Annotated in this window: 202 protein-coding genes, 5 tRNA genes, 6 pseudogenes and 1 riboswitch (2 of these 214 cut by a window edge); of the genes and pseudogenes, 108 read left to right on the plus strand and 105 right to left on the minus strand. The window is 72.6% G+C overall.

The genetic code is table 11. The features are described 5' to 3' along the window. From ACWH4W_RS01270 to ACWH4W_RS01300, 7 genes are all read left to right on the plus strand, one after another. On the plus strand, window positions 1-291 hold the 3' end of the coding sequence (locus ACWH4W_RS01270) for a glycosyltransferase (protein WP_473074010.1). Its footprint begins 960 nt before the window's first position; 291 of the gene's 1,251 nt are visible here — the last part of the coding sequence; its start codon lies off the left edge, out of view; the stop codon is at window positions 289-291. Further along, complete coding sequence (locus ACWH4W_RS01275) at window positions 288-1,712, plus strand: exopolysaccharide biosynthesis polyprenyl glycosylphosphotransferase (protein WP_473074011.1); 1,425 nt, start codon at window positions 288-290, stop codon at window positions 1,710-1,712. The genes ACWH4W_RS01270 and ACWH4W_RS01275 overlap by 4 nt, the downstream gene beginning before the upstream one ends. 6 nt (window positions 1,713-1,718) lie before the next feature. Continuing rightward, window positions 1,719-3,065 (plus strand): O-antigen ligase family protein, encoded by a 1,347-nt coding sequence (locus ACWH4W_RS01280; RefSeq protein WP_473074012.1) that lies wholly within the window; start codon window positions 1,719-1,721, stop codon window positions 3,063-3,065. A gap of 872 nt (window positions 3,066-3,937) precedes the next feature. Then, window positions 3,938-5,482 carry a lipid II flippase MurJ gene (locus ACWH4W_RS01285; protein ID WP_473077383.1) on the plus strand — a complete coding sequence of 515 codons (1,545 nt, stop codon included), beginning with the start codon at window positions 3,938-3,940 and terminating at the stop codon, window positions 5,480-5,482. After that, entirely contained in the window at window positions 5,466-6,233 is a 768-nt protein-coding gene (locus ACWH4W_RS01290; protein WP_473074013.1) for a polysaccharide deacetylase family protein, read from the plus strand. The genes ACWH4W_RS01285 and ACWH4W_RS01290 overlap by 17 nt, the downstream gene beginning before the upstream one ends. 1 nt (window position 6,234) lies before the next feature. Continuing rightward, entirely contained in the window at window positions 6,235-7,389 is a 1,155-nt protein-coding gene (locus tag ACWH4W_RS01295) for a glycosyltransferase (protein ID WP_473074014.1), read from the plus strand. Then, window positions 7,386-8,033: a YveK family protein gene (locus tag ACWH4W_RS01300; RefSeq protein ID WP_473074015.1), complete on the plus strand. Its 648-nt coding sequence runs from the start codon at window positions 7,386-7,388 to the stop codon at window positions 8,031-8,033. Before ACWH4W_RS01295 ends, ACWH4W_RS01300 begins: the two co-directional genes overlap by 4 nt. 32 nt (window positions 8,034-8,065) lie before the next feature. Here the strand turns inward: ACWH4W_RS01300 and ACWH4W_RS01305 are convergent, their stop codons facing one another. Further along, window positions 8,066-9,409 carry a glycoside hydrolase family 26 protein gene (locus tag ACWH4W_RS01305; RefSeq protein ID WP_473074016.1) on the minus strand — a complete coding sequence of 448 codons (1,344 nt, stop codon included), beginning with the start codon at window positions 9,407-9,409 and terminating at the stop codon, window positions 8,066-8,068. Between the two features lie 169 nt (window positions 9,410-9,578). On the opposite strand from ACWH4W_RS01305, the gene ACWH4W_RS01310 reads away from it, so the two are divergent. Further along, window positions 9,579-10,835 carry a carboxylate--amine ligase gene (locus tag ACWH4W_RS01310; RefSeq protein WP_473074017.1) on the plus strand — a complete coding sequence of 419 codons (1,257 nt, stop codon included), beginning with the start codon at window positions 9,579-9,581 and terminating at the stop codon, window positions 10,833-10,835. 2 nt (window positions 10,836-10,837) lie between these two features. Continuing rightward, window positions 10,838-12,103 (plus strand): NAD(P)-binding domain-containing protein, encoded by a 1,266-nt coding sequence (locus ACWH4W_RS01315; protein WP_473077384.1) that lies wholly within the window; start codon window positions 10,838-10,840, stop codon window positions 12,101-12,103. 102 nt (window positions 12,104-12,205) lie between these two features. Here ACWH4W_RS01315 and ACWH4W_RS01320 read toward each other — a convergent pair whose 3' ends face one another. From ACWH4W_RS01320 to ACWH4W_RS01330, 3 genes are all read right to left on the minus strand, one after another. Then, window positions 12,206-13,126 carry a chaplin family protein gene (locus ACWH4W_RS01320; RefSeq protein WP_473074018.1) on the minus strand — a complete coding sequence of 307 codons (921 nt, stop codon included), beginning with the start codon at window positions 13,124-13,126 and terminating at the stop codon, window positions 12,206-12,208. 177 nt (window positions 13,127-13,303) lie between these two features. Beyond that, window positions 13,304-14,203, minus strand: coding sequence for an ABC transporter permease (locus ACWH4W_RS01325; protein ID WP_473074019.1), 900 nt, complete (start codon window positions 14,201-14,203; stop codon window positions 13,304-13,306). After that, the gene (locus ACWH4W_RS01330; RefSeq protein WP_473074020.1) at window positions 14,200-16,860 is read right to left on the minus strand and encodes an alpha/beta fold hydrolase; all 2,661 of its coding nucleotides are present in this window, start codon (window positions 16,858-16,860) and stop codon (window positions 14,200-14,202) included. Before ACWH4W_RS01330 ends, ACWH4W_RS01325 begins: the two co-directional genes overlap by 4 nt. Window positions 16,861-17,092: 232 nt before the next feature. Between ACWH4W_RS01330 and ACWH4W_RS01335 the strand changes: the two genes are divergently transcribed. After that, window positions 17,093-17,608, plus strand: a complete 516-nt coding sequence (locus tag ACWH4W_RS01335; protein ID WP_473074021.1) for a helix-turn-helix domain-containing protein — start codon at window positions 17,093-17,095, stop codon at window positions 17,606-17,608. 137 nt (window positions 17,609-17,745) lie between these two features. Here the strand turns inward: ACWH4W_RS01335 and mmsA are convergent, their stop codons facing one another. Together mmsA and ACWH4W_RS01345 are read right to left on the minus strand one after the other, a co-directional pair. Beyond that, window positions 17,746-19,248: a CoA-acylating methylmalonate-semialdehyde dehydrogenase gene (gene mmsA, locus ACWH4W_RS01340; RefSeq protein WP_473074022.1), complete on the minus strand. Its 1,503-nt coding sequence runs from the start codon at window positions 19,246-19,248 to the stop codon at window positions 17,746-17,748. Between the two features lie 203 nt (window positions 19,249-19,451). Further along, a pseudogene (locus ACWH4W_RS01345) lies at window positions 19,452-19,613 on the minus strand (5-deoxy-glucuronate isomerase); the annotation flags it as partial. 403 nt (window positions 19,614-20,016) lie between these two features. Here ACWH4W_RS01345 and ACWH4W_RS01350 point away from each other — a divergent pair. Further along, window positions 20,017-20,208 carry a helix-turn-helix transcriptional regulator gene (locus tag ACWH4W_RS01350; protein WP_473074023.1) on the plus strand — a complete coding sequence of 64 codons (192 nt, stop codon included), beginning with the start codon at window positions 20,017-20,019 and terminating at the stop codon, window positions 20,206-20,208. 69 nt (window positions 20,209-20,277) lie between these two features. Here ACWH4W_RS01350 and ACWH4W_RS01355 read toward each other — a convergent pair whose 3' ends face one another. Next, the gene (locus tag ACWH4W_RS01355) at window positions 20,278-21,321 is read right to left on the minus strand and encodes a zinc-dependent alcohol dehydrogenase family protein (RefSeq protein WP_473074024.1); all 1,044 of its coding nucleotides are present in this window, start codon (window positions 21,319-21,321) and stop codon (window positions 20,278-20,280) included. Between the two features lie 200 nt (window positions 21,322-21,521). On the opposite strand from ACWH4W_RS01355, the gene ACWH4W_RS01360 reads away from it, so the two are divergent. Continuing rightward, a complete protein-coding gene (locus tag ACWH4W_RS01360) occupies window positions 21,522-21,761 on the plus strand; it encodes a heavy-metal-associated domain-containing protein (RefSeq protein WP_093767266.1) in 240 nt (79 codons plus the stop codon). A gap of 126 nt (window positions 21,762-21,887) precedes the next feature. Continuing rightward, a complete protein-coding gene (locus tag ACWH4W_RS01365) occupies window positions 21,888-24,152 on the plus strand; it encodes a heavy metal translocating P-type ATPase (RefSeq protein ID WP_473074025.1) in 2,265 nt (754 codons plus the stop codon). A gap of 667 nt (window positions 24,153-24,819) precedes the next feature. Here ACWH4W_RS01365 and ACWH4W_RS01370 read toward each other — a convergent pair. The 6 genes from ACWH4W_RS01370 to ACWH4W_RS01395 form a co-directional block, all read right to left on the minus strand. Then, window positions 24,820-26,109, minus strand: a complete 1,290-nt coding sequence (locus ACWH4W_RS01370) for a citrate synthase (protein ID WP_473074026.1) — start codon at window positions 26,107-26,109, stop codon at window positions 24,820-24,822. Window positions 26,110-26,512: 403 nt separating this feature from the next. After that, the gene (recD2, locus tag ACWH4W_RS01375; protein WP_473074027.1) at window positions 26,513-28,822 is read right to left on the minus strand and encodes an SF1B family DNA helicase RecD2; all 2,310 of its coding nucleotides are present in this window, start codon (window positions 28,820-28,822) and stop codon (window positions 26,513-26,515) included. A 300-nt stretch (window positions 28,823-29,122) separates the two neighbouring features. Then, window positions 29,123-30,373, minus strand: a complete 1,251-nt coding sequence (locus ACWH4W_RS01380) for an NAD(P)/FAD-dependent oxidoreductase (RefSeq protein WP_473074028.1) — start codon at window positions 30,371-30,373, stop codon at window positions 29,123-29,125. Continuing rightward, entirely contained in the window at window positions 30,370-30,576 is a 207-nt protein-coding gene (locus ACWH4W_RS01385; protein WP_473074029.1) for a ferredoxin, read from the minus strand. The genes ACWH4W_RS01380 and ACWH4W_RS01385 overlap by 4 nt, the downstream gene beginning before the upstream one ends. 121 nt (window positions 30,577-30,697) lie before the next feature. After that, window positions 30,698-31,612, minus strand: coding sequence for a pyridoxamine 5'-phosphate oxidase family protein (locus ACWH4W_RS01390; RefSeq protein ID WP_473074030.1), 915 nt, complete (start codon window positions 31,610-31,612; stop codon window positions 30,698-30,700). 98 nt (window positions 31,613-31,710) lie between these two features. Then, window positions 31,711-32,166: a VOC family protein gene (locus ACWH4W_RS01395; RefSeq protein ID WP_473074031.1), complete on the minus strand. Its 456-nt coding sequence runs from the start codon at window positions 32,164-32,166 to the stop codon at window positions 31,711-31,713. Between the two features lie 158 nt (window positions 32,167-32,324). Here ACWH4W_RS01395 and ACWH4W_RS01400 point away from each other — a divergent pair, with 158 nt between their 5' ends. Further along, a complete protein-coding gene (locus ACWH4W_RS01400; protein ID WP_473077385.1) occupies window positions 32,325-32,897 on the plus strand; it encodes a CGNR zinc finger domain-containing protein in 573 nt (190 codons plus the stop codon). 425 nt (window positions 32,898-33,322) lie between these two features. Here the strand turns inward: ACWH4W_RS01400 and ACWH4W_RS01405 are convergent, their stop codons facing one another. Continuing rightward, window positions 33,323-33,808 carry a MarR family winged helix-turn-helix transcriptional regulator gene (locus ACWH4W_RS01405; protein WP_473074032.1) on the minus strand — a complete coding sequence of 162 codons (486 nt, stop codon included), beginning with the start codon at window positions 33,806-33,808 and terminating at the stop codon, window positions 33,323-33,325. Between the two features lie 91 nt (window positions 33,809-33,899). Here ACWH4W_RS01405 and ACWH4W_RS01410 point away from each other — a divergent pair, with 91 nt between their 5' ends. Next, window positions 33,900-35,027, plus strand: coding sequence for an epoxide hydrolase family protein (locus ACWH4W_RS01410; RefSeq protein WP_473074033.1), 1,128 nt, complete (start codon window positions 33,900-33,902; stop codon window positions 35,025-35,027). Here the strand turns inward: ACWH4W_RS01410 and ACWH4W_RS01415 are convergent. Together ACWH4W_RS01415 and ACWH4W_RS01420 are read right to left on the minus strand one after the other, a co-directional pair. Next, window positions 34,996-35,994 carry a DUF1648 domain-containing protein gene (locus ACWH4W_RS01415; RefSeq protein ID WP_473074034.1) on the minus strand — a complete coding sequence of 333 codons (999 nt, stop codon included), beginning with the start codon at window positions 35,992-35,994 and terminating at the stop codon, window positions 34,996-34,998. The two genes, ACWH4W_RS01410 and ACWH4W_RS01415, sit on opposite strands and share 32 nt — an antisense overlap. Beyond that, window positions 35,991-36,338, minus strand: coding sequence for a GntR family transcriptional regulator (locus ACWH4W_RS01420; RefSeq protein WP_473074035.1), 348 nt, complete (start codon window positions 36,336-36,338; stop codon window positions 35,991-35,993). The genes ACWH4W_RS01415 and ACWH4W_RS01420 overlap by 4 nt, the downstream gene beginning before the upstream one ends. 62 nt (window positions 36,339-36,400) lie before the next feature. Here ACWH4W_RS01420 and ACWH4W_RS01425 point away from each other — a divergent pair, with 62 nt between their 5' ends. Then, complete coding sequence (locus ACWH4W_RS01425; RefSeq protein WP_473074036.1) at window positions 36,401-36,718, plus strand: hypothetical protein; 318 nt, start codon at window positions 36,401-36,403, stop codon at window positions 36,716-36,718. A 675-nt stretch (window positions 36,719-37,393) separates the two neighbouring features. Here the strand turns inward: ACWH4W_RS01425 and ACWH4W_RS01430 are convergent. From ACWH4W_RS01430 to ACWH4W_RS01440, 3 genes and pseudogenes are all read right to left on the minus strand, one after another. Then, the gene (locus ACWH4W_RS01430; RefSeq protein ID WP_473074037.1) at window positions 37,394-37,597 is read right to left on the minus strand and encodes a DUF397 domain-containing protein; all 204 of its coding nucleotides are present in this window, start codon (window positions 37,595-37,597) and stop codon (window positions 37,394-37,396) included. Beyond that, on the minus strand, window positions 37,594-37,782 hold the full coding sequence (locus ACWH4W_RS01435; protein ID WP_473074038.1) for a DUF397 domain-containing protein: 189 nt from the start codon (window positions 37,780-37,782) through the stop codon (window positions 37,594-37,596). Before ACWH4W_RS01435 ends, ACWH4W_RS01430 begins: the two co-directional genes overlap by 4 nt. A gap of 5 nt (window positions 37,783-37,787) precedes the next feature. After that, window positions 37,788-38,207: pseudogene (locus ACWH4W_RS01440) on the minus strand (Scr1 family TA system antitoxin-like transcriptional regulator); the annotation flags it as partial. Here ACWH4W_RS01440 and ACWH4W_RS01445 point away from each other — a divergent pair. Next, window positions 38,205-38,480, plus strand: a pseudogene (locus ACWH4W_RS01445) (ATP-binding protein); the annotation flags it as partial. The pseudogenes ACWH4W_RS01440 and ACWH4W_RS01445 sit on opposite strands and share 3 nt — an antisense overlap. Window positions 38,481-38,553: 73 nt before the next feature. On the opposite strand, the gene ACWH4W_RS01450 reads toward ACWH4W_RS01445, so the two are convergent. Next, window positions 38,554-39,645: a hypothetical protein gene (locus ACWH4W_RS01450; protein ID WP_473074039.1), complete on the minus strand. Its 1,092-nt coding sequence runs from the start codon at window positions 39,643-39,645 to the stop codon at window positions 38,554-38,556. A gap of 165 nt (window positions 39,646-39,810) precedes the next feature. On the opposite strand from ACWH4W_RS01450, the gene ACWH4W_RS01455 reads away from it, so the two are divergent. From ACWH4W_RS01455 to rbsD, 5 genes are all read left to right on the plus strand, one after another. After that, window positions 39,811-40,851 (plus strand): LacI family DNA-binding transcriptional regulator, encoded by a 1,041-nt coding sequence (locus tag ACWH4W_RS01455; RefSeq protein WP_473074040.1) that lies wholly within the window; start codon window positions 39,811-39,813, stop codon window positions 40,849-40,851. Beyond that, window positions 40,848-42,380: a sugar ABC transporter ATP-binding protein gene (locus ACWH4W_RS01460; protein ID WP_473074041.1), complete on the plus strand. Its 1,533-nt coding sequence runs from the start codon at window positions 40,848-40,850 to the stop codon at window positions 42,378-42,380. Before ACWH4W_RS01455 ends, ACWH4W_RS01460 begins: the two co-directional genes overlap by 4 nt. Continuing rightward, entirely contained in the window at window positions 42,370-44,328 is a 1,959-nt protein-coding gene (locus ACWH4W_RS01465; RefSeq protein ID WP_473074042.1) for an ABC transporter permease/substrate-binding protein, read from the plus strand. The genes ACWH4W_RS01460 and ACWH4W_RS01465 overlap by 11 nt, the downstream gene beginning before the upstream one ends. A 187-nt stretch (window positions 44,329-44,515) precedes the next feature. Then, window positions 44,516-45,421, plus strand: a complete 906-nt coding sequence (locus ACWH4W_RS01470; protein WP_473074043.1) for a ribokinase — start codon at window positions 44,516-44,518, stop codon at window positions 45,419-45,421. After that, on the plus strand, window positions 45,418-45,807 hold the full coding sequence (gene rbsD / locus ACWH4W_RS01475; protein WP_473074044.1) for a D-ribose pyranase: 390 nt from the start codon (window positions 45,418-45,420) through the stop codon (window positions 45,805-45,807). The genes ACWH4W_RS01470 and rbsD overlap by 4 nt, the downstream gene beginning before the upstream one ends. 215 nt (window positions 45,808-46,022) lie before the next feature. Here rbsD and ACWH4W_RS01480 read toward each other — a convergent pair whose 3' ends face one another. The 3 genes from ACWH4W_RS01480 to ACWH4W_RS01490 are packed head-to-tail and all read right to left on the minus strand — an operon-like array spanning window position 46,023 to window position 49,155. Continuing rightward, complete coding sequence (locus ACWH4W_RS01480; protein ID WP_473074045.1) at window positions 46,023-46,856, minus strand: sugar phosphate isomerase/epimerase family protein; 834 nt, start codon at window positions 46,854-46,856, stop codon at window positions 46,023-46,025. Next, window positions 46,853-48,007 (minus strand): dihydrodipicolinate synthase family protein, encoded by a 1,155-nt coding sequence (locus ACWH4W_RS01485; protein ID WP_473074046.1) that lies wholly within the window; start codon window positions 48,005-48,007, stop codon window positions 46,853-46,855. Before ACWH4W_RS01485 ends, ACWH4W_RS01480 begins: the two co-directional genes overlap by 4 nt. Beyond that, entirely contained in the window at window positions 48,004-49,155 is a 1,152-nt protein-coding gene (locus ACWH4W_RS01490; RefSeq protein ID WP_473074047.1) for a Gfo/Idh/MocA family protein, read from the minus strand. Before ACWH4W_RS01490 ends, ACWH4W_RS01485 begins: the two co-directional genes overlap by 4 nt. Window positions 49,156-49,461: 306 nt before the next feature. On the opposite strand from ACWH4W_RS01490, the gene ACWH4W_RS01495 reads away from it, so the two are divergent. After that, the gene (locus ACWH4W_RS01495) at window positions 49,462-50,523 is read left to right on the plus strand and encodes a LacI family DNA-binding transcriptional regulator (RefSeq protein WP_473074048.1); all 1,062 of its coding nucleotides are present in this window, start codon (window positions 49,462-49,464) and stop codon (window positions 50,521-50,523) included. Window positions 50,524-50,592: 69 nt separating this feature from the next. Here ACWH4W_RS01495 and ACWH4W_RS01500 read toward each other — a convergent pair whose 3' ends face one another. Further along, the gene (locus tag ACWH4W_RS01500; RefSeq protein WP_473074049.1) at window positions 50,593-51,138 is read right to left on the minus strand and encodes a hypothetical protein; all 546 of its coding nucleotides are present in this window, start codon (window positions 51,136-51,138) and stop codon (window positions 50,593-50,595) included. Window positions 51,139-51,251: 113 nt separating this feature from the next. Between ACWH4W_RS01500 and ACWH4W_RS01505 the strand changes: the two genes are divergently transcribed. Together ACWH4W_RS01505 and ACWH4W_RS01510 are read left to right on the plus strand one after the other, a co-directional pair. Further along, complete coding sequence (locus ACWH4W_RS01505) at window positions 51,252-52,052, plus strand: sugar phosphate isomerase/epimerase family protein (RefSeq protein WP_473074050.1); 801 nt, start codon at window positions 51,252-51,254, stop codon at window positions 52,050-52,052. A gap of 194 nt (window positions 52,053-52,246) precedes the next feature. Next, on the plus strand, window positions 52,247-53,176 hold the full coding sequence (locus tag ACWH4W_RS01510) for a LysR family transcriptional regulator (RefSeq protein ID WP_473074051.1): 930 nt from the start codon (window positions 52,247-52,249) through the stop codon (window positions 53,174-53,176). Window positions 53,177-53,185: 9 nt separating this feature from the next. Here ACWH4W_RS01510 and abc-f read toward each other — a convergent pair whose 3' ends face one another. Beyond that, complete coding sequence (abc-f, locus tag ACWH4W_RS01515) at window positions 53,186-54,805, minus strand: ribosomal protection-like ABC-F family protein (RefSeq protein ID WP_473074052.1); 1,620 nt, start codon at window positions 54,803-54,805, stop codon at window positions 53,186-53,188. Window positions 54,806-55,171: 366 nt separating this feature from the next. Here abc-f and ACWH4W_RS01520 point away from each other — a divergent pair, with 366 nt between their 5' ends. Both ACWH4W_RS01520 and ACWH4W_RS01525 read left to right on the plus strand, forming a co-directional pair. Continuing rightward, on the plus strand, window positions 55,172-57,016 hold the full coding sequence (locus ACWH4W_RS01520) for a glycoside hydrolase family 3 protein (RefSeq protein WP_473074053.1): 1,845 nt from the start codon (window positions 55,172-55,174) through the stop codon (window positions 57,014-57,016). Window positions 57,017-57,243: 227 nt separating this feature from the next. Then, on the plus strand, window positions 57,244-57,864 hold the full coding sequence (locus ACWH4W_RS01525) for a hypothetical protein (protein ID WP_473074054.1): 621 nt from the start codon (window positions 57,244-57,246) through the stop codon (window positions 57,862-57,864). Window positions 57,865-57,877: 13 nt separating this feature from the next. Here the strand turns inward: ACWH4W_RS01525 and ACWH4W_RS01530 are convergent, their stop codons facing one another. The 3 genes from ACWH4W_RS01530 to ACWH4W_RS01540 form a co-directional block, all read right to left on the minus strand. Then, window positions 57,878-59,311: a S28 family serine protease gene (locus ACWH4W_RS01530; protein ID WP_473074055.1), complete on the minus strand. Its 1,434-nt coding sequence runs from the start codon at window positions 59,309-59,311 to the stop codon at window positions 57,878-57,880. A 106-nt stretch (window positions 59,312-59,417) separates the two neighbouring features. Next, window positions 59,418-59,807, minus strand: a complete 390-nt coding sequence (locus tag ACWH4W_RS01535; RefSeq protein WP_473074056.1) for a hypothetical protein — start codon at window positions 59,805-59,807, stop codon at window positions 59,418-59,420. 112 nt (window positions 59,808-59,919) lie between these two features. Next, window positions 59,920-63,729, minus strand: coding sequence for an ABC transporter ATP-binding protein (locus ACWH4W_RS01540; RefSeq protein WP_473074057.1), 3,810 nt, complete (start codon window positions 63,727-63,729; stop codon window positions 59,920-59,922). Window positions 63,730-63,902: 173 nt separating this feature from the next. On the opposite strand from ACWH4W_RS01540, the gene ACWH4W_RS01545 reads away from it, so the two are divergent. The 3 genes from ACWH4W_RS01545 (at window position 63,903) to ACWH4W_RS01555 (ending at window position 68,444) form a co-directional block, all read left to right on the plus strand. Further along, window positions 63,903-64,322, plus strand: a complete 420-nt coding sequence (locus ACWH4W_RS01545; RefSeq protein ID WP_473074058.1) for a hypothetical protein — start codon at window positions 63,903-63,905, stop codon at window positions 64,320-64,322. A gap of 20 nt (window positions 64,323-64,342) precedes the next feature. Next, window positions 64,343-67,081 (plus strand): KGGVGR-motif variant AAA ATPase, encoded by a 2,739-nt coding sequence (locus tag ACWH4W_RS01550; protein WP_473074059.1) that lies wholly within the window; start codon window positions 64,343-64,345, stop codon window positions 67,079-67,081. A 559-nt stretch (window positions 67,082-67,640) separates the two neighbouring features. Continuing rightward, window positions 67,641-68,444 (plus strand): endonuclease I family protein, encoded by an 804-nt coding sequence (locus tag ACWH4W_RS01555; RefSeq protein WP_473074060.1) that lies wholly within the window; start codon window positions 67,641-67,643, stop codon window positions 68,442-68,444. Window positions 68,445-68,447: 3 nt separating this feature from the next. On the opposite strand, the gene ACWH4W_RS01560 is transcribed toward ACWH4W_RS01555, so the two are convergent. Then, entirely contained in the window at window positions 68,448-68,819 is a 372-nt protein-coding gene (locus ACWH4W_RS01560) for a hypothetical protein (RefSeq protein ID WP_473074061.1), read from the minus strand. Window positions 68,820-68,869: 50 nt separating this feature from the next. Here ACWH4W_RS01560 and ACWH4W_RS01565 point away from each other — a divergent pair. After that, window positions 68,870-68,980, plus strand: a pseudogene (locus ACWH4W_RS01565) (transcriptional regulator); the annotation flags it as partial. Then, complete coding sequence (locus ACWH4W_RS01570; protein WP_093767233.1) at window positions 68,973-69,194, plus strand: DUF397 domain-containing protein; 222 nt, start codon at window positions 68,973-68,975, stop codon at window positions 69,192-69,194. The pseudogene ACWH4W_RS01565 and the gene ACWH4W_RS01570, both read left to right, overlap by 8 nt. Window positions 69,195-69,255: 61 nt before the next feature. Here the strand turns inward: ACWH4W_RS01570 and ACWH4W_RS01575 are convergent, their stop codons facing one another. After that, on the minus strand, window positions 69,256-69,852 hold the full coding sequence (locus ACWH4W_RS01575; RefSeq protein WP_473074062.1) for an NADPH-dependent FMN reductase: 597 nt from the start codon (window positions 69,850-69,852) through the stop codon (window positions 69,256-69,258). Window positions 69,853-69,966: 114 nt separating this feature from the next. Between ACWH4W_RS01575 and ACWH4W_RS01580 the strand changes: the two genes are divergently transcribed. Beyond that, window positions 69,967-70,806, plus strand: a complete 840-nt coding sequence (locus ACWH4W_RS01580; protein ID WP_473074063.1) for a helix-turn-helix domain-containing protein — start codon at window positions 69,967-69,969, stop codon at window positions 70,804-70,806. Window positions 70,807-70,830: 24 nt separating this feature from the next. On the opposite strand, the gene ACWH4W_RS01585 is transcribed toward ACWH4W_RS01580, so the two are convergent. Then, window positions 70,831-72,516, minus strand: a complete 1,686-nt coding sequence (locus ACWH4W_RS01585; RefSeq protein ID WP_473074064.1) for a thiamine pyrophosphate-binding protein — start codon at window positions 72,514-72,516, stop codon at window positions 70,831-70,833. Next, complete coding sequence (speB, locus tag ACWH4W_RS01590; RefSeq protein ID WP_473074065.1) at window positions 72,513-73,481, minus strand: agmatinase; 969 nt, start codon at window positions 73,479-73,481, stop codon at window positions 72,513-72,515. Before speB ends, ACWH4W_RS01585 begins: the two co-directional genes overlap by 4 nt. Before the next feature lie 301 nt (window positions 73,482-73,782). On the opposite strand from speB, the gene ACWH4W_RS01595 reads away from it, so the two are divergent. After that, window positions 73,783-75,273 carry a helix-turn-helix domain-containing protein gene (locus ACWH4W_RS01595; RefSeq protein ID WP_473074066.1) on the plus strand — a complete coding sequence of 497 codons (1,491 nt, stop codon included), beginning with the start codon at window positions 73,783-73,785 and terminating at the stop codon, window positions 75,271-75,273. Between the two features lie 124 nt (window positions 75,274-75,397). Beyond that, entirely contained in the window at window positions 75,398-76,189 is a 792-nt protein-coding gene (locus ACWH4W_RS01600) for a phosphatase (RefSeq protein ID WP_473074067.1), read from the plus strand. A gap of 66 nt (window positions 76,190-76,255) precedes the next feature. Here ACWH4W_RS01600 and ACWH4W_RS01605 read toward each other — a convergent pair whose 3' ends face one another. The 4 genes from ACWH4W_RS01605 to ACWH4W_RS01620 form a co-directional block, all read right to left on the minus strand. Then, on the minus strand, window positions 76,256-76,774 hold the full coding sequence (locus ACWH4W_RS01605) for a DUF4232 domain-containing protein (protein WP_473074068.1): 519 nt from the start codon (window positions 76,772-76,774) through the stop codon (window positions 76,256-76,258). 250 nt (window positions 76,775-77,024) lie between these two features. Next, the gene (tesB, locus tag ACWH4W_RS01610; protein ID WP_473074069.1) at window positions 77,025-77,900 is read right to left on the minus strand and encodes an acyl-CoA thioesterase II; all 876 of its coding nucleotides are present in this window, start codon (window positions 77,898-77,900) and stop codon (window positions 77,025-77,027) included. Between the two features lie 35 nt (window positions 77,901-77,935). After that, a complete protein-coding gene (locus ACWH4W_RS01615) occupies window positions 77,936-79,093 on the minus strand; it encodes an acyl-CoA dehydrogenase family protein (RefSeq protein WP_473074070.1) in 1,158 nt (385 codons plus the stop codon). 135 nt (window positions 79,094-79,228) lie between these two features. Further along, entirely contained in the window at window positions 79,229-79,834 is a 606-nt protein-coding gene (locus tag ACWH4W_RS01620; RefSeq protein WP_473074071.1) for an SACE_7040 family transcriptional regulator, read from the minus strand. Window positions 79,835-79,920: 86 nt separating this feature from the next. On the opposite strand from ACWH4W_RS01620, the gene ACWH4W_RS01625 reads away from it, so the two are divergent. The 13 genes from ACWH4W_RS01625 (at window position 79,921) to glmS (ending at window position 95,894) form a co-directional block, all read left to right on the plus strand. Then, window positions 79,921-81,537, plus strand: coding sequence for a carboxyl transferase domain-containing protein (locus tag ACWH4W_RS01625; RefSeq protein WP_473074072.1), 1,617 nt, complete (start codon window positions 79,921-79,923; stop codon window positions 81,535-81,537). A gap of 26 nt (window positions 81,538-81,563) precedes the next feature. Next, on the plus strand, window positions 81,564-83,579 hold the full coding sequence (locus tag ACWH4W_RS01630) for an acetyl/propionyl/methylcrotonyl-CoA carboxylase subunit alpha (RefSeq protein WP_473077386.1): 2,016 nt from the start codon (window positions 81,564-81,566) through the stop codon (window positions 83,577-83,579). Next, a complete protein-coding gene (locus ACWH4W_RS01635; RefSeq protein WP_473074073.1) occupies window positions 83,576-84,523 on the plus strand; it encodes a hydroxymethylglutaryl-CoA lyase in 948 nt (315 codons plus the stop codon). Before ACWH4W_RS01630 ends, ACWH4W_RS01635 begins: the two co-directional genes overlap by 4 nt. Window positions 84,524-84,527: 4 nt before the next feature. After that, entirely contained in the window at window positions 84,528-85,688 is a 1,161-nt protein-coding gene (locus ACWH4W_RS01640; protein WP_473074074.1) for an acyl-CoA dehydrogenase family protein, read from the plus strand. 195 nt (window positions 85,689-85,883) lie between these two features. Continuing rightward, a complete protein-coding gene (locus ACWH4W_RS01645; RefSeq protein ID WP_473074075.1) occupies window positions 85,884-86,927 on the plus strand; it encodes an ABC transporter substrate-binding protein in 1,044 nt (347 codons plus the stop codon). Between the two features lie 47 nt (window positions 86,928-86,974). Further along, entirely contained in the window at window positions 86,975-87,484 is a 510-nt protein-coding gene (locus ACWH4W_RS01650) for an SIP domain-containing protein (RefSeq protein WP_473074076.1), read from the plus strand. Window positions 87,485-87,639: 155 nt separating this feature from the next. Next, a complete protein-coding gene (desA, locus tag ACWH4W_RS01655; RefSeq protein ID WP_473074077.1) occupies window positions 87,640-89,082 on the plus strand; it encodes a lysine decarboxylase DesA in 1,443 nt (480 codons plus the stop codon). Continuing rightward, window positions 89,066-90,358, plus strand: a complete 1,293-nt coding sequence (locus ACWH4W_RS01660) for a lysine N(6)-hydroxylase/L-ornithine N(5)-oxygenase family protein (protein ID WP_473074078.1) — start codon at window positions 89,066-89,068, stop codon at window positions 90,356-90,358. Before desA ends, ACWH4W_RS01660 begins: the two co-directional genes overlap by 17 nt. Further along, window positions 90,355-90,897 (plus strand): GNAT family N-acetyltransferase, encoded by a 543-nt coding sequence (locus ACWH4W_RS01665; protein ID WP_473074079.1) that lies wholly within the window; start codon window positions 90,355-90,357, stop codon window positions 90,895-90,897. The genes ACWH4W_RS01660 and ACWH4W_RS01665 overlap by 4 nt, the downstream gene beginning before the upstream one ends. Further along, window positions 90,894-92,666: an IucA/IucC family protein gene (locus ACWH4W_RS01670; RefSeq protein WP_473074080.1), complete on the plus strand. Its 1,773-nt coding sequence runs from the start codon at window positions 90,894-90,896 to the stop codon at window positions 92,664-92,666. The genes ACWH4W_RS01665 and ACWH4W_RS01670 overlap by 4 nt, the downstream gene beginning before the upstream one ends. A 174-nt stretch (window positions 92,667-92,840) precedes the next feature. After that, the gene (locus ACWH4W_RS01675; RefSeq protein ID WP_473074081.1) at window positions 92,841-93,731 is read left to right on the plus strand and encodes a DUF4429 domain-containing protein; all 891 of its coding nucleotides are present in this window, start codon (window positions 92,841-92,843) and stop codon (window positions 93,729-93,731) included. A 75-nt stretch (window positions 93,732-93,806) separates the two neighbouring features. Continuing rightward, complete coding sequence (locus ACWH4W_RS01680; RefSeq protein ID WP_006131553.1) at window positions 93,807-94,064, plus strand: hypothetical protein; 258 nt, start codon at window positions 93,807-93,809, stop codon at window positions 94,062-94,064. A 12-nt stretch (window positions 94,065-94,076) separates the two neighbouring features. Further along, complete coding sequence (gene glmS / locus ACWH4W_RS01685; protein WP_473074082.1) at window positions 94,077-95,894, plus strand: glutamine--fructose-6-phosphate transaminase (isomerizing); 1,818 nt, start codon at window positions 94,077-94,079, stop codon at window positions 95,892-95,894. A gap of 150 nt (window positions 95,895-96,044) precedes the next feature. Here glmS and ACWH4W_RS01690 read toward each other — a convergent pair whose 3' ends face one another. Then, window positions 96,045-96,572, minus strand: coding sequence for a universal stress protein (locus ACWH4W_RS01690; RefSeq protein ID WP_473074083.1), 528 nt, complete (start codon window positions 96,570-96,572; stop codon window positions 96,045-96,047). A gap of 352 nt (window positions 96,573-96,924) precedes the next feature. Between ACWH4W_RS01690 and ACWH4W_RS01695 the strand changes: the two genes are divergently transcribed. The 4 genes from ACWH4W_RS01695 to ACWH4W_RS01710 all read left to right on the plus strand — a co-directional run bounded on the left by ACWH4W_RS01695 (window position 96,925) and on the right by ACWH4W_RS01710 (window position 99,727). Further along, window positions 96,925-97,098 (plus strand): hypothetical protein, encoded by a 174-nt coding sequence (locus ACWH4W_RS01695; protein WP_473074084.1) that lies wholly within the window; start codon window positions 96,925-96,927, stop codon window positions 97,096-97,098. 476 nt (window positions 97,099-97,574) lie between these two features. Next, entirely contained in the window at window positions 97,575-98,810 is a 1,236-nt protein-coding gene (locus tag ACWH4W_RS01700; protein ID WP_473074085.1) for a GlxA family transcriptional regulator, read from the plus strand. A 123-nt stretch (window positions 98,811-98,933) separates the two neighbouring features. Beyond that, window positions 98,934-99,536 (plus strand): oligoribonuclease, encoded by a 603-nt coding sequence (gene orn / locus ACWH4W_RS01705; RefSeq protein WP_473074086.1) that lies wholly within the window; start codon window positions 98,934-98,936, stop codon window positions 99,534-99,536. Window positions 99,537-99,654: 118 nt separating this feature from the next. Further along, a tRNA-His gene (locus ACWH4W_RS01710) sits at window positions 99,655-99,727 on the plus strand. Between the two features lie 106 nt (window positions 99,728-99,833). Here the strand turns inward: ACWH4W_RS01710 and ACWH4W_RS01715 are convergent. Next, complete coding sequence (locus tag ACWH4W_RS01715) at window positions 99,834-100,889, minus strand: LacI family DNA-binding transcriptional regulator (RefSeq protein WP_473074087.1); 1,056 nt, start codon at window positions 100,887-100,889, stop codon at window positions 99,834-99,836. Between the two features lie 342 nt (window positions 100,890-101,231). On the opposite strand from ACWH4W_RS01715, the gene ACWH4W_RS01720 reads away from it, so the two are divergent. The 4 genes from ACWH4W_RS01720 (at window position 101,232) to ACWH4W_RS01735 (ending at window position 106,077) form a co-directional block, all read left to right on the plus strand. Further along, entirely contained in the window at window positions 101,232-102,590 is a 1,359-nt protein-coding gene (locus ACWH4W_RS01720) for an ABC transporter substrate-binding protein (RefSeq protein WP_473074088.1), read from the plus strand. A 5-nt stretch (window positions 102,591-102,595) separates the two neighbouring features. Beyond that, window positions 102,596-103,606, plus strand: a complete 1,011-nt coding sequence (locus ACWH4W_RS01725; protein WP_473074089.1) for a carbohydrate ABC transporter permease — start codon at window positions 102,596-102,598, stop codon at window positions 103,604-103,606. Window positions 103,607-103,617: 11 nt separating this feature from the next. After that, window positions 103,618-104,523: a carbohydrate ABC transporter permease gene (locus ACWH4W_RS01730; RefSeq protein WP_473074090.1), complete on the plus strand. Its 906-nt coding sequence runs from the start codon at window positions 103,618-103,620 to the stop codon at window positions 104,521-104,523. A 114-nt stretch (window positions 104,524-104,637) separates the two neighbouring features. Then, entirely contained in the window at window positions 104,638-106,077 is a 1,440-nt protein-coding gene (locus tag ACWH4W_RS01735; protein ID WP_473074091.1) for a GH1 family beta-glucosidase, read from the plus strand. Window positions 106,078-106,539: 462 nt separating this feature from the next. Here the strand turns inward: ACWH4W_RS01735 and ACWH4W_RS01740 are convergent, their stop codons facing one another. Both ACWH4W_RS01740 and ACWH4W_RS01745 read right to left on the minus strand, forming a co-directional pair. Then, window positions 106,540-107,949 carry a sensor histidine kinase gene (locus ACWH4W_RS01740; RefSeq protein ID WP_473074092.1) on the minus strand — a complete coding sequence of 470 codons (1,410 nt, stop codon included), beginning with the start codon at window positions 107,947-107,949 and terminating at the stop codon, window positions 106,540-106,542. Continuing rightward, complete coding sequence (locus tag ACWH4W_RS01745; protein WP_473074093.1) at window positions 107,946-108,680, minus strand: response regulator transcription factor; 735 nt, start codon at window positions 108,678-108,680, stop codon at window positions 107,946-107,948. Before ACWH4W_RS01745 ends, ACWH4W_RS01740 begins: the two co-directional genes overlap by 4 nt. Before the next feature lie 145 nt (window positions 108,681-108,825). On the opposite strand from ACWH4W_RS01745, the gene ACWH4W_RS01750 reads away from it, so the two are divergent. Then, window positions 108,826-109,422, plus strand: a complete 597-nt coding sequence (locus ACWH4W_RS01750) for a hypothetical protein (protein ID WP_473074094.1) — start codon at window positions 108,826-108,828, stop codon at window positions 109,420-109,422. 17 nt (window positions 109,423-109,439) lie between these two features. On the opposite strand, the gene ACWH4W_RS01755 is transcribed toward ACWH4W_RS01750, so the two are convergent. Together ACWH4W_RS01755 and ACWH4W_RS01760 are read right to left on the minus strand one after the other, a co-directional pair. Then, entirely contained in the window at window positions 109,440-110,309 is an 870-nt protein-coding gene (locus ACWH4W_RS01755; protein WP_473074095.1) for a spermidine synthase, read from the minus strand. Window positions 110,310-110,384: 75 nt separating this feature from the next. Continuing rightward, on the minus strand, window positions 110,385-110,774 hold the full coding sequence (locus ACWH4W_RS01760; RefSeq protein ID WP_473074096.1) for a hypothetical protein: 390 nt from the start codon (window positions 110,772-110,774) through the stop codon (window positions 110,385-110,387). Between the two features lie 284 nt (window positions 110,775-111,058). On the opposite strand from ACWH4W_RS01760, the gene ACWH4W_RS01765 reads away from it, so the two are divergent. Together ACWH4W_RS01765 and ACWH4W_RS01770 are read left to right on the plus strand one after the other, a co-directional pair. Then, window positions 111,059-112,501 (plus strand): NsdA family TPR-like regulatory protein, encoded by a 1,443-nt coding sequence (locus ACWH4W_RS01765; protein ID WP_473074097.1) that lies wholly within the window; start codon window positions 111,059-111,061, stop codon window positions 112,499-112,501. Between the two features lie 115 nt (window positions 112,502-112,616). Continuing rightward, window positions 112,617-112,841 (plus strand): hypothetical protein, encoded by a 225-nt coding sequence (locus ACWH4W_RS01770; protein WP_473074098.1) that lies wholly within the window; start codon window positions 112,617-112,619, stop codon window positions 112,839-112,841. Between the two features lie 18 nt (window positions 112,842-112,859). Here the strand turns inward: ACWH4W_RS01770 and ACWH4W_RS01775 are convergent, their stop codons facing one another. Next, window positions 112,860-113,456 (minus strand): histidine phosphatase family protein, encoded by a 597-nt coding sequence (locus ACWH4W_RS01775; RefSeq protein ID WP_473074099.1) that lies wholly within the window; start codon window positions 113,454-113,456, stop codon window positions 112,860-112,862. 185 nt (window positions 113,457-113,641) lie between these two features. Here ACWH4W_RS01775 and ACWH4W_RS01780 point away from each other — a divergent pair, with 185 nt between their 5' ends. The 4 genes from ACWH4W_RS01780 to ACWH4W_RS01795 are packed head-to-tail and all read left to right on the plus strand — an operon-like array spanning window position 113,642 to window position 118,626. Next, window positions 113,642-114,601, plus strand: a complete 960-nt coding sequence (locus tag ACWH4W_RS01780; RefSeq protein ID WP_473074100.1) for a phosphatase PAP2 family protein — start codon at window positions 113,642-113,644, stop codon at window positions 114,599-114,601. Next, window positions 114,552-115,688: a hypothetical protein gene (locus ACWH4W_RS01785; protein ID WP_473074101.1), complete on the plus strand. Its 1,137-nt coding sequence runs from the start codon at window positions 114,552-114,554 to the stop codon at window positions 115,686-115,688. Before ACWH4W_RS01780 ends, ACWH4W_RS01785 begins: the two co-directional genes overlap by 50 nt. Then, window positions 115,679-117,280, plus strand: coding sequence for a hypothetical protein (locus ACWH4W_RS01790; RefSeq protein ID WP_473074102.1), 1,602 nt, complete (start codon window positions 115,679-115,681; stop codon window positions 117,278-117,280). Before ACWH4W_RS01785 ends, ACWH4W_RS01790 begins: the two co-directional genes overlap by 10 nt. Then, the gene (locus tag ACWH4W_RS01795; protein WP_473074103.1) at window positions 117,277-118,626 is read left to right on the plus strand and encodes an AAA domain-containing protein; all 1,350 of its coding nucleotides are present in this window, start codon (window positions 117,277-117,279) and stop codon (window positions 118,624-118,626) included. The genes ACWH4W_RS01790 and ACWH4W_RS01795 overlap by 4 nt, the downstream gene beginning before the upstream one ends. Before the next feature lie 172 nt (window positions 118,627-118,798). Here ACWH4W_RS01795 and ACWH4W_RS01800 read toward each other — a convergent pair whose 3' ends face one another. Further along, window positions 118,799-119,257 carry a transposase gene (locus ACWH4W_RS01800; protein ID WP_473074104.1) on the minus strand — a complete coding sequence of 153 codons (459 nt, stop codon included), beginning with the start codon at window positions 119,255-119,257 and terminating at the stop codon, window positions 118,799-118,801. Between the two features lie 75 nt (window positions 119,258-119,332). After that, on the minus strand, window positions 119,333-119,578 hold the full coding sequence (locus ACWH4W_RS01805) for a hypothetical protein (protein WP_473074105.1): 246 nt from the start codon (window positions 119,576-119,578) through the stop codon (window positions 119,333-119,335). 635 nt (window positions 119,579-120,213) lie between these two features. On the opposite strand from ACWH4W_RS01805, the gene ACWH4W_RS01810 reads away from it, so the two are divergent. Further along, a complete protein-coding gene (locus ACWH4W_RS01810) occupies window positions 120,214-121,347 on the plus strand; it encodes an LLM class flavin-dependent oxidoreductase (protein ID WP_473074106.1) in 1,134 nt (377 codons plus the stop codon). On the opposite strand, the gene ACWH4W_RS01815 is transcribed toward ACWH4W_RS01810, so the two are convergent. Next, window positions 121,323-123,170 carry a putative bifunctional diguanylate cyclase/phosphodiesterase gene (locus tag ACWH4W_RS01815; RefSeq protein WP_473077387.1) on the minus strand — a complete coding sequence of 616 codons (1,848 nt, stop codon included), beginning with the start codon at window positions 123,168-123,170 and terminating at the stop codon, window positions 121,323-121,325. The genes ACWH4W_RS01810 and ACWH4W_RS01815 overlap by 25 nt on opposite strands. Before the next feature lie 863 nt (window positions 123,171-124,033). On the opposite strand from ACWH4W_RS01815, the gene ACWH4W_RS01820 reads away from it, so the two are divergent. Beyond that, complete coding sequence (locus ACWH4W_RS01820; protein WP_473077388.1) at window positions 124,034-125,272, plus strand: M6 family metalloprotease domain-containing protein; 1,239 nt, start codon at window positions 124,034-124,036, stop codon at window positions 125,270-125,272. A gap of 61 nt (window positions 125,273-125,333) precedes the next feature. Here ACWH4W_RS01820 and ACWH4W_RS01825 read toward each other — a convergent pair. From ACWH4W_RS01825 to ACWH4W_RS01845, 5 genes are all read right to left on the minus strand, one after another. Then, window positions 125,334-125,407, minus strand: a tRNA-Lys gene (locus tag ACWH4W_RS01825). Then, entirely contained in the window at window positions 125,398-125,979 is a 582-nt protein-coding gene (locus ACWH4W_RS01830) for a hypothetical protein (RefSeq protein ID WP_473074107.1), read from the minus strand. Before ACWH4W_RS01830 ends, ACWH4W_RS01825 begins: the two co-directional genes overlap by 10 nt. 160 nt (window positions 125,980-126,139) lie before the next feature. Then, window positions 126,140-126,505 (minus strand): hypothetical protein, encoded by a 366-nt coding sequence (locus ACWH4W_RS01835; protein WP_473074108.1) that lies wholly within the window; start codon window positions 126,503-126,505, stop codon window positions 126,140-126,142. Window positions 126,506-126,744: 239 nt separating this feature from the next. Beyond that, a complete protein-coding gene (locus ACWH4W_RS01840; protein WP_473074109.1) occupies window positions 126,745-127,482 on the minus strand; it encodes a maleate cis-trans isomerase family protein in 738 nt (245 codons plus the stop codon). Then, a complete protein-coding gene (locus tag ACWH4W_RS01845) occupies window positions 127,479-128,099 on the minus strand; it encodes a hypothetical protein (RefSeq protein WP_473074110.1) in 621 nt (206 codons plus the stop codon). Before ACWH4W_RS01845 ends, ACWH4W_RS01840 begins: the two co-directional genes overlap by 4 nt. A gap of 88 nt (window positions 128,100-128,187) precedes the next feature. On the opposite strand from ACWH4W_RS01845, the gene ehuB reads away from it, so the two are divergent. The 6 genes from ehuB (at window position 128,188) to ACWH4W_RS01875 (ending at window position 132,429) form a co-directional block, all read left to right on the plus strand. Next, window positions 128,188-129,102, plus strand: a complete 915-nt coding sequence (gene ehuB / locus ACWH4W_RS01850) for an ectoine/hydroxyectoine ABC transporter substrate-binding protein EhuB (protein ID WP_473074111.1) — start codon at window positions 128,188-128,190, stop codon at window positions 129,100-129,102. Then, window positions 129,099-129,800 carry an ectoine/hydroxyectoine ABC transporter permease subunit EhuC gene (gene ehuC, locus ACWH4W_RS01855; protein WP_473074112.1) on the plus strand — a complete coding sequence of 234 codons (702 nt, stop codon included), beginning with the start codon at window positions 129,099-129,101 and terminating at the stop codon, window positions 129,798-129,800. Before ehuB ends, ehuC begins: the two co-directional genes overlap by 4 nt. Beyond that, window positions 129,797-130,447: an ectoine/hydroxyectoine ABC transporter permease subunit EhuD gene (ehuD, locus tag ACWH4W_RS01860; protein ID WP_473074113.1), complete on the plus strand. Its 651-nt coding sequence runs from the start codon at window positions 129,797-129,799 to the stop codon at window positions 130,445-130,447. The genes ehuC and ehuD overlap by 4 nt, the downstream gene beginning before the upstream one ends. Beyond that, window positions 130,437-131,228, plus strand: coding sequence for an ectoine/hydroxyectoine ABC transporter ATP-binding protein EhuA (gene ehuA / locus ACWH4W_RS01865; protein ID WP_473074114.1), 792 nt, complete (start codon window positions 130,437-130,439; stop codon window positions 131,226-131,228). The genes ehuD and ehuA overlap by 11 nt, the downstream gene beginning before the upstream one ends. Window positions 131,229-131,480: 252 nt before the next feature. Beyond that, on the plus strand, window positions 131,481-132,239 hold the full coding sequence (locus ACWH4W_RS01870; protein ID WP_473074115.1) for an IclR family transcriptional regulator: 759 nt from the start codon (window positions 131,481-131,483) through the stop codon (window positions 132,237-132,239). Window positions 132,240-132,355: 116 nt separating this feature from the next. Continuing rightward, window positions 132,356-132,429: transfer RNA gene (locus ACWH4W_RS01875), tRNA-Lys, on the plus strand. A gap of 85 nt (window positions 132,430-132,514) precedes the next feature. Here ACWH4W_RS01875 and ACWH4W_RS01880 read toward each other — a convergent pair. The 3 genes from ACWH4W_RS01880 to ACWH4W_RS01890 form a co-directional block, all read right to left on the minus strand. Then, a complete protein-coding gene (locus ACWH4W_RS01880; protein WP_473074116.1) occupies window positions 132,515-133,120 on the minus strand; it encodes a lytic polysaccharide monooxygenase auxiliary activity family 9 protein in 606 nt (201 codons plus the stop codon). Between the two features lie 176 nt (window positions 133,121-133,296). After that, window positions 133,297-134,481 carry an SPFH domain-containing protein gene (locus ACWH4W_RS01885; RefSeq protein ID WP_473074117.1) on the minus strand — a complete coding sequence of 395 codons (1,185 nt, stop codon included), beginning with the start codon at window positions 134,479-134,481 and terminating at the stop codon, window positions 133,297-133,299. Window positions 134,482-134,558: 77 nt separating this feature from the next. Continuing rightward, on the minus strand, window positions 134,559-135,875 hold the full coding sequence (locus ACWH4W_RS01890) for a peptidoglycan-binding protein (protein ID WP_473074118.1): 1,317 nt from the start codon (window positions 135,873-135,875) through the stop codon (window positions 134,559-134,561). A 195-nt stretch (window positions 135,876-136,070) separates the two neighbouring features. On the opposite strand from ACWH4W_RS01890, the gene ACWH4W_RS01895 reads away from it, so the two are divergent. From ACWH4W_RS01895 to glxA, 3 genes are all read left to right on the plus strand, one after another. Continuing rightward, window positions 136,071-136,144: transfer RNA gene (locus ACWH4W_RS01895), tRNA-Lys, on the plus strand. Between the two features lie 467 nt (window positions 136,145-136,611). Then, window positions 136,612-138,663, plus strand: a complete 2,052-nt coding sequence (locus ACWH4W_RS01900) for a glycosyltransferase family 2 protein (RefSeq protein ID WP_473074119.1) — start codon at window positions 136,612-136,614, stop codon at window positions 138,661-138,663. Beyond that, on the plus strand, window positions 138,660-140,600 hold the full coding sequence (gene glxA, locus ACWH4W_RS01905) for a radical copper oxidase GlxA (RefSeq protein ID WP_473074120.1): 1,941 nt from the start codon (window positions 138,660-138,662) through the stop codon (window positions 140,598-140,600). The genes ACWH4W_RS01900 and glxA overlap by 4 nt, the downstream gene beginning before the upstream one ends. A 122-nt stretch (window positions 140,601-140,722) precedes the next feature. On the opposite strand, the gene ACWH4W_RS01910 is transcribed toward glxA, so the two are convergent. The 5 genes from ACWH4W_RS01910 to ACWH4W_RS01930 all read right to left on the minus strand — a co-directional run bounded on the left by ACWH4W_RS01910 (window position 140,723) and on the right by ACWH4W_RS01930 (window position 145,632). Continuing rightward, window positions 140,723-141,769, minus strand: coding sequence for a glycoside hydrolase family 6 protein (locus ACWH4W_RS01910; protein WP_473074121.1), 1,047 nt, complete (start codon window positions 141,767-141,769; stop codon window positions 140,723-140,725). A 423-nt stretch (window positions 141,770-142,192) separates the two neighbouring features. After that, complete coding sequence (locus ACWH4W_RS01915) at window positions 142,193-142,837, minus strand: class F sortase (protein ID WP_473074122.1); 645 nt, start codon at window positions 142,835-142,837, stop codon at window positions 142,193-142,195. An 8-nt stretch (window positions 142,838-142,845) separates the two neighbouring features. Then, window positions 142,846-143,406: a hypothetical protein gene (locus ACWH4W_RS01920; protein ID WP_473074123.1), complete on the minus strand. Its 561-nt coding sequence runs from the start codon at window positions 143,404-143,406 to the stop codon at window positions 142,846-142,848. A gap of 113 nt (window positions 143,407-143,519) precedes the next feature. Then, window positions 143,520-144,299, minus strand: a complete 780-nt coding sequence (locus tag ACWH4W_RS01925; RefSeq protein WP_473074124.1) for an HAD-IIA family hydrolase — start codon at window positions 144,297-144,299, stop codon at window positions 143,520-143,522. A gap of 244 nt (window positions 144,300-144,543) precedes the next feature. Further along, the gene (locus ACWH4W_RS01930; RefSeq protein WP_473077389.1) at window positions 144,544-145,632 is read right to left on the minus strand and encodes an ROK family transcriptional regulator; all 1,089 of its coding nucleotides are present in this window, start codon (window positions 145,630-145,632) and stop codon (window positions 144,544-144,546) included. Window positions 145,633-145,711: 79 nt separating this feature from the next. Between ACWH4W_RS01930 and ACWH4W_RS01935 the strand changes: the two genes are divergently transcribed. Both ACWH4W_RS01935 and ACWH4W_RS01940 read left to right on the plus strand, forming a co-directional pair. Then, window positions 145,712-146,788: a Gfo/Idh/MocA family oxidoreductase gene (locus ACWH4W_RS01935; RefSeq protein ID WP_473074125.1), complete on the plus strand. Its 1,077-nt coding sequence runs from the start codon at window positions 145,712-145,714 to the stop codon at window positions 146,786-146,788. After that, on the plus strand, window positions 146,785-147,264 hold the full coding sequence (locus ACWH4W_RS01940) for a heme-degrading domain-containing protein (RefSeq protein WP_473074126.1): 480 nt from the start codon (window positions 146,785-146,787) through the stop codon (window positions 147,262-147,264). Before ACWH4W_RS01935 ends, ACWH4W_RS01940 begins: the two co-directional genes overlap by 4 nt. 295 nt (window positions 147,265-147,559) lie before the next feature. On the opposite strand, the gene ACWH4W_RS01945 is transcribed toward ACWH4W_RS01940, so the two are convergent. From ACWH4W_RS01945 to ACWH4W_RS01955, 3 genes are all read right to left on the minus strand, one after another. Then, window positions 147,560-148,285, minus strand: coding sequence for a S1 family peptidase (locus tag ACWH4W_RS01945; protein ID WP_473074127.1), 726 nt, complete (start codon window positions 148,283-148,285; stop codon window positions 147,560-147,562). Window positions 148,286-148,733: 448 nt separating this feature from the next. After that, a complete protein-coding gene (locus ACWH4W_RS01950) occupies window positions 148,734-149,456 on the minus strand; it encodes a YidC/Oxa1 family membrane protein insertase (protein WP_473074128.1) in 723 nt (240 codons plus the stop codon). A 159-nt stretch (window positions 149,457-149,615) separates the two neighbouring features. Continuing rightward, window positions 149,616-149,963: a DUF6412 domain-containing protein gene (locus ACWH4W_RS01955; protein WP_473074129.1), complete on the minus strand. Its 348-nt coding sequence runs from the start codon at window positions 149,961-149,963 to the stop codon at window positions 149,616-149,618. A gap of 331 nt (window positions 149,964-150,294) precedes the next feature. Between ACWH4W_RS01955 and ACWH4W_RS01960 the strand changes: the two genes are divergently transcribed. Further along, entirely contained in the window at window positions 150,295-151,305 is a 1,011-nt protein-coding gene (locus ACWH4W_RS01960) for an SEC-C metal-binding domain-containing protein (RefSeq protein WP_473074130.1), read from the plus strand. Between the two features lie 95 nt (window positions 151,306-151,400). Here ACWH4W_RS01960 and ACWH4W_RS01965 read toward each other — a convergent pair whose 3' ends face one another. Next, a complete protein-coding gene (locus tag ACWH4W_RS01965; RefSeq protein ID WP_473074131.1) occupies window positions 151,401-151,808 on the minus strand; it encodes a type II toxin-antitoxin system PemK/MazF family toxin in 408 nt (135 codons plus the stop codon). A 276-nt stretch (window positions 151,809-152,084) separates the two neighbouring features. Beyond that, entirely contained in the window at window positions 152,085-152,654 is a 570-nt protein-coding gene (locus ACWH4W_RS01970) for a DUF6434 domain-containing protein (protein WP_473074132.1), read from the minus strand. Window positions 152,655-152,986: 332 nt separating this feature from the next. Between ACWH4W_RS01970 and ACWH4W_RS01975 the strand changes: the two genes are divergently transcribed. The 3 genes from ACWH4W_RS01975 to ACWH4W_RS01985 are packed head-to-tail and all read left to right on the plus strand — an operon-like array spanning window position 152,987 to window position 155,702. Then, complete coding sequence (locus tag ACWH4W_RS01975) at window positions 152,987-153,397, plus strand: very short patch repair endonuclease (protein WP_473074133.1); 411 nt, start codon at window positions 152,987-152,989, stop codon at window positions 153,395-153,397. Further along, window positions 153,385-154,380, plus strand: a complete 996-nt coding sequence (locus ACWH4W_RS01980) for a DNA cytosine methyltransferase (RefSeq protein ID WP_473074134.1) — start codon at window positions 153,385-153,387, stop codon at window positions 154,378-154,380. The genes ACWH4W_RS01975 and ACWH4W_RS01980 overlap by 13 nt, the downstream gene beginning before the upstream one ends. A gap of 11 nt (window positions 154,381-154,391) precedes the next feature. Next, on the plus strand, window positions 154,392-155,702 hold the full coding sequence (locus ACWH4W_RS01985) for a DNA cytosine methyltransferase (protein WP_473074135.1): 1,311 nt from the start codon (window positions 154,392-154,394) through the stop codon (window positions 155,700-155,702). Window positions 155,703-155,717: 15 nt separating this feature from the next. On the opposite strand, the gene ACWH4W_RS01990 is transcribed toward ACWH4W_RS01985, so the two are convergent. The 3 genes from ACWH4W_RS01990 to ACWH4W_RS02000 are packed head-to-tail and all read right to left on the minus strand — an operon-like array spanning window position 155,718 to window position 159,721. Then, window positions 155,718-156,581, minus strand: a complete 864-nt coding sequence (locus ACWH4W_RS01990; RefSeq protein ID WP_366253104.1) for a DUF6339 family protein — start codon at window positions 156,579-156,581, stop codon at window positions 155,718-155,720. Continuing rightward, the gene (locus ACWH4W_RS01995; RefSeq protein WP_366253105.1) at window positions 156,578-157,573 is read right to left on the minus strand and encodes a hypothetical protein; all 996 of its coding nucleotides are present in this window, start codon (window positions 157,571-157,573) and stop codon (window positions 156,578-156,580) included. The genes ACWH4W_RS01990 and ACWH4W_RS01995 overlap by 4 nt, the downstream gene beginning before the upstream one ends. 3 nt (window positions 157,574-157,576) lie before the next feature. Continuing rightward, window positions 157,577-159,721, minus strand: coding sequence for a helix-turn-helix transcriptional regulator (locus ACWH4W_RS02000; RefSeq protein ID WP_366253106.1), 2,145 nt, complete (start codon window positions 159,719-159,721; stop codon window positions 157,577-157,579). A gap of 492 nt (window positions 159,722-160,213) precedes the next feature. Between ACWH4W_RS02000 and ACWH4W_RS02005 the strand changes: the two genes are divergently transcribed. The 5 genes from ACWH4W_RS02005 (at window position 160,214) to drmB (ending at window position 172,348) form a co-directional block, all read left to right on the plus strand. Then, window positions 160,214-160,423 (plus strand): hypothetical protein, encoded by a 210-nt coding sequence (locus ACWH4W_RS02005; RefSeq protein ID WP_473074136.1) that lies wholly within the window; start codon window positions 160,214-160,216, stop codon window positions 160,421-160,423. Window positions 160,424-160,579: 156 nt separating this feature from the next. Continuing rightward, a complete protein-coding gene (locus tag ACWH4W_RS02010) occupies window positions 160,580-165,346 on the plus strand; it encodes a DEAD/DEAH box helicase (protein WP_473074137.1) in 4,767 nt (1,588 codons plus the stop codon). Next, window positions 165,343-167,247 carry a UvrD-helicase domain-containing protein gene (locus ACWH4W_RS02015; protein ID WP_473074138.1) on the plus strand — a complete coding sequence of 635 codons (1,905 nt, stop codon included), beginning with the start codon at window positions 165,343-165,345 and terminating at the stop codon, window positions 167,245-167,247. The genes ACWH4W_RS02010 and ACWH4W_RS02015 overlap by 4 nt, the downstream gene beginning before the upstream one ends. After that, window positions 167,244-170,483, plus strand: coding sequence for a helicase-related protein (locus ACWH4W_RS02020; protein ID WP_473074139.1), 3,240 nt, complete (start codon window positions 167,244-167,246; stop codon window positions 170,481-170,483). The genes ACWH4W_RS02015 and ACWH4W_RS02020 overlap by 4 nt, the downstream gene beginning before the upstream one ends. Then, a complete protein-coding gene (gene drmB, locus ACWH4W_RS02025) occupies window positions 170,480-172,348 on the plus strand; it encodes a DrmB family protein (RefSeq protein ID WP_473074140.1) in 1,869 nt (622 codons plus the stop codon). The genes ACWH4W_RS02020 and drmB overlap by 4 nt, the downstream gene beginning before the upstream one ends. Window positions 172,349-172,356: 8 nt before the next feature. Here the strand turns inward: drmB and ACWH4W_RS02030 are convergent, their stop codons facing one another. Further along, complete coding sequence (locus ACWH4W_RS02030) at window positions 172,357-172,983, minus strand: ATP-binding protein (RefSeq protein ID WP_473074141.1); 627 nt, start codon at window positions 172,981-172,983, stop codon at window positions 172,357-172,359. A gap of 247 nt (window positions 172,984-173,230) precedes the next feature. Between ACWH4W_RS02030 and ACWH4W_RS02035 the strand changes: the two genes are divergently transcribed. Both ACWH4W_RS02035 and ACWH4W_RS02040 read left to right on the plus strand, forming a co-directional pair. Further along, a complete protein-coding gene (locus ACWH4W_RS02035) occupies window positions 173,231-174,079 on the plus strand; it encodes a helix-turn-helix domain-containing protein (protein ID WP_366253114.1) in 849 nt (282 codons plus the stop codon). Then, window positions 174,076-174,276 carry a DUF397 domain-containing protein gene (locus tag ACWH4W_RS02040; RefSeq protein ID WP_366253115.1) on the plus strand — a complete coding sequence of 67 codons (201 nt, stop codon included), beginning with the start codon at window positions 174,076-174,078 and terminating at the stop codon, window positions 174,274-174,276. The genes ACWH4W_RS02035 and ACWH4W_RS02040 overlap by 4 nt, the downstream gene beginning before the upstream one ends. A 101-nt stretch (window positions 174,277-174,377) precedes the next feature. Here the strand turns inward: ACWH4W_RS02040 and ACWH4W_RS02045 are convergent, their stop codons facing one another. Next, window positions 174,378-174,767 (minus strand): hypothetical protein, encoded by a 390-nt coding sequence (locus ACWH4W_RS02045; RefSeq protein WP_473074142.1) that lies wholly within the window; start codon window positions 174,765-174,767, stop codon window positions 174,378-174,380. A 164-nt stretch (window positions 174,768-174,931) separates the two neighbouring features. Here ACWH4W_RS02045 and ACWH4W_RS02050 point away from each other — a divergent pair, with 164 nt between their 5' ends. Beyond that, window positions 174,932-175,090 (plus strand): DUF397 domain-containing protein, encoded by a 159-nt coding sequence (locus ACWH4W_RS02050; protein ID WP_473077390.1) that lies wholly within the window; start codon window positions 174,932-174,934, stop codon window positions 175,088-175,090. 48 nt (window positions 175,091-175,138) lie between these two features. Here ACWH4W_RS02050 and ACWH4W_RS02055 read toward each other — a convergent pair whose 3' ends face one another. Together ACWH4W_RS02055 and ACWH4W_RS02060 are read right to left on the minus strand one after the other, a co-directional pair. Further along, window positions 175,139-175,675 carry a GNAT family N-acetyltransferase gene (locus tag ACWH4W_RS02055; protein WP_473074143.1) on the minus strand — a complete coding sequence of 179 codons (537 nt, stop codon included), beginning with the start codon at window positions 175,673-175,675 and terminating at the stop codon, window positions 175,139-175,141. 387 nt (window positions 175,676-176,062) lie between these two features. Then, window positions 176,063-176,491: a recombinase family protein gene (locus ACWH4W_RS02060; protein ID WP_473074144.1), complete on the minus strand. Its 429-nt coding sequence runs from the start codon at window positions 176,489-176,491 to the stop codon at window positions 176,063-176,065. Window positions 176,492-176,786: 295 nt separating this feature from the next. Here ACWH4W_RS02060 and ACWH4W_RS02065 point away from each other — a divergent pair, with 295 nt between their 5' ends. The 3 genes from ACWH4W_RS02065 (at window position 176,787) to ACWH4W_RS02075 (ending at window position 179,741) form a co-directional block, all read left to right on the plus strand. After that, window positions 176,787-178,289, plus strand: a complete 1,503-nt coding sequence (locus tag ACWH4W_RS02065; RefSeq protein ID WP_473074145.1) for a carboxylesterase/lipase family protein — start codon at window positions 176,787-176,789, stop codon at window positions 178,287-178,289. A 397-nt stretch (window positions 178,290-178,686) separates the two neighbouring features. Next, on the plus strand, window positions 178,687-179,169 hold the full coding sequence (locus ACWH4W_RS02070) for a GNAT family N-acetyltransferase (protein WP_473074146.1): 483 nt from the start codon (window positions 178,687-178,689) through the stop codon (window positions 179,167-179,169). A 152-nt stretch (window positions 179,170-179,321) separates the two neighbouring features. Next, window positions 179,322-179,741 (plus strand): hypothetical protein, encoded by a 420-nt coding sequence (locus ACWH4W_RS02075; protein WP_473074147.1) that lies wholly within the window; start codon window positions 179,322-179,324, stop codon window positions 179,739-179,741. A gap of 18 nt (window positions 179,742-179,759) precedes the next feature. Here ACWH4W_RS02075 and ACWH4W_RS02080 read toward each other — a convergent pair whose 3' ends face one another. The 4 genes from ACWH4W_RS02080 to ACWH4W_RS02095 all read right to left on the minus strand — a co-directional run bounded on the left by ACWH4W_RS02080 (window position 179,760) and on the right by ACWH4W_RS02095 (window position 182,133). Continuing rightward, window positions 179,760-180,305, minus strand: a complete 546-nt coding sequence (locus ACWH4W_RS02080; RefSeq protein WP_473074148.1) for a TetR/AcrR family transcriptional regulator — start codon at window positions 180,303-180,305, stop codon at window positions 179,760-179,762. Between the two features lie 22 nt (window positions 180,306-180,327). Then, complete coding sequence (locus tag ACWH4W_RS02085) at window positions 180,328-180,909, minus strand: sugar O-acetyltransferase (RefSeq protein WP_473074149.1); 582 nt, start codon at window positions 180,907-180,909, stop codon at window positions 180,328-180,330. A 138-nt stretch (window positions 180,910-181,047) separates the two neighbouring features. Continuing rightward, window positions 181,048-181,530 carry a DUF2267 domain-containing protein gene (locus tag ACWH4W_RS02090; protein WP_473074150.1) on the minus strand — a complete coding sequence of 161 codons (483 nt, stop codon included), beginning with the start codon at window positions 181,528-181,530 and terminating at the stop codon, window positions 181,048-181,050. A gap of 180 nt (window positions 181,531-181,710) precedes the next feature. Then, a complete protein-coding gene (locus tag ACWH4W_RS02095) occupies window positions 181,711-182,133 on the minus strand; it encodes an Hsp20/alpha crystallin family protein (RefSeq protein ID WP_473074151.1) in 423 nt (140 codons plus the stop codon). Window positions 182,134-182,345: 212 nt separating this feature from the next. Here ACWH4W_RS02095 and ACWH4W_RS02100 point away from each other — a divergent pair, with 212 nt between their 5' ends. After that, window positions 182,346-182,648, plus strand: a complete 303-nt coding sequence (locus ACWH4W_RS02100) for a hypothetical protein (RefSeq protein WP_106414033.1) — start codon at window positions 182,346-182,348, stop codon at window positions 182,646-182,648. 159 nt (window positions 182,649-182,807) lie between these two features. Here the strand turns inward: ACWH4W_RS02100 and ACWH4W_RS02105 are convergent, their stop codons facing one another. Then, entirely contained in the window at window positions 182,808-184,286 is a 1,479-nt protein-coding gene (locus ACWH4W_RS02105; RefSeq protein ID WP_473074152.1) for an MFS transporter, read from the minus strand. Window positions 184,287-184,402: 116 nt separating this feature from the next. Continuing rightward, window positions 184,403-185,749, minus strand: a complete 1,347-nt coding sequence (locus ACWH4W_RS02110; RefSeq protein WP_473074153.1) for a DUF445 domain-containing protein — start codon at window positions 185,747-185,749, stop codon at window positions 184,403-184,405. A 308-nt stretch (window positions 185,750-186,057) separates the two neighbouring features. Here ACWH4W_RS02110 and ACWH4W_RS02115 point away from each other — a divergent pair, with 308 nt between their 5' ends. After that, a complete protein-coding gene (locus ACWH4W_RS02115; protein WP_473074154.1) occupies window positions 186,058-187,458 on the plus strand; it encodes a GDSL-type esterase/lipase family protein in 1,401 nt (466 codons plus the stop codon). A 25-nt stretch (window positions 187,459-187,483) separates the two neighbouring features. Here ACWH4W_RS02115 and ACWH4W_RS02120 read toward each other — a convergent pair whose 3' ends face one another. The 4 genes from ACWH4W_RS02120 to ACWH4W_RS02135 are packed head-to-tail and all read right to left on the minus strand — an operon-like array spanning window position 187,484 to window position 190,994. Next, window positions 187,484-188,332 carry a DUF1707 SHOCT-like domain-containing protein gene (locus tag ACWH4W_RS02120; protein ID WP_473074155.1) on the minus strand — a complete coding sequence of 283 codons (849 nt, stop codon included), beginning with the start codon at window positions 188,330-188,332 and terminating at the stop codon, window positions 187,484-187,486. A gap of 34 nt (window positions 188,333-188,366) precedes the next feature. After that, a complete protein-coding gene (locus tag ACWH4W_RS02125) occupies window positions 188,367-189,386 on the minus strand; it encodes an ABC transporter ATP-binding protein (RefSeq protein WP_473074156.1) in 1,020 nt (339 codons plus the stop codon). Between the two features lie 8 nt (window positions 189,387-189,394). Beyond that, complete coding sequence (locus ACWH4W_RS02130) at window positions 189,395-190,216, minus strand: ABC transporter permease (protein ID WP_473074157.1); 822 nt, start codon at window positions 190,214-190,216, stop codon at window positions 189,395-189,397. Next, window positions 190,209-190,994, minus strand: a complete 786-nt coding sequence (locus ACWH4W_RS02135) for an ABC transporter permease (RefSeq protein ID WP_473077391.1) — start codon at window positions 190,992-190,994, stop codon at window positions 190,209-190,211. The genes ACWH4W_RS02130 and ACWH4W_RS02135 overlap by 8 nt, the downstream gene beginning before the upstream one ends. Window positions 190,995-191,281: 287 nt before the next feature. Between ACWH4W_RS02135 and ACWH4W_RS02140 the strand changes: the two genes are divergently transcribed. Continuing rightward, window positions 191,282-193,867, plus strand: coding sequence for a transglycosylase domain-containing protein (locus ACWH4W_RS02140; protein WP_473074158.1), 2,586 nt, complete (start codon window positions 191,282-191,284; stop codon window positions 193,865-193,867). A 30-nt stretch (window positions 193,868-193,897) separates the two neighbouring features. Here ACWH4W_RS02140 and ACWH4W_RS02145 read toward each other — a convergent pair whose 3' ends face one another. The 3 genes from ACWH4W_RS02145 to ACWH4W_RS02155 all read right to left on the minus strand — a co-directional run bounded on the left by ACWH4W_RS02145 (window position 193,898) and on the right by ACWH4W_RS02155 (window position 195,138). Further along, window positions 193,898-194,218, minus strand: coding sequence for a DMT family transporter (locus tag ACWH4W_RS02145; protein ID WP_471588566.1), 321 nt, complete (start codon window positions 194,216-194,218; stop codon window positions 193,898-193,900). Window positions 194,219-194,252: 34 nt separating this feature from the next. Next, window positions 194,253-194,319: riboswitch (guanidine-III (ykkC-III) riboswitch) on the minus strand. Between the two features lie 72 nt (window positions 194,320-194,391). Then, complete coding sequence (locus ACWH4W_RS02150; RefSeq protein ID WP_156698885.1) at window positions 194,392-194,694, minus strand: GroES family chaperonin; 303 nt, start codon at window positions 194,692-194,694, stop codon at window positions 194,392-194,394. A gap of 114 nt (window positions 194,695-194,808) precedes the next feature. Further along, window positions 194,809-195,138: a DUF3618 domain-containing protein gene (locus tag ACWH4W_RS02155; RefSeq protein WP_473074159.1), complete on the minus strand. Its 330-nt coding sequence runs from the start codon at window positions 195,136-195,138 to the stop codon at window positions 194,809-194,811. A gap of 142 nt (window positions 195,139-195,280) precedes the next feature. On the opposite strand from ACWH4W_RS02155, the gene bcp reads away from it, so the two are divergent. From bcp to ACWH4W_RS02170, 3 genes and pseudogenes are all read left to right on the plus strand, one after another. After that, window positions 195,281-195,748, plus strand: coding sequence for a thioredoxin-dependent thiol peroxidase (gene bcp, locus ACWH4W_RS02160; protein WP_473074160.1), 468 nt, complete (start codon window positions 195,281-195,283; stop codon window positions 195,746-195,748). 136 nt (window positions 195,749-195,884) lie between these two features. Continuing rightward, window positions 195,885-196,620 (plus strand): annotated as a pseudogene (locus ACWH4W_RS02165) (HNH endonuclease signature motif containing protein). A gap of 15 nt (window positions 196,621-196,635) precedes the next feature. Then, window positions 196,636-196,707, plus strand: a tRNA-Leu gene (locus tag ACWH4W_RS02170). Between the two features lie 47 nt (window positions 196,708-196,754). Here the strand turns inward: ACWH4W_RS02170 and rdgB are convergent. The 4 genes from rdgB to ACWH4W_RS02190 form a co-directional block, all read right to left on the minus strand. After that, complete coding sequence (rdgB, locus tag ACWH4W_RS02175) at window positions 196,755-197,357, minus strand: RdgB/HAM1 family non-canonical purine NTP pyrophosphatase (protein WP_473074161.1); 603 nt, start codon at window positions 197,355-197,357, stop codon at window positions 196,755-196,757. Window positions 197,358-197,394: 37 nt separating this feature from the next. Beyond that, complete coding sequence (locus ACWH4W_RS02180; RefSeq protein WP_473074162.1) at window positions 197,395-197,793, minus strand: hypothetical protein; 399 nt, start codon at window positions 197,791-197,793, stop codon at window positions 197,395-197,397. Window positions 197,794-197,934: 141 nt separating this feature from the next. Beyond that, entirely contained in the window at window positions 197,935-198,672 is a 738-nt protein-coding gene (gene rph / locus ACWH4W_RS02185; protein WP_473074163.1) for a ribonuclease PH, read from the minus strand. A 111-nt stretch (window positions 198,673-198,783) separates the two neighbouring features. Then, window positions 198,784-199,017 carry a PTS sugar transporter subunit IIB gene (locus ACWH4W_RS02190; protein WP_006131663.1) on the minus strand — a complete coding sequence of 78 codons (234 nt, stop codon included), beginning with the start codon at window positions 199,015-199,017 and terminating at the stop codon, window positions 198,784-198,786. Window positions 199,018-199,200: 183 nt separating this feature from the next. On the opposite strand from ACWH4W_RS02190, the gene ACWH4W_RS02195 reads away from it, so the two are divergent. Both ACWH4W_RS02195 and ACWH4W_RS02200 read left to right on the plus strand, forming a co-directional pair. Continuing rightward, window positions 199,201-200,508 carry a PTS transporter subunit EIIC gene (locus tag ACWH4W_RS02195; RefSeq protein ID WP_473074164.1) on the plus strand — a complete coding sequence of 436 codons (1,308 nt, stop codon included), beginning with the start codon at window positions 199,201-199,203 and terminating at the stop codon, window positions 200,506-200,508. A gap of 250 nt (window positions 200,509-200,758) precedes the next feature. Next, the gene (locus ACWH4W_RS02200; RefSeq protein WP_473074165.1) at window positions 200,759-202,024 is read left to right on the plus strand and encodes a PTS transporter subunit EIIC; all 1,266 of its coding nucleotides are present in this window, start codon (window positions 200,759-200,761) and stop codon (window positions 202,022-202,024) included. Between the two features lie 78 nt (window positions 202,025-202,102). Here ACWH4W_RS02200 and ACWH4W_RS02205 read toward each other — a convergent pair whose 3' ends face one another. Next, on the minus strand, window positions 202,103-202,855 hold the full coding sequence (locus ACWH4W_RS02205; RefSeq protein ID WP_473074166.1) for an MBL fold metallo-hydrolase: 753 nt from the start codon (window positions 202,853-202,855) through the stop codon (window positions 202,103-202,105). Between the two features lie 202 nt (window positions 202,856-203,057). On the opposite strand from ACWH4W_RS02205, the pseudogene ACWH4W_RS02210 reads away from it, so the two are divergent. Continuing rightward, window positions 203,058-203,198, plus strand: a pseudogene (locus tag ACWH4W_RS02210) (type II toxin-antitoxin system PemK/MazF family toxin); the annotation flags it as partial. An 88-nt stretch (window positions 203,199-203,286) separates the two neighbouring features. On the opposite strand, the gene ACWH4W_RS02215 reads toward ACWH4W_RS02210, so the two are convergent. From ACWH4W_RS02215 to clpS, 7 genes are all read right to left on the minus strand, one after another. Beyond that, window positions 203,287-204,237: a PLP-dependent cysteine synthase family protein gene (locus ACWH4W_RS02215; RefSeq protein ID WP_473074167.1), complete on the minus strand. Its 951-nt coding sequence runs from the start codon at window positions 204,235-204,237 to the stop codon at window positions 203,287-203,289. Between the two features lie 5 nt (window positions 204,238-204,242). Next, window positions 204,243-204,521, minus strand: coding sequence for a MoaD/ThiS family protein (locus ACWH4W_RS02220; protein ID WP_473074168.1), 279 nt, complete (start codon window positions 204,519-204,521; stop codon window positions 204,243-204,245). 89 nt (window positions 204,522-204,610) lie between these two features. Beyond that, complete coding sequence (locus tag ACWH4W_RS02225; RefSeq protein WP_006131669.1) at window positions 204,611-204,706, minus strand: putative leader peptide; 96 nt, start codon at window positions 204,704-204,706, stop codon at window positions 204,611-204,613. Between the two features lie 79 nt (window positions 204,707-204,785). Then, window positions 204,786-205,208, minus strand: a complete 423-nt coding sequence (locus ACWH4W_RS02230) for a M67 family metallopeptidase (protein ID WP_473074169.1) — start codon at window positions 205,206-205,208, stop codon at window positions 204,786-204,788. Window positions 205,209-205,535: 327 nt separating this feature from the next. Then, a complete protein-coding gene (locus ACWH4W_RS02235) occupies window positions 205,536-207,074 on the minus strand; it encodes an alanine/glycine:cation symporter family protein (protein WP_473074170.1) in 1,539 nt (512 codons plus the stop codon). A 355-nt stretch (window positions 207,075-207,429) separates the two neighbouring features. Continuing rightward, entirely contained in the window at window positions 207,430-208,026 is a 597-nt protein-coding gene (locus ACWH4W_RS02240) for a DUF2017 domain-containing protein (protein WP_473074171.1), read from the minus strand. Window positions 208,027-208,094: 68 nt separating this feature from the next. Next, on the minus strand, window positions 208,095-208,412 hold the full coding sequence (gene clpS / locus ACWH4W_RS02245; RefSeq protein ID WP_006131673.1) for an ATP-dependent Clp protease adapter ClpS: 318 nt from the start codon (window positions 208,410-208,412) through the stop codon (window positions 208,095-208,097). A 133-nt stretch (window positions 208,413-208,545) separates the two neighbouring features. Here clpS and ACWH4W_RS02250 point away from each other — a divergent pair, with 133 nt between their 5' ends. Together ACWH4W_RS02250 and ACWH4W_RS02255 are read left to right on the plus strand one after the other, a co-directional pair. Next, complete coding sequence (locus ACWH4W_RS02250; RefSeq protein WP_473074172.1) at window positions 208,546-209,892, plus strand: nicotinate phosphoribosyltransferase; 1,347 nt, start codon at window positions 208,546-208,548, stop codon at window positions 209,890-209,892. Between the two features lie 118 nt (window positions 209,893-210,010). Then, the gene (locus ACWH4W_RS02255; protein WP_473074173.1) at window positions 210,011-210,601 is read left to right on the plus strand and encodes an isochorismatase family protein; all 591 of its coding nucleotides are present in this window, start codon (window positions 210,011-210,013) and stop codon (window positions 210,599-210,601) included. Between the two features lie 53 nt (window positions 210,602-210,654). On the opposite strand, the gene ACWH4W_RS02260 is transcribed toward ACWH4W_RS02255, so the two are convergent. Then, window positions 210,655-210,984, minus strand: coding sequence for a hypothetical protein (locus ACWH4W_RS02260; RefSeq protein ID WP_473074174.1), 330 nt, complete (start codon window positions 210,982-210,984; stop codon window positions 210,655-210,657). Between the two features lie 121 nt (window positions 210,985-211,105). Further along, window positions 211,106-213,463: an immune inhibitor A domain-containing protein gene (locus ACWH4W_RS02265; protein ID WP_473074175.1), complete on the minus strand. Its 2,358-nt coding sequence runs from the start codon at window positions 213,461-213,463 to the stop codon at window positions 211,106-211,108. Between the two features lie 388 nt (window positions 213,464-213,851). On the opposite strand from ACWH4W_RS02265, the gene ACWH4W_RS02270 reads away from it, so the two are divergent. Beyond that, a complete protein-coding gene (locus ACWH4W_RS02270) occupies window positions 213,852-214,142 on the plus strand; it encodes a hypothetical protein (protein WP_473074176.1) in 291 nt (96 codons plus the stop codon). A gap of 51 nt (window positions 214,143-214,193) precedes the next feature. Here the strand turns inward: ACWH4W_RS02270 and ACWH4W_RS02275 are convergent, their stop codons facing one another. From ACWH4W_RS02275 to hppD, 4 genes are all read right to left on the minus strand, one after another. Continuing rightward, window positions 214,194-214,946, minus strand: coding sequence for an RDD family protein (locus ACWH4W_RS02275; RefSeq protein WP_473074177.1), 753 nt, complete (start codon window positions 214,944-214,946; stop codon window positions 214,194-214,196). Between the two features lie 89 nt (window positions 214,947-215,035). After that, window positions 215,036-216,607, minus strand: coding sequence for an RDD family protein (locus ACWH4W_RS02280; RefSeq protein WP_473074178.1), 1,572 nt, complete (start codon window positions 216,605-216,607; stop codon window positions 215,036-215,038). 115 nt (window positions 216,608-216,722) lie between these two features. After that, a complete protein-coding gene (locus ACWH4W_RS02285; RefSeq protein WP_473074179.1) occupies window positions 216,723-218,138 on the minus strand; it encodes an FAD-binding oxidoreductase in 1,416 nt (471 codons plus the stop codon). Window positions 218,139-218,287: 149 nt separating this feature from the next. Next, a complete protein-coding gene (gene hppD / locus ACWH4W_RS02290; RefSeq protein ID WP_473074180.1) occupies window positions 218,288-219,433 on the minus strand; it encodes a 4-hydroxyphenylpyruvate dioxygenase in 1,146 nt (381 codons plus the stop codon). Between the two features lie 122 nt (window positions 219,434-219,555). Here hppD and ACWH4W_RS02295 point away from each other — a divergent pair, with 122 nt between their 5' ends. Genes ACWH4W_RS02295 through ACWH4W_RS02315 form a run of 5 tightly spaced genes read left to right on the plus strand, consistent with a single transcriptional unit; the run spans window position 219,556 to window position 223,739 of the window. Next, window positions 219,556-220,026 carry an Lrp/AsnC family transcriptional regulator gene (locus ACWH4W_RS02295; RefSeq protein WP_290006973.1) on the plus strand — a complete coding sequence of 157 codons (471 nt, stop codon included), beginning with the start codon at window positions 219,556-219,558 and terminating at the stop codon, window positions 220,024-220,026. 30 nt (window positions 220,027-220,056) lie between these two features. After that, window positions 220,057-220,710, plus strand: coding sequence for an ABC transporter permease (locus tag ACWH4W_RS02300; protein WP_473074181.1), 654 nt, complete (start codon window positions 220,057-220,059; stop codon window positions 220,708-220,710). Continuing rightward, entirely contained in the window at window positions 220,697-221,935 is a 1,239-nt protein-coding gene (locus tag ACWH4W_RS02305) for an ABC transporter ATP-binding protein (RefSeq protein ID WP_473074182.1), read from the plus strand. Before ACWH4W_RS02300 ends, ACWH4W_RS02305 begins: the two co-directional genes overlap by 14 nt. Then, entirely contained in the window at window positions 221,932-222,777 is an 846-nt protein-coding gene (locus ACWH4W_RS02310) for an ABC transporter permease (protein ID WP_473074183.1), read from the plus strand. The genes ACWH4W_RS02305 and ACWH4W_RS02310 overlap by 4 nt, the downstream gene beginning before the upstream one ends. Next, window positions 222,774-223,739 (plus strand): glycine betaine ABC transporter substrate-binding protein, encoded by a 966-nt coding sequence (locus tag ACWH4W_RS02315; RefSeq protein WP_473074184.1) that lies wholly within the window; start codon window positions 222,774-222,776, stop codon window positions 223,737-223,739. Before ACWH4W_RS02310 ends, ACWH4W_RS02315 begins: the two co-directional genes overlap by 4 nt. Before the next feature lie 12 nt (window positions 223,740-223,751). Here the strand turns inward: ACWH4W_RS02315 and ACWH4W_RS02320 are convergent, their stop codons facing one another. The 3 genes from ACWH4W_RS02320 to ACWH4W_RS02330 form a co-directional block, all read right to left on the minus strand. Continuing rightward, a complete protein-coding gene (locus ACWH4W_RS02320) occupies window positions 223,752-224,543 on the minus strand; it encodes a S16 family serine protease (RefSeq protein WP_473074185.1) in 792 nt (263 codons plus the stop codon). A gap of 79 nt (window positions 224,544-224,622) precedes the next feature. Continuing rightward, window positions 224,623-225,264, minus strand: coding sequence for an IclR family transcriptional regulator (locus ACWH4W_RS02325; RefSeq protein WP_473074186.1), 642 nt, complete (start codon window positions 225,262-225,264; stop codon window positions 224,623-224,625). 323 nt (window positions 225,265-225,587) lie between these two features. Further along, on the minus strand, window positions 225,588-226,849 hold the 3' portion of the coding sequence (locus ACWH4W_RS02330) for a DEAD/DEAH box helicase (RefSeq protein ID WP_473074187.1). It continues 532 nt past the right edge of the window; the window shows 1,262 of its 1,794 coding nt (coding positions 533-1,794); its start codon lies off the right edge, out of view — the gene reads right to left on this strand; its stop codon occupies window positions 225,588-225,590.

The raw sequence follows: 226,849 nt of genomic DNA on the forward strand, positions 1-226,849 counted from the left end.
TGCCTGGTGCCGCCGGAGGACCCGCGGGCGCTCGCCCAGACCGTGGCCGCGCTACTGCTCGACCCGCCGCTGCGCGCCTGCCTCGGCGACCGTGCCCGCCGCCATGTGCTGTCCCTCCACGACGTGCGGCACACCGCGAGGGCGGTCGCCGGCGTCTACCGCGATCTGCTCGGCGCCCGGCAGACCGGCCCCGGGGCGCACGCGCCCCGGCCGGCCGTCGACGACGCCGAGGCCGACCGGACGACACAGCGCGTCGAGCACTCAGAGCACAGGGAGTCCATCCACTCGTGACCGCCGAACGTACCGTGACCTCCCCCGGTGTCGCACCGCGGGAGCACGGATCCTCCCCCGTGTCCGTCATGCCCCCGCGCGGCTCCGGCACCGCTTCCCGGCTGCCCGCCGCCCGGCCACCCGACCGTCCCGCCTCCCCCATCCCCCTGCTCCTCGCCGACGGCGCGGCGGTCCTGCTCGCCTGGTGGGCGGCCGCCGGGCACTCCTCTCTGCTCCTCGCCCTGCTGGCCGGGGCGTCGCTGCTGCTGCGTCCGCGCGGCGGGCGGACGCCGGTGCCGGCGCTGCTGGAGGAACTGCCCGCCGTGTGCGGGCGGGGGGCGGTGGCCTGGCTGGCCGCCGCCGCGCTGTGGGCGGCGCTGCATCCGCGGGACGTGCTGTCCGTGGCCACCGTGCTGACCGGGTTCGCCGTGCAGGCGACGGCCGCCGGCGGGCTGCGCGCGCTGGTGCACGGGCGGCGGCGCGCCGCGCTGCTGCGCCACCCGCGGGCGGCCCTCGTCGTCGGTCCCGCGGCGGCCGCTCAGCGCGTGGCCGCCGCCGTGCTGCGCCACCCGCGCAGCGGGGTGCGGCCGGTAGGAGTCGTCGCCGCGCAGGGTGACGGGACCGAGGGAGGCGTTCCGGTGCTGCGGACGGACGAGGAGGTCGAGCGGGCGGTCATCCAGAACGGGGTGCGGGCGGTGCTCGCCGTCCACCCGTCGGTGCGCACCGAACAGGACGCGCTGCTGCGGTCGTTGGCCGCGTCGGGATGCGTGGTGTGGGAGGTCGACGCCGATGCCGCGCCGTACCCGGCGCGGGAGCGGCTGGCCGGGTTCTCCTGCCGGCGGCTGGACCTCGCGGCGGTGCACGGCGGGGGCGCGGGCAAGCGGCTGCTCGACATCCTGGTGTCGGGGACGCTGCTGCTGCTGGTCAGCCCGCTGCTGCTGGTGTGCGCGGTGACGCTGCGGCTCACCGACGGGCCCGGGGTGGTGTTCCGTCAGGAGCGCATCGGGCGGGACGGCAGGCCGTTCACGCTGCTGAAGTTCCGCACCCACCGGCCGGTCGACGAGCACGAGTCGGCGACCCGGTGGAGCGTGGCCAACGAGCACGAGATGCGCCGCTTCTGCCGGATGCTGCGCCGCACCTCGCTGGACGAGCTGCTCCAGCTGTGGAACGTGCTGCGCGGCGACATGAGCCTGGTCGGCCCGCGCCCCGAACGCCCTTACTTCGTCGCCCGGTTCAGCGAGACGTACCCGGGTTACGCGGCCCGGCACCGGATGCGTGCCGGCATCACCGGGCTGGCGCAGGTCCACGGGCTGCGCGGCGACACCTCGATCGAGGACCGCGCCCGGTTCGACAACGCGTACATCGACGACTGGTCGCTGTGGCAGGACGTCTGCATCCTGCTGCGCACGGCGGCCACGCTGGTCCGTCCGACGGGGAGCTGACGCCAGGTGAGCCACGCCCCCGTACTGCCGCTGCCGCGCCGGGCCGCCCGGCTCGCTCCGGTCCTGCCGCTGGTCGCGGTGGTCGCGCTGCTGGCCCTGCCGGCCACGGGGGACGGCGCGGGACCCGCCGACGTGGTGTCCGCGCTGGTGGTGGGGTACGGCGTGATCCTCCTGCTGCGGGAACGGCGGCGTCCGCTGTCGCCGCGCGCGGCGGTGGTGCTGGGACTGCCCGTGGCGGGACTCGCGGTCGCCGCCATGGGCGCGGCCTCGCCGGCGGCGGGGCTCGGCGGGATGGCCCGCTATCTGCAGGTGTTCGTGCTGGTCCCGGCGGCCGTGCTGGTGCTGCTGCGCGGCCGGGCCGACTTCCGGGTGCTGGCCTGGTCGTTCGTGGGGCTCGCGCTGTGGCAGGGGGCCGTGGGCGTGCACCAGTACGTCACCGCGACCGGTGCCTCCTACCAGGGCGAGACCGTCCGCGCGGTCGGCACCTTCGGGGCGCAGGACGTGATGGGCATGGCCACGGCGGTGGCGCTCGGCGTGGTCTGCGCGACCGGGCTGGCGCTGGGCCGCCCCCCGTCGTGGCAGCGGGCGGCGGCCGCCGGATGCGCGGTCGCGCTGCTGGTGCCGCTGGCGGTGTCGTTCAGCCGGGGCGCCTGGATCGCGACCGCGCTGACCTGTGCGGTGCAGCTCGCGCTGGCGGGACTGCGGCGGGCGCTGAAGGCGGGGGCGGCCGTGGTCGCGGCGGGGGTGGTCCTCGTGGGCGGCTTCGGCGTCGGCACGGCGATGCTGCAGGAGCGGATCGACAGCATCACGCGGGTGGCCGACGCGCCGGACCAGTCCGTGGTGGACCGGTACACGCTGTGGGCGTCGGCCGCCGGCATGTGGCGCGACCACCCGCTGACCGGCGTGGGGCTGAAGAACTTCCCCGAGTACCGCGACGGGCACGCCACGCTCGCGCTGTCCTCGGGCAGCGACATCGAGGGCGCCGGGGAGACGTACCACAAGCAGGCGCTGCTCTCCCCGCACAGCATGTACCTGCTGGTGCTCAGCGAGCAGGGCCTGCTCGGCTTCTGCGCGCTGACGGGGAGCTGGCTGGCGCTGCTGGTGTGCGCGGTGCACGCCCTGGTGCGGGCGCGGCGCGACGGACGCGGCCTCGACTGCGCGCTGATCGCCTGCGGCCTGCTGCTGTGGCAGCTCACCGACTACGTGTACGGCGACCTCGGCGGCCCCTCGACCGTCCTGACCGGGGTCGCCCTCGGCCTGACGGCGTGGTGGGGGCTGGCGGAGCACGGCCGGGAGGACGCGGCCCGCCAGGACGCCGCCCCCGGCCGGGCGGAGGAGGCGGTGGCCCGATGACGTCCCTCCCCGCCCGGCCGGCCGGTACGCCGCCGCTCGGCGCGCCGCCCTCGCTCCCCCTCCCCGGCTCCCCCACGACCGAGACCCCCCGCACCACCCGCACCCCGGACCCCGGCACGACGACCGCCGGCCCGGCACGCACGGAACCGACGACCGCCGGCCCGACACGCACGGAACCGACGACCGCCGGCCCGACACGCACGGAACCGACGACCGCCGGCCCGACACGCACGGAACCGACGACCGCCGGCCCGACACGCACGGAACCGACGACCGCCGGCCCGACACGCACGGAACCGACGACCGCGGCACGCACGGACCCGGCCGCCGCACCGCACACGGCACCAGCGGGCGGCACCCCGCCGGCCGCGCTCCCCGGCTCCCCCATGACCAAAACTCCCCGCACGACCCACACACCCCGCACCCCGGACCCCGGCACAACGACCGCCGGCCCGACACGCACGGAACCGACGACCGCGGCACGCACGGACCCGACCGCCGCACCGCACACGGCACCAGCGGGCGGCCTCCCGCCGGCCGCCGCGCCGGTGACCGGCGGCCCGTCCGCCGCCGCACCGTCCGCCGGTCCGCCGTCGGCCGACGCCTCCCGGGAGGCCGGCGCCGCGCCCCGCCCTCGCGCGGAGCGCGGCCGGCCCCGCGGCGGGAGCCGGGGGGCCGCCGCCGCCCCGGCCCGTACGGGCGCGGGCACCGCGTCGCCCGCGTCCGCCGCCACCCCGCCCCGCGCGAAGGCCCGCGCCACCGCCGGTGCGTCCGGCCGTCCCCCGGGCGACCGTGCCGGCGCCGGTCCGAAGGGCTCCGGGGAACCCGGCGCCTCCCGCCGCTTCCTCGCCCGCGCCGCGCTCGTCACCGCCGTGCTGTCCATCGCCGGGTCGCTGCTCGGCCTGGTGCGGGACCAGTCGCTGGCCCGGCTGTTCGGGGCGGGCAGCGACACGGACGCCTTCCTCGTCGCGTGGACCGTGCCCGAGATGGCGGCGACGCTGCTGATCGAGGACGGGCTGGCGATCGCGTTGATCCCGGCGTTCAGCATGGCGCTGGCCCGGCGCGCCCGGGGCGTCCCCGGCGACCCGGTGCGCGAGCTGGTCCGGGCCACGCTGCCGCGGCTGTGCCTGGCGTTCGCCGCGGTGGCCGCGCTGGTCGCCGCGGGGGCGCCGTACCTGGTGCGCGTCCTCGCGCCCGGGCTGCCCGACCCCGGGCTCGCCGTGGACTGCACCCGGCTCACCGCGCTCAGCCTGCTGGCCTTCGGGCTCGCCGGGTACTGCAGCGCCGCGCTGCGGGCGCACCGCCGCTTCCTCGCCCCGGCGGCGATCTACGTCGCGTACAACACCGGGATCATCGCGACGATGTTCGCCTTCGGTGACGCGTGGGGGGTGCGCGCGGCGGCGGCCGGGGTCGCGGTGGGCGGCTGTCTGATGGTGGCGGCGCAACTGCCGTCGCTGTGGCGGCAGCTCGCCTCCCGCACGCCCGCGCCGGCCGCCGCCGGCGACGGTCCGGCGGACGGGGAGCGGCCGGTGCGGCTGGCGCTGATCGCCGCCGTGCTGCTGTTCGCGCTGTGCCGTCAGTCGCAGGTCCTGGTCGAGCGGTTCCTGGCGTCCTCGCTGCCCGCGGGCGCGATCTCGCACCTCAACTACGCGCAGAAGGTCGCCCAGATCCCGATGACGCTGTCGCTGATGGTGTGCACCGTCACCTTCCCGGTGGTGGCGCGGGCGCTCGCCGACGGGGACACCGCGCGGGCCCGCGCCCGCGTGCAGCGGGACCTGGTGCTGGCCTCGTGCGTGGTGCTGCTGGGCATGTGCGCGGTGGTCGCCTGCGCCCCGCAGATGACCGGACTCCTCTTCCAGCGCGGGGCGTTCACCGCGTCCGACACCGCCGCGACGGCGGAGGTGATGCGGGTGTACGCGCTGGGTCTGCTCGGCCAGACGCTGGTGGGCGCACTGGTGCGCTGCTACTTCTCGGCGGGCCGCGCCCGCTGGTACCCGCTCGGCGTGATGGGCGTGGGCATCGTCGCCACGTCCCTGATCGGCGCGGCGGCGGTGGGCCGCTGGGGCGTCGCGGGGATCGCCGCGGCCAACGCCGCCGGCATCACCGTCACCGCCGTCCTGCTGCTGACCGGTCTGCGCACCGCCCCCGCCGGGGACGCGCCGGGCCTCACGGTGGGCGTCCGCCGGGTCCTCGCCGACCTCGGCCGGCCCGTCCTCGCGTCCGCCCTGGCCGTCACGGCCGGGGTGTTCGCCGCGGGCCGCTTCTCCTCGCCCGTGGCGTCGCTCGCGGCCGGCTGCCTGGCCGTCACCGCCGTCTTCGTCCCCCTCGCCCTGTCCGCCCTGGGCGTGGGCGCCGCGACCGTGCGGCGCTCCGTCCGTACCGTCACACGAAGGCTCACACATGGCCGCACCCGTTGATTCCCCGCTCGCCGACCGCACCCCGGCGGGCCGCCGCCCGGCGACCGTCCCCTGGGTGGCGATGTACCACTCGGTGGGCGACTGCTCGGACGACCCGTACCGCGTCACGGTCACCCCGGACCGGCTGGAGCACCAGCTGACCTGGCTGCGGCGGCGCGGACTGCGGGGCGTGTCCGTGGCGGAGCTGCTGGACGCGCGCGCCCGCGGCGAGGGGCAGGACCTGGTCGGCCTGACCTTCGACGACGGCTACACCGACTTCCTCACCGGCGCGCTGCCGCTGCTGCGGCGTTTCCGGTTCAACGCGACCCTGTTCGTGCTGCCGGGGCGGCTCGGCGGCGACAACGCCTGGGACCCGCTCGGGCCGCGCAAGCCGCTGCTGACCGCCGACGGCGTCCGGCGCGCCGCCGGGGAGGGCGTGGAGATCGGCTCGCACGGGCTCACCCACGTCGACCTGACCCGCGCCGACGACACCGTGCTCGCCGCCGAGGTGACCGACAGCCGCGCCCGGCTCGCCGAGCTGACCGGCGCTCCGGCGGACGGCTTCTGCTACCCGTACGGCACGGTCGACGCGCGCGCCGTCGAGGCCGTGCGGAGGGCCGGTTACCGGTACGCCTGCGCCATCGACCCGGGCCCGCTGACCGGCCCGCACGCCCTGCCCCGGGCGCACGTCGGGCAGAACGACACGGCGTGGCGGCTGTACCTGAAGCTGCGGCTGCACCGCTGGCGCCGCCGTCCGGTGGAGGGCGTGTGAGATGAGGGTGCTGCACATCATCACCGGTCTCGGTGTGGGCGGCGCGGAGCAGCAGCTGCGGCTGCTGCTGCGTCACCTGCCCGTCGAGTGCGACGTGGTGACGCTCACCAACCCGGGTCCGGTCGCCGAGGGCCTGCGTGCCGACGGGGTGCGGGTGCTGCACCTGGGCATGGCGGGCAACCGCGACGTGGGCGTGCTGCCGCGCCTGGTCCGGGTGATCCGCTCCGGCGGCTACGACCTGGTGCACACGCATCTGTACCGGGCCTGCGTGTACGGCCGGCCGGCCGCGCGGGCGGCGGGCGTGCGGGCGGTCGTGGCGACCGAGCACTCGCTGGGCGACTCCCAGATGGAGGGCCGCGCGCTCACCCGGGGCGTGCGGGCGCTGTACCTGGCGAGCGAGCGGCTCGGCTCGGCGACGGTGGCCGTCTCCCCCACGGTGGCGGACCGGCTGAAGCGCTGGGGCGTGCCGGCCCCGCGGATCGAGGTGGTGCCGAACGGCATCGAGCTGGACCGCTTCCGCTTCGACCCCCGGCGACGGGAGCGCACCCGCCGGCGGCTGGGGCTGCCGGACGGCGCGTTCGTCGTCGGCGGGGTGGGCCGGCTCGCCCCCGGCAAGCGGTTCGACGTGCTGGTGCGGGCCCTCGCCGCGCTTCCGGAGGACTGCTGGCTGCTGCTGGTGGGCGGCGGGCCCGAGGAGCACGTGCTGCGCCGCACCGCCCACGAGGCCGGGGTGTCCGGGCGGGTGCTGTTCACCGGGGAACGGCCCGCCGTGCCGGACGGCTCCCCCGGCCCCGACCTGCCCTCGCTCACCTCGGCGATGGACCTCTTCGCGTCCCCGTCCACGGAGGAGGCGTTCGGCCTCGCGGTGGTGGAGGCCCTGGCCGCCGGGCTGCCCGTGCTCCACGGGTCCTGCCCGGCGATTGAGGACCTGCCGCCGGACGCCTCGGCCGGCGCGCGGCGGGTGCGCGGCGGCCCGGAGGCGTACGCCCGCGCGATCGCCGAGGTCCGCGCGGCGGGTCCGGCGCCGCGCACGGCCGCCGAGGCGGCCCGCCACTACAGCATCACCCGCAGCTCCGCCCGCCTCATGGACGTGTACGCGGCCGCCGTGGCCGGCCCGTCCCCGTCCCCCCACGCCAAGGAAGCCCGCCCCTCATGACCGACACCCCGACCCGTCTGCGCCTTCCGTCCCTGGACCGTGTCAGGAGGCTGCCCGCCTGGTCCGCGCTGGTGGCCGGCACGCTTCTCGGCGGCCTGTCCGGCGGCGCGTACGGCCTGCTCACACCGCCCGAGTACACGGCGACCAGTTACGTCGTGGCCGTTCCCACCGATCAGGCCACCCCGGAGTCCGCGCGGGGTTTCGCGCAGGCGTACGGGCGGGTGGCCACCCAGCTCGCGGTGCTGGGGGACGCGCAGGTGTGGGCCGGTGTGCCGGTGCGCACCCTGCGGGAGAGCGTGCGCACGGCGACCTCGCCGGACGCGCCGATGGTGTCCGTCACGGCCGTCTCCGAGCGGCCCGGGACGGCCGTGGACATGGCGAACGCGGTGGCGCGGGCGCTGACCCGGCACGCGGAGGACTCCAAGGACAGCACCCGGGTGCGGCTGGTGCAGTTCTCCCGCGCGGTGAAGCCGTCCGCGCCCGCGTCGGCGTCGCCGGCGGTGACCGCCCTGGTGGGCGCGAGCGCGGGCGGGCTGCTCGGCGGGCTCGCGCTGCTGGTCCGGCCCCGCCGCGGCGGCCGGGACGGGGAGCCGGCGCCCGCCGCCTCGGTGCCCGGTCCGGCCACCGCCGCCGTGCCGCGGTGACGGCGGCGGGCCGGGCCGGGGCGGACCCGGCGCTACCGGGAGCGCGACCACCAGTCGAGGCGCAGGCACAGCTTCCCGCCGAGCCAGTGCTCCACCCAGCGTCCGAGGTCCAGCGGCGCGCAGTGGTCCGGCGGCTCCGGTGCCGCGGGCGGCTCGGCGGGCGCCGGGGTCTGCGGGGCCTCGGGCGTGCGGCCGTAGAGGGCGGAACGGAAGACGCGGGAGGACTCCGGGTTCTCGTCGCACTGCCACACGCCGTGCGGGCAGTAGTCGGTCACCGTGTGGTAGAGGGGCCGGTGCCGCTGCATCCAGGCGAGCATGCCGCGCATGTACGCGGGATTGTCGCCGTTGCGGAAAAGCCCCCACTCCGGATAGGAGATCGGCTTTCCGTGCGCCTTGGCGAAATCGACGTGCGCCTGGAGTCCGTAGGGTTCCTTCACCTGTTCGTCGAAGGACATCCCGGACGGCTGGTCGTAGGAGTCCATTCCGATGATGTCGACGGTGTCGTCGCCGGGATAGCACTGCGTCCACGGCACGGCGTCGCGGCCCCGGTTGGGCGTGAACTCGAACCGGAATTCCTGGCCGGGGACGGAACGCATCGTGGTGACGATGCGGTTCCAGTACTTCTTCCAGTTCTCCGGGTCGGGGCCGCAGCGGTGGGTGTAGGTGACGCCGTTCATCTCCCAGCCGAGCACCAGCACGGTGTCCGGGATCTCCAGCGCGACGAGCCGTTCGGCGAGGGCGCGGAAGTGGTGGTCGAACTCGCCTGCCGCGCCGCGCCGCAGCAGCTCGCGGACCTCCGCGTCGGGCACGCCCGCCTCGTTGCGCTCCTGGAGCGGGACGTTGAGGACGAGCATCCGCTCGTCGTCGGCGTTGCGCCACCGCGCCCACGCCTCGAGGAAGCCGACGTCGCCCTCGATGTCCTTCCAGTGGTTGCCGGGCAGGTAGGTGTGGCCCACGCGCAGTTCCGCGCCGCCGAGCCAGCGGCTGAGCTGCTCCATCCGCTCCACGCCGCGCTCGTCGGAGGCGAGGAACGCGCCGAACGGCGGCACGCCCTGCGCGGGGGCGGGCGCGGACGGCGGGACGACCGCCGGCGGCCGCACCTCCGGGACGGCGGGCGCGGGAAGGTAGGGCACGGACACGGCGGGGACGTCCACATCGGGCGTGGGGAAGGCCGACGCGGCGGTCCCGGCGCCCGGTGCGGGCTGTGCTCCGGCGGCCGGTGCGGGGGGCCCGGTGGGGCCCGGCGACGCGGCCCCGGTGCCGTCCGTGGGCGCCGCCCCGGCCGCGGGACCCGCCGCCAGGGCGGCCGACACCACGACCGCCGCCGCGCCCACGGCCAGGGCGCGGGCCCGGACCCGCCTGTGCTGTGGGGCCATTGGCTGCTCCTCTTCTCGTTCACGTCCGCCTGCTGCCTTATGCCTCGCTGTTGACGAACAGTCATATGAAGTCAGCCATACGACATACGACAGTGCCACTGTCGCTGCGGCTTTCGAGTGCCGCTCTCCCCCGTGTGGGCGAGCCGGCGCCAGAAGAAAGTGAGAATGCGTGTCCCTGCTTGACACCCGGGTTCCCGCGGTTGTGCTGCGGATCGACCGGAATCCCTTTCACCACGGAACACTGGGCGCCGTCCGGTCGCTCGGCCGGGCGGGGGTGGACGTGCATGTCGTCGCCGACTGCGCGAAAAGCCCCGTGGCCCGTTCGCGGTTCGTGCGCCGGCTGCACACCCCGCCGCCCCCGGACGCGTCCCCGGACGAGATCCTCGCCGTGCTGCGCCGCGTGGCCGGACAGGTGGGACGCCCGGCGGTGCTGGTGCCGATGGACGACGCCACCGCGATCGCCGCGGCCCGGCTGCGCAAGGAGCTGGCCCCCTCCTACCTGCTGCCGGTGATGCCGCCGGCGCTGGCCGAACGCGTCGCGGACAAGGGCGAACTGGCCGGGCTGTGCGCCTCCGTGGGCGTGCCGCACCCGCGCACCCTGGTCCCGGACACCCCGGCGCGGGCCGCCGAGGACGCGCTGCGGCTCGGGCTGCCCGTGGTCGCCAAGTGGAGCCGGCCCTGGCTGCTCCCGGCGGGCTCCGGGCTGCGCAGCACGCGGGTGCTGCGCACGGCCGCCGAGGCGCGGGACCTGCACGCGCGCACCGCGGAGGCGGGCAGTCCGCTGCTGCTCCAGGCGTACCTGCCGCCCGGCGCGGACCGGGACTGGTTCTTCCACGGCTACGCCGACCGCACCGGGACGGTGCGGGCGGGCGGGCCGGGCCGCAAGCACCTGTCCTGGCCGCGCGGGGCGGGACTGACCGCGGTGGGCCGCTGGACGCCCGACGCGGAGGTGACCGCGCTCGCCGAGCGGCTCACCGGCGAGCTGGGCTACCGGGGCGTCTTCGACCTGGACTTCCGCCGTTGCGGCGCCACCGGCCGCCACCACCTCCTCGACTTCAACCCGCGCCCCGGCGCCCAGTTCCGGCTGTTCGCCGACAGCGCGGGCCTGGACGTCGTACGGGCGCTGCACGCGGACCTGACGGGGCGTCCACTGCCCGACGGCGATCCGGTGGCCGGCCGGGCGTTCGTGGTGGAGAACTACGCGCCCCTCGCCGCGCTGCGTCCCGCGCCCGGCGGGCGCGAACTGGCCTGGTACGCGGGCGACGACCGCGCCCCGGGCTGGGCGATGTGGGCCCTGTGGGCCCGCCATGTGTCCGGCCGGCTGCGCCGGCGCCTGGGCGCCGCGGCCGAGGTCCCGGCGCAGCGCCCGGCGCCCCGGCCGGACACGCCCTCCCTGACGACCGACAACGAGAAGGCGAGCAGCTGATGATGTACGACCTCCTGGTGGTGGGCGCGGGTCCGTACGGTCTGTCGATCGCGTCGCACGCGGCGGCGGCCGGTCTGAACCTGCGCGTCCTCGGCCGGCCCATGGCGTCCTGGCGGGACCACATGCCGGCCGGGATGCTCCTGAAGTCGGAGCCGTGGGCGTCCAACCTGTCCGACCCGGCCGGACGCTGGCGGCTGGACGCGTACTGCGTCGAGCGAGGCCTGACCGCCCGTCACGCGCAGCCGATCCCGGTGGCGGACTTCGCCTCGTACGGGCTGTGGTTCGCGCGCAACGCCGTGCCGGCGGTGGACGAGCGGCTGGTCGCGCGGGTGTCGTCGGGCCCGGAGGGCTTCAGCGCGGTCGCCGAGGACGGGGAGGTGCTGCACGCGCGGACGGTGGCGCTGGCGGTGGGCGTGATGCCGTTCATCGAGGTGCCGGCGGCGCTGCGCGGGCTGCACCCGACGCTGGTGACGCACAGCAGCCACCACAGTGACCTGGGCCCCTTCCAGGGCAAGGACGTCACGGTGATCGGCGGCGGGCAGGCGGCGCTGGAGACGGCGGCGCTGCTGGCGGAGCAGGGCACGCGGGTGCGGGTGCTGGCGCGGGCGGAGCGGCTGCGCTGGAACGACGTGCCGCCGCCGTGGGAGCGCCCGTGGTGGCAGTCGCTGCGCTCCCCGCACAGCGGTCTGGGCCCGGGCTGGCGGAACTGGTTCTACGCGGAGCGGCCGGGGCTGTTCCGGCGGCTGCCGGAGGCGACCCGGACCCGGATCGCGGCGACGGCGCTGGGTCCGGCGGGCGCCTGGTGGGTGCGGGAGCGGGTGGAGCGCGCGGTGGACCTGCTGCCGGGCCACGAGGTGACCGCGGCGGCCGCGGTGCCGGGCGGGCTGCGGCTGGAGCTGGCCGACCGGACGGGCGGGCGGCGCACCCTGGAGACCGAGCACGTCATCGCCGCCACCGGCTTCAAGGCGCACCGCGACCGGCTGGGGCTGCTGTCGGCGGAGCTGCGCGGCGCGATGACGGCGCTGCCCGGCGGGTCCCCGGTGGTCGACCGGGGCTTCGAGTCGTCCTACCCCGGCCTGTTCCTGGCGGGTCTGGTGACGGCGCCCGGGTTCGGCCCGGCGATGCGGTTCGTGCACGGAGCGACGTTCACGGCGTCGACGCTGGTGCAGGGGGTGCGCAGGCGGCTGCGGGCGGCCCCGGCGCGCGGGACCGTGCCGGTGCCCGCGGGCGCCGGCCGCGGCGGCGCGCCGGCCCCGGTGCGCGGCTGACGGCCGGAGCGACGAAGCGTCCCCCGGACCAGGAGGTCCGGGGGACGCTTCGTGCCGGGGGCGCGGATGCCGGGTGGGGTGGGCCCGGCATCCGCGGGGTCGTCAGGGGCGGGCGCCGACGCGGCCGCGGCGGTACAGCACGGCCCCGCCGGTGAGCAGCACGGCACCGGCGGCGGAGGCGGCCACCAGGCCGTCGGTGCCGGTCTCCGCGAGGTGCGGCGGGCTGTCCGGCGTGTCGGCGGCCGGCGGCTCGACGTGCTTCGGCGGCGTCACGGCCTCGGCGGGCGGCTCGGGCTTGTCCTTCTCCGGCGTCTTCTCCCGCTCCTTCTCCTTGTGGCCGGACTCGTTGACGCAGGTGTTGTCGCTCGCGTCGTTGAAGAGGCCGACGAGGTTGACGCTGTTGCCGCACGCGTTCAGCGACAGGTCGACGGGCGCCTGGATGACGTTGCCGGAGAGCACGCCGGGCGATCCCTTGGCGGCGCCGGTCGCGTGGGCCCCGCCGCTCTCGGCGTGCGAGACGCCCGAGGAGGCCTCGTGGCGGGGGTGCGCCGAGTGGTCCGAGCGGTCCGGGGACTTCCCGCCGTGCGAGCCCTCCGAGACGTTGGCGCAGGTGTTGTCGGAGGCGCTGTTGAGCCCGCCGACGACGGTGACGTCGTTGCCGCAGGCGTTCACGGGGGCGTGGACCGGCGCCTGCACGTTGTTCCCGGACAGCACACCGGGCGAGCCCTCGGCGCCACCGGCCGCGTGGGCCCCGCCGGACCGCTTGCCGTGGCCGCCGGACTCGTTGACGCAGGTGTTGCCGGACGCGCTGTTGAGAGCTCCCACGGCGGTGACGGTGTTGCCGCAGGCGTTCACGGGGGCGTGGACCGGCGCCTGCACGTTGTTCCCGGACAGCACACCGGGAGAATCCTCGGCACCGCCCCCCGCGTACGAGTCGGCGAGGGCGGGGGTTCCGTACAGGGACAGAATGCCCGTGGCGGCAGCGGCCGCCGTGAACACTCCCCTGCTCAGGGTCTGTCGCAATGTGATGGTCTTCCTGCTTGGAGATGGGAGGCCGACCCCGACATGGAGAGAGGCGGCCGGGGCCGCGCGTCACGGCCCCGGCTGCCCTGTGGCCTGTCTCCCTTTCCAACCCCGCTGCCGGGATTCGGTTGCGCAGGTTCACCCGGTTGGCCCGCGTGCGGCGCACGCGGGAGCGGGTCAGGACACCACGTCCTTGCGCGCGAACCCCCGGAACGCCAGTGCGAACAGCACGAGCGCGTACGTCACGGACACCGACGCGCCCTGGATCATGCCGGACCACTCCGGGGTGGTCTGGACGGCGTCCGCCCAGGCGAACTGCCAGTGGGCCGGCAGGAAGTGCCGCCAGTCGCCGAGGGCGGTCACGGCGTCCAGGACGTTGCCGACGATCGTCAGCCCGACGGCGCCGCCGACCGCGCCCAGCGGGGCGTCGGTGCGGGTGGACAGCCAGAACGCCAGTCCGGCGGTGACCAGCTGCGACACGAAGAGGTACGCGACGACCACCACGAGCCGCCCGGCGGCGGTGGCGGGGTCGAGCGTGCCGCCGGTCGGGATGTGCAGCGGGCCCCAGCCGTAGGCGACGGTGCCGACGGCGAGCGCCACCACCGGCAGCAGCACCATCGCGGCGAGGCTGAGCCCCAGTCCGACGGCCAGCTTGGACCACAGCAGCCGCATCCGGGGCACGGGCGCGGCGAGCAGGTAGCGCAGGGAGGACCAGCCGGCCTCCGAGGCGACGGTGTCCCCGCAGAACAGGGCGACCGGGATGACCAGCAGGAAGCCCGCCGACACGAAGAGGTTGACGGCGGCGAAGTTGGCCCCGGACGCGGTGGCCGTGTCCATCAGGTTCACCCGGCCGCCGGGGCGGTCCGGCTCCCCGCCGATGGCGAAGGCGATCACCAGCACGAACGGCAGCACGGCGAGGACCGCGCCCATGACGAGGGTGCGCCGCCGCTTGAGCTGGCGGACCAGCTCGACCCGCAGCGGCAGGGTGCGGCCGGCGCGGTAGCCGTCGGCGGTCTCGGCGGGCGCGGGCGGCCCGGAGGGCCCGGACTGCTCGGTCCGCTCGGTGAGCGCGCTCATGCGGAACCTCCGATCAGGGTGAGGAAGGCGTCCTCGAGGCGGCGGTGCGGACCCACCGACGTCACGGGCACCTCCAGCCGGACGAGTTCCGCGATCAGCCGGGGGGCGGTGCCGCCGGCATCGAGCCGGACCAGCAGTCCCTCGTCGGTGCGGACGGCGGAGGCGACGCCGGGCAGCGCGGCGACCTTCTCGGCGAGCGGCTCCTCGACGGGCGTGACGGTGCCGACGAGGAGGGTGTCGCCGGAGCCGGTGATGTCGTGCACCGGTCCGGCCTGGACCAGTCGGCCGCGGTCCATGACGACGAGGTGGGTGCAGGACTGCTCGACCTCCGCCAGCAGGTGGCTGGAGACGATCACCGTGCGTCCGGCGGCCGCGTACCGGATCATCACCTCGCGCATCTCGCGGATCTGCGGCGGGTCGAGGCCGTTGGCCGGTTCGTCGAGGATCAGCAGGTCCGGCAGGCCGAGCATGGCCTGGGCGATGGCGAGGCGCTGGCGCATGCCCTGCGAGTAGGTGCGCACCGCGCGGGCGAGGGCGTCGCCGAGGCCGGCGATCTCCAGGGCCTCGTCGAGGTGGGCGTCCTCGGGCGGGCGGCCGGTGGCGGCCCAGTACAGCTCCAGGTTCTCCCGGCCGGACAGGTGCGGCAGGAAGCCCGCGCCCTCGACGAAGGCGCCGACCCGGGAGAGCACGGGGGCGCCGGGGCGGACGGCGTGGCCGAACACCCGGATCTCGCCGTCGTCGGGCCTGATGAGGCCCATCAGCATGCGCAGGGTGGTGGTCTTGCCGGCGCCGTTGGGCCCGAGCAGGCCGAGCACCTGGCCCTTCTCCACCCGGAACGACAAATCCCGCACGGCGTACCGGTCGGCGGAGCGGGCGTACCGCTTGCTCAGGCCGGTGATCTGGAGGGGGACGTCGGCCAGGTCCGGGTCGGGGGCCGGGGCGGCGGTGCGGCGGCGGCCGGTGAGCAGCAGCGCGAGCGCGACGGCCGCGCCGGCGACCGGCAGCCACATCACCCACGCGGGCAGCGGGGCCGCGGCGGTGGTCACGCCGGGGGCGGTGGGCACCGTGAGGTCGCTCCTCAGGGACACGGTGTACGTCGCCGGGGCGGCCGGGGAGGCATGGGCGAGGTCGGTGGAGGCGAGGACCAGGCGCAGCCGGTGGCCCTTGCGGACCTCGTGGTCGACGGCCGGGAGGGTGAGCTCCACGTCCTTCCCGGCGCGGGCGCCCTCGACGCGGACCGGGGTGACGAGCTGGGAGGGCAGCACCTGCTGCCGGCCGTCCGGGCCGACGTCGTAGACCTTGGCGAAGAGGACGGCGTCGTCACTGGTGGACCTGACCCGCACGGTGACGGCCGGGGAGCCGGTGACGCGCAGGTCGCGGGCGACGGGTGCGGACTCGAAGCGGGCGTGCTGGCCCGGGAAGTCCAGGGAGACGCCGATGCCGAGGGAGGAGAGCTGGGAGAGGCCGTCGGCGCCGCCGATGCCGGGCAGCGCGGACACGGCGGGCGGGCTGGCGCCGGCCGGGTTGGCGAAGCTCTGCTCGCGGCCGGTGAGCTTCACGGAGCGGCCGTCGCCGCGCAGGCCCGGGTAGGCGTCGGCGCTCGCGCCGCGCAGCTGGGCCCGGCCGTCGGTGGAGTCGACGCCCCCGGTGCGGGTGACGCGGAAGGCGGGGCCGGTGCCGGCGTTCTCGTCGCCCTTGAGGTACCGGTCGAACCAGGCGCGGACGCGTCCGTGCAGCCGGTCGGTCTCGGGGTCGCCGCCGTCGTGCCCGCCGGCGAGCCAGTCGACCGCGACGGGGGCGCCGTTGGCGCGGATCGCGCGTGCGGCGGCGTCGGCCTGGCCGAGCGGGAACAGCGAGTCGGTCTGCCCCTGCATCAGCAGGGTGGGCACGTCGATGCGGTCCGCGACGGCGGCCGGCGAGCGTGCTTCGAGGAGGGCCCGCGCCCGCTCGTCGGGCACGCCGGACTCGGCGACCCGCTCGTACATGGCGCACAGCTCGGGCTCGAAGCGGGCGCAGCCGCCGCCGGAGGTGACGAAGGCGCCCGCCCACAGCTTCTTGAACACGCCGCCCGGGAACAGGGCCTCGGCGAGGTCGAAGTAGGTGATGGCCGGGGCGATGGCGTCGATCCGGTCGTCGTGTCCCGCGCCGAGCAGGGCGACGGCCCCGCCGTAGGAGTTGCCGGCCATGCCCACGCGGGGGTCGCCGTCCCCGTCGAGGCGGACCTCGGGCCGCGTGGCCAGCCAGTCGACGAGCCGGGAGACGTCGGCGACCTCGCCCTCGGGGTCGTTCAGCCCGATCTTCCCGGTGGACCGGCCGAAGCCGCGCGCGGACCAGGTGAGGACGGCGTACCCGTCGCGGGCGAGGTCCTCGGCCTGCTCCCGGACGTCCTCCTTGCTGCCGCCGAAGCCGTGGCCGAGCAGCACGGCGGGGCGCCGGCCGCCGGGTCCGGCGGTGAAGTAGGAGGTGTCGACGCGCACCCCGTCGTCCGTGGTCATGACGCGGTCGGCGCGGCGCACGGGGGGCGCGTCGTCGGAGGCGACGGCGGTCCAGGTGCCGGCCCCCGCGAGCACGGCGACGGCGGCCGCGGCGGCGAGGGCGCGCCGGGGGCGCGGCCGCCGTGACCGCAGCCACCGCGGTCCGGGCAGTCGAAGATCCATGCGCCCACGGTACGGGGTCGACCTGTCGCCGGGTTGTCGGCCTCGGACCGAACCCGGGGGGCCTCCCCGCGGTGTGCGCGGGGCTGGTGCCGTGCCGCGTCCGCGGTGGCGGAAGGGACGGGGCGCGCGGAGGCCGCCCGCACGGCGGGCGGCCTCCGCGAAGGGGAGTGGGACTCAGCACCAGGCGTGGTGGACGGACCCGTCGCCGTTCTCGTCCACCGAGTCGTCCCAGATGTTGTCGGCCGACGTCCAGGGCGGTGTGCCGGCGGACCTGGCCGCGGCGGCGCTGGCCCGCCAGGGCGACGCGGAGGACGCGCTGCCGGCGGAGCTCCGCCGGCAGGCCCTGCTCGCCGCCGTCCACTCCTTCGTCGACCGCCGCCTCGGCACGCGGCAGCTCACACCGGAGACGATCGCCGCCGCTCACCACATCTCCGTCCGCCATCTGCACCGCCTCTTCAGGGAGCGGGGGACGACCGTGAGCGAGTGGATCCGCCACCGGAGGCTGGAGCGCTGCCGCCAGGACCTGCTCACTCCGGCCTGCGCGGAACTGACGGTCCAGGCGATTGGCGCGCCCTGGGGTTTCCGGCACGCCTCGGACTTCAGCAGGGCCTTCAGCGGTGCGTACGGCATGCCGCCCGGCGAGTACCGGCGACAGGGAACGGCGGAACGGCGTCCCCGCGGTGCCGCACAGCAGTCCTCCGGGTCCGGCGACACGGTGCGCGATCGCACGAGGGGGCGGACGCGTTGACGGTGCGGTGCGGCGGGGGTGACGGGGACGCCCCGGCACGCTGACCGGGTCCTCCTGCGCGCCTGAGGTCCGCGGAGAGGTGCGCGCCCCCGCCTCGGCGCACGCGGAGGCGGGGGCGCGGAAGGTCCGGCGCGGGCTCAGTGGTTGCGGGGGAAGCCCAGGTCGACGCCGGCCGGGGCGTCCGCCGGGTCGGGCCAGCGGGTGGTGACGACCTTGCCGCGGGTGTAGAAGTGCGTGCCGTCGTTGCCGTAGATGTGGTGGTCGCCGAAGAGGGAGTCCTTCCAGCCGCCGAAGGAGTGGTAGCCGACCGGGACCGGGATCGGGACGTTGACGCCGACCATGCCGGCCTCGACCTCGAGCTGGAAGCGGCGGGCGGCGCCGCCGTCCCGGGTGAAGATCGCGGTGCCGTTGCCGAACGGCGAGGCGTTGACGATGTCCAGGGCCTCCTCGTACGTGTCGGCGCGCAGCACGCACAGGACGGGGCCGAAGATCTCGTCCTGGTAGGCCTTGGCGGTCGTCGGCACCTTGTCGAGCAGGGAGATGCCGATCCAGTGGCCGTTCTCGTAGCCGTCGACCGTGTGGCCGGTGCCGTCCAGGACCACCTCGGCGCCCTCGTCCGCCGCGCCGGCGACGTAGGAGGCGACCTTGTCGCGGTGGGCGGCGGTGATCAGCGGGCCCATCTCGGAGGCCGGGTCGTCGCCCGGACCGATCCTGATCTTCTCGGCGCGCTCGCGGATCTTCTCCACCAGCTCGTCGCCGATCGCGCCGACGGCGACGACCGCGGAGATGGCCATGCAGCGCTCGCCGGCCGATCCGTAGGCGGCGGACACGGCGGCGTCGGCGGCCGCGTCGAGGTCGGCGTCGGGCAGCACCAGCATGTGGTTCTTGGCGCCGCCGAGGGCCTGCACGCGCTTGCCGTGGGCGGAGGCGGTGGTGTGGATGTGGCGGGCGATGGGCGTGGAGCCGACGAAGGAGACGGCCTTGACGTCCGGGTGCTCCAGGAGGCGGTCGACGGCCGCCTTGTCGCCGTGCACGACGTTGAACACGCCCTCGGGCAGCCCGGCCTCGGCGAGCAGCTCGGCGAGGCGGACGGAGGCGGACGGGTCCTTCTCGCTGGGCTTGAGCACGAAGGTGTTGCCGCAGGCGATGGCGAGGGGGAACATCCACATCGGCACCATCGCCGGGAAGTTGAACGGGGTGATGCCGGCGACCACGCCGAGCGGCTGGCGGATGGACGCCACGTCCACGCGGCTGGCCACCTGGGTGGACAGCTCGCCCTTGAGCTGGACGTTGATGCCGCAGGCCAGGTCGACGATCTCCAGGCCGCGCGCGACCTCGCCGAGGGCGTCGGAGTGCACCTTGCCGTGCTCGGCGGTGATCAGCTCGGCGATCTCGTCGCGGTGGGCGTCGAGCAGCGCGCGGAACCTGAACAGGATCGAGGTGCGCTGGGCGAGGGAGGACTGCCCCCAGGTCCGGAACGCCTCCTTGGCGGCGGCGACCGCGGCGTCGACCTCCTCGACGGAGGCGAAGGCGACCTTGGTGGTGACCTCGCCGGTCGCCGGGTTCGTCACCGGGCCGTAGGTTCCCGAGGCGCCTTCGGCGGTCCTGCCGCCGATCCAGTGGTTGACGATCTTCGTCATGACCGAGAACTCCTTCGCAGAGGGCGGCGTCGGGGGGAGACGTGCCGTTCGTACAGCTCATGGGGCGGTGCCGCGGACGGGCGTGCCGCGGCGACGGCCACGGGCCCATCCCACCAGTGACGGGGTGCCGGGCGGGCCCGACACTGTGTCGGCCGTTCGGGTCCCCGCGTGGACACATGGGTCCTGGGGGCGGGCGTCCGGGACGGAACCTCCGGCGCGGGGCCGCGGCGGGCGGGGAGTCGTCGCTCGCACCTCGCTCCTGCCAAAGCGAGGCGGCCTCCCGCGCCGGAGGCGATCTGTGACGGGGCGACGCCCTGGGCGCCCCGACGGCCGGAAAGCGCCCGGCGGCGGTGGAGGCTCGCCATGACGCTCCCTTCGCACGTCTCGTCCGCCCTGCGGGGTCCGAGGGCTCTCCCGAGTTCTAGCCCCGTGCGCGAAGCCCTGTCAATGTTTTGTCCGGACATTCGGACGAGAATGTCGCCCCCGCCACCGGAAAAGCGGCCGGACCGGTGCGGAAGGACGCCGTGGACGTCCATGCGCCCCGCCGATGTGCCGGAGTGCGCCTGTGTGTCACTCCTGTCACGAACGCACCGGTCGCGTCACGGATGTCACACGCGGGCGGTCCTTCCGTCACACCTGCGCACGAGCCCTCCGTGTAAGCGGACCGGCTCGTTCTTCCGCACCACGCTTGTCGATCGCCGGCGCACGCCCGGCTCCCCCTGACGGCCGCCCCGGCCGTCGCCGGAGCGTGCGCGGGGAGGTGCACACATGACCGAGCTGTGGTCGTACAAGGACATCGCGGCCCACATCAAGGTGCAACCGGACACCGTGCGCTCCTACCGCAAGCACGGCCTGCTGCCGCCGCCGGACCGGGTGGAGGGCGGGAAGCCCTACTGGCGCCCCGACACGGTCCGCCGCTGGGCCGCCGCCCGCCCCGGCAACCGCGACCGCCGGGGCTGAACACGCGCACGGACGACGCCGTGCCCCCGCACGGCCGGTGCGGGGGCGCGGCGTCGTCCGTGCGGGCGCTCAGCTCCAGGGTTCGATCACGGTGACCCCGGCGCCCGGGGCGTCGCCCATCGCGGCGAGCGCCGCGGGGACCGCGTCCAGGCCGATCACGGAGGTGACCAGCAGGTCGGGGCGGAGCACCCCGGCGCGCACCAGATCCAGCATCGGCGGGTAGGCGTGCGCGGCCATGCCGTGGCTGCCGTGGATCTCCAGCTCCAGCGCGACGGCGCGGGCCATGGGCACGGGGGTCGTGCCCGTCTCCGAGGGGAGCAGGCCCACCTGCACGTGCCGGCCCCGCCTGCGCAGGCCGTTCACCGAGGCGGCGCAGGTGACGGGCGCGCCCAGGGCGTCCAGGGAGAGGTGGGCGCCGCCGCCGGTCAGCTCGCGGACCGCGCCGGCCGTGTCGGTCACCGCCGAGGCGTCCACGCACTCCGCCGCGCCGAACCGCCGGGCCAGCGCGAGGGCGTCCGGTGACACGTCGACCGCGACGACCCGCGCGCCGGCCGCCGCCGCGATCATCACCGCGGACAGGCCGACGCCCCCGCAGCCGTGCACCGCCACCCACTCCCCCGCCGCGACCCGGCCCCGCTGGACCACGGCCCGGTAGGCGGTGGCGAAGCGGCAGCCGAGGGAGGCGGCCGTGGCGTACGCCATGCCGTCGGGCACGGCGACCAGGTTCACGTCGGCGTGGTCGAGGGCCACGTACCGGGCGAAGGAACCCCAGTGGGTGAAGCCGGGCTGGGTCTGGCGCTCGCACACCTGCTGGTCGCCGGCCGCGCAGGCGGGGCAGGAGCCGCAGGCGCAGACGAACGGCACGGTGACCCGGTCCCCGGCGCGCCAGCGGGTGACCCGGGCGCCGGCCGCCTCGACGACTCCGGCGAGTTCGTGCCCGGGGACGTGCGGGAGGGCGACGTCCGGGTCGTGGCCCTGCCAGGCGTGCCAGTCGCTGCGGCACAGGCCGGTGGCCTCCACGCGGACCACCACCCCGTGCTCCGCCGGCTCCGGGTCCGCGACCTCGCGCACCTCGGCCGGTTCCCCGTACCGCTCGAACACCACCGCTCGCATGCCAGGTCCCGCCTTCCCGTGATCGCCGCTGTCGCCGGAACGCTATCCCCGGGCCGTCGCACCCCGGCGCGCGGGCCGCCCCGCTCCCGCGCACCCTGTCCCGGATTGATACCCCCTAGGGGTATAGTGTGAGGGAGACGGGGTCCTCAGGGACCCCGGCGACCCCCTGCACACCCCCACGTCCCGACGAGGAGAACGACATGACGTCCCAGACCGACACCCAGGGTTCCGTCACCACCGTCTACCAGGTGACCGGGATGAGCTGCGGGCACTGCGAGGGCGCCGTCTCCGGCGAGATCTCCCAGCTCCCCGGCGTCAGCTCGGTGACGGCCGTCGCCTCCTCCGGCGAGGTGACCGTGGTCTCCGCGGCCCCGCTCGACGAGGCCGCCGTGCGCGCCGCCGTCGACGAGGCCGGCTTCGAGCTGGCCGGCACCGTCTGACCCGGGGCCGTACCCCGAAGGCACCCCCACGCGGCGTGAACCGGGCCGCACCGGCCACCTGGAGGACCGGCCCCCGCGGCCCGGACCGCCGCCTCCCCGCACCCCGGACGTCCCTGGAGCACGGACATGACCAGCACCACCGCCCCCGAGGCGCCGGCCGCCGCCGGGCAGCCGGCCCCCTCCGAGGTCGAGCTGCTCATCGGCGGGATGACCTGCGCCTCCTGCGCGGCCCGCGTCGAGAAGAAGCTCAACCGCATGGAGGGCGTCACCGCCACGGTGAACTACGCGACCGAGAAGGCCCGGATCACGTATCCGCCGGGCGTCGGGGTCGCCGACCTGATCACCACGGTGGTGAAGACCGGTTACACCGCCGAGGAACCGGCGCCCGAGCGGCAGGAGGAGCAGGAGACGGCCTCCGGGACCGGCCCGGAGACGGCCGCCCTGCGCACCCGGCTGATCGTCTCCGCGCTGCTCTCCCTGCCGGTGGTGCTGCTGGCGATGGTCCCGCCCCTGCAGTTCGACCACTGGCAGTGGCTCTCCCTGGCCCTCGCCGCGCCGGTCGTGGTGTGGGGCGCGGCACCGTTCCACCGGGCCGCCTGGACCAACCTGCGGCACGGCGCGGCCACCATGGACACCCTGGTGTCGGTGGGCACGCTGGCCGCGTTCGGCTGGTCGCTGTGGGCGCTGTTCCTCGGTGACGCGGGCGAGCCGGGCATGCGGCACCCCTTCGAACTCACCGTGTCCCGCACCGACGGGGCCTCCGCCCTCTACCTGGAGGTCGCCGCCGGCGTCACCTCGTTCCTCCTGCTCGGCCGCTATCTGGAAGCCCGCTCCAAGCGCCGTGCGGGCGCCGCGCTGCGGGCGCTGATGGAGCTGGGCGCCAAGGACGTGACCGTGCTGCGGGACGGCCGTGAGGTGCGGGTCCCGGCCGAGCGGCTGGCCGTGGGCGACCGGTTCGTGGTCCGCCCCGGCGAGAAGATCGCCACGGACGGCACGGTCGTCGAGGGCTCCTCCGCCGTGGACGCGTCCATGCTGACCGGCGAGTCCGTGCCGGTGGACGTGACCGCCGGCGACACCGTCACCGGCGCCACCGTCAACGCGGGCGGCCGGCTCGTCGTCGAGGCCACCCGGATCGGCTCGGACACGCAGCTCGCGCGGATGGCGAAGCTGGTGGAGGACGCGCAGACCGGCAAGGCGCAGGTGCAGCGCCTCGCCGACCGGATCTCCGGGGTGTTCGTGCCCGTGGTGCTGCTCATCGCGGCCGCCACCTTCGGACTGTGGCTGGGCAACACCGGCGACACCGTCGCCGCGTTCACCGCGGCCGTCGCCGTGCTGATCATCGCCTGCCCGTGCGCCCTCGGGCTGGCCACGCCGACCGCGCTGATGGTCGGCACCGGGCGGGGCGCCCAGCTCGGCATCCTCATCAAGGGTCCCGAGGTGCTGGAGTCCACCCGGCGCGTGGACACCGTCGTCCTGGACAAGACCGGGACCGTCACCACCGGCCGGATGTCCCTGCGCGCGGTGCACGCCGCCGAGGGCACCGACGAACGGGAGCTGCTGCGGCTCGCGGGCGCCCTGGAGCACGCCTCCGAGCACCCGGTGGCCCGTGCGATCGCCGCGGGCGCGCAGGAGCGGGTCGGGACGCTGCCCGGGGCCGAGCAGTTCGAGAACGTCCCGGGCCGGGGCGTGCGCGGGCGCGTGGAGGGTCGCGAGGTGGCCGTGGGGCGGCTGTCCGAGGTGTTCGGGGAGCTGCCGCCGGAGCTGGCGCGGGCCAAGGAGGAGGCCGAGCGGGCCGGGCACACCGCGGTGGTGGCCGGCTGGGACGGGGCGGCACGCGGTGTCCTCGCCGTCGCCGACACGGTGAAGGAGACCAGCGCCGAGGCGGTCCGCGCCCTGCGGGCGCTGGGGCTCACGCCGGTGCTGCTCACGGGCGACAACCGGGCGGTGGCCGAGGCGGTGGCGCGCACCGTCGGCATCGACGAGGACCGGGTGATCGCCGAGGTGCTGCCCGAGGACAAGGCCGACGTGGTGCGGCGGCTCCAGGAGGAGGGACGCAGCGTCGCCATGGTGGGCGACGGCGTCAACGACGCGGCCGCGCTGGCCGTCGCCGACCTGGGGCTCGCCCTGGGCACCGGCACGGACGCGGCGATCGAGGCGGGCGACCTGACCCTGGTCCGCGGCGACCTGAGAGTGGCGGCGGACGCGATACGGCTGTCCCGGCGCACCCTCTCCACGATCAAGGGCAACCTCGTGTGGGCGTTCGGCTACAACGTGGCCGCGCTTCCGCTGGCCGCGGCGGGACTGCTGAACCCGATGATCGCCGGGGCCGCGATGGCGTTCTCGTCGGTGTTCGTGGTGACCAACAGCCTCCGGCTGCGGTCGTTTCATTGAGGTCTCAAGTTGGGCAGGCCCCCTGGAGTCCGGTAAGACCCTCACATAAGCTCTTCACAAGCCTCGCGCATCCTCCTTACGCTGGGGTCCCGTGAGAGGTTTGCGGGCTCCTGCGCACTGTGGGGAGATATGCAAGAGACGCAGATCACAGTGATCTGAACGTAACCATCGAAGGGGTTCGAAGGTCTAAGTTGGCGATGTCGGGCAGCGTCTTGGGGGGCGCTTCCTGGCATCTGGGGATGTCTTGGGGGACTTCTCCAGAGATTGCGTTGCCGGGGCACGTGCCCAGGGAAGCTTTGAGCGGCCCTCCCGACGTGCGGTGTCCCGGCAGACCGCACACCGACGAGTGCGGCGGGTTCAGGTCCGTCGTACTCACACAGCGATTCAGGCGCTGTCCTCACAGGCGCCCGGCCGGATCCCGTGGGGGGAATCCGCACCGGGACATGGGAAGGCGCCCTGGTTCGTCGGCCCGTGGGGGGACCGGCGGCCAGGGCGCCTTCTTCTTCGCGTTCTTCTCTTCGCGTTCTTCTCCGCGGCGGCCCGACGCGCCCGAAGGGGCGCGGACGGCTCCGCCGCTCGGGCGCGACCGGCCACGAGACGGTCCGCGGCCGCCCGCGCCCCTCCAGCGACGGAACTCTCAGGCGTACGACACCCGCACCGGCAGGTGTCAGCGCTTCTCGACGGGGACGAAGTCGCGCTCGACGACGCCCGTGTAGATCTGGCGCGGGCGGCCGATGCGGGAACCCGGCTCCTTGATCATCTCGTGCCACTGGGCGATCCAGCCCGGGAGGCGGCCGAGGGCGAACAGCACCGTGAACATCTCGGTCGGGAAACCCATGGCCCGGTAGATCAGGCCGGTGTAGAAGTCCACGTTCGGGTAGAGGCTGCGCGAGACGAAGTAGTCGTCGGAGAGCGCGTGCTCCTCCAGCTTGAGCGCGATGTCCAGCAGCTCGTCGGACTTGCCGAGGGCGGACAGCACGTCGTGCGCGGCGGCCTTGATGATCTTGGCGCGCGGGTCGAAGTTCTTGTAGACCCGGTGGCCGAAGCCCATCAGGCGGACGCCGTCCTCCTTGTTCTTCACCTTGCGGATGAAGGAGTCGACGTCGCCGCCGGAGTCGCGGATGCCCTCCAGCATCTCCAGCACCGACTGGTTGGCGCCGCCGTGCAGCGGGCCCCACAGGGCGTTGATGCCGGCGGAGATCGAGGCGAACATGTTCGCCTGCGAGGAGCCGACCAGGCGGACCGTGGAGGTGGAGCAGTTCTGCTCGTGGTCCGCGTGCAGGATCAGCAGCTTGTCCAGGGCGGAGACGACGACCGGGTCGAGCTCGTACTCCTGCGCCGGCACGGAGAAGGTCATGCGCAGGAAGTTCTCGACGTAGCCGAGGTCGTTGCGCGGGTAGACGAACGGGTGGCCGACCGACTTCTTGTAGGCGTAGGCCGCGATCGTCGGGAGCTTGGCGAGCAGGCGGATGGTGGAGAGGTTGCGCTGCTCCTCGTCGAACGGGTTGTGGCTGTCCTGGTAGAACGTGGACAGCGCGGAGACCACCGAGGACAGCATGGCCATCGGGTGGGCGTCGCGCGGGAAGCCCTTGTAGAAGTTCTTGACGTCCTCGTGCAGCAGGGTGTGCTGCGTGATGTCGCCCTTGAACCCGGCCAGCTGGTCGACGGTGGGCAGCTCGCCGTTGATCAGCAGGTAGGCGACCTCCAGGAAGGTGGAGCGCTCGGCCAGCTGCTCGATCGGGTAGCCGCGGTACCGGAGGATGCCGGCCTCGCCGTCGAGATAGGTGATCGCGGATTTGTAGGCGGCGGTGTTGCCGTAGCCGCTGTCCAGCGTCACCAGACCGGACTGGGCGCGGAGCTTCCCGATGTCGAAGCCCTTGTCACCGACGGTGCTGTCGATCACCGGGTAGGTGTACTCGCTGCCGTCGTACCGCAGTACTACAGAGTTGTCGCTCACGTCTTCCCTCACCGACGTTGTGCCTCATCTTCGAGGTGCCCTGACTGTCTCTACCATCCCCCACTCGGCTCAGGAGAGTGCACTCGGGGTCGACCATCGGGCCTATTGACGGCACTGAGTGCCGTCAACTTGCCCATCCTGCCCCCTGTGTTCCCCATCCGGAAGCCCTGTGTGACCTTCACGACTCATTTGATCGATCATTTTTCGGTGACGGGGCCTTCACCGCGGCCCCGCCCCCGCCGGGAGGCGGTCCCCTCCGGGTCCCCCGCCCGGCGTTCCGGAACCGGCGGAGCGGGGTCGGGTCCCGGGGGAACGGGGTCGGGTTCCAGGGGAGCGGGGTCGGGTCCCGGGGGGAGCGGGGTCGGGTCCCAGGGGAGCGGGGTCGGGTCCCAGGGGAGCCGGGTCAGGTCCCGCCTGACGGACCGGAACCGGCGGACCGCGGTCCCGCCCCGGCCGGACCCGTGCCCGCGAGCCGCATGTCGAGCGCCGTGCACCGGCGGCCGGCCGACAGGGTGCGCACCGCCTGTCCGACGGCCTTGCGGGAGCCGACCAGGACGACCAGTTCCTTGGCCCGGGTCACCGCCGTGTAGAGCAGGTTGCGCTGGAGCATCATCCACGCGCCCGTGGTGACGGGGATGACCACCGCCGGGTACTCGCTGCCCTGGGAACGGTGGATGGTCACGGCGTAGGCGTGGGCCAGTTCGTCCAGCTCGTCGAAGTCGTACCCCACCTCCTCGTCCTCGTCGGTCAGCACGGTCAGGCGCTGGTCGACCGGGTCCAGCGCGGTGACCACGCCGACGGTGCCGTTGAAGACGCCGTTGGCGCCCTTCTCGTAGTTGTTGCGGATCTGGGTGACCTTGTCGCCGACGCGGAACACCCGGCCGCCGAACCGCTTCTCGGGCAGGTCGGGGCGGGCGGGGGTGACGGCCTGCTGCAGCAGCCCGTTGAGCGTGCCCGCGCCGGCCGGGCCCCGGTGCATGGGGGCGAGGACCTGCACGTCACGGCGCGGATCGAGACCGAACTTCGCGGGGATGCGCCGGGCCGCCACGTCCACGGTGAGCCGGCCGGCCTCCTCGGTGTCCTCCTCGACGAAGAGGAAGAAGTCCTTCATGCCGTCGGTGACCGGGTGCTTCCCCGCGTTGATCCGGTGCGCGTTGGTGACCACGCCGGACTGCTGGGCCTGCCGGAACACGCGGGTGAGGCGCACGGCCGGGACGGGGCTGCCGTCGGCGAGGAGGTCCCGGAGCACCTCGCCCGCCCCGACGCTGGGGAGTTGGTCGACGTCCCCGACGAACAGCAGGTGGGCGCCCGGCGGCACGGCCTTGGCCAGCTTGTTCGCCAGCAGCAGGTCCAGCATGGACGCCTCGTCGACCACCACCAGGTCGGCGTCCAGCGGCCGGTCCCGGTCGTACGCCGCGTCCCCGCCGGGCTTGAGCTCCAGCAGCCGGTGCACGGTGGACGCCTCGGCGCCGGTCAGCTCGGCGAGCCGCTTGGCGGCGCGCCCGGTCGGCGCGGCGAGCACCACCTTCGCCTTCTTGGCCCGGGCCAGCTCCACGATCGACCGCACCGTGAACGACTTGCCGCAACCGGGTCCGCCGGTCAGCACGGCGACCTTCTGCGTCAACGCCAGCTTGACCGCGGCCTCCTGTTCGGGCGCCAGGTCCGTCCCCGTGCGACCGCGCAGCCAGCCGAGCGCCTTGTCCCACGCCACGTCCCGGAACGCCGGCATCCGGTCCTGGTCGGTGCGCAGCAGCCGCAGCAACTGGGCGGCGAGGGCCACTTCGGCGCGGTGGAACGGCACCAGGTAGACGGCGGTGACGGGGTCGCCGCCCTGCGGGTCGGGCACCTTCTCCCGTACGACGCCGGGGTCCTCGCCCGGGTCCTCCGGCTCGGCGGCCAGCTCGGCGAGACACTCGATGACCAGGCCGGTGTCCACCTGGAGCAGCTTCACCGCGTCCGCGATCAGCTTCTCCTCGGGGAGATAGCAGTGTCCCTGGTCGGTGGCCTGCGACAGCGCGTACTGCAGGCCCGCCTTCACCCGGTCCGGGCTGTCGTGCGGGATGCCGACCGACTGGGCGATCCGGTCGGCGGTGAGGAAGCCGATGCCCCAGACGTCGGCGGCCAGCCGGTAGGGCTGGTTCTTCACCACGGAGATGGAGGCGTCGCCGTACTTCTTGTAGATGCGCACGGCGATGGACGTCGACACCTCGACGGTCTGGAGGAAGAGCATGACCTCCTTGATCGCCTTCTGCTCCTCCCAGGCGTCGGCGATCTTCCTGGTCCGCTTCGGCCCGAGCCCGGGGACCTCGATGAGCCGCTCGGGCTCCTCCTCGATGACACGGAGGGTGTCCGTCCCGAAGTGCTGGGTGATCCGGTCGGCGAAGACCGGCCCGATGCCCTTCACCAGCCCGGAGCCGAGGTAGCGGCGGATGCCCTGCACGGTGGCGGGCAGCACGGTCGTGTAGTTCTCCACGTGGAACTGCTTGCCGTACTGGGGGTGCGACCCCCAGCGCCCCTCCATCCGCAGCGACTCCCCCACCTGCGCGCCGAGCAGCGCCCCGACGACGGTCAGCAGGTCGCCGGCGCCTCTGCCGGTGTCGACCCGGGCGACCGTGTAGCCGTTCTCCTCGTTGGCGTACGTGATGCGCTCCAGGACGCCTTCGAGCGTGGCGAGCCGGCGTTCGCCGGAGGGCGCGGGGGGCTGGTTGGGCATGGTCCGACGGTACCGGTGGGGTGTGACAGGGGTCCCGCGGCGGCAGGGACCCGGCACCCGGCACCGACCGTCGCGCCCCGGCCGGTGACGTGCGCACGGGCGCCCCGGCGGACCCGGCCCGGCGGCCTCTCCTGAGAGGCCGTACGCCGGCGGCGCCCTGCCGTGCGAGACGACGACCGCCCGGAGCCGGCCCTGCGTCCCGTCCGCGGTACGGGACGAGGGGGCGCCTCACAGGCGTCGGGAAACCCTTGACCGCAGGGCGTCACGGCGCCGGGGCAGCGACGTCAGGACCGCGGCCCGTCACGCGGCGCCCGGTGCGTCCGCCGCCGTCACGGGGGCCGGACGCTCCTCCAGCGCGCGGCGGTAGGAAGCCAGCCGTCCTGTCCGCCCGATGGTCAGTGCTCCGACCAGCCGGCCCGCGCGGTGGTAGCCGATCTCCAGCCGGCGGCCCGCCGGATCGTGCTCCACGACCCGCGTCTCGTCAGCGACGCCGGGCAGGCCCACCGAGCGGATCCTGACGCCGTGCAGGTCCGACCAGAAGGACGGAACGGCCGCGAACGGCGCGGGTGTCCGCTCCGGGTCCCGCGCGGCCAGGAGCGTGGCGGCGGCCGCCGCGCCCTGCTCGACGGCGTTGGTCCAGTGGCCGAGCGCCAGGCGTTCGCCGCCGGCCAGCGGCTGCGGCACGCGCGCCACGTCACCGGCCGCCACCACGTCGGGCACGGTCGAACCGTCGGTGCGCAGGACGCGCAGACACGGGTCGCAGTGGACGCCGCCGTCCAGGGCGAGGCCGGAGCCGGCCAGCCAGCCCGTCGACGGCACCCCGCCCCACGCCAGGACCGCCGTGCCGGCCGGGACCGTGGTGCCGTCGTCCAGGTGGACGCCGGCCAGCCGGCCGTCGGTCCCGGTCAGGAAGCCCTCCACGGTGGTTCCGGTCCTCAGCGCGATGCCCGCCTCGCGGTGGAGCGCGGCGACGTAGGCGCCCGCGGTGGTGCCGAGGGCGCTCTCCAGGGGCTGGGACGCGGCTTCGACGAGCGTGACGTCCAGCCCGAGTTCGCGGGCGGCGGCGGCGATCTCGCCACCGAGGAAGCCGGCACCGATGACGACGAGGGGCCCTCCCGCGGCCAGCGCGGCCCGCAGGGCCAGCGCGTCGTCCCAGCCGCGCAGGGTGACCACGCCGGCCGGCGGCGGGGGCTTCCCGGCCGGCCAGCCGCGGGCAGTCGATCCGGTGGCGATGACCAGGCCGTCGTAGGACAGCCGCGTGCCGTCCGCGAGGGTGACGGACCTCGCCGCGAGGTCCAGGCGGACGGCCGCCCGCCCGAGCCGCCAGCGGGCCCGCAGGCCGTTCGGCACGGGCAGTTCGGTGCGGGCCGGCCGGCCGGGGGCGGTCAGTACCCGCTTGGACAGCGGCGGTCGGTCGTAGGGCGGATGCGGTTCGTCGCCCACGATGGTCAGGGCACCGGCGAAACCCTGTTCGCGCAGGGTCAGGGCCGCCCGCAGCCCGGCGAGCGAGGCGCCCACGACGACCAGTTCGCGGCGGTCCTCGGCCCTCATGAGGCGGCCGGCAAGGAGGCCGGCGAGACGGTGACGGCGCGGACCGGGCAGACGGCCGCGGCCTTCTCGGCCTTGTCGAGCAGCGCGTCGGGCGGGGAGGCCTCGTGGACGAGGCGGTCGTCGTCGAAGGAGAAGATCTCCGGCGCGGCGAAGACGCACTGCCCGTGGCTCTCGCACAGGGTCATGTCCACGGTGATCTGCATGGTCGCTCCGTAGGGGTCGGGTGAGGGTCGTCGGTGCGCGGTGCGTGTGGTGCGCGCGGTACGTGTGGTGCGCGCGGTACGTGTGGTGCGCGGTACGTGCGGTGCGCGGTACGTGCGGGTGTCAGCCGGCCGGGGGGTTGAAGCGCGAGTAACCGGGGCTGGTCCATCGCAGGGGCGAAGCGGCGGTGATCTCCCGTACGGCTTCGACGGAGAACTCGACCAGGCGCTGCGCGCCGGGCACCGTGGCGATGTCCTCGGCGTCCCACACGGTGCGCGCGGTGCCGGACAGGTGCAGGGTGGCGCCCGTCTCCCAGTCCGGGACCAGGATGCCCGCCGACGCGTTGAGCAGCAGGTTGCCCAGGGTCAGGAACATGGCGTTGCCCGCGTAGTCGGGCCAGCGCAGCAGGGTGGGGGAGAGCACCTGGACGAAGCCGGGGTTGCCGCCGCGGTGGGAGGCGTCCGCGTCGCCGCGGTCGGAGGCGGTGGCGACGAAGAACGTGTCGGCCGCGCGCACCTTCCGCTGCTGGGCCGGGCTGAGTTCGGTGCCGCCGGTGACGGTGCGGTCCGCCCCGTCCTCGTCCGGACCGGCCCAGCGGTAGTCCCGCTTCTGCAGGTACTTGGGGCAGTTGGCGATGACCTGGTCGACGTCGACGAGCAGGCCGGCCCCCTCCCGGCGGGCCCGGCCGTTGACGCGCATGCGGCGCCGGGTGGCGGGCTCGACGGCGATCATCCCGATCCGGACGGCCGGTCCGGCGGTCAGGGCCTCGGCCAGCGGGTCCCCCGGCAGGGGCAGGGCGTCGACGATGACGGTGCGGGGGTCGGGCACGCGCAGGAACCCGGCGCCGCCCGTCAGCTGCGTGGCCCAGACGCGGCCGTCCCGGTCGGCGCCGCCCAGCACGCTCCACGGCTGCCGGGCGAGGAAGTCCCTCGCGACGGGCGGGATGCTCTCGCCGATGCCGCCGAGTGAGAACTCCGCCTGTCGGGCCAGACCGGCGCGTTCCTGCACCGCCATCTCACCGCTGTGATACGTGGGCACGGTAGGTCCTTTCCCGCGCGCCGGCTCGCGGTCCTGCGGCGCCGACGCGGGTCAGGCCGGGGGTGCCCGCGCGGCGCCCCCGGCGGGCTGGAGGGTTTCTAGAAGAAGCCGCAGGTGGGGGCGCCGGGGGTCGGTGCGCCGGCCGGGTCCGCACCCGTGGGCGCGTAGATCTCCAGACGGATGCCGTCGGGGTCGGTGAAGAAGATGCCGCCGGAGGTGCCGTTCTCGTCGTGGGGGACGACCCCGTCGTAGGTGAACTCCGCGCCCAGGCCGCGCAGCACTTCTTCCGCGGCACTGACCTCCTCGACGGTCCCGACCTGGAACGACAGGTGGTGCAGCCCCGGCCGGCCGGTGGCGAACGAGCCCGTGCTCTGCTGCCACAGCGTCACGAGCAGCCGGCCCTCTCGGCCGAGGAACGCCCAGCGGCGACCGGCCTCCTTGCCCTCCGCCATCACGTCGAAGCCGAACACGGCCCGGTAGAAGGCCAGGGACCGCTCCAGGTCGGTGACGTTCACTCCCACGTGCCCGGTCTGCAGGGTCTTCGCCTCAGCCATGGTTCCTCACACGCCTTCACTCATCGTCACGAGCCCGCCTCGTAACCACTGAAAATGACTTTAGAGGTTAGAAAGAAGGGGCGTCAACCGGTGATCACGCGATGACCGGTTACGGTGGCCGTGACGCCGCCGTCATCGCCGAGGAAGGACAGCGCACCGTGCCGCCAGCTCCAGGGGCCGACCCCCGCCCCCTGACCGACGAACCGCTCGCCATCGACCTGCTCAACACCCGCTGGATCGACGCCGCCGGCCGTCACGACCTGCTGGACTCGCTCGACGGGCTGGCGACCTGGCTCGCCGGCCCTCTGGTGAGCCGGGCCCTGGGCGGCACACCGGTCCCGGTGGACCACGACACGCTGCGGTGGCTGCTCCAGGCGCGCGCCGCCCTGGACCGGGCGGTCTCCGATCCGCAGCACCCGGACGCCGACGCCGTCGAGGCCCTCAACGCCGTCCTCGCGCACGGCCGCAGGGGACTCCTGCTGCGTCCCGACGGGCCGGACGCCTACGTCGAGGTGGAAACTCCCGCCTGGTTGCCGGCATGGCGGGCGGCCGAGGACTACCTGCGCCTGCTCGCCGAGCGGCCCGAGCGGATCCGGTCCTGCGGCAACCCCGAATGCGTCCTGCACTTCTACGACATCTCCAAGAACGGGACGCGCCGCTGGTGCTCGATGGCCGGCTGCGGAAACCGGGCGAAGGCACAGCGCCACTACGCACGCCAGAAGAAGGCCTGACCGCCGGAGCCAGGCCCTCTCGTACGGCACGCGCCCCCGCGGCGGACCCGGGGGCGCAGGCATCGGGCCGCCCGGGGCGCTCCGCCCCGCCCAGGCTTCGGCCGCCCGTGCCGCCGCCGGCCCGGAGGGGAGCCGGCGACCTCGCCGAGCACGCCGGGGGCGGCCGGCGGCCCCCTCGGGGGCCGGGTGCGCAGGCACGGGCTCGGGTGCGCAGGCACGGGCTCGGGTGCGCAGGCACGAGGTCGGCGGCGGTCGTTCGAGCAGCCCCCGACTGACGCCGTGCTCGCGTGCCGGGGCGGGCCTCGGCCGACCGCGACGAGCGGATCCGACCGGGCTTCACCATCCAGCCGAACCGGCCCCGCGCCACCCCGAGTCGCGTGGCCCGCCCCGGCCCCGACGGCAGACCGACCCGGACGAAACCGCGCCTAGCGTTCTTCGTCCGAGCGGGGGTGGGCGGGGCCGTGGTGGTCGGCCAGGGACGTGAGCAGGCGGGTGAGTTCGTCGCGTTCGGCGCGGGTCAGGGGGGCGAAGAGTTCGTCCTGCGCCTCGCGGATGAGCGCGTCGAGGCGTTCGAGGCGGCGGCGGCCGGCGGAGGTGAGGGTGATGACGTTGCGGCGGCGGTCGGCGGGGTCGGGGTCGCGGCGGACGCAGCCCGCGCCCCCCAGGTCGTTGAGGACGGCGACCATGTCGCTGCGGTGGATGCCGGTACGGCGGCTGAGCTCGGCCTGACTGGCGGGGCCCGCCTCGGCGAGGGTCAGCAGCACGGCGAAGTGCCACTTGTGGGCGCCCTCGGCGGCCAGTCGCTCCCCGACGAGCCGGTCGGCGACCAGCGCGGCGCCGACCAGCAGGCGGCTGGGGATGGCGCGCAGGCGGGCGGGCGCGGGTTCCGGGGCCGGAGGGCTGGGGCTCATGTGGGGTCCTCCGCATCTTGCGTTAGTGGCGCCAACAGTCTACTTTCGTTAGTGACATAAACGTTAGTTCAACTAACGCTATGGGGGCCCCGTGATCACGCCGTTCCGCATCGACATCCCGCAGGCCGACCTCGACGACCTCGCCGACCGTCTCGCCCGCACCCGCTGGCCCGACGAGATCACCGGCGCCGGCTGGGACTACGGCTTCCCGCTGGCCCGGTTGAAGGAGCTGGCCGAGCACTGGCGCACCCGCTACGACTGGCGTGCGCACGAGGCCCGCCTCAACGAACTGCCGCACTTCCTCACGGAGATCGAGGGCCAGACCGTCCACTTCGTGCAGGTGCGGTCCGCACGGCCGGACGCGCTCGCGCTGGTCCTCACCCACGGCTGGCCCGGCTCGTTCCTGGAGTTCCTCGACGTGATCGAACCGCTGTCCCGGGACTTCCACCTGGTGATCCCGTCCATCCCCGGATACGGCTTCTCGGGGCCGACCCACGAGCGCGGCTGGGACGTCGTCCGCGTCGCCCGGGCCTGGGCCGAGCTGATGCGGCGCCTCGGGTACGAGCGGTACGGCGCGCAGGGCGGCGACTTCGGTTCGGGCATCTCCCTGGCGCTCGGCGCGCTGGAGCCGGAGCGGGTCGCCGGAGTGCACGTCAACTACCTGCCCACCCGGCCCGACCCGGCCGCCGGTCTCGTCCTGAGCCCGTCGGACGAGGAGCGGCTGGACAAGGTGCGGAAGCTGATGGCGTCCCGCCCGCCGTACCAGGCGCTCCAGGCCACGGCCCCGCAGACGCTGGGCTACGCGCTGACCGACTCGCCGGTGGGCCAGCTGGCCTGGATCGCGGAACGGTTCGCGCAGTGGACCGACCCCCGCACGCCGGTGAGCGACGAGCGGCTCCTGACCGACGTCTCGCTGTACTGGCTGACCGCCACGGCGGCCTCCTCGGCGCGGCTGCACCGCGAGTCGGCCCGGCAGAGCGAGCGGTGCCCGGTGCCGGTCGGGGTGGCGGTGCTCCCCCACGACATCACCCGGTCGGTACGGCCGCTCGCCGAGCGGTTGTACGACATCCGGCACTGGTCGGAGTTCGACCGGGGCGGCCACTTCGCGGCGATGGAGGTGCCGGAGCTGTTCGCGGAGGACGTGCGGAAGTTCTTCCTCGGGTTGGGTGTCGGGGCGGGCGAATCCGTCACGTCGCGCGTTGCCCGATCAGGGAGTTGAGGAGGGCCGCACCGCGTTCGGCGTCGTCGACGCTGACGGCGAAGTCCTTGCCCTTGACGGTGCGGATCACGAGGCATTCGCCGCCGCGGAGCATGACGGTGGTGCCGAGGCCGCTCAGGCGGTAGCCCCAGCCGCCGACCTGCATGGCGGTGCGGTTCTCGGCCCAGGCGGAGGCGACGGCGTCGGCGGCCCAGCGCCGGGTCGGCCAGCCCAGGGGTCCGAAGGCGACTTCCAGTCCCTTCTCGGTGACCCGGGCCTGGACGGAGGCACAGGCCAGCACCGCGAGGGTGGCGACGGCGAAGGCGGCGGCGAGGGGTGCGGCCTGCGCCCCGGAGAGACCGCCCACCGCCACCGCGGTGGCCGCGAGGGTGATGACGCCGAAGACGGCGGCCATGAGGTGCAGCCAGCGGTTGGAGGCACGGGACAGCCAGACGAAACGCTGGCCCTTCGGTATCTCCATGGCGGGTCCGGTGACGGGCGGTTCGGCGACGCGCGCCCGGCGGCCGATGAGCTGAGCCGCGACGGCGACGGCCGCCCCGGCGACGAGGGTGGCGACCACCCAACCGGTCACCGAGCCGGCGTCACGCCAGTCCTCACGGTCGAGGTTCGCCCGCACGACGGACGCCTGCGCGCCGAGGAGGGTCACGCCGGTGAAGCCGAGGGTGATGCCGGCCCAGGAGGGTGCGGCGGCCGTCGCCGCCGTGGCCGAAGTGCTCCTGCCGGCACGCCAGAAGGCCAGGAGGGCGACGGCGGCGAGGATCAGCCAGACCAGCGCGGGGAAAGTGGTGGCCGCCCAGAACGGCATCGAGTCGTCCGGCTCGCCGCTCGCGCTCCAGTGGGTCGCGAGCCGTTCCGGGAGCCGGTCCCGGGCTGTGAGCGGGAAGACCACCAGGAGCACCAGCACTCCCACGACCCAGGCGGCGGCGCCCCATGTCGTGGCGTTCCCTCGCGCTGTCCGCTCGGTCACGTGACCTCCCTGATCATGTCGATGACGTCGTCCTTGCCGTACCCGAGACGGGCCGCGTCGGCCAGGACCTCACGGATGCGGTCCACCAATGCCGACCGCCCGTCGGCCCCTTGAGTCACGGTCACTCCACGCCCCCGCCGGAACTCCAGCAGCCCTTCGTCCCGCAGGGCGCGCAGGCCGCGCAGCACGGTGTTGACGTTCACACCGAGTGCCTGGGCGAGGTCCCGGGCGGGGGGCAGCCGGTCACCCGGCGCGCACTCCCCCTCGGCGATGGCCCGCCGGACGGCACCGGCCACCTGCTCGTGCAGGGGATGGTGGTCGGCTACGTCGAGTCTCAGCAGCATGGTGCTAATGACGGTAGCACCATAGGTGTGGGCGGGCGTGGCCGAGGTGGCAGCCTGCCTGCATGCCATGGAATGTGCGGGAGCATGCCGGTCGCCATTACGCCGTCGTCTTCCACTACGCCCTGCACGACGACGCCTGGTGCGTGGAGTTGAGCGAGGCGGTGCCCGCACCGGCAACCGACGACGCCGACGCGGCGGTGACGTACCTACCGGGCGCGCCCTTCCTGACGGCACTCGTCCCGGACGAGGACCCGGCCGCGGAGCCGGCGGTCCGGGTGCACAGCCCTGAGGAACACGTCGTGCCGTACGAGATCACGCGCTGGTACATGGAACAGGTCGCGGATCAGGTCGAGCGCTGCCGCGAGGCGTTCGGGCGGTGAACCGCCCCACCCGCTGACCAGCCAGGTACGGGGTCCCGGCGTCGCCTTCTCGGAAAGTCGCGGGCGTCCGGGACACGGCCGTGAAAAGGTGCCGTTCTGCCTGGCCGAGGAGGGAACATGGGGCTGACCTACGCCTACGACATCCATCTGCGTCCCGAGAACGTTCCGCGCGCGCTCAACGAGGTGGCGAAGCTGGCACCGCCCGAGCGGAGGGTGCCGCCGCTGACGGTGACGTTGCCGGGCGGCGAGCGGGTCGTGCTTCCGTTCACCAGCGGTTTCGAGAGCGACCCCGTCGACTGCGCCGGGAAGGACAGGGTCACGCTCGACCTGTCGCTCATGTTCCCGGCGGACGAGGCGGTGCGGGCGTACGCGGAGGAGGGGGACCTTCCCGTCGAGGACGGGCGCGTGCAGATCGGTTACGTGTACCTGGACTTGTATTTTCCGCCCTTCCTGAACCTGCGCCACGTGTGCCTGGACTTCTGGGCGGCGACGTCGAGGATGAGCAGGCTCTTCGAGGACTCGGCTGCGATCAGAAAGGTGTTCACGGACCTCGCGGAGACGACGGGGGCGGTGTGCTGCCTTTTCGACACGGGGGACGGAGCTCCCGAGCGGGTGCTGTGGGGCACGGCCCCTGATGGAACGCCGCGACGAGGGCGCGGCCCACTTTCGACCTGCTCAGGCGGGCGGGCCTGGGGATCCCTTCAGCGCGTTGACGAACCCGGTGAAGACCGTGCCGGAAGAGGTGAGGACGGCCCGGCTGGGGTCCTTCGAGTCACGGACGGCCACGCGGGTGGGCGAGGCCGCGATCTCGACGCAGTTGTTGCCGTCGCCCCCACCGGAGTGGGACGACCTGCGCCACGCTGTCACGCGCCGGGTCATACTCGGGGCACGGCCCTCTTCAGGCCCTGGACGAAGACGGCGAAGGTCTCCCTGGGGAAGACAAGGGTGGCCCGGGAGGGGGCCTTGGAGTCGCGCACGGCTGTGTGACTGTCCGCGGTCGCGATCTCGACGCATTCGTTGCCGTCGCCGGGACCCGAGTAGGACGACTTACGCCAGTTGCCCATGGTTCCTACAGCTCCTTAGCCAGGCTTCGGATGAAGTCTCGCGACTTCTCCGGGTCGAGTGAAGCCTCCTCTACCTTACGGAAACCGGTCCGATAGGTGTTGAGTTGCGCCTCGGAGTCGATAAAGACCGTGCCGTGCAATGCGTCCCGAACCACTGTGTCCAGCTTGGGCAGGGGGCCGCCCACGTACGTCATCGTGCCGGACGCCATGGGGAAGTCGTCCCGGTCGAAGGGGATGACACGTACAGAGATGTGGTCGGCCTCGGAAAGTTCCAGCAGTCGCATGAGTTGAGCTCGCGAAGTCGCCCGGTCGCTGACTCGGATCCGCAGCGCCGCCTCATGGATCACTGCTTCGTAAGGAATGACGAACCGCTGCCGTTCCTTGCGGTGCCGGATGCGCGCTTCAAGCTCTTCAACAGTCAACTCGCGACCGAGCTCGTCGCCAACGCCGTACGGCACACCAAGGGACCCGCCGCCCTGCGCGTGCGATGGTCGCCCCCGGGGACGCTCCGTATCGGGGCATGGGACGCCGACCCCTCTCCGCCACAGCCGCCGGCGCCGCTCACCGCCGCGCTGGAGCGGGAGGACGGCCGCGGGCTCGCGCTCGTGCGGGCCTGCTCCGACGTTTGGGGCTGGCAGCCCCTCGTCCGGGACGGCAGTCGGGGGAAGTCCGTGTGGTGTGAGGTGGATGCCGCCTAGGCACGTGGCACGGCACGCCCGGGCGAGGTCTGCGGCTGACCCGACAGACCGCCACCTACGCCGTGCACGGACGTCAGCCGTGGTCCTCCCAGTCGGCGTGGCAGAACCTGGCCGCGCTGACCATACCGTCGCCCGCCCGGACCGAGCGGACGTACATGTTGCAGCCGTGGATGCCGAGATCGCCGGAGCAGCCGATCACCAGGCCTATGTCGCCCCGCTCCGCGCGCTCGATCAGGGCGGCGTCGAGAGCGGTCACCTTCTGGCCGATCAGCTTCATGCCGTCATGCACGACTTGGGGCCCCGTCCGGCCGTGCAGGGTCACGGCCGCCAGGGCCGGCCTGCCGTCCCGCATCCAGTAGTGAGCCGTCAGCCCCGCCGCGTCGAAGCGGTCCCCCTCCAGGTACCACTGGCCGTATCCGCGGAAGTGGTGCGGGAAGAAACCGCGGCGGGCGGCCGGCTCCTCCTCACCCAGCGCCGCGATCACCTCGTCCACGGTCATGCCGAACCGGAGCGGCCCCACGCCCTCCAGCGGCGTCCACTCCCACCAGGCTCGGTCCTGATCGACCGTAACCGGCCACCCTCCCGCGTTCTTGGGCTCCTCACGGATGTCCCGCCAGAGGGTCACAAGGTCTGTCGCGTACGGGTCGTCGGCCAGTTCTGGGGCGCACACCAGGACTTGGGTGATCGCCCGGTCGGTCCGTACCGGGTATCCCTCCGCCGACGTCTCCCATGCCTGGACCGCGCCCATGGACAGGCCCCAGGCGGCGATCTCGGGATCACCGCCCCGGTTGAGACCGACACGCACCTTTTGGCCCCGCGCGAGACGGTGCAGGTCGGCACTCACCTCGGACGGCACCCGGTCCACCAGCTCCACACCGGCCAAGCTCACCCCCGGCCCGGCCTCCGCGTGGACCGCCACCCCGGCCAACAGCATCCCCGGGACGTAGAGCAGGGTCAGGCCCGAGTCGTTGTACGACTCCCAGAACGAACCGTCCCGGGCCACCCGGGAGCCGCTACCGGACGCGCCCCCGAGCGCGGCCCGCACCTCGTCGGAGTCCATGCCGAACCGCAGCGGTCCGATCCCCGCCAACGGGTCCAACATCCACCGCTGCCGGTCCTCCGGCTTCCTGCCCCACCCCATCATGGTGACCCCGCCCTTGATCACGGTTCCCGGCCCTCTCGCCGATGATCTTGAGTGGCACCCTGGACAGTGCCACTGACATCCCCCCGGTCACGATTCGGTTTCGGCCACCACCCACCCCCTTGCCCCAGCCGATGTAATCGATTCCAATCCTCCGTGTAATCGATTCCACGAGGAGGTGGATCGGGCATGGCGGGTATCAAGGACGTCGCCGCCGAGGCAGGCCTGTCCGTGGCCACGGTGTCGCGCGTGCTCAACGGGCACCCGTCGGTCAGCGAGGACGCACGGCGCCGGGTGACCGCCGCCGTCGAGCGGCTGGGGTACCGGCCGAACGCCGTCGCCCGGTCCCTGCGCACCGACCAGACCCGCACCCTCGGGCTGGTCATCAGCGACGTGATGAACCCGTACTTCACCGAGCTGGCCCGCTCCGTCGAGGAGGAGGCCCGCGCGCTCGGGTACAGCGTGATCATCGGCAACGCCGACGAGCGGCCCGACCTCCAGGACCACCACGTCACCACCCTGCTGGACCGCCGTATCGACGGGCTGCTGGTCTCCCCCACCGACGGCGGCTCGCCCGGCATGCTCGGGGCCGCGCGGGCCGGGACGCCCATGGTGTTCGTCGACCGGTGGATCCCGGGCGTGGACGTGCCCGTGGTCCGCTCGGACGGGACGGCCGCCGTACGCGACCTGGTCGCGCATCTGTACGGGCTCGGGCACCGGCGGCTCGCGATCATCGCCGGGCCCGCCGCCACCACGACCGGCCGGGAACGCGTGGACGCCTTCCGGGCGGCGCTCGCCGCGCACGGTCTTGAGCTGCCCGACGCCTACATCGGGCAGGGCGACTTCCAGGCCGGCAGCGGGCGCCGCGTCACCGAGGGGTTCCTCGACCTCGCCGAACCGCCCGAGGTCGTCTTCGCCGCCGACAACCTGATGGCGCTCGGCGCGCTGGACGCGGTCCGGGCGCGCGGGCTGCGGGTGCCGGACGACATCGGGCTCGCCGCGTTCGACGACATCCCCTGGTTCGTGCACACGGACCCGCCGGTCACCGCGATCGCCCAGCCGGTCCGCGACCTGGGGCGGGCCGCCGTGCGCGCCCTGGTCGACCGGATCGAGGGGCGGGCCGGTGAGTCCGTCACCCTCCCCGCCCGGCTCGTCGTGCGCCGCTCGTGCGGCGAGGCCGCCGCCGCGCAAGAACCGTCCCCCTCCCCCGTACGAAGGAGTACGCCGTGAGCAGCCGCAGTCCTGACGAGTTGCTGCGCATCGAGGGCATCCGCAAGACCTTCCCCGGCGTGGTCGCGCTCGACGGCGTCGACTTCGAGCTGCGCCGGGGTGAGGTGCACGTGCTGCTCGGTGAGAACGGCGCCGGCAAGAGCACGCTGATCAAGATGCTGTCCGGCGCCTACACGCCCGACGCCGGCCGGATCACGGTCGGCGGCGAGGAGGTGCGCATCAGCGGTGCGCAGGACTCCGAGCGGCTCGGGATCGCCACCATCTACCAGGAGTTCAACCTGGTCCCCGATCTGACGGTCGCGGAGAACATCTTCCTGGGGCGGCAGCCGCGCCGGTTCGGGATGATCGACCGGAAGACGATGGACGCCGACGCCGAGGTGCTGCTCAAGCGCGTCGGGGTGGACGTGTCGCCGCGGGCGCGGGTGCGGGAACTGGGCATCGCGCGGCTGCAGATGGTCGAGATCGCCAAGGCGCTCAGCCTGGACGCGCGGGTGCTCATCATGGACGAGCCGACCGCCGTGCTGACCTCCGAGGAGGTCGAGAAGCTGTTCGCGATCGTGCGGCGGCTGCGCGAGGACGGCGTCGGCATCGTCTTCATCACCCACCACCTGGAGGAGATCGCCGCGCTCGGCGACCGGGTCACCGTGATCCGGGACGGGCGCAGCGTCGGGCAGGTGCCCGCCTCCACGCCCGAGGACGAGCTGGTCCGTCTCATGGTCGGGCGGTCCATCGAGCAGCAGTACCCGCGCGAGCGCGCCGACGCCGGTGACGCCCTGCTGAAGGTGGAGGGGCTGACGCGCGACGGCGTCTTCCACGACGTGAGCTTCGAGGTGCGGGCCGGTGAGGTCGTCGGCATCGCGGGGCTGGTCGGGGCCGGGCGGACGGAGGTGGTCCGGGCGGTGTTCGGGGCCGACCCGTACGACGCCGGGACGGTGCACGTCGGCGGGGTGCGGCTGCGCGGCCACGACGTGAACGCCGCGATGGAGGCCGGGGTCGGTCTGGTGCCCGAGGACCGCAAGGGCCAGGGGCTGGTGCTGGACGCCTCCGTGGAGGAGAACCTCGGCCTGGTCACCCTCCGCTCCTCCTCCCGCGCCGGGCTGGTCGACCTCAAGGGCCGGCGCGAGGCGGCGGCCCGCATCGCCGGGCAGCTCGGCGTGCGGATGGCCGGTCTCGGCCAGCACGTGCGCACCCTGTCCGGCGGCAACCAGCAGAAGGTCGTCATCGGCAAGTGGCTGCTGGCGGACACCAGGGTGCTCATCCTCGACGAGCCGACGCGCGGCATCGACGTCGGCGCGAAGGTCGAGATCTACCAGCTGATCAACGAGCTGACGGCGGCCGGCGCCGCGGTGCTCATGATCTCCAGCGACCTGCCCGAGGTGCTCGGCATGAGCGACCGGGTCCTGGTCATGGCGCAGGGCCGGCTCGCGGGCGAACTGGACGCCGCCGAGGCGACCCAGGACGCCGTGATGGCCCTCGCCGTCGGCACCACTTCCCCCAGCAACGGAACGGAGGCCCCCGGTGGCCACTGACACGCTCAAGAGCAAGCCGGGCGCGCAGGGCGGCGCCACCGGCGGCCTGCGCCGGCTGCTCCTCGACAACGGCGCGCTGACCGCGCTGATCCTCCTCGTGATCGCCATGTCGGCGCTGTCCGGGGACTTCCTGACCGCCGACAACCTGCTCAACGTCGGCGTCCAGGCCGCCGTGACCGCGATCCTCGCCTTCGGCGTCACCTTCGTGATCGTCTCGGCGGGCATCGACCTGTCGGTCGGCTCGGTGGCCGCGCTGTCCGCGACCGTCCTCGCCTGGAGCGCGACGGAGGCCGGGATCCCGGTGGTCCTCGCGGTCCTCCTCGCCGTGGCGACCGGCATCGCCTGCGGCCTGGTCAACGGCTTCCTCGTCTCGTACGGCAAGCTCCCGCCGTTCATCGCGACGCTGGCGATGCTGTCGGTGGCGCGCGGTCTGTCGCTGGTGATCTCGCAGGGCTCGCCCATCGCCTTCCCCGACTCGGTCTCCCACCTGGGTGACACGCTCGGCGGCTGGCTGCCGGTGCCGGTGCTCGTGATGGTCGTCATGGGTCTGCTGACCGCGTTCGTCCTGGGCCGCACGTACATCGGCCGCTCCATGTACGCGATCGGCGGCAACGAGGAGGCCGCGCGCCTGTCCGGCCTGCGGGTGAAGAAGCAGAAGCTCGCCATCTACGCCTTCTCCGGGCTGTTCGCCGCCGCCGCGGGCATCGTGCTCGCCTCCCGGCTGGCGTCCGCGCAGCCGCAGGCCGCGCAGGGCTACGAGCTGGACGCGATCGCCGCCGTCGTCATCGGCGGCGCCTCCCTCGCGGGCGGCACCGGCAAGGCGTCCGGCACGCTGATCGGCGCGCTGATCCTCGCGGTGCTGCGCAACGGGCTCAACCTGCTGTCGGTGTCGGCGTTCTGGCAGCAGGTCGTCATCGGCGTGGTCATCGCGCTGGCGGTGCTGTTCGACACGCTGCGCCGCAAGGCGGGCGCGACCGCCCCGGCGGCCGGCGCGTCCGGCGGCGGCGACAGGCGCAAGCAGGCACTGACGTACGTGATCGCGGCCGTCGTCGCCGTCGCGGTCGTCGGCGCCACCTCGCTGCTGCACGGCGGCTCGTCCGGGACCGCCAAGCCGAGGATCGGCCTGTCGCTGTCGACGCTCAACAACCCGTTCTTCGTGCAGATCCGCGACGGCGCCGAGGAGGAGGCGGAGAAGCTGGGCGTCGACCTGACGGTCACCGACGCGCAGAACGACGCCTCCCAGCAGGCCAACCAGCTGCAGAACTTCACCAGCGGCTCGCTGGACGCGGTCGTCGTCAACCCGGTGGACTCCGACGCGGCCGGTCCCTCGGTGCGCGGCGCGAACCAGGCGGACATCCCGGTGATCGCCGTGGACCGCGGCGTCAACAAGGCGGACACCTCCGCGCTGGTCGCCTCCGACAACGTCGAGGGCGGCGCGCTCGGCGCCGAGGCGCTGGCCGAGAAGCTCGGCGGCCGGGGCACCATCGTGATCCTCCAGGGCCAGGCCGGCACCTCCGCCAGCCGGGAGCGCGGCGCGGGCTTCGCCGAGGGCCTGAAGGACTACCCGGGCATCAAGGTCGTCGCCAAGCAGCCCGCGGACTTCGACCGCACCAAGGGCCTGGACGTGATGACGAACCTGCTCCAGGCGCACCCCGACATCGACGGCGTCTTCGCCGAGAACGACGAGATGGCGCTCGGCGCGATCAAGGCGCTCGGCTCCAGGGCCGGCACGTCGGTGCAGGTCGTCGGCTTCGACGGCACGCCGGACGGGCTGAAGGCGGTGCAGGCGGGCACGCTGTACGCCTCCGTCGCCCAGCAGCCGAGCGAACTCGGCCGGATCGCCGTGCGGAACGCGTTGCGGGCCGCCGAGGACGAAAAGGTGGAGAAGATGGTCAAGGTGCCGGTGAAGGTGGTCACCGAGGAGAACGTGGCCGGCTTCGAAGGCTGACACCGGGCACGAAGGCACAAGGGCTCACGGGCTCAGGAACTCAAGGGCACAGGGGCTCAGAGGCTCAGGAACTCAAGGGCACAGGGGCTCAGAGGCTCAGGAACTCAAGGGCACAGGGGCTCAGAGGCTCAGGGGCGGGCGGTCACCTCGACCGCCCGCCCTCCTCAGCGGATCGGGGAGCGAATTCATGTACGACTACGACCTCCTGGTCGTCGGTTCGGCCAACGCCGACCTGGTGATCGGGGTGGAGCGCCGGCCGGGCGCCGGGGAGACGGTGCTCGGTTCCGACCTGGCCGTGCACCCGGGCGGCAAGGGCGCGAACCAGGCGGTCGCCGCCGCACGGCTCGGCGCGCGCACCGCCCTGCTGGCGCGGGTCGGGGACGACGAGCACGGCCGGCTGCTGCTGGACTCGCTGCGCGAGGCCGGGGCGGACACGGTGGGCGTGCTGGTGGGCGGTGCGCCGACCGGCGTCGCCCTGATCACGGTGGACCCGTCGGGCGACAACAGCATCGTCGTCTCGCCCGGCGCCAACGGCCGGCTGACCCCGGCGGACGTGCGGGCCGCCGCGAGCCTCTTCCACGCCTCGCGGGTGGTGTCGACGCAGCTGGAGATCCCGCTGGAGACGGTGGCGGAGGTGGTGCGGGGCCTGTCTCCGGACAGCCGCTTCGTCCTCAACCCGTCGCCCCCGCGGCCGCTGCCGACGGAGGTGCTGGCGGCCTGCGACCCGCTGATCGTCAACGAGCACGAGGCGAAGGTCATCCTCGGCGACAGCGCCGGGGTGAGCGACGAACCCGAGGACTGGGCACGGCTGCTGCTGGCGAAGGGCCCGCGCTCGGTGGTGGTGACGCTGGGCGGCGAGGGGGCGCTGGTCGCCTCCTCGGCGGGGATCGCGCGGGTCGCGTCGGTGACGGTGGAGGCCGTGGACACCACGGGCGCGGGCGACGCGTTCACCGCGGCGCTGGCGTGGCGGCTCGGCCTCGGCGAGCCGCTCGCCGAGGCCGCCGCCTACGCGGCCCGGGTGGGCGCGGCGACGGTCACCAAGGAGGGCGCGCAGGTGTCCTTCCCGACGGCGGCGGAGGTCGCGGCGCTGTGAAGAAGCGCGGGATCCTGAACCGGCACCTCGCCGGCGCCCTCGCCGAACTCGGCCACACCGACGGGGTGCTGGTGTGCGACGCGGGGATGCCGATACCGGCCGGGCCGCGCGTGGTGGACCTGGCCTTCCGGGCCGGGGTGCCCTCCTTCGCCGAGGTGCTGGAGGGACTGCTCGACGAGCTGGCCGTCGAGGGCGCGACGGCGGCGGAGGAGGTGCGGGACGCGAACCCGGCGGCGGCGTCGCTGCTGGCCGGCCACTTCCCGGAGCTGGCGTACGTCCCGCACGAGCGGCTGAAGGAACTGACGTCCGGGGCGCGGCTGGTGGTCCGCACGGGCGAAGCGAGCCCGTACGCGAACGTGCTGCTGCGGTGCGGGGTCTTCTTCTGAGCCGCCCCGCCCCCTGACGGGCGTCCGCGCGAACTCCGAGGGGCCCGGTCCGTCGACCGGGCCCCTCGCTTCCCTCCCCCTGCCAGGACCTCCCTGAAATCCCCCCCGGGTCCCCACCCGGAAGTCCTGACGCTACGTAGACGGGCGGGGTGGGGGGAGGGTTGTACGGCCCCGCGAAGTTTCTTCGACTGCCCGAGGACACCCCGCGGGCCGGTTCACACCTCCACGTTCTCCGCCCACCGCCGCGCCGTCTCCGCCAGGAGTTCGCGGCCGTCGCGGGCCCACAGCTCCTCGTTGAAGAGTTCGACCTCGATGGGGCCGGTGTAGCCCGCCGCCTCCACGCGGCGCTGCCACGCGCGCAGGTCGATCGCTCCGTCGCCGATCTGGCCGCGGCCGTTGAGGACGCCCTCGGGGAGCGGGGTGATCCAGTCGGCGAGCTGGAAGGCGTGGATGCGGTGCTGGGCGCCGGCGCGGGCGACGGCCTCGGGGGCCGTGTCGTCCCACCAGACGTGGTACGTGTCCACGGTGACGCCGACCTGGTGGGCCGGGAAGCGTTCGGCGAGGTCCAGGGCCTGGGCGAGCGTGGAGACCACGCAGCGGTCGGACGCGAACATGGGGTGCAGCGGCTCGATCGCCAGTCTCACCCCGTGCTCCTCGGCGTAGGGGGCCAGTTCCGTCAGCGCGTCCCCGATGCGTTCGCGGGCCGCCCGCAGGTCCTTCGAGCCGGGCGGGAGGCCGCCGGAGACCAGGACCAGGGTGTCCGTGCCGAGCGTGGCCGCCTCGTCGACGGCGCGGCGGTTGTCGGCGAGGGCCGCCGCCCGCTCGTCCGGATCGGTCGCGGTGAGGAAGCCGCCCCGGCACAGCGTCGTCACCGCCAGGCCCGCGTCCCGTACGAGCTTGGCGGCCGCCTCCACGCCGTACTCCCGGACCGGTTCGCGCCACAGGCCGACCGCCGGGACGCCCAGGTCGCGGCAGGCGGCGACCAGGCCGGGGAGCGTGAGCTGCTTGACGGTCATCTGGTTGATGCTGAAGCGGGTCAGGTCGCTCACGGCGTCACTCCGTACAGGTGCAGCAGGGTCCTCATCCGGTCCTCGGCCAGCTCGGGGTCGGGGAACAGGCCGAGGCGGTCGGCGAGTTCGTAGGCACGGGCGAGGTGGGGCAGGGAGCGGGCGGACTGCAGGCCGCCGACCATCGTGAAGTGGGTCTGGTGGCCGGCCAGCCAGGCCAGGAACACCACGCCGGTCTTGTAGAAGCGGGTGGGGGCCTGGAAGAGGTGGCGGGAGAGGTCGACGGTGGGGTCGAGGAGGGCGCGGAAGCCGTCCGTGTCGCCGGTGTCGAGGACCCGGACCGCCTCCGCGGCCAGCGGGCCGAGCGGGTCGAAGATGCCGAGCAGGGCGTGGCTGAAGCCCTGGTCGTCGCCCGCGATCAGCTCGGGGTAGTGGAAGTCGTCGCCGGTGTAGCAGCGCACGCCCTTCGGCAGGCGGCGGCGCAGGTCGATCTCGCGCTGCGCGTCCAGCAGGGAGACCTTGATGCCGTCGACCTTGTCGGGGTGGGCGGCGATGACGTCGAGGAAGGTGTCCGTCGCCGCGTCCAGGTCGGACGAGCCCCAGTAGCCCTCCAGCGCCGGGTCGAACATGGGGCCCAGCCAGTGCAGGATCACCGGCTCGGCGGCCTGGCGGAGGAGGTGGCCGTAGGTCTCCAGGTAGTCCTCGGGGCCGCGGGCCGTCGCGGCGAGGGCGCGGGAGGCCATCAGGATCGCCTGCGCGCCCGACTCCTCGACGACCGCGAGCTGTTCCTCGTACGCCGCGCGGACCTCGGGGAGGGCCGCCGGGCCGGTGAGCTGGTCGGTGCCGACCCCGCAGGCGATGCGGCCGCCGACCGCCCTCGCCTCGGCGGCCGACCGCCGGATCAGCTCGGCCGCGCCCGCCCAGTCCAGCCCCATGCCGCGCTGCGCGGTGTCCATCGCCTCGGCGACGCCGAGCCCGTGCGCCCACAGGTGGCGGCGGAAGGCGAGCGTGGCGTCCCAGTCGACGGCGGCGGGCGCGTCGGGGGTGGTGTCGGCGTACGGGTCGGCGACGACGTGCGCGGCCGAGAAGACCGTACGGGAGGTGAGGGCGGCGCCCGGGGTGAGCGCGAGGGGGTCGGTGCGGGGTTCGTGGACGCGCAGCGCGCCGTGCGCGTCGGGCAGGCGGAGGGTCACAGGACGATCTCCGGCACGTCGAGGCGGCGGCCCTCGGCGGAGGACCGCAGGCCGAGTTCGGCGAGCTGGACGCCGCGGGCGCCGGCCAGCAGGTCCCAGTGGTAGGGGGCGTCGGCGTGGACGTGCTTGAGGAACAGCTCCCACTGGGCCTTGAAGCCGTTGTCGAACTCGCCGTTGTCCGGCACCTCCTGCCACTGGTCGCGGAACGCCTCGGTGGCGGGGACGTCCGGGTTCCAGACCGGCTTGGGGGTGGCGGAGCGGTGCTGGACGCGGCACGTGCGCAGACCGGCGACGGCGGAGCCCTCGGTGCCGTCCACCTGGAACTCGACCAGCTCGTCGCGGTGGACCCGGACCGCCCAGGAGGAGTTGATCTGTGCGATCACGCCGCCGTCGAGCTCGAAGACGCCGTAGGCGGCGTCGTCGGCGGTGGCGTCGTAGGGCTTGCCGTTCTCGTCCCAGCGCTGCGGGATGTGGGTGGCGGTGAGCGCCTGCACGGAGCGCACGCGGCCGAACAGCTCGTGCAGCACGTACTCCCAGTGCGGGAACATGTCGACGACGATGCCGCCGCCGTCCTCGGCGCGGTAGTTCCAGGACGGGCGCTGCGCCTCCTGCCAGTCGCCCTCGAACACCCAGTAGCCGAACTCGCCGCGCACGGACAGGACGCGGCCGAAGAAGCCGCCGTCGATCAGTCGCTTGAGCTTGAGCAGGCCGGGGAGGAACAGCTTGTCCTGGACGACGCCGTGCTTGACGCCGGCGGCGTTCGCCAGGCGGGCCAGCTCCAGGGCGCCGTCGAGGCCGGTGGCGGTGGGCTTCTCGGTGTAGACGTGCTTGCCGGCGGCGATCGCCTTCCTGATCGCCTCCTCGCGGGCGGAGGTCACCTGGGCGTCGAAGTAGACGTCCACGCTGTCGTCGGCGAGGACCGCGTCCAGGTCGGTGGAGAGGTGTTCGAGTCCGTGGCGCTCGGCCAGCGCCCGCAGCGCGTGCTCGCGGCGGCCGACCAGCACCGGCTCGGGCCACAGCACGGTGCCGTCGCCGAGGTCGAGGCCGCCCTGCTCGCGCAGGGCCAGGATGGAGCGGACGAGGTGCTGGCGGTAGCCCATGCGTCCGGTCACACCGTTCATGGCGATACGCACCGTCTTGCGTGTCACGTCGTTCCCTTCGTACGCGGTCCGCGCGCCGCGTACGCCGCACGCGTCCCACGCGTTTCCGGAGGAGCGGCGGGACTGGTGGGCGTGACAGCAAGCGCTTTCTATACAGACAGAAGCTAGCCCCTGGACCGCGGTGTGGACAAGACCACTGCCGATCCCGACCTGTTCGAGGGGGCGAACGACCGGGCCGTTGGCCGTAGGGTCTGCTCGGAACCCCCGGTGCGGGCGCGGGTGTGCACGACGCGTACGGCACCGGGCGTACGGCACGGCGGGCGGACGGCACGGCGGCGAGGCGGAGGACGAGACATGACGGTGACCCTGGCGGACGTGGCGGCGCGGGCGCAGGTCTCCCCCGCGACGGTGTCGCGTGTGCTCAACGGGAACTATCCCGTGGCCGCGTCCACCCGTGAGCGGGTGCTCAAGGCCGTCGACGAACTCGACTACGTCCTCAACGGCCCCGCCAGCGCCCTCGCCGCCGCCACCTCCGACCTGGTCGGCATCCTGGTGAACGACATCGCGGACCCGTTCTTCGGGATCATGGCGAGCGCGATCCAGTCGGAGATCGGCGGCCCCGGCGGGCGCGCGGGCGGGGAGAGGCTCGCCGTGGTGTGCAACACGGGAGGCTCGCCCGAGCGCGAACTGACCTACCTCACACTGCTCCAGCGGCAGCGGGCCGCCGCGGTGGTGCTGACCGGCGGGGCGATCGAGGACGCGCAGCACAAGGCGGCCATGGACGCCAAGCTGCGGAAGCTGGCGGACGCCGGGACGCGGGTGGTGCTGTGCGGCCGGCCGCAGGCGCCCGAGACCGGGGCGATCGCGCTGACCTTCGACAACCGGGGCGGCGGGCGGGAACTCACCGAGCACCTGATCGGGCTCGGGCACCGGCGGCTCGGCTACATCGCGGGTCCCGAGGAGCGCACCACGACCCGGCACCGCCTGGAGGGCCACCGGGCCGCGCTGGCCGCGCACGGCGTCGAGGAGGACCCGCGGTGGACCGTGCACGGACGCTACGACCGGCGGTCCGGCTACGAGGCCACGCTCGAACTCCTGCGCCGCGACCCGTCGTTGACCGCCGTGGTCGCGGCGAACGACTCCGTCGCGCTGGGCGCGTGCGCGGCGCTGCGGGAGTCGGGGCTGCGCATCCCGGACGACGTGTCGGTGGCCGGCTTCGACGACCTGCCGTTCAGCATCGACGTGGTGCCCGCGCTGACGACGGTCCGGTTGCCGCTCGCGGAGGCGGGGGCGCGGGCGGGGCGGATCGCGATGGGGCGGGAGGAGGCGCCGGCCGGGGGGATCGCGTCGGTGCGGGGGGAGTTGACGGTGCGGGGGTCCACGGCGGGGCCGCGGGCTCAGTCCTCGGGAGGCTAAAGGGCAATGCCCTCCAGGGACGCGGGGAACTGCGCGACCCGCCCCTACCGAGCCGCGCCCGGCAGCACCTCAGGAAGGGCAGCCGAGCTTCTTCCTGTACGCCTCGAGGTAAGGAGGGCCCGACTTCTCCAGCAGAGGTGGGGATTCCTCGTTCGAGCGCAGGTCTTCGACGGCCACAGCGACGACGTCTCCCTTGTCGCTGACCCCGGGACATGGGATCACCGTCACCACGCCGTTGCGACAGGAAGCGCATGCGCCGCCACCGAAGTAGCGTATGTCCCGCACCTCGTACCGCTCGAAGTGGTCACGCGCCGTGCATCCGCTCTCCTCCCAGTCGGCGTCGCTGATCACGGCCTCGTTCCCGTCCACGTACACGTGACAGAACTGGCCTTCTTCAAGGCTGAAGTAGCCAGTGTCCTGTACGAATTCGTCACCGTCGTGGAGCAGCGATTCCAGGATCTCCTTGTCGGCGGGTATTCCGCAGACGTTGTCCGGAGCGGGACAGGAGAGCCCTTCGTCCTCGGAACTGCAGCCGGGCAGCGCGAGGGTGCACAGCAGGATCGCGGCGAGCGTCTCACCCGAGGTGGAGGAGGATATGCGACAGGATTCTGTCATGTGCGTCCAGGTCGGAGCCGCGCTGCGAAGGAGGCGCCGAGTGCAGGGCGCTTGTGCGGCACCGGAGTGACGGGGAGGAGTCGCCCCCGCGCCTCGGGGGTAGTCCCGTACCCATGAAACTGGCGTTCTCCACCCTCGGCGTCCCCGGCCTCCCTCTCCCCGAAGTGACGGCCCTTGCGACCGCGCACGGCTACCACGGAGTGGAGCTGCGCGCCCACCCCGAGGAGCCCGTCCACCCCGGCCTCACCGCGGAGCAGCGGGCGGACGTGGCCGCCGGGTTCGAGGCGGCCGGGCTCGAGGTCCTGGGGGTGGCCGGGTACGCCCGGGCCGCCGCGCCCGGCGACGACGAGCCGCTCCTCGCCGAGGTCCGCGCGCTGGTCGATCTCGCCCGGGACATCGGCGCCCCGTTCGTCCGGGTCCTCCCCGGCGGCGGTGACGGGCAGAGCGCCCAGGAGGCCGACGCGACGGCCGCGCGGCGGCTGGGCACGGCCGCGGAGTACGCGGCCGACCGGGGCGTACGGATCCTGCTGGAGACGCACGACTCGCACCGCACCGGTGCGGACGCGATGCGGGTGCTGGGGCTGGTCGGGCACCGGCACGTGGGCGCGCTGTGGGACGTGATGCACACGTGGCTCGGCGGCGAGCAGCCGGTGGACAGCTTCGCCGCGCTGTCGCCGCACCTGGGGTACGTCCAGGTGAAGGACATCGCCTCCGCGGAGGACACCACGCCGGTCGCGCTGGGAGCGGGGGTGCTGCCGCTGGCCGACGTGGTCGAGGTGCTGTCGCGGCACGAGTGGGACGGGTGGCTGTGCTGGGAGTACGAGAAGCGGTGGTACGACGCGGCCGCGCCTTTTCAGGAGGTGCTGGGGGTCGGGCGCGAGCACGTGGCGCGGCTGCTGAACGAGTCGGCGTGAGTCTTCGCTGACGCGGGCACCCGAGGGTCGGTCACGCACCGTCCGCGCGTGCGGGTTCGTGGTGGCTGGGCGCGCGGTTCCCCGCGCCCCCGAGGGGTCGCGGGCGCCGGGGTTTTCCGGTGACGACTCTTCAGCACCAGTGACATCTGCTGCATGGTTGGATGAAGTATCACTGACCATTCAGGGGTGTCTCCATGCTCGACCTCCAGCGTCTGCGCGCCCTGCACGCCGTCTCCGTGCACGGCACCGTCGGCGCCGCCGCCGCCGCGCTCGGCTACACCTCCTCCGCCGTCTCGCAGCAGATCGCCAAGCTGGAGCGGGAGACGCGGACCGTGCTGCTGGAGCGGGAGGGCCGGGGCGTGCGGCTGACCGACGAGGCGCGTCAACTGGTGCGCGCCGCGGGGGAGCTGATCGCCATCGTGGAGCGCGCGGAGACCGAGCTGGAGGAGCGGCGCGGGGTGCCGTCCGGGCGGCTGACCGTGGCCGCGTTCGCCTCGGCCGCGCGCGGGCTGATGCCGCCGGTGCTGGCCGACCTGGCCCGCCGGCACCCCGCGCTGGACACCCGGCTGACCGAGGTGGACCCGCATCTGTCCGTGGACCTCGTCGCCAAGGGCGCGGTCGACCTGGTGGTCGCGCACGACTGGGACATCGCGCCGCTGCCCGCCCCGGCCGGCGTCGAGCAGCGGGTCGTCGGGGACGACCTGTGCGATCTGCTGGTGCCCGAGGGGCACCGGTTCGCGGGGCGGACGGCGGTGCGGCGGGAGGAGCTGGCCGAGGAGCGGTGGATCTGCCAGCCGCCGGGGCGGGTCTGCCACGAGTGGCTGGTGCGGACCCTGCGCGCGGCCGGGCACGAACCGGAGATCGTGCACACGGCCGACGAGAACCCGACCCTGGTCGCCCTGGTCGCGGCCGGGCTGGGCATCGCGCTGATCCCCCGGCTGGGGCGCGGTCCGCTGCCCGCCGGGGTCGTCGAGGTGCCGCTCGACCCGGTGCCCGTGAGGCGGCTGTACGCGCTGTGGCGCACGGGTGCGGCGCGGCGTCCGGCGATCGCGGAGACGGTCCGCACGCTGGTCGATCACTGGCCGGCGGTCTCGGCGCACGGGCCCCGCGGAAACCGGGCCTGACGGCCGGGCTCACCCGACGGGCGCCAGTCGCGTGACGGGACCGTCGAAGGACGCCCGCAGGCGCCGGTCGTGGGAGACGACGACGAGGGTGCCGGCGTAGGCGGCCAGGGCGGCCTGGAGGTCTTCCATCAGGGCGGGCGAGAGGTGGTTCGTCGGCTCGTCGAGCAGCAGCAGGTCGTGCGGTTCGGCGACCAGGCGGGCCAGTTCCAGGCGGCGCCGCTGCCCGGTGGAGAGGTCCCCGACGGGCCGGTCCAGGTCCGCCGCGCGGAACAGGCCGAGGGCGAGCAGCGTCTCGGCGCGGTCCTGGCCGAAGGACGCGCTCAGGGACCGGCGCCCCTCCTCGGCGGTCATGGGCGCGGCCACCTGGCGCAGGAAACCGACCCGGGCGGGCCGCCGTACCGTCGCGCCGGGCCCGGGGAGCAGTTCGCCGGCGAGGACCCGCAGCAGCGTGGTCTTGCCCGCGCCGTTGGGGCCGGTGACCAGCAGCCGCCCTCCCGCCGGGACGCGCAGGGCGTCCAGGGCGAGGCGTCCGGGCACGCGCAGGCCGGCCACCTCCACACCGCCGTCGTCCGCCGTGCCCTGGAGAGCGGCGGTGAACCGCAGGGGGTCGGGCGGGGCGGGCGCCGGGTTCTCGGTGAGACGGTGCAGGCGCTCGCGTGCGTTGCGGATGCGGCCCGTGGCGCCGTGCGCCCGGGAGCGGGCCCGGAAGGCGCCCGCGCCGCTGAACGCCCGGGGGCCCTTGCGCGGGATCGCGCCGAGGCGGCCGATGTGGGAGTCGGCGAGGCGGTACTGACGGGCCACCTCGGTCCGCCAGTCCTCGTACTCCCGTGCGGTACGGGCGCGTTCGGCGGCCTTCGCCGTGAGGTAGCCGTCGTAGCCGTCGCCGTAGCGGCGTACCGAGCGGGTGTGGTCGTCGATCTCCAGGACCACGTCGGTGACCCGGTCGAGGAAGGCCCGGTCGTGGGTGACGGCGACGACGGTGCCCCGGTGTGCGCGCAGCCGCCCCTCGAGCCAGGCCACGGCCTCGTCGTCCAGGTCGTTGGTGGGCTCGTCCAGCAGCAGGAGTCCGGGCGCCGAGGCGAGGGTGGCGGCCAGGGCGAGGCGGGAGCGCCGGCCGCCGGAGAGGGTGCCGAGCCGCCGGGAGCGGTCCAGTCCGTCCGGTTCGCCGAGGCGGCGCAGGGCCACGTCGACGCGGCGGTCGGCGTCGTACCCGCCCCGCGCCTCGAACTCCGCGACGAGTGCGGCGTACCGGTCGCCGGCGGCGGGTTCGCCGCCGTCCAGGGCGGCTCCGGCCTCGCGGATACGGCGTTCGAGGAGGCGCAGGTCGCTCAGGGCGAGGTCGACGGCCTCGCCGACGGTGGCCGACCCGGGCAGGTCCAGGGTCTGCGCCAGGTGGCCGACGCCGCCCGGGGCCACCACGGTGACCTCTCCGTCGTCGGGGCGCTCGGCTCCGGCCAGGAGGCGGAGCAGGGTGGACTTGCCGGAGCCGTTGTCCCCGACGACGGCGACCTTCTCGCCGGGCCGGACGGTGAACGACACCCGGTCCAGGACGACGTGGTGGGCGTAGCGCTTGGTGACGCCGGTGACGGCCAACTGGGAGGTGGCGGGTACCGCGGTGGCTGGGAACAAGTGACGCCCTTCGGTGGACTCCATGAAAGAGACGAGACGTATCGTCTCGCTTTTCGGCGACCCTACGCCACATCCGGGCGAGACACAAGACGCGCCGTCTCGCCTCCCGGCCCCTCCCGGCCCCTCCCTCCCGCTTCCGGAACGCCTCCGCTCCCGCTCCCCCGTCGCCGCCCCCTCGCCTCCCCGGCCCCCCGGCCCCCCGGCCCCGCCATCCGCCGCTGACCGGCGCTGACCGGCGATACCTGTGCGCTCCCTTGACCGGCAGAAACTTCCCGGATATTGGTGACCTCCTGGCAGTTTCCTTCAGCGGATCCCCGGTCCCACCGGTCCCCCGGTCCCCGCGGATCACCTCCCAAAGGAGCGCACGTGCCCGACAGCAGCCCCGGAAGCACGGCAAGCACCGCTCGTCCGTCCCGACGCACCGTCCTCGCCGCGACGGCGGGCGTCACCTCCGTCCTGACGGCCGGCGGCACCGTCCACGCGGCCGCCGGCGGACACCGCCCCGACGACCGCAAGCTGCGCGCCCTCATCTCCCGTATGACGCTGGAGGAGAAGGTCGGCCAGCTCTTCGTCATGCGCGTCTACGGCCACTCCGCCACCGATCCCGACCAGGCCGACGTCGACGCCAACCTGAAGGAGATCGGGGTGCGCACCGCGGCCGAGCTGGTCGCCAGGTACCGGGTCGGCGGCATCATCTACTTCGCCTGGGCGCACAACACCCGCGACCCGCACCAGATCGCCGACCTCTCCAACGGCATCCAGAAGGCGTCCCTCGATCTGCCGCGCGGTCTGCCGGTGCTGATCTCGACCGACCAGGAGCACGGCATCGTGGCCCGTGTGGGCGAGCCGGCGACGCTGCTGCCGGGCGCGATGAACGTCGGCGCGGGCGGCTCGCGGTCCGACGCGCGCACCCTGGGCCGGATCGCGGGCCGTGAGCTGCGCGCCCTGGGCATCCGGCAGAACTACTCCCCGGTGGCCGACGTGAACGTCAACCCGGCCAACCCCGTCATCGGCGTGCGCTCCTTCGGTTCCGACCCCGGCTCCGTCGCCGAGCTCGTCGCGGCGGAGGTGAAGGGGTACGAGTCGTCCGGCGTCGCGGCCACGGCCAAGCACTTCCCCGGACACGGCGACACGGTCACCGACAGCCACGAGGACCTGCCGTGGATCCACCACACGCGCGCGCAGTGGGAGGAGCTGGACGCGCCGCCGTTCCGGGCGGCGATCGCCGCGGGCATCGACTCGATCATGACCGCGCACATCGTCGTCCCGGCGCTCGACGGCGCCGAGGAGCCGGCCACCCTGTCCCGCCCGATCCTCACCGGCATCCTGCGCGAGGAACTCGGCTACGACGGTGTCGTGGTGACCGACTCCCTCGGCATGGAGGGCGTCCGCACCAAGTACGGCGACGACCGGGTGCCGGTGCTGGCGCTGCGGGCGGGCGTGGACCAGCTGCTCAACCCGCCGTCCCTGGACGTCGCCTGGAACGCGGTCCTGAAGGCGGTGCGGGACGGCGAGCTGACGGAGGCCCGCCTCGACGAATCGATCCTGCGCGTGCTGCGCCTGAAGGCCCGTCTGGGTCTGTTCGACGACCCGTACGTCAGCCACGCCGGCGTCGACCGCGTGGTCGGCGCCCGGTCGCACCTGGCCGCGGCCGACCGGATCGCCGAGCACGGCACCACCCTGCTGGTCAACGAGGGCGGCCTGCTGCCGCTGTCCCGCCGCCGGACGCCCAGGGTGCTGGTGGTCGGCGCCGACCCGGCCTCCCCGTCCGGCACCACAGGCCCGCCCACCGGGGTGCTCGCGGACGCCCTGACCGGGCTGGGCTTCACCGCGACCGCCCTGTCCACGGGGACGGCGCCCTCGGCGGCGACCGTCGACCGGGCCGTGACGGCCGCCCAGGACGCGGACGCGGTGGTCGTGGGCACGTACAACGTCACCGGCTCCAGCAGCCAGAAGACGCTCGTCGAGCGACTGCTGGCCACCGGGAAGCCGGTCGTCGCGGTGGCGGTCCGCAACCCGTACGACGTGGCCCACCTGCCCGGCGTCCGCGCGTACCTCGCGTCCTACTCCTGGACCGACGTCGAACTGCGGGCGGCGGCCCGCACCATCGCCGGCAGGGCCCGCCCGCGCGGCAAGCTCCCCGTCCCGGTCCAGCGCGCCGACGACCCGGCGGCGGTGCTGTACCCGGTGGGACACGGGCTGACGTACTGACGGCCCGGGACGCCTCGTCCGGACCGTGATGCCCGGACGGTGCCGCCCGGACGGCCGGGCGAGGCGTCCTGGTCAGCCGTGATCACGACGCCTCCCCGGCCGGACGTAACGCCTCTACGTCACCCGCCCGGGCCCTCACCCCCCATATGCGCGAACGACCCCCCTTGTCCGGCGTGTCCCGGCACCGGGCGGTCAGGCTGGGGGCGGGTGATTCCGGGGAGATGTCGATGCGGGTGCGCGCGTGGGGGGTACGGGCCGTGGGGGCCCTGGCGTGGGCGGTGCTGCTCGCCGGGTGCCGGGAGGCGCCCCGGGACGGGGCGGGCGGGACGACGGCCGCGGCCTCGCCGGTGCGGCCCTCGGGGCACGGGGCCGTGTTCCTCGACGTCGGCGAGTGCAGCTCCTTCGGACGCACCAGCTTCACCGAGGTGTCCTGCGTGAGCGAGCGCGCCGCGGCACGGGTGGCGGCCCGGCACGACGGCACCGCGCGCAACGGGCCGCTGTGCCCGCCCCCCACCGACTTCGTGCTGCACATCAGCGAGCGGCGGCCCGCCGCCGACGAGGACGGCGACGGCATGGTGCCGCGCGGCTACGCCTGCATGCGGAACCTCCAGCCGCCGCACCCGGGCGACCCGGGCGGCGGGGGCGGTCCGCGCACCGTCGTCGGCGACTGCGTCCACTCCCTCGACGGCGGCAGGGCCCGGGAGACCGCCTGCGACGGAAGCGGGCCCGTGGCACCGGAGTTCAAGGTGACGAAGGCCGTGGACGCCCGGTCCGACTGCCCGGCGTCCACGGCCCTCTACGTCCGGCTGGGCGGAGTCCTGCCGGTCGGCTGCGCCGTGCCGGTGTGACCCCGCCCCGGCCTCACGGACGCAGCGCGTGCCGCGGCTCGACGTCCCGCTGGTCGAGCTTCGCGTCGAACTTCGCCAGCGGCTTCGCGGCCGCCGGGTTCGCCTGGACGGCGTTCGGGGCGACCCCCGCCCAGTCCAGGATGCGGGCCGTGGCCAGCGCCTTCTCCTTCTCGACCAGGCCGGCCACGTTCGCGCCGTGGTTCATCCCGGGCGCGGTGAAGACGTACGAGTCGCGTGCGCCCTTGCCGAGGCGGAACGGCTCGGCGCCCCACGGGTCGTTCTCGCCGTACACGAACAGCATGTGCCGGGCGTTGTGGCGGACCCAGGTGTCGACGTCCCGCATGGCGTGCGGCTGGAACTTCATGTCGATGGAGCGCGGCACGAAGTTGCGCGGCGGCTGGTAGCCGTAGCGGACGTACTTCTTCTCGATGTGCGGGAAGCGGATGGTCGGCGCGCCCAGCTGGGTGCCGGCCTGGTAGTAGTACGGCGTGTACGGGCTCAGGCCCTGGTCCGTGTAGAACGAGAAGCCGGAGATCGCGTCGACGGAGTTCCAGATCTCCTCGTCGGTGGCGTTCTTCGCGTCCGCCGGGATGTCCTGGCAGTCGGCCACGGTGCTGTACTGCCAGAAGCCCCACACGTAGTCCAGGACGACCGCCTCGTAGGCGCGGTCCAGGCTGCCGATGGTGTCGAAGGTGTAGCCGTTCTCGGCGGCGTAGGCCGCGTACTTCTTCTCCAGCGGGGCCCGGCGCACCAGCGCCTCGCGCTGCACGCCGTTCAGCCGGTCGCGGCACTCCTGGGTGCCGACGGTGCGGAAGAACCGGTCGTAGGCCGAGTCCTCCTTGTTCACCACGTCGTTGGGGGCGACGTAGGCGACGACGCCGTCCATGTCCCTCGGGTAGAAGCGCTCGTAGTAGGTGGCGGTCATGCCGCCCTTGGAGCCGCCCGTGGAGATCCAGTTCTCGGTGTAGATCTTCTTCAGCGCGGTGAAGATGCGGTGCTGGTCGCTGGCGGCCTGCCAGATGTCCAGCTTGTTCCAGTCGGCCGGCTCGGGCCGGGACGGGGTGAAGAAGCGGTACTCCATGGAGACCTGGTTGCCGTCCACGATCTGGGTCGGCTCGGCGCGGCGGGGCGTGGTGGAGACGCCGTAGCCGCCGGTGTGGAAGACGGTGGGCCGCGCGGTGTCCTTGTGCAGCACGGTGATCCGCTGCTGGAACGTGCCCTTGGCGGGCCTGCGGTGGTCGACCGGCTGGGTGTAGTTGAGGACGAAGAAGCGGTACCCGGTGTACGGCTTCTCCTCGATGAGGCTCATGCCCGGGACCGCGAGCAGCCTCTCCTTGATGTCAGTGGTGCCGGTGGCCTCCGGCTCGGCGGCGGTGGCCGCCCCGGCCGTGCCCAGTGTGCCTATGAGCACCGTGAGCGCCAGCAGCCATCTGAGCGCCTTGCGCATGCGCACTCCCCTGTGAGACAGATGTGCGCCGGAAGCTACTCGACCAACTCCTCACCGCACCAGGGGACATAGGGAAAACCCTGTGTGCGTCCGGTGGGCGCGGGGGTCAGCACAGGATCCAGCCGGAGCTGACGGAGCCCGCCGCGACCCGGCCGGTGACCCAGACGCAGCGGCGTCCGGCGTGCACGGTCACCGGGCCCGCGTGGTAGGCGAAGCGCCCCTCGTCGACCACCGGGCGTCCGCCGCGCGCCCGCACGCTCACCGCCATCGTCCGCTTCACGCCCTGCTTCCCGGCGACGGTGACGGCGCAGACGTATCCGCCGCGCTTGTAGACGAGCACCGACCCGGTGGAGAAGGGCAGGGTCCGCACCTTGCGTCCCGGGCACAGCGCGGCCGCCTCCGCCTCCTGGGCCGGCGCGGCCACGGCGAGCAGCCCCGACGTGGTCAGCACCGCAAGGCCCAGCGCGAGCCGCCGGTGTGTCGCTCCACTGCGCACAGTCGTCCTCCCGTACCGCGCCCGCCGCGACCGACGGCGCACGCGTGTACGGACGCACGGCACGGGTCGCACGGTTGCGCGAGCCGGTGCGCGCCGGCGGGGCCCGGCCTGATCAGGCCGGCGCCGGCACGTCCTCGCCGACGAACGTCCGCCACAGCGCGGTGTACCGGCCGCCCTTGCGCAGCAGTTCCTCGTGCGTGCCGTCCTCGGCGACCCGGCCGTGGTCCATGACGATCACCCGGTCGGCGCGGGCGGCGGTGGTGAGGCGGTGGGCGACGACCAGCGTGGTGCGGCGGCCCGCGATGCGGTCGGTCGCCGCGTTGACCTGCGCCTCGGTGGCGAGGTCGAGGGCGGCGGTGGCCTCGTCGAGCAGCAGCACGTCCGGGTCGACGAGTTCGGCGCGGGCGAGCGCGATCAGCTGGCGCTGCCCGGCCGACAGGTTGCGGCCGCGCTCGGCGACCTCGTGCAGATAGCCGCCGTCCAGCGTGGCGATCATCTCGTGCGCGCCGACCGCGCGGGCCGCGGCCTCCACCTCGGCGTCGGTGGCGTCCGGACGGCCGTAGGCGATGGCGTCGCGGACGGTGCCGGGGAAGAGGTACGCCTCCTGCGGCACGACGCCCAGCCGGTGCCGGTACGCGGTCAGGTCCAGGTCGCGCAGGTCGGCGCCGTCCACGGTGACCCGCCCGGAGGTGGGGTCGTAGAACCGGGCGACCAGCTTGACCAGGGTGGACTTGCCCGCGCCGGTCTCGCCGACGAAGGCGACGGTCTGCCCGGCGGGGATGGTCAGGTCGACGCCGGTGAGGGCCTCCTCGCCGTCGCCGTAGGAGAAGTGCACGTCCTCGAAGGCGATCTCGCCGCGCAGGGACGTCACCGGCAGCGGCTCGGCCGGCGCCTCGGTGGAGGTCGGCTCGCGCAGCAGCTCCTGGATCCGGCCGAGGGAGACGGACGCCTGCTGGTAGCCGTCGAAGACCTGGGAGAGCTGCTGCACGGGCGCGAAGAACAGGTCGATGTAGAGCAGGTACGCGACCAGCGAGCCGATGGCCAGCGTGCCGTCGTCCACCCGGCCGCCGCCCACCACCAGTACCGCCACCGCGGCGACCGAGGACAGCAGCTGCACGAACGGGAAGTACACCGAGATCAGCCACTGGCCGCGGATGCGGGCGCTGCGGTAGGCGGCGCTGCGCTCGGCGAACCGCCGGGCGCCGTCCCGCTCGCGGCGGAAGGCCTGCACGATCCGCAGCCCGGCCACCGACTCCTGCAGGTCGGCGTTGACCGCCGACACCCGCTCCCGCGCCAGCTCGTACGCCTTCACGCTGGCCCGGCGGAAGACGTACGTGGCGAGGATCAGCGGGGGCAGGGTGGCGAAGACGACGAGGGCGAGACCGACGTCGAGCACCAGCAGGGCGACCATGATGCCGAAGAAGGTGACCACCGAGACGAACGCGGTGACCAGCCCGGTCTGCAGGAACGTGGACAGCGCGTCGACGTCCGTGGTCATCCGGGTCATGATCCGGCCGGTCAGCTCGCGCTCGTAGTAGTCGAGGCCGAGCCGCTGGAGCTGGGCGAAGATCTTCAGCCGCAGGGAGTACAGCACGCGTTCGCCGGTGCGTCCGGTCATCCGGATCTCGCCGGTCTGCGCCGCCCACTGGGTGAGCACGGTGAGCAGGCCCAGCAGGGCGGCCGCCCAGACCGCGCCCTGGGCGGCGCGGGTGACGCCCTCGTCGATGCCGTGCCGGATGAGGATCGGCAGCAGCAGGCCCGCGCCGGCGTCCACGGCGACCAGCCCGAGGCTGATCAGCAGGGGCGTGCGGAAGCCCTGGAGCAGACGACGCAGACCGTAGGAGTCCTCGGCGCGGACGGCGCGCTCCTCGTCGACGTCGGGGACGTCGTCGGCCGGGGGCAGGGCGGCGACCTGTGCGAGCAGTTCCGGGCCGGCGGGGGCGCCGTCCAGGGCGGTGTCCCTGGGCTCGCGGTCGCCGGTCCACAGGCGGGGGGTGACGCCCCGCTCGGCGTCGAACTCGGCGTCCAGCTCCGCCCGCACGGAGGTGTCCTCCTCGTGCGGCCCGGCGGGCGGGGTGTGGCCCGGGGAGACGGCGCCCAGCTCGTCGGGGTCGGTGAGCAGCCTGCGGTACAGCGGGCAGCGCCGCTGGAGCTCGTCGTGGGTGCCGATGTCGGCGAGCCGGCCGCCGTCGAGGACGGCGATGCGGTCGGCGAGGTTCAGGGTGGAGCGGCGGTGGGCGATGAGAAGGGTGGTGCGCGCGCCAGCGCTCGATGAGGGGTGGTGGTCGGGCGACGGGTGGGCGGTGCGCGCGCCAGCGCTCGATGAGGGGTGGTGGTCGGGCGACGGGTGGGCGGTGCGGCCTCGCATGACGCTCTTCAGCGCCTCGTGGATCTCGTGCTCGACCCGGGCGTCCACGGCGGACGTCGCGTCGTCCAGGACGAGCAGGCGCGGGTCGGTGAGGATCGCGCGGGCCAGGGCGATGCGCTGGCGCTGCCCGCCGGACAGGGTCAGGCCGTGTTCGCCGACGGTGGTGTCGTAGCCGTCGGGCAGTTCGGCGATGAAGCGGTCGGCCTGGGCGGCGCGGGCGGCGGCCTCGATCTGCTCGTCGGTGGCGTCGGGGCGGCCGTACGCGATGTTGGCGCGCACGGTGTCGGAGAACAGGAAGGAGTCCTCCGGGACCAGGCCGATGGCGGCGCGCAGCGACTCGGTGGTCAGCTCGCGCACGTCGTGGCCGCCGACCAGGACGGCGCCGCGGGTGACGTCGTAGAAGCGCGGCAGCAGCAGGGAGACGGTGGACTTGCCGGAGCCGGAGGCGCCGACCACGGCGAGGGTCTCGCCGGGGCGGATCTCGAAGGACAGGCCGTCCAGGACGGGCCGCTCGGGGTCGTAGCCGAAGGCGACGTCGTCGAACTCGACGGTCGCCGGGGCGTCGGCGGGCAGGTCCTTGGTGCCGTCGGTGAGGGACGGCTCCGTGTCGATCAGGTCGAGGACGCGTTCGGTGCCGGCGCGGGCCTGCTGGGCGACGGTGAGGACGACGGCGAGCATCCGGACCGGGCCGACGAGCTGGGCGAGATAGGTGGAGAAGGCGACGAAGGTGCCGAGGGTGATCTGCCCGCGCACCGCGAGCCAGCCGCCGAGGGCGAGCATCGCCACCTGGCCCAGCGCGGGCACCGACTGGAGGGCGGGGGTGTAGCGGGAGTTCAGCCGGATGGTGCGCAGGCGTCCCGCGTACAGCCGGCGGCCGACCTCGCGGAGTTTGCCGGTCTCCTGGTCCTCCTGGCCGAAGCCCTTGACCACGCGCACGCCGCTGACCGCGCCGTCGACCACCCCGGCGACGGCGCCCGCCTGCGCCTGCGCGTACCAGGTGGAGGGGTGCAGCCGGGTGCGGCTGCGCTTGGCGATCCACCACAGGGCGGGGGCCACGGCGAGCGCGACGGCGGTGAGCGGCAGGGACAGCGACGCCATGATCACCAGGGAGATCAGGAACAGCAGCAGGTTGCCGATGGTCATCGGCAGCATGAAGAGCAGGCCCTGGATGAGCTGGAGGTCGCTGGTGGCGCGGCCGACGACCTGTCCGGTGGACAGCTCGTCCTGGCGTCTGCCGTCGAGCCGGGCGATCGACCCGAACATCTCGGTGCGCAGGTCGTGCTGGACGTCGAGGGCGAGGCGTCCGCCGTAGTAGCGGCGGACGTAGGTGAGGACGTAGACGGCGAGGGCGGCGCCGATCAGCAGGCCGGCCCAGGTGCCCATGTCCCGGGTCTTGTCGCCGATGACGTCGTCGATGATCACCTTGGTGATCAGCGGGACGAGGGCCATGACCGCCATGCCGCCGAGGGAGGACCCGAGGGCCAGGACGACGTCCTTGGGGTGCCGCCACGCGTAGGCGGCCAGTCGTCGTGCCCATCCCCGTTGCGCTGTCACGCGGTGCCCTCCGATCGTCCTGATCTTCCGGAAGGCACCAACGCCGCCGGAAGCGGATTTCATCCCTCCGCAACATTTGGAGGCTTGCGGGCAGGGTGCAAGTCCGGCCAGGTTGCTCGACTGAACTTCTCCTTCGCACCCGGATGACTGGTGGGAGCTGCAAAGATGCCGACATGGTGCTTCAGGTGGGGGCTAAGGCGCTCAAGAAGAGACGGGACGAGTTGAAGGTCTCGGCAGAGTCGGTGGAAGCGCACAGCAAGGACGACGCGGCAACCGCCGGGCTCTTGCTGTTCTATGCAGCCGAATGCGGGCTGAAAGAGCGCATCCTCTTCCGCAGAGGGCTGCGCGACACAGCGGGGCTCGAACCTACCCACGATCTACGGAGACTCGCGAAGGATCTCGGCCTACCGCCTGCCATGCACACCGCGCTCAACCGACTGGGCAGCTGCCGACTCCATACACCCGCGGGCGCATCCATCGCCCTGGCAGATCTTCACCAGGCCTGGCGCTATGGTGCGAAGCTTGACGGCGACAGCGAGAGGGAAGCAAAAGCAGCCCTTCGGGCATTGATCACTTGGTGCGAGCAAGACTGAGGCTAGGAGAGCAAAAGGCCGTGGTCGGTTTGACAGATCTGCAGGGGATGACGCCCCCAGAGCACCTCTTCACCTGGGTCGACGTGGATGATCACCTGTCCCACCTTGCCGCCGCAGGCTGCTGGCCCACTTGGCTCATCGCAGCGGACGGTTGGTGGGACGGCCTGGAATTGGTCGTCTCCCGCGGCACCGAGCCGGAGAGCGTGAAACTCTGGCTCGATGAAGCCTTCGGCACAGGTTCGACGGAGTGGCGCGACGGCACGCTGATGCTCCGGCTGGACGACCCACGCACAGCTGACTTCACCGGCATTCCGGTCATGATCACCCCAGATTCGGACCACTCCGATCAGCCGCGGCGACTTCCCCTCCTCCGCGAGAAACACATCACCGCACATTTGGCCCAGCCCTTGCAGCGGCCTGAAATGGAGCGCTTTGCCGCAGATGTGCAGGTTCTAGCCTTCCACTCCTTCAAGGGCGGGGTGGGGCGCACCGTCCACGCGGTCGCCATGGCCGATGCGATCGCCCGCCGCGGTGGCAGCGTTCTCCTGGTCGACTCCGACCTGGAGGCCCCCGGCATCACCTGGATGCACAAGGCACAAGGCGGGCAAGTCGATTTCTCCTACGAGGACCTACTGTCACTGCTCCAGGGATGCCCAGATGGCGACTGGTCCGCCGCCGTTGACATCGCGGCAGCGTATCTGCCGAATCAACAGGTCGGGAGATTTGCCGGCGGAGGACGGATCACCGTGGTCCCTACCACCAGGAGACAGCACCTCGGGCCACCACGAATCGAACCAGCCGACCTACTGACGCCGGGGCGATCTCGATACTTCTTGACCGAGGCGCTTGCCGCACTTGCCGCCCGCGCTGGCGCTGACACTGTTGTCGTGGATCTGCGAGCAGGAGCGTCTGAGCTGTCAGCCCCTGTCCTGCTCGATCCGCGTGTACAGCGCATCTTCGTTACAACTCTGAGCCACCAGTCGCTCGAGGGAACGAAGACACTGTTGAGGCAGTTGGGGCGCCGCGCTCCAGCCCTACGGGGCATCGACCCGGCGAGCTCAGTGATCATCACGCAATACCGCCAGGACACCCATGAAGCACAGGCAGAACAGGCTCGGACAGAGCTGAGTAACGCACTGCTTTCCTCGCTGAGGACACCAGACGACGACCCCAATGACCGTGACGACACCAGCGAAGTGGATGCTGACGTTCTTTCGCAACCTCTACTCAGCCCGTTCCGGGAAGAGCTTCTGGCGCTGCCACCCTCTTGGGATGCCGTGTTGCGCGTACTGGAGAGTTGCAAAGTATCAGAAGTTCTTGATTCGATCGTTCCAGCTCCCCTCGCCCTCCCTTCGTCAAGCAAGCAGGAGGAGCCACCGGTCGACTATTCGACACTCCGTGAGCGCCTCACGAATACTGCTCAACCGCTCATCTATGCCGAACGAAAGGGTATGTCTTCCGCCAGCGGATTTCTTGCCACCGACCCCCTGCGCAGATTGCTGGGTGATCATCGCACAGAACCTCCGCTGGCACTCGTCGTCGGCGCAAAGGGCGCGGGCAAGACGTTCATGTATGCCAAGGCATGCGCCGCTCGGAAATGGAACGCCTTCGCGGAACAGTCCGGCATCACGGATGTCCGAATGGATCTTCCAGTAGTTCCGGTGCTGGAGTCCGACAATCTCGAGAACGACGATCTGACGACCCAAGATCTTCGCGACGCCTTCGCCGCCACACATAACCAAACGTCAGATGGAGCCGCTACATCTCAGCAGATCAAGGATCGCCTGAGAAACGGTTTGTCGCGTCTCACCGCAGAGGACGAGATCGGATGGCGAAAATTGTGGCTGGCATGCCTGGCCATGGCCGCCGGAGCGCCTGCTACGGAGGACGAAGACGCGGAGAGGGTGCTGACAGAACTCAGCAAACGTTCTCGAGCAGTGTTCGTGATGGACGGACTCGAAGACTTGCTGCAGTCCCTCGACACTGAGATCAAACGCACTGCCTTGCGGGTTCTCCTGATCGACGTCCTCGCCTGGTTGCGCTCACTACGGGGACACCCTCTCGGGCTGGTCGTGTTCGTGCGCCGCGACCTCGTAAAGCGCGCCGTTCGGCAGAACAGCGCGCAACTACTCGCGCGCTACGAACCCTACGCCCTGCGCTGGAACAAGGAAGAAGCGCTACGGCTGGCCTTGTGGGTAACGGCCCACGCTGATGCCTTGCCTGCCCCGATGGCCGAGTCAGAGATTGCAGAGCTCTCTTATGACGCACTGGTAGACGCTCTGATCCCGGTGTGGGGTTGGAAAATGGGCACCGAGAGATCAAAGGAAGCACGATCCCACCTCTGGGTACCAGCAGCACTCGGAGATTTCAAGGATCAAGTGCAAGCAAGAGACGTCGTCGTCTTCTTGGCAGAAGCAGCGCGTCAATCGATTTCCCAGACCACCTGGGAGGATCGTGTGCTAGTGCCGAGCGCTATGCGTAAAGCCCTGCTCGAGTGCAGCACGGTCAAAATTAGCGCCATTCAGGACGAAAGTCAGGAGATCGGTGACCTGCTGAGCCGCCTCCAGCAAGTACGCGAACCGGTGACCGTCCCATTCTCATTGGATGAGGTGGGACTGACCGTCCCGGAGGCTGACTTCCTCATCGAGTCAGGAGTATTTGCTCGGGGTAACGACGGGCGGTATTGGGTAGCGGAGATCTACAGGCATGGCCTGGGATTTGGCAGCGAGCGGAGGGCGAAGGTCTTGTGGCGTAGGTGAACGTGAATCCCGATGCCAGCATACGGTGGTCGTGAACAATCACAACGACACCGGCGTTATCAGCAGACCTTACAAGCACCCGGCCTCGCCCTCCGCATTACGGAGGACGGGGCCGAGTGCATGAAGGGGCCGCTAGCCATGGAACGATTCGGCACCCCCTCCCATTTAGGGTGGTGCTAATACTGCAGTCGGTCCTGTTCCGTGGATCGGCAGACGACCCGTCACACCGTGGCAGTAAAACGCAAGGTTTACAAACTGCCTCGGGATAGAACACCGCTGTATCCACTCCTCGCAGCAATGGTGCGCAGCGGCGTTCTTTGGAAACTCGGACGCTCGCTCACGCCACAATTCTTGGCGCAGCGCACTCCACGCATCGACGGCCTGAGGAGCCACCGACTCTTGTGTTCCGGCGTCAACGCCTGAGTCGTGGCACCCCTGCGGCGGGCCCCAAGGGCTCTCGTCACGCAATCGACACGCCGTCTCCACGCAGTTGACTGCATGTCCATGCCAGTCTCTCGGGTATCTCCTCTGTGCAACCCGCGTAGATCGGACACCCCACATGCTCGCCATACGCATACCGCGCCGCAAGGCGGTGGCACTCGCCACGGCCGCCGTGCTCGCCGGCCTCACCGCCCCCGCCGCGACCGCCACCCCGGTCACGACGACGACGGCGTCCTACGACCCGGCGTACTACGACGCCGCGGCCGGCAAGACCGGCACAGCCCTGAAGTCCGCCCTGCACACGATCATCAGCGACCAGACGAAGCTGTCGTACTCGGCGGTCTGGAACGCCCTGAAGGTCACCGACCAGGATCCGAACAACAGCAACAACGTGATCCTGCTCTACTCGGGCATCTCCCGCAGCAAGTCGCTCAACGGCGGTGACGTGGGCGACTGGAACCGCGAGCACGTCTGGGCCAAGTCGCACGGCGACTTCGGCACCTCCACGGGCCCCGGCACCGACCTGCACCACCTGCGTCCCGAGGACGTGCAGGTCAACTCCATCCGCAGCAACAAGGACTTCGACAACGGCGGCAGCTCGTTCAGCAACAGCGGCGGCAGCCTCACCGACTCGAACTCCTTCGAGCCCCGCGACGCCGTCAAGGGCGACGTGGCCCGCATGATCCTCTACATGGCGGTCCGCTACGAGGGCACCGACGGCTGGCCCGACCTGGAACCCAACGACTCCGTCACCAACGGCACCGACCCGTACCACGGCCGCCTCTCGGTCCTGAAGCAGTGGCACCAGGAGGACCCGCCGAGCGCGTTCGAGATGAACCGCAACGACGTCATCTTCGAGTCGTACCAGCACAACCGGAACCCGTTCATCGACCACCCGGAGTGGGTCGAGTCGATCTGGTAGGTCTCACCGCGGCCGGCCTCCCTCGGGCGGAGAGGGACGGCCGGCCGCAGGGTCTTCCTCGTCGCCGTGGGGCACGGGGAGACGCGCTCCCCTGCTCCGGGCGATGCGGTGCACATCATGGAGCGCCTCGGCCAGGCAGGCGGCGAGGTAACGGAGCTGGGGCGCGGTGGCCCTGGTGTCGTCCAGGAGATCGACGGCGTGGCCGAGAAGGTCGTCCGCCATGCCGAGCTGGACGGCTTCGATCTCGTCGGCGAGGCGGGAGATACGGCCGGTTCCGGTGTCGTCGGTGACGAGGTAGCAGGGGTTGCCGTCGAGGTTGGGCCAGGGGAGGAGGCGGGGCCGGGTGGCGGCGAGGTCTCGGCTCTCGTAGATCACGCGGCGGTCACCTCCTTGCCCCGCATTCGGCGGGAGCCGATGTCGACACCGTCGACCGCCTTGAGGGCACCTACGATCTCGCGCTAGGCGACGCAATGCCGCTCAAGGAGTCACTGACCCTGCTGAGGGCGACAGCAAAGGACTACGAACACCGTGAATGAACCCACCATCTCCAACGCCTCGTCTCTGCACGGCTGGCGCAAGTCGACGTACAGCGGCAACGAAGGCGGCAGCTGCATCGAGGTCCTGGACGGCCACCCGGCCGGCGTCCCGGTCCGCGACTCCAAGGCCCCCGAGGGGCCGGCGGTGGTCTTCCCGCCGGCCGGCTGGACGTCGTTCGTTGCAGCGGTCAAGGACGGAAGCTTCCCAGCTTGACGTCACCCCGCCGGGCCGGACGCTCCCACGAGTCCTTGCCCTTCTGCGCCCTCAGGCACCGTCACGCCGGGTACGGGACCGTCTCCCGGGCCGTGCGGAGGGCGCCCGCCCACCAGGAGAGCTGGTCCAGCAGCTTCTTCGCGTAGCCCGCGGACTCGGTGTCCTGAGGGCGGCCGTCCGCCCACGCCACCCGGTTCAGCGGGAAGGCGAGACCGTCGCGGATGGTCACCGCGTGCAGCTCGCCCATCACGTTCTCCAGGTGCAGGACAGCGTGCCGGCCGCCCGCCCCGCCGCCGTAGCTGACGAAGGCGACGGGCTTGGCCGCCCACTGGGTGTAGTGCCAGTCGATCGCGGCCTTGAGGGACGCCGGGTAGCTGTGGTTGTACTCCGGCGTGACCATGATGAAGGCGTCCGCGCCGTCCAGCGCCGCCGTGAGCGGGGCCATCGAGGCGGGGCGCGGGTAGGCGGCGCCCGCGACCGATGGGTAGGCGTCCGGCAGGGTCAGGGGGAGGTCGTGCTCGGCCAGGTCGACGACCTCGACGTCGAATCCGCCGTGCGCGCGGGCCTGCTCCGCGACCCACGAGCCGACCACGGGGCCGAACCGTCCCTCCCGGACGCTGCCGACGACGACCACGAGCTTGTGCGTGTTGATGTCCATGCCGTCCACCCTGGGACCGGCCCCGGACGGCAGCCAGACCACGCTCAGGCTGGCCCCCGTAGGGCCATGCTGAGCACTGCGCGCGGGCGCGCCGGCCGTCCTATCCTCGCGGTCATGGGGACACCACTGGGCGACTTCCTGCGGCTCAAGCGCGACAGCACCCAGCCGGAGCAGCTGGGGCTCCCGGAGCACGGCCGCCGCCGCTCCCCCGGACTGCGCCGCTCGGACGTGGCCGCGCGGGCCGGGGTCAGCGTCGAGTACCTGACCCGGATCGAGCAGGGCCGCGACCGCAACCCCTCGGTGGCCGTGCTGCACGCGCTGAGCGACGCGCTCGCGCTGACCCCGGCGGAGCGGGAGCACGTGCGGTACCTGGCGAAGATCGGCAGCGACGAGTGCACCGGTCACCTCGGACGCGAGCCCGCCCGCCGTGACGTGCGGGCGTCCGTGCGGGAGACGCTGCGGCTGCTGGAGCCGGGCGTCGCGGTGGTCACCAACCGGCTGGGCGACCTCCTCGCCTGGACCTCCGGCTACGCGGCGGTCGCGGCCGGCACGGGACTGCTGGACGCGGACGAGCCGAACCTCACGCGGTACGTGTTCACCGACCCGCGCGCCCGGTCGTACTTCGCCGACTGGGCCGAGGTCGCCGACGAGCAGGTCTTCGACCTGTGGCTGGGTCCGAAGGCGGAGAACGCGGAGTGGCTGGCGGCGGAGCTGGCGCCCGCGGCCGGCCCGGAGTTCACCCGCCGGATGAACCGCCACAAGGTCCCGGAGCGGGGCGTTCTGCGCCTCCGCCACCCCGACGCGGGTGACCTGCGGCTGCGCCGCGAGTTCCTCGAACTCCCGTCGGACTCCCAGCTGCTGCTGGTCCTCCTGCCTGACGACGAGGCGACGTCCGGGGCGATCGCCCGCCTCCGCGACCGCACGGGGCGCGGGCGGCTGCGGGCGATCTCCTAGGTCTTCCGGACCTCCCAGGGGCGCTCAGTCCAGGTGCGTCGGCGCGAACATGCGCAGGTGCGCCGGGAGGACGACGACGGAGGGGCCTCGGGTGGAGAGGGACTTGGCGAGGTCCTCCTCCAGGGTCTCCGGGGTGGTGCGGGCGCCCGGCACCCCGAAGGACTCGGCCAGGGCCACGAAGTCCGGGCGGGTCAGTTCCGTCGCCGTGGGCTCACCGAAGGCGTCGGTCATGTACGCGCGCAGGATGCCGTAGCCACCGTCGTCGACGATCAGCCAGGTGACGTCGAGGTCGTGCTGGCGTGCCGTGGCCAGCTCGGCGATCGAGTACAGCGCGCCGCCGTCGCCGGAGACCGCCAGCACCGGGCGGGTGGGATCGGCGACCGCCGCGCCCAGGGCCGCCGGGAAGCCGTAGCCGAGGCCGCCGGCGCCCTGTGCCGAGTGCAGGTGGTTGGGGCCCATCGCGTCGAACGCCGACCACGCCCAGTAGGCGAGGATCGTCATGTCCCAGAAGGAGGGCGAACCGGTCGGCAGGGCGCGCCGCACGGCCGTCAGCACCTGCTGCTCCAGCGCCAGGTCCTGCGCGTCGATGCGGGACCGCACCCGGTCCAGCAGCTCCCGCACCCGCGCGGGGGCGTTCTCGTCCTCACGCGGTTCGACCGTCTCCAGGAGCGCCTGGAGCGCGAGGCGGGCGTCCGCGTGGATGCCGATGCCGGGGTGGTTGGACTCCAGCTTGCCGAGGTCGGCCTCGATCTGGACGACCCGGCCGCGGGGCGCGAACGTGTGGTAGTTCGAGGAGAGTTCGCCGAGGCCGGAGCCGACGACGAGCAGGACGTCCGCGTCCTCCAGGAAGTCGGTGGTGTGGCGGTCCTCCAGCCAGGACTGGAGGGACAGCGGGTGGGTCCACGGGAAGGCGCCCTTGCCGCCGGGGGTGGTGACCACCGGCGCCTGGATCCGCTCGGCGAGCTGCCGCAGCTTGCCGGAGGCGTCGGAGCGGACCACTCCCCCGCCCGCGACGATTACGGGACGGGCCGCGCCGGCCAGCAGGTGCGCGGCGAGCGCGGTGAGTTCGGGGCGTGGGGGCAGTTCGTCCGGGGTGGCGTCCATCGCCGTCACCACGGGCAGCATCGTCTCGGCGAGCAGCACGTCCTGCGGGATCTCCACCCACACCGGGCCGTGCGGGACGGTGAGGGCCGACTTCCAGGCCGCCGCGATCGCCGAGGGGATCTGGGAGGCCGTACGGACCGTGTGCACGGACTTGACCACGCCCCGGAACGAGGCGGACTGGTCGGGGAGTTCGTGCAGGTAGCCGTGGCGGCCGCCGCCGAGCCCGGCGGTCGGCACCTGGCTGCTGATCGCCAGCACCGGTGCGGACGCGGCCGCCGCCTCCTGCAGCGCGGGCAGCGAGGTCAGCGCGCCGGGGCCGGTGGACAGCAGCAGCGGGGCCGCCTCACCGGTGATGCGGCCGTAGGCGTCCGCCGCGAAGCCGGCGTTGTTCTCCACGCGCAGACCGATGTGGCGCAGGTCGGAGCGGCGCAGGGCGTCGAACACGCCGAGGGCGTGCTGGCCGGGCAGGCCGAAGACGGTCGTCGCGCCGAGCCCGGCCAGGGTCTCCACGACCAGGTCGCCGCCGGTACGGCCGGGGGGAGGGTTGAGCGCGGCCTCCGTCTGGGCGGCGGTCGGGCGGAGCTCCAGGTCGTGGTCGTGCGTCACTTGGCGCGGGCCTCCGCGATCTGCCGGGACATGATGGTGGTCAGTTCGTACGCCGTGTGGGACGCGGCGACCGAGGTGATCTCGGCGTGGTCGTAGGCGGGCGCCACCTCGACGACGTCGGCCGAGACCAGGTTGCAGGAGGCGAGGCCGCGCAGGATCTCCAGCAGTTCGCGGGAGGTCATGCCGCCCGCCTCGGGCGTGCCGGTGCCGGGCGCGTGGGCGGGGTCGAGGCAGTCGATGTCGATGGAGATGTACAACGGGCGGTCGCCGATGCGCTGGCGGAGCTGGTCGGCGACCTCGTCGGCGCCGCGGCGGTAGACGTCGGCGGAGGTGACGATGCCGAAGCCCATCTTCTCGTCGTCGGTGAGGTCCTGCTTGCCGTAGAGGGGGCCGCGGGTGCCGACGTGGGAGAGGGCGGAGGTGTCGAGGACGCCCTCCTCGACGGCCCGGCGGAACGGCGTGCCGTGGGTGTACTCGGCGCCGAAGTAGGTGTCCCAGGTGTCGAGGTGCGCGTCGAAGTGGAGCAGCGCGACCGGGCCGTGCTTCTTGGCGACCGAGCGCAGCAGCGGCAGCGCGATGGTGTGGTCGCCGCCGAGGGTCATCAGGCGGGCGCCGGTGCCGAGGAGGTCGTCGGCGGCGGCCTCTATGGTCTCGACGGCCTCGTTGATGTGGAACGGGTTCACGGCGATGTCACCGCCGTCCGCGACCTGCGCCAGGGCGAACGGAGAGGCGTCCTGCGCGGGGTTGTAGGGGCGCAGCAGCCGGGACGCCTCGCGGATGGCGTTGCCGCCGAAGCGGGCGCCGGGCCGGTAGGAGACGCCCGAGTCGAACGGCACGCCGACCACGGCGACGTCGGCGCGGCCGACCTCGTCGAGGCGCGGCAGCCGGGCGAAGGTCGCGGGTCCCGCGTAGCGCGGCACGCGGGAGGAGTCGACGGGGCCGCGGGGCGTCTCGTTGCTGCTCATGGAGGACTGCTCTCTTTCCTACGCTTCGTCGCGTATGTGCTGACTGGCCACGATGCTACTGGGCGGCCGGGACCTGTTCGGACACGGTTTCGGACGTGCTGTCGTGCGCGGGGCGCGTCCGGCGAGGCGTGCGCGCCAGGCAGCGAGCACGACCTCGTCGGTGGGGCGGGCGGCGGGGGACGACGGCTGTCCGCCCGCGCCCGCGGGCATGCCGGTGACCCGACCCTAGGCGGCCGAAAAGCGACTGCGAAGTGTACGTTTCATCCACGATCGGCGACCTGGGATGGAGGAAACGTCCACCATGCCGGACCCCACTGTTCCGCCCACCCCTCCCGTGCCCCTGGACGCGCTGCTGGCCCGCGCGGACCTGGGCCTGCGCCGGGTCGCGGGCCCCGCGGACCCGGCCGCCGTGGTGCACTGGGCCCAGACCTCGGAGATGGCCGACCCCTACCCGTACCTGCTGGGCGGCGAGCTGCTGCTGTCGGCGGGCGTGCACGTCCCGGAGGGCGCCGGCGCGGGCTACTTCGACGCGTACGTCTCACGGATCGTCGCGGCGGGCGGGGCGGCGCTCGGCTTCGGTGTGGCGCCCGTGCACGACGCGGTGCCCGGGGCGCTGGCGGAGGCGTGCGAGATGCACGGGCTGCCGCTGCTGGAGGTGCCGCCCCGGACGACGTTCTCGGCGGTGGCGCGGGCGCTGTGGCAGCTGATGACGCAGGCCCGCACGGCCGAGCTGCGGCGGGTCACGGAGGCCCAGCAGAGCCTGGCCACCGCCGCCGCCCGCCCCGACCCGGTCCCCGCCGTCCTCCAGCAGCTCGCCCGCCGCCTGGGCGGACGCGCGGTGCTGTACGGCCCCGAGGGCGCCGAGATCGCGGGCGCGGGGGCGGACCCGGGCGAGGAGGTGCGGGCGGCACTGGCGAAGCTCGCGGAGGTGGTGCGGCCCCCGGGCGGCACGGACCCCGGGCAGGAGACCGCGGACGCCCGCCCCTCCTCCGCGAGCGACACGGTCGCCGGGGTGCGGCTGGTCGCCCACGGGCTGGGCGGCGGCGAGGGGTTCGTGCTCGGGACGGCCGCCCCGCGGCGGGACGCGGGCGACCACGCCGTCGCGTCCGTCGCGGCCGTGCTGCTCTCCCTGCTCACCGGCGAGCGGCACAGCGGTTCCGGCGCCGGCCGCTCCTCCGCGCTGGTGCGGCTGCTGCTGGGGGCGACGCCCGCGGAGGTGGCGCCGCTGCTCGGCGGGGACCGGTGGCGGGTGGTGCACGGCAGGCCGGACGGGCGGAGGGCGCCGGACCCGGTGGCCGCCTCCGCGCTGGGCGCCGCGCTCGGCTCGGCGCTGGTGGACGTGGCGGGCGAGGCGGTGCGGGTGCTGGTGCCCGGCGGGCGGACGGTGGACCGGGTGCCGGGCTGGACGCTCGGCGTCAGCGCGGCGGCGGCCCCGCGGGACTGGCCGGCCGCCGACACCCAGGCCGCCCGCGCCCTGGCCCGGGCCCGCGCCACCCGTGCCCCGCTGCTGCGCCACGGCGACCGTCCGGCCCTCACCGACCTGGTCCCGCCGGACGACGCCGACGCCCACGCCCGCGCGCTGCTCACCCCGATAGCGCAGGCCCCGGCCCTGGTGGACACGTTGCGCACCTGGCTGTCCCTGCACGGCAGCTGGGACCGCACGGCGGTGGCCCTGGGCGTGCACCGCAACACCGTGCGGCAGCGGATCGCGCGGTGCGCGGCCCTGCTGGAGGCGGACCTGGACGACCCGGACGTGCGGATGGAGCTGTGGTTCGCGCTGCGGCGGACCTGAGCGGCCGTGCGGCGCCGGAGGGCGGCCCCCTGAGTAGCAGTGCGGAGTCGTCTGAGTACGTGACGCACGTCCCAGCGCGCGATACGCCAGGGACGGCCCCTGTCGGCTGCCTCACAATGGGGGCATGCCGATACCCGGGACTCCCAGTCGCGCCGAACTCGTCGAACACCTGGTCGCCACCCGCATCGCGGGCGAGGTCGCCACGCCGCGTGAGAACAACCTCTCCCACTACCGGAAGCTGGCGAACGGCGACCGGCACTACTGGCTCGGCCTGGAGCTCGGCGAGCGCTGGACCGACGAGCAGGACGTGCTCGCGGTGATGGCCGAGCGGGTCGGCGTGAACGACGATCCGGAGCACCGGTACGGGCAGGACACCATCGACCCGGAGCTGACGGTCGACGGCCTCGAACGGATGGCCGGGCGGCTGCGCAAGGCGGCGGAGGGACGGCAGCGGGTGCTGCTGGCGACCGGTCACCCGGGCGGTCTGCTGGACGTGCACCGGGCGACGGCCGGCGCGCTGCGGGCGGCGGGCTGCGACATCGTGGTCATCCCGGACGGGCTGACCACGGAGGAGGGCTACGTGATGCAGTTCGCGGACGTGGCGGTGCTGGAGCACGGGGCGACGCTGTGGCACACCCACTCGGGCGCGCCGATGAAGACGATCCTGACGGCGCTGGAGCGGGAGGGCCGCCCGCTGCCCGACCTGGTGGTCGCCGACCACGGCTGGGCGGGCGCCGCCGGCCAGTACGGCGTGGACTCCGTCGGGTACGCCGACTGCAACGACCCGGCGCTGTTCCTCGCCGAGGCCGAGGGCACGGTCCAGGTGACGGTCCCGCTGGACGACCACGTGACCAGCCCCCGTCACTACGACCCGATGACGGCGTACCTGCTGGCGCAGGCCGGTCTGACGCGGTGAGACGCCCTCGCCGGCCGGGTGCGGGGGACGCACCCGGCCGGTGAGGGCGGCCGGCGGACGCGCGGGTCAGCCGAGGAACGGGACGGCGTCGGCGGGGTCGGCATGCCAGTTGGTGGCGACGGGCCGGTCGACCGTGGCGGTGCCGGGCAGGCGCAGCGTGACGGAGTTCCCCTCGTCACCGGCGACCGAGAGGTGGAGCCGGTCGAACTCGATGCCGTTGTCGTCGTTGGTGCTCTTGGGGCTGATGCCGGCGTAGGCGGCGGTGGAGCCGGCGAGGACGATGTCGTCGCTGACGCCGTGCTCGGCGGGCGAGACCTCGGTGTCGGGGGAGGAGCCGAAGGAGGCGGAGGGGAAGACGCCTTCCAGGTGGCAGACGAGACCGGGCTTGGCCTTGGCGGTGATCAGGTAGTAGCCGCCCGCCTGCGTCTCGGCCGTGACCTTGAAGTTCAGGTCGCTGGTCGCACAGGGCCGGGTGGTGAAGCCGCTGTCGGCGGTGGCGGTGGCGGTCGCGGCGCCGCCGAGGGCGAGTGCGGCGACGGCGGCCAGGGCGAAGCGGGCGGAGCGGGTGGCGAAGCGTGAACGCACGGTGTTCTCCAGGCTGTGACGTGGTGGGTCGTCCGGCGGGCCGCCGGGGATGACCGCAGCTTGTGCCGTGATCCGTCCCACCCGCCACACCGGACGCCCGGGACGGGACGCCGGAACGCTGGAACGGCCGCTGACCAGCGCGGATTCCCGTGCCCTGGAACGCTCCCCTGGGACGCGGGCCGGCCGTCCGGGCCCTCGCGGGGCGCCGCTTTCCCCCACCCAGGAGGAGCGGGGAGGGGCCGGCGCCGGCTCAGTCCTCGCGCGGGACGCGGACCACGCCCTCCTGGATGACGGAGACCGCGAGGCGGCCGTCCTGGGTGTAGATGCGGCCCTGGCCGAGACCCCGGCCGCCGTGGGCCGACGGGGACTGCTGGTCGTACAGCAGCCACTCGTCCGCGCGGAACGGGCGGTGGAACCACATCGCGTGGTCCAGGGACGCCCCGACCACGTCGCCGACCGCCCAGCCGCCGCGCCCGTGGGCGAGGAGGATCGAGTCCAGCAGCGTCATGTCGGAGACGTACGTGGCGAGCACGACGTGGAGCAGCGGGTCGTCGCCGTCGACCTTGCCGTTGGTGCGGAACCAGACCTGGGAGTGGGGGTCGCGCGGTGCGCCGAAGCGGCCGTAGGGCGGGTCGTCGACGTAGCGCAGGTCGACGGCCGCGCGGGCGCCGAGGTAGCGGTGCACGACGTCGGCCGACAGGTGCGGATAGCTCCGCAGCCGCTCCTCGGAGGTGGGGAGCGTCTCCGGGTCCGGGGAGTCCGGCATCGGCGCCTGGTGGTCCAGGCCCTCCTCGTGCGCCTGGAAGGACGCGGAGAGGTGGAAGATCGGCTTGCCGTGCTGGACCGCCACCACCCGCCGGGTGGTGAAGGACCGGCCGTCGCGGATCCGGTCGACGGTGTAGACGATCGGCGCGCCCGGGTCGCCGATGCGCAGGAAGTACGCGTGCAGCGAGTGCGGGGGCCGGTCCGCGGGGACGGTGCGCCCCGCGGCGACCAGGGCCTGCGCCGCCACCTGCCCGCCGAAGACGCGGGGGACGGCGGAGGCGCGGGACCGGCCGCGGAAGATGTTCTCCTCGATCTGCTCGAGGTCGAGCAGATCGAGGAGTTCCTGGAGAGCCTGACTCATGGAATCAGTTGTATACGGCAGGGATTTCTGGGACCTTACAGGCCCATGTCCTTGGCGATGATCGACTTCATGATCTCGCTGGTGCCGCCGTAGATGCGGTTGACCCGGTTGTCCGCGTACAGGCGGGCGATCGGGTACTCGTTCATGTAGCCGTAGCCGCCGTGCAGCTGGAGGCAGCGGTCGATGACGCGGTGGGCGACCTCGGTGCAGAACAGCTTGGCGCTGGCGGCCTCGGCGGGCGTCAGCTCGCCGGCGTCCAGGGCCTCGGTGGCGCGGTCGGCGACGGCCTCGGCGGCGTCCACCTCGGCCTGGCAGGCGGCCAGCTCGAACTTGGTGTTCTGGAAGTGGGCGACCGGCTTGCCGAAGACGGTGCGCTCCTGCACGTACTGCTTGGCGAACCGGACGGCGGCCTTGGCCTGGGCGTAGGCGCCGTAGGCGATGCCCCAGCGCTCGGAGGCCAGGTTGTGGCCGAGGTAGGAGAAGCCCTTGTTCTCCTCGCCGAGCAGGTCCTCGGCGGGGACCTTGACGTCGACGAACGCCAGCTCGGCGGTGTCGGAGGTGCGCAGGCCGAGCTTGTCGAGCTTGCGGCCCACCGAGTAGCCCTCGGACTTGGTGTCCACGGCGAACAGGGAGATGCCGTGGCGGCGGTCCTCGGCCGTGGGGGCGGCGGTGCGGGCGCAGACGATCACCTTGTCGGCGTGCACGCCGCCGGTGATGAAGGTCTTGGCGCCGTTGAGGACGTAGTGGGTGCCGTCCTCGCTCAGCTTGGCGGTGGTCTTCATGCCCGCGAGGTCGGAGCCGGTGCCCGGCTCGGTCATCGCGATGGCCCACATCTCCTCGCCGGTGACGAACTTCGGGAGGTAACGCTTCTTCTGCTCGTCCGTGGCCAGCATCTTGATGTAGGGCAGGGCGAGCAGCACGTGCACGCCGGAGCCGCCGAACTGGACGCCCGCGCGGGCGGTCTCCTCGTAGAGGACGGCCTCGAACTTGTGGGTGTCCATGCCGGCGCCGCCGTACTCCTCCGGCACGCTGATGCCGAAGACGCCGAGCTCACCGAGCTTGTAGTAGAAGTCGCGGGGCGCCTGTCCGGCCGCGAACCACTCGTCGTAGACGGGGACGACCTCGGCCTCGATGAAGGCGCGGATGGTCTCCCGGAACGCCTCGTGATCCTCGTTGAAAATCGTACGGCGCACTGTCCGCCACCTCCGCAGCCTGGGCATGTCTAAGCGCTTGCTCAGAGCAAGGTACCGGCGAGTATCCTCGCCCGTCCAGACCGGGCGCTCCGTAACGCTCGTCACTCCTGGGCGGACAGCGGCCCCGCAGGGACCTCAGGCGTCCGCCGCCGCCGCGAACGCCCCCCGCGCCATCCGGTGGAGCAGCTCCGCCGTGCCCGCGCGGTCCGGGAGGGAGCCCGGGCGGGTGAGGTGGGGGGTGGAGTTGAGGAGGCCGAAGACCGAGTGGACCGCCGAGCGGGCGGTGGGCTCGGCGAGGTCCGGGTAGAGGCGGCGCACCACGCCCACCCACAGTTCGACGTACCGCCGCTGGAGCCGGCGCACCAGCTTGCGGTCGGCGTCCCGGAGGCGGTCCAGCTCGCGGTCGTGCAGGGTGATGAGCGGGCGGTCGTCGAGCGCGAAGTCGATGTGCCCCTCGATCAGCGAGTCGAGGACCGCCCCGGGGGCCGCCCCGTCCGCCCGGTCCGCCTCTTCGAGCCGCCGCCGCGCACCGGTCAGCAGCGACTCGCTGATGCCGACCAGCAGCTCCGCGAGCATCGCGTCCTTGCCCGGGAAGTGCCGGTAGAGGCCGGGCCCGCTGATGCCGACGGCGGCGCCTATCTCGTCGACGCCGACCCCGTGGAAGCCCCGCTCGGCGAAGAGCCGCGCGGCCTCCTTGAGGATCTGCTCGCGGCGGGTGGGGGCGTCGGTTCTGGTGGCCATGGAGACGATTCTAGACAGGGAGGTTAGCGGTCGTTAACCTGGAGGAAATGCGTTAACGCTCATTAACACGTGAGGGGACCCGCAGGATGCACGAGGCACCGGAGCTTCACAGCGCGGCAGATCCCGCGTCGGAGGCCTTTCGGGCCAACGAGGAGGCGCACCGCGCCCTCGTCGAGGAGCTGCGCGGCAAGCTGGCCGCGGCGGCGCTCGGCGGCGGCGAGCGGGCGCGCGCCCGCCACACGGCGCGCGGGAAGCTGCTCCCGCGCGACCGGGTGGACACCCTCCTCGACCCCGGCTCGCCCTTCCTGGAGCTGGCCCCGCTGGCCGCCGACGGGATGTACGACGGGCAGGCGCCGGCGGCCGGGGTGATCGCCGGGATCGGCCGGGTCGCGGGCCGCGCGTGCGTGATCGTCGCCAACGACGCCACCGTCAAGGGCGGCACGTACTACCCGATGACCGTGAAGAAGCACCTGCGTGCGCAGGAGGTGGCCCTGGACAACCGGCTGCCCTGCGTCTACCTGGTGGATTCGGGGGGCGCCTTCCTGCCGATGCAGGACGAGGTGTTCCCGGACCGGGACCACTTCGGCCGCATCTTCTACAACCAGGCCCGGATGTCGGGCGCCGGCATCCCGCAGATCGCGGCGGTGCTCGGCTCCTGCACGGCGGGCGGGGCGTACGTGCCCGCGATGAGCGACGAGGCGGTGATCGTGCGCAACCAGGGCACGATCTTCCTCGGCGGCCCGCCGCTGGTGAAGGCGGCCACGGGTGAGGTGGTCACGGCGGAGGAGCTGGGCGGCGGCGAGGTCCACTCGCGGGTGTCCGGGGTGACCGACCACCTCGCCGAGGACGACGCGCACGCGCTCAGGATCGTGCGCCAGATCGTCTCCACGCTCCCCGCGCGCGGGGAGCTGCCCTGGCGGGTGGAGCCGGTCGTCGAGCCGAAGGTGGACCCGGCCGGGCTGTACGGCGCGGTGCCGGTGGACTCCCGCACCCCCTACGACGTGCGGGAGATCATCGCGCGCGTCGTGGACGGCTCCCGGTTCGCCGAGTTCAAGGCGGAGTTCGGGCAGACCCTGGTCACCGGCTTCGCGCACCTCCACGGCCACCCGGTGGGGATCGTCGCCAACAACGGCATCCTGTTCGCCGAGTCCGCCCAGAAGGGCGCCCACTTCATCGAGCTGTGCGACCAGCGCGGCATCCCCCTGGTGTTCCTGCAGAACATCTCCGGCTTCATGGTCGGCAAGGACTACGAGGCGGGCGGCATCGCCAAGCACGGCGCCAAGATGGTCACGGCGGTCGCCTGCACGCGCGTGCCGAAGCTGACCGTCGTGGTCGGCGGGTCCTACGGCGCGGGCAACTACTCCATGTGCGGGCGGGCGTACTCGCCCCGCTTCCTGTGGATGTGGCCGAACGCCAAGATCTCGGTGATGGGCGGCGAGCAGGCCGCCTCCGTCCTCGCGACCGTCAAGCGGGACCAGTTGGAGGCGCGCGGCGAGGAGTGGCCCGCGGAGGAGGAAGAGGCCTTCAAGGCGCCGGTCCGCGCCCAGTACGAGCGGCAGGGGAACGCCTACTACGCGACGGCCCGCCTCTGGGACGACGGCGTGATCGACCCGATGGAGACCCGGCAGGTGCTGGGGCTGGCCCTGACCGCGTGCGCCAACGCGCCCCTGGGTGACCCCCAGTTCGGCGTCTTCCGGATGTGAGGGGACCCCTGACGATGACTGATCAGATGTTCGACACGGTGCTGGTGGCCAACCGGGGCGAGATCGCCGTCCGCGTCGTGCGCACGCTGCGGTCGCTGGGCGTGCGCTCGGTGGCGGTGTACTCCGACGCGGACGCCGGGGCGCGGCACGTCCGGGAGGCCGACACGGCGGTGCGGATCGGGCCGGCGCCGGCCGCGGAGAGCTACCTGTCGGCGGAGCGGCTGCTGGAGGCGGCCGCCCGCACCGGCGCGCGGGCGGTGCACCCGGGGTACGGCTTCCTCGCCGAGAACGCGGAGTTCGCGCGGGCCTGCGAGGCGGCGGGCCTCGTGTTCATCGGGCCCCCGGCGGACGCCATCGCCCTGATGGGCGACAAGATCCGCGCGAAGGAGACGGTGAAGGCGGCCGGGGTGCCGGTGGTGCCCGGCTCCAGCGGCAGCGGGCTGACGGACGCGCAGCTCGTGGAGGCGGCCCGGGAGATCGGCATGCCGGTGCTGCTGAAGCCGTCGGCGGGCGGCGGCGGCAAGGGCATGCGGCTGGTGCGGGACGCGGAGCGGCTGGCGGACGAGATCGCCGCCGCCCGGCGTGAGGCCCGCGCCTCCTTCGGCGACGACACCCTGCTGGTGGAGCGGTGGATCGACCGGCCCCGGCACATCGAGATCCAGGTGCTGGCCGACGGCCACGGGAACGTGGTGCACCTGGGCGAGCGCGAGTGCTCGCTCCAGCGGCGCCACCAGAAGATCGTCGAGGAGGCGCCCAGCGTGCTCCTCGACGAGGCGACCAGGGCGGCGATGGGCGAGGCGGCCGTGCAGGCGGCCCGCTCGTGCGGCTACCGGGGTGCGGGCACGGTGGAGTTCATCGTCCCGGGCGACGACCCGTCGGCGTACTGCTTCATGGAGATGAACACCCGGCTCCAGGTGGAGCACCCGGTCACCGAGCTCGTCACGGGGCTCGACCTGGTGGAGTGGCAGCTTCGGGTCGCTGCGGGCGAGCGGCTGCCGTTCGGGCAGGACGACGTCCGGCTGACCGGGCACGCGGTCGAGGCACGCCTGTGCGCCGAGGACCCCGCGCGGGGCTTCCTGCCCTCCGGCGGCACGGTGCTGCGGCTGCGCGAGCCGCAGGGCGACGGCGTGCGCACCGACTCGGGGCTCACCGAGGGCACGGAGGTCGGCAGCCTCTACGACCCGATGCTGTCCAAGGTCATCGCGTACGGCCCCGACCGGGCGACCGCGCTGCGCAAGCTGCGGGCGGCGCTCGCGGAGACGGTGACGCTGGGCGTGCAGACCAACGCGGGCTTCCTGCGGCGACTGCTCGCGCACCCGGCGGTGGTCTCCGGCGAGCTGGACACCGGACTGGTGGAGCGCGAGGCTGACTCCCTGGTCGGCGGCGAGGTGCCGGCCGAGGTGTACGCGGCGGCGGCGCTGCTGCGCCAGGCCGCCCTCGCGCCCGCCGCGGGCCCCGGCTGGCGGGACCCGTTCGCCGCCGCCGACGGCTGGCGGATGGGCGGCGGCCGGGCCTGGACCGCGCACCACCTGCGGGTGGCGGGCCACGACCCGGTGACCGTGCGGGTCCGGGCCACCGCCGCCGGCGGCACGGAACTGCTGCCGCCCGGCGCGGAGACCCCGCTGAGGGCGTCCGCGGGGCCGCTGGAGGGGCACCGGTTCACCTGCGCGCTGGACGGCGTCGCGCACACCTTCGCCGCCCTGCCCGACGGCTCCTGGCTGGGCCGGGACGGCGACGCCTGGCAGGTACGGGACCACGACCCGGTGGCCGCGTCCCTCACCCGGGCGGGTCAGGCGGGCGCCGACTCGCTGACCGCGCCGATGCCGGGCACGGTGACGGTGGTGAAGGTCGCCGTCGGCGACGAGGTGGACGCGGGCCAGAGCCTGCTGGTGGTGGAGGCGATGAAGATGGAGCACGTCATCTCCGCCCCGCACGCCGGCACGGTCACCGAACTGGACGTGTCCCCGGGCACGACGGTCGCCATGGACCAGGTGCTCGCGGTCATCGCGCCCGTGGGGACGGCGGAAGGGGACACGGCGTGAACGCCGGTGAGCTCGGCCTGCCCATGACCGTACCGGCCGGGGGGCTGCCCCGGCGGGTGCGGATCCACGAGGTGGGCGCCCGCGACGGCCTGCAGAACGAGAGGGCGACCGTGCCGACGGCCGTCAAGACGGAGTTCGTCCGCCGGCTGGCCGGCGCGGGCCTGACCACGATCGAGGCGACGAGCTTCGTGCACCCCGAGTGGGTGCCCCAGCTCGCGGACGCCGAGGAGCTGTACCCGGCGGTGTCCGGCCTGCCGGTGGAGCTGCCGGTGCTGGTGCCCAACGAGCGCGGCCTGGACCGCGCGCTGGCGCTGGGCGCCCGCCGGGTGGCGGTGTTCGCCAGCGCCACGGAGTCCTTCGCCCAGGCCAACCTCAACCGCACGGTGGACGAGGCGCTGGCCATGTTCGAGCCGGTGGTGGCCCGCGCGAAGGAGCAGGGCGTCCATGTGCGCGGCTATCTGTCGATGTGCTTCGGCGACCCCTGGGAGGGCGCGGTCCCCGTCCCCCAGGTGGTGCGCGTGTCCCGGGCGCTGCTCGACATGGGCTGCGACGAGCTGAGCCTGGGCGACACGGTCGGGGTGGCGACCCCCGGTCATGTGACGGCCCTGATCGGCGCGCTCACGGAGGCGGGCGTGCCCGTCGCCGCGCTGGGCGTGCACTTCCACGACACCTACGGCCAGGCACTGTCCAACACGCTGGCCGCCCTCCAGCAGGGCGTCACCACGGTCGACGCCTCGGCCGGCGGACTGGGCGGCTGCCCCTACGCGAAGTCCGCCACCGGCAACCTCGCCACCGAAGACCTCGTGTGGATGCTGCGGGGCCTCGGCATCGACACCGGGGTCGACCTCGGCCGTCTGGTCGCCACAAGCGTCTGGATGGCCGCCCACCTGGGCCGGCCCAGCCCGTCCCGCACCGTACGAGCCCTCTCCCACCAGGAGCAGTGACGACATGGACCACAAGCTCTCCCCCGAACTCGAGGAACTCCGCCGCACGGTCGAGGAGTTCGCGCACGACGTGGTGGCGCCGAAGATCGGCGACTTCTACGAGCGGCACGAGTTCCCGTACGAGATCGTGCGGGAGATGGGCCGCATGGGCCTGTTCGGCCTGCCGTTCCCGGAGGAGTACGGCGGCATGGGCGGCGACTACTTCGCGCTCGGCGTGGCGCTGGAGGAACTGGCGCGGGTGGACTCCTCGGTGGCCATCACCCTGGAGGCGGGCGTCTCGCTGGGCGCCATGCCGCTGCACCTGTTCGGCACCGAGGAGCAGAAGCGTGCGTGGCTGCCCCGGCTGTGCTCGGGCGAGATCCTGGGCGCGTTCGGGCTGACCGAGCCGGACGGCGGCAGCGACGCGGGCGCGACCCGCACGACGGCCCGGCTGGACGAGGCGACGGACGAGTGGGTGATCAACGGCACCAAGTGCTTCATCACCAACTCCGGCACGGACATCACCGGTCTGGTCACGGTCACCGCCGTCACCGGCCGCAAGCCCGACGGCAAGCCCCGGATCTCCGCGATCATCGTGCCGTCCGGCACCCCGGGCTTCACGGTCGCGGCGCCGTACTCCAAGGTCGGCTGGAACGCCTCGGACACGCGGGAGCTGTCCTTCCAGGACGTGCGCGTCCCGGCGGCCAACCTGCTGGGCGAGGAGGGCCGGGGCTACGCCCAGTTCCTGCGCATCCTCGACGAGGGCCGCATCGCGATCGCGGCGCTGGCCACGGGTCTCGCGCAGGGCTGTGTGGACGAGTCGGTGAAGTACGCCGGGGAACGGCACGCGTTCGGACGTCCGATCGGCTCGAACCAGGCGATCCAGTTCAAGATCGCCGACATGGAGATGAAGGCGCACACGGCGCGGCTGGCGTGGCGGGACGCGGCCAGCCGGCTGGTGGCGGGCGAGCCGTTCAAGAAGGAGGCGGCGCTGGCCAAGCTGTACTCCTCCACGGTGGCCGTGGACAACGCGCGCGACGCCACGCAGATCCACGGCGGTTACGGCTTCATGAACGAGTACCCGGTGGCCCGCATGTGGCGCGACTCCAAGATCCTGGAGATCGGCGAGGGCACCAGCGAGGTGCAGCGGATGCTGATCGCACGGGAGTTGGGCCTGACGGGCTGAGCGCGCCCGTGAGTGCGAGCGGCCCGCGCCGGCCACGGCGCGGGCCGCGGCCGTGCCGCCGGGTGACCCGGATCACGGTGCGGGACCGGTGCTTCCGGGAGGGGGACACCGTATGCCCTCTGGACAGATCGTTTGGTTAGGCTAACCTAACGCTGTTTGCACACCGGTCCCGTACGCACGAAAGCAGACCCTTCCATGTCGAACGCCAGAACCGCCCGCCTGACCCGTCGCGGACTGCTCGCCGCCGGTGGTGCCCTCGGTCTCGGCGCCGCGCTCACCGCCTGCGGGGGCGAGGACGCGAAGGACGGCGGCGCGGACGCGAAGGGTCCCGCGAAGTCCGGCCCCTGGTCCTTCAAGGACGACCGCGGCACCACGGTGAAGCTCGACGAGACGCCCGCGAACATCGTCGCGTTCACGGGCGTCGCCGCCGCGCTGTACGACTACGGCGTCGAGGTCAAGGGCGTCTTCGGCCCGACGAAGACCAGGGACGGCAAGGCCGACGTCCAGGCCGGCGACATGGACATCAGCAAGGTGACCATCCTGGGCAACGTCTGGGACCAGTTCAACGTCGAGAAGTACGCGGCCCTCGCGCCCGACGTCCTGATCTCCACGATGTTCGACGACGCCGGCACCCTCTGGTACGTCCCCGAGGCGTCCAAGGACAAGATCGCCAAGCTCGCGCCCAGCGTCGGCATCTCCGTGTTCGACCGTCAGCTCACCGGCCCGCTGCAGCGGATGTGGGAGCTGGCCGAGTCGCTCGGCGCCGACATGACGGCCGCCAAGGTCACCGACGCCAAGAAGCGCTTCGAGGCGGCCTCGGAGCGGCTGCGCAAGGCCGCCAAGGCCAGGCCCGAGATCAAGGTCCTGGTCGGCTCGGCGAGCCCGGAGCTGTTCTACGTCTCGGGCACCGACCTCTCGATCGACCTGGAGTACTTCAAGGCCCTCGGCGTGAACTTCGTGGAGCCCACGGAGGAGGCCAAGAAGGCCACCGGCGGCTGGTTCGAGAGCCTGAGCTGGGAGAACGTCGACAAGCACAAGGCCGACGTGATCATGATGGACGACCGCAGCTCGGCCATCCAGCCCGCCGACATCACCGAGGCGACCTGGAAGCAGCTCCCCGCCGTCAAGGCCGGCCAGGTCATCTCCCGCTCCACCGAGCCGATCCTGTCGTACGACAAGTGCGTGGCGCCCGTGGAGGCGCTCGCCGAGACCATCGAGAAGGCCGAGAAGGTCAGCTGACCCCTTTCCGCACGGTCCAGCCGCCCTCGACTCGCAGGAGCCCCCTCGTGACGACTGCCGTGGCCGCCCCGTTCCGTTTCCCCGCCCTTCGGGTCGCCGGGACGCGGCGGACCGGCCCGGCGGTCGCCGACGACCGCGCGATCCGTTTCCGCCCGCCCGAGGACACCGCGACGGTGCTGCCGTGGGCCGACGAGACCGCCCTGCCCGCCGCGGCCGCGGCCGCGGCCCTCCCGGCCGGCGCCCGCGCCCGGGCCTGGCTGGAGGTGCCGCGCGCCGGGGACGTCCAGGAGCTGCCGACCGCGGCGGACGCGGAGGTCACCTGGTTCGTCCGGGAGGGCGCCGCCGCCCCGGACTCCCCCCTGGCCCTGGACGCCGTCCGGCAGGCCGCCCTCCCCTCCCCCGAGCGCGCCTGCGCAGGGATCGCCGGGGAGTCGGGGCACGTGAAGCAGCTGCGCCGGAACTTCGTCCACGAGCGCGGTGTCGACCGCCGGCGGGTGACGTCCGTGGGCTACTGGCGGCGTTGCCCCTCGGAGGAGCGGCTACGCGAACAGGCGTGAGGAGTACGGGAGTTGGCGATCCGTCAAGGGACGTCGGGGCGTGACGACGGTCACGGGGGAAACGGGATTGCGGCCCGAAAACTTTGGTTAGGCTTACCTAAGTAAGGCACTGGCCAGCTCCCCGCACCGGACCGTCCCCACCGGAGGACCCCCACATGCGCTCGCACCTGCTCAACGACGCCACCACGGAGCACTACCGACGCTCCGTGACCGAAGGAGTCGAGCGGGTGGCCGCCCAACTCGCCGCCACCGAGCGGCCGTTCACCGGCATCGCGGTCGACGACCTCGCCCCGCGCATCGACGCGATCGACCTCGACCAGCCGCTGTACGACACCGGTGCGGTGCTGGACGAACTGGAGGAGGTCTACCTCCGGGACGCGGTCTACTTCCACCACCCCCGCTACCTCGCCCACCTCAACTGCCCGGTCGTCATCCCGGCCGTGCTCGGCGAGGCCGTGCTGTCCGCCGTCAACTCCTCCCTGGACACCTGGGACCAGTCGGCCGGCGGCACCCTGATCGAGCGGAAACTCATCGACTGGACGGCCGCGCGCATCGGCCTCGGCCCCGCCGCGGACGGCGTGTTCACCTCCGGCGGCACCCAGTCCAACCTCCAGGCGCTGCTGCTGGCCCGGGAGGAGACCAAGTCCGAGGACGTGGCGAAGCTGCGCGTCTTCGCCTCCGAGGTCAGCCACTTCAGCGTGCAGAAGTCCGCGAAGCTGCTCGGCCTCGGCCCCGACGCCGTGGTGGTGGTCCCCGTCGACCACGACAAGCGGATGCACACCGTCGCCCTCGCCCGCGAGCTGGAACGCTGCGCCGAGGCGGGTCTGATCCCGATGGCGGTCGTCGCCACCGCCGGCACCACCGACTTCGGCTCCATCGACCCGCTGCCGGAGATCGCCGGCCTGTGCGAGCAGTACGGCGCCTGGATGCACGTGGACGCCGCCTACGGCTGCGGCCTGCTCGCCTCGCTGAAGTACCGGCACCGCATCGACGGCATCGAGCGCGCCGACTCGGTCACCGTCGACTACCACAAGTCGTTCTTCCAGCCGGTCAGTTCGTCGGCCGTGCTGGTGCGCGACGCGACCACGCTGCGGCACGCCACCTACCACGCGGAGTACCTCAACCCGCGCCGCATGGTGACCGAGCGCATCCCCAACCAGGTCGACAAGTCCCTCCAGACCACCCGCCGCTTCGACGCGCTCAAGCTGTGGATGACGCTGCGCGTGATGGGCGCCGACGGCATCGGCGCGCTCTTCGACGAGGTGTGCGACCTCGCGGCCGAGGGCTGGAAACTGCTGGCCGCCGACCCGCGCTTCGACGTGGTGGTCGAGCCCAGCCTGTCCACCCTGGTCTTCCGCTACGTGCCGGCCTCCGTCACCGACCCCGCCGACGTCGACCGGGCTAACCTGTACGCCCGCAAGGCCCTGTTCGCCTCCGGTGACGCGGTGGTCGCGGGCACCAAGGTGTCCGGGCGCCACTACCTGAAGTTCACCCTGCTCAACCCCGAGACCACGACGGCCGACATCACGGCCGTCCTCGACCTGATCGCCGGCCACGCCGAGCAGTACCTGGGAGAGTCCCTTGACCGCGCTTGCTGACACCACGGAACCGGCCTACGACTTCGTGGGCATCGGGCTGGGCCCGTTCAACCTGGGGCTGGCCTGCCTGACCGAGCCCATCGACGAACTCTCCGGCGTCTTCCTGGAGTCCAAGCCGGACTTCGAGTGGCACGCGGGGATGTTCCTCGACGGGGCGCACCTCCAGACCCCGTTCATGTCGGACCTGGTCACCCTCGCCGACCCGACCTCCCCCTACTCCTTCCTCAACTACCTGAAGGAGAAGGGCCGGCTGTACTCGTTCTACATCCGGGAGAACTTCTACCCGCTGCGCGTCGAGTACGACGACTACTGCCGCTGGGCCGCCGCGCAGCTCGGCTCCATCCGCTTCGGCACCACGGTCACCGAGGTCACCTGGGACGAGGCCGCCGAGGTGTACGTCGTGGCCACGTCCACCGGCACGACGTACCGCGGCCGGCACCTGGTGCTCGGCACCGGTACCGTGCCGTTCGTGCCCGAGGCGTGCCGCGGGCTCGACGGGGGCCTCTTCCACAACGCGCGGTACACGCAGCGCAAGGCGGAGCTGCTGGGGAAGAAGTCGGTCACGATCGTGGGCAGCGGGCAGAGCGCCGCCGAGATCTACCACGATCTCCTTTCGGAGATCGACGCCCACGGCTACCAGCTCAACTGGGTCACCCGCTCCCCGCGGTTCTTCCCGCTGGAGTACACCAAGCTGACCCTGGAGATGACGTCCCCGGACTACATCGACTACTTCCGCGCGCTGCCCGAGGAGACCCGCTACCGGCTGGAGAAGCAGCAGAAGGGCCTGTTCAAGGGGATCAACTCGGAGCTGATCGACGCGATCTTCGACCTGCTGTACCAGAAGAACGTGGAGAGCGGCGGCCGCGGCGTGCCCACCCGGCTGCTCACCAACTCCTCGCTCACCACCGCACGGTACGAGGACGGCACGTACACGCTCGGCTTCCACCAGGACGAGCAGGGAAAGGACTTCGAGATCACCACCGAGGGCCTGGTGCTGGCCACCGGCTACCACTACGAGCAGCCGGCCTTCCTGGAGCCGGTGCGCGACCGGCTGCGCTTCGACGGCCACGGCCGCTTCGACGTCGCCCGCAACTACGCGATCGACGTCACCGGACGCGGCGTGTTCCTGCAGAACGCGGGCGTGCACACGCACAGCGTCACCAGCCCCGACCTGGGCATGGGCCCGTACCGCAACGCGTCCATCATCCGCGAGCTGCTGGGCGCCGAGTACTACCCGGTCGAGAAGAGCATCGCCTTCCAGGAGTTCGCCGTATGAGCGCCATCGGCACGTTCACGGTCCGCCCGCTCGACCCGCCGAGGGACGCGGAGCTGCTGCACCGCTGGGTGACCCACCCCAAGGCGGCGTTCTGGATGATGCAGGACGCGACGCCGCAGGACGTCGAGCGCGAGTACACGCGGATCGCCGCCCACCGGCACCACCACGCCTACCTGGGCCTGCACGACGGCGAACCCGCCTTCCTGATGGAGAAGTACGATCCCCGGTACGTCGAACTCGTCGGGCTCTACGAGCCGCGGCCGGGCGACGTCGGCATGCACTTCCTGGTCGCCCCCACCGACCGGCCGGTCCACGGCTTCACCCGCGCCGTCATCACCGCCGTGATGGAGGAGCTGTTCGCCGACCCGGCCACCCGCCGGGTCGTGGTGGAGCCCGACGTCGGCAACAAGGCCGTGCACGCCCTGAACGAGGCCGTGGGCTTCGTGCCCGAGCGGGAGATCGACAAGCCGGAGAAGCGCGCGCTGCTGAGCTTCTGCACGCGCGAACAGTTCGAGGCCGCCCGAGGAGTGTCCGCATGACCCCGTCCGACGCCGTGGCGCACCTGTCCCCCCACCGCTGGGCGCGGGCCAACCGTCTGCTGATCCGCAAGGCGCTCGCCGAGTTCGCGCACGAGCGGCTCCTCACGCCGGAACCGGCCGGCGACGGCCGGTACGTCGTCCGCAGCGACGACGGCGAGACCCGCTACACGTTCACCGCGCGGCTGCGCGGCCTGGACCACTGGCAGGTCGACGCCGACTCGATCACCCGCCACCGCGGCGACGCCGAACTCGAACCGGCGGCGCTGGACTTCTTCATCGAGCTGCGGAAGTCCCTGGGGCTGAGCGACGAGATCCTGCCGGTGTACCTGGAGGAGATCTCCTCCACCCTCTCCGGCACCTGCTACAAGCTGACCAAGCCGAAGGTCACCTCGGCCGAGCTGGTCGACGCCGGCTTCCAGGCGATCGAGACCGGCATGACCGAGGGCCACCCCTGCTTCGTCGCCAACAACGGGCGGCTCGGCTTCGGCGTCCACGAGTACCTGCGGTACGCCCCGGAGACCGCGAACCCGGTGAAGCTGGTGTGGCTGGCCGCGCACCGGTCGCGGGCGGCGTTCACGGCGGGCGTGGGCATCGATTACGAGTCGTTCGTCCGGCAGGAGCTGGGCGAGGGGACCGTCGAGCGGTTCCACGACGTCCTGCGCGCACAGGACCTGGACCCCGCCGACTACCTGCTGATCCCGGTCCACCCCTGGCAGTGGTGGAACAAGCTGTCCGTGACCTTCGCCGCCGAGGTGGCCCGCCGGCACCTGGTCTGCCTGGGCGAGGGCGACGACGAGTACCTGGCCCAGCAGTCCATCCGCACCTTCTTCAACACCTCGCACCCGGAGAAGCACTACGTGAAGACGGCGCTGTCCGTCCTCAACATGGGCTTCATGCGGGGCCTGTCCGCCGCCTACATGGAGGCCACCCCGGCGATCAACGACTGGCTGGCCCGGCTGATCGACAACGACCCGGTGCTGCGCGGCACCGGTCTGTCGATCATCCGCGAGCGGGCCGCCGTGGGCTACCGGCACCTGGAGTACGAGCAGGCCACCGACCGCTACTCGCCGTACCGCAAGATGCTGGCGGCGCTGTGGCGGGAGAGCCCGGTGGCATCTCTGCAGGACGGCGAGTCGCTCGCCACCATGGCCTCCCTGGTCCACGTCGACCACGAGGGCAGGTCGTTCGCGGGCGCGCTGATCGAGCGCTCCGGGCTGGCCCCGGAGGAATGGCTGCGGCGCTACCTGCGGGCGTACTACGTCCCGCTGCTGCACAGCTTCTACGCCTACGACCTGGCGTACATGCCGCACGGCGAGAACGTCATCCTGGTCCTGGAGGACGGCGCCGTGAAGCGCGCGGTCTACAAGGACATCGCCGAGGAGATCGTGGTGATGGACCCGGACGCGGTGCTGCCGCCGGAGGTGTCCCGGATCCGCGTCGAGATCCCGGACGACACCAAGCTGCTGTCGGTCTTCACGGACGTCTTCGACTGCTTCTTCCGCTTCCTCGCGGCGAACCTCGCCGAGGAGGGCGTCCTCGACGAGGACGGCTTCTGGCGCACGGTCGCGGAGGTCACCCGCGCCTACCAGGCGTCGGTGCCGGAACTGGCGGAGAAGTTCGCCCGGTACGACATGTTCGCCCCGGAGTTCGCCCTGTCCTGCCTGAACCGCCTCCAGTTGCGCGACAACAAGCAGATGGTGGACCTGGCGGACCCCTCGGGCGCCCTCCAGCTCGTCGGCACCCTGAAGAACCCCCTGGCGGCCTTCTGACGCCATCGAGCGGACGAGCCCCCCGGAGTACGGTCCTCCGGGGGGCTTCGTCACACCGTCGGGGACGACACCCTCAGGGGCGCGGGGAACCGCGCGCCCAGACCCCACCGACGATCAGCCGCCCGGAACGGGTGGAGACCACTCCCCCGCCGTTGCGGTGAAACAATCCCCCCCATGGCGGAAATCATCCAGAAGGACGGCACATGGACGTTCGACGGGGAAACCCTGCGCCTGACGCCCGGCCGGGACAAGAACATCGGCCTGCTGCGCCGGACGCTGGGTGAACTGACCGTGCCGCTCGAGGCGTTGGCGGGCGTCTCGCTGGAGCAGGGCAAGAAGTCGGGGCGGCTCAGGCTGCGGCTGCGCGAGGGCGCCGACCCGCTGCTGCACGCGACCGGCGGGCGCCTCATCGAGCCGCACGACCCCTACCGGCTCGTCGTCGAGTCCGACCGCTACGGCGTCGCCGAGTACTTCACGGAGGAGGTCCGCACCGCGCTGCTGCTGGAGCAGATCCCGTCCGGGCCGGTGACCGGCTACCTGCTGCCCGGTCCGTCCCTGCCGCTGTCCGTCTCCGCCGGGGACGGCACGGTGAGCTTCGACGGGGAGCGGGTCCGGCTGGAGTGGAACTGGAAGACGGAGGGCGCCAAGTCCGCCGCCGGCCCCCGCACCCTGGCGGTGCAGGACCTGGAGGGGGTGGAGTGGCAGCCGGCGTCCGGCCTGGACAACGGCCACCTGCGCTTCCTCGTGCGGCACGCCCCGGCCAAGGTCCCGGCCAAGTACGACCCGAACGCGGTGGAGCTGTGGGGCTTCAAGAAGGACCCGCTGATGGCGCTGGTGGCCGCCGCCGTCCAGGCCCGCCTTCCGCACCCGTCCGCCCCCGCCGCCCCGGCCCTGGAGGGCCCGCGCGACCGCGAGGACGACCGGCCCGCACCGCCCGGCCGTGCCGAGGACGACCACGACGCGCTGCTGCGGCGGCTGCGGGAGCTGGGCGAGCTGCACCGGTCCGGGGTGCTCACGGACGAGGAGTTCACCCTCGCCAAGCAGGCCGTCCTGAAGCGCATGTAGCGACCACCTCGTCAGGCCTGCCCGAAATCGGGCAAGATTCTTGCGAAACGACCTCCGTTACCCCAGGATCATCGAGTGCACGACGAACTTGTTGATCATCTGACGCGGTCCACGCCCCTCAGCCGGGGCGAGGCGCTGCGTGTGATCCAGGACGTGCTCGCCTACTTCGACGAGACGACCGAGGAGTACGTCCGTCGCCGCCACCGCGAGCTGCAGGCCCAGGGCCTGGTGAACGCGACGATCTTCCAACGGATCGAGGCGGACCTGAGATACCGCGCGGTGGCGCCGCCCGAGCTCTCGCTCCGGCAGCTGCGCCGCATCGTCTACGGCTAGGAACACACCTGTATGTGCGGAATCGTCGGTTACATCGGCAGGCGTGAGGTCGCCCCCCTGCTGCTCGAAGGGCTCCAGCGCCTGGAGTACCGCGGCTACGACTCGGCGGGCATCGCCGTGACCTCCCCGAAGGCGGGGGCCCTGAAGACGGTCAAGGCCAAGGGCCGGGTGCGCGACCTGGAGGCCAAGGTCCCGGCGCGCTTCAAGGGCACCACCGGCATCGCCCACACCCGCTGGGCCACGCACGGCGCCCCGTCCGACGTGAACGCCCACCCCCACCTGGACGCCGAGGGCAAGGTCGCCGTCGTCCACAACGGCATCATCGACAACGCCGCCGACCTGCGCCGCAAGCTGGAGGCTGACGGCGTCGAGTTCCTCTCCGAGACCGACACCGAGGTCCTCGTCCACCTCATCGCCCGCTCGCAGGCCGAGAAGCTCGAGGACAAGGTCCGCGAGACGGTCCGCCTGATCGAGGGCACCTACGGCATCGCCGTGCTGCACGCCGACTTCCCGGACCGCATCGTCGTCGCCCGCAACGGCTCCCCGGTCGTCCTCGGCATCGGCGAGAAGGAGATGTTCGTCGCCTCGGACATCGCCGCGCTGGTCGCCCACACCCGCCAGATAGTCACCCTCGACGACGGCGAGATGGCCACCCTCAAGGCCGACGACTTCCGCACCTACACCACGGAGGGCACGCGCACCACCGCCGAACCCACCACCGTGGAGTGGGAGGCCGCCTCCTACGACATGGGCGGCCACGACACCTACATGCACAAGGAGATCCACGAGCAGGCCGAGGCCGTGGACCGCGTGCTGCGCGGCCGGATCGACGACCGCTTCTCCACCGTGCACCTGGGCGGCCTCAACCTGGACGCCCGCGAGGCCCGCCGCATCCGCCGCGTGAAGATCCTCGGCTGCGGCACCTCGTACCACGCCGGCATGATCGGCGCGCAGATGATCGAGGAGCTGGCGCGCATCCCCGCCGACGCCGAGCCGGCCTCCGAGTTCCGCTACCGCAACGCGGTCGTCGACCCCGACACCCTGTACATCGCGGTCTCCCAGTCCGGTGAGACGTACGACGTGCTGGCCGCCGTGCAGGAGCTGAAGCGCAAGGGCGCCCGGGTCCTCGGCGTGGTCAACGTGGTGGGCTCCGCGATCGCCCGCGAGGCGGACGGCGGCGTCTACGTGCACGCCGGCCCGGAGGTCTGCGTCGTCTCCACCAAGTGCTTCACCAACACCACGGTCGCCTTCGCGCTGCTCGCCCTGCACCTGGGCCGCACCCGCGACCTCTCCGTCCGCGACGGCAAGCGGATCATCGAGGGCCTGCGCCGCCTCCCCGCCCAGATCGCCGAGATCATGGAGCAGGAGGAGGAGATCAAGAAGCTGGCGCTGGAGTACGCCGACGCCCGCTCGATGCTCTTCATCGGCCGCGTCCGGGGCTACCCGGTGGCCCGCGAGGCGTCCCTGAAGCTCAAGGAGGTCTCCTACATCCACGCCGAGGCGTACCCGGCCTCCGAGCTGAAGCACGGCCCGCTGGCCCTGATCGAGCCGGCCATGCCGACCGTGGCGATCGTCCCGGACGACGACCTGCTGGAGAAGAACCGCGCGGCCCTGGAGGAGATCAAGGCCCGCAGCGGCCGGATCGTCGCCGTCGCCCACCAGGCGCAGGAGAAGGCGGACCACACGATCGTGGTCCCCAAGAACGAGGACGAGCTGGACCCGATCCTCATGGGCATCCCCCTCCAGCTCCTCGCCTACCACACGGCCCTGGCCCTCGGCCGGGACATCGACAAGCCCCGCAACCTGGCGAAGTCCGTCACGGTCGAGTAACCGGGAAGCGCCCCCGAGGGGCGCGGGGCTGTGCTCCTCTGCGGCTCCGTCGCGCGGGTGCGGTCGACCCCCACGCACCCGCAGGGGCCGGCGAACGAGAACGGGCCCCACGTGTTGCCACAACACGTGGGGCCCGTCCCTCACCTCACGTCATGGAATGACGACGACGGGCCGCTGCGCCCGCTTGGCCAGCCTCCCCGCGACCGACCCGAAGATCCGCCCCACGAGCCCGTGGGTGGAGCCCACGACGATCGCGTCGGCCGCGTACTCCCGTCCCACCTCTTCGAGTTCGTGGCAGATGTCCCCGCCCCGCTCGACGAGGATCCACGGCACCTCGGCCAGATAGTCGGCGCAGGCCAGCTCCAGCCCCAGCACCTCCGTGCGGTGGTCCGGGACGTCCACGAAGACCGGCGGCTCGCAGCCCGCCCACACCGTGGTGGGCAGCCGGTTGGCGACGTGGACGATGATCAGCCCGGAGCCGGAGCGCCGCGCCATGCCGATGGCGTACGCGAGGGCCCGCTCACTGGACGTGGAACCGTCGAAGCCGACCACCACCCCGTGCCGGAAGGCGGGATCGCACGCATGGCGCGAGTCCTCCGCCGCCAGGGGGTCGGCCGCCGTCGGATCGGCGACCGGCCGCTTGCGGTCCGCGGGTTCGAAGAATTCGTGACCGGCCATGGCTGTCTCGGGGTTGTGATCCTTTGATGGGACGACAGTGTGCGGCGGAGCTGTGTCCGGGAAGTGTCTTCCCCACCCCATACCCTCAAGGGTACGGCGGCACGCCTCCATGGCCCAGATCCCGCGAACCGGGAGGCGGGCTCCCCGGAGCATGCACGAGGGTCCGCCCGCGACGCAACGGTTGCTGGCCTGTACAGGCGGTTTGCTCGGTATGCGCTTGACACCTGAACCGCCTGCGGCCGGCCCGTCAAGGGCCGTCCGGCCCCCTCCACCGCGGTCCCCGCCCGCCCGGTGACCGACGGACCACCCGCCCGTCGGGACGGTTGGAGCACTCCACGACAGGGAGCACCCGATGTCCCGCCCCGCCCACGCCCCCGGCCGGCCCCCGGAGGGCGGCCTCCTCCGCCGGGCCGCGTCCGGCTGCCCGCCCGCCCCCGCGGTGCTCCCGCGGCGCGGCGCGCCCCTCGCGGCGGCCGTCGGCGTGGCGTGCGGCCCGGCGGTCGTCACGTCCGTCTCCCGCCTCTGATCCGCCGCTCCCCGCACCACCGTTCCCCACGCCGCGGCGCGCCTCCCCGCGCGCGGGCGCACGCCCCGCGGGACGCCGGACAGACACCGGCCGGTTGACCGGTTTCCGCACCCCAACCCGTCTCTTTTCAGCCAACTTGCGGTGCGGGCGCATCCGGTGCCGCGACCACCCCCCAACCCCCGTTCCACCTGCACGGAAAGGGTCTCACGAGCCCTGCGCACCCTACGCGCTTTGGCCACCGCGACGAGGCGCACTTCCCTGCACGGCGCGTGAGTGCAACGCTTCGTGATCGAATGCTTCACGCCAAGTTGCCAAGTCGACAATGCACCGAGTGCCGAACTGGCCACCGGTGCGCGACGGGACACAGTAGATTCGATCTTGACTGTCTTACGGCGGGGGACTCGTGCAGGACCGAGGGGAAACGTGCAGGAGCGACACAACCGAGGAGCCGCGACCACCGAGGGGGGCTTAGCAGGATGAGCCACGACTCCACTGCCGCGCCGGAAAGCGCGGTCCGGAAACTCTCCGGGCGCCGCCGCAAGGAGATCGTCGCGGTGCTGCTGTTCAGCGGCGGCCCCATCTTCGAGAGTTCCATACCGCTGTCGGTGTTCGGGGTTGACCGCCAGGACGCCGGCGTGCCGCGCTACCGCCTGCTGGTGTGCGGCGGCGAAGAGGGCCCGCTGCGGACCACGGGGGGCCTGGAACTCACCGCGCCACACGGCCTGGAGGCGATATCCCGGGCGGGCACCGTCGTGGTGCCGGCCTGGCGGTCGATCACCTCCCCGCCGCCCGACGAGGCCCTGGACGCGCTGCGCCGGGCCCACGAGGAGGGCGCCCGCATCGTCGGGCTGTGCACCGGCGCCTTCGTCCTCGCGGCGGCGGGCCTGCTGGACGGCCGTCCCGCGACCACCCACTGGATGTACGCGCCGACGCTGGCCAAGCGCTATCCGTCGGTGCACGTCGATCCACGCGAGCTGTTCGTGGACGACGGCGACGTGCTGACGTCCGCGGGCACCGCGGCCGGCATCGACCTGTGCCTGCACATCGTGCGCACGGACCACGGCAACGAGGCGGCCGGCGCGCTCGCCCGGCGCCTGGTGGTCCCGCCGCGCCGCAGCGGCGGCCAGGAGCGCTACCTCGACCGGTCTTTACCGGAGGAGATCGGCGCCGACCCGCTCGCCGAGGTCGTCGCCTGGGCGCTGGAGCACCTCCACGAGCAGTTCGACGTGGAGACCCTCGCGGCCCGCGCGTACATGAGCCGCCGCACCTTCGACCGCCGGTTCCGCTCGCTGACCGGCAGCGCCCCGCTGCAGTGGCTGATCACGCAGCGGGTGCTCCAGGCGCAGCGCCTGCTGGAGACGTCGGACTACTCGGTCGACGAGGTCGCCGGACGCTGCGGCTTCCGCTCGCCGGTGGCGCTGCGCGGCCACTTCCGGCGTCAGCTCGGCTCGTCCCCGGCCGCCTACCGGGCCGCGTACCGGGCCCGGCGCCCGCAGGCCGAGCGCGGCCAGGACACCGAGACCGCGCAGGGCGCACAGGGAGGCGGCGTCCCGTCCGGCAGGCCGGAGCCCTCGGGGCACCCGGTGCCGCAGACGCTGTACCCGGACGGCGCGGTCCCGCACCAGTCGCGCCGGACGGCGGCGGCCGGCGCGCTGGGGCCGTCCCTGAGCGCCTCGGCGCCGGGCGTCCCGGGACAGCGCGGCGCGCACTGAGACGGCCGTGGTGGGGGCCGGAGGCCGGGTGCCTCCGGCCCCCACCGCTGTGCGGGACGCTCCGGGGCATCACCGCTTCACCACCCGGTCCCGCCCGGCGTCACGCACCGTAAGGTGAGACGCATGAACGATCGCATGGTGTGGATCGACTGCGAGATGACCGGCCTCTCGCTGTCGGACGACGCGCTCATCGAGGTGGCCGCCCTCGTCACCGACTCCGAGCTGAACGTGCTCGGCGAGGGCGTCGACATCGTCATCCGCCCGCCGGAGCGGGCCCTGGAGACGATGCCGGAGGTGGTGCGCGCGATGCACACCGCGTCGGGGCTGCTCGACGAGCTGCCGAACGGCACGACGCTCGAGGACGCCGAGCAGCGGGTCCTCGCCTACATCAGGGAACACGTCAAGGAGCCCGGCAGGGCGCCCCTGTGCGGGAACTCCGTCGGCACCGACCGCGGCTTCCTGCTGCGCGACATGCCCGCCCTGGAGAACCACCTGCACTACCGGATCGTCGACGTGTCCAGCATCAAGGAGCTGGCCCGCCGCTGGTACCCGCGGGCGTACTACAACAGCCCCGAGAAAAACGGCAACCACCGGGCGCTCGCCGACATCCGCGAGTCCATCGCGGAGCTGCGCTACTACCGCGAGGCCGTCTTCGTGCCGCAGCCGGGACCCGACTCCGACACCGCGAAGAAGATCGCGGCGAAGCACGTCCTGCCTGCTCAGTAGGGATGCCGAGGGGGATCGGGGAGCCGCGCGGAAAGGCGTGCGCGAGCACCCCTTCGGACCCTGTACACTTTTTCTCGGCCGGTCGGGGAAGTCACCGACTCACCAGGACCAGGCCGTGGTGGGTGTAGCTCAGCTGGTAGAGCACCTGGTTGTGGTCCAGGATGTCGCGGGTTCAAGTCCCGTCACTCACCCTCACCGCGGAAGCCGGTGACCTCGTCGAGGTCACCGGCTTCCGGCATGACCGGGCGGCACGGACCGCGGGGACGCGGGCGGCGGGCGCCCGCGTCCCCGACGCGCTCACGAGGACGCGCGTTCCACCAGCTCCGTGGCCAGCACCACCTGACGCCGCTCCAGCTCCCGCGTCGCCGACGGGCGCCGGTCGGCGACCTCGGCGAGCAGCAGGTCGGTCATCGTCCGGCCCATCTCCTCGATCGGCTGGCGCACGCTGGTCAGCGGCGGCTCCATGTGGCGGGCGATGGCGGAGTCGTCGTAACCGACCAGCGCCACGTCGTCCGGGATGCGGCGGCCCGCCTCGCGCAGCACCTGGCGGGCGCCGGCCGCCGTGACGTCGGAGGCGGCGAAGACCGCGTCCAGGTCGGGGCGGCGCTCCAGCAGGGCCTGCATCGCGCGGCGGCCGCCGTCCTCGGAGAAGTCGCCCGGCTCGATCAGCGGCTCGTCCACCGGGTGGCCCGCCTCGCGCAGCGCGTCCCGGTAGCCGGCGACGCGGCGCTGGGCGCCGTAGACGTCCAGGCGGCCGGTGATGTGCGCGATCGTGCGGCGGCCCCGGCCGATGAGGTGCTCGACGGCCTGCCGGGCGCCGCCGTAGTTGTCGGAGTCCACCGAGGTGAGCGTCTCCTCCGCCGAGCGGGGGCCGCTGATCACGGCGGGGATCTCGAGCTGGGACAGCATGTCGGGCAGCGGGTCGTCGGCGTGCACCGAGACCAGGAGCACGCCGTCCACGCGGTGCGCGGCCAGGTACTGCGCGAGCCGCTGCCGCTCCCGGTCGCTGCCCGCGAAGATCAGCAGGAGCTGCATCTCGGTGTCGGCGAGCGCGGCGCCGACACCGCGGAGCATGTCGGAGAAGTAGGGCTCGGTGAAGAACCGGGTCTCGGGCTCGGGCACCACGAGCGCTATCGCGTCGGTGCGGTTGGCCGCCAGGGCGCGGGCCGCCGTGTTGGGGACGTAGCCCAGCTCGGCGACGGCCGCCTCGACGGCGGCGCGTGTGGCCTCGCTCACCCGGGGGGATCCGTTGATCACGCGCGACACGGTGCCGCGGCCGACTCCGGCGCGCGCCGCCACCTCTTCGAGGGTGGGGCGGCCACCGCTGCGACTCCGCACTCCGTGGCTTGCCATCCGCCCCCGCCTTCCTTCTGTGTCATCCTGGCCTGGAATGTAACAGCCCCGGCAGTGACGGTGACCACCCGCGAGGGCGTCCGTGCGGATCCCGGCGTTCCGCGGGGGCGGCCCCCCGGGTCAAGTTAACGGGCAGATAACTGAACGCACTTTGCCGCGTCTGCTCCCTTGACACCCCCGCCCGGACCCGCGACTCTTCAACACATCACTTGTGGGAGCGCTCCCACAGTACCTGGTACATACACAACCCGCACGTTCCCCGCCCGAGCCGCAACGCGCAGAATACGGGTCAACAACGCCGTTGGCCGGGGGGTCGGCACGTCAGGGCAACAGGAGGACGCAATGCGAGCACGTACCCTGCCCCTCACCAGGCAGCGGTCGGGCGGGGGCAAGCCCTTCGCCCGCAAGGCCCTGGCCGTCGCGGCCGTCGTGTCGCTGGGCACCGGGCTGCTGGCCGGCTGCGCCGACGACGGCGGAGACGACAGCTCCGGTGGTTCCTCGTCCGGCGAGGGCAAGACCACCATCACCCTGGGTCTGTTCGGCACCATGGGCTTCAAGGAGGCGGGCCTCTACGCCGAGTACGAGAAGCTCAACCCGGACATCAAGATCCAGGAGAACGTGGTCGAGCGGAACGAGAACTACTACCCCGCCCTCGTCAACCACCTGACCACCAACAGCGGGCTGATGGACGTGCAGGCGATCGAGGTCGCCAACATCGCCGAGGTCGTGAACACCCAGGCGGACAAGTTCACGGACATGTCCAAGGTCGAAGGGGTGAAGAAGGACGGCTGGCTGCCCTGGAAGTGGGAGCAGGCCACCACCAAGGACGGCCAGACCATCGGTCTCGGCACGGACGTCGGCCCGATGGCCATCTGCTACCGCAAGGACCTCTTCGAGAAGGCCGGTCTGCCGAGCGAGCGCGAGCAGGTCGGCAAGCTGTGGGCCGGCGACTGGGACAAGTTCATCGCCACCGGTGAGAAGTACAAGGAGGCGGCCGGCAAGGACTCCTTCTTCATGGACTCCCCCGGCGGTCTGCTGAACGCCGTCCTCAGCAGTGAGGAGGAGAAGTTCTACGACGCCTCCGGCGAGGTCATCTACAAGACCAACCCGGCCGTGCGGGCCGCCTTCGACCTGACCGCCGAGGCCGCCGAGAAGGGCCTGGTCCAGTCGCAGACGCAGTTCCAGCCGGCCTGGGACACCACCATCGCCAACAGCAAGTTCGCCACCGTCGCCTGCCCGCCGTGGATGCTCGGCTACATCAAGGGCAAGTCGAAGCCGGAGGCCGCCGGCAAGTGGGACGTGGCCGTGGCTCCGAAGTCCGGCAACTGGGGCGGCTCCTTCCTGGGCGTGCCGAAGAGCGGCAAGAACGTCGAGGAGGCGCAGAAGCTGGTCGCCTGGCTGACCGCGCCCGAGCAGCAGGCCAAGCTGTTCAAGGTCCAGGGCAGCTTCCCGAGCGCCCCGGCCGCGTACACCAGCCCCGAGGTGACCGGCGCCAAGAACGAGATGACCGGTGACGCGCCGATCGGCCAGATCTTCTCCGAGGCCGCCAAGCAGATCCCGGTCCAGGTGATCGGCCCGAAGGACCAGATCATCCAGCAGGGTCTGACCGACAACGGCGTCATCCTCGTGACGAAGGGCAAGTCGGCCAAGGAGGCCTGGGAGACGGCCACCAAGACCATCGACAACAACCTGGACAAGTGACCCGGATGGCCACCCGTTCCGACATCGCCGCGTCCCCCGTCAAGGGGGGCGCGGCCCCGGGCCGTACGCCCGGCGACCGCTCCGCGGGCAAGGACGACAAGCGCCGGGCCAAGCTGTCCCGCCGCTGGCAGCGCGACGCGCGCTGGAGCCCGTACGCATTCGTCTCGCCCTTCTTCCTGCTGTTCGCCGCCTTCGGGCTGTTCCCGCTGATCTACACCGGCTGGGCCTCGCTGCACCAGGTCGAGCTGACCGCGCCGACCGACATGAACTGGGTCGGCCTGAAGAACTACACCCGGATCTTCGACGACGACTTCTTCTGGAACGCGGCGCAGAACACCCTGACCATCGGCATCATCTCCACCGTTCCGCAGCTGATGATCGCCATGGGCATCGCCCACATCCTCAACTACAAACTGCGCGCCTCCACGTTCTGGCGGGTCGCGATGCTCGCGCCGTACGCCACCTCCATCGCCGCCGCGACCCTGGTGTTCGTGCTGCTCTTCGGCCGTGACTACGGCATGATCAACTGGGCGCTCGGCGCGGTGGGGATCGACCCGATCGGCTGGCAGGACGACAAGTGGCCCGGCCAGATAGCCGTCTCCACGATCATCATCTGGCGCTGGACCGGCTACAACGCGCTGATCTACCTGGCCGCGATGCAGGCGATCCCGCAGGACCTGTACGAGTCGGCGGCGCTGGACGGCGCCAGCCGCTGGCGGCAGTTCCTGCACGTGACGCTGCCCTCGCTGCGCCCGACGATCCTGTTCACCGTGGTGGTCTCGACGATCGGCGCCAGCCAGGTCTTCGGCGAACCGCTGCTGTTCGACCCCAACAAGGGCGCGTCGGGCGGCGCGGAGCACCAGTTCCAGACGCTCGGCCTGTACCTGTACGAGCAGGGCTGGGTCAACCAGCACCTGGGCCGTGCCTCGGCGATCGCCTGGACGATGTTCGCGATCCTGATCGTCATCGGCCTCATCAACCAGCTCATCTCGCGCCGGCTGCGCGCCAGCAGTTAAGGAGTGTGGCCGTGACGACGACTGTGACGCCCCCCGAGACACCGGTCACCAAGGAACAGAAGCGCTCGCGCCTGCCGAAGTCGGCGCGGGCCGGCGGCACCCTGCACGGCGGACCGCTCGCGTACGCGATCCTCGCCGTGTTCATGATCGTGTCGCTGTTCCCGCTGGTGTGGACCGCGATCGCCGCGTCCCGCGACAACCAGCGCCTGGCGGAGAACCCGCCGCCGTTCTGGTTCGGCTCGAACCTGTTCAAGAACCTGGAGATCGCCTGGAAGGACGCCAACCTCGGCGAGGCGTTCCTCAACACCACCATCGTGGCGGGCACCTCCGCGGTCACCATCGTGGTGCTGTCGACGATCGCCGGGTTCGCCTTCGCCAAGCTGCGCTTCAAGGGCCGCAACGCCCTGATGCTGGTGGTCATCGGCACGATGATGATCCCGCCGCAGCTCAGCATCATCCCGCTGTACATGATGGTCGCCAAGCTCGACTGGACCGACCAGCTCCAGGCGGTCATCTTCCCGTCGCTGGTGAGCGCCTTCGGCGTGTTCTTCATGCGGCAGTACCTGCTGCAGGCGCTGCCCGACGAGGTCATCGAGGCCGCGCGGGTGGACGGCGCGAGCAGCTGGCGCGTGGTGTGGCACGTGGTCTTCCCGGCCGCGCGGCCGGCCATGGCCGTGCTCGGCATGCTGATGTTCGTGCAGGCGTGGAACGACTTCCTGTGGCCGTTCCTGGTCCTGACGCAGACCGGCAACCCGACCGTGCAGGTCGCGGTCGCGGGTCTCGGCCGCGGGTACACCCCCGACCAGTCCCTGATCATGGCGGGTGCGCTGCTCGGCACGCTGCCCCTGCTGCTGGTCTTCGCGATCTTCGGCAAGCAGATCGTGGGCGGCATCATGCAGGGCGCGGTCAAGGGCTGACGCCCGTGCCCGATCCCGGCGGGGCCGGGTCGCCGCCGCCTCGGCCCCCTTCCTCTCTCTCACGTATCCGTCGGTCTTCCACGACCCCTATGCGACCTCTATGGGAGCGCTTCCATGTCTGACTCCGCCACGCCGGCGACCCCGGTGACCTTTCCTCCGGCCTTCCTCTGGGGCGCCGCGACCTCCGCGTACCAGATCGAGGGGGCGGTGCGGGAGGACGGACGTACCCCTTCCATCTGGGACACCTTCAGCCACACGCCGGGCAAGACGGCGGGCGGCGACACCGGTGACATCGCCGTCGACCACTACCACCGCTACCGCGACGACGTGGCGCTGATGGCCGACCTCAACCTCCAGACCTACCGCTTCTCCGTGTCCTGGTCCCGCGTGCAGCCCACCGGCCGCGGCCCGGCCGTGCAGCGCGGTCTGGACTTCTACCGGCGGCTGGTCGACGAGCTGCTGGACAAGGGCATCAAGCCGGCCGTCACCCTCTACCACTGGGACCTGCCGCAGGAGCTGGAGGACGCGGGCGGCTGGCCGGAGCGCGACACCGCCCACCGCTTCGCCGAGTACGCGAAGATCGTGGGCGAGGCGCTGGGCGACCGCGTCGAGACGTGGATGACGCTCAACGAGCCCTGGTGCAGCGCCTTCCTGGGCTACGCCTCCGGGGTGCACGCCCCCGGCCGCACCGACCCGGCCGCCGCGCTGAAGGCCGCCCACCACCTGAACCTGGCGCACGGCCTGGGCACCAAGGCGCTGCGCTCGGTGATGCCGGCCCGCAACCAGATCTCCCTCAGCCTCAACACCTCCGTGGTGCGCCCGCTGAACCCGGGCGACCCGGCGGACGTGGCGGCGGCCCGCAAGATCGACGACCTGTCGGGCGGCATCTTCCACGGCCCGATCCTGCACGGCGCCTACCCGGAGACGCTGCTGGAGGCGACCTCCTCGGTGACCGACTGGTCGTGCATCCAGGACGGCGACCTGGACACGATCCACCAGCCGATCGACGCGCTCGGCCTCAACTACTACACGCCGACCCTGGTGTCGGCCGCCGACCCGGACGACAAGGGCCCGCGCGCCGACGGCCACGGGGCCAGCGAGCACTCGCCGTGGCCCGCCGCCGACGACGTGGCGTTCCACCAGTCGCCGGGCGAACTGACCGAGATGGGCTGGTCGGTCGACCCGACCGGGCTGCACGAGCTGATCATGCGCTACCACCGCGAGGCTCCCGGCCTTCCCCTCTACATCACGGAGAACGGCGCCGCCTACGACGACAAGCCGGACGCCGACGGCAAGGTCCACGACCCGGAGCGCGTCGCCTACCTGCACGGCCACCTCTCCGCGGTGCGCCGGGCCATCGACGACGGCGCCGACGTGCGCGGCTACTTCCTGTGGTCGCTGCTGGACAACTTCGAGTGGGCGTACGGCTACGAGAAGCGCTTCGGCGCGGTGTACGTCGACTACGTCAGCCAGAAGCGGACGCCGAAGTCGAGCGCGCTGTGGTACGCGCGGGCGGCCAAGGCGGGTGTGCTTCCGGACCTCGAGGGCATCTGACGACCCTCGGCGTCCGGGAGGAACGGGGCGCGGGGTTCGGGGGGCGGGGGCGCGGCGTTCCCCGGGGAGTGCCGCGCCCCGTTCGTGTGCGTCCGGGCCTGCCACCGGACGCACGGGCGCCCCGGCCGGGTGGGGGGTCCGGCCGGGGCGCCCGTTCCCCGTCGTTCTCCGCGGGTCGTTGTTCTCCGCGGGTCCGGGTGCGGGCCGCTCCCCCGCCCGCCGCCTGCGCGGTGCTCGTGAACAGGAACGCCCCTCCGGCGGCGACGGCCGCGGCCGCCCTCGCGCCGATCGCCTTGCTCCTGCCGCTGGTTCTGCCGCTGTTCCCGCGCCGGTCCCGCGCCGGTGCGTGCTCATCGCGTGCCTGCCTTCGTCGCCGTCCGTGGGGGTGTGCGGCAGCACGCCGACCCTCCGGAATCGACGACTCGCCCGATCCGTGAGCCGGTCGGGGAGCTCGGAGTCCGCTCAAGGAAGGGGTCGGGAGCGGTTGAGGGACGGCGCGCCGCGGCCCGTCCGGCGCCGGCGGACGCTCCCCCGGTGCCCGCGCCGCCGCGGCGGCCGGTCGCGGCCGTCGAGCTGGATCCAGACGCGCACCTCGGTCCCGCCGAGCACCGACCGGCCGATCCGCACGTCGCCGCCCGTGGACTCGGCGAGACGGCGCACGATGTCCAGGCCCAGGCCGGTGGAGCCGTCCGTGCCGGAGCCCCGGCCGCGGGCCATCGCCGCGCCGGGGTCGGCTATGCCGGGGCCCGCGTCGGAGACGAGCACGATCACCGCGTCCTCGCCGTTGTGCACGTCGACGGCGAAGGCGGTGCCCTCGGGGGTGTGCCGGAAGACGTTGCCGAGCAGGGCGTCGAGGGCGGCGGCCAGGTCGGCGCGGGCCACGGGAATGCGCACCGGCCGGTCCGCCCCGGCCACGCGCCACTTACGGCCCTCGTCCTCGGCGAGCGCCGACCAGAACGCCATCCGCTCGCGCACCACCTCGGCCGCGTCGCAGCCCGCGCCGGGTCCGGCGGCGGCCGTCTGCGGCTTGGCGTCGCGGGCGGTGCGGATGATGGTGTCGACCTCGCGCTCCAGTTGCTCGACCGCCGCCCGGGTCTGCTCGGCCGCCGGGCCGTCGCCCAGCGAGGCGGCGTTGAGCCGCAGCACGGTGAGCGGGGTGCGCAGCCGGTGGGACAGGTCGGCGGCCAGCTCCCGCTCGTTGGCGAGGAGCTGGACGACCTGGTCGGCCATGGAGTTGAACGCCACGGCGGCCAGGCGCAGTTCGGTCGGCCCCTCTTCGGGCACGCGGGCGCCCAGCTTGCCCTCGCCCAGTTCACGCGCCCCCTCGACCAGCCGCCGGGCGGGACGCACCATCCGCACGCCCAGCCGGTCGGCGACCGCGACCGAGCCGACGATCAGGGCGAGGCCGACGCCCGCGAGGACCGCCCACGCCGTGCCGACGCCGTTGGTGACCTCGGACTCCGGGACGAACACCTCGACGACGGCGATCTCGCCGGAGCTGAGCGCGACCGGCTGGAGCAGGGCCGAGCCGCCGGGCACGGTGGAGGTGGAGGCACGGCCCAGCTCGCGCACGGCGGCGATGTCCTCGTCGGTGGCCCGCCGCTCCCCCGTGTCCGCGGGCTGTCCGCCGGCGGCCGCCGGGAGGTGCACGGCCAGGGGGGCGTCGGAGCCGGCCGAGGCGACGACCCGTTCGAGCTCGGCGCGGTCGGTGGTGATGGACAGCGCGGGGGCGACGGCCGCGGCCTCCCGCTCGGCGCCGGCGAAGGCGCGGTCGCGGGCCATCTCGCGGACGACCAGGCCGAGCGGGACCGCGAAGGCCACCACGACCATCACGGTCACCGCCAGCGACACCTTCACCAGGGCCCATCTCATCGGGGCGGCTCCGCCCCGGGCGCCCGCGCGGGTCCGGCCGCGCCGGCCGGCGGCTCCAGCTTCACGCCGACGCCCCGCAGGGTGTGCAGATAGCGGGGGCGGGCGGCGGTCTCGCCCAGCTTCCGGCGCAGCCAGGACAGATGGACGTCGATGGTCTGGTCGTCGCCGTACGACTGCTGCCACACCTCGGCGAGCAGCTCCCGGCGGGGCACGACCACCCCGGGCCGGCCGGCGAGGAAGGCGAGCAGGTCGAACTCGCGCCGGGTCAGGTCGAGGCGCACGCCGTCCAGTTCGGCCTGGCGGCGCAGCGGGTCGACGGTGAGGCCGCCGACCCGGATCACCGGGGAGGGCGCGGCCGCGCCGCCGCCGGAGCGGGCGCGGCGCAGCACGGCCGCCATCCGCGCGGAGAGGTGCTCGACGGAGAACGGCTTGGTCAGGTAGTCGTCCGCGCCGGCGTTGAGCAGCCGCACGATCTCCGTCTCGTCGTCGCGGGCGGTGGCGACGATGACCGGGACGTCGGTGATGCCGCGGAGCATCTTCAGGGCCTCGGAGCCGTCGAGATCCGGCAGTCCGAGGTCCAGGACGACCACGTCGAAGCGGAAATGGGCGACCTCGCGCAGCGCCTCCAGCGCGGTCCCGACGCTGCGCACGGTGTGCGAGGCGTCGGTCAGCTGCCGGATGAGCGCCGAACGTACGAACTGGTCGTCCTCGACCACGAGAACACTTGCCATGGGCGGCACCGTACGCCATGCCGGGCGGGGGCGGCCGGGGCCTGTGGACAACTCCGGACGAGCCGCCCGACGGCCTGTGGACGGGCGGTCCGCGCCGGCCCGGGGCGCGACACGGGCGGGGCGCGTGGGGCAATATGGCCCGACGATGCGCAGAGGAATCCTCCACCTACTGGCCTGGCTGCTCGCCACGGGCGCGGCGGTCACGCTGTCGTGGTGGGGCGTCAGCACGGTGATGGAGGGCACGGCCTACGATCCGCCGCGCGCCCTGCCGATCCCGGCGGGCGAGGAGGAGGCGCGGGCGGTGTCGTCGTCCACGCGCCGCCCGTCCGCCGACCCGTCGGAGTCGAAGTCGGAGTCGAAGTCGGAGTCGGAGTCGGAGTCGGAGGAGGACGGGAAGCGGACGGAGAAGTCCCGCGCGCCGTCGACGAGTCCGGCCACCGGGTCCGCGCCGCCGAGCCCGTCGCCCCCGCGCACCGCGACCCCCTCGAAGAAGCCGTCCGCGCCCGCGGCGACCGCCGCCGGCGAGGTCGAGGGCTACGACACCCGGGGCGGCCGGGCGGTGTTCGACATCGGGGAGGCGTCCGCGTCGCTGGTGTCGGCGACGCCGGGGGCCGGCTGGTCGATGCAGGTGTGGAAGACGGAGACGTGGATCCGGGTGGAGTTCGCCTCGGGCGCGGACCGGGTGACGGTGTTCTGCACCTGGCACGACGGCCCGCCGCGGGTGGAGATCGGCACGTACTGACGCAGCCTCACGCGCGTTCAGCGGAAGGCGTCGGCGGGCGGTGCCGGTGACGCCACCGCCCGGAGATCGGTCACCGGGACCGCGCCGCCGGTGAAGTCGGTGAGGCCCCGGCCGTGCAGGACCCGGCCCGTGTGCGGGTCGGAGGCGGCCCGGCGGGTCAGCTCGGCGAGCGGCAGCGGCGCGTCGGAGGCGACCAGCACGGCGTTGCCGAACCGCTTGCCGCGCAGCACGGCCGGGTCGGCGATCAGCGCGAGCTCGGCGAACCGGGCGGCGGCGGTGGCGATCTGGCCGCGCAGATGCGTGAGCGGGGGCCCGTCGGCGAGGTTGGCGGCGTAGACCCCGCCGGGGGCCAGCGCCCTGCGGACCTCGTCGAGGAACTCGGTCGAGGTCAGGTGGGCCGGGGTGCGGGCCCCGCCGAAGACGTCGGCGACGACGAGGCCGGCCCAGCCGTCGGGCACCTTGGCGAGCCCTTCCCGGGCATCCGCCGTGCGCACCCGGATCCGTGCCCGGGGGTCCGGCGGCAGTTCCCGCCGGACCAGTCGCACCAGCGCCCCGTCGCGCTCGACGACCTGCTGGGTGGAGCGGGGGCGGGTGGCGGCGACGTACCGGGCGAGGGTCAGGGCGCCGCCGCCGAGGTGCACGGCCCGCAGCGGTGCGCCGGGCGGGGCGGCGAGGTCGACGACGTGCCCGAAGCGCCGCTGGTACTCGAAGGAGAGGTGGGCGGGGTCGTCCAGGTCGACGTGCGACTGCGGCGCCCCGTCGATCAGCAGGGTCCAGGCGCGGGGCCGGTCGCGGTCCGGGACGAGCTCGGCGACCCCTCCGTCGACCTGTTCGGTGACGGCCTCGACGGCCGTCCGTCCCCGTCCGCTGCTCCTGCCCCGTCCCATGCGGTCATTGTCCCAGGCCGCGCCCCGTGCCCCGCCGGGGCCCGGCGGCCGTCCGCTCACCGGCCGCCCGGCCGCTCAACTGCAGTTGTCCGCCGCCTCGATCATCCGCTGGGCCTCCCCCAGGGCCTCGCGCAGCGCCACGGGGTCCGTCGCCAGGTCCGCCTCTCCGGGCGGCACCAGCCAGCCGGGGCCCTCCGCCGGCCGGCCGGGCGTCGGACACAGTCCGCGGCCGTCGGTCTCCGTACAGACGCTGCCGGGGACGTCCCACGCGGCCGCGGTGCCGGGCGGCACCAGGAAGCCGAGGGTGCCGCAGCCGCCGTCGTGCAGCACCGGTCCCATCGCGTCCCCGGCTCCGCGCCGCAGGATGTCCACCGCCTCCAGTCCCTGCCGGGCCGGGACGGTGACCACGTCACAGTCCGGCCCGACGGGTTCGAGGGGGTCGTTCTTCCGGCTGGTCGTCATCATCCCGGCCTCCACCACACAGATCTTGCTCGGACGAGGGGTCGGGAGTCGGGGGGCTCCCGGTCCACTGAGTGCAACGAGTCGCGCCGTCAAGGGCTACGCCGGAAGTCCGCCGCAAAGGATGGCACTTCATGGCAGATCACGGATGACATATCCGGTATGTGGCCAAACTCAACGTACCCAGTCCGTCACAGCAGGTACGTTCATGCCCGCCGGAAACAGGGTGGCACTCGGACAAGCCGCCTCGTTCCCGGCATGGTTCGACGGTTCGCAGAGAGGACCCGGCCATGGCGTCGTCATCGGTGCCCTCGTCCCAGCCAGCTCGGCCACCGCGGCCGAATCTCGTCTTCCGGCGCCTGCGCGGATCGCGTTCGCCGGCCGAGTTCGCCGCGGCGGTACGGCGGGCCGCCCGCGAGATCGGCGAGCGGGTCAGCTGTGACGCGCGGTACGTGCACCGGGTCGAGGCGGGTGAGATCCGCTGCCCGAACTACGCCTACGAGCGGGTGTTCCTGCACATGTTCCCCGGCCGCACGCTGACCGACCTGGGCTTCGCGCCCCGCTCGTCGGTCCGCGGGCGCCGGACAGGGGCAGCCGGGGACCGGCCCGAGAACCCGGCGGACGCCACGAGTGAGACCAGCGGGGCGTGCGAGCCGTATGAGACGCACGACAGGTACGACACGTACGACGAGTACGACCCGCACGACCACGAGGAGAGCGACGTGCTGCGTCGCGCATTCATGACCGGCGGCGCCACGGTGGCCGCCGCCGCCCTGGGCCCGTACGGGTTCGCCCCGGAGGCATCGGCGGCACAGCGGCCCGTGCGCCGCGCGGGGAGCACGGACGCGTGCGCCCTGGAGGAGGCGGTGCGCCGGATCCGGGTGCTCGACGACCGGCACGGGGCGGACGGGCTCTACCGCCGTGCGGCGGCCCCGCTGCGCGCCGCGTACGAGCTGCTGGACGCGGGGGCGGTCCGGCAGCGCACGGCGGACCGGCTGTACGCGGGCGCGGGGGAGCTGGCCATCTCGGTGGGCTGGCTGGCGCACGACTCGGGCCGCTTCGACGACGCGCGCTCCCACTACGCGGAGGCGCTGGCGACCGCCCGGGTGACGGGCGACCCCGCGCTGGAGGCGCACGCGTTCTGCAACACGGCGTTCCTCGCGCGGGACGCGGGCCGCCCCCGGGAGGCGGTGCGGGCGGCGCAGGCCGCCCAGCGGGCGGCGCGCCCGCTCGGCTCGCCCCGGCTGATGTCGCTCCTCGCCCTGCGCGAGGCGGGCGGCTGGGCCGGGCTCGCCGACCGCGCGGGCTGCGAGCAGGCGCTGGTGCGGGCCCAGGCGTACTTCGACCGCGGGCCCGCGGAGGCGGACCCCGAGTGGATGACCTTCTACGGGGAGGCCGAGCTGGAGGGCCTGGAGGCGCAGTGCTGGTCCACGCTGGGCGACTGGCCGCGCGCGGCGCGCCACGCCCGCCGGGCGGCGGAGCTCCAGGAGCCGCACTTCACCCGCAACCTCGCGCTGTACACGGCGGAGTTGGCCGACGACCTGGCCCGCGGCGGCCGTCCCGACGAGGCCGCGCAGGCCGGGATGCGCGCCCTGGACCTGCTGAGCGACGTCCAGTCGTCCCGCGTCCGCTCGATGCTGTCCGGCACCTCCCGCGTGCTGCTGCCGCACCGCCGCACGTCCGGCGTCTCGGAGTTCCTGCACCGCCACGCCTCCTTGCCGCGCACGGTGTGACCCCGAAGGACGCGGACCGCGGGGCCCCGCCGGCGCAGGGGGGACGCCGGCGGGCCCGTGGCGTCCGGGGCGGGTCACGCGGCCCGGGCGGCGCGCCCTGGAGTGAGGAAGGCGGATGCGGGATGTGCCGGGCCGGCGCACCGGGTTCCCGGAGACCGTCACCGGGCTGCTCGGCCGGGCGGGCGTCGAGCCCTCCGACGCGGCGGGACGGCACTTCGTGATGCTCAGGGACGGCGCGACGGCGGCCGGCCGCCTCTTCGAGCCCGAGCTGGTCCGCGAGACCTTCCTGAACGGCGTCGAGAGCATGCTCACGGCGGGCGCCCCCGGCCTCCTCCCCTGACGCCCGCGCGCGTGGGCGTCAGGGGAGGAGGTGCCCCACGTCGTTCCAGCTCTCCACGGCCGGTTCGCCGTACGCCCAGCCCAGGACCGACAGGGACGTCGGGCTGAGGCGGACGCGGGCCGCGAAGTCGAGGGGCAGGCCCAGCCAGCGGGCGCCGAGGGAGCGCAGGATGTGGCCGTGGGCGAAGACCAGCACGTCCCGGTCGGCGGAGCGGGCCCAGGCGACCACCTCGTCCGCGCGGGCCGTCACCTCGGCGAGCGTCTCGCCCTCGGGGACGCCGTCCCGCCAGATGAGCCAGCCCGGCCGCACCGCCTGGATCTCCGCCGGGGTCATGCCCTCGTACGCGCCGTAGTCCCACTCCAGGAGCGCGTCCCAGTGCTCCGCGCGGTCGCCGAAGCCGGCCAGTTCGCAGGTCTCCCGCGCGCGGGACAGCGGGCTGGTGCGCACCTCGACGTCCGGCAGCCCGTCGTACGGCGGTCGGTGCAGGCGCTCGCCCAGCAGCTTCGCTCCGCGGCGGCCCTCCTCCAGCAACGGCACGTCGGTCCTGCCGGTGTGCTTGCCGGACAGCGACCACGCGGTCTGTCCGTGCCGGGCCAGCAGGATGCGCGGAGCCATGGGGAACCTTCCGGGACATGCACAGGCGGAACACGTCCATCATCGCTCACCCCGGTCGCGGGCAACCGAGGGGGCGGCCCGCGCGTCTGTCCGGTAGCGAGGGCGTGTACGCGGGTGGACGCGCACACACCGTAAAGTGGCTGGCCGCCGACAAGCACAGCGCGAGGAGAAGGGGGAGCGATCGGATGCCGCACACCGAGACACCGGGCACCGAGGCGGTCCCGGCGACCCGGATGCGCTGGTGGACGGAGCTGCCGCTCATCCTCCTCGTGTACGCCTGCTACTCCGCCGGACGGCTCGTCGTCCGCGGCGACGTCTCCGACGCCGTCGACCACGGCCTGGCGATCCTGCGCATCGAGAAGGCGCTGCACCTCAACGCGGAACACCCGCTGAACCGCCTGTTCACCCGCGAGCCGTGGCTCGGCATACCCGCCGACTTCTGGTACGCGTCCCTGCACTACCTGGTGACCCCGGTGGTCCTCGTGTGGCTGTTCCGCTCCCGCGCGGTGCACTACCGCGCGGCCCGGACCTGGCTGATGACGTCGACGTTCATCGGCCTGATCGGCTTCACCCTGCTGCCCACCTGCCCGCCCCGGCTGCTCGACGCGAGCCACGGCTTCGTGGACACGATGGCGTACTACAGCTCGTGGGGCTGGTGGGGCGGCGAGGCGAGCGCCCCGCGGGGCCTCGGCGGCATGACCAACCAGTACGCGGCGATGCCCAGCCTCCACGTGGGATGGGCGCTGTGGTGCGGGGTGGTCCTCTGGAAGCACGGGCGCGGGCGCTGGACCAGGGCGGCCGCGGTGATCTACCCGCTGGTGACCACGATCGTGGTGATGGGCACCGCGAACCACTACTTCCTCGACGCGCTCGCGGGCGCCGCCGTGATGGGCGCGGGCCTGCTGCTGGCCCCGCACGTGATGCGGTACGCGGGCCTCGTGAAGGCCCGCTTCCGGACCGGTGCGGCGGCCGCCCCGGCGGTCTCTCCCGCCACGGATGCCACGATTGTCAGTGCCGGATGCCACACTTCCGCGGGTGAGCGAATTCCACGGCAGCGGCATCCCGAGTCGCGGTACGGACCAGGAGCCGAACCGGGTGCCTCCCCCTCGGACGCGGGGGAAGAGGCTCCGGCACCGGCTCGCTGAGCTGCGCGGTCCCGAGGTGCAGGCCAAAGCACTGGACGCGCGCGCCCTGGCCGCCCTCGCCGCCAACCCGGGCTGCAGACGGCGCGCGATCCTCGACGGCGCCGGGGTGGACAAGGCGGCGCTGGCCGGCGCGCTGGGTTCCCCCTCGGTCTTCGGCCAGTCGCAGTTCGCGTTCGTCCGGGGCAACGCCTTCGAGGCGAAGGTCAAGGCCGACGGCGGCACGGAGCTGCTGCGCCTCGCCCACGAGAAGCTGGACCGCGGGGCCGAACCGCCCGCCGGGGCCCGGGTGCCCGACCTCACCGCGCAGGGCCCCGAGGGCCGCACGGCGCGTACGGAGCTGGCGCTGCGCGAGGCCGCCGAGGCGCCCGGCGCGTGGACGCTGCTGGACCATCCGATGCTCGCCCTGGACGTGGCGGGCTCGCCCGCGTTCCTGGAGCCGGACGCGGTGGTGGTGCACCCGGACGGCAGCTGGACGGTCGTCGAGATCAAGTCGTTCCCCCTGCTGGACGGGGCCGCCGACCCGGCGAAGGTCGGCGCGGCCGCCCGCCAGGCCGCGGTGTACGTGCTGGCCCTGGAGCGGGTCGCCGAGCGGCTCGACCCGCCGCCCCGGGTGCGCCACCGCGTCCTGCTGGTGTGCCCGAAGGACTTCTCCAACCTGCCGGCCGCCTCCGCCGTGGACGTGCGCAAGCAGCGCGCGGTGACCGCCCGTCAGCTCGCCCGGCTCACCCGCATCGAGGAGATCGCCGACACCCTCCCGGAGGGCACCTGCTTCTCCCCCGAGCTGCCCCCCGAGCGGCTCGAGCAGGCCGTGGAGTCGGTCCCGGCGACCTACGCGCCGGAGTGCCTGTCCGCGTGCGAGCTGGCCTTCCACTGCCGTGACCGCTCCCGCGCGGCCGGCGCCGTGACCTCCCTGGGCCGTCCGGTGCGCGCGGAGTTGGGCGGCCTGACCACCGTCGGGGACGTGCTGGCGGCGGCCCGCGGCGAGGCGGGCGACCCCGACGACCCGGCGGTGGCCGCGCTGCGCCGGGCCGCCGCCCTGCGCGCCGAGGCGCTGGCGTCCGCGCGGGAGGTGGCCGCGTGTCGCTGATCTCCACCCTGGCCCGGCTCGAGGCGGTCGACACCGGGCGCGCCCAGCCGGCCGCCACCGTCCGGCACCGGCACCTGTCCGCGCGGCCCCTGGTGTTCGTGCCGCTCATCACCGCCGGCGAGGCGGGCGCCCCGCTCGGCGCGCTGGTGGGCACCGACCGGGACGCGCCGCGGCTGTTGGTGGTGCCGCAGCCGCGCGACCGCGAGCTGCGGTTCGCGTTCCTCGCCGAACTGGCCGACGTGGTCCTGCCGTACGTGGACGGCTTCGCGGACGCCGTGGAGGCCGCCGAGCGCTCGGAGACCGACCCGGAGACCGGCAAGCGGGTCAAGGTCGAGGTCGAGCTGTGCGCGGACGCGCCCCAGCTGATCGTGCCGAGCCGGGCCGGCATCGACCTCGTACGCCTGCTCGGCCGGTCCATGCGGTTCCGGCGCACCGCGGAGCAGGACCCGGAGACGCCGTTCCCGGCGCCGCCCCGGGTGCCGCTGCTCGGGCGCTGGCTGACGCACTTCGGGGAGCGGGCCCGGGTGCCCGGCTCCTGCCTGCTGCTCGCCATGACCGACGTGCTGGGCCGGCACTGGGCGACCGGCCAGTCCACGCTGGAGGACCAGCACCTGGGGGCGCTGCTCGCCTGGATCGACCCGCCCGAGGGCCGCTCCGGGGCGGAGGCCGCCCAGGAGGCGGAGCTGGCGCGGGACGGCGACGGCCAGCTGGTGTGCCCGCCCGCGGGCCCGGCGACCGACCCGGCGTTCGACAACAAGCTGCTCGCCCCGGCCATCGAGCGCTACGACCGCGCCCGCACCGCGCTCGCCGCCGCCGAGGACGGCGTGGAGGCCGACGGCCGGCTGGGCGCGCTGACCGCCGCCGAGCGGGAGATCCGCGCGCTGGTGGAGAGCCGCACGCGGCCCACCTGGGACGCGGTGTGGCGGGGCCTGGACCTGCTGCGGGAGCTACCGGAGGGCGCCCGGGTGGAGGAGCGCTGGACGCGCGACCGCTGGTCGTTCACCGGCCACCGCGACCGGGTGGCGGCCGGGGAGCCGCCGCAGCCGCGCCGCGACGACGCGGTGACGGCGGCGAACAAGCTGGCCGCCCGCGAGCGGGAGCAGGCCCGTCTGGAGGCGCAGGAGGCGCTCGACGACCCGCTGGTGATGGCGGCGCGGCGGCTGTCCGGGGAGGCGTTCGCCGGGGAGGTCGTCGACGTGGTGATGGCGTACAGCGAGAGCAGGCGGCCGAGCCCGCGCCCGCTGGTCACGGTCCGCACGGACGACCGGCCCCACCTGGGGGAGCGCGTGAAGGTGTACCGCTCGCTGGGCGGGAAGCCGCAGACGGCCGAGTTCGCCGGGTACGAGGGGAGCCCCGAGGAGGGGCTGCTGGTCCTGCGGATCATGGACAAGATGGGCCGGGGCAAGGAGCCGGAGCCCGGTTCGGTGCCGGAGAAGGGCGACCGGCTGTGCTTCACGCTCTTCGAGCACGAGCCGCGCGGCGGGGCGAAGCTGCCCGACCCGGAGGAGACCCCGTGGACGCACGGCGGCCCGCCCGGTGAGGATCCCGCCCCCGAGCCCGCCGACCCGGTGACCGAGGAGGACCTGCTGTGACCGCCCCCGTCGAGGAGACGGCGTTCGACCCCGGCTCCGCGGCCGCCCGCGCCACGGACGCGATCCTCCACGACACGCTCCACGGCCCCGCGCGCGGTGTCGTCGTCGACTCCCCGCCCGGCGCCGGCAAGTCCACGCTGGTGGTGCGCGCGGCGCTGGAGCTGGCCGGGGCGGGCCGCCCGCTGATGGTGGTGGCGCAGACCAACGCCCAGGTCGACGACCTCGTCCTCCGCCTCGCCGAGAAGGACCCCGACCTGCCGGTGGGCCGCCTGCACAGCAGCGACACCGACCCCTACGACAAGGCGCTCGACAGCCTGGACCAGGTGCGCACGTCGGCGAAGGCGGCCGACCTCGCCGGGCTGCCGGTGGTGCTGTCGACGGCGGCGAAGTGGGCGCACGTGAAGAACGTGGAGCCGTGGCAGCACGCCATCGTCGACGAGGCCTACCAGATGCGCTCGGACGCGCTGCTCGCCGTGGCCGGACTGTTCGAGCGGGCGCTGTTCGTGGGCGACCCGGGGCAGCTCGACCCGTTCTCCCTCGTGGGCGCCGAACAGTGGGCGGGCCTCTCCTACGACCCGTCGGGCTCGGCCGTCACCACCCTCCTCGCCCACAACCCGGATCTGCCCCAGCACCGCCTGCCGGTGTCCTGGCGGCTGCCCGCCTCGGCGGCGCCGCTGGTGTCGGACGCGTTCTACCCGTTCACCCCGTTCCGCAGCGGCACCGGCCACGGCGACCGCGCCCTGACCCTGGCCGTCCCGTCGGACGGCTCGGGCCCGGACCGGGTGATCGACGAGGCGGCCGAGTCCGGCTGGGGCCTGCTGGAGCTGCCCGCCCGGCACACCCCGCGCACCGACCCGGAGGCGGTGGGGGCGGTCGCCCAGGTGGTCCGCCGGCTGCTGGACCGGGGCGGCGCGGCGGTCTCCGAGCGCTCCCCCGACCCGACCCCGCTCACCGCGGACCGCGTCGCCGTCGGCACCGCCCACCGCGACCAGGCGGCCGCGATCCGCTCGGCGCTGGCCGACCTGGGCGTGCCGGACGTGACCGTCGACACCGCGAACCGCCTCCAGGGCCGCGAGTACGACGTGACGGTCGTCCTGCACCCGCTGTCCGGCCGCCCCGACGCCACCGCCTTCCACCTGGAGACCGGCCGCCTCTGCGTGCTGGCCTCCCGCCACCGCCACGCCTGCATCGTCGTCTGCCGCGAGGGCGTGACCGACCTCCTGGACGACTACCCGTCCACCGAACCGGTCCAGCTCGGGACGCTGGTGAAGTTCCCGGACGGCTGGGAGGCGAACCACGCGGTGCTGTCGCATCTGGCGGAGCACCGGGTGCGGTGGCGGCCTTGATCCCTCGTCAGCCTCCGGAACGCCGGCGTGGAGCTACCCGCCGAACACCGTCGCGGCCGCTGAGGTCGAGAGGGTGAGGTGGCAGGTCACGGAGGCTCCGGACCGAGTCCGGTCTCGGCTGTGAAGCCGTCGAGGATCTCGGATCGGCATGGGATGCCGCGCACGTGGTTCTTCACGAGTGGGGTCGGATCGTCGACCGTGCGGGGGCGGGGTTGACCAGGGACGTCTTCAGAGGGGCCCACACGCCTTCGACCGGGTTGAGGTCGGGCGCGTAGGGCGGGAGCTTGACGATGGTCAGCCGATCGCCGTTGCGGTCGCGGAACTCCCGCGAGGACTCGGCGTGATGAGTGCTGGCGTTGTTCCACACCACCATCGGCGGGGCACCGCCGAACTGCCGGCAGGCAGAGGACGGCAGGTCCGCGAACTCGTGGTCCGGAAAGCCCTCCTGCTCGCCGGTACGGCCCCGGTAGGTCTGAGGATCAGAGCGTATCGATTTCGTTCCCCTTTGAATCGATGATCGCGTAGTCGCCGGGACAGGGGACCCAAACCCCAATCCCGTTAGGCCACGAGACAATCTCGAGCGAGGCCACGTTCGAGATTGCGGTCCGGAGGAAGACCGCCTCACCGTCACTCAGGGAGAAGGTGGTGCCTGCCGGCTCGAAGCACACCTCGACGCTTTCCCCTGGCGCCGCCGCAAATTCCAGGTCTACGACCTGCTCTTCGGCAGGATGACGTTGATGGCCTCCAGCACCTCGACCGGCGCCTCGGCAGCCTGGGCTGCCGCGTGAAGGATCATGGCGAGCCTGAGCGAGGCACGCTGGTGGCGGATGCCGGGGGCGGAGGACATCACGAGGGACTCCCCCAGCAGTTCATAGCGGGTGGTGCGGTCTTCGGGCAGGGCGAGGACGTCGGCGACGGTCCAGGGCCCCGTGTGGTCGACGGCAACGCTCATGTCCCTCTCACCTCCTCGTCCGCCCTGCGAGCCACGGCATGTCCGGCAGGCGGTACACGGCCAGCATACGGGCGCTCTTACCTGCTGACACGGGCTTTCGCTGTCACGAGCGAGACTCCGAACACGCGTGCTGCCAGACTCTTTGCCGGTGACGGCATCGGCATGGCTCGCACACGGCTGACCTGGTCTGTCGAGTGCTGATGCGTCGAGAGGCCCTGCGGCCGACCGGCCGTCCCGGAGCACTGTCTCCGCGCGGCCAGGGGCTCGGGTCGGGCGGCGGGGCGGCGCTCTTGCCCCGGCCACCGTCCCCGACCAGCGGTTGCCGGCCCACCCGTCAGCACACGCTCCGATCAGCGCCGGCCCTCGACCGCCCTTCCGGTCGACGGCAAGGTCCAGCGGCTGTGGCGGCTCCGGCGGGGAGGCACAGGTACCACAGGGCGGCGACTCGGTGCCGACGCTGCCGCTGCTCCCCCGCCTGGCCAAGGCACCGGACGCGTCGCCGGCCATCGGCCCGGACGGTGACCGTTCGGCCGGCACCGGGTCTCCCCGCAGCGGGTGAGCGGTCGAGCACGGGTACGGCACACACCCCCGGCCGGGGGAATAACCGGGGACCACCCCCGGTTCCCCCACCGCACATGCACCGAGTGCGAGAACGTACGACAGGAGGCACCCACGTGACCGCAGACGACGAGATCAGGGGCACCGCACACGGCACCGCCCCCGTGCCCCTCTCCGTTCTCGACCTGGTCACGGTGGGGGCCGGGCGGACCGCGTCCGACGCGCTGCGGACCAGTGTGGAGCTGGCGAAGCTCGGCGAGGCGCGCGGGTACCACCGGTACTGGGTGGCCGAGCACCACTCCATGCCGGGCGTGGCCTCCTCCTCGCCCGCCGTGATCCTCGCGCACCTGGCCGCGCACACGGAGCGGATCCGGCTCGGGTCGGGCGGGGTCATGCTGCCCAACCACGCGCCCCTCGTGATCGCCGAGCAGTTCGGCACGCTGGAGGCCATGGCACCGGGACGGATCGACCTGGGGCTCGGGCGGGCGCCCGGCACCGACGGCGCGACCGCCGCCGCCCTGCGCCGCACCGACCGGCTGAACGAGGGCGCCGACGACTTCCCGCAGCAGCTCGCCGAGCTGACCCGCTTCCTGGACGACGACTTCCCCGACGGGCACCCCTACCGGCGGATCCACGCCGTGCCCGGCCCGGTGCAGGCCACCTCGCCCGGCGGGGTGCAGTCCCCGCACCGGCCGCCGGTGTGGCTGCTGGGCTCCTCCGGGTTCAGCGCCCGGCTGGCCGGCATGCTCGGCCTGCCGTTCGCCTTCGCCCACCACTTCTCCGCGCAGAACACCGTCCCCGCGCTGGACCTGTACCGGGAGAGCTTCCGGCCGAGCGGGGTGCTGGACGCGCCGTACGCGCTGATCGGGGTCGCCGCGCTCGCCGCCGACGACGAGAAGGAGGCGCGCCGCCAGGTGCTGGCCGCCGCGCTGAACATGGTGCGGCTGCGCACCGGACGCCCGGGGCTCGTGCCCACGCCCGAGGAGGCGGAGGCGTACGACTTCAGCCCGATGGAGCGGGAGTTCGTGGAGTCCTGGAACGCCAACGTGATCCACGGCACGGCGGACGAGGTGCGGGCCGGCCTTGACGACCTGCAGAAGCGCACCGGCGCCGACGAGCTGATGCTCACCGCCAACGCGCACGGCGGTGACGTCCGGGTGCGGTCGTACGAACTGATCGCCGACGCCTACGGGTTGCCGACGCCCGCCTGAATCCCGGGTGTGCCGAGCAGTTCGGAGATGCGGTCGGGCGGGACGGGCCGTGAGTACAGCCAGCCCTGACCGGTGTCGCAGCCGATCCGGCGCAGCCGGGTGGCCTGCGCGGAGGTCTCCACGCACTCCGCGGTGACGGTCAGCCCCAGCCGGTGGGCGAGTTGCACCATCGCCTCGACGATGACCTCGTCCGCCGGGCTGGCCTTCGCCGTGCGGTCCTCGATCTGGAAGCCGCGCACGAAGGAGCCGTCGAGCTTCAGCACCGAGACCGGGAGCCTGCTGAGGTAGGCGAGGTTGGAGTAGCCGGTGCCGAAGTCGTCGATGGCGATGCGCACGCCCATGTCGCTGAGCGCCTTCAGGGTCTGCAACGGCCGGCCGGAGGAGCCCATCACCGCGGACTCGGTCAGTTCCAGCTGGAGCAGGTGCGGGGGCAGGCCGGTCTCCTTCAGGATGTCGGCGACGTCCGCGACCAGGTCGGAGTCCCAGAGCTGACGGACCGCGACGTTGACGCTGACGAAGATCGGCGGCTCGTCCGGGTGCTGGGTCTGCCAGTCGCGTGCCTGGCGGCAGGCGGTGCGCAGCACCCAGCGGCCGAGCGGCACGATCGAGCCGTCCTCCTCCGCGAGGGAGATGAACCGATTCGGCGTGAGCGTGCCGAAGCCCGGGTGGTGCCAGCGGATCAGGGCCTCCACCCCGTGCACGCGGTCGTCGTCCATGCCCACCAGCGGCTGGTACTCCAGCGCGAACTCGCCGCGGTCGATGGCCGGCCGGAGGGAGGAGGCGAGGGTCTGGCGGGTGACGCGGGAGGCGTTGCGCTCCGGGTCGAACAGCGTCCAGCGGGCCTTGCCGTCGGCCTTCGCCCAGTACAGCGTGGTGTCGGCGGCCTGCATCAGCGCGGTGGGGGTGGTCCCGGCGGCGTGCCGCTCGACCACGCCGATGGAGGCGGACACCGACAGGCGGCGGCCGGACAGGTCGAAGGGTTCCTGGATCGCGCCGAGCAGTGACTCGGCGAGGTCGGCGAGCTGTTCGGTGCCGGTGGAGTCCTCCACGAGCAGGGCGAACTCGTCGCCGCCGAGCCGGGCGACCAGCGGGATGCCGGCCCGGGCGCGGCCCGCGTCCTGCGCGCACCGGGTGAGCCGGTCGGCGACGGCGGCGAGGAGCTGGTCGCCGACGCGGTGGCCGAGGGTGTCGTTGACGGCCTTGAAGCCGTCCAGGTCGAGGTAGCAGAGCCCGATCCGGCCGGTGCCGCTCTCCGCGTACGACTCCGCCTCCAACGCGCTGGTCAGGCGTTCGAAGAACAGGGTGCGGTTGGGCAGCCGGGTCACCGGGTCGTGCATGCGCAGGTGCCGCAGCCGGGCCTGGAGGGCGCGGTGGTCGCTGATGTCGGCGACGGACAGCAGGACGCCGCCGCCGTCGGAGGGCAGCGGGGCGACCGTGACCCGCACCCACAGGGCGTGTCCCTCGGGGTGTTTCAGCCGGCGGGTGCAGCGCAGCCGGGCGCGGCGGCCGCGCAGCAGCTCGCGGTAGGCGTGCCAGGTGCGGGCGTCGGAGGCGAGGTCCACCAGGTCGGCGGCGACGGCGCCGGCGAGGGTGTCCTGGTCGCGGCCCAGCAGGTCGGCGAGGGCGGCGTTGGCGCCGGTGACGGTGCCCTCGCGGTCGACGACGGCCATGGCGAGGGGGGCGGCGGTGAAGACGGAGCGGTACGACGGGGGCGCGGGCGAGCGCGAGGCGAGGTGCTCGGCGGGCTCGGCGGCCTCCGCCGGTCCGGTGAGCCCGGCGGCCTTCGCGGCCTCCGTGGGCTCCGCGGGCTCCGCAGGTTCGATGCGCTCGGCAGGCCCGGTGAGTCCGGGGGCCTCCGCCGGTCCGGTGGTCCCGGCGGCCTTCGCCGGTCCAGCGGTCCCGGCGGCCTCCGCCGGTCCGGTGAGCCCGGCGGCCTTCGCTGCCTCCGAGGGCTCCGCCGGTTCGATGCGCTCGACAGGCCCGGTGAGGCCGGCGGCCTCCGCCGGTCCGGTGAGCCCGGCGGCCTTCGCGGCCTCCGTGGGCTCCGCGGGCTCCGTGGGCTCCGCAGGTTCGATGCGCTCGGCAGGCCCGGTGAGGCCGGGGGCCTCCGCGGGCTCGGTGAACCCGACGGGCCCGGCGGCCTCAGCAAGCCCGGCACCGGGGGACGCCAAGATCTCACTCTCCGTGACGACCGGCCGGTTGAGCTCAGTCGCGGGCGTCGGCCCTTCGGACGTTCCGCTCACCACTCGCTCCCGCAGTGCACTCGCTCGCTGTCGTGCAGGAAAAGTCTTTCCGCACCCGGAAAGTGTGCCGATCATAAAGGCCCGCGCCGGGGCCTTCCAGCCACTGTCCGGCCCCGGAGCCGGTTCCGCATCTCTGCTCGAGCGTTTCCGCACGGGCGTCGGGGCTTCTGCGGGACCTCCGACCAGTTGTGACGTTCCGTGTATGCGGGCCGCGCGGACCACGCACGCTCCCGCCCGTCGTCGCGCCGTTCTCACTCGACCGGTGCAGTTGAACAGGGCGCAGTACGACAAATCACCCCACTCTGGGTGCGGTGTCCCACGCGAACCGTCTCCCGGAGGTCCCCGTGCCGCGTCAGCTCACCCCGAGAGGACTCGGTCGTGAGGCACTGCGGCAGCGGTTCGGCCGTTCGGGTGTGCGGCCCCGGCTGCGGACCACGGCGGCGATGTGCACGACCATGTCGGCGCTCGCGGCGACGTCCCTGCTGAGCGTGCCGTCCGGTCCCGAGCCGTTCTCGGCGGAACCGTGCGTGCTGACCCGGACCGACGCCCACCACTCGGAGGGCCTGGACACCTGGAACGCGGCCTATCCGCGTCCGACGCGGCGACTGGACGCGGTGATGGTGTTCCTGTCGTTCCCCGACGCACACCCGCTGACCTCGCCGGACGACCTGGTCGCCGACCACTTCCCGATGACCGGCCGCTTCTTCGAGCAGGCCTCCTACGGCAAGTTCAGTCTGCGGGCGCACCCGGTGAAGCGGTGGATCCGCATGCCCCGCCCGTCGACGGCGTACGCCGTGCAGCGGGACTGGACGGTGGCGCACCGGGCGGCCTACCTGCGGGACGCGCTCGCCGCGTCCGATCCGCACGTGGACTACTCGCGCTACGACATCGTGTACTTCGTCGCCGACCCGGACGCGCCGGGGGTGGACTCCGACGCCACGAAGGTGGTCAACCTGGACCGGCCGATGCGGGCGGACGGCGCCGACATCCGGCGGGTCGTCACCGTGTTCGAGAACCATCCCCCGGACCGGCTGGTGCTGGCGCACGAGACGGGGCACGTCTTCGACCTGCCCGATCTGTACCACCGGCCGGTGGACGGCAAGGGCGACTGGGACACCCACGTCGGGGACTGGGACCTGATGGGCAGCCAGTTCGCGCTGGCGCCCGACCTGTTCGGCTGGCACAAGTGGAAGCTGGGGTGGCTGGAGCCGCGCCAGGTGCGGTGCGTGCAGGAGGGCGGTCCGGTGCGGCTGACGCTGGAGCCGCTGGGGGCGGGGCCGGGGACGCCGGTGACGGGTGCGGCGGGGGCGCCGTCGTTCGGTCTGGGGCGGGGCACCAAGCTGGCGGTGGTGCGTACGGGCGCGGACACGGTCCTGGCCTTCGAGGTGCGCGGCCCGGTCGGCAACGACCGCGCGGCCTGCCGGGCGGGGGTGCTGGTCTACCGGGTGAGCAGCGGCACCCGCTCGGGGCGCGGGCCCATCGAGGTGATCGACGCCCACCCGCACACCGAGGCGTGCGGGGAGAGCTCCGTCTATCCCCCGCTGGCGGACGCCCCGGTCGCCCTCGGCGAGAGCTTCACGGTTCCCGGCGAGTCCGTCCGCGTCGACGTGGAGGGCCGCACGGCCGCCGGCGCCTGGACGGTCACGATCACCGCCGGCGGACGCACGGCCCGGTCGTCCTGAGGGCCGCCGGGGCCTGCACGAAGAAGGCCCCCCGCTCGCGCGAGGGGCCTTCTTCGTGTCGTGCGCCGCCAGGGACTCGAACCCCGGACCCGCTGATTAAGAGTCAGCTGCTCTAACCAACTGAGCTAGCGGCGCCTGCTGACGTCGTAGACATTAGCACCACGATCGACGGGAGGAGAAATCGATATCCGCACGGCCGCCCGGGCCGCCCGCACCGCCGCCCAGAGCAGTACCTCCGGGCCCGGCAGCCAGGGGCTCCGGCTGTCGGGGGCGACCAGCCAGCGGGCCCGGGGCGCCTCGTCCGGGTCCGCCGGTCCGGCGAGCGCGGGGACGGTCACCGCGTCGCCGGCACCGTGACACAGCAGCGGCGGAACGCCGTCCGTGCGGCTGCCGTGCGCGCCCCACTCCTCCCACCTCAGCAGGGCGGGCAGCCGCTGGGCCGTGCCCACGGCGCCGAACAGCAGCGTCCGGCCCCGGTGCTCCGCCACGGGTCCCGAGCCCGGCCCCTCCTCCCACAGCCGGTCCAGCATCCGGCGCCCGAAGACGGCGGGCACGCTCACCACGTCGAAGACCACGCCGCAGGGCAGGACCAGGGGCGCGTCCGACCGCTCACCCCAGAGGGTGCGGGCGGAACCGGCCGCAGCGAGCCAGACGGCTCCTTCCGGGGTGACACCGCTGACATCGGAGACATTCGGCGTGCTGCTCATACAGATATTTCTACGCGCCGTGAGGGAGCGGCTTCCCAGAGTTGCCGGAATCCCTGACGGGGACCCGGCCGAGCGCGTACCCTGTCACCCGGCATATGCCACATCCGTTCGACCCCGCCCGTGCGACCGGAGAACCCGGAAACCGGGAGGGGGCCGTGGCTCACACGGGGTCGACGTGCCCCGGGCCCTCGCCGCCGCGCATCAGGTCGCGGCCGAACTCGACCATCTTCTTCGCGTAGTCCTCGGTCCACTCGGCGCGCTCGGCGATGTCCGCCGTGGACAGCCGGTCGAAGCGCCGGGGGTCGGCGAGCTGGGCCGCCGCCATCGCCTGGAACTCCGTCGCCCGGTCCGCGGCGGCACGGAACGCGAGCGTCAGCTCCGTGGCCCGCTCCAGCAGTGCGCGCGGATCCTCGACCGACTCCAGGTCGAAGAAGTGCTCGGGGTCCGAGGCCGCCTGCGCGGGCTCGAACAGCAGGGGCGCGGGGCGTAGCCGCGGCTGGTCCGGGCGCGGCATGTGCTCCGCCATGACTTCTCCTTCGTACGTCGCGATGGCCCCCGGGTGCCGGAGGGCCACCGTCCATTGTCCCGCGCCCCCGCAAGGGGGCGTCCGGCCCGGGGCGGCCGGACGGCCCCGCCCGTGCGGGCGGGCCGACCGGTGACTACCCAGCTCGCGGGGCGCACAAAGGCGGCGACGGGAACGCGCTCCGGGCGCGCGGGAGGACGTACGCCGGTGAAGGTGGCGTTCCTCACGTCCCTGCGGACGGATCACACCTGGACGACCGGCTCCCGGGTGAAGAGCGCGCCCAGTTCGGGCGCGTTCACGCGGCGGTCGGTGAGGCGCAGGCACTGCCAGGCGGCGACCTGGTTGGCGGTGAGGACCGGCTTGCCCAGCTCCTTCTCCAGGGCGGGGATGTGGGCGACGGTGTGCAGGGCGGTGTCCGGCAGGAGCACCGCCTCGGCGTCCGGGGAGTCGGCCGCGCGGGCCAGCGCGAACAGCTCCCGCTCGCCCCAGGCGCCCGCCTCGGCGGCCGTGACGCTCCCCGGGCCGCGCACCGCGGTGACCTGCGCTCCCCCGGCCCGCAGGAAGTCGGCGAACAGCCGGGCGAGGTCGTCGGGGTAGGTCGCGCCGACGGCGACCCGGCGGACCTCGATCTCGCGCAGCGCGTGCACGAAGCCGAAGGAGGTGGAGGATGCGGGCATGCCCGCGGCCAGCGCGAGACCGCGCACCTGCTCGTGGGCCCCCTCCCAGCCGTGCACGAAGCTGCCGCTGGTGCAGGCCCACACCACGGCCTCGGCTCCGGCGAGCCGCAGCTCCTCCAGGCCGGCCGCCAGCCGCTCGGGCGAGCCCGTCTCGCGCAGGGCGCCGGTGTCCATCCGGTGCGCGTCCTGGCCGGTGTCGGTGTGCACCAGCTCCACGCGGATGTCGCTGCCCAGCAACTGCTCGATGCGCGGATAGTCGTCCTCCGCGGCGTGGCCGGGGTAGAGGAATCCCAGTGCGGTCATGTCCAGCCTTCCTGCTGCTTCTCTTCCGGCACCTCCGGCGTCCCCGGCACCACGGGGCCGGAGGTCCGGCCCGGCACGGCAGTCCCGGAGCGCGCGGACGCGTCGATCAGCGCCTGATACGGTCCCACCGCCCGGGTACCCCGTCGGCGCGGTGCCGCCCACATGGTCACCGGGTTGTCCGGGATGACCGGTATGCGCGGCGCCGCCTCCCGCCGCGGGATCACGTCGTACGCCGACGGGCGGGCCCTGTCCGCCATCTCGCGGCAGGCGCCCTTCCGGATGTGCCGGGGCGGTCCCCTGTACACATGGACGGTGACGGTGGCGCCCGCCCGCGCCCCACAGCGCTCCAGCACCCAGATGACCCACACGGCACCCGGGGTGACCAGGGCGGCCCGACGCGCGCGTCCGGCTCCACCAGGGCTTCGAGCGGGGCGCCCGGGGTCCGGACCGGCCTCGTCGCGCGTGTCCTCGGCGTGGTGGACGCCGCCGGACAGCAGGGGAGATCTCCGGCCGGCTTCGCAGGCGATCGGGGCGCGGTCGCCGGACAGCCGGGCGATGCCGCTCGCCTCGCGCCCGGCCCGGGAGATCTCGGGGAATCGGCCGGCCGGGCCCTCCATGGTCCCGTGCCGGTCACGACCGCCCCACCGCCGAACGGGGCCGAAACTGGCCGGAATAACTCGCATCCGTTCGGGTAGCCGCGCCGCCATGGCTCCACCACTTCACCCATTGAGACGAATGCACGGGACCTCCGGGCCCTCGCGTCGGTCGCTGCTCGCGGGGGTCGCGGCGCTCGGCGCGCTGGGCGCCGCGGGGTGCTCCCGCGTGCCGACCGCCGCCACGGCGGACGGCGGCGACCTGCTCGACCGGCTCAGGGCGGCGGGCGTGGTCCGGCTGGGCATCGCCGGCGAGATCCCGTTCGGCTACATCGACAGGAACGGGGAGCTGACCGGCGAGGCGCCGGAGCTGGCCAAGGTCATCTTCAAACGGCTGGGGGTGGACCGGGTGCAGCCCGTGCCCACCGAGTTCGGCTCGCTCATACCCGGGCTGAACTCGCAGCAGTTCGACGTCGTGGCCGCGGGCATGTACGTCAACCCCGAGCGCTGCGAGCAGGTCATCTTCGCCGACCCCGACTACCAGATGCTCGACTCGTTCATCGTCCGCAAGGGCAACCCGCTGGGGCTGCGCGACTACCGGGACGTCGTCGAGAAGAAGGCGAAGTTCGCCACCGGCACCGGCTACGCGGAGATCGCGTACGCCGTGGAGGCCGGGTACGAGGAGAGCGACATCCTGATCGTCCCCGATCAGGTCGCCGGCCTGAACGCCGTCGAGGCCGGACGCGCCGACGTCTTCGCCGGTACCGCGATCACCACCCGCGAGGTGGTGAAGAAGTCCAGCAAGGCCGAGGTCACCGAGCCCTTCAAACCCATCGTCGACGGCAAGCCGCACGTCGACGGCGGCGCGTTCGCGTTCCGGCCCACCGAGACCAAGCTGCGCGACGCCTTCAACGTCGAGCTGGCGAAGCTCAAGAAGAGCGGCGAACTGCTGCGCATCCTCAGGCCGTTCGGGTTCACCGAGGACGAGATGACCGATCTGACCGCGAAGGAGTTGTGCGGCGGATGACCTCCGGACTCTGGGAACGCGTACTCGACGGCGTCTGGGTCACGATCCAGCTGCTGGTGCTCAGCGCGCTGCTCGCCACCGCGGTGTCGTTCGTGGTCGGCGTCGCCCGCACCCACCGGCTGTGGATCGTCCGCTTCCTCGCGGGCTTCTACACCGAGGTGTTCCGCGGCACCTCCGCGCTGGTGATGATCTTCTGGGTGTTCTTCGTGCTGCCCCCGGCCTTCGGCTGGCAGCTCGTGCCGCTGTGGGCGGGCACCCTGGCGCTCGGTCTGACCTACGGGGCGTACGGGGCGGAGGTGGTGCGCGGCGCCCTCGCCGCGGTGGACCCGGCCCAGCGTGAGGGCGGCATCGCCCTCAGCTTCACGCCCTGGCAGCGGATGCGGCTGATCCTGCTGCCGCAGGCCGTGCCGGAGATGATCCCGCCGTTCTCCAACCTGCTGATCGAGCTGCTCAAGGGCACCGCCCTGGTGTCGGTCATGGGTATGGGCGACCTGGCGTTCAGCGCCAACCTGGTGCGTCTGGCGCTGCAGGAGAGCGCGGAGATCTACACGTACGTCCTGCTCATCTACTTCGTGATCGCCTTCCTGCTCACCCGGTCGATGCGCGGCCTGGAGAAGAAGCTGAAGGCGGGCGTCGGCAAGGCGCCGGAGAAGAAGGCCGCCGCCGTGCGCGTGCCCGAGGGAAGTGGTGTCTCGTGACGTGGGACTGGGGCGCGGTCGCCGATTTCATGCCGTACTTCTGGGACGGCCTGTGGGTCACCCTGCAGATCCTGGTGTTCGGTTCGCTGATCTCCTTCGTGCTGGGCCTGGTGTGGGCGCTGCTGATGCGGGCGCCGACGCGCTGGGTGACCTGGCCGGTGGGGGCGGTGACGGAGTTCGTCCGCAACACCCCGCTGCTGGTGCAGCTGTTCTTCCTCTTCTACGTGCTGCCCGAGTGGGAGATCACCTTCTCGGCGCTGACCACCGGCGTCTTCGCCATCGGGCTGCACTACTCGACGTACACGATGCAGGTCTACCGCGCCGGTATCGAGGCCGTGCCGGTGGGCCAGTGGGAGGCGGCGACGGCGCTGAACCTGCCCGTGCGCCGGACGTGGACCGTGGTGATCCTGCCGCAGGCCGTGCGCCGGGTGGTGCCCGCGCTCGGCAACTACGTCATCTCGATGCTGAAGGACACCCCGCTGCTGATGGCCATCACCGTGCTGGAGATGCTCGGCCAGGCGCGGCTGTTCGCCCAGCAGAACTTCCAGTTCACCGAGCCCCTGACGGTGATCGGCGTCGCCTTCATCGTCATCTCCTACCTGGCCTCCCTTGCCCTGCGAGCCCTGGAGCGACGCCTTGTCCACTGACACCCACGCCCCGTTCGAGAAGACGCCCGGGACCCCGCGTTCCACCGGTGAGCTGATCCGGCTGGAGCGGGTCACCAAGCGGTTCGGCGACCACACGGTCCTGGACCACCTGGACTTCTCCGTCGACGCCGGCAAGCACGTGACGCTGATCGGCCCGTCCGGGTCCGGCAAGACCACGATCCTGCGGCTGCTGATGACCCTGCTGAAGCCCGACGAGGGCACGATCACCGTCGACGGGCAGCAGCTCTTCCCGGCCCCGGAGAAGCAGGTCCGCGAGGTCCGCAAGAAGATCGGCATGGTCTTCCAGCAGTTCAACCTGTTCCCGAACATGACCGTGCTGCGGAACATCACCGAGGCCCCGGTCACCGTGCTCGGCATGTCCAAGGACGCGGCCGAGGAGCGGGCGCGGGAGCTGCTGGAGATGGTCGGGCTGACCGACCACCTCGGAAAGCGCCCCGGACAGCTCTCCGGCGGCCAGCAGCAGCGGGTGGCGATCGCCCGGGCGCTGGCGATGCGCCCGCAGGTGCTGCTGCTGGACGAGGTCACCTCGGCCCTGGACCCGGAGCTGGTGGCCGGCGTGCTGGACGTGCTGCGGGACATCGCCCGCTCCACCGACATCACGATGCTCTGCGTGACCCACGAGATGAACTTCGCGCGGGACATCTCGGACCAGGTGCTGATGTTCGATTCGGGCCGGGTCATCGAGGCGGGCTCGCCGGAGAAGATCTTCAACGAGCCGGAGCACGACCGGACGCGGGAATTCCTCAGCGCGGTCCTGTAGTCACCGGAGCGCGCCCGGCGCATTGCCCGAGGTCCACGGCCTGGATCATCCCCCTGGCATATGCCAGAGGGTCGGACTCGCAGTTCAGAGGGCCGCAATCTTGTCAACCCCCGCTTTTCGTAAGTCTTTTGACGGCTATCGTGGAGGGGATTCGTCGACCGGATTGCGGCCCCAGGCCCTTGGACACCGTCCCGCCCGCCCGGCGGCCGGGACGGTTCCGACGGGTCTACGGAGCGAGCGCAGGGGGAAACCGTGGCGCTGAGGCACGAGCCGACCGCGTCGTACCACTCGGTCCAGGACGCGCTGCGCGTCCTGGAGGCGGTGGCGCGGCGCGGCACAGGAATCAACGAGACCGAACTCGCCCGCGAGGCCGGCATCGCCGCGGAGCGGCTGACCACCCTCCTGCGCATGCTGCGCCGCGAGGCCTACGTCGAGCAGATCGCCGACGGCGGGTACGTCACCGGGGCGGCCTTCGCCCGGCTGGACTCCGCCGACGGACACCAGGAGGCCCTGCGCGGCACCCTCCAGCGCACCCTGGACCGGCTGCGCGACTCCGTGGGCGCCGCCGTCTACCTCAGCCGGTACGTCGACGGTGAGGTCACGGTCACCCAGTACGCCGACTCCCCGGCCACCCCGAAGGTGAACGAATGGGTGGACTTCCGCCACTCCGCGCACGCCACGGCGGTCGGCAAGAGCCTGCTCACCCAGCTCGACCACGAGGGCCGGCGCGACCACCTGGCCCGGCACCGCCCGGCCCGGCTCACCTCGCGCACCATCACCAGCGACCGCCTGCTGCTGTCGAAGCTCGCCTCGCAGCCGCCGACGGTGCCGGTCCTGGACCTCCAGGAGTACGCGGTCGGCACGGTCTGCGCGGCCGTCCCGCTCACCGCCGGGTCCACGGCCGGGTGCCTGGCGCTGTCCCTGCCGCTGGAGCACGCCCACCGGCTGCGCCGGGCCGCCGACCACCTCAACCGCAACGCCGCGCCCGTCCTGCTGTCGCTGGCGATCTAGGGACGGCCGCCCGGACCGGGATCCCGGTCGAGGCGGTCGAGGTGGTCGGGAGCACCTCCCCGGACCGGGTATGATTTTCTCCGTCGCCGACCGCGGAAGCGGACGACGGGAGTCATGCGCCGCTAGCTCAGTTGGTTAGAGCAGCTGACTCTTAATCAGCGGGTCCGGGGTTCGAGTCCCTGGCGGCGCACCGAGAAGGGCCTCTCGTGGGAGCGAGAGGCCCTTTGACGTGCCCGGGACCGGCCCGGCCGGAGCCCGGACCGGTCCGCGAGGCGCTAGAAGGTCACGTCCGAGCAGGCGTAGAACGCGTTGCCCGTGTCGTGGACCGTCCACACCGCGAGGATCACGTGGTGACCGCTGAGCCCGGTGGGCAGCCGGCCGCTGTGCGACAGGGTCTGCGGCGGACGCTGGCCGTTGTAGGGGACGGTCAGGAACGGGGTGAGGTTGAGGTCGGACCGGGACAGGTTGTGGTTCTGGTTCCAGCCCGGCTTGGTGATGTAGTACTTGAAGTCGGTCGTGGCGTGCATGGCCGTGAACTGCCACCGGAAGGTGTAGTTCTGGCCGCCGGTGACCCGGGTGGTCGGCCAGGCGCCGCCCGACGGGGTGCGCGGGGCGTCGAGCGCGGCGAAGGGCGCGTTGCCGGCCGAACAAAGCTTGCCGTCGGCGGGGCCGCCCGCCGGGAAGCCCTTCGGGCCCTCGACGCTCTGCGGCTCCCACTGGATGGCGCCGCAGTGGGAGACCGAGCCGTTCTGGCAGAGCTTCTGCCTGCTGACCGGCAGGTCGGTGTAGCCGTGGCCGCTGGCCCCGCCGGAGGAGAGCACGAGCGCTCCGGTCGTGGCCAGTCCCACCGCGGCCGCGTACCACTTGGTCCGTTTACGCATGCTGCCGCTCCTGGAATGTGGGGGAGTGTTCAGGGTGCAGGTCTAGACCAAGGCTCAGAGTAGGGGCGTTGGTTGAGCATGTCCATACCAATCACAAGGCTTGTTCCCCCCGCCTCCCCCGGCCTTTCCCGGCCGCCCCCGTCCCTCTCGGCCTTTCCCCGGCCTTTCCCCGCCCTTCACGGCCCCGCCTCGCCCCGCCCCGCGCAGAACGCCACCGTCAGGTCCCTCACCAGCACCTTGCGCTCGCAGTCGTCCAGGTCCACCAGACCGCGCATGGTCAGCCGGGCCACGGTGTCCTCCACCGAGTCCACGACCGAGCCGATCACGCTCGCCCGGTGCCGTGCGTCCAGCGCCGCGATCCGGCGCCGGTGCATCGCGGCGGCCACCTCCGGCGCGTACTCCACCCGCAGCGGCCGCACCGCCAGGACCTCCACCCCCACCGGCCCGGCGTCCGCCGCGACCAGCCGGGTCAGCGCGTCCTGCGTCGTCTGCACCGCGCCCCGCCCGGCGCCCGGCGCGGCCACCGGCACCCGCAGCAACGCCGCCTCCACGCACGCCCGCAGGTACCCCTCGTGGTCCTGCACGCCCAGCGTCGCCCGCGCGGTGTCCCGCACCCGCCACACCACCTGCACGGCCACCCGCAGCGCGACCCCGCCGCGGTCGGCCGCCGACAGCGGCTCGCCGCGCCAGTGCCGCAGCCGCACGTCGACCCGGCGGCGCAGCAACAGCGGGTTCACCCACAGCAGTCCGGTGTCCCGCACGGTCCCCCGGTAGCGGCCGAACAGCCCGAGCACCCAGGCCCGCCCGGTCCGTCCGCGGGCCAGCCCGCCGAAGCCGAACAGCCCGAGCGCCCCGGCCCCGGCGAACGCCGCCCACTGCGCGGGACCGGGGCCGCCGGCCCGGACGGTGAGGCCGAGCGCCTCCGCGGCGAGCGGCGGCAGCACCCCCGCCCACCACGCCGTGGCCACGCAGCCCGCCGTGCCGCACATCCCCGCGATCACGCCCGCGATGCCCGGCAGCACCCGGGCGGGCCGCTCCACGATCTCCGGGTCGACGCCGGGCGCGGCGGCGCGGGCCCGCACCCTGAGATCCCGGGTGTCCCGGTCGTCCCGGCCGGCGCCGGGGCGGCCGGCGCCGGCCGCGGGCCGCGGCTCGGTCTCCGCCGGGGGCGGCGCGGGCGCGGGCTCGTCGCGGAACAGCAGGTGGACGGGGACCTCGGTGGTGGACTCGGTGTGGATCAGCCGGGCCGGACGGCCGGCCACGGCGTCCGCCGGTCCTTCGGACTCGGGAACGTGCTCGGGGACGCGTTCGGGGACGTGCTCGGGGACGTGTTCGGGGATGTGGGATGTCGTGGTGGTCATGCGTGCCTCCAGCCTCCGCGCCAGACGCGTCACGTCGAGGGACTCGGGCGGGGCGGCTGCCCGGCGCCCCGGTCGGTTCAGGCGGGGAGCCGCTGCCGGGTCTCCGGGCCCGGGACGCCGTCGGCCGCCCCGCCGCGCAGGCCCTGCGCCCGCCGGCAGCCGGCCGTGGCGCGGCGGTCCTCCTCGCTCCGGCGCGGACCCGGCCCCTGGCGGTGGTGCCCAAACCCCTCGGCCGCCGGCTCCCGGCCCAGCCGGGTGACATGTGCGTTCTCCGCTCCCGGGCGGGACGGCGCCCGGCCCGGGCAACCCGGCGCCCCGTGCGAGGCGGGTACGGCGAGAGGGCCGGCCGGGGCAGAAGCGGAACCTCCGTTTGACGGGTGCGGCGCCCCTCCGGACCGCCCGGCCGACACGTCCGGAGCACCACCTGCGGCGACGCCCCGCCGCGCCGGCGCCACGGGGACCGCCCCGTCCCCGGCGCCCGCCGCGAGCGGACCGTCCGGCACGGCGGGCACGGCGGGCACGGCGGGCACGAGCTCGCCGCCGGGCTCCACGGTGTCCGCGCCCTCGGGGCCGGGTCGGGAATGCGCCGCCGGCGGCTCGGCCGAAAGCGCGGGCCGGGCGGCCGCGGCGGCCTCCGGGGCCGCCCCCGCCGCCCCGTCGGTCACCCCCTTGTAGCGGTACGGCACATAGCGCGCCGAGTTGTTCCAGTAGGCGTACGGCGTGGTCATCCGGCGGGTGTGCGGCGGGGTCTGCTCGTAGGCGACGTACTGGGTGCGGGCGGAGTCCGCCCACCCGCCGAAAATGACGACGTGCGAACCGTTGTACGGATCGGCCGCATGGTGGAACAGGAGGATGTCGCCCGGCTGGAGTTCCGCCTTGGTGATTTCGTCGGCGTATTGCGCGAGGCTGCCCGTCCATTCGTTGCCGGGCAGTTTCCAGGCCATCGACACATAGCCCGAACAGTCCTGCCGGTATCCGTCGGACCAGTAGGAGGACACGCTGTAGGGGACCTTCTGGCTGACCCAGGCGGCGGCCCGCTCGATGATGTCCGCCCGGCTGACGGCGGGGACCGCCACCGGGCCGCCGGACGGCGCCGCGGGACCCGTGCGGCCGTCGGACCCGAACAGCGGACCCGGCTCCCCCTGCCCGCCGCCGCTGCCCTGATCTGCGGGAACGCCCTGACCCGTGGAGACCCGGGCGTCATGGGCGGCGACCGCGGGGGCCGGGTGGGCGCCGAACACGGCGGACGTGACCGCGGCCACCACGAGGGCGGCGCGGCGCGCCGGCGAGCGCCGCCCGGCGCGGGGCAGCGGCCGCTCCTGTTCTTCCCGCCCGCACCCGGGGGACGCGCGGTCTCCGGCCGGACCGCATTCCTCGCACACCGAAGACCCCATGCGATCGACCTCACATTCCCGGAACGTTTCTCCGCATCCGCGCACGACGGTCAGTGTTCCAACGGTCCTCCGGGCGCGCATTCTGACGGTCCGAATGATGTAAAGGACCCGTCCCCCGGATGCGCCGGGGCGGACCGCCGGGCCGGAGCCGTCACGAGCACGCCCCGGAGTCCTGTAGAGTTCTGCCGTCAGCAGGCGCCGCTAGCTCAGTTGGTTAGAGCAGCTGACTCTTAATCAGCGGGTCCGGGGTTCGAGTCCCTGGCGGCGCACCGACACGACGGGTCCCTCGTTCCGCGAGGGGCCCGTCGCTTTGTGGCCGGAAATCCTCTCGCCGCCGTTGAGCGCCACGCCCTCGCGCCCCGTACGGAACTGTGACCTCGCGGGCCGCCCTCAGGCGTCCCCCGGGTCACCTATGCCCGGTCTGCACCGTGTTTCGCACCTTGCGATCATGAGGAGCGAACCGGGACCCTGGTCCCTTCACACGGCCGTGCCCTCGCGGCCGTCGGGGGGACCGGGGGAGGACCGGCCGTGGACCGGGACGGGGTGCGGGATCCCGTCTCCCCGCACCGGCGCCGAAGGGGGTCATGCAACCGGAATGACACGGACCCGTGTCTATAAGGTGTGCGTGATCTGGTGACCGCGGTCCACCACTGATACGTCCGGAGGTCGAGGGGACCGGCGCGGACGCTAGGAAGCAACGGAACACGCGCGCGTGCCGCGTGTGGGGGGATGACTCATGACGTCGACGCCGACAGGCGCCCACCGGGACGACGACCCGTCCCAGACCACCCAGCTCAGGGTGCCCGGCCACCGGAACTGGAACACCGGCACGTTCCGCCGGATCAAGAAGGCGCTGCCCACATACGACTACGAGCACTACAGCCGTCTCGCGGGTCCCCTCACCCAGCCCGATCCGAACAAGCCGTACACGGTCCAGTACCGCTCGCTGATCTGGCAGGAGCCGCACCGCATCCGCATCGCGCTGATGCTGCTGGCGGCCCCCGTGCTGTCGCTGGTGCTGCTGGTGTGGCTGCTCCAGCCCTCGCACTGGACGGAGCGCGACTACCCGGCGTTCGAGTGGCTGCCCGCCCTCGACGTCGTGATGCTGGTGTCGATCGGTCTGATCGAGCTCTTCCGCTGCCTGAACGTGGTGTCGAACGCGCACGCCACGCTCGTCGCCCGCGACCCGGTCCCGGTGGTGCCCGAGACCGGCACCCGGGTGGCCTTCCTCACCTCCTTCGTGCCCGGCAAGGAGCCGCTGGAGATGGTGACGAAGACCCTGGAGGCGGCGGTCAGGATCCGCCACCGGGGCCTGATGCACGTGTGGCTGCTCGACGAGGGCGACGACCCCGAGGTGAAGGCGGTCTGCGAGCGCCTCGGCGTGCACCACTTCTCCCGCAAGGGCGTCGCGAAGTGGAACCAGCCCAAGGGCCCGCACCGCGCCAAGACCAAGCACGGCAACTACAACGCCTGGCTGGACGCGCACGGCGACCACTACGACTTCTTCGCCTCGGTGGACACCGACCACGTGCCGCTGCCGAACTACCTGGAGCGGATGCTCGGCTTCTTCCGCGACCCGGACGTCGGCTTCGTCATCGGCCCGCAGGTCTACGGCAACTACGACAACTTCGTCACCAAGGCCGCCGAGTCCCAGCAGTTCCTCTTCCACGCGCTGATCCAGCGCGCCGGCAACCGCTACGGCTCGCCCATGTTCGTGGGCACCTCCAACGCCGTGCGCATCAAGGCGCTGAAGCAGATCGGCGGCCTGTACGACTCGATCACCGAGGACATGGCGACCGGGTTCGAGATGCACCGCGCCAAGAACCCGGAGACCGGACGGAAGTGGCGCTCGGTCTACACCCCGGACGTGCTCGCGGTCGGCGAGGGCCCCAACGCCTGGACCGACTTCTTCACCCAGCAGATGCGCTGGTCGCGCGGCACGTACGAGACGATCCTCAAGCAGTACTGGAAGGGCTGGTACTCGCTCCCGCCGAGCAAGCTCTTCAACTACACGATGATGATCATCTTCTATCCGATGTCCGCCCTGAACTGGATCCTCGCGGCGCTGAGCTGCGCGCTGTTCCTGGGCCTGGGCGCCTCGGGTGTGAACATCGACCCGGCCGTCTGGCTGATGCTCTACGGCAACGCCTCCGCGCTGCAGATCGGCCTGTACGTCTGGAACCGCCGCCACAACGTCTCGCCGCACGAGCCGGAGGGCTCCGGCGGTGTGGCCGGCATGGTGATGTCCGCGCTGTCGGCCCCGCTCTACGCGAAGGCGCTGATCGACTCGGTGCTGCGCCGCAAGAGCACGTTCGTGGTCACCCCGAAGGGCGACTCGGCCAGCCCGGACACCTGGTTCGGCACCTTCCGGTACCACTGGTACTTCATCCTGATCTTCGGTGGCTCCATCGCCGCGGGCTTCGCCTTCGGCAACTCCCACCCGGCGATGGTCATCTGGGCCACCTTCGCCCTGCTCATCACCGCGACGCCGATGTTCGCCTGGCGCCACGGCATGCGGCAGGACCGGAAGAAGCCCGGTGCGCACGCGGCGGGGCAGCAGCACGAGAGCGCGGCCCCGGCCGACGGCGTGCGGATGCCGCAGCAGCACGCCCCGCAGCAGCCGCACGCCCCGCACCAGCCGCAGGCGCGGCCCCAGTGGGCCGGCTCCCACGGCGCACCGGGCGGATCAGGGGGCCCCGAAGGGCCGGGAGGGCCCGGGGGCGGCAACCCCGGTGACGACCAGACCATGCAGATCGCCCTTGGTGGACTTGGGGGACGTAAGGAATGACTGACCGTGCAGGCCGCCGTCGCGCCCGTCGGATCGCGATAGGCACGGTGGTGGTGCTCGCGCTGGCCGGGATGAACGGCCCGTGGCTGTACCGCTTCGGGACGGAGAAATACCACCAGTACAAGATCGACCAGCCGGAGTACAAGGCCGCGAACGGCAAGTGGGAGATCATCGATTTCCCCGAGGAGTACCGGCAGAACACCATCCACGCGGCGCTGCTGCGCACCGGCAAGGTGCTGCTCGTCGCGGGATCGGGCAACGACCAGGACAACTTCGACGCGAAGAAGTACGACACCCGGATCTGGGACCCGGTCAAGGGCACCGTCAAGAAGGTGCCCACGCCGACCGACCTGTTCTGCACCGGCCACACGCAGCTCGCCAACGGCAACCTGCTGATCGCGGGCGGCACCAAGCGGTACGAGAAGCTCAAGGGCGACGTGAAGAAGGCCGGCGGCCTGATGCTCGTCCACAACGAGAACCCGGACAAGCCGGTCACCCTGCCGGCGGGGACGAAGTTCACCGGCAAGGAGAACGGCAAGACCTTCGTCTCGAAGGACCCGGTGCTCGTCCCGCGCGCCGAGAAGAACTTCGCCCCGGAGACCGGCGAGTTCCTGGGGACCACCCCGGGCGTCGGCCGCATCTACGTCGAGGCGCAGAAGGAGGGCGCCAAGTACGAGACCGGCACGCAGGACAACTACACCGTGCAGGGCCTCACCGGCGAGGACGCGCAGAACACGTACGGCGTCGCCGAGAAGCTCGCCCTGGACAAGAAGGACTTCCAGGGCATCCGGGACGCCTACGAGTTCGACCCGGTCGCCGAGAAGTACATCAAGGTCGACCCGATGAAGGAGGCCCGCTGGTACCCGACGCTCACCACCCTGAGCGACGGCAGGATCCTCAGCGTCTCCGGCCTCGACGACATCGGCCAGCTCGTCCCGGGCAAGAACGAGATCTACGACCCGGAGACCAAGGAGTGGGAGTACACCGACGAGGTCCGGCAGTTCCCGACGTACCCGGCGCTGTTCCTGATGCAGAACGGCAAGATCTTCTACTCGGGGTCGAACGCGGGGTACGGGCCGGACGACGTCGGCCGCGACCCGGGCGTCTGGGACGTGGAGACCAACACGTTCAAGAAGGTCCCCGGGCTGAGCGACCCCGACCTGATGGAGACGTCCAACACGGTGCTGCTGCCGCCCGCCCAGGACGAGAGGTACATGGTCATCGGCGGCGGCGGGGTCGGCGAGTCCCAGCGGTCCAGTGAGAAGACCCGGATCGTCGACCTGAAGGCCGACGACCCGCGGTTCGTGGACGGGCCGTCGCTGGACAAGGGCACCCGCTACCCGCAGGCGTCGATCCTGCCGAACGACGAGGTGCTGATCTCCGGCGGCTCGGAGGACTACCGCGGCCGCAGCGACTCCGACATCCTCGAGGCCCGGATCTACGACACGGAGAAGAACGAGCTGCGGCGGGTCGCCGACCCGCTGGTGGGTCGCAACTACCACGCGGGCTCGCTCCTGCTGCCCGACGGCCGCGTGATGTTCTTCGGCTCGGACCCGCTCTTCGCCGACAAGGCCAACACCAAGCCGGGCGAGTTCGAGCAGCGCATCGAGATCTACACGCCGCCGTACCTGTACGGCGCGGAGGGGCAGCCCGACCTCTCCGGCGGGCCGCAGACCATCGAGCGCGGCGCGTCCGGCACGTTCACCTCCGCGGACGCCGCGTCGGTCAAGAAGGCGCGGCTGATCCGGCCGAGCGCCACCACCCACGTCACCGACGTGGACCAGCGCTCGATCGCCCTGGACTTCACCACCGACGGCGACAAGGTCACGGTGACCGTGCCGGAGAACAAGAACCTGGTCCAGTCCGGCTGGTACATGCTGTTCGTCACCGACGGCGACGGCACGCCCAGCAAGGCCCAGTGGGTGCAGGTGCCGTAGCGCGCCCGGCCGCGAGCCGTGTGACAGGGGGCGCCGTGCGGATCCCACGGCGCCCCCTTCGCGTCCCGGCCCCGCCGGCCGCGTCAGCCGGTCGTCCCGGCCGGCCGCTCCAGCCAGTCACCTCAGCCGGCCGTGCCGCGGGCGAGGTCCAGGGCGTAGTCCTGCCACCACTCGCCGGCCTTCGGGCCGCCCTTGCACTCGCCGTCCGACTCCCCCGGGCGCTTGATCCACAGGTAGGCGTCGACGAGCGGGTCGGCCGTGCGGGTCGTCGGGGTCTCGCCGAGCGCCCGGCCGGGCGGGTTGCACCAGCGTTCCTCGGCGTCGCCCCCGGTGTAGGGGCCGTTGCCGTTGCGGCTGGTGTCGATGACGAAGTGCTTCCCGCCGACCTTCGCGGACAGCTTCCTGCCGTACGCGATGGAGTCCTCGGTGGTGTAGAAGTTCGAGACGTTCACCGCGAAGCCGTCGGCCTGGTCGACGCCGGCCCACTTCAGCGGCTCGTGGATCTGGTCGGGGTCGCCCCAGCCGGCGTTGCCCGCGTCCAGGTACACCTCGGTGTCCTTCAGGCCCTTGAGCTCGGCGACGGCGCCCTTGAGGAGGTCGTAGCGCTCCTCGTGGTACTCCTGCGGGGTGCAGCCGTCGACCAGGTGCAGCACCGCGTCCGGCTCCAGCACCACCGTCGCCGGGCGGTCCCCGATGCCCTCGGCCACCGCGTCGACGAAGTCCCGGTAGGCGTCGCCGTCGGGGGCGCCGCCCCGCGAGTACTGGCCGCAGTCGCGGTGCGGGATGTTGTAGAGGACCAGCACCGCCCGGCGGCCGGCCTCGTCGGCGGCCTCGGTGAGCTCCCGGGCCTGCTCCTCGGGGTTCTCGGGGCTGATCCACTCCGCGACGGGCTGCTCGGCTATCCTGCGGAGCTGCTCCGCCTCGGTCTTCCTGCCGTCCTTGCGCAGCTCGGCGACCTTGCGCACCGCGAGGCCGTCCGGGTTGACCCAGAAGGGGGCCGCCTCCTTCGGCTGCTGCACGACGGCAGCGCCGGCCGGGCCCTCCTCCTGGTCGCCGTCCTTGCCGTCGTCACCCCCGGAGGAGCATCCCGCGAGCAGCAGCGCCGCCCCCAGCACCGCCGCGGACGCCCGCCTCCCGGCGAACGCCCCGGCCCCCCTGCTGCCGTACATCCAACCCCCCCTTGGGTGCACTCGGTTCACGTCTTCCGAGCCCCAATCCTGGCACACCGCGCATCGTGCCAGGACGGCCGAGTCCCGCTTGTCCACGCCCTGTCACAGCGGGCCCCGGACGGACGCGCCGCCGGGCCGCCGCGCGCGGCCGGATCCACGTCCACCTGCGCCGATCACCGAACGCGACCGGTCCGGGACGTGACGGGATGCGGCCTCTGGGCCGGGTCCGGCCTTCCCTCCGGAGTCGGGCGCGCCGGCCTGCGGCCAGGCCGGCGCGCCCGCGCGCCCTCCGTGGACCTCCCGCGCGTCCCGCCGGGTCCCCCTCCCGCGGCCCGTGCCGCGCGCGGTCGGGGACCGGTCCGGCCGACGGCCCCGGGGAGCGGGGCGCCGGCCGGGCCGGGCGCGGCGGGCCGCCCCCGGAGCTCACGCGTCGGTGAGGTACGCGGAGACCACCACGTTGGCCTCGTAGGCGCCGGTCGCGCGGTCGAAGGCGCCGCCGCAGGTGATCAGCCGGAGCTCGGCGCGCCCCGCGTGGCGCGGGCCGTACGCCTCCTGGGCGTCGAAGCCGGCCCGGTCGAGCACGCGGACGTCCTCGACGGTGAACTCGGCGACCGTGCCGTCCCCGCGGGCCACCCGGATCTCCTGGCCGGGCGCCAGCGTGTCCAGCCGGTGGAAGACGGCGGGCCGGGTCCGGGAGTCGGCGTGCCCGACCATCAGCGCGACGCCCTCCGCGCCGGGGGCGGTTCCGGCCGCGTACCAGCCGACCTCGCCCGCGCGGTCGAGCGGCGGCGGGTCCGGGGCGCCGCGCCCGTCCAGGCCGCGGGCGACGACCGGGGCGCGCAGTTCCAGGCCGGGGATGTGGAGGGTGAGCGGCTCGGCGGCCTTCAGCGGCCGGTGGACGGTGGGCAGGTCGGTCAGGGGCGGACGGCCGGCCGCCGCCATGTCGCCGGTGGCGGTCCCGGCCGATCCGGCGGGCACCTCGGTGAGCCCCTGCCCCCACAGCCACAGCCCGAGCAGCAGCGCCACCCAGACCGCCCCGGCGGGCAGCCGCTTCGTCGTCACGCGCACGAGGCCGGTCACTTCGTCCCCCGCCCGCGCCGGGCCTGACGGCGGGCCGCGCGGTGCACGGTGAGGGCGGCGGTCCCGGCCAGGGCGAGCGCGACCACCGTCTGCGCGGTGCCGGGCCCGTCCTCCTCCCGGCCACCGGCGAGGGGACGCGCGGCGCCGCCGCCTCCGGCGTTCACGGGGGCGACGGGGGACGGGTGCGCGGAGGGCCCGGCTCCCCCGGCGGGGGTCTGCTTCCGGACGACCTCCAGGGTGCCCTGGTGTTCCGTGCCGTCACAGGAGACGGTCACCGGGTACGTCCCGGCGGGGAGCGTGGACCGCACCCGCCCGTCGCCCGCGAGGCCGTCCCCGGCGGGGGTGAGGAGGGCGTCGGACACCAGCGCCGGGGACCGCGCGACCGTCTCGCGCGCGTCGCACCCGGTCACCCCGAGGACGATGTCGCCCCCGGGCGCGGGGGCCGCCGGGAGCACGGTGACGCTCCCGCCGTCCGCCACGTCCGCCGCCCGGGCCGCCGGACCGAACGCGGTGACGGCCAGGACACCCGCGCAGAGAGCGAGTCGCCGCTTACCCATCGAGAACCTCCAGACACTCAGGAGGTTCTCCCGCGCGGCCCGGCCCCGCACCCCCGTACGCGCGGCCTTGGGCCGGGCGGGTGAACGGGATACGGCGACCGGGCCCTACGGGATCAGACCAGGTCGACGATGTCCGCGATGGAGTCGACGACCTCGGACGGCCGGTACGGGAAGTTCTCCACCTGCTCCGGCCGGGTCAGCCCGGTGAGCACGAGGTACGTCTTCATGCCGGCCTCGATGCCCGCCAGCACGTCGGTGTCCATCCGGTCGCCGATCATCGCGCTGCTCTCCGAGTGCGCCCCGAGGGCGTTGAGCCCGGTGCGCATCATCAGCGGGTTCGGCTTGCCGGCGAAGTAGGGCTGCCGGCCGGTCGCCTTGGTGATGAGCGCGGCCACCGCGCCGGTCGCCGGGAGCGGGCCCTCGGTGGAGGGGCCGGTCTCGTCGGGGTTGGTGCAGATGAACCGGGCCCCGGCGTTGATCAGCCGGACCGCCTTGGTCATCGCCTCGAACGAGTAGGTGCGGGTCTCGCCGAGGACCACGTAGTCGGGGTCGTGGTCGGTGAGGATGTAGCCGATGTCGTGCAGCGCGGTGGTCAGGCCGGCCTCGCCGATGACGTACGCCGACCCGCCGGGCCGCTGGTCGTCGAGGAACTTGGCGGTGGCCAGGGCGGACGTCCAGATGTTCTCGATCGGCACCTCGAGCCCCATCCGGCGCAGCCGGGCGTGCAGGTCGCGCGGGGTGTAGATCGAGTTGTTGGTGAGGACCAGGAAGGGCCGCCCGGTCTCGCGCAGCTTCTTGAGGAAGGCGTCGGCCCCGGGAATCGGCACCCCTTCGTGGATCAGCACCCCGTCCATGTCGGTGAGCCAGGACTCGATGGGCTTGCGGTCTGCCATGTGCGCGATCTCCTCGCCGTACGCGGTGCCGTGGGCCCCAGCCTAAACAGCGTGGGATCACCGTGGGAACGGCGGTCCCCTCCCCGGTCGCGGGCGGTCGTGCCCCGGAGGAGCGCAGGTGGGCGCCGGGGACACCTCCTCCGGGAGAGGCGCCCCGCCGGGGAGGCGCCCCGCGAGCGCCGGGTTGCGCGGCGCCCCCGGCCCGCCCCCGTGCCGGGTCCTGGTCGAAGCCCCGCCCGCGCGGCTACCCGTCCTGCCCGAACACCGGCGCCAGCACCAACTGCGCCGCCCCCTCGGCGACCCGCCCCTCCCCGGGGACCACCCGCACCGCGACCCCCTCCTCGCCCGTCCTGCGGGCCCGCGCCTCCAGCACCGCCCGCACCCCCCGGGCGAACACCTCCGGCGCCCCCTCCACCGTCCGCCCGCCCAGCAGCACCCGGTCGATGTCCAGCAGCCCCACCAGGTTCGCCGCCCCGGTCCCCAGCACCCGCGCCGCCTCCGCCGCCTCCCCCCGCGCCACCGCCGCCAGGCACAGCGCCTCCACGCACCCGCGGTCCCCGCACCCGCACGGCGGCCCGTCGAGCTGCACCACCTGGTGCCCGAACTCCCCCGCCCCGGTCCGCGGCCCCCGGTGCACGCTCCCGCCGACGACCAGCCCGGCCCCCAGCCCCGTACCGAGGTGCAGGTAGGCGAAGGACCCGCCCTCTCCCCCGACCGCCAGCCCGAGCGCCACCGCGTTGGTGTCCTTGTCCACGACCACGGGCGCCGCCCCCAGCCGCTCGGCCAGGGCGTCCCGCAGCGGGAACCCGTCCCACTCGGGGAACCCCGTCACCCGGTGCAGCACCCCCCGCCGGTGGTCGAGCGGCCCGGGCAGCGCGACCCCGACCCCCAGGAGCGAGCCGCCGCCCGGAATCCCCGCCCCCAGTTCCTCCACCGCCGACGCGACCCGCGTCAGCACCGCCTCCGCCCCTGCGCCCAGGTCCAGCGGCGCGTGCCGCCGCGCGACCACGGTGCCGTCGAGGTCGGCCAGCACGGCCCGGAGCGCGTCGCGGTCCAGGTGCACGCCCACCGCGTGGCCCGCCTCCGGGACCAGCCGCAGCACCGTGCGCGGCTTGCCGCCCGTGGACGCCCGGCGCCCGGCCTCCGCCGCGAGGCCCTCCTCGCGGAGCCGGGCGGTTATCTTGCTGACCGCCTGCGGGGTGAGCCCGGTGCGCTCGGCGAGTTCCAGCCTGCTGATGCCGTCGGCTCCCGCCGTGCGCAGCAGGTCCAGCACCAGCGCGGTGTTGTGGCTGCGCAGGGCCAGGAGGTTGGCCCCGCCGCCCGCACCCCGCATGCCACCGCCGTACGTCCTGTTCACCCGCCCATTGTGGCCCGCTCTTGCACTTTGGCAACAGCGTTGCGAAAGTAGGGGCATGACTGGCACTCCCCTCCGCGTCGGCCTCGTCGGCTACGGCCTCGCGGGTTCCGTGTTCCACGCCCCGCTGATCGCCGCGACCCAGGGCCTCACGCTCGACACGGTCGTCACCTCGCACCCCGAGCGGCAGGCGCAGGCCCGCGCCGACTTCCCGGACGCAACGGTCGCCGCCTCGGCGGACGAGCTGTGGGCGCGCGCGGGCGACCTGGACCTGATCGTCGTCGCCTCCCCGAACCGGACGCACGTCCCGCTCGCCACCGCCGCGCTGGAGGCCGGTCTGCCGGTCGTCGTGGACAAGCCCGTGGCGGGCACGGCGGCCGAGGCCCGCGCGCTCGCCGCGCTCGCCGAGAAGCGCGGCCTGCTGCTGTCCGTCTTCCAGAACCGCCGCTGGGACAGCGACTTCCTCACCCTGCGCCGCCTGATCGCCGACGGCGAGCTGGGCGAGGTGTACCGGTTCGAATCGCGCTTCGAGCGCTGGCGCCCGCGGCTCAAGGGCGGCTGGCGGGAGTCCGGCGACCCGGCGGAGATCGGCGGCCTGCTGTACGACCTCGGCAGCCACGTCGTCGACCAGGCGCTGGTCCTGTTCGGCCCGGTGACGTCGGTGTACGCGGAGACGGACGTCCGCCGCGAGGGCGCGCGGACCGACGACGACACCTTCCTCGCGCTCACCCACGCGAGCGGGGTCCGCTCCCACCTGTACGTCTCCGCGACCACCGCCCAGCTCGGCCCGCGCTTCCGCGTCCTCGGCTCGAAGGCCGGCTACGTCAAGCACGGCCTGGACCCGCAGGAGGCCGCCCTGCGCGACGGCGCCCGCCCGGGCGCGTCCGGCACGGAGTGGGGCACGGAACCGGAGGAGCTGTGGGGCCGCCTCGGCGCCGGCGAGTCCCCGGTGACCGGCGGCGGACGTGCCGTGGAGACGCTGCCGGGCGACTACCCCGCCTACTACGCGGCCGTGGCGCGGGCCCTGCGCGACGGCGGCCCCAACCCGGTGACCGCGCTGGAGGCGGCCGACGCCCTCGACGTCCTGGAGGCGGCGCGCCGTTCGGCCGCCGAGAAGGTGACGGTGACGCTGTGAGCAAGCCCGAAGCGACCCCGACCGTCGAGGAGCTGGAGGCGCAGGAACAGCGCCTGGTCTTCCGCCGGTTCACCCACGAGGACGCCTGGGCGCTGGGCTGCCTCCTGGTGGAGATGGCCCGGGAGCGGCAGGCCCCGGTCGCCGTCGACATCCACCGCGCGGGTCAGCAGCTCTTCCACGCCGCGCTGCCCGGCTCCACGCCGGACAACGACGCCTGGATCGCCCGCAAGCGCCGGGTGGTCGAGCGCTACGGCTCCGCGTCCTACCTCGTGGGCGCGCGGTTCCGGGCCAAGGGCACGACGTTCGAGGAGTCCTCCCGCCTGGACCCCGACACGTACGCGGCGCACGGCGGTTCGTTCCCCGTCACCGTGGCGGACGTGGGCGTGATCGGCGCGGTCACGGTGTCGGGGCTGCCCCAGCTCCAGGACCACCGCATGGTGGTGGAGGCGCTGGAGCGGTTCCTGGCCGCGCACTGAGGCCCCCGGCGCCCCGGCTCCCGTGGCGCGCCGTGACGCACTCGGCATGACACACCCGGCATGACACACCTGGCACGACGCACCCGGAGGACTCGCCGGGTGCGTCGTCCGGGTGCGTCGTCCGGGGTCACGGGCCCCGGCCCCCCACCACGGCGCGAGCGGTGAGGGGCCGGGGCCCGTGGTGCGTCCCCGGCCCGGGGAGGCGGAGCGACACGTGCGCCGGGCCGGGGACCGTGGGTGCGGACGACGGGCCGGGGCGGCCGGTCGGCCGCCCGCGACCGGCGGGATCCAGGTCTCAGACGCCCGCCACCGACTGGATCCAGGAGCGGTACGCCGTCACGTTGGTGTACGCCGTGGTCGTCTGGCGGTCGCTGGTCGAGGCGACGCCCACCTGGACGCCGTTCGCCATCATCGGGCCGCCGGAGTCGCCGCCGGCGGTGATGCCGTCACCGCGGCGGGCGCAGATCGCGGAGCCGCCGTAGGCGTCCGAGCAGCCGCCGGTGACGGTGACGTTGGCGACCTTCAGGTACCGGGACTGGCAGGTGGCCTCGGAGCCGCACCGGGAGGTGGCGCCCCAGCCGTACACCTGGACGTTCTGGCCGACGCGGACGGTGCCCGGCTGGCCGAGGCGGGCGTAGGTCGCGGACACGGAGCGGTCGAGGCGGACGAGCGCGAGGTCCGAGCCGTGGGTGTGGGTCTGGACGCCGTTGGCGACGGTGCCGCCGCTGTGCTGGTCCAGGCTGCCGATGCGGAAGGACAGACCGCCGCCGGTGACACAGTGCTTGGCGGTGAGGATCCAGGTCGGCGCGATGATGGTGGCCGAGCAGGTCTCACGGCCGTTGGAGAACAGCCGCGCGGCCCAGGGACCGCTGGAGGCCTGACCGCCGCCGATGATGGGCTGCGGCGCCTTGGTGACCGGGGGCGGCGCCGGGGCCTCGGCCGCGGCGGCGGTGGGGCTGAGGAGTGCGAGGACGGTGACCGCGGCGGCGGCGAGCGCGGGAACGAGCCGGGATATGCGCAAGGTTCCTCGATTCGACGGGCACGCAGGGGGCGCGTGCTCAGCTGTGGGGGACGCGGCCCGGCGAGGAACACGGGGCCGCACCCCGTCCGAACTCCTGCCCGTGACACAGGAGTTCGGTGTGGGGTACGGCACAGGTTCCCGAAGATTCGTCCAACGGGGTACTAACGGTTGGGGATAACACGGCGCTATACCCGCCCCGACCTGGGCGGAGCCTTCTCCCCGCCCTGAAAGGCCGTGTGACGGCGCGACGGCACTCCGACGGCACTCCGACGGCACTCCGACGGCGGGGAGTCGCCCAGGAGATCCCGCGGACCGAGCGCCTGCCGGCGAGGGAGGGGCGAGCAGCCGGCGTCCCGGGGACGCCGACGACGGCCCGGCCGTCCGCCCCGCCTTCCGGCTGCGGCTCGGGAACGGCTGAACCCGCCGCACGCGGGGCGGGCGCCTGCCGTCACCGGTACAGGACGGCCCGCTCGACCACGCTCCACGTCGTGCTCGTCACCACGTAGAGCGCGGCGGCGAGCGGCACCACGGCCACGGTGACGAGCGTGAAGAAGGACGTGAACGGCAGGAACCGGGTCAGCGCGGCCGCCCCCGGCACGGACTCGCCGGCACCGGCGCCCGTGGACGGCGGACCGGGGTCGGCGGCCATCGAGCGCCGGGTCAGCCGGTAGCCGAACGCGGCGACGGCCGCCACGACGGCGAACAGCCCGACGTACACGAGACCGGCCGCCCCGAACACCCCGCCGTCGCCCAGCGCGTCGGTCCAGCGCCCGCCGAGCGGCGCCGCGAACAGCTCGTGCCCGAGCAGCGTGTTGGCCTGTCCGCCGATCGTGCCGCTGGAGAAGAGGTGGTACAGCAGGAAGAACGCGGGGAGCTGGAGCAGGCTGGGCAGGCAGCCGGACAGCGGGGACACCTTCTCCTCGGCGTGCAGTTCGAGCACGGCCTTCTGGAGCTTCTCGGGGTTCCTGCCGTGCTTGCGGCGCAGTTCGGCGATCCGCGGCTGGAGCGCGGCCCGCGCCTTCTGGCCGCGCGCGGCGGCCCGGGACAGGGGGTGGACGAGGAGACGTACGAGCGCGGTGAACAGGACGATCGCGGCGGCGGCCGAGGCGGCGCCGAACAGCGGCTGGAGCAGATCGGCCAGGTGCTGGACCAGGTCGGCGAAGACGGACATGGGTGAGCCCTCCGGGGGTCTCGTCGTGCCGGGGGTCCCGGCGCGACGGACGGCCGGGACGGGATCGGGGAGGTCGGCATGACGACCCGCGCGCGGGGCGGCGTGCGGAACGGAGGGGGCGCGCAGGAGAGTTCCGTACGCGATGCCCTGCGAGGTGCCCTACGCGGCGGTCGCCGGGAGGGCGTGACCGGGTGCTCGGGGCCGGGTGCGGCCCTTGGCGTCGGGATCCCGCTGGGGCAGGAAGGCGGTACGCCGGTCGCGGTCGCGCAGGGCCGTCCGCACCCGGGTGGGCGGCACGGCGGGCGCGCTGCGGGCGGCGAGCACGGCGCACACGGTGAGGGCGGCCCCGGCCGCGGCGGTCGCGGCGAGCGTGACGTGGACCAGGGAGAGTCCGCCGTCGGGGGCCGGGGTCAGCAGCAGGGCGACCTGGAGCAGCGGGAAGAGCATGACGAGGAGGGCGCGCACGGAACGCGTGGCCGGCCGTCCTGCGGTCGTGTGCCGCGTCATGGGCCGTGTCCCCCTCTCCGTCCCGTGGTGCGTCGTGCACCGCATTGTGCCAGGTCCCGCCGCCGGGCGGGCGTCACAGGGGTCCGCCCCCACGGTCTGCCGACGGCCGGCCGGGCCGGAGCAGCGTCCGGCCGGCCGGATCGGTCGGGTCCCGTCCGAGTCCCGTTCGGAACCCCTCCGCGTCCCGGTCCCGGCACCACGTCGACGTCCGGGACGGCCCCGATGGTTCCCCGGCGGTTCCCCGACAGTCCGCGGACGGGGCGGTCGCCGCACGCGTCCGGAGGACTTCAGACCCTCTCCTCTGTCACCCGTCGGCAGTACGGTGTCCCCCATGCGCTCCGACACGCCTGCCGAAAACGTCGACCACATCAACGAGGCCGCCCGGCTGGAGCGGACCGCCGACCGCTACCCCGAGGACGCCGAGGCCCTGCTGCTGCGGGCCGCCGCCCACCGGGAGCTGGCCGGCGACCGCCCGGCCGCGACGGCCCTCTACGACCGCCTGCTGACCTCGGGCGCGGACCTGGACAAGCCGTACCTGGTCCGTGCCCTGAAGGCGTCCAACCTGTGGGAGTACGGCCACGAGGCGGAGGCCCGCGCGATCATCGACGGCATCCGCACGGCGTCCCCGCGCGACCCCGCCCCCTGGGTGATCGCCGCGGAGGCGCTGGAGGCGCACGACGAGCTGGAGCAGGCGCACGAGACGTTCACCGAGGCGGTGCGTCTGCTGCTGGCCGGCGTGACGGAGCCGCCGCGCGCCACGCACCCGCTGCTCTTCGGCCGCCACCGCGTGCGCAGGATGCTGGGCGCGCCGCACGACGAGTGGGACGCGCTCGCGGACACCGTGCACCGGCTCCCCATCGGCCTGGACGAGCTGCACGACCCCAAGCGCGTGTGGTCGCTGGGCTCGGAGAACCCGGAGGAGCTGGAGGCGGAGATCCTGCGACTGCGCGCCGAGCTGGGCGCGTACCGGGAGGCGCTGTCCCGCCCGTTCCCGGTGGCGGTGCTGCACTGGCCGGCCGACGAGCTGGCGGAGCTGACGGAGGCGTACCCGGAGCTCGCGGAGGAGTACCCGTCCTACGAGGCGCACCTGGGCACGATAGAGGCGGCCCTGCGCGAACTGGCCGCCTCCGGCACGCCGAACCTGGGCATCGTACGGGGCACGGTCCCGTCGTACGAGGCGTTCGCCGCGTCCGAACTGGCGTCCCCGTCGGACGCGTCGCTCCTCCCCCAGTACGCGACGACGCTGGCGGCGCGGGGGCGCGCGGTGGCGTGGCCGCCGGAGCGCGCGGAGGCGTGCTGGTGCGGGTCGGGGCGGGGTTACGGGGAGTGTCACGGCTCCTGACGCTCGGAAGCCTCGCTTCGCCAGGAGGGATCCGTGGGACCTCGTGGCGGACGACGGCCGCCCGCAGGACCAGGTCCGGGGCCGGCCGCCGTCCACTACTCGTCGACCCCTCCGAGACGGCGGGCGTCTTTGATCTCGTGGAACCTGGCAGCCGTCATCGGGGCCCACTCCCTCCTCCGTCCGGCGGCACGGAGGGCTTCTCCGACCTCGCTGAGCTTCGCGGAGGACAACACGCCCGCCCGCTCGATCAGGTCGTCCCGGGCCACGGTGGTCAGCCAGGTGCAAGGAGTGAAGCCCGGCCGCGGGAACGCGAACCGCAGCACGCCTTCGAAGGGCAGTCCTTCCAGGGCGCCCACGGCGATTTCGACGCCCAGGCCGCTGAGGTCGACGCCCGCCGGAGCAACGACCTGCATCGCCTGGAACCCGGACGGCTCGTCGTCCGACAGCAGCACGACCGGGCGCCGCTCGTCGAAGTCGACCCACCAGATGTCGCCGCGTTGCATGTGTCCTCCTGGCACGAGAGGGCGGACGAACGCTGCGCGCCCCGAGCGGGACACGGAAGCGATGCAGCTCAGCCCCGTCTTCGCACATCGTGACCGAGGGGGCGGTGAAGACGGGTGCGGCCACCGGTGATCACCGGTGTGTGAAGACTGAAGGTCATGCGGCGGCCACGGGTCACAGCGTAGACCCTGCCCTCTCGGAAGGAGGCGCGCGGCCGGGACCGGGTTGCCGGGCCCTCGGAGCCCAGGCGTGGGTGTGGGCCGGTCACCCGCGGCCGGTCACCCCGCGGCCGGGCTGCGAGGCCGGTCACGGTGAGCGCGCCAGGCGGCGAGCGCTTCGGTACGGCCGCCGGCCGGATGCTCCGCATGCCAGTCACGCAGGAAGCGGTTGAGCTCGAACTGCGCGCCGATCTCCTGAGGCCGGGCAGCGGTCCGGCGCGTGGCGTGCCAGTGGGCGACGGCGTCGGCCAGGGTGCGCCCTGCGCCTTCGGCGACGAACGTCCGCAGGGAGGCGTCGAAGTGGAAACCCGGGCCGATCTCGCGGCGGAAGTACTCGCGCAGCACCTGACTGCACCGCTGGCCCTCGGGGATCACGGTGGACCCGTTCACCGGCGCGGCGAGCCGGCGGCCGGCGCTACGCGTCCGGGGCGGCGCGGCCGGCGGGGTGACGCCGTCCAACGCGGCCCGTAGCCGCTCCGCCAGTGCTGCCTTCCCACCGCCCCGCGCCACCCCGAGCTCCCGGGCGAGCACGGTCAGCTCGGCCGGCGTCCAGTACCAGCGGGCCAGCTCGTCCCCGCTCAACGCCGCACTCAGCTCCGGGCGCGCCTCGGCATCCGCATTCGAACTCACGTTCACATAATGGGCGAGGTGATACACCGGGCGTCCGGCGAGACGAACCGGCGACCAGCCGCGACGCAGTGAGAATTCGGCACCTCTGAGGAGGCCGAGTGGAGATCCGCCCGTTGCACTGCGACAGACAGGTCGCTCCGCGGAGCAACCGCAGAGCGACGACGGCGTCGTTCGCCGACAAGCGTGCTGATGTGCCGACTGCGGCACGTCGCCACAGCGCGCGACCGGGCAGGCGACCCCAGCGGAAGCGCGGACTCCGTCCGCCTCTCCAACGCCGGCAGAATGCTGGTGTGTCCGGTGTCGTCCCGTCCTCCCCCAGCGTCTCCGCCCGCATGAGCAGACAGGCGAGCAAGGACACGGGAGCCGAACTGGCTGTGCGACGGTTGCTGCACGCGGCCGGACTGCGATACCGCGTCGAGTACCCGGTGCCCGGAATGGCGCGACGACGCATCGACGTGGCTTTCACCCGCGCCAGAGTGGCCGTTCTGATCGACGGATGCTTCTGGCACGGCTGCCCGGAGCACGCCACGCGCCCGAAGTCCAACGCCGACTGGTGGCGCGCGAAGCTGGACCGGAACATGGCTCGGGATCTGGAGACCACCGAGCATCTGACCGCGACGGGGTGGACGGTTCTGCGATTCTGGGAGCACGAGGATCCGGAAGACGTGGCCGCCCGGGTGAGAGCGGTTGTGGAACGGCGCCTGGCGGAGCGGGCGGGAAAGCAGGAGGCGTGGGGGGACTGACCTTCGTGGACGTGTGCTCGGGGGCGGGCGGACTCGCCCTCGGCCTGGAGCAGGCCGGGTTCGAGCCGCGACTGCTCCTGGACGACGACGCTGACGCCGTCGCGACCCTGCGGGCCAACCGGCCGCACTGGAACGTGCTCAACACCGACCTGCTCGACTTCGACCCGTCCGAGCACCCCGAGAGCTACGACGTGGATCTCCTCTCGGCGGGGTTGCCGCGGGTGAAGTCGAGTGCGACCGCCCAACGGGCCGAATCAGATCTGGAGGAGCGCCTGTTGGAGGCAGCGGTCTATCTGGCCCACGCCATCAGGCCGCGAGCGGTGATCATCGAGAACGTTCCCGATCTCGCCCACTCGGACAGGTACCAGCGTTTCCGCGACTTCGCGCGCGCCGAACTGGCTCACTTGGGTTATGAGTTCAGCTGGTTCGTCGTGAACGCCGTCGACTTCGGAGTGCCGCAGAACCGTAAGCAGGGTGTGCTGGTGGCCGTCGAGCGACGTTGGGCCGAGGCGTTCCGTCCACCGGCGCCCACGGTGCGGCGACCCATGACGGTCGGTGCCGCCCTGGGGCCGTCCATGGCGGCACGCGGTTGGCCGGACGCAGCCCGTTGGGCCGCCCAGGCCGATCAACCGGCTCCCACCCTCGTCGGAGGTTCGAAGAACCGAGGGGGCGCAGACCTCGGGCCGACCGGGGCCAAACGGAAGTGGGCCACCATGGGCGTCAATGCGCACACGGTGGGCGACGAGGTGCCCGGCCCCGACTTCGTGTGGGATCCCGCGCTCGGCAGGGACAACATGGTGAAAATCACAGTCGAGCAGGCGGCGCTGCTCCAAGGTTTCCCCGGATCGTGGGAGGTCACCGGCCTGAAGACCGCCCGGTACCGTCAGATCGGACATGCGACACCGCCCCCCGTCGGCCAGGTGCTGGGTCGGGCCGTCGCCGAGGCCCTGGACGGGGAGCCGGCGATCCCCGCCGCCGGCTAGACTTCCGCCACATGACCAGCACGCCGCCCCACCAGTCCATCGTCGACAAGCCCTTTGTCCTGGACCTCTTCGCAGGGCCCGGTGGGCTGGACGTCGCCGGTCACAAGCTGGGCCTCCCGAGTCTGGGGATCGAGTGGGACAGGAGCGCGTGCCTGACGCGCTACGCGGCCGGCCTGGACACCCTCCACGCCGACGTGAGCGCGGTTCGCAGGGAACTCTTCGAGTCGCTGCCGCCGGAGATCAACGTGCTCGCCGGTGGTCCGCCGTGCCAGACGTACTCGGTGGCGGGACGGGGCGCCGGACGCAAGGCGCTCGAGGAGGTCAAGAACTACATCAAGCGGCTCATGGCAGGCGATTCCGACGCGGCGATCGACAAGGAGTTGAGGAAGCTCAGCGACCCGCGCACCGCGTTGGTCCTCGAACCCCTCCGATACGCGATCCAGGCCACCAGGAGCCCGAACCGCGGGCACCGGCCGTACGACGTCATCATTCTGGAGCAGGTCCCCTCCGTGGTGGCGCTCTGGGAGGGATACGCCGAGGTTCTGCAAGAGGTCGGTCTCCCCGACGGCACCAAGTACCAGGTCGCCGTCGACGTCCTGAGGACCGAGACCTACGGAGTACCGCAGACCCGGTCCCGTGCCGTGCTGATCGCCCGTCGTGAGGGACTCGGCAAGCCCTCACTGCCCGCACCGACCCACCGCGCCTACGAGGCGAAGGAGTGGAACCGCAGGAACGGTGGCAACGCGGCACCGGCGGCTCAGCCGACCCTTTACGACATGGACGTCCCCGAACCGCGACCGCGCCCCACGGAGGACGACGGTCTGGAGCACTGGAAGTCCATGGGCGACGCCCTCACCGAGCCGGTCGGCACGCACCCGGGGCGCAGGACGCCCTTCTTGATCCGGTCGAACTACGGCAGTTCGGGAAACCCGGGGCGACGCGGAGTACGGACCGATCGACAGCCCGCCACCACTGTCACCGGCCGTATCTCACGCTTCGTGGTCTTCGAGCCCGTCGGCGACCACCACCCCGATGTCGTCCGAGAGGGCCCGAGGTTCAGCATGAACGAGGCGGGGATGCTGCAGAGCTTCCCGCCGGACTACCCGTGGTCGGGTACGGCGAAGGCCCAGCAAGTGGGCAACGCCGTGCCGCCCCTCTTCGGGGCCCACCTGCTGAGCGCGGCGCTCGGCCTTCCCGCTCCGACCCCGGAGACGATGCGCGAGCCGTGGGTGCCGGCCACGGAGGAACAACGGGCCAAGCTGCGGAGCCACGGCTGCGGGGCCCCGGACAGCTGCACCGGCCGCTGCCCGCGCCCCGAGTAACTTGACGGCGTCGTATCAGTCTTCGCTCTTCCGGCCTCTGACCGGCGCAGTCTCGAACAGGTCGGCGAAATAGTCGGTGAGCGCAGCCACGGACTCCTCCCGGACAGGATCCTCGTCCGGCCCTTCGGGGAGGTCGTGGCGTGAGACCGGTGGGGCTGTCTCCGCCTCGGCGATCCAGTCCCGCAGACGAGCGGGATCCCTGGGCTCGTCCGGTGCGAGGACGTCATAGACCAAGGTCGCTCCGGCCGCGTTGATGGCGACGCTCAGCCCGTTGACTTCGCGTCCGGTGGCGATCTTTCCGTCCTGCAGAAGACGGACGACGGCCTGGGCTGTGGGGCGGTGGTCGAGCAAGCCCGACCGGAGGACGGTGTGGATGAGGTCCTGGTTGCCGCAGGCGGTCTCGACAGGCCCGTAATCCGGCCCGTTCCGAAAAATTTCGGCCGCCCACCACAGACGGGAGAAGCACTGCCGGTCCGAGGGGCCCCGGAAGCGTTCAGCAGCGACACGCTGTGCCGACTCCGACAGGTGACGCCACACGACATAGTCAGGGGCCACGGCCAGCGCCAGGTGGTTCCACAGTCGCTTGTCCGCCGCTTCCCTTCGTGTCAGACGCAAGGTGGCATGGAGCCGTGGCGCGAGCCAAGCGTCGGCTTTGGTGCGCTCGTCGCGGAACTCGAACATGGCGTCCTCGACCAGACTGCGGATCGGCTCGACCCACCACCGGGCGTCGTCCTCAGGGAGTGGCTCGGTGACCTTGGCGAGGTCGATGCCGCTATGAACCTGTTCGCCCCTGAGCAGTCCCTCGGTGAGGAAGGTGTCCACGGCCGAGCCGGAAAGCAGTGCCAGGCGCTCCGGTACGTGGTGGGGCTGGGTGATCACGTCTCGCTCTCCCTGTTCGTCCGTTCCAAACTGCGGATCATGTAGCCCACCGCCTTGGCGGCATCGGCACGCCGAACCGCCGCGTAATGGATGCGTGTCTGCAATTCGGCCCAGCCCGAGTCACCGGTGCGTCGGTGGTGGACCTGACGCAGGGCCTCCTCGACGTGCACGCCGGGCACGACGTCGGGGAGCATCTCCCGCAGCACCTCGCCCTGCCAGTCGGTCGGGAAGACCGGGCCACCGTCCGGTTCCACCTCCAGGTCACCGATGGCACCATGGAAGACCGCCGTCCACACATCCGTGGCCATCTGGGCGACGAGGAGGTCGCGCACCTTGCTGTCCACACCGGAGCCGTTGCTGTCCAACAGCCCGACGATCCCGTCGATGTCGGTGTTGACGAACACTGTGGGAACACGTGCCGTGGTGTCCACGAGCCAGGGCGCGTCGGCGTAGGCTCGCAGCCATTCCCTGGAGCTCTTGCTGAACGACGCCTTACGGACGTCCAGTCGCAGACCTCTGACCGGCTCGTCGGAGACGGTGTCCACGACCCAGCCCCGGTCGGTCTCGGTGATCGACCGTCCCCGCACCCCGTCGACCGTCCCGACGGCGTGCGCGCTGAGGGAGGCACGTCCCAGATGGTCGTCGCGAAGTACCTCCAGGTAGCCCGACCAGTCGTGGCTGCCCTCCGTGTCGCGTGTGAGGGCCGTCGAGGTACGGACGTTGGTCTCACCGTCGGTCAACACCGCGAGGACGCGCAGATCGGACCAGGCAGCGTCCGGAGCGTCGGCACCGGGCGGCAGCGTGACCGAGAGACCGATCGTCGCACTCACCCAGTCCGTGTGGCCCGCGACACCGAGGGCGACGGCCTGCTCCTGAACCGAGTAGGCGCTGGTGTCCAGTGGATCACGTGTACCGTCGGACAACTTGAGGGAGACCGACGTCACCCTGAGCGTGATCGGACGGCTGAGTCGCTTGTACGGGTAGATCTTCACGCGTCACGCCCCCTTGCTCACGCGCAGTTCGACGACGAGGCGGGTGAGCGTGGTCCGCACCGGGTGGCTGGAGACATCGGTGGCTCCTCGGAACCTCGCGCGGCGTGTGCCGGACGGGAAGCGCAGGGCCCCGTTCTCCACCTCGCAACCCTCCACCGCGACGAGTTCCGCCCAGTCGAGGCGCGGGCGCCCCCCGGAGCGGACGTCCAACTGGGCGACCGGCACCATCGGGACGATCTCATCACCGCGCGGGATCTTCACCTCGCCCGTGATCAACCACTCCCCCTGGTCACCGATCGTCGCCTCGATCGCGTCCAGCACCGGTACCACCGGACCGGAGGGCACCTTGGCCTTGGGTCGGCTCTTGACGGTCAGCGCCTTGCGCAGCGCCTCGCCACCTTCGCCCCTGCCGCGTTTCGGGCGGGCGACGAGTTCCCTGACCGCGCTGTTGACCTCGGTGGTCAGATTCTGGATCCGTCGATACGCGGAAGGGGACCAGCGCAGGGTCAGCTCCTCCGTCTGCCCCCAGCGGTCGTGCTCGGGCGGTTCCGCCGCGCGCAGAAACTCCTCGGCTTCCTTCGCGAAGGGAGCCGACTGACCAGCGGCCTCACCGACCAGGAGGACGGCCTGGAAGGGGTTGGTGCCGAGCGGCAGGTTCGGAACCGGTGCCTTCCTGACCGTCATGCGGTTGCCGCGCAGCGAGTGCACCTGGTTCTTCGGGGTGTCCTTGTCGCCGGCGGCCTCGGTGATCAGGAGGACCGCCTGGTGGGTGCCGAGCGTCCCGCGTGCGCCCCCGGTCAGCGGCAGCTTCAGAGGAACGTTTCTGAAGGCAACCTGCCCGGCTTCGGTGAGCCGATCCACCGTGGTGCCCTCGTAGTGGGCCCGCAGGGCGCGGGTACGGGAGGGCTGTTCGACGGACGGGTCCACCTTCGTCTCCGGCACGACCTCCTCGCCGTTGCGCAGAGCACGGACGGAGACCTCGAGCAGCGGGAGCCGTCCACCTCCACCGACCATGGCGGCCCAGAAATCGCGTCCCAGCGCCTCGACCAAACGGCCGTGCATTCTGCCGATGTCGCGCGTGTCCTCGGGACCCTCCTCCGCACGAGGTCCTCCGTCCTGGTCGTGCGCCTCCCCCTCGAGGCTGGCCACGTCGTGTGCGCCCACGATCAGGAAGGACGTACCGGGTTCGTCGCTTTCCCGGCTCAGATGGAGGCGGTCCACGGTCTCCTCGTCGGCCCACCAGGAACGGGCGACCTCGGCGCCAGGCCTGTCGGGGTCGGGGCGCCCGAACCAGGCGGGTCCCGCATAGGCGCGTCCTTCGACCTCCCGCCAGGGCAGTTCGAGACGGCCGATCACCCGTCGCTCAGTACGTCCCTCGTGCGGCACGGACAGAGTGGAGTTGATGAGCACGAGCCCGAGGGCGCTGGTAGCCCACAACGTGGCTTTTCCCAGACCGTACGAACCGCCGGCGGCCGGGCCTGACTTCAGGCTTTCGAGCTGCCGTCGGACGACGGCGGCGAACTTGCCGTCCGCGTAGTCGTCGCCGATGAGTCCGGAGGCGTTGTAGTCGTCGACCCGCAGCAGGACCAGACGGCCCTTCTCGTACATGTCGCGTACGCCGGCATCGACGACTCGGCCGACTTTCTGGTTGCCGGCCAGCTCCGAGACGGCTGAGTAGTGCGGGAAGAGATCGTTCCAGAGGATCGCCTCGCGGAAGGCGTCCAGGTGCTCACCCGTCAGCTCGTGCAGGGTGTAACGGACGCGGACCGGACGACCGTTCTCCGTCAACCGCTCGTCGAGGCTGTTCTGGCACGTCTCGCGTGCGAGGACCTGGACGTCGGCATCGAAGGCGAAGGCGGCCGCATTGCCCAGGTCACGACCGCCGTCGGGGTAGCCGGGGCGGTGGTACCAGGTGACGGGGAGGCCGGCTTGGGTGTCGGTGGTGCGGGTGTGCACCGTACCGACGTCCGTGCCCAGCACCCTGGCGATGTCCGTCATCACGGTAGGGCGTGGGGTCGACCGTCCGGCGATCCACGCGGAGACGGCGGCTCGGGTCAACCCGAGCTCCTTGGCCAGTTCGGCCTGCGTCCTTCCCGCGAGCTTGAGCTGCCGGGCCAGCCACGGCCCGAATTCCTCACCTGTCTCCACGCGCCACCTGTCTCTGTCCTCGGGTCGTACGAGGAGGCTAATTTGACGATCGCGATCACGTCAACCAAAAGTTAACCGCACAAGGGAGCATGACGAACTCAATCGCCTGGCCCGAATGGTCCGATTCGACCCCTTCACCCCTGCATGTCTTCCTTGCGTGAGCGGAGGTCAGCAACTCACCCCGGACGGGCGGAGGTTAAGGCTTGCCAGCACCTCAAAACCCCGATAGATTCGCCACGTTGGAAAAGCCAACTCGCTCGCGAACCGGTTTGTCCGGGGGTCCGGCGGCTGGCCAGCGGTGTGCCCGAATATGCCCACACGGGCGCGCGAGGAAACGTTTTTGGAAAATTCTGGCGACTGGGGGGGTCCAGCCGCTAACGTGATCTCCGGGGGGAGAATTCCTTAGCGATAACCTTTTCGTTTCATGGGGCGTGGCACGATTACACCCCTGGCGCGAATCACAGGACATTACTCGACAGGGGTGGGGACTCATTGAACGAGGACGACTGCTACCCGTTGCTGCTCTCTCAGCGGGAACGCAACGTGGTTGAGCTGGACACTCAACAGACGGTAAGCAAGGCTGAATTCTCGAACGTCTTAAATCGGCACGAGCTGTCCGAGGACGATTTTCTCGCCGGGTTCCCCGACGACCTGGCCAAGGCGGTGCAGGCACTTCCGGACGAGGGCCCTCCCGCCCTCTGACGCCGAGCACCCCACCCGCATGACCTGCGCACTCGTTGATCGGAGAGACGCTCCGGCCACCGATGCGCGATGAACCATGGGCCGGCTCGCACACAACCGGCGGGCCGGCCCGCCATCAGACTTCCATCCACCTTTGACACCAGGAGCGCAGCAATTGTGCCGTCCTCGTCCTCAGCGGTGATCGAAACCGTTCTCGAACAATCCTCCCGAGTCTTGCAGACGTATGCGGTGGACCCCGGCCTCGTGGCCGAACACGCCAATGGTGAGCGCCGTATCACTCAGGGCGGGTACGGCGACCGTCAGCTTTTCGAGCTCGTCCAGAACGCGGCCGACGAAATCGCTGACGAACCGGGCGGGCGCGTCCACGTGGTCCTCACAGAGACCCACCTGTACTGCGCCAACGAGGGAAACCCGGTCACCCCAGAAGGGGCGGAGACCATCCTCCGGATGAGCATGTCGAAAAAGCGTGGCGGGCAGATCGGGCGCTTCGGAGTCGGTGTGAAGTCGGTCCTCGTGGTGACCGACGCGCCGGAATTCTTCAGCCGCACCGGAAGTTTCGGATTCGACCGCGCCTGGTCCTACGAGCAGATCAAGGCCGTGCCCGGTGTGACGGAGCGCTACGGCCCGGAGTTCGACGCCCCCGTCCTGCGGATGGCCCGTCCGCTCGACATGCGGGCCGAGCGCGCCTCCGATGCCGTGCTGGACAAGCTGTTGACCTGGGCGACCACAGTCGTCCGGCTCCCGCTGCTCCCGAAGGCCGACGACCGACTGGGCAAGGACATGCACGGCAACCGTGGCAAGGACCACGGCGAGCCGCGTGAGGAGTTCCCGGTCGGCTTCCAACTCTTCTCGCCGCACGTCGCCAAGGTCGTGCTGGAGGATCACCGTCCCAGGCCCATGGCGCGCCGGACCCTCACCTCCCAGCAGACCGGTGACCTGCACACCGTGACCGAGGAGCGGACGGGGAAGGCTCTCTCCACGGAGCGGTGGCGCGTGTTCACCACCACGCACGAGCCGGGACCCGCGGCCCGCGCGGACGCCGGAGAGCTGCACGACCGGGTCGCGCTCGACCTGTCCTGGGCCGTCCCCGCGCTGGAACGGGACGCCGAGAGCGGCCTGTACGTCAGCCCCCGCTCCCGTGGCCGCGGCAAGTTCTGGTCCTTCTTCCCCACCAAGTACGAGATGTCGCTCAGTGGCATCCTCAACGGGGCGTGGAAGACCAACGAGGACCGGCAGAACCTGCTCGACTCCTCCCCGTTCAATCAGGAAATGATCAAGGTGTCGGCGAAACTGGTCGTCGACTCCCTCCCCGCGCTCGCCCCGGCCGAGGACCCGGCCGCCTACCTCCCGCTGCTCCCCGGTCGCGTGAAGGAGTCGATCAGCTGGGCGGACGAGTTCCTGACCCGGGAGATCTGGGCCCGGACCGCAACCAGTCCCTCTCTGCCCGACCAGGACGGTGTCCTGCGCGCCCCCAAGCACCTGCGTGTCCACCCGCGGCTGGACAAGGACCTGAGGCAGCTCACGCGATGGCTGCGGATGTGGCACGAGTGCCCCGGGCGTCCTTCGGACTGGCTGCACCCGAGCGTGGAGGCCGACGCTCTGCGCTCCGGCAAGGTCGAGCACATCCTCGGTGCCGCCGGACACGAGCGGGCCGGGGTCCGTGACTGGCTGGAGGCCCTCGTCGCGAACGGCACCGCCGAGGCGTCGGCGGTGGCCGTCCGCATCCTGGCCGACATGATCGAGAAGCGCTCCCCCTTCGCCGACGAGGCCCGCAAGGCCCACATCGTGCTGACCGAGGAGCACGGGCTGGTCCCGCCGGTCCACGGCAAGGTGTTCCGCCGGGCCGAGCACCAGGACGGACTGCGCGAGTCCACGGTGTACGTCGTCGACGAGCTCGCCCAGGACCCGTCACTGGCGCACGCGCTCAACGTCCTCGGCATCCGCGAGGCCGACGTGGAGGGCCGGTTCGCCAGTGTCCTCGACCAGGGCTTCGACCACTACGGGGAGTCCGACTGGGAGCGTTTTTGGGAGCTGTTCCGTCAGGCCGGCATCCGTCGGCTGGCCCACAAGGTCCTGGAGCGCGTGCCCGATCCGCGCACGACCCTTCGGGTACGGACGGTCGACAAGCGCTTCCGGCCGGTCGCGGACTGCATGCTGCCCGGTGTCGTCGTCGACGCCGAGCGTGATCCGAGCGTCGCCGTCGACATGACGTTCCACTCCGACGACGTGTCCTTCTTCTCCTCGATCGGCCTGCGGGAGCGGCCGGCCGGCGGTGTGCAGCCGCAGGCCGACGAGGCCTGGTTCGAGGAGTACCGGGCAGCCGTCCACGCTTCCTACCTTCGTTCCCTGGACAGCCGTGCCCCGCGCCCCGCGCTGAACAGGATGAAGGTCGAGGGTGCCGCGATCGGTGGCCCCCTCCATCTCTTCCGCGACCTGTCCGAGGAGTCCCGCGCCGCCTTCCTGAAGGCGCTGCCCGATGACGCCGTGGTGGACAACTGGACGCGTCAGTTCGGCGCCCAGACCAGTACCCGGCAGGCGGTGATGTCCCCGATCCGATGGATGCTGCGCAAGCACGGCAGGGTCACCACCTCTCAGGGGATCAAGCCGCTGACGGAGGCCGTCGGCCCCCAGCTCGCCGCCTACCGCGATGTGCTGCCGGTCGCCGACATCTCCCCTGAGAAGGCCCGCAAGCTGCGACTGCCGATCACCGTCGACGAGGTCCCCGCCGACCGCTGGGACGCGCTCCTCGCCGAGGTGTCCCGCAGCGAGGACGACGCATTCGTCGGCACCACCTATGTGATGCTGACCCGGTTCGGGGCGGCTTTCCCCGAGGACTCCCTCACCCGCTGCCGGATCGGTGACACCTGGGACACCCGCCCGGACGACGAGATCACCCTCGCCGTCGGTGCCGCCGAGTACCGGGCCCTGCGGGCCGAGCAGCTCCCCGCCCTGCTCGTGCCGACCACCGAGGACGCCGAGCTGATGGTCGAGAAGTGGGGCATGCTCCGCTACGCCGACGTGATCAGTCGGGAGACCCGCGAGGTGCCCGAGGGCGACCCGGTTCCCCTCGTCGAGCTGTTCCCCGCGTTGCGGCAGCGACTGAGCAGCGGCAACCGGAACAGCATGGTGCAGCGGTGCACCGAGCTGGAGGAGGTCACCCGTACCCCCAACGGCACGCACGCCTCCCCCCTGGACGCCGTACGCCAGAACAGCACGGTCAAGATCCGCGTACCGCGTGAGCCCGAGTCCATGCTGCGGCTGATCGACCGCGAGCTCGGCCTCGGCCTGGGCGCGACCGGCTGTCGCGCGGTGCTGGAACATCAGGACCGCATGGCCAAGGACAGCGCCCTGAAGGCGGCACAGAAGGCCGTGCGCGACGCCGAGGACGTCGTGACCAAACTCGAGCTGCTGATCGGTGCGGACGCACTCAGGGCCGGCCTGCCCGAAGGACTGATGGACGCCGAGCTGCAGGCGACCGGCGGCGCGGAGCCGTCCGGGCGCCGCATCGCCCAGATGGCTTTCAACGCGCACGGCGACGGGGTGCTCCAACAGCACGCCCGGGACATCCAGGCGCGCTTCCCCAACGCACCGGTGGGGTACGGGGGCTCGTCGTCCGCCATCGCGTTCGTCTCCGACCTGCGCCTGCCAGTGACGTTCGCCGGTTCCAGAACTCCCTCACCGCCCTCCTCCGAGACGGTCGAGGGCCCCCGGGACTTCCCCAGGCTCCACACCTACCAGGAGGACCTGGTCCGGAACATCTCCACCCTGCTCGACCGGCTCGCCCCGCAGCGCGGCATGCTGTCCCTGCCCACGGGTGCCGGCAAGACGCGGGTCACCGCCGAGGCCGTGATCCGCTGGGTGAAGCGGGTCGGTGACCTCAAGGGCCCCTTGCTCTGGATCGCGCAGACCGAGGAACTGTGTGAGCAGGCCGTGCAGAGCTGGAAGTTCGTCTGGAGCAAGGTCGGCGCCGAGCGACCGCTGACGATCAGCCGGTTGTGGAGCAGCAACGAGGTCGGCAACGTCGTCGACCATCCACATCTGGTGGTCGCGACGGACGCGAAACTGGAGCGCTGCCTGGACACCGACCAGTACGCGTGGCTGCGTGAACCCGCGCTCGTGATCGTGGACGAGGCACACACCGCCATCTCCAAGCGCTACACGGAGATCCTCGGCCTGTTGGGCCTGACCCAGTACGAGACGCGTCGTCACCTGCTCGGTCTGACCGCCACGCCGTTCCGCAACACCAACGAGGACGAGACCCGCCGACTGATCACCCGCTTCGGCAACCGACGTCTCGACGAGGGCGTGTTCCCGTCCGGCGATCCGTACCGCGACCTGCAGGAGTGGGGCATGCTCGCCCAGGTCGAACACCGCACCCTCGAGGGAGGGCGGATCACCCTCGACCAGGACGAGAAGACCCACGCCGAGCGGATGGCGATGCTCTCTCGTGCGGCCGAGCAGCGGCTCGCCGACGACCACGCGCGCAGTCAGCGCATCGTGGAGTCCGTCGCCGCGCTGCCGTCGGACTGGCCGACGTTGCTCTTCGCCACGTCGGTCGACCACGCGAAGTACCTGGCCGCCATGCTCAACGACCAGGGTGTCCCGTCCGCGGCCGTGGACTCCACGACCAGTACCCAGGACCGTCGTGCGCGGATCGAGAACTTCAGGAACGGCCGCATCCGCGTGCTCACCAACTACGGTGTGCTCACCCAGGGCTTCGACGCCCCCGCCACCCGCGTCGTCGTCGTGGCACGACCGGTCTACAGCACCAACGTGTACCAGCAGATGATCGGCCGAGGGCTGCGTGGCCCGAAGAACGGTGGCAAGGACACCTGCCTGATCCTCAACGTCGACGACAACATCGCGAACTTCGACACCAAGCTGGCCTTCACCCAGTTCGAGCACCTCTGGAGCCGTACGTGACGGACGTCTACCTCGACAGCCCTCCGCTCACCGCCGAGCAACGGGCCGTCGTCGAGCAGCCCTGGGACGCCCGGGTCCTGGTCACCGCCGGGGCCGGCGCGGGGAAGACCCACACGCTGGTACGGCGGCTCGACGTCCTGTGCGGGCACGAGGACCCGGAGGAGGCGCTGGACGCCACCGACATCCTGGTGCTCACCTTCTCCCGGGCGGCGGCGCGTGAGCTGCGCGAGCGCATCAGCCGTCATGGGGACCGAGCCCGCCGGGTGCGCGCCCAGACCTTCGACGCCTGGGCGTACGGGGTGCTCGTCCAGGCACACCCGGATCGGGACTGGGCGACGTTCTCCTTCGACGAGCGGATCAGAGCGGCGACAGAGGCCGTCGAGGAGGGTGCGCTGGAACGCGGTGACTCGGTGCCTCCCTCGCACGTCGTGATCGACGAGGTGCAGGATCTGCTGGGCGATCGCCGAGAACTGGTGGAGTCCCTGCTCGATCGTTACCAGGACAGTTGCGGTTTCACGGTGGTCGGTGACGCGGCCCAGTCCGTGTACGGCTTCCAGATCGAGGACCCTGACGAACGCACCGCCGAGACCGGCCGCTTCTTCGAGTGGTTGCGCCGTTCGTACCCCGACGACCTGGTGGAACTGCATCTCACCGGGAACTTCCGGGCCGTCACTCCGGAGGCCCGGGTCGCCCTGTCGTACGGGCCACGCCTCCAGCGCGTCCGTGACACGGACGCGGCCGCCGCGATGTACGAGGAGCTGCGTGACCTGCTCCTGGACCCGGCGAACGGGCTGGGCGACCTCACCGACGAGTACACCCTGCAGGGCCTGCGGGACCTCGACGACACCTGCGCCGTCCTCACCCGTGACAACCGGCAGGCACTCGTGGTCTCCCGGCTGCTCCACGAGAAGGGCATCGACCATCGGTTGCGGCGCCCCCTGGAGGAGCGACCGGTGCCCTACTGGGTGGCCGAGCTGCTGCGCGGCACCGAGGCGACCGGTCTGACCGAGGACCGGTTCCGCTCCCTGCTCGAGCAGATCCCGCTTCCGTACACACCGAACGCGAACGCGCTGTGGACGGTACTGCGGCGCGTGACCCGCTCGCCCGGGCGCACCGCCCTGGACCTCGATCGGCTCCGCCGCCTGCTTTCCGACGGCCGGTTCCCCGACGAAGCGGCCGATCCGGAGACCGCGCGGATCGTCGTCTCCACCGTGCATCGGGCGAAAGGGTTGGAGTTCGACCGAGTGGTCCTCCTGACTCCGCCGACCGTCGCCGAGCTTCACAAGCAGTACGGCGACGAGGCCGATCTCCCCGCGGAGGCCCGCGCCCTGTACGTGGCGATGACCCGTGCCCGGCAGGACCTGTACCACGTCGACTCGCCCGAGTTGCCGATCATCAGGAGGGCAGGCAACCACAAGAACGGTCGTCGGTTCGTCGGTGGATGGAAGTCGTACGAAAGGTACGGCGTCGTGGCGGAGGCCGGTGACGTCTGCCGGGACACCCCTCCCGGCCGTGCGACCGACGCTGTGGAGACCCAGGCCCATCTTCTGCGGGAGGCCCGCCCCGGGGACGAGGTCCTGCTGTGCAAGCGCCACGATCTGCCGGCGGGCGATTCGCAGAGCCCTCCGTACGCGTTGCTCCACCAAGGACGTGAGATCGGCGAGGCGTCGGAGCGGTTCCGGGAGGACCTGTTCCGCGTGCAGAAGGTGAACCGGACGTGGGACCCATGGTGGCCCGACGAGATCCACGGCCTGCGGATCGACACCTTGGAGACGGTGACGGGCAGCGTCGCGGCCGGTGTCAACGCGGGCCTCGGCGACCGAGGCGTCTGGATCGCGCCGCGGATCACCGGCATCGGCATGTTCCGACGGACTGACGGCAGTAAGGAGCAGGGCGCATGACGCACGGGACAGGTCGGCACTCCGAGCACTATCGGGTGCGGGACGAAGAACTTCTCGCGGGACTGCGCAGGGAACTGTTCGGCCCCACCGAGGACGCGGCTCCGGAGGACCGGGCCGAGGTTCTCACCCAGGACGCGCCGATCGACCGTTATCTGACCGGGGTACTGTACCCGCGGGCCTCGAGGGAGCGAAGGGCCGAGAACGCAGCCGAGCAGGACGGGTTGGACGCCGCACCCGTTCTCGCCCGGGAGGATGCCGAGGAGTCCGGTGCCGCACAGGAGACGGCTGTCTCGGGCGACAAGCGGCCGTCCTCCATGGGACTGACCTTCGCGGTCGACCCGGCCATAAGCGACACGATCGTGGTCTCGGCGCGCGCGGCCGTCTATGAACCCACCGACGCGGACGGCAACCCGGTCCCGGCCCGCCGCGCCGAGGCGCGGACCGTCGCGGAACAGCGGGAACGGTGGCGACGCAAGGAACTGCAGTTGCCCGAGCAGACCGTCGACGTGACCGCCCCCACGCCGGGCGAGGTGATCGACCTCGTTCCGGACAAGGTCGCCCTGCATGTCATCGTCAGACGGCCCGATCCGGACACCGGCACGGTGACCGTCACGGTCACTCTGATCAACAGGCAGAAGGTCGGTGAGCGGGACCTTCAGGACGCCTTCGCCCTGTTCCAGTGCGGCCTGGTGGTGTGGGCCGGTGACGGCTCCAGCGCCTTCGTCGACCGCTCCGGAGCGACCTCGCACGATCCCGAGATCGCCACCAGTCGGTTGCTGCACCGCCATGCCCCGACCTTCGCCGTCGGCCACGGCTGCGCCGCCGCCTGGGACTGGGTTCCGGCACCGATCGGAGTGACCGACAACATCCCGGCCGCTGTCCCGGAGGTACGCAGCGAGTTCGTACCCAGCGTCGAGGTGCTGCTGACCGACTCCAATCCGGAGATCGACAGCTCCTCGTTGTCGATGCTGGGGTTGGCCGAGAAGCAGGACACCGAGATCCTGGCTGCCCTCGAAGGCCTGGCGACGGGTTATGAGGACTGGATCTCCCGTAAGTCGGCCGAGGCTCGTTCCCTGGCGGGTGGCTCTTACGAGCGGCCCGCCCTGGACCAGGTGGAGGCCTGTCGCGAGGCCCTCGGCCGGATCCGCGAGGGCATCGAGCTGTTGCGGACCAAGCCCGACCTGATGCGAGCGTTCCGGCTCGCCAACCGTGCCATGGCCGACCAGCGTGCGCGCAGCGCCTGGGTGAAGGGCGGACGCATCGGCAACCCCGACCCGTCCGCAGGCCGTTGGCGCCCCTTCCAGATCGCCTTCCTGCTGCTCTGTTTGGCCGGCATCGACGACCCCGAGCACGACGACCGGAAGATCTCCGATCTTCTCTGGTTCCCGACCGGTGGTGGCAAGACCGAGGCCTATCTCGGTCTGATCGCCCTGACGTCCTTCCTGCGCCGCATCCGCAAGGGCGTGAGCGGCGGCGGCGTCACGGTCCTCATGCGCTACACGTTGCGGCTGCTCACTCTGCAGCAGTTCGAACGTGCGGCCATCCTGCTCTGCGCCATGGAGCACATGAGGAGACATACGCCCGAGCTGGGCGACGAGCCGTTCTCCGTCGGCATGTGGGTGGGACGCTCGGCCACCCCCAACACTCTGGCCGAGGCCGCTGCCAGGCTGGACGAACTGCGCGCCGACCTCGACAAGCGTCTCGCCACCGAGAATCCCGTCCAGTTGCACGCCTGTCCCTGGTGCGGGACCAGGCTCGACGCCCGGGACTACGAGGTCGATGAGGATGTCAAACGGATGTTCGTTCGATGCCCCGGCGCGGATTGTGACTTCGCCGACGGCCTGCCCGTACACCTGATCGACGAGGCGGTGTACGACGCGCGCCCGACGTTGGTGATCGCCACCGTCGACAAGTTCGCCTCGATGCCGTGGCGTCCTGCGACCTCCGCGCTCTTCAACCGCGACAACCCGGATGACGACACCCCCCCTCCGGAGCTCATCGTCCAGGACGAGCTGCACCTGATCTCGGGTCCTCTGGGCACCCTCACCGGTCTCTACGAGACCGCTGTCGACGCGCTGGCCGACCGGCCGAAGGTGATCGCCTCCACGGCGACCATCCGCCGCGCCGCCGCTCAAGGCCTCCACCTCTTCGCTCGCGCGGTGCGGCAGTTCCCGCCGGCCGGACTGGACTCCCGCGACTCGTGGTTCGCGGTGGAGACTCCTCGCGAGGAGAAGGCGAGTCGTCGCTACGTCGGTCTCCTGGCCCCCGGCACCAGTCAGTCCACGCTTTTGATCCGTACCTACGCCACGTTGCTGCACCGAGCCATGCACGCGGACACCGACGACAAGGTGCGCGACGCCTACTGGAGCCTGATCGGGTACTTCAACAGCCTGCGGCTGCTCTCCGCGGCCGAGCTCCAGGTCCATGACGACGTAGTGGCCTACCTGGAGTTGCTCGGCGACCGCGAGGGCGTGGCCGTGCGCTCAGTGGCCAACTACTCGGAGCTGACCAGCCGGATCGACGCCAGCGAGATCCCCACGCGTCTGAAGGGCATCGAGAAGAGGCTCCCGGACGAGGACACAGTGGACGTCCTGCTGGCCACCAACATGATCGCGGTCGGTGTGGACGTCGACCGACTCGGGCTGATGGCCGTGATGGGTCAACCCCAGACGACCGCCGAATACATCCAGGCCACGAGCCGTGTGGGCCGTGCCCACCCCGGACTGGTCGCGGTCATGCTCAACTCGGCTCGTGCGCGCGACCGTTCGCACTACGAGAACTTCCAGCACTACCACTCGGCCCTCTATCGCGAGGTCGAGTCCACCTCCGTCACGCCGTTCTCCGCCCGAGCGCGCGAGCGCGGACTGCACGCGGTGATCGTCGCTCTGGCTCGCATCCTGATCCCGGAGGCCCGTCCGAACGAGGGCGCCGGACGGGTCGATTCCTACGAGCACATCCTTCGCGGGCGTATCAGGTCCCTGCTCCTGGAGCGCGTCCAAGCGGTCACTCCCTCGGAGGTCGCGGCCGTGGAACAGGGCTTCGACGAGTTCGTCGACCGGTGGTGCCAGGAGGCCGACATCCACAACGTGCTGCTGTTCGAACCGAAGCCGGGCAACCGTGCCCCTTCGCTCCTGAAGTCGTACGACGACTCCGAGGACCGTCAGGCGTGGCCCACCCTGTGGAGCCTGCGCGACGTCGACGCCGAGTCCGCCCTGTTCATGGAGGGAACCCGATGACCCCGCCCCCGAGCCGTCGCCGCCGGAGTGCGGCGGACGGCACCGCTCCGGCCCGCACCCTCCCCCGCCGTGGCACGGTCCGCCGGGCTCAGGTGATCAACACGTACGGAGTCGGGTCGCTCATCGCCGTCGACCACGAGTCCTTCGTCGTCTCGGGCCTGGACGAGGCCGACCGCAGCTGGCGCAGGAACGAGTCGCCCGTCATCCATGAACGACGACTGGCCCGGCTGCTCGACGTCGACTTCTTCCGACTTCCGCCGGCGTCCGACGGCGACAGCAAGGACGGCCTTCGGGTCCGCCGCTTCCCTCTGATGCACTCCTGCCCCGAGTGCAACGATCTGCAACCCCATCGGGACTTCGCCCCACCGGCCGGCAGAAGCGTCTGCGGCACGTGCGAGGTGGATCTCGTCCCCTCCCGCTTCGTCGTCGCCTGCGAGGCCGGGCACCTCGACGAGTTCCCTTACTGGCAGTGGGTGCACCGCTCGACCGACCGCGATTCCGCGAGGATCGGCCGGTGTGGCGGCAAACTCAGGATGCGCACGACCGGACGTACCTCGTCGTTGCGATCGATCGTCATCTCCTGCACCTGCGGTCAGGTGCCTGACGTCTCGATGGAGGGCTCCTTCCGCAGGAACGCGCTGAAGGACCTGCGTCTCACCTGCCGCGGTGCCCGTCCGTGGCTCGGTTCCTCCGCGACGGACCCGGCGGGGTGCGGACTCCCGTTGCGCACCCTGCAACGTGGTTCCTCCTCGGTGTGGCAGCCGGTGCTGAAGTCGGCGCTCTCCATCCCCCCGTGGAGCAGTGGCCGGGCCGATCCGCTCGCGGAACACTGGCCGGCTCTACGCCAGTTCACAGACCCCGAGCACATCCGGATCTACCTCCAGGGAGCGTTCCAGGGCAACTGTCCGCTCTCGCTGGACGAGGTCATGGCCCTGCTCGATGCGGAGCGCGAGGAGGATCCCGAGGCCGACAAGACACCCAGCTTCGACCACCGCTATCGCGCCCTCCGCAACAAGGAGTACGAGCGTCTGCGTTCGGGCAACGACGAGAGCGAACAGTCCCGTGACGAGCAGTTCGTCTGCGAGACCCCGCTCGGCGATCCGAGTGTGCTCCAACCGCTCGGGATCGCCGGCCCGATGCTGGTGAAGAAGCTTCGTGAGGTCCGAGCCCTGAAGGCGTTCACCCGTCTCGTCGACGCGGAGTCGACGACCGATCCGAAGGAGATGCCACTCTCCGAAAAGCCACTGCGCTGGCTGCCGGCCATGGAGGTTCGGGGCGAAGGCGTGTTCCTGCGCCTGGACGAGAGTCGCCTGGACACGTGGGAGAAAGCGCCGGCCGTGGCCGCCCGGGTCGAACGCATGCGGACCGCTCACCAACGGATGCTCGAACAGCGGGCCGACGACCCGAGTCGGGCGGTGTCCTCCCCTGCGACGCCCCGCATGGTGCTGCTGCACACCCTGGCCCATGTCCTCATCAACGAGTGGAGTCTGGAAGCCGGTTACCCGTCCGCCTCGTTGCGCGAACGCCTGTACGCCGCGGACGACATGGCCGGGATACTGATCTACACGGCGACGAGCGACTCCGCAGGGAGTCTCGGCGGCCTCGTCGCCCAGGGCGAACCGGAGCATCTGGCCATGACGGTGCGTTCGGCGATCCGACGGGCCGAGTGGTGCTCCTCCGACCCGCTCTGCATGGAGGCCGAGGCGGCCGGCTCGATCGGTACGAATCTCGCTGCCTGTCACGCGTGCGTGATGCTCCCGGAGACCAGCTGCGAGCACAACAACATCCTGCTGGACCGCGCATTGTTGGTCGGCGCACCGGATGAGCCCTCCCCGGGGTTCTTCCAGCAGGTGACGGCAGGCTGAATCGTTCGTCATCGTCGCCCGACCGACAGGGTCGCCTCGTAGCGGCTCTGAGCACGGTCGAGCACCTCGTCCGCGTCGCATCCGTGGGTCCGGAGCCAGCGGAGGAAGTCCGTGATGACGTCGATCACGGACTCCTCCGCCACCGCCCGGCCCACCCTGCCGAAACCGGGTTCATGGCTCCAGGTCGGTGGCCTCAACGTGGCATACATGTTCAACAGCGCCTCGGCTCGCGTCACCGAAGGGTCCACCGTGCCGCCGGCCGGTGACGTGAGACCGGTAGCCAGTTCGCACCACGTCACTTTGTGGTCGTCGTACAGCTGCACACCCCAGCGGTCGGTCAACGCGTCGACGAGTGCCATCCCCCGTCCGCCCTCCTCGTCGACCTCCGCGTCCACGAGGGTGGGCAGGGCCCGCGTGTCCGGGTCGTGCACCTCGACACGCAGTCGCGCGCCTTCCGCGGACAGTACGAGCGAGCCGGGAGTGCCGACGCCGACGTGCGTGACGATGTTGGACACGAGCTCGCTGACGCAGAGCTGCGCCGTGTCGACCAGATCGTCGAGTCCCCACGCCCCCAGGTGGAGCCGTACGGCACGGCGCAGGCGGGCGACTTCCTCGGGGTGCGCGGTGAAGCTCACGTCCCATGACCTTCGCGTGCCTCGATGTCCCTGGATCACGGCGACCTCTCCCATCACGTGCGTTCGTGGCGCGTTCCCGGAGCGTGACCGTTGATCACTCTCCGTCGCTCCGTGACTCCAGAATGATCCGATCTCATCCCGCCGTGCAATGTGCACGGCGGGATTCCCACTTCCGTGTGATTGGCATGCGGCCCTCTTGGCACGAGACTGAACTCTCGCTACGTACCGCAGGGTCGAGGGGAACGACATGGCCGGTTCACCGACGGCGCGCCGTCGGCGTCTGTCGATCGAGCTGAAGAAGCTCCGGGAGAAGAGCGCGCTGACCTGCGCTCAGGTCGGCCAGGCGCTGGACTGGAGCGGTTCCAAGGTCAACCGCATGGAGACGGGCAGCGGGCGGGTCCAGCCCTCGGACGTCGACGCGCTGTGCCGCTTCTACGGCACGAGCGACGAACTGCGCGAATTCCTCAAGTCCCTGGCCCGGGAGGCGAAGACGCGCGGGTGGTGGCAGGTGCACGGAGCGGGTGTGCCCGAGTGGTTCAACATCTACATCGGTCTGGAGCAGGACGCCTCCACGCTCCGCCAGTACCAGTGCGAGCTGCTGCCGGGACTGATGCAGACCGAGGCGTACGCCCGCGAACTGCACACGACCGGCGCCCACATGTCCGCCGAGGACATCGACCGGGCCGTACGCGTACGACTGGAACGACAGGAGATGTTGACGCGTCCCGACGCGCCCGAGGCCTGGTTCGTCGTGAACGAGGGGGCCGTGCGCAACGTCATCGGGGACCGGGAGATCATGCGGGAGCAGCTCGAGAAGGTCCTGGAGACGACCGGGTTGTCGAGCGTGACCCTGCAGGTGCTCCCCTTCGACTCGGGCACGTATCCCGCGACGGGCTCCTTCACCATGCTCGGCTTCCCTGCCCCGGAGGACCCGGACCTGGTGTACCGGGACGGCATCACGGACGCGGTCTACCTGGAGGGCGAGCATCATGTCCGGGAGTACACCCGGGCGTTCGACGGCCTGCGTGCGGCGGCCCTCAGTCCGCAGCGGTCCGCCCGGCTCATCCAGTCCGTCGTGAAGGAGTACTCGAAGTGACGACCGCAGCGCCGACCGACCGCTCCCTCGTCTGGCACACGTCCTCGTACAGCAACGGGGCGGGCGGTGAGTGCGTGGAGTGCGCGATCACCCCGACGCGCGCCCATGTACGGGACACCAAGAAGGTCGGCGGGCCGGTGATCACCGTGACGGGGTCCGTCTGGAGCGTCTTCCTTCAGATGCTCGGGAGGGGGTGATCGCGAAGCCTCTCTCGGAGGCACCGGCGCTCAGAGGTAGGCGACGAGAGGGGAAACGGGGCGATGGCCGGTCCGGACGGCACGTACCGTGAACGGCGGGCTCAGTCGCGGCGGCCCGAACCGATCCCGGCCAGCGCCGTCCCGAGAAGGACGTAGGCGGCGAGGGCCATGACCGGCATGTGCCCGCCCGCGCGGTCGATGTCATCGATGGAGTACCCGGAGAGCCCCGCCCAGACCAGCCCGCCGACGAGTACGAGCACGACGTTGCCGGTCTCACCCATCAGTCGCATGCCGGCCCACAGAAGGAGGGGCATGAGAGTCCAGGAAGCGACTGTGGTGAGCAGGAACTCGAAGAATCCGGAGAATATCGTGGCCTCGTCCGTCGCCGTACTGTCGCTCACCCAGGCGTAACCGGCGGACATCAGGGAGTGGCAGACCACGGTGGCGACGATGACGGTGACGGCGCCCTTGGCGATGCGTGTGTACGGCATGGCGGCGATCCTCGTTCCTCGCAGGCCGTGGGCCCCGGCACGGTGTGCCGGGGCCCACGGACGGTGTGCGGACGAGACCACGGGCGATCTGTCCGTCAGGGTCGGTTGCAGGGCGCGCTCCAGGGCCCGTGGAATGTACCTGAAGGAAACTGACTGCCAACAGGATTCCGGCCGCAGTCCGGGGAGCGGGTGGTGAGTGCGTGGAGTGCGCGATCACCCCGACGTGCGCCCATGGACGGGACAGCAAAACGGTCGACGGGCCGGTGGTCACCGTGACGCAATCCGCCTGGGGCGCCTTCCTCCAGGCGCTCAGGAAAGGATGACCGCGCCGCCTCTCCCGGAGGCGCCGGCGCTCGGAGGCAGGCGACGGACTACGCCTCCCTACCCCCCTCCCACTCCCCCGCCAGCAGCCCCAACACCACCTCGTCCATGAACTCCCCCAGCACCCACGCCGAGGAGCGGAGCACCCCCTCGCGGACGAAGCCGTTGCGTTCGGCGGCGCGGATCATGGCCTCGTTGTCCTCGAGGGTCTCGATCTGGAGGCGTTGCAGGCCTCGCACGGCGAAGGCGTAATAGCAGAGGGCCGCGACCACGTCCGTGCCGTAGCCCTTGCCGCGGGCGGCGGGGAGCAGGCCGATGCCGAGGTGGGCGTTGCGGTGGTGGGTGTCGATGCCCCACAGGTTCGCGGTGCCGATCAGGGTGCCGCCCTCGAGCTCCACCACGGAGAAGGGGGCGCGGTCCTCCGGAGGGTCGTCGACGGTGAGCCGGGGGTCCTTGGCCGTGACCGGCCGCCACGGGCCGCCCTCGGCGCGCGCGGCGTTGACCACGTCGTTGTAGAGCTCGGCCCGCAGGACCGGTAGGTCGTCCTCGTGCCGGTCCCGGAGGCCGACCCTGGTTCCCTTCAGCATGCGGCCCTTCCTATAGGGCCGGGTGGACGGGCGACAATCGATTTACGCGGTGCGCGGGGACCGGGTGGCGTGGTCGGCCCTGTTCTTGTGAAGCTGCCGTCACCCGTCATGCAGCGGAGTGTGACCGACTTCCGGGATCTGTGGTGGGGGCACGCAGGCTGACCCGGTTCTCGTACTCCCGGTGGGCCTCACGCTGAGCCGGGACAGCCGCGGCGCCGTCGAGGGTCTGGCAGAGGTCGAGGAGTCGGCGGTGGACCGCGGGCGCGGCGGCGATGGGGCGGCCTTCCGGGTACGCGGTGCGCACGGCGTCGGTCTTCCGGGCCGGGACGGCCGGGCGGCGTCCGCCTTTGTTGCCCCTCGCCTCTGCGGCGCGCGGTCCGTCGTACGTCAGCTCGCGCTGGAGGCCGCGTTGGAGTTGGCCGGCGGCGGCGAGGGTCGCACCGTGAACTTCACGGTGCACAGGAGTTCTCCGGTGCGCGGGGGGCGGGCGGTGAGGTCCATGGCGGAGAACGCGCCGTCGTGGATGTGCAGGGCGAGGCGGTTGTGGTGCAGCACGTCGAGCACGTCGAGAATGTGCTGGGTGCCGCGTACGAGGCGGAACATCTCGGAGACGTGCACGATGTCGCCCGGCCGCGCGTGCGTCAGCAGCTCGCCGGACTTCGGGCGCTCCAGCGGATGGAGGCGGCTGGAGGTGCCGGCCTCTTCCTCGAAGACGACCGGCTCGTTGACGTCGGCTTCGTTCGGAGCGAGGTTCTGACGGCCGGTCGACTGCTGGCCGGTCGGCACCCGCTGGTGGACCAGGTCGGCCACGCTCATCCTCGTTCCTGTCGGCGCATCGGACCCGAGGTGCCATCAGGCCTTGTCGTCAGCCGTCACCGGACCTGATGGGATCTAGGCCTTTGCCGGACTCCGAAGAGTCCGTTCATGGGAGGCGTGCCGCGCCTGTCGTCATTCGTGTCCGACGACACCGCGGACCGGTAGCAGCGGGCGACTGACATCGCTGGTGCGTCAATCACCATGGTCTTGGTGTTGGTCCTGGCGTGCTGCGCGGTGCAAAGCTGAGGTCTCGTTCCTCCGGCGATCTGACGTGTGATGAGAGGCAGTCTTCTCCGTGGACCTCTTCAAGACGACGAACGGTCCGGTCCAAGGTTTTCGGGTCTCCGCCGACATCGTCGGCGTCCTTGGCATCCCCTATGCCGCCCCGCCGTTCGGCGCCAACCGGTTCCGGGAACCGTTCCCGGCACCGCCATGGACCGGAGTACGGGACTGCACGGCCTTCGGCCCGATCGCCCCCCAGTCGGCGCAACTGCCTGGCTCGCCGATGTGGTCGCCCGACGACGAGGAAATCCTCACCCTCAACGTGTGGACTCCGGCCCCCGAGGGCGGCAGTCTGCCCGTCCTGGTCTGGATCCATGGCGGTGCTTACACCTTCGGTTCCTCAGCTCAGCCCGACTTCGACGGCACCGCGCTGGCCCGCGCCCATCTGGTCGTGGTCACCCTCAACTACCGGCTCGGTTTCGAAGGCTTCGGCCACATCCCCGCCGACGGGGCAACCGCCTACCCGGACAACCGGGGCCTGCTCGACCAAGTCGCAGCTCTGCGCTGGGTCCGTGAGAACATCGCCGCCTTCGGTGGCGATCCTGGCAACGTCACGGTCGCCGGCCAGTCCTCCGGGGCCGCTTCGGTCGCCTGCCTGATGGTGATGGACCGCGCCCGCGGCCTGTTCCACCGCGCCATTGCCCACAGCGCCGCCAGTCCCTGCTACACGCGCGAAATCGCTGCGGCAACCACCCGCGAGATCGCTGCCGCAGCGGGCTGCCCCGCCACACCCGAGGGCCTGAGATCTGCGACTCCGCAGTCCCTGGTCACCGCCTCCGACCAGGTGGTCGACGACTACCGGCGGAACCCCGCCTCCGGGTCCCGCCACTACGACCCCTCGCTCTACGCCCCCGTCCTCGACGGCGACGTCCTGCCCACCGACCCCCTCACGGGGATGGCCGCCGGTGCGACCCGGGGAGTGGACCTGCTGGTCTGCCACACCACGGAGGAGTACTGGCTGCTCGACGCCGTCGGCAGCAGCACGAAGGTCACCACCGACGAACAGCTGGCCCTCTTCGCCGAAGACTTCGGCCTCCCTGACGGCCTGGTGGCCGGCTACCGCGCTGCGATGCCCCACGCCCCGGTGCTCGACATCTACCTCGCCGTCTTCGGGGATCTGCTGTTCGGCGAATACAGCAACCGGCTTGCCGAGCTCCACGCCCAAGCCGGCGGCCAGGCGTTCCTGTCACGGTTCGATCGTCGGCGCACCGGCCCGCACGGGGCCGTCCGGGCATGGCACTGCGCAGACATCCCCTTCGCCTTCGGCAACCTCGACACCGGTTGCCTGGCTTTCCTCATCGGCGGCGCACCCACACCCGCGGACCACGCCTTGGCACGCCGCATGGTGCGCGCGTGGGCCGATTTCGCTACCACTGGAAACCCGGGCTGGCCATCAGTCAGCAACGGCACCGCCCAGGCCAAGATATGGAGCACCGATGACAACCCCGTCCACGACGGGGCCGACCCTCTCCGTGCTCTGTGGACCAGGGCCGACTTCCCCATCCTGTGTCCGTGAGCCGGCACCCGGCGGCCGGTAGTCACCCGTTCTCGTCACGGCGTGCCTCGGGGGCCTGACCGGGCCGTCGCCCCGAGACCAGAGCCGATTCGCCGTCGGGGGTACGCCGGCCCGGCACGGTCGGGGTGGGCAGATCGAGGTCGAGACGCCGGTTCATGTCCAGCTCAAACCGGCCGTGGGGATTCACGTGCGTCCACAACAGCGGGGACAGCGCGCGCCGGTCCGGGCGAGCACCGCCCGGGGTTACGCTGGATCCATGGAGTGCCTCGCCGCCTGGCGTACGCGTCACTGAGGGCCTCGCTCGCCGCCGACGTCTCCGGCCGGGAGCGGGCCGACCGATGCCCCCTTCCCTCCGGGCGTCCAGTCCTCAGCCCTCAGCCCTGAAAGGCGCACTCCCATGCGCATCCGCGCGTACACCCCGCGGGATCTCGCCTCCCTGACCGACCTGACCATCGAGACCTTCCGGCCGTTCCACGAGGACTCCTTGCGCCCCCTGGTGGGCGAGGCCGTCTTCGCCCGCCTGCACGGTGACTGGCGCGAGGACTACCGCAGGCAGGTCCCCGGACTCCACGCCCCCGAGCGGCACCGGTACGTGGCGGTCGCCGAGGCCGACGACGGCGTCGCCGGTTACGTGGCGTGGAGCGTCGACCCGGACCGCCGGAGCGGCACCGTCAGCCACCTCGCCGTCTCGGCCGGCCACCGCCGCCACCGCGTGGGCACCGCCCTGTGCGAGCACGCCTTCGCGCGGATGCGGGGCCTCGGGGCCGAGGTGGTCGAGATCGGGACCGGAGGCGACCCCTTCCACGCGCCCGCCCGTGCCCTCTACGAGCGCCTCGGGTGCACCGCGCTGCCCACCGCGGTCTACTACCGGCGGCTCTGAGCCGGGCCCGGGACGGGCGCCCACGCCCCCTTTCCGCGCCCGTCCCGGGCGCCTCGTCCGGTCGGTTCGGTCGGTCCGGCCGGCGCGTCCGGTGACCGCCCCGCCCGGAGAAGGGCGACCGTGTGCGTCGGCACGCCCCTTACCGTGGCCGGATGTTCGACCGTCTCGAGATCAAGGTGTTGCCGCGGGGGCCCAGGTGGGCTGCTCAGGTGCGGTTCTGGATCAATGGTGAGGACCTGGTCGCGGAGGGGGTCGACGAGGGGGGCCGGGGGCCGTACGCGGCCGACGTGCTGCCGGACGACCGCCCCAGTCCGCTGCGGGCGACCGGTGAGGCGCGCCGTCTGGCGCTGGGGGAACCGGAGTGCACCGGCGGCTGCTGCGGCTTCCTGACGGTGGTCGTGCAGCGGTGCGGCGGGATCGTGCAGTGGTCCGACTGGGAGGTCCCGGCGGGCGGGCCGTACGCCCCCGCACCCCGGTTGCCGGACTTCCACTTCGACGCCGACCGGTACGACGCCGAAGTGGCCCGGGCGGAGGCCGGCAGGACGCCGGGCGGCCCTCGCCGGAACCGGTGACCGGCCGCCGCCCGCCCCTCAGCCCGTCCCCGTGATCCTGTCCACCGCCTCCCGCGTCGCCGACCGGTCCGGCGGGTCGTCGTCGAGGGCGCGGTGGAGGGTGAGGCCCTCGATCAGGGCGTCGAGGCGGCGGGCCGTGTCCGCCGCGAAGTGGCGTTCCAGCAGGGCGCGGCTGCGGCGCATCCAGTGGACGCACAGGGCGCGGTACGGCTCCCGGCGGGCCGCCAGCGTGTACAGCTCCTGGACGAGGACCAGGTCGCGGCGCGGGCCCTCGGAGAGGGTGTGGACGAGGTCGGTGACCGCCTCGCGGGCCTCCTCGGGGGTGGTGGCGCCGGCGAGGTGCCGTTCGAAGACGGCGACCACGTGGTCGGCGTAGCCGGTGAACGCCTCGAGGAGCAGCTCGTCGATGCCGGTGAAGTGGTACGTCATCGAGCCGAGCGGCACCCCGGCGCGGGCGGCGATCTTGCGGTGGGAGACGCCGGCGACGCCCTCCTCGGCGATCAGGTCGAGCGCCGCCGTGAGGATCCGCTCGCGGCGGCGGGGGTCGGTGTGTCCGGTGGCCATGGGTGCTGCTCGTGGCGGGTCGTCAGAGCGTGCGGACGGGGCGGGCCGGGTTGCCGACCGCCACGACGTTCGCCGGGATGTCCTTGGTGACCACCGCGCCGGCGCCGATGACCGTGTTGTCGCCGATGGTGACGCCGGGGCAGACGATCGCGCCGCCGCCGATCCAGACGTTGTCGCCGATGGTGATGGGCCGGGCCGCCTCCAGCTTGTCGCGGCGGGGCTGCGGCTCCACCGGGTGGGTGGGGGTGAGCAGTTGGACGTTCGGGCCGATCTGGCAGTCCTCGCCGACGGTGATGGCGGCGACGTCCAGCGCGGTGAGGTGGTAGTTGACGAAGGTGCGGGCGCCGATGCTGATGTTGCTGCCGTAGTCGACGTACAGGGGCGGGCGGATCTCGACGTCCTCGCCGACGGAGCCGAGGAGTTCGGCGAGGACCGCCCTGGCCTGGTCCCGTTCGTCCAGGTAGGTGGCCTGGTAGCGGGCGGCGAGCCGCATCGCGCGCTCCAACCGGCGGCCGATCTCCGGGTCGTCGGCGATGTACAGGTCGCCCGCGCGCATCCGCTCCAGGTTCGTGCGCGGATCGTCCGCGAAGTAGTCCGTCGTCATGCGTACGATCGTACGCTCCCGCGCGCCCGGAGCGTACGGTCGTACGCCCTCCGCGCGACGAGCGCCCCCGCGCCGGGCGGGGCGCGGGGGCGCTCGTCGGTGAGGAATCGGTGAGGAGGGGGAGCTACGGCGCGGCCGTCACGCCGCCGGGGTCAGCTCCGCCCGGCCGAACAGCAGGGCGTAGCCGGGCGGGAGCTGGTCCAGGACGCGGGTCACCAGCCCGTCGCCGACCAGCGGCGGCAGGACGCTGAGGACGGAGCTGACGTCCCAGCGGGCCGTGGCCGGGGTCGCGCCCTCGATGCGGGCCGCCACCGAGTCGACGAACTCGGCCGCCGTGAGCCGGCGGGTCGCCGGGATCTGCGAGGCGACCACCCGCGCGGCCTCCTCGGGCAGGGCGCGGGCCAGGTCGACGCGCTCGTCCCCGACCACGTGGCCGCCCAGGGCGGACAGGACGATGCGGGTGACGCTCTCCGCCTCCGACCGCGTCGGGTACTGCCCGGCCTCCCGTACGGCGTCGACGAGTTCGCGCCAGGCGGGGTCCTGCGCCGGGCGCTGCCCGGGCGCCGGGGCGGCGCCTCCGGGCTGCGGGATCGTGGGCCTCTGCGGCGTCAGCGTGGTCATCCGAAGCTCCTCTCCTTCTCCGGTGTTCGGTTCTCCGGGGCCGGGGTGCCGGTCGGTCGGGTCGGCCCGGTGGTCCGGTCGGTCCGGTGGGCCGTCGCCCGCCCCGGGCGTACGGCGTGGGGGCGCGCCCCGCGGGCCGGAGGGGGAGGCCGCGGGACGCGTGGAAGGGGTGGGCGCGTGTCAGGCTGCGAGCTGCTTGCGGCTGTCGCCGCCCGTGATCCGGATGCGGCGCGGCTTGGCCGCTTCGGCCACCGGGATGCGCAGGGTCAGGACACCCGCGTCGTACGCGGCGTCGATGCGCTCGGTGTCCAGGGTGTCGCCGAGGAAGAGCTGCCGGGTGAAGGTGCCGGTCGGACGCTCGGCGACCACCGTCTCCGCGTCCTCGGGGGCCGACGGACGGCGCTCGGCGCGGACGTTCAGGACGTTGCGCTCGACGTCGAGCTCGATGGTCTCCGGATCGATGCCGGGGATGTCGAAGTGAACGACGAAGTCGTCCCCTGCCCGGTAGGCGTCCATCGGCATCGCCGACGCGCGGGCGGCCGGGCCGAAGACCTGCTGCGTGAGCCGGTCGAGGTCACGGAAGGGGTCGGTGCGCATGAGCATCACAGTCCACTCCTTTCTGTGAAGTCGTCTGTGCGATGCCCAACGGGTCAATTCCTTATATAACCCATCGAGAGGAAAGTTGACAACTCCCGACTCAGTTTTGGGCGGGCGGTTGCTCCGGGGCTGGTGGCAGGGGGCGCCCTCAGGCGCGTTAGCCTCGAGGTCCGTGGTTTTCCGCGCCCCGCGGGGCGCAGTGGCAGGAGGCAGCAGGCATGGCGAAGGTTCCCAGTTCGGTCGTGGCCGCGAGCGGGCTCGTCGGCGGGTACGGCGTGGCCCGCTGGACCCGTAAGCGGCAGCTCGGCGGGGTCGTGCTCGCCGCCGCCGGGGTCGCCGCCGCCCAGCAGTGGCGGGAGCGGGCGGGCGGCCCGGCAGCCGGCGCGCTGTCGGCGGCGTACGTGGCCGCCTTCGCCGGGTCGCACCCGCTGGCGAAGAAGGTCGGCGCCTGGCCCGCCGTGTTCGGGGTGGCCGGCGCGGTCGCCCTCGCGTCGTGGGCGGTGGCCGACCGGCGGGGCTGAACCCCGCCCGCCGTACGCGCGCGGACGCCCCTACACACACAGCCGTACGCGTACGGACACCTCACGGCCGTACGCGCGCGGGCGCCCGGCTCCGGCCTGCGGCGGCCGGCGCCGGGCGCCCGGGGGAAGCGGTCCCCCCTCGGGCCTCGGGCCCCGGTGTCACCTGCTCGTCGGTTCCCCCTGCGGCTTCGCCGCCGACAGCGGGGTGGCGATGTCCTCCAGGGAGCGCCGCTCCGCGTTCACCGCGAGGAACACCGCCACGATGCCCGCCGCGACCATCAGGCCCGCGCCGATCTGGAAGGCCAGGACCGCGTCGGACACCACGCCGGACTCGGTGAGGCTCGCGAAGATCAGCGGGCCGCTGATGCCGCCCGCGGCGGTGCCGACGGCGTAGAAGAAGGCGATGGACATGGCCCGGGTCTCCATCGGGAAGATCTCGGAGACCGTGAGGTAGGCGCTGGAGGCGCCCGCCGAGGCGAAGAACAGGACCACGCACCAGCAGGCCGTCATCGTGGTCGCGTCCAGCGAGCCGCGGTCGAACAGCCAGGCCGTGGCGAACAGCAGCACGCCCGACAGCACGTACGTGCCGGAGATCATGATCCGCCGGCCGACCGTGTCGAACAGCTTGCCCAGCAGCAGCGGGCCCAGGAAGTTGCCGAGCGCGATGACCGCGAAGTAGTAGCCGGTGTTGCCGGAGGGGACGTCGAAGAACTGGGTGAGGATCGCGCCGTAGCCGAAGGTGATGGCGTTGTAGAGGAACGCCTGGCCGACGAAGAGCGCGAACCCGAGGGCCGCCCGCTTGCGGTACTTGGCGAAGACCGTGCGGGCGATCTCGCTGAAGGTGGTGCGCTTGCGCTGGCGGATGACCATCTCGCCCTCGGCGGGGGGCAGCGGTTCGCCCCGCTCCTCCTCGACCATCCGCTCGGCGCCGCGGACGATCTGCTCCGCCTCCTCCTCCCGGCCGTGGATCAGCAGCCACCGTGGACTCTCGGGAACGTGCCGGCGCACGAGGAGGATCACCAGCGCCAGGACGGCGCCCAGGGCGAAGGTCAGCCGCCAGCCGACGTTCACCGCGAAGATCGACGTGTTCAGCGCGACGATCGACAGCAGCGCGCCGCCGACGGCGCCCAGCCAGTAGCTGCCGTTGATGACCAGGTCGACGCGCCCCCGGTACCGCGCCGGGATCAGCTCGTCGATCGCGGAGTTGATGGCCGCGTACTCGCCGCCGATGCCGAAGCCGGTGAGGAAGCGGAAGAGGAAGAACCACCAGGTGTCGAAGGACAGCGCGGTCAGCGCGGTCGCCCCGAGGTACACGGCCAGGGTGATCAGGAAGAGCTTCTTGCGGCCGTAGACGTCGGTCAGCCGGCCCCAGAAGAGGGCGCCCGTGCAGGCGCCCGTCACGTAGAGCGCCGCGGCGATGCCGGTGATCTGACCGGACGTGATGTCCAGGCCGCTGCCGGGCTCCGCCAGCCGGCTGGCGATGTTGCCGACGATGGTGACTTCCATCCCGTCCAGGATCCAGACGGTGCCCAGGCCGATCACGATGGACCAGTGCCACCGGGACCACGGAAGGCGGTCCAGACGCGCGGAGATGTCGGTCGTGATGGTGCGCCCCGTCCCGGGCTGCGCTGTCGCCATGGGCTCCCTCCTCGACGAAGTGAACCCCGTCTGCCCCGAGCCCGCCGGTTTCACGCCCGGGGCGCACCCGCCCCGGCTCGCCCGGTACGGTCCCGCCCGCGCCCCCTGCGCGCCCCTTACGCGCCCAGCGCCTGCGAGATCGTGTAGATCACCAGGCCCGCCAGGGAGCCGACCACCGTGCCGTTGATGCGGATGAACTGCAGGTCGCGGCCGATGTTGGCCTCGATCTTCTTCGTCGTGTGCTCGGCGTCCCAGCTCGCCACCGTGTCCGTGATCAGGGAGGTGATCTCCTTGCGGTAGGTGGTCACCACGTACACCGCGGCGCTCTCCAGCCAGCCGTCGACCTTGCCCTGGAGCTTGGGGTCGAGCGACAGGCGGGCGCCCAGCGACAGCAGCGACGCCCGCAGCCGCAGCCGCAGCTCGCTGCGCTCGTCCTCCGCAGCCGAGACGATCATGCCCCGTGCGGCCGTCCAGGCGGACGCGATCAGGTCCTGCACCTCGCTGCGGCCCAGGATGTCGCCCTTGAGGCGCTCGACGCGGGCGCGGGTGTCGGTGTCGGACTGGAGGTCGGTCGCGAAGTCCGTCAGGAAGCGGTCCAGGGCGCCGCGCGCGGGGTGGCCGGGCATGTCGCGCATCTCGGTGACGAAGCGCAGCAGTTCCTTGTAGACGCGCTCGCCGACCTTGCGGTCCACGAACTTGGGCGTCCAGCCGGGGGCGCCGCCGTGCACGGCGTCCATCACGGCGTCGCTGTGCAGCACCAGCCAGTCGTGGGCGCGGGAGACCACCACGTCCACCGCGCGCTTGTGGCCGCCGTCGGTGACGATCCGCTCCAGCATCTTGCCCATGCCGGGCGCGATCTCCTGGGCCTCGGCGCGGCGGGTGATCGCCTCCCCGACGACCGCCTGCACGTCGGAGTCGCGCAGCACCGTCAGCGCGCCGCGCAGGGCCGCCGACGCCTCGGCGGTGACCCGGTCGGCGTGCTCGGGGACGGCGAGCCAGGCGCCGAGTCTGCTGCCGATGCCGACGGCGCGGAGCCGTCCGCGCACGACGTCCTCGGAGAGGAAGTTCTCCCCGACGAAGTCGCCGAGGGCGGTGCCGAGCTGGTCCTTCTTGGTGGGGATGATCGCGGTGTGCGGGATGGGCAGGCCCAGCGGGTGCCGGAAGAGGGCGGTGACGGCGAACCAGTCGGCCAGCGCGCCGACCATGCCCGCCTCGGCCGCCGCGGCGACGTACCCCGCCCAGGCGCCGGCGCCCCGGTGGGAGGCCCACTCGGCGAGGACGTAGACGAGGGCGACGAAGACCAGCAGACCGGTGGCGATGAGCTTCATCCGGCGCACCCCGCGCTGCTTCTCCTCGTCCGCGGGGCTGAACGTCGTCATCGCCCGGTTCGTGGCGGCGCCCGTGCGGGCGTGCCGCTCGGCGGCGTCCCGGTCCTCGGTGTCCGCCGTCTCAGTCCGTTCCATCCGCTCCACCCGTTCGACGCTCCCTCACCCATTGTCCCTTCCTGACCGACTCCCGGAACGGAACAGGAGTTCCCGGCGTCTGTCCGTGGGGGGTCGTCCCGGGGCGTCACCCAGGGGTACCCCCGGTGCTTCCGGACACCCCGGGCCGCTCGGAAGCACCCTGACAGGGCCCGCCCGGGTCCGCTTCCCGGGGCCGCCCGGACGACCGCCGGCCGCGTCCCGCGCACGGTCCCCCCCGCCCTGGCCCACCATGGTGCGTCGGACCGGAGCCGCCCGCGGCTCCCGCCTCCCGAGGAGAACGGAGCAGCATGACCCGGCGTCGTGACGGGGGCCCGGCGGTGCCGCCCCCTGCACCGGAGCCCCCCGCCCGGCAAGGGCGCCCCGCGCGGTACGGGGCGCTGCTCGCCGCGGTCGTCGCGGCGGTCGTCTCCGTGTCGGCCGTGATCTTCGTCGGGGTGTCGGCCGACGGCGTACACGGGCGGGACGCCCTCGCGCGGGGGGCCGGCCGGTCCGGGAACCCCGTCGCGCCCGCCTCCGCCGGTACCTGGGTCACCGCCTGGGCGACCGCGCCGGGCGGCGGCGAACCCGGCACGGAGAGCGTCGGTCTGGCCGGCCGGTCCGTGCGGAACGTCGTGCGCGCCGACGCCGGCGGCACCCGCGCCCGCGTCACGCTGTCCAACCTCCACGGCCGCACCCCCCTCACCCTCACGCACGCGTCGATCGCCGTCTCCGCCGGTCCGGACACCGCCGCCGCGCTCACGGACACGATGCGCGCCCTCACCTTCGCCGGGAGCCCGTCCGTCGTCGTCCCGGCGGGCGGGCAGGTGGTCAGCGACGCCGTGCGCGTGCGGATCCCGCGCGACGGGCACGTGCTGATCAGCACGTACTCGCCCGTCCCGTCCGGGCCGGTGACGTACCACGAGCACGCCCGGCAGATCTCCTGGGTCGCCGAGGGGGAGCACACCCGCGACACCACCGGGACGGCCTACGACGGGCGGAGCACCGTCTGGCGGTACGTGACCGCGCTGGACGTGCTGAGCGACGACTCCGAGGGCACGGTCGTCGTCCTCGGCGACTCCCTCACCGACGGCATCTCCGCCACCGTCGGCGCCGACGCCCGCTGGCCCGACGTGCTGTCCGACCGGCTGCGCACGGCCCTCGCGGCCGGCCGCGACCTCCCCCGCTACAGCGTCGTCAACACCGGGCTCAGCGGGAACCGCGTGCTCACCGACGGGCCCGGGCTGCCGCCGCGCAACCCCAGCGCGCTGCGCCGCTTCGACCGGGACGTGCTGGGCCGCGCCCGCGTCCGGGTCGTGGTCGTCGCGCTCGGCATCAACGACATCCTCCGCGCGCCGGGCACCGCCGACCCCGAGCGGATCGTGGGCGGGCTGAAGGCCCTGACCGAACGGGCGCACGCCCGGGGGCTCAAGGTCGTCGGGGCGACGCTCATGCCGTACCGCGGGCACCACGGGTACACCCCGGCCGGGGAGGACGTGCGGCAGCGGGTCAACGCGGAGATCCGCGACGGCGGCGTGTTCGACGAGGTCGTGGACTTCGACGCGGCGGTGCGCGACGGGTACGACCCGCGCCGGTTCCGGGCCGGCCACGACTCCGGGGACGGGCTGCACCCCAGCGACGAGGGGTACGCGCGGATGGCGGAGGCGTTCGGGCTGACGGCGCTGAAGGGCGGGGCCCCGGCCCGGCTGTGACCCGCCGCCGGACCGGCGGGAAGGGTCAGCCCTCCTCCGGCCGCCGCTCGCGCCGCTCCCGCACGCCGTGCAGGTCCAGCGGGTCGTGCAGGCGGCGGGACTCCTCCAGCTCCCGGCGGTGCCGCTCGGCGTGGTCCAGGTGCTCCTGCCGCTGCTGCTCCCTCTGCTCCAGGTGCTGCCGGCGCCGCTCCTCCTTGCGCTCCAGCTTCTCCCGGCGCCGCTCCTCGCGCAGCCGCTGCCGCTCCGCGCGGGGCAGCTTGCGCTGCACGCCGACCCCGCCCCAGAAGGCGAACCCGGTGACGATCACGCGCGGGGCGCCCGGCTCGGCGGGCACGCCCTCCTCGCGGTGGTCGAAGCCGCCCATGACGCCGACGCCGCGCACCACGACCTCCACGCCGGGCGGCACGGTCACGTCGATCCCGCCCATGATCGCGACGGCGTTGACGACGATCTCGCGGTCCGCGAAGTTCGCCTCGCGCAGGTCGATCTCGCCGCCGCCCCAGAAGGCGAGGCAGTTGAGGCGCCGGGGCGCCGTCCACCGCCCCTTGCGCTGGAAGCCGCTCATCACGGCGACCGCCCAGGTCGACGTCCCCGAGTCGTCCCCGCCGACGATGCGGTCCGCCCAACCGCCGCCCGGCGCCGGGTCCTTCGTCAGCGAGACCGAGGGCGCGACCGTCGCACCGGAGACGGGCAGGTCACGGGTGATCGGCGCGAGCTCCCCGTAGGTGCGCGCCTGATAGGTGGCGTCCAGCCGCTCCTGGAACTCCTCCATGTCCAGACGGCCCTCCGCGAGGGCGTCCCGGAGGACTTCGGCGACCCGTTCGCGGTCGGCGTCGGAGGCACGGAGGTCCGGGGCGGGTGCGTCGTCGGTCATACCCAGCAGCCTACGAGTCATCCCCGTCGCACGGCTACGAGGACCGCGTCGGCGCCCGCCCGGCCCGCTCCGCGTACATCTTGGCGATGACCGCCTCGATGTCCGGCTCCCGCACCGACAGGTCGACCAGCGGGTAGCGCTCCGCGATCCGCGCCACCAGCCCGGCCGCGGACTGCGACGCCGGGAACGCCACCCACTGCCTCGGCCCGTCCACCCGCACCACCCGGGCGGGTCCGGGCACCTCGACCGGCGGGCACTCCCGCTCCAGGTCCACCACCAGCGTCCGCTCGCTCTCCCCCACCTCGTGCAGCCCGGCGAGCGCCCCGTCGTACACCAGCCGGCCGTGGTCGATGACCATCACGCGGGAGCACACCTGCTCGATGTCCTGGAGGTCGTGCGTCGTCAGCAGCACCGTCGTGGAGCGCTCCGCGTTCACCTGCCGCAGGAACTCCCGCACCCGCGTCCTGGACACGACGTCCAGGCCGATCGTCGGCTCGTCCAGGTACAGCACCTCCGGGTCGTGCAGCAGCGCCGCCGCGATGTCCCCGCGCATCCGCTGGCCCAGCGAGAGCTGCCGCACCGGCACCTCCAACAGGTCGCCCAGGTCCAGCAGTTCGACCAGCCGGGCGAGGTTCTCCCGGTACCGGCCGTCGGGGATGCGGTACATGCGGTGCACCAGCTTGTACGAGTCGATCAGCGGGAGGTCCCACCACAGCGTGGTGCGCTGCCCGAACACCACCCCGATGCGGTGCGCCAGCCGGGTCCGCTCCCGCGACGGGTCGATCCCGGCGACCCGCAGCCGGCCGCCGCTCGGGGTGAGGATGCCCGTCAGCATCTTGATCGTCGTCGACTTCCCGGCGCCGTTCGGCCCGATGTAGCCGACCATCTCGCCGCGCGCCACCCTGAAGGAGATCGCGTCCACGGCCCGCACCCGGCGCCGCTCCCGCCGCAGCAGTCCCTTGCGCCTGCGCACGTCGAAGACCTTCTCGACCCGGTCCAGTTCGATGAACGCCTCCGGTCCGCCACCGGCGTCCGGTCCGGCTGTCGTGTCCATCCGCCCGCTCAACTCCCCACGCTCCTGTACGACCTGAGACCGGTCCGCCACGCCAGACCCGCCAGCGCGCAGCACCCCGCCGCCACCAGCGGCGACGCGAACGCCGCCCACCCCGGCAGCGCCAGCGGGTACGGGCGCCCCAGGACATGGGCGGCGGGCACCCAGTTGACGAAGGCGAGCGGCAGCACGAACGTCACCCCGCGCACCAGGTCCTTCCCGAACACCGCCGGCGGGTACTGCAGCATCGTCGTCCCGCCGTACGTGAACGCGTTCTGCACCTCCGCCGCGTCCTGCGCGTAGATCTGGAACGCCGCGCCCGCCACGAACACCGCCATGAAGATCGCCGCGCCGGCCACCACCATCAGCGGCACCAGCAACGCCTTCGCCACCGTCCAGTCGACGTCCGCCGCCACCAGCGCCCAGCCCAGCACCACCACGCCCTGCGCGACCCGGCCGAGGCGGCGCAGCGAGAAACGGTCCCCGCCGACCTGCGCGAGCACCGGCACGGGCCGCACCAGCAGCACGTCGAAGGAGCCGTCCCGGATCCGCGACCCCAGATGCTGCATCGAACCCGCCGCGAGATGCGCGAGCCCGAACGACGTCACCGACGCCGCGTACAGGAACGCCACCTCCGGCAGCGACCAGCCGGCCAGCGAGTCGACCTGCGAGAACATCAGCAGGATCCCCACGAAGTCCAGCCCCGTCATCACCAGGTTGCCCAGCAGCATGACCACGAACGACACCCGGTAGGTCATGCCGGACCGCATCCACATCCCGGCGATCATCCGGTACGCCCGCAGTCCCTCCCGCACCCCGCCGCGCTCAGCCACCCTGCACCACCACCCGGCGCGTGGCCGCCGACTGCACCAGCCGGCCCGCCGCCAGCAGCACCGCCGCCCACCCCGCCTGGAAGGCGAACGCCCCCGCCACCGCCGTCTCCCCCATCAGCACGTCCGCCGGCACCTGCAGCTGCGCCGCCCACGGCAGCGCCCGCGCCACGTCGCCGAACCCTCCCGGGAAGACGTTCAGCGGCAGCACCATGCCCGAGAAGAACGCCCCGAGGATCATCATCACCTGGCTCACGCCCGTGCCGTCCAGCAGCCAGAACACGCTCAGCGCCATCAGGTAGCGGATCGCGAAGCTCACCACGGCCGCCAGCGCCAGCGCCACCGCGAACCACGCCCAGGTGTCGAAGCGCGAGGGCAGCGCCGTCGGGAAGAACAGCCCGCCCACCAGGAACGGCACCACCCCCCGCCCCAGCAGCTGGAACACCGCCCGGCCCAGGTCGCCCGCCAGCCACCACAGCTGCAGATCCGCCGGCCGGTACAGGTCCACCGCGATCTCACCGGTGCGGATGCGCTCCATCAGCTCCGCCTCGACGCCCCCGCCCTGCAGCGCCAGCGCCGCGAACAGGCACTGCCCCAGCCACACGTACGTCACCGCCTGCGCCTGGTCGTACCCGCCGAGGCCCGGACGCTCGTCCCACAGCGCCAGGTACGTGTACACGAGGATCAGCCCGAACACCGTGTTGGTGAACACCCCGGCCGCGGTCGCCATCCGGTACGACGCGTACCGCCGGAACCCCCGCACCGCCACGGCCAGGTACAACCGTGCCGCACCCACGCCTTCCGCCCCCCTTCCGCCGCCCGCACCGAAGCGCTGGAGCCTACGGCGCGCGGAAGATCCGCCGCCACGGGTTTTCCGGCCCGTCCTCCGGTCAGGTGAACACCCGGCGCCGCCGTACGGGTGACAAGCCGCACGGTGCGCGACGCGCGTCGCCGCCCGGCGAACGCGACGACGGGTGCGACAGTCTTCAATGAGAGGACGCACGAGGCGTACGCACACGCATGAGGCGTACCGGAACGAACGAGGCGAATCAGGAGTCCGTGCACGACATGAGCGACGAGCCGCAGCCGAAGAAGCCCCGTCCGGACCGGGCATCACACGAGCCTCAGGCGGCCGACGCCCCGCAGCGGAAGAACGGCGGCGAGGCCCCTGACACCGGCCCCCGCGACGCCACACCGGCCGGCGACCCGCCCGGCGCCACACCGGACGCCCCACGGACGGACGACCCCGCCCTCACACGAACGGACGAACCCGGCGGAAAAAGCGGAACCGGACCCGCCGCGGCGAAGAGAGCCGCCCGCGAGGAACGCCGGGCCGCCCTCAAGGCCCGCCGCACCGGCTGGCGCCGCCTCGTCCCCACCCGGCGCATGGTCCTCGGCACGTTCCTCGTCACCGCCCTGCTCCTCGCCGGCGGCTTCCTCCTCGGCTACGCCCTCGTCCAGATCCCCGCCGCCAACGCCCTCGCCACCCAGCAGGCCAACGTCTACCTCTACGCCGACGGCTCCGTCATCGCCCGCGACGGCGAGGTCAACCGCGAGAACGTCGCGCTCTCCCAGATCTCCGAGGACGCCCGGCACGCCATGCTGGCCGCCGAGGACCGCGACTTCTACACCGCGTCCGCCGTCGACCCCCAGGCCATGGTCCGCGGCGCCTGGAACACCCTCACCGGCAAGGGCAAACAGTCCGGCTCCACCATCACCCAGCAGTACGTGAAGAACTACTACCTGCGCCAGGAACAGACCATCACCCGCAAGGTGAAGGAGTTCTTCATCGCCATCAAGCTGGACCGCAACCAGACCAAGGACGAGATCCTCGAGGGCTACCTCAACACCAGCTTCTTCGGCCGCGGCGCCTACGGCATCCAGGCCGCCGCCCACGCCTACTACGGCATGGACGCCTCCGAACTCGACGCCGGCCGCGCCGCCTACCTCGCCGCCCTCGTCAACGCCCCCAGCCAGTACGACGTCGTCGCCCACCCCGAGAACCGCGCCTTCGTCGAGGACCGCTGGAACTACGTCCTCGACGGCATGGTCGACGAAGGCTGGCTCGACCCCGCCGAACGCGCCCGCCTCACCTTCCCCGTGCCCCAGCGCACCACCCACTCCACCGGCATGTCCGGCCAGCGCGGCTACATCGTCAACGTCGTCAAGGAACACCTGATCGACAACGAGATCGTCGACGAGGCCTCCCTCGACGCCGGCGGCTACCGCATCACCACCACCCTCCAGAAGGACAAGCAGGACGCCTTCGTCAAGGCCGTCGACGACAACCTCATGGACCGCCTCGACCAGGAGAACCGCGAGGTCGACACCTACGTCCGCGCCGGCGGCGCCTCCCTCGACCCGAAGACCGGCAAGGTCGTCGCGATGTACAACGGCGTCGACTACGTCAAGCAGTACACCCCCAACGCCACCCGCCGGGACTTCCAGACCGGCTCCGCCTTCAAACCCTTCGTCTTCACCGCCGCCGTCGAGAACGACTCCCGCACCCAGGACGGCCGCCCCATCACCCCGAACACCCGCTACGACGGCACCAGCGAACGCCCCGTCCAGGGCTGGCCCGGCGAACGCTACGCACCCGAGAACGAGGACCACGAGGACTACGGCGACATCACCGTCAGCGAGGCCACCGACAAGTCCGTCAACGCCGTCTACGCCCAGATGGCCGTCGACGTCGGCCCCGACAAGGTCCGGCAGACCGCCATCGACCTCGGCCTCTCCCCCGACACCCCCAGCCTCGACGACGCCGGCCCCTCCATCGCCCTCGGCGTCGCCACCGCCAGCGTCCTCGACATGGCCCAGGCGTACGCCACCCTCGCCCACCACGGCAAGCACACCCCGTACACCCTCGTCGAGAAGATCACCCACAACGGCCGCCAGATCACCCTCCCCGTACGGCCCACCCGGCAGGCCGTCAGCCGCGAGGCCGCCGACACCACCACCTCCGTCCTCAAGGGCGTCGTCGAGAACGGCACCGCCACCGCCGCCCAGACCTCCGGCCGCCCCGCCGCCGGCAAGACCGGCACCGCCGAGGAGGACACCGCCGCCTGGTTCGCCGGCTACACCCCCGACCTCGCCACCGTCGTCGCCGTCATGGGCCAGGACCCCGTCACCGCCGGCCACAAGTCCCTCTACGGCGCCATGGGCCTGCCCCGCGTCAACGGCGGCGGCGCCCCCGCCGAGATCTGGGGCCAGTACACCCGCGACGCCCTCGAGGGACAGCCCGTGCGCTCCTTCGACCTGCGCCTCCAGCCCGGCGCCGACGAAAGCCGGCCGCCCGCCCCCGACGACGGCACCGGCCCGTCCTCCTCCGACGGGCCCTCCGCCCCCGACACCCCCGGCACCCCCGACACCCCCGGCGCCACGCCCCCCGACGACGAGGACACCGGCAGCGGCACCCCCGACGGCGGCGACAGCGGCACCGGCGACGACAGCGGAGAAGGCGGAAACGGCGAGAGCGGCAGGAACGGCGAGGACCAGGACGGCACCGGAGGGACCACCGGCTCCCCCACCGGCGGCGGCACCGGCACGGGAGGCGGAGACACCGGCGGTCCCACCGACGACGGCTCCAACCGCGACGAACTCCCCGGCCCCGGCGGCCTCAGCGGCGCCCTCGACGGACGCCGCTGGAACTGACGCCGGCGCCGTGACGCCGGGACGACCGGCTCAGTGACCCGACGTCGCCTTCAGCCCCACCACGGCCACCACCAGCAGACAGACGAAGAAGATCCGGGCCGCCGTCACCGGCTCCCCCAGCACCACCATGCCCAGCACCGCCGCCCCGGCCGCACCGATCCCCACCCACACGCCGTACGCCGTCCCGATCGGCAGCGTCCGCGCCGCGTACGACAGCAGCAGCATGCTCGACACGATGCCCGCACCGGTCAGCACACTCGGCCACAGACGGGTGAACCCGTCCGTGTACTTCATACCGATCGCCCAGCCGACCTCGAGCAGACCGGCGACCACCAACAGAACCCACGCCATGACAGGCACCTCCGGGACACGACAGCGAAACGGGGGTGCGTCGTCTTTGCCTTCACCCCGGTACGGCGCGTCTCGTCGGGACCCGCACGGCCGGGCCGCACAGGACCTCCCACGGTAGCCCACCCCGTGAAAAGGGCCGGTGACACCCGTCACCGGCCCTTCACGACACCGGACTACAGGTACAGACCGGTCGAGTCCTCCGACCCCTCGAAACGGTCCGCGGCCACCGCGTGCAGATCCCGCTCCCGCATCAGCACGTACGCCGTCCCGCGCACCTCGACCTCCGCACGGTCCTCCGGATCGAACAGCACCCGGTCACCCGGCTCCACCGTCCGCACGTTCTGACCCACCGCGACCACCTCGGCCCAGGCCAGCCGACGGCCCACCGCCGCCGTCGCGGGGATCAGGATGCCGCCCCCCGAACGCCGCTCGCCCTCACCGGTCTCCTGCCGCACGAGCACACGGTCGTGCAGCATCCGGATCGGCAGCTTGTCCTGCGGGGAACTGTCGTTTCTGTTGGCGCTCACAGTCTGAAACCTACCTGCCTCGACGACGGACCTACGCGGGAGGGGTGACCGACGGACCGCACCTCAGCCCCGCCGCCGACGGGACCCCACCACCAGCAGCCCCACGACCCCCGCCACCAGCAGCCCCACCGGGACCACCCGCTCCAGCCGCGGCGCGCCCGCCTCGTCCACGAACTGCGCCTTCACCTCGCTCACCGCACGGTTCACGCTCACATAGGCGCGCCCCAGCGTGTGGTCGACGTTCGACACGACCCTGGCCTTCGCGTCCCCCACGATCGTCCTCGGGTGCACCCGCACCCCGATCTCGTCCAGGGTCTCGGCCAGCGCCGCGCGGCGACGCTCGATGTCCGCCTCGATCTGCGCCGGGGTCCTGGTGTCCGCCGTGTCCGCCACCGTGTCGCCTCCGCAATCCGCTGTGGTGCCTGTGCCGGACAGTCTGTCAGCTTCACGCCGCGCCGCACTGTCAGGACCCCCGGTTACCCTCGATCCCGGCACCCGATCCACGCAGTGCGGCACGTACGAGGAGACCAGACCGATGAGCGAACGCCTCAAGCCCGGGGACGAGGCCCCCGCCTTCACCCTGCCCGACGCCGACGGCAACGAGGTGTCGCTGGCCGACCACAGGGGCCGCAAGGTCATCGTCTACTTCTACCCGGCGGCCCTGACCCCCGGCTGCACCAAGCAGGCGTGCGACTTCACCGACAACCTCGACCTGCTGGCGGGCGCGGGCTACGACGTGATCGGCATCTCCCCGGACGCGCCGGAGAAGCTCGCGAAGTTCCGCGAGAAGGAGTCCCTCGAGGTCACCCTCCTCGCCGACCCGGACAAGAAGGTCCTGGACGCCTACGGCGCGTACGGCGAGAAGAAGAACTACGGCAAGACCTACCTGGGCGTCATCCGCTCCACGATCGTCGTCGACGAACAGGGCAAGGTGGAACACGCCTTCTACAACGTCCGCGCGACGGGTCACGTGGCCAAGATCATCAAGGACTTGGGCATCTGACCCGGCTCCTCTTTCGGAACGGCCTGTACCGGGGTGCCGGTACAAGCCGTTCCGCTTTCCGTGCGTGACCGTCCGATATCCGGTTCGTTGCTCCGTACGAGACCACGAACACGTGGCCGGACGACGGAGGGGATCGATGGGGGCGAGCGTGTACACGAAGGAACGGCTGGAGGAAGCCGCCCGGGAAGCACGGACACTGTCGGAGGCGCTGGTGCGGCTGGGAGTGGATCCGAGGAGTTCGACACGGCGGTACGTGCTGACCCGCATGAAGCGGCTCGGCGTCGACACCTCCCACTTCCAGCGGGAAGGTGTGAAATGGACGCCGGAGATCCTCCGGGAGGCGGTCGCGGCGTCGACGAACATGTGCGAGGTGCTGCGCCGCCTGGGGCTTGAGGTGCCCCACGGCTGACGAGCTGCGCGCGGCGGTGGCCGGGTCGACGTCCCTCGCGGAGACCCTTCGCCACCTGGGCCGACCCGACAACGGCGGCCAACGCGTGATGTTGCGCCGATGGATCGCCGACGATCGGTTGTCGACCACGCATTTCCTGGGCCAGGCACATCAGCGGGGGAAGCCCGGCACCACCCCTCTCAAGCGCGCCGACGAAATCCTCGTCCGGCACAGTGACGGGCGACGGACGAAGACTCCGCATCTGCGTCGCGCACTCCGCGAGATCGGCGTGCCGGAACAGTGCGCCATGTGCGGCACCGCCCCGGAGTGGCGCGGCAGACCCATGACCCTGGAGATCGATCACATCAACGGGGACTGGAGCGACGACCGCAGGGACAATTTGCGCCTGCTCTGCCCCAATTGCCACTCGACGACAGACACATGGTGCCGCGGAGGCCAGCGACAGCGGACGTCCGCCCGGTAAAGTGGATCCGTGCTTGCGCCCGTACGCCAACGGCGAGCGGCGACCTTTAGGTGGTCGTGTTTGTCGGTTCGAATCCGACCGGGCGTACACGAGGAGGGGGCCTGTCTCGAAAGAGGCAGGCCCCCCTTACTGCACTAGCCCAGCAACTCCCTGACCACCGGCACCAGCCCTCGGAACGCCTTGCCGCGGTGGCTGATCGCGTTCTTCTCCTCCGGGGACAGCTCCGCGCACGTCCGGGTCTCGCCCTCGGGCTGGAGGATCGGGTCGTAGCCGAAGCCGTTCGTGCCGGCGGGGGCGTGGCGGAGGGTGCCGTCGAGGCGGCCCTCGACGACGCGTTCGGTGCCGTCGGGGAGGGCGAGGGCGGCGGCGCAGGCGAAGTACGCGCCGCGGTGTTCGTCGGCGATGTCGGCGAGCTGGGCGAGGAGGAGGTCGAGGTTGGCCTTGTCGTCGCCGTGGCGGCCGGACCAGCGGGCGGAGAAGATGCCGGGGGCGCCGCCGAGGACGTCGACGCAGAGGCCGGAGTCGTCGGCGACGGCGGGCAGGCCGGTGGCGCGGGCGAGGGCGTGGGCCTTGAGGAGGGCGTTCTCGGCGAAGGTGACGCCGGTCTCCTTGACGTCGGGGACGTCGGGGTGGGCGTCGGCGCCGACGAGTTCGTGGGGCAGTCCCGCGTCGGCGAGGATCGAGCGGAGCTCGGTGATCTTTCCGGCGTTGCGGGTGGCGAGGATCAGGCGGGTCATGGGCCCAGTATCCCCGGGCCCGTGACCGGGTCCGTCGTTACGGGGTGCAGACCTTGGTGAGTTCGCCGGCGGCGTCGGTGACGGGGCTGAGGTCGGGGGTGGTGTCGCCGTTGCCGACGGAGGTGCGGACGTTGTCGACGGCCTTCTCGAGGTCGTCGACGGCCTTGCTGACGTCGGCGTTGTCGGTCTCGTCGCGGAGTTTGCCGAGGTTGCTGTCGACGGAGTCGAGGGCTTCCTCGAGCTGGGTGACGTCGTTGGAGGCGTTCTCGACGGCCTGCTGCATGTCCGTGACGCTCTCGGCGACGGCGTCGGCGGTGCGGACGCAGTCGAGTGCCTTGTCGACGGCGGAGCAGCCGGTGGTGAGTCCGGTGGTGAGCGCGACGGCCGCCAGGGTGGCGGTGACGGCTGCGGTGCGGCGTCGGCGGCTCGCGGCCATGGAACGTTCCCTCCCTCGTCGGGCCGGTGGGGCCCGGTGTGTCGGCGGGTGCGCGGGGTGGTGCCCGTGCGCCCGTATCCCTTCAGACGCGGCGGCGGTCGGCGCGGTTGCTCGCGCCGACCACGGGTCTTGGGGTGCCTTTTACTTGTCGAGGAGGGTATCGAGTGCGGCGCGCTGGGCGGCGGCGAGTTCGGTGCAGCCGGTGACGGCGAGGTCGAGGAGGGCGTTCAGTTCGTCGCGGGCGAAGGGTTCGGCCTCGGCGGTGCCCTGGACCTCGACGAAGCGGCCGTCGCCGGTGCAGACGACGTTCATGTCGGTGTCGGCGCGGACGTCCTCCTCGTAGCAGAGGTCGAGGAGGGGGACGCCGGCGACGATGCCGACGGAGACGGCGGCGACGGTGCCGGTGAGGGGTTTGCGGCCGGGCTTGACGAGTTTCCTGCCCTGGGCCCAGCCGATGGCGTCGGCGAGGGCGACGTAGGCGCCGGTGATGGCGGCGGTGCGGGTGCCGCCGTCGGCCTGGAGGACGTCGCAGTCGAGGACGACGGTGTTCTCGCCGAGGGCCTTGTAGTCGATGACGGCGCGCAGGGAGCGGCCGATGAGGCGGCTGATCTCGTGGGTGCGGCCGCCGATGCGGCCGCGGACGGACTCGCGGTCGCCGCGGGTGTTGGTGGCGCGGGGGAGCATGGCGTACTCGGCGGTGACCCAGCCCTCGCCGCTGCCTTTGCGCCAGCGGGGGACGCCTTCGGTGACGGAGGCGGTGCAGAGGACCTTGGTGTCGCCGAAGGAGACGAGGACGGAGCCTTCGGCGTGTTTGCTCCAGCCGCGTTCGATGGTGACGGGGCGGAGTTGTTCGGGGGTGCGGCCGTCGATGCGAGACATGGCGTCGAGCCTAGCCGGAGACGGGGCGGGCCCCTTCCGCGGTGGGAAGGGGCCCGGGGTGCGGTGGCGGCCGACGGTGGCCGCTCCGCGCGCGTCAGGTGGCGCGGTGGCTCACATCATGTCTTCGATCTCGGCGGCGATGGGGTCGGCGTCGGTGCCGATGACGACCTGGATGGCGCTGCCCATCTTGACGACGCCGTGGGCGCCGGCGGCCTTGAGGGCGGCGTCGTCGACCTTGGAGGGGTCCACGACCTCGGTGCGGAGGCGGGTGATGCAGCCCTCGACCTCTTCGATGTTGTCGATGCCGCCGAGCCCGGCAACGATCTTCTCAGCCTTGGTGGCCATGTTCGTTCTCCCTGATCCGAACCGCTTTGTCGCAGTAACCCACAGTTGGCCCATCTTTGCGAGCGGTCATGTCGCGGGCGCTCGATGATGGGCGTCACGACAGCGGGACCGTCCTGCCTCACTGGTCTACACCACGGGGCGGACTGCCGCCAAACCCTCGGGCCGTCCAGCGAAGGGGACGTGATGAGCGCGGAGAGCTCCGCCGGGGCCGATGCGGGGGTGAGCCCCCTGCGGGAGCGCTGGAACCGGTTGTTCCAGGGCCTGCAGAAGATGGGGCGCAGTCTGCAGTTGCCGATCGCGGTGCTGCCGGCGGCGGGGATCCTCAACCGGCTGGGGCAGCCGGACGTGTTCGGGGACGACGGTCTGGGGTGGACGGACGTCTCGAAGGTGATGGCGGGGGCGGGCGGCGCGCTGCTGGACGGGTCGCTGGGGTTGCCGCTGCTGTTCTGTGTGGGTGTGGCCATCGGGATGGCGAAGAAGGCGGACGGGTCGACGGCGCTGGCGGCGGTGGTGGGGTTCCTCGTCTATTTCACTGTGCTGCGGCAGTTCCCGAAGGACTGTCCGCAGGGGTCTCGGGCGGTGCCGAACGTCGGCTGTCAGCTGGCGGACGGGACGGTGACGTCGTTCGACTACCAGAATCCGGGGGTGTTCGGCGGCATCGTCATCGGTCTGACGGCGGCGTATCTGTGGCAGCGGTTCCACCGGACGAAGCTGGTGGACTGGCTGGGTTTCTTCAACGGGCGGCGGCTGGTGCCGATCATCATGGCGTTCGCGGCGATCGCGTTCGCGGCGCTGTGCCTGTGGGTCTGGCCGCCGATCGGTGACGCGCTGGAGGGTTTCAGCGACTGGATGACGGGGCTGGGCGCGTGGGGCGCGGGTGTGTTCGGGGTGGCGAACCGGGCGTTGCTGGTGGTGGGGCTGCACCAGTTCCTGAACGTGCCCATCTGGTTCCAGTTCGGTTCGTACACGAAGCCGGACGGGACGGTGGTGCACGGTGACATCAACATGTTCCTGGCGGGTGATCCGGAGGCGGGTCAGTTCCTGTCGGGGTTCTTCCCGATCATGATGTTCGCGCTGCCGGCGGCGGCGCTGGCGATCACGCACTGTGCGCGGCCGGAGCGGCGCAAGGAGATCGGCGGGCTGATGCTGTCGGTGGGGCTGACGTCGTTCGTCACGGGGATCACGGAGCCGATCGAGTACTCGTTCCTGTTCATCGCGCCGTTGCTGTACGCGGTGCACGCGGTGCTGACGGGGGTGTCGATGGCGGTGACGTGGGGGCTGGGGGTGCACGACGGGTTCAGTTTCTCGGCGGGCCTGATCGACTACGTCATCAACTGGAACCTGGCGACGAGGCCGTGGCTGATCATTCCGATCGGTCTGGTGTTCGCGGCGGTGTACTACGCGGTCTTCCGGTTCGCGATCATGAAGTTCGATCTGAAGACTCCGGGGCGGGAGCCGGAGGAGGAGGTGGAGGACGCGGCGCGGCGCTGACGTCCTAGGCTGGGGGCGGCTGCACCAGCCCTCGGAACCATGTGTTCCGGGGGCTTTTCGGTGTGCTCGCGAGGGGGGCTCTCCGGCGTTTCGCGGGGGCACCGTGCGTAGTTCCGCGGTCGCAAATCCGCGGGTTCCTTACGCGGCCTTCATCGTGCTACAACAGGTCTACACCACGCATTGGTGTAGACCACCGGACGCCGCCGTCCTTCCTGTCATCCGGGCGGCGCCATGCCCACTGGAGGAAGTTGTGTCCACGGCCAGCGCCGCTCCCGCGGCCGAGAAGAAGAAGGGCGCCGGCGTGATGGCTGTACTGCAGCGCATCGGCCGCAGCCTGATGCTGCCGGTGGCCGTCCTGCCCGCCGCCGCGCTGCTGGTGCGCCTCGGCAACGCCGACATGCTGGGGCGCCCGGAGTTCCCGGACTTCCTGACGAAGATCGCGTCCTTCATGACGGCCGGCGGCAACGCGATCCTCGACAACATGGCCCTGCTCTTCGCGGTCGGCATCGCCATCGGCTTCGCGAAGAAGTCGGACGGCTCGACCGCGCTCGCCGCCGTGGTCGGCTACCTGGTCTTCAAGAACGTCCTCGGCACGTTCACCGACGGCAGCCTGCCGAAGAAGGAAGCCATCGTCGACGGCGAGATCGTCATGGTGGAACAGGCGGTGGACGCCAAGGTGCTCGGCGGCGTGGTCATGGGCCTCGTCGTCGCCCTGCTCTACCAGCGCTTCTACCGCACCAAGCTGCCCGACTGGGCGGGCTTCTTCGGCGGCCGCCGGCTGGTCCCGATCCTGTCGGCCTTCGCCGGTCTGCTCATCGGCATCGTCTTCGGCTACATCTGGCCGGTCCTCGGCACGGGCCTGCACAACTTCGGCGAGTGGCTGGTCGGATCCGGCGCCGTCGGCGCGGGCATCTTCGGCGTCGCCAACCGCGCCCTGATCCCGGTCGGCATGCACCACCTGCTGAACTCCTTCCCGTGGTTCCAGGCGGGCGAGTACGAGGGCAAGAGCGGTGACATAGCCCGCTTCCTGGCCGGCGACCCGACCGCCGGGCAGTTCATGACCGGCTTCTTCCCGATCATGATGTTCGCGCTGCCCGCGGCCTGCCTGGCCATCGTGCACTGCGCCCGCCCCGAGCGCCGCAAGGTCGTCGGCGGCATGATGTTCTCCCTGGCGCTGACCTCGTTCGTCACCGGCGTGACGGAGCCGATCGAGTTCACGTTCATGTTCATCGCGCCGGTCCTGTACGCCATCCACGCGGTCCTCACCGGTGTGTCCATGGCGCTGACCTGGGCGCTGGGGATGAAGGACGGCTTCGGCTTCTCGGCCGGCGCGGTCGACTTCTTCCTGAACCTGGGCATCGCGACCAACCCGTGGGGCCTGGCCCTGGTCGGCCTGGTGTTCGCGGCGGTGTACTACGTGGTCTTCCGCTTCGCAATCACCAAGTTCAACCTGCCGACGCCGGGCCGCGAGTCCGACGAGGAGCTGGCGGAGCTGCAGAAGGCCGAGGCCAAGTAGCCCGCGCCGTACGACGCCGAAGGCCCCGGAACCGTCTCGGTTCCGGGGCCTTCGGCGTGCACTCGGGCGTGCCGCGGCTCAGATCTCGTACGTCGCCCCCGGCGCCGCCAGCTCCACCGGACCGTCGTACACCGCACGGGCGTCGGTGAGGTTGACCTGCGGGTCGGTCCACGGGGGGATGTGCGTGAGGACCAGCCGGCGGGCGCCCGCGCGGGCCGCCGACTCCCCCGCCTCGCGGCCGTTGAGGTGCAGGTCGGGGATGTCCTCCTTGCCGTGCGTGAAGGCGGCCTCGCACAGGAAGAGGTCGGCGTCCCGGGCGAGGTCGTCCAGCAGCGGGGTCGCCCCCGTGTCGCCGGAGTAGGTCAGCGTCTTCCCGCCGTGCTCGATGCGGATGCCGTACGCCTCGACCGGGTGCGCGACGCGTTCGGTGTGCACGAGGAACGGGCCGATCTCGAAGGTGGACGGCTTGACCGTGTGGAAGTCGAAGACCTCGCTCATGGAGGAGGCCGAGGGGGTGTCGGCGTAGGCGGTGGTCAGCCGGTGCTCGGTGCCCTCGGGGCCGTAGACCGGCAGCGGGGCGCAGCGGCCGCCGTCGTACCGGTAGTAACGCGCCACGAAGTAGGCGCACATGTCGATGCAGTGGTCGACGTGCAGGTGGCTGAGGAAGATCGCGTCGAGGTCGTAGAGACCGCAGTGGCGCTGCAGCTCGCCCAGGGCGCCGTTGCCCATGTCGAGGAGCAGCCGGAAGCCGTCGGCCTCGACGAGGTAGCTCGAGCAGGCCGATTCCGCGGACGGGAACGACCCCGAGCAGCCGACGACGGTGAGCTTCATGAAGCAGAAACCTCCGCTGGCGGGTGTGGGAAGACGGGGGTCGTGCGGTGCGTCGAGCGTAAGGCGCAAAACCTGTGGTCGCTCCTCCACCAGGTGCCGTTGTGGGCGAACTCACCTGTGCTGTCACCGGTTCGGCTGGAAGGGGCGCGCACGGGGGCGGGAGAGAGCGCGCGTCACCGGCTCGCGCCGGTACGGTCTGGGCATGAACACGGCCTGGTGGCTCGCGCTCGCCGCGGTGGTCCTGCTCGCCCTGGTCGCCGCCCTCGTCGACGGCTGGGGGCGGGGCCACCGCCCTCGCGGGCGCCGGCGGCCGGAGCGGGACGAGGGACCGGGGCGGGGCGGGGAGCCGGGGTGACGGCGCCCGGACACGCGTGAGGGGCCGGGGAGGGCGTCCCCGGCCCCTCACGCTCGTCCGGCTCGTCCGTGCCGGGCTACGCCCAGAGCTGTCCCTGGAGGGTTTCGATGGCTTCTTCCGTCGTCGCGGCCGTGTAGACGCCCGTCGACAGGTACTTCCAGCCGCCGTCGGCGACGACGAAGACCACGTCGGCGGACTCCCCCGCCTTCTGGGCCTTCTTCGCGACGCCGATCGCCGCGTGCAGGGCGGCGCCGGTGGAGACGCCGGCGAAGATGCCCTCCTGCTGGAGCAGTTCGCGGGTGCGGGTGACCGCGTCGGCGGAGCCGACGGAGAAGCGGGTGGTGAGGACGGAGGCGTCGTACAGCTCGGGGACGAAGCCCTCGTCGAGGTTGCGCAGGCCGTAGACCAGGTCGTCGTAGCGCGGCTCGGCGGCGACGATCCTCACGTCGGGCTTGTGCTCGCGCAGGTAGCGGCCGACGCCCATGAGGGTGCCGGTGGTGCCGAGGCCGGCGACGAAGTGGGTGAGCGAAGGGAGGTCGGCGAGGATCTCCGGGCCGGTGGTCGCGTAGTGGGCGCCCGCGTTGTCCGGGTTGCCGTACTGGTAGAGCATCACCCAGTCGGGGTGCTCGGCGGACAGCTCCTTGGCGACGCGCACGGCGGTGTTGGAGCCGCCCGCGGCCGGGGAGGAGATGATCTCCGCGCCCCACATGGCGAGCAGGTCGCGCCGCTCCTGCGAGGTGTTCTCGGGCATCACGCAGACCATGCGGTAGCCCTTGAGCCTCGCGGCCATGGCGAGCGAGATGCCGGTGTTGCCGGAGGTGGGCTCCAGGATGGTGCAGCCCGGGGTGAGGCGGCCGTCCTTCTCCGCCTGCTCGATCATGAACAGGGCGGGACGGTCCTTGATGGAGCCCGTCGGGTTGCGGTCCTCCAGCTTGGCCCAGATCCGCACGTCGGCGGAGGGCGACAGCCGCGGCAGGCGCACCAGGGGGGTGTTGCCCACCGCGGCCAGCGGGGAGTCGTACCGCATGCGGATCAGGCCGCCCCGCCGGCGACGGCCGGCAGGATCGTCACGTTGTCGCCGTCGCTGAGCTTGGTGCTGATGCCGTCGAGGAAGCGGACGTCCTCGTCGTTGAGGTAGACGTTGACGAAGCGGCGCAGCTGGCCGCCGTCCACGATGCGGTCCTGGATGCCCGCGTGCCGGGTCTCGAGGTCGGCGAAGAGCTCGGCGAGGGTGTTCCCGCTGCCCTCCACCGCCTTCTGGCCGTCGGTGTACTGGCGGAGGATGGTGGGGATGCGGACCTCGATGGCCATGGCTGAGGGCTCCTGTCGGAAGGTGTCGTGGGTTCTTCGACGGCGCACGGCGGCGCCGCGGCTCGGGGCCGTACGGCGGCGGCGGAACGTCAACAGATGGCGCTGTTCAGCCTGCACAGGTCGACGTGGAGCCGCGCCACGAGCAGGGTGCCCGGCGCCTTGTCGTCCACGTCGAAGAGAACCATGGGCTCATCGTATCGATTCCCGGTCCGGAACTCGGAGTGCGATCCCGGATCCCGGACTCGAACCGTCCGCCAGGTGAGATCAGTACGCGTCGACGACGCGCACCTCCTCCTCGGTGACCTCGCCCTCCAGGATGCGGAAGGAGCGGAACTGGAACTCGCCCGCGCCGTCGGCGTCGGCGGTGGAGACCAGCACGTAGTGGGCGCCGGGCTCGTTGGCGTAGGTGATGTCGGTGCGGGAGGGGTAGGCCTCGGTCGCGGTGTGCGAGTGGTAGATGACCACCGGCTCCTCGTCGCGGTCGTCCATCTCCCGGTACAGCTTCAGCAGGTCCTGGGAGTCGAACTCGTAGAACGTGGGCGAGCGGGCCGCGTTCAGCATGGGGATGAAGCGCTCGGGGCGGCCGGAGCCCGCCGGTCCCGCCACCACGCCGCACGCCTCGTCGGGGTGGTCCTCACGGGCGTGGGCGACGATCCGGTCGTACAGGGCCTGGGTGATGGTCAGCATGGGGCTCAGGATAAGCAGACGGGTCGTTCCGTACCGAGGGGTGGTACGGAACGGCCCGGATGCCGGACGCCTTGAGCGGTGGCGGCGGGGAGTCCCACGAGGGCTCCCCGTGCGCCGGCGTCCCGCGGGGTGGTCAGCCGGCCTTCTCGGACCGGCTCTCGTCGCGGTCCGCGACCGCCGGGTCGCCCCTCTTCAGCACGGCCCGGCCGGTCCGGACGCCCTTGAGTCACCACCTGAGCGGACGCCGCAGGCGGGACGGGGGACACGGAAGGGGCCCGTCCGCACCGGCGACCGGTGCGGACGGGCCCCTGGGCCGGGAGAGGGCGCTCAGGGCGCCTGGGCCGGCTCCGGCTCCGAGGGACCGGCGTCCGGCGCCGACGCCCCCGAGCGGCGGTCGCGGACGTAGGCGAGGAAGGAGTCCAGTTCGCGCTTGACCACGGGGGCCAGCAGGTAGAGACCGATGATGTTGAACACCGACAGCAGGAACAGCGCCGAGTCGGCCAGGCTGATCAGCGAGTCGAGGGAGAGCAGCGAGCCCGCGACCACGAAGACGCTCCACACCACCTTGAAGACGGTCTCGCTGGTCTTGCTGCGGCCGAAGAGGTACGCCCACGCCTTCAGGCCGTAGTAGCCCCAGGTGAGGATCGTGGAGAAGGCGAACAGCAGCACCGCGACGGTGAGCAGGTTCGGGAACCAGGGCAGCACGGTCTCGAAGGCGTCGGAGGTGATGGTGACGCCGCCGATGTCCTTGCCCTCGCGGGCCGCGTCCCAGCTGGCGGGCGCGGCGATCACGATGGTCAGCGCGGTCATGGTGCAGACGATGACCGTGTCGATGAACGGCTCCAGCAGGGCGACCAGGCCCTCGCTCGCGGGGTGCTTGGTCTTCACCGCGGAGTGCGCGATGGGTGCGGAGCCCAGGCCGGCCTCGTTGGAGAAGGCGGCGCGCTGGAAACCGACGATCAGGGCGCCGATGACACCGCCCGCGACCCCCTCGGCCTCGAAGGCGCCCCGGAAGATGGTGCCGATGGCGTCGGGCACGGCGGTGACGTTGGTCAGGATGACGACCAGACACGCGACCACGTACATGATCGCCATGGCCGGGACCAGGCGGCTGGTCACCGAGGCGATGGAGCGGATGCCGCCGAGCAGCACCAGGCCCACGAGGGCGGCGACCACGAGGCCGAACAGCACGGCGCCCGCGGAGGAGGCCAGGAAGCCGTCCTCGCCGCCGAAGGTGGAGGAGATCTGCGCGTAGCTCTGGTTGGTCTGGAAGAGGTTGCCGCCGAACAGGCCGAAGAACAGGATCATCACGGAGGCGAGGACCGCGAGCACCTTGCCGAGCTTGGCGCCGCCGCGGCCGAAGCGGTCGGCGAGGCCCTTGGGCAGGTAGTGCATCGGACCGCCGGAGACGGTGCCGTCGGGGTGCTCCTCGCGGTACTTCACACCGAGGGTGACCTCGACGAACTTGGTGGCCATGCCGAGCAGGCCGCAGAGGATCATCCAGAAGGTGGCGCCGGGTCCGCCGATGGAGACCGCGACGGCCACACCGGCGATGTTGCCGAGGCCGACGGTGCCGGAGACGGCGGCGGTCAGCGCCTGGAAGTGGTTCACCTCGCCGGGTGAGCCCTTCTCGTCGTAGCGGCCGCGCACGACGTCGAAGGCGAGTTTGAGCTTGCGGGCCTGGATGAGCCCGAACCAGGCGGTGAAGACCAGGCCGGCGATCACCAGCCAGGCGACGATCAGGGGGAGGTCGGTCCCGGCGACGGGGACGGTGTAGAAGACGATGTCGCCGATCGCGGTCGCGACAGGGTCGAAGAAATCGCTGACGGCGTCGTCAATGGTCGTGGTGATGGAGTCGAGTGACATCGAACTTCCTCGGGTGACGCGGAAACGTTTTGGCGTGTGCGGAGCGCGGGCGTCTCGGGCGTGGCCCGCGTCCGGTCCGGCGGACGGCGGTCGGGGAAGGCCCCTGGGCGGGGGCGCGTCCGTGTCGGGCAGGCGTACACACCGGCTGGGACCGGCTTCCGTGCTCACCACCGCGTCGGCGGCGCAAGCGGGTTGCCGATTCTTACCACGCACCCACCGGCCCACAAGTGGCCCAGGTCACAAAAAAACGCCCCTGCGGCACAAATGCGCAGGGGCGGTGACACTATCGTTATTCGAACTTGAGGTTCTTCTGAGCGAACACATCACGACATTTTCCGGACGGTCCCGGACACTTTCAGGCCATGAGCGTCGAGACGAGCGTCTCCTGGAGACCACCCAGCCAGAGGTACGCCATCACCATCGGCTTGCGCGGGTCCTCGTCCGGGAGGTGGAACAGCAGATCGCCGTCGTCCTCGTCGGAGATCTCCAGCCGGGCCCCGATCGCCAGGCGCAGGTCGTTCAGCGCGCCGAGCCACCGCCGGGACTCCTCCGGCGACAGCTCGAGCACCCCGCCGCCGGCCGACCTGAGTCCGTCCAGGGAGCGGATCACCGCCAGCGCGTTGTCCCGCTTGCCGGCCCGCAGGTCGTTCTCCGTGTACCGGCGGAACTCGGCGGAGTACGCCCGCCGCTCCTCGGCCTCCGCCGCCCGCGGGGCGCCCTCGGGGTCGACGTAGGCGTCCGGGAAGAGCCGGCGCAGCACCGGGTCGGAGGGCGGTTCGCTGGGGCCCTCGGCGAAGAGCTCCGCGAGCGGGTCGCCGCCGGGCTCCGCGGCCGGGCCGGGTCCGATGATCTCCATGAGCTGCACGGCGAGCGAGCGGATGATGGAGATCTCGACGTCGTCGAGGGCGACGGCCGCGCCGCCGCCGGGGAGCGGTTCGAAGTGTCCTGGCATGGGGGCGATTCGCTGCTTCCGGTCCTGCGGGCGGGTTCGGGCCACGTCCGGTGCGGTCATGTCCGGCTTCACTTCCGGTCGTGCTGGAGGGTGGCCCACAGGCCGTAGCCGTGCATGGCCTGGACGTCGCGCTCCATCTCCTCGCGGGTGCCGCTGGAGACGACGGCCCGGCCCTTGTGGTGGACGTCGAGCATGAGCTTGGTGGCCTTGTCCTTGGAGTAGCCGAAGTACGTCTGGAAGACGTACGTCACGTAGCTCATGAGGTTGACCGGGTCGTTGTGGACGATCGTGACCCACGGGACGTCGGGCTCGGGGACGGCGAAGACCTCCTCCGCCGACTCGGTGCGTTCGATCTCCAGGGGTGCGGGTGACGTCACACTGCCCATGCTGCCACCGGTGGGGGGTGGTCGCACAAACCGGCCCGCTCGAGAGCCGCCCGGAACCGCCCCGGGAGGCGCCCGGCAAGCGAGCCGGAACCCTAAATCGTCAGAGTGACGAAATGGGGGTACCATCCTCGCCATGGACACAGCGGACCTGGGGCTGCCGGTGGATGTTCCGTCCACGGCGCTCTTCACCGACCAGTACGAACTGACGATGCTGCAGGCGGCGCTGAAGGCCGGCACGGCCGGCCGGCACAGCGTGTTCGAGGTCTTCACCCGGCGCCTGCCGCACGGCCGCCGCTACGGCGTCGTGGCGGGCACCGGGCGGGTGCTCGACGCGGTGGAGAACTTCCGCCTCGACGAGGGCGTGCTGCGCTTCCTGCGCGAGAAGGCCGTCGTCGACGAGGAGACCCTGGACTGGCTGGCCGGCTACCGCTTCTCCGGCGACATCTGGGGCTACCCCGAGGGCGAGGTCTACTTCCCCGGCTCGCCGATCATGCGGGTGGAGGGCAGCTTCGCCGAGTGCGTGCTGCTGGAGACGGTGATCCTGTCGATCCTCAACCACGACTCGGCCATCGCCGCCGCGGCCTCCCGGATGTCGTCCGCCGCCGGCGGCCGGCCGCTGATCGAGATGGGCGCCCGCCGCACCCACGAGCTGGCCGCCGTCGCCGCCGCCCGCGCCGCCTACATCGGCGGCTTCTCCTCCACCTCCGACCTGGCGGCCGGGTTCCGCTACAACATCCCCACCGTCGGCACCTCCGCCCACGCCTTCACCCTGCTGCACGACAGCGAGCGGGACGCCTTCCGCGCCCAGGTGGACTCCCTCGGCGCGGGCACGACGCTGCTGGTGGACACCTACGACGTGACCGAGGCGGTCCGCGCCGCCGTCGAGGTCGCCGGTCCCGGGCTGGGCGCGGTGCGGATCGACTCCGGCGACCTGCTGCTGGTGGCGCACCGGGTGCGGCAGCAGCTCGACGAGCTGGGCGCCCGCGACACGAAGATCGTCGTGACCTCGGACCTGGACGAGTACGCCATCGCCTCGCTGGCCGCGGCGCCGGTGGACGCGTACGGGGTGGGCACCCAGCTCGTCACCGGCTCCGGGCACCCGACCGCGTCCATGGTCTACAAGCTGGTCGCGCGCGCGGAGTCCGCCGATCCGGGGGCGCCGCTGGTGCCGGTGGCGAAGAAGTCCACCGGCGGCAAGACCTCCGTGGGCGGCCGCAAGTGGGCCGCGCGGCGGCTGGACGCGGACGGGATCGCCGAGGCCGAGGTGATCGGCACCGGCGAGGTCCCGCCCGAGCTGGCCGAACGGCAGCTGCTGGTGCCGCTGGTCCGGGGCGGCGAGGTGATCGCCCGCGAGCCGCTGGACGTGGTCCGCGACCGGCACGCCGCCGCCCGCGCCGGTCTCCCGCTGTCCGCGACGCAGCTCTCGCGCGGGGAACCCGTCCTTCCGACGGAGTACGCGCACGGGCCGTCGGGTAGCTAGAGGCAAGCCGACGGCGCGCGTCCCCCGTCCGCGTCACACCCGTCCACGGGGCCGGAGGTCCACCCCGCCCGGCCCCCCCCCCTGATCCAACCGTCCCCAGAGCCGAAGGACACCGACCATGCGCCGCGCACTGATCGTCGTAGACGTGCAGAACGACTTCTGCGAGGGGGGCAGCCTCGCCGTCACCGGCGGCGCCGCCGTGGCCGCCGCCGTGACCGAGCTGATCGGCCAGGCCGCCCCGACCGGGTACCGGCACGTGGTCGCCACCCGGGACCACCACGTCGACCCCGGCGACCACTTCTCCGACCGCCCCGACTTCGTCCGCTCCTGGCCCGCCCACTGCGTGGCCGGCACCGAGGGCGTCGGCTTCCACCCGAACTTCGCGCCCGCGGTCGCCTCCGGGGCGGTCGACGCCGTCTTCGACAAGGGGGCGTACACGGCGGCCTACAGCGGTTTCGAGGGCGCCGACGAGAACGGCACGCCGCTCGCGCGCTGGCTGCGGGAGCGGGAGGTCGACGAGGTGGACGTGGTGGGCATCGCCACGGACCACTGCGTGCGGGCCACCGCGCTGGACGCGGTGCGGGAGGGCTTCCGCACCCAGGTGCTGCTCGACCTCACCGCGGGGGTGTCCCGGGAGACGACCGAGCGGGCGCTGGAGGAGCTGCGGCAGGCGGGCGTGGAGCTGTCCGGCAAGCCGGTCGTGTCGTGAGCCGCGCCCGCGGGTGACGCCCGCCGGCCGGCGCCCGGACGCCCCGGCCCGGGTCAGGCGGGAGCGGCCGGGCGCCCGAGCAGCGCCCGGATCGGGTGCCAGAGCTCCACCGGCAGCGCTCCCCCGGCGGGCGCCGTGCGCCATATCAGGCCGTCGGGATGGTGCAGGACCGCGGTGATCTCGTCGGGTGTGGGCGGCGCGGTGTTCCCGCGCAGGTAGACGGCGCGCAGGCCCAGGTTGCGCAGCCTGGTCAGGGCGCGCGCCCGGTTCTGTGCGTGGACCAGCACCCGTACCCCGGCCGGGGCGCCGACGCCGGGACTGGGCAGGTTCAGCGCCACCACCACCGTGCCGTTCGGCAGCTTGCAGAAACCTCCTGCGGCCATGCGGTCATACCCCCGTGTCGCCAGGTGTCAATAAGAGAGCCACAGGAGGACCTAAACACGGATCGGCGGCGACCCGCCAGGGGGTCACCGCCGATCACGCTCTGACCTGCGAGAACGCTATTTACCTGCCCGCAGGGCCCACCTCGAGCTCGATCGTGGAGCCGTCCCTGGCCTCCTTGGTGATCTTGATCTTGGTGTTGGTGTCAGTGACCTGGACGCTGCCGGTCGGGTTCGCCGGGTCCCAGTAGGTGTTCTTGCGGTCGTTGAAGACCGACACGCCCTTCGAGGACGGGACGTACGTGGCGACGTCCGCCTTGTGCAGCATCATGCCGTCGGTGCGGAACCTGCTGAACGTGGCGTCGTAGGTCTGGATGCGGTTGCGCATCAGCGTGCCGTCGGACCACTTCAGCGCGGTCGGGTGGGAGTCGACCGGGAGGATCAGACCCTGGCCCGGGTGCTGGCTGGTGTTGTTGTCCGGCTGGGAGGTGTCCCACTTCCAGATCAGCAGACCGTTCTGGTACGCGTAGTGCTCGACCCAGTCCGGGCGGGCCGTGAAGCCGAAGTTGTACGGGCCGACCTTCAGGGTCCTGTCGTACGACACGTACTGCCGGTTCTCGGCGATGTAGTACTGCTCGTAGTCCTTGGTGAAGGACGCGCCGATGCGGGAGAAGCCGGTCGCCTTCCAGGCGGCGTCGGCGGTCTCGGCGTTGTCGGAGAACACCGTCTCGCCGTCCGCGGTCACCGCGATCGCGTCGGCCGTGAAGCCCTTCTGGGCCACGCCGCCGTCGGTCTGGTAGCGGAAGCGCAGGTCGATCTTCTGGCCGGCGTAGGCGTCGAGGCTGTACGCGAACCTCTGGTAGCCGTCGAGCGTGCCGTGCAGGGCGGGCTTGTCGCTGCCGTCGCGCGGGATCTGCCGGCCGTCCACCGTGCCGTCGATCGCGGTCCAGTTGGCGCCGCCGTCGGTCGACACCTCGGTGTAGAGGAAGTCGTAGTTGGCCTCGATGTCGTACCAGCCGTCGAAGGTGAGCTCGGCGGAGGTCCTGCCGGTCAGGTCGACCGTGCGGCTCAGGGTGTTCCTGAGGTCGTCACCGCTGCCGCTCCACCACTGGGTCCGCCCCTCGGACGGCTCGATGACCTCGGTGGTGACGGCCTTCTTCGGCAACGTCACGACCAGGGCCTGCTTGTGCTTGGTGTTGTACTCGGCGAGGCCCAGCTTGTGCCAGGAGCTGACCCCGGCCTTGGCCGTGTCGTAGTTCAGCCAGCCCAGCTGCAGCTTGTCCCAGGCGGTCATGTCGCCGGGCAGGTCGCCGATCTCCTTCTTGCCGGTGCCGAGCCAGGAGCCGGACGACATCAGCGTCCAGAAGCCGGTGGAGTTCTCGCCGCCCGCGGTGTCGTAGAGGTCCGGCAGACCGAGGTCGTGGCCGTACTCGTGGGCGAAGACGCCGAGTCCGCCGTTCTCCGGCTGGATGGTGTAGTCGCCGACCCAGATGCCGGTGTCGCCGATCTTCGCGCCGCCGAGCTTGTTGAACTCGGGGCCGGTGGCGCCGGCGTCGGTGCCGAAGGCGTACCAGCGGTGGGCCCAGATCGCGTCCTCGCCCTGGGCGCCGCCGCCGGCGGACTCGTCCTCGCCGGCGTGCACGATCTGGAAGTGGTCGATGTAACCGTCGGGCTCGTTGAAGTCGCCGTCGCCGTCGTGGTCGTAGCGGTCCCACTCGTCGTAGCGGGCCACCTGGGCCTTGATCTGGGCGTCGGTGCGGCCGGCCGCCCTCTGCTGCTCGACCCAGGCGTCCAGACCGTCGCTGACCACGTTCCAGACGCTGGAGCAGGTGCTGTCGCCGCAGTAGTTGGAGCCGTAACGGGCCTCGTTGTACGGCACCTTGACCCAGTCGGAGACCTCGCCCTCGACCGAGTAGCGGCCCGAGGACTGCTTCTCGAAGTAGGTCTTGACCGAGTCGACGCCCTTGCCGGACCCGAAGTACAGCTCCTCGAAGTGCTGCTGGTCGTAGTCCTCCTGCCAGGCCGTGGAGTTGTCGACCTTGCGGTCCGGCTTGGCGATCTGGTTGTGCAGCGGGCCGGGGGTGCCGCCGTACCGGCTGTCGATCTTGTCGCCGAACTCGACCAGGATGGTGAAGATCTTGTCGGTCTTCTCCCGGCCCAGCTCGACGTACTTGGTGTCGCCCTTCTTGCTCTTCAGCCCGACGACCTTCGAGCCGTCGCGGTTCTTGACCGACGCCTTGCCGGACAGCACCTGGTTCAGGGCTTCTTCCCGCTGGGCCGCCTGCGTCTTGGAGAGCGGGCCCTCGAGGTCGTGGTCGACGTGCTGGTGCGACGCCGGGTCCTGCCGGTCCACGGCGCTCGGGCTGCCGGCCGGGGCGGCCGTGTCGGCCTGGGCCGTGGTGAACGCAGAGCAGGTGGCGGTGGCCGCCGCGAGGGCCACGCCTATCGCGGCCGCTCTGAACGTCCAGGGTCTACTGGTCACTTGAGATCCCCTCCCGCGTGCGTGCGCGCGGACGAAGGAGGTTCCGTCCGGGAAGGTCCCGCGCGCACGTGATCAACGCGTGTAGTCAAGTGACGTCATTGGACTAGAGGTTCGTCAGAAAAAACAGACCTTGACTTGAACAGATCAAAAGCGTTATGCGGAGCGGCGGTTCGCATTGCGGACACTTCCGCGCGAAAATCCGGCGGGCGCGTCGCCCCGGCCCCGTGTGGGGCGTCATGAATCCGTGCGCCCCCTGTGCACCGGCCCTGTCGGTCAGGTCACGCTTACCGTCCGTTCCCCTCGGGCACGCTCGCGGATAGAGTCGCTTGGCGGAACGCCCTTGAGCGGGTGAAAGCCAGGCCGACAGCCCCCGACTTCCGAGGACACGATGGCCATGCCCCGTCCGACCGTCGCTCAGTTCGCCTACGGCTCGTGCGCCGTGATCCTGTCGACCCTCGCCTTGCTCCTGCTGTCCGGAACGAGCTCCGGCGCGGGCATCGCGGCGGTCGCCGTCGTGGCGCTCGCCCTGGGACTCGTGGTGGCCGTGCGCGTCCCGGCCCCCGCGTCCCGGCGGCCCGCCCCGGCCCGGCCCGCGACGCCGCTCCCGGTACGGGCCACGCTGCCGTCGCCGTCCCGTGAGCAGGCCCGCGAGCCGGTCCACGAGCGGGCGGCGTCCTGACACTCCGTCCGGCTGCCGTGCGGCGGTCCCCGGCCGCGCGACGACCGGGTCTCACCGGTCCGTGACCACGACGGTCCTGGCCGCCTTGTCGTGCAGGCCCTGCTTGTAGGGACGGTCGAAGAAGCTCCAGCCGCCCGCGATCGCGGTCCACACGCAGGCGCAGCAGAAGGCGAACGGCAGCCACAGCACGGCCGCGCGGATCAGCGCGGTCTGCACCGAGGGGTTGGAGCCGTCGGCGAGTTCGGCCACCCGCATGCCCAGCCACTTCTTGCCGAGGGTGCGGCCGAAGCGGACGGTCATGAAGGTGTCGTACGCGATGTAGAGGGCCGCGGCGATGACCGACTGGACGAACCCGTTGCCGACGTTGACCCGGTCGCCGTCGAAGTCGTACTCGCTGACCCCGAGGGGCCAGGTGAGCAGCCAGACGACGATGCCGACGAGGATCATGTCGATGATGCGGGCGAGCGTGCGCCGGGCGCTGTCGGCGAGCGGGGGCATCCCGGCCGGCGGGTCGCCCGGCCCGCCGCCGTGGGGGCCGCCACCGGGGCCGCCGCCGTACGGCCCTCCGGGTCCTGAGCCGTACGGGCCGCCGCTGCCGCCGTAGGGCCCGCCCGCTCCCCCGCCGCCGTAGGGGCCGCCGCCTCCGTACGGGCCGCCGCCGCCCTGTCCGGGCGGGGGCGTGCCGCCGGGGGTGTCGTACGGGGAGCCGGGGCCCGGGCCGGGGGAGCCCGGCGGGGGCTGTTTCCTGAACGGGTCCTCGTCCGGCGGCGGCTGACCGGATCCGGGGGGCGGTTCGGTGGTCATGTCCCCGAGTCGATCCCGAACCCCGCGGCCCCGCATCCGGCGCGCCGCCGTCCGGAGTACCGGACACCGCCCGCCGGGCCGACGCGCCGTCAGGCGGCGGCGACGAAGGTGTGCGCGGCCTTGTCGTGCCAGCACTGGCGCCACGGCCTGTCGAACAGGCACCACAGCACGCCGACGACCCCGACCACGAGCAGTCCGGGCACGCTGTAGACCAGCCAGCGCCGCAGGGCCGCGCCGAACTCCGGCGCCTCGTGCGCCTCGATGTCCCGCACCTCGATGCCCATCAGCCGCTTGCCCAGCGTACGGCCCCACTTGACGGTGGGCAGCACCTCGAGGAGCACCCCGCCGAGCAGCAGGACGGCGAGGACGATGCCGAGGTGGACCGAGGTGGTGCCGTCGATCAGCCACACCGTGACGGTCCGCCCGGACAGCTTGGCCGCCTCGATCTTCGCGTCGATGTGGTCCAGGGCCTTCGCGCCGAGGGGCACGGCGGCCGCGGCGGTGACGGCGCCGAGGACGACCGTGTCGAGCAGCCGGGCGGCCAGCCGCCGGCCGAGGGCGGCGGGGCGGGCCGCGGCCTGGCGGCGGGCGGCGGCCTGGAACGGGTCGTCGGCCGGCGGCTTCCAGGGTGCGACCGGCGGCTCCTGGGCGGTGCCCGCGAGCCGGTGCACCTGCTGCGGCCAGGAGGGCTGCCCGCCGCCGGGACCGGACGTCAGCGGCGCCGAGGCTGCCGGAGCCGCGAGGGACGCCGGAGTCGCCGGGACCGCCGGGGACACCGGAGCCGCCGGGGTCGCCGGGACCGCCGGGGACACCGGAGCCGCCGGGGTCGCCGGGGTCGCCGGGGCGGCCGGGGTCGCCGGGGCGGCCGGGGCGGCCGGGGTCGCCGGGGCAGTCACGGCCGGGGCGGCGGACGCGGGGCCGGTGGTCTGCGGGGGCACGCCGGGCGCGGTGGCCTGCTGCGGGCCGGACGGCGCCGCGGCGGGCGCGGGCGCCGACGCGGCGGCGGCGCGCTCGGCCGCGGCCTTCCCGGCGGTGAAGCCGGGCCGCCCGGCGCCGCTCGCGGCCGTCTCCCCGGCGCGCGGGGAGACCGCGCGGAAGGTCATCGTGCCCTCGTCGGGGGACTCCGCCGCGCCGCCGGCCGGGGCCGGCTGCCGCGCGGGGGCGGCCGTCGGCCTGCGGAACACGAACGTCCCGTCCGCCCGCGGGGCGTCCGGGGCGGCGGCCGCGGGCTCGGCGGCGGCCGGGTCGCTCCGCTCCGCCGCCGGGGTGTGCGGCACCCGCGGGTCGGCTCCCCAGGAGACCTTGCGGTCCCGTTCGCCCCCGAAGCCGGACTGCCGGGAGCGGTCGGCGCCCCACGCCGAGGCGGGCTCGGGCCGGCTGCCGTGCTGCGCCTCGGCCGGGGACGGGGACGGGTCCGCCGGGGCGGGCGCGTCGTCCGGGTCCTCGTCGAAGAAGTGCGGGCCGGTCTCCTCCACGGACGGCCGGGCCGGGGCGGCGCCGGGCGGCGGGGCGAGCGGCTCGCCGTCGGCGGGCGCCGGACGGCTGGTGCCCGGCACCCAGGAGGCGCCGTTCCAGTACCGGACGTATCCGGGAATGGAGGGGTCCGGGTAGTACCCCTCGCGGGGCCTGTCGTCTCCGGGTGCCGGGGTTGGGGCGCTCATGTCCGTCGTCCCGTATCTGCTCGAGGGATGGGTCGGGGGCCACCACATCTATCAGACGGGCGGGGGCCGGACGGGCCGTCCGACCGGAGCCCACCCCTTTCGGGCGCCTTCTCGTTCAGAAGAGCTTGCCCGGGTTCAGAATGTTCAGCGGATCGAAGGCCTGTTTCACCGCCCGTTGCATCTCCATGCTCACGGGACCGGCCTCCCGCGCCAGCCACTCCTTCTTCAGCACGCCGACGCCGTGCTCGCCGGTGATGGTGCCGCCGAGGCCGAGGCCGAGCGCCATGATCTCGTCGAAGGACGCGCGGGCCCGCCGGGACTCGTCCGGGTCGGAGGCGTCGAAGCAGACCGTCGGGTGGGTGTTGCCGTCGCCGGCGTGGGCCACGACGCCGATGGTCAGTCCGTGCTTCCCGGAGATCCGCTCGACGCCCTCGATCAGCTCGCCGAGCCGGGACCGGGGCACGCACACGTCGTCGATCATCGTGGCGCCCCTGACCGCCTCCAGCGCGACCAGGGACATCCGGCGGGCCTGGAGCAGCATCTCCGACTCGGCGGCGTCCTCGGCGGGGACGACCTGGGTGGCCCCGGCCTCCTCGCACAGCGCGCCGAGCGCGGCGAGGTCGGCGGCGGGGTCGGCGGTGTCGAACGCGGCGAGCAGCAGCGCCTCGGTGGACTCCGGCAGGCCCATGCGGGCCAGGTCGTTGACCGCCTTGACCGTGGTGCGGTCCATCAGTTCCAGGAGGGACGGGACGTGGCCGCCCGCCATGATGCGGCAGACCGCGTCGCTCGCGGCGGCCCCGGAGGCGAACTCGGCGGCCAGCACGAGCTGTTCCGGCGGTCTGGGCCGCAGTGCGAGGACCGCGCGGACGACGATGCCGAGGGACCCCTCGGAGCCGACGAACAGCCGGGTGAGGTCGTAGCCGGCGACGCCCTTGACGGTGCGGCGGCCGGTGGTCAGCAGCCGGCCGTCGGCGAGGACGACGTCCAGGCCGAGGACGTACTCGGCGGTCACGCCGTACTTGACGCAGCACAGGCCGCCCGAGGCGGTGCCGATGTTGCCGCCGATGGTGCACGTCTCCCAGCTGGAGGGGTCCGGCGGGTAGGCGAGGCCGTGCTCGGCGACCGCGCGGGAGAGCGTGGCGTTGACGACGCCCGGCTCGACGACCGCGATCCGGTCGACCGGGTCGATCTCCAGGATGCGGTCCATCCTGGTCAGCGAGAGCACGATGCAGCCGTCGGTGGCGTTGGCGGCGCCGGACAGGCCGGTGCGGGCGCCCTGCGGCACGACCGGGACCCGGAGCTCGGTGGCGGTGCGCATGACGTGCTGGACCTGCTCGGCCGTGCGGGGCAGCACCACCGCCGCGGGGCGGCCGGCCGGGCAGAAGCTCGCCATGTCGTGGGCGTAGGAGGCGGTGACGTCCGGGTCGGTGAGGACGGCCTCGGCGGGCAGGCCGTCGAGCAGCCGGCCGACGAGAGGTCCGGCGGCCACCGTGTCTTCATCGCGTCGCGCTTCGATGCGGCTCACGAGCACAGCGTCGCACCCGGGGCCACCGGTGGGAACCCCACGGAGCCGGCCGCACCCCCGGTTCCCGCCGCCGCACGCGCCGCACGCCCAGGAGCAGCCGGCCCGCCCGGGTGAGCCGTCCGGGCGGGCCCGCGCTCCTCCTGGGGGCGCGGCGGTTACAGATTGCCGCGCTTGGCCTGCTCGCGCTCGATCGCCTCGAACAGCGCCTTGAAGTTGCCCTTGCCGAAGCCCATCGAGCCGTGGCGCTCGATGAGTTCGAAGAAGACGGTCGGGCGGTCCTGGACCGGCTTGGTGAAGATCTGCAGCAGGTAGCCGTCCTCGTCGCGGTCGACGAGGATCTTCAGCTCGCGCAGCGTCTCCACCGGCACCCGGGTCTCGCCCGCCCACTCGCCGAGGGTGTCGTAGTACGAGTCGGGGGTGTCCAGGAACCGCACACCGGCGGCCCGCATCTGGCGGACCGTGTGCACGATGTCGTTGGTGTTCAGCGCGATGTGCTGGACGCCGGCGCCGCCGTAGAACTCCAGGTACTCGTCGATCTGGGACTTCTTCTTGGCGATGGCGGGCTCGTTGATCGGGAACTTGACCTTGAGCGTGCCGTCGGCCACCACCTTCGACATCAGCGCGCTGTACTCGGTCGCGATGTCGTCGCCCACGAACTCCTTCATGTTCGTGAAGCCCATGACCTTGTTGTAGAACTCGACCCACTCGTTCATCCGGCCGAGCTCGACGTTGCCGACGCAGTGGTCGATGGCCTGGAAGGAGCGCTTGGCCGGCGGCTCGACGATCGGCTCGGCGGCGACGTAGCCGGGCAGGTAGGGGCCGTCGTAGCCGGTGCGCTCGACCAGGGTGTGCCGGGTCTTGCCGTAGGTGGCGATGGCGGCCAGCACGACGGTGCCGTGCTCGTCCTTCAGCTCGTACGGCTCGGCGACGGAGGTGGCGCCGTGCTCGATCGCGTAGGCGTACGCGGCGCGGGCGTCCGGCACCTCGATGGCGAGGTCGATCACACCGTCGCCGTGCGCGGCCACGTGGTCCTCGAGGAAGGCGCCCCACTCGGTGGACCGCTTGATCACCGAGGTGAGGACGAAGCGGGCCGAGCCGCTCTCCAGCACGTAGGAGGCGGTCTCGCGGCTGCCGTTCTCCGGTCCGGAGTAGGCGACGAGCTGCATGCCGAAGGCGGTGGAGTAGTAGTGCGCCGCCTGCTTGGCGTTGCCCACGGCGAAGACGACCGCGTCCATTCCCTTGACCGGGAAGGGGTCTGCCTGCCGTGCGGTGTCGGGAGCGGTGTGTGTGGTCTGCGTCATAGGGGCAGGGTGGAACAGCCCTGCAAGGTGCGCAATAGTTCGCCCGTCCACTGGGCAACATGTCCAGCCGTACGCCCGTGGCGGCGGGCTTTCTGTACAGGATGACCACTGGGGAGAGCGAGATGGCGATCGATCGTCTGGACGGACGGATCATCCTGCTGCTGGCGCGCGAGCCGCGGATCGGGGTGCTGGAGATGTCCCGCCGGCTGGGGGTGGCGCGCGGGACCGTGCAGGCCCGCCTGGACCGCCTTCAGTCGAACGGAGTCATCCGCGGGTTCGGCCCCCAGGTGGATCCCGCGGCCCTCGGCTACCCGGTCACCGCGTTCGCCACCCTGCAGATCAGACAGGGTCAAGGTGCCGACGTCCGCGCCCACTTGGCGACCGTGCCCGAGGTGCTGGAGCTGCACACCACCACCGGAACGGGGGACATGCTGTGCCGGCTGGTGGCCCGCTCGAACGCCGATCTCCAGCGGGTGATCGACCGCGTCGTCGGTTTTGATGGCATCGTCCGGGCGTCCACGGCGATCGTCATGGAGAACCCCGTTCCGCTGCGGATCATCCCGCTGGTGGAGCAGGCCGCGCTCGGCGAGTGACCGGACCTGGCCGAGCTGGGGTGAGCGGATGTGAACTTCTGGGAGTACCTGGAGAGCCGGCATCAGCAACTGCTCGTCGACGCCTACCAGCACGCCAGCGTCGTCTTCCAGTGCATGGTCGTGGCCACCGCCCTCGGCGTGCTGATCGGGATCCTCACCTACCGCAGCGCGTGGGCGGGCGACCTCGCCACCACCGTCACCGCGACCCTGCTGACCGTCCCCGCGCTGGCCATGATCGGCCTGCTCGTCCCGGTCGTGGGGCTCGGCGTGGCGCCGACCGTGATCGCGCTGACCCTGTACGGGCTGCTGCCCGTCGTGCGCAACGCGGTCGTCGGGCTGCGCGGGGTGGATCCCGCCCTGGTGGACGCGGCCACCGGGATCGGCATGTCCCGGCTGGCCCGGCTGGCGCGCGTGGAGCTGCCACTGGCCTGGCCGCCCATCCTCACCGGCATCCGGGTCTCCACGCAGATGCTCATGGGCATCGCCGCCATCGCCGCCTACGCCTCCGGACCGGGCCTCGGCAACCTGATCTTCCGCGGGATCGCCTCCCTGGGCAGCAGCAACGCGCTGAACCAGGTGCTCGCCGGCACCCTCGGGATCGTCGTCCTGGCCCTGCTGTTCGACGCCGCGTACGTCCTGATCGGGCGGCTGACCATCTCCAGGGGGATCCGTGGCCGAGCCTGAGACGCCCCGGACCGGGCCCCGGTCGGCCGGGGCGACCATCGAGCTGGAGGGCCTCACCAAGCGCTACCCGGGCAGCGACCGGCCCGCCGTCGACGACGTCAGCATGGAGATCGGGGCGGGCGAGACGGTGGTTCTCGTCGGCCCCTCCGGGTGCGGGAAGTCCACCACCCTGAAGATGATCAACCGGCTGATCGAGCCGACCGGCGGCCGGATCCGCATCGGCGGCGAGGACGTCACCGACATGGACCCGGTGAGGCTGCGCCGCACCATCGGCTACGCGATCCAGGCGAGCGGGCTGTTCCCGCACATGACCGTGGCGCAGAACATCGCCCTGGTGCCGAAGATGCTGCGCTGGCCGGCCGCGCGGGTGCGGGACCGGGTCGAGGAGATGCTGGACCTGGTCGGCCTGGACCCCGCCGAGTTCCGCGACCGCTACCCGCGCCGGCTCTCCGGCGGTCAGCAGCAGCGCGTGGGCGTGGCGCGGGCGCTGGCGGCGGACCCGCCGGTGCTGCTGATGGACGAGCCGTTCGGCGCGGTCGACCCGATCACCCGGGACCACCTCCAGGACGAGCTGATCCGGCTCCAGCGGGAGCTGCACAAGACGATCGTCTTCGTCACCCACGACTTCGACGAGGCGATCAAGATCGGCGACCGGATCGCGGTGCTGCGCGAACGCTCCCGCATCGCCCAGTTCGACACCCCCGAGGCGATCCTCACCCGCCCCGCCGACGACTTCGTGTCCGGCTTCGTCGGCGCGGGGGCGGCGCTGAAGCGGCTCAACCTCACCCGGGTCGGGGACGTGACGGTCACCGACTACCCCACGGTGGGCGTCGACGACCCGCTCGAGGAGATCTTCGCCAGGCTGCGCTCCGGCGGCACGGACGAGGTGCTGGTGCTGGACCAGCGGGGCCGCCCCTACAAGTGGCTGCGGCGCGGCGACATCCCGCGCGCCAAGGGCTCGCTGGCCCGCGCGGGCGTGCCGGTGCACGACACGGTGACCCGGGACGCGACCCTGCGGGACGCGCTGGAGGCGGTCCTCACCGACCACACCGGCCGGGTCGCGGTCACCGGGCGGCGCGGCGCCTACGAGGGTGTCGTGGACGTGGAGACGCTGATGAACTCCGTGCACGAACTGCTGGAGGCGGACCGGCTGGAGGCGCGGGAGACGCAGGCCGAGCAGGAGGGCGCGCCCCCCTCGGGCGGCCGCGGGGAGGCGCGGGCGTGAGGACCTCCGAGGCGCGGCGGCCCGAGGACGGGCCCGAGGTGCGGGGGGACGCCGGACCGGACGGGGAGGAGGCCGCTCCCCCGTCCCGGCCGGCCGTGGCGCCGGCCCGGGTGAGCTGGCGGAAGCTGACCTTCCTGCCGGTGGGGCTGATCGCCGTGCTGCTGGCGACCTGGCTGTGGTTCGCGCGGGCCGACCTGGACGCCCTCACCCGCAACGCGCTGTCGGACGGGCAGGTGACCGAGGCGCTGTGGCAGCACATCGAGCTGACCGCGATCTCGACCTTCTTCGTCCTGGTCATCGCGATCCCGCTGGGCGTCCTGCTGACCCGGGGACGGGCCGGCCGGGCCGCCCCGGCGGTCATGGCGTTCGCCAACGCGGGGCAGGCCACCCCCGCGATCGGTCTGCTGGCCCTGCTGGTGATCTGGCTCGGCATCGGCCGGAAGGCGGCCCTGATCGGCATCATCGCCTACGCCGTGCTGCCGGTGCTGTCCAACACCGTCGCCGGGCTGCGGGCCAACGACCCCGCGCTGCTGGAGGCGGCGCGCGGCATCGGCATGTCCCCGTGGGGCGTGCTCACCCGCGTGGAACTGCCGCTCGCCGTGCCGCTGATCCTCGCGGGCGTGCGCACCGCCCTGGTGCTGAACGTCGGCACGGCGACGCTCGCCACCTTCGGCGGGGGCGGCGGGCTCGGGGTGCTGATCACCACCGGGATCACCAGCCAGCGCATGCCGGTCCTCGTGGTGGGTTCGGTGCTCACCGTCGCGCTGGCCCTGCTGGTGGACTGGCTGGCCTCGCTGGCGGAGCTGCTGCTGCGGCCGCGCGGACTGGAGGCCGGGCCGTGAGGGGGGTGCGGGCGCTGCCGGCCGTGGTGCTGCTGGCGGTGGTCACGGGGTGCGGGCTGACCAGCGGGTCGCCCATGGTCGACGACGTGGAGCCGGGCACGGTCGGCCGGGGCAGGCCGCTGGAGGGCGCGGAACTCACCGTCACCTCCAAGGAGTTCACCGAGCAGCTGATCCTCGGCGCGATCATGGGCATCGCCTTCCAGGCGGCGGGCGCGGAGGTGGTGGACCGGACCGGCATCCAGGGCTCGGTCGGCTCGCGGGAGGCGGTCGTCCAGGGCGAGGCGGACGCCGGGTTCGAGTACACGGGCACGGCGTGGATCACGTACCAGGGCAACAGCAGGCCGATCCCCGACCCGCGCGAGCAGTGGCTGGCGGTGCGGGACGCGGACGCGGAGAACGGGGTGACCTGGCTGGAGCCGTCGGAGCTGAACAACACGTACGCCCTCGCCATGAACCAGGCGAACTACGAGCGGTACCGCACGCACACCCTGTCGGAGGTGGCGGAGCTGGCCGAGACCGACCCGGGCGCGGTGACGCTGTGCGTGGAGGGCGAGTTCGCCAACCGCGCGGACGGGCTGCCCGGCATGGAGAAGACGTACGGGATGAGCGTCCCGCCGGGCGACGTCACGCAGATGGACACCGGGATCATCTACACGCAGACCGCCAAGGGCGCCTGCACCTACGGCGAGGTGTTCACCACCGACGGGCGGATCAAGTCCATGAACCTGGTGGTGATGGAGGACGACAAGAACTTCTTCCCCCACTACAACGCGGCCCCGACCGTGAACAGCGAGACGCTGGAGAAGTGGCCGGCGATCGCCGAGGTGCTCGCCCCGGTCACGGAGAAGCTGGACAACACCGTGGCGCAGACCCTCAACGCCCGCGTCGACGTCGACGGGGAGGACCCCCACCAGGTCGCGCTGGACTGGATGGTGGCCGAGGGGTTCGTGAAGGAGGGGTGACCGGCCGGCGGGTCAGCAGCTCGGGACCCTGCCTGCGCCCTTCTCCAGGGCGACCAGCGCGTCGACGGCGCCCTTCAGGGTGGTGACCGGGATCAGGCGCAGCCCCTCGGGCAGTTCGGCCTGCGCGTCCGCGCACTCGTCGCGCGGGACCAGGAAGACGGTGGCGCCGTCCCGCTTGGCGGCCTGCGTCTTCAGCGGCACGCCGCCCACCGCGCCGACCCTGCCCTCGGCGTCGATGGTGCCGGTGCCGGCCACGACCCGGCCGCCGGTGAGGTCGCCGCCGCCGCCGTCGCCGTCCAGCTTGTCGACGATGCCGAGGGAGAAGAGCAGTCCCGCGCTCGGGCCGCCGACGTCGGCGAGCCGCAGGGTGACGTCGATGCCCTCGTTCTCCCGGCCCAGGTACTTCAGCGCGGCCCGGGTGGCCTCGTCCTGGGACTCCTTCATCTGCTCCCGGTTGAACTGCTCGATCTCCCGGACGTCGTCCCCGGCGGGGTAGACGGCGTCGCGGGGCATGACCGCCTCGTCGGAGCCGAACCAGCTGTCGATCACCTGCGGCAGGTTCACCCGGGTGTCCGGCGAGGTCGCCTCGATGGTCGTCATCCGCAGCTGGCCGGTGGTCTTCCGCACCGGGGCGCCGGAAATGGTGATGACCTGCCGCCCCTTGTTCTCGCCGAGCACGTCGGCCGTCATCCCGGGCTGCGCCACGGAGAAGGGCAGCGGCGCGAGGACCGCGGTGGCCAGCAGCGCGGCGACCGGGGCGGCGCAGACGGCCAGGGCTTGGGGACGTGTGAGGCGAGTGAGCACGGAGCCAATCTAACGTGACGCGGGTGAGGCCCGGCCGGGGCGCCCACGCGGGCGGCGCCGCCCCCGCCGCGCCCTTCGGTCAGCGCAGGGCCTCGGCGACCTCCCGGGCCGCCTCCACCACGCGCTTGCCGACCCGCTCCGGCACGACGTCCGCCAGCATCACGACGCCCACGCTGCCCTCGACGCCCGTGACGCCCACCAGCGGCGCGGCGGCCCCGCAGGCGCCGGTCTCCAGCTCGCCGTGGGTCAGGGTGTAGCCGGGGTCGCCGGGGGCCTGCTGCCGGGCGGCGAGTATCGCCCTGCCCGCCGCGCCGCGGTCCAGCGGGTGCCGGAACCCCGCCCGGTACGCCACGTGGTAGTCGGTCCACGACGGCTCCACCACCGCCACCGCCAGGGCCTCCGCACCGTCGGCCAGGGTCAGGTGGGCGGTCGCGCCGATGTCCTCCGCGAGGGACCGCAGCGCCGGCATCGCCGCCTCCCGCACCAGCGGGTGCACCTGCCGTCCCAGCCGCAGCACACCGAGCCCGACGCGGGCCCGGCCGCCCAGGTCGCGGCGGACGAGCGCGTGCTGCTCCAGCGTGGCGAGCAACCGGTACACCACGGTCCGGTTCACGCCCAGTCTGTGGGAAAGCTCGGTGACGGTCAGCCCGTGATCCGTGTCGGCGAGCAGTTTCAGGACCCGTAGGCCCCTGTCGAGCGTCTGAGAGGTCTCCGCGGTCACGACGCCCACTCCTTCAGTGGTGAGGTCGACGGCCCCCTCGCTGCATGTGCGTCACCGGGTCCCGGCGGTCACGCGCTCCAGAGGCCGCCGATCGGCCGGCGGCCCGGACCAGTCCCGGGCACAGTCGCTTCACGGCTGCGCTCCGCGGCGGCGCTGCCACGGGGCGTGTGCGTAGCGGGACAGTAGCGAGCCGGTCCGCTGAGCGGAAGGCTCCGTCCAGAATCCGGTCACCAGTTGAACAAACTGGTGACTTTTGTCCCGGTACGCGCGCGGGGTGACCGCTCCCGCACGCCTCGCCGTTCACGGGTGACTCCCCGGGCCTCTCAGCGCATGCGGGTGGCCCACTCCTGCACCTTGGCTATCCGCTGACGGAGCTGCCCCGCGGTGGCCTCGGCGGACGGCGGGCCGCCGCACACCCGGCGCAGCTCGGTGTGGATCACCCCGTGCGGCTTGCCGCTCTGGTGGACGTACGCGCCGACGAGCGAGTTGAGCTTCTTGCGCAGCTCCATCATCTCCTTGTGGGAGACCACGGGCCGCCGCTCGGCGGGCAGTTCGAGCAGGTCGGCCTCCTCGGCCGGCTTCTTCCTGCTGTGCGCGATCTGCCGGGCCTGCCGCTTCTGCAGCAGCAGCTGCACCTGGTCCGGCTCCAGCAGACCGGGGATGCCGAGGTAGTCCTGCTCCTCCTCGCTGCCCGGGTGGGCCTGCATGCCGAACTCGGCGCCGTTGTACATGACCCGGTCGAAGACGGCGTCGGACTCCAGCGCCTCGAAGGGCAGCATGTCCTGCTCGCCGGTGTCCTCGTCCTGCTGCTTGTTCGCCTCGTCCATCTCCTTCTCGGACTCGGCGTACGGGTCCTCCTCGCCCCCCTTGACGGGCTTGTCGAGGACGTGGTCGCGCTCGCGCTCCATCTCGTTTGCGAAGCCGAGCAGGTCCGGCACGGTCGGCAGGAACACGGACGCGGTCTCGCCGCGCCGCCGGGACCGCACGAAACGGCCGACGGCCTGGGCGAAGAACAGGGGCGTGGAGATGGTGGTGGCGTACACGCCGACCGCGAGGCGCGGGACGTCGACACCCTCGGACACCATGCGGACGGCGACCATCCAGCGGTCGTCGCTCTGGCTGAACTCGTCGATCCGGCTGGACGCGCCGGTGTCGTCGGAGAGGACCAGCGTGGCCTTGTGGCCGGTGATGTCGCGGATCAGCTTGGCGTAGGCGCGGGCGGAGTCCTGGTCGGAGGCGATGACCAGGGCGCCGGCGTCCGGGATGGCCTTCCTGACCTCGGTGAGCCGCTGGTCGGCGGCGCGCAGCACCGACGGCATCCACTCGCCGCGCGGGTCGAGGGCGGTGCGCCAGGCCTGGCTGATCGCGTCCTTGGTCATGGGCTCGCCGAGCCGGGCGGCGATCTCGTCGCCCGCCTTGGTGCGCCAGCGCATGTTGCCGCTGTACGACATGAAGATGACCGGCCGGACGACGCCGTCGGCGAGGGCGGAGCCGTACCCGTAGGTGTAGTCGGCGGACGACCGGCGGATCCCGTCGGGACCCTCCTCGTACGTCACGAACGGGATGGGGTTGGTGTCCGAGCGGA

Source organism: Streptomyces sp. DSM 120436 (assembly GCF_055778765.1).

Coding starts and splice junctions, on each gene's coding strand:
- ACWH4W_RS01305 (WP_473074016.1), bottom strand. CDS start 9,409: ATGGCCCCACAGCACAGGCGGGTCCGGGCCCGCGCCCTGGCCGTGGGC.
- ACWH4W_RS02190 (WP_006131663.1), bottom strand. CDS start 199,017: ATGGCCACCAAGGCTGAGAAGATCGTTGCCGGGCTCGGCGGCATCGAC.
- ACWH4W_RS01430 (WP_473074037.1), bottom strand. CDS start 37,597: ATGACCCGGCGCGTGACAGCGTGGCGCAGGTCGTCCCACTCCGGTGGG.
- ACWH4W_RS01355 (WP_473074024.1), bottom strand. CDS start 21,321: ATGCGAGCGGTGGTGTTCGAGCGGTACGGGGAACCGGCCGAGGTGCGC.
- desA (WP_473074077.1), top strand. CDS start 87,640: ATGCGCTCGCACCTGCTCAACGACGCCACCACGGAGCACTACCGACGC.
- ACWH4W_RS01640 (WP_473074074.1), top strand. CDS start 84,528: ATGGACCACAAGCTCTCCCCCGAACTCGAGGAACTCCGCCGCACGGTC.
- ACWH4W_RS02125 (WP_473074156.1), bottom strand. CDS start 189,386: ATGGACACGACAGCCGGACCGGACGCCGGTGGCGGACCGGAGGCGTTC.
- ACWH4W_RS02020 (WP_473074139.1), top strand. CDS start 167,244: ATGACGCACGGGACAGGTCGGCACTCCGAGCACTATCGGGTGCGGGAC.
- ACWH4W_RS01670 (WP_473074080.1), top strand. CDS start 90,894: ATGACCCCGTCCGACGCCGTGGCGCACCTGTCCCCCCACCGCTGGGCG.
- hppD (WP_473074180.1), bottom strand. CDS start 219,433: ATGACGCAGACCACACACACCGCTCCCGACACCGCACGGCAGGCAGAC.
- ACWH4W_RS01545 (WP_473074058.1), top strand. CDS start 63,903: ATGGTGCTTCAGGTGGGGGCTAAGGCGCTCAAGAAGAGACGGGACGAG.
- ACWH4W_RS02045 (WP_473074142.1), bottom strand. CDS start 174,767: ATGCCGTACACACGCATCGCCAAGGGCGCCGTCACCGTCATCGTCGCC.
- ACWH4W_RS01675 (WP_473074081.1), top strand. CDS start 92,841: ATGGCGGAAATCATCCAGAAGGACGGCACATGGACGTTCGACGGGGAA.
- ACWH4W_RS01295 (WP_473074014.1), top strand. CDS start 6,235: ATGAGGGTGCTGCACATCATCACCGGTCTCGGTGTGGGCGGCGCGGAG.
- ACWH4W_RS01775 (WP_473074099.1), bottom strand. CDS start 113,456: ATGGCTCCGCGCATCCTGCTGGCCCGGCACGGACAGACCGCGTGGTCG.
- ACWH4W_RS02270 (WP_473074176.1), top strand. CDS start 213,852: ATGGCCATGCCCCGTCCGACCGTCGCTCAGTTCGCCTACGGCTCGTGC.
- ACWH4W_RS01735 (WP_473074091.1), top strand. CDS start 104,638: ATGTCTGACTCCGCCACGCCGGCGACCCCGGTGACCTTTCCTCCGGCC.
- ACWH4W_RS01505 (WP_473074050.1), top strand. CDS start 51,252: ATGAAACTGGCGTTCTCCACCCTCGGCGTCCCCGGCCTCCCTCTCCCC.
- ACWH4W_RS01910 (WP_473074121.1), bottom strand. CDS start 141,769: ATGTACGGCAGCAGGGGGGCCGGGGCGTTCGCCGGGAGGCGGGCGTCC.
- ACWH4W_RS02120 (WP_473074155.1), bottom strand. CDS start 188,332: ATGACCGACGACGCACCCGCCCCGGACCTCCGTGCCTCCGACGCCGAC.
- ACWH4W_RS01580 (WP_473074063.1), top strand. CDS start 69,967: ATGGGGACACCACTGGGCGACTTCCTGCGGCTCAAGCGCGACAGCACC.
- ACWH4W_RS02230 (WP_473074169.1), bottom strand. CDS start 205,208: ATGCTGACCATCACCCAGGCCCTGTACGACCGGATCGTCGCCCACGCC.
- tesB (WP_473074069.1), bottom strand. CDS start 77,900: ATGAGTCAGGCTCTCCAGGAACTCCTCGATCTGCTCGACCTCGAGCAG.
- ACWH4W_RS01350 (WP_473074023.1), top strand. CDS start 20,017: ATGACCGAGCTGTGGTCGTACAAGGACATCGCGGCCCACATCAAGGTG.
- ACWH4W_RS02205 (WP_473074166.1), bottom strand. CDS start 202,855: ATGAAGCTCACCGTCGTCGGCTGCTCGGGGTCGTTCCCGTCCGCGGAA.
- ACWH4W_RS01935 (WP_473074125.1), top strand. CDS start 145,712: ATGACTGGCACTCCCCTCCGCGTCGGCCTCGTCGGCTACGGCCTCGCG.
- ACWH4W_RS01695 (WP_473074084.1), top strand. CDS start 96,925: ATGTCCCGCCCCGCCCACGCCCCCGGCCGGCCCCCGGAGGGCGGCCTC.
- ACWH4W_RS01820 (WP_473077388.1), top strand. CDS start 124,034: ATGTGCACGACCATGTCGGCGCTCGCGGCGACGTCCCTGCTGAGCGTG.
- ACWH4W_RS01405 (WP_473074032.1), bottom strand. CDS start 33,808: ATGAGCCCCAGCCCTCCGGCCCCGGAACCCGCGCCCGCCCGCCTGCGC.
- ACWH4W_RS02195 (WP_473074164.1), top strand. CDS start 199,201: ATGAGCGCGGAGAGCTCCGCCGGGGCCGATGCGGGGGTGAGCCCCCTG.
- ACWH4W_RS02090 (WP_473074150.1), bottom strand. CDS start 181,530: ATGACCACGCTGACGCCGCAGAGGCCCACGATCCCGCAGCCCGGAGGC.
- ehuC (WP_473074112.1), top strand. CDS start 129,099: ATGACCTCCGGACTCTGGGAACGCGTACTCGACGGCGTCTGGGTCACG.
- mmsA (WP_473074022.1), bottom strand. CDS start 19,248: ATGACGAAGATCGTCAACCACTGGATCGGCGGCAGGACCGCCGAAGGC.
- ACWH4W_RS02275 (WP_473074177.1), bottom strand. CDS start 214,946: ATGACCACCGAACCGCCCCCCGGATCCGGTCAGCCGCCGCCGGACGAG.
- ACWH4W_RS01360 (WP_093767266.1), top strand. CDS start 21,522: ATGACGTCCCAGACCGACACCCAGGGTTCCGTCACCACCGTCTACCAG.
- ACWH4W_RS02295 (WP_290006973.1), top strand. CDS start 219,556: ATGGCGATCGATCGTCTGGACGGACGGATCATCCTGCTGCTGGCGCGC.
- ACWH4W_RS01385 (WP_473074029.1), bottom strand. CDS start 30,576: ATGCAGATCACCGTGGACATGACCCTGTGCGAGAGCCACGGGCAGTGC.
- clpS (WP_006131673.1), bottom strand. CDS start 208,412: ATGGGCAGTGTGACGTCACCCGCACCCCTGGAGATCGAACGCACCGAG.
- ACWH4W_RS01960 (WP_473074130.1), top strand. CDS start 150,295: ATGCGCTCCGACACGCCTGCCGAAAACGTCGACCACATCAACGAGGCC.
- ACWH4W_RS01745 (WP_473074093.1), bottom strand. CDS start 108,680: ATGGCAAGTGTTCTCGTGGTCGAGGACGACCAGTTCGTACGTTCGGCG.
- ACWH4W_RS01500 (WP_473074049.1), bottom strand. CDS start 51,138: ATGACAGAATCCTGTCGCATATCCTCCTCCACCTCGGGTGAGACGCTC.
- ACWH4W_RS01755 (WP_473074095.1), bottom strand. CDS start 110,309: ATGGGACGGGGCAGGAGCAGCGGACGGGGACGGACGGCCGTCGAGGCC.
- ACWH4W_RS02115 (WP_473074154.1), top strand. CDS start 186,058: ATGACCCGGCGTCGTGACGGGGGCCCGGCGGTGCCGCCCCCTGCACCG.
- ACWH4W_RS02085 (WP_473074149.1), bottom strand. CDS start 180,909: ATGACGACGGACTACTTCGCGGACGATCCGCGCACGAACCTGGAGCGG.
- ACWH4W_RS01845 (WP_473074110.1), bottom strand. CDS start 128,099: ATGGAGGGCCCGGCCGGCCGATTCCCCGAGATCTCCCGGGCCGGGCGC.
- rph (WP_473074163.1), bottom strand. CDS start 198,672: ATGTCTCGCATCGACGGCCGCACCCCCGAACAACTCCGCCCCGTCACC.
- ACWH4W_RS01965 (WP_473074131.1), bottom strand. CDS start 151,808: ATGCAACGCGGCGACATCTGGTGGGTCGACTTCGACGAGCGGCGCCCG.
- ACWH4W_RS02055 (WP_473074143.1), bottom strand. CDS start 175,675: ATGCTGAAGGGAACCAGGGTCGGCCTCCGGGACCGGCACGAGGACGAC.
- ACWH4W_RS01555 (WP_473074060.1), top strand. CDS start 67,641: ATGCTCGCCATACGCATACCGCGCCGCAAGGCGGTGGCACTCGCCACG.
- ACWH4W_RS01365 (WP_473074025.1), top strand. CDS start 21,888: ATGACCAGCACCACCGCCCCCGAGGCGCCGGCCGCCGCCGGGCAGCCG.
- ACWH4W_RS01395 (WP_473074031.1), bottom strand. CDS start 32,166: ATGGCTGAGGCGAAGACCCTGCAGACCGGGCACGTGGGAGTGAACGTC.
- ACWH4W_RS02280 (WP_473074178.1), bottom strand. CDS start 216,607: ATGAGCGCCCCAACCCCGGCACCCGGAGACGACAGGCCCCGCGAGGGG.
- ACWH4W_RS02080 (WP_473074148.1), bottom strand. CDS start 180,305: ATGGCCACCGGACACACCGACCCCCGCCGCCGCGAGCGGATCCTCACG.
- ACWH4W_RS02145 (WP_471588566.1), bottom strand. CDS start 194,218: ATGGCGTGGGTTCTGTTGGTGGTCGCCGGTCTGCTCGAGGTCGGCTGG.
- ACWH4W_RS01930 (WP_473077389.1), bottom strand. CDS start 145,632: ATGCGGGGTGCGGGCGGCGGGGCCAACCTCCTGGCCCTGCGCAGCCAC.
- ACWH4W_RS01315 (WP_473077384.1), top strand. CDS start 10,838: ATGTACGACCTCCTGGTGGTGGGCGCGGGTCCGTACGGTCTGTCGATC.
- ACWH4W_RS01620 (WP_473074071.1), bottom strand. CDS start 79,834: ATGGCCACCAGAACCGACGCCCCCACCCGCCGCGAGCAGATCCTCAAG.
- ACWH4W_RS01595 (WP_473074066.1), top strand. CDS start 73,783: ATGCCGGACCCCACTGTTCCGCCCACCCCTCCCGTGCCCCTGGACGCG.
- ACWH4W_RS02225 (WP_006131669.1), bottom strand. CDS start 204,706: ATGGTTCTCTTCGACGTGGACGACAAGGCGCCGGGCACCCTGCTCGTG.
- ACWH4W_RS01750 (WP_473074094.1), top strand. CDS start 108,826: ATGCGCAGAGGAATCCTCCACCTACTGGCCTGGCTGCTCGCCACGGGC.
- recD2 (WP_473074027.1), bottom strand. CDS start 28,822: ATGCCCAACCAGCCCCCCGCGCCCTCCGGCGAACGCCGGCTCGCCACG.
- ACWH4W_RS01880 (WP_473074116.1), bottom strand. CDS start 133,120: ATGCGTAAACGGACCAAGTGGTACGCGGCCGCGGTGGGACTGGCCACG.
- ACWH4W_RS01600 (WP_473074067.1), top strand. CDS start 75,398: ATGCCGATACCCGGGACTCCCAGTCGCGCCGAACTCGTCGAACACCTG.
- ACWH4W_RS01740 (WP_473074092.1), bottom strand. CDS start 107,949: ATGAGATGGGCCCTGGTGAAGGTGTCGCTGGCGGTGACCGTGATGGTC.
- ACWH4W_RS02180 (WP_473074162.1), bottom strand. CDS start 197,793: ATGGCCGCGAGCCGCCGACGCCGCACCGCAGCCGTCACCGCCACCCTG.
- ACWH4W_RS01770 (WP_473074098.1), top strand. CDS start 112,617: ATGCGGGATGTGCCGGGCCGGCGCACCGGGTTCCCGGAGACCGTCACC.
- ACWH4W_RS02150 (WP_156698885.1), bottom strand. CDS start 194,694: ATGCTGCACGACCGTGTGCTCGTGCGGCAGGAGACCGGTGAGGGCGAG.
- ACWH4W_RS02140 (WP_473074158.1), top strand. CDS start 191,282: ATGAGCGACGAGCCGCAGCCGAAGAAGCCCCGTCCGGACCGGGCATCA.
- ACWH4W_RS02105 (WP_473074152.1), bottom strand. CDS start 184,286: ATGGCGACAGCGCAGCCCGGGACGGGGCGCACCATCACGACCGACATC.
- ACWH4W_RS01510 (WP_473074051.1), top strand. CDS start 52,247: ATGCTCGACCTCCAGCGTCTGCGCGCCCTGCACGCCGTCTCCGTGCAC.
- drmB (WP_473074140.1), top strand. CDS start 170,480: ATGACCCCGCCCCCGAGCCGTCGCCGCCGGAGTGCGGCGGACGGCACC.
- ACWH4W_RS01760 (WP_473074096.1), bottom strand. CDS start 110,774: ATGATGACGACCAGCCGGAAGAACGACCCCCTCGAACCCGTCGGGCCG.
- ACWH4W_RS01975 (WP_473074133.1), top strand. CDS start 152,987: ATGAGCAGACAGGCGAGCAAGGACACGGGAGCCGAACTGGCTGTGCGA.
- ACWH4W_RS01890 (WP_473074118.1), bottom strand. CDS start 135,875: ATGGGGTCTTCGGTGTGCGAGGAATGCGGTCCGGCCGGAGACCGCGCG.
- ACWH4W_RS01290 (WP_473074013.1), top strand. CDS start 5,466: ATGGCCGCACCCGTTGATTCCCCGCTCGCCGACCGCACCCCGGCGGGC.
- ACWH4W_RS01530 (WP_473074055.1), bottom strand. CDS start 59,311: ATGCGCAAGGCGCTCAGATGGCTGCTGGCGCTCACGGTGCTCATAGGC.
- speB (WP_473074065.1), bottom strand. CDS start 73,481: ATGAGCAGCAACGAGACGCCCCGCGGCCCCGTCGACTCCTCCCGCGTG.
- ACWH4W_RS01950 (WP_473074128.1), bottom strand. CDS start 149,456: ATGTCCGTCTTCGCCGACCTGGTCCAGCACCTGGCCGATCTGCTCCAG.
- ACWH4W_RS02235 (WP_473074170.1), bottom strand. CDS start 207,074: ATGTCACTCGACTCCATCACCACGACCATTGACGACGCCGTCAGCGAT.
- ACWH4W_RS01725 (WP_473074089.1), top strand. CDS start 102,596: ATGGCCACCCGTTCCGACATCGCCGCGTCCCCCGTCAAGGGGGGCGCG.
- ACWH4W_RS01630 (WP_473077386.1), top strand. CDS start 81,564: ATGTTCGACACGGTGCTGGTGGCCAACCGGGGCGAGATCGCCGTCCGC.
- ACWH4W_RS01780 (WP_473074100.1), top strand. CDS start 113,642: ATGCCGCACACCGAGACACCGGGCACCGAGGCGGTCCCGGCGACCCGG.
- rdgB (WP_473074161.1), bottom strand. CDS start 197,357: ATGACCCGCCTGATCCTCGCCACCCGCAACGCCGGAAAGATCACCGAG.
- ACWH4W_RS02060 (WP_473074144.1), bottom strand. CDS start 176,491: ATGAGCGTGGCCGACCTGGTCCACCAGCGGGTGCCGACCGGCCAGCAG.
- ACWH4W_RS01665 (WP_473074079.1), top strand. CDS start 90,355: ATGAGCGCCATCGGCACGTTCACGGTCCGCCCGCTCGACCCGCCGAGG.
- ACWH4W_RS02035 (WP_366253114.1), top strand. CDS start 173,231: ATGGCCGGTTCACCGACGGCGCGCCGTCGGCGTCTGTCGATCGAGCTG.
- ACWH4W_RS01470 (WP_473074043.1), top strand. CDS start 44,516: ATGTACGACTACGACCTCCTGGTCGTCGGTTCGGCCAACGCCGACCTG.
- ACWH4W_RS01925 (WP_473074124.1), bottom strand. CDS start 144,299: ATGGCAGACCGCAAGCCCATCGAGTCCTGGCTCACCGACATGGACGGG.
- ACWH4W_RS02250 (WP_473074172.1), top strand. CDS start 208,546: ATGGACACAGCGGACCTGGGGCTGCCGGTGGATGTTCCGTCCACGGCG.
- ehuB (WP_473074111.1), top strand. CDS start 128,188: ATGGCTCCACCACTTCACCCATTGAGACGAATGCACGGGACCTCCGGG.
- ACWH4W_RS01425 (WP_473074036.1), top strand. CDS start 36,401: ATGCCATGGAATGTGCGGGAGCATGCCGGTCGCCATTACGCCGTCGTC.
- ACWH4W_RS01955 (WP_473074129.1), bottom strand. CDS start 149,963: ATGACGCGGCACACGACCGCAGGACGGCCGGCCACGCGTTCCGTGCGC.
- ACWH4W_RS01715 (WP_473074087.1), bottom strand. CDS start 100,889: ATGGCAAGCCACGGAGTGCGGAGTCGCAGCGGTGGCCGCCCCACCCTC.
- ACWH4W_RS01900 (WP_473074119.1), top strand. CDS start 136,612: ATGACGTCGACGCCGACAGGCGCCCACCGGGACGACGACCCGTCCCAG.
- ACWH4W_RS01435 (WP_473074038.1), bottom strand. CDS start 37,782: ATGGGCAACTGGCGTAAGTCGTCCTACTCGGGTCCCGGCGACGGCAAC.
- ACWH4W_RS01830 (WP_473074107.1), bottom strand. CDS start 125,979: ATGAGCAGCACGCCGAATGTCTCCGATGTCAGCGGTGTCACCCCGGAA.
- ACWH4W_RS02095 (WP_473074151.1), bottom strand. CDS start 182,133: ATGCTCATGCGCACCGACCCCTTCCGTGACCTCGACCGGCTCACGCAG.
- ACWH4W_RS01805 (WP_473074105.1), bottom strand. CDS start 119,578: ATGAGCGTTGCCGTCGACCACACGGGGCCCTGGACCGTCGCCGACGTC.
- ACWH4W_RS01335 (WP_473074021.1), top strand. CDS start 17,093: ATGTTGTCGGCCGACGTCCAGGGCGGTGTGCCGGCGGACCTGGCCGCG.
- ACWH4W_RS01455 (WP_473074040.1), top strand. CDS start 39,811: ATGGCGGGTATCAAGGACGTCGCCGCCGAGGCAGGCCTGTCCGTGGCC.
- ACWH4W_RS01835 (WP_473074108.1), bottom strand. CDS start 126,505: ATGGCGGAGCACATGCCGCGCCCGGACCAGCCGCGGCTACGCCCCGCG.
- ACWH4W_RS01690 (WP_473074083.1), bottom strand. CDS start 96,572: ATGGCCGGTCACGAATTCTTCGAACCCGCGGACCGCAAGCGGCCGGTC.
- ACWH4W_RS02110 (WP_473074153.1), bottom strand. CDS start 185,749: ATGGAACGGACTGAGACGGCGGACACCGAGGACCGGGACGCCGCCGAG.
- ACWH4W_RS01420 (WP_473074035.1), bottom strand. CDS start 36,338: ATGCTGCTGAGACTCGACGTAGCCGACCACCATCCCCTGCACGAGCAG.
- ACWH4W_RS01300 (WP_473074015.1), top strand. CDS start 7,386: ATGACCGACACCCCGACCCGTCTGCGCCTTCCGTCCCTGGACCGTGTC.
- ACWH4W_RS02075 (WP_473074147.1), top strand. CDS start 179,322: ATGTTCGACCGTCTCGAGATCAAGGTGTTGCCGCGGGGGCCCAGGTGG.
- ACWH4W_RS01380 (WP_473074028.1), bottom strand. CDS start 30,373: ATGAGGGCCGAGGACCGCCGCGAACTGGTCGTCGTGGGCGCCTCGCTC.
- ACWH4W_RS01525 (WP_473074054.1), top strand. CDS start 57,244: ATGCGGGTGCGCGCGTGGGGGGTACGGGCCGTGGGGGCCCTGGCGTGG.
- ACWH4W_RS01700 (WP_473074085.1), top strand. CDS start 97,575: ATGAGCCACGACTCCACTGCCGCGCCGGAAAGCGCGGTCCGGAAACTC.
- ACWH4W_RS02240 (WP_473074171.1), bottom strand. CDS start 208,026: ATGCCAGGACACTTCGAACCGCTCCCCGGCGGCGGCGCGGCCGTCGCC.
- ACWH4W_RS01765 (WP_473074097.1), top strand. CDS start 111,059: ATGGCGTCGTCATCGGTGCCCTCGTCCCAGCCAGCTCGGCCACCGCGG.
- glxA (WP_473074120.1), top strand. CDS start 138,660: ATGACTGACCGTGCAGGCCGCCGTCGCGCCCGTCGGATCGCGATAGGC.
- ACWH4W_RS01330 (WP_473074020.1), bottom strand. CDS start 16,860: ATGGATCTTCGACTGCCCGGACCGCGGTGGCTGCGGTCACGGCGGCCG.
- ACWH4W_RS02260 (WP_473074174.1), bottom strand. CDS start 210,984: ATGGCCGCAGGAGGTTTCTGCAAGCTGCCGAACGGCACGGTGGTGGTG.
- ACWH4W_RS02220 (WP_473074168.1), bottom strand. CDS start 204,521: ATGGCCATCGAGGTCCGCATCCCCACCATCCTCCGCCAGTACACCGAC.
- ACWH4W_RS01645 (WP_473074075.1), top strand. CDS start 85,884: ATGTCGAACGCCAGAACCGCCCGCCTGACCCGTCGCGGACTGCTCGCC.
- glmS (WP_473074082.1), top strand. CDS start 94,077: ATGTGCGGAATCGTCGGTTACATCGGCAGGCGTGAGGTCGCCCCCCTG.
- ACWH4W_RS02215 (WP_473074167.1), bottom strand. CDS start 204,237: ATGCGGTACGACTCCCCGCTGGCCGCGGTGGGCAACACCCCCCTGGTG.
- orn (WP_473074086.1), top strand. CDS start 98,934: ATGAACGATCGCATGGTGTGGATCGACTGCGAGATGACCGGCCTCTCG.
- ACWH4W_RS02070 (WP_473074146.1), top strand. CDS start 178,687: ATGCGCATCCGCGCGTACACCCCGCGGGATCTCGCCTCCCTGACCGAC.
- ACWH4W_RS02100 (WP_106414033.1), top strand. CDS start 182,346: ATGGCGAAGGTTCCCAGTTCGGTCGTGGCCGCGAGCGGGCTCGTCGGC.
- ACWH4W_RS01810 (WP_473074106.1), top strand. CDS start 120,214: ATGCACCGAGTGCGAGAACGTACGACAGGAGGCACCCACGTGACCGCA.
- ACWH4W_RS01625 (WP_473074072.1), top strand. CDS start 79,921: ATGCACGAGGCACCGGAGCTTCACAGCGCGGCAGATCCCGCGTCGGAG.
- ACWH4W_RS01720 (WP_473074088.1), top strand. CDS start 101,232: ATGCGAGCACGTACCCTGCCCCTCACCAGGCAGCGGTCGGGCGGGGGC.
- ACWH4W_RS01575 (WP_473074062.1), bottom strand. CDS start 69,852: ATGGACATCAACACGCACAAGCTCGTGGTCGTCGTCGGCAGCGTCCGG.
- ACWH4W_RS01885 (WP_473074117.1), bottom strand. CDS start 134,481: ATGACCACCACGACATCCCACATCCCCGAACACGTCCCCGAGCACGTC.
- bcp (WP_473074160.1), top strand. CDS start 195,281: ATGAGCGAACGCCTCAAGCCCGGGGACGAGGCCCCCGCCTTCACCCTG.
- ACWH4W_RS01985 (WP_473074135.1), top strand. CDS start 154,392: ATGACCAGCACGCCGCCCCACCAGTCCATCGTCGACAAGCCCTTTGTC.
- ACWH4W_RS01840 (WP_473074109.1), bottom strand. CDS start 127,482: ATGACCGCACTGGGATTCCTCTACCCCGGCCACGCCGCGGAGGACGAC.
- ACWH4W_RS01325 (WP_473074019.1), bottom strand. CDS start 14,203: ATGAGCGCGCTCACCGAGCGGACCGAGCAGTCCGGGCCCTCCGGGCCG.
- ACWH4W_RS02255 (WP_473074173.1), top strand. CDS start 210,011: ATGCGCCGCGCACTGATCGTCGTAGACGTGCAGAACGACTTCTGCGAG.
- ACWH4W_RS01920 (WP_473074123.1), bottom strand. CDS start 143,406: ATGGGTAAGCGGCGACTCGCTCTCTGCGCGGGTGTCCTGGCCGTCACC.
- ACWH4W_RS01495 (WP_473074048.1), top strand. CDS start 49,462: ATGACGGTGACCCTGGCGGACGTGGCGGCGCGGGCGCAGGTCTCCCCC.